The 227157-nt window shown below is 72.7% G+C and carries 196 protein-coding genes (2 of these 196 running past the window's edge); 97 read left to right on the top strand and 99 right to left on the bottom strand.

All coding sequences use genetic code 11. The annotated features are described in order from the left end of the window. From D9C15_RS03510 to D9C15_RS03490, 5 genes are all read left to right on the top strand, one after another. On the top strand, nt 1-104 hold the end of the coding sequence (locus tag D9C15_RS03510; protein WP_127996025.1) for an MBL fold metallo-hydrolase. 679 nt of this gene lie to the left of the window's left edge; only the last 104 of its 783 coding nucleotides appear in the window; its start codon lies beyond the left edge, outside the window; it ends in the stop codon at nt 102-104. Between the two features lie 243 nt (nt 105-347). Beyond that, on the top strand, nt 348-902 hold the full coding sequence (locus tag D9C15_RS03505) for a pilin (protein WP_127996024.1): 555 nt from the start codon (nt 348-350) through the stop codon (nt 900-902). 118 nt (nt 903-1020) lie between these two features. Next, nucleotides 1021-1590, top strand: coding sequence for a pilin (locus D9C15_RS03500; protein ID WP_127996023.1), 570 nt, complete (start codon nt 1021-1023; stop codon nt 1588-1590). Between the two features lie 90 nt (nt 1591-1680). Next, nucleotides 1681-2448 carry a TfpX/TfpZ family type IV pilin accessory protein gene (gene tfpZ, locus D9C15_RS03495; RefSeq protein WP_127996022.1) on the top strand — a complete coding sequence of 256 codons (768 nt, stop codon included), beginning with the start codon at nt 1681-1683 and terminating at the stop codon, nt 2446-2448. Then, nucleotides 2448-4163: a PglL family O-oligosaccharyltransferase gene (locus tag D9C15_RS03490; RefSeq protein WP_127996021.1), complete on the top strand. Its 1716-nt coding sequence runs from the start codon at nt 2448-2450 to the stop codon at nt 4161-4163. Before tfpZ ends, D9C15_RS03490 begins: the two co-directional genes overlap by 1 nt. Here D9C15_RS03490 and moaC read toward each other — a convergent pair. Further along, a complete protein-coding gene (gene moaC, locus D9C15_RS03485) occupies nt 4156-4647 on the bottom strand; it encodes a cyclic pyranopterin monophosphate synthase MoaC (RefSeq protein ID WP_127996020.1) in 492 nt (163 codons plus the stop codon). The genes D9C15_RS03490 and moaC overlap by 8 nt on opposite strands. Nucleotides 4648-4708: 61 nt before the next feature. Between moaC and D9C15_RS03480 the strand changes: the two genes are divergently transcribed. From D9C15_RS03480 to pbpC, 3 genes are all read left to right on the top strand, one after another. Beyond that, nucleotides 4709-6295: a M48 family metalloprotease gene (locus D9C15_RS03480; RefSeq protein ID WP_240668271.1), complete on the top strand. Its 1587-nt coding sequence runs from the start codon at nt 4709-4711 to the stop codon at nt 6293-6295. Nucleotides 6296-6337: 42 nt separating this feature from the next. After that, nucleotides 6338-12160: an alpha-2-macroglobulin family protein gene (locus D9C15_RS03475; protein ID WP_127996018.1), complete on the top strand. Its 5823-nt coding sequence runs from the start codon at nt 6338-6340 to the stop codon at nt 12158-12160. 95 nt (nt 12161-12255) lie between these two features. Continuing rightward, nucleotides 12256-14397: a penicillin-binding protein 1C gene (gene pbpC / locus D9C15_RS03470; RefSeq protein ID WP_127996017.1), complete on the top strand. Its 2142-nt coding sequence runs from the start codon at nt 12256-12258 to the stop codon at nt 14395-14397. Here pbpC and D9C15_RS03465 read toward each other — a convergent pair. Then, nucleotides 14348-14710: a phage holin family protein gene (locus D9C15_RS03465; protein ID WP_127996016.1), complete on the bottom strand. Its 363-nt coding sequence runs from the start codon at nt 14708-14710 to the stop codon at nt 14348-14350. The two genes, pbpC and D9C15_RS03465, sit on opposite strands and share 50 nt — an antisense overlap. Nucleotides 14711-14972: 262 nt before the next feature. Here D9C15_RS03465 and D9C15_RS03460 point away from each other — a divergent pair, with 262 nt between their 5' ends. The 8 genes from D9C15_RS03460 (at nt 14973) to D9C15_RS03425 (ending at nt 22642) form a co-directional block, all read left to right on the top strand. Next, nucleotides 14973-15956: a TerC family protein gene (locus tag D9C15_RS03460; RefSeq protein WP_127996015.1), complete on the top strand. Its 984-nt coding sequence runs from the start codon at nt 14973-14975 to the stop codon at nt 15954-15956. A 113-nt stretch (nt 15957-16069) separates the two neighbouring features. Beyond that, on the top strand, nt 16070-16699 hold the full coding sequence (locus tag D9C15_RS03455) for an energy transducer TonB (protein WP_240668270.1): 630 nt from the start codon (nt 16070-16072) through the stop codon (nt 16697-16699). A gap of 2 nt (nt 16700-16701) precedes the next feature. Beyond that, on the top strand, nt 16702-17451 hold the full coding sequence (locus D9C15_RS03450) for a MotA/TolQ/ExbB proton channel family protein (protein ID WP_375138741.1): 750 nt from the start codon (nt 16702-16704) through the stop codon (nt 17449-17451). Between the two features lie 12 nt (nt 17452-17463). Continuing rightward, nucleotides 17464-17883, top strand: coding sequence for an ExbD/TolR family protein (locus tag D9C15_RS03445; protein ID WP_127996014.1), 420 nt, complete (start codon nt 17464-17466; stop codon nt 17881-17883). A gap of 82 nt (nt 17884-17965) precedes the next feature. Continuing rightward, entirely contained in the window at nt 17966-20281 is a 2316-nt protein-coding gene (locus tag D9C15_RS03440) for a TonB-dependent receptor (RefSeq protein WP_127996013.1), read from the top strand. Nucleotides 20282-20294: 13 nt separating this feature from the next. After that, nucleotides 20295-20975 (top strand): Fe2+-dependent dioxygenase, encoded by a 681-nt coding sequence (locus D9C15_RS03435; RefSeq protein ID WP_127996012.1) that lies wholly within the window; start codon nt 20295-20297, stop codon nt 20973-20975. Further along, complete coding sequence (locus tag D9C15_RS03430) at nt 20972-22048, top strand: alpha-hydroxy acid oxidase (protein ID WP_240668269.1); 1077 nt, start codon at nt 20972-20974, stop codon at nt 22046-22048. The genes D9C15_RS03435 and D9C15_RS03430 overlap by 4 nt, the downstream gene beginning before the upstream one ends. A gap of 183 nt (nt 22049-22231) precedes the next feature. Beyond that, nucleotides 22232-22642, top strand: coding sequence for an SWIB/MDM2 domain-containing protein (locus tag D9C15_RS03425; RefSeq protein ID WP_127996010.1), 411 nt, complete (start codon nt 22232-22234; stop codon nt 22640-22642). Nucleotides 22643-22710: 68 nt separating this feature from the next. On the opposite strand, the gene D9C15_RS03420 is transcribed toward D9C15_RS03425, so the two are convergent. From D9C15_RS03420 to D9C15_RS03400, 5 genes are read right to left on the bottom strand one after another with little or no spacing between them, the layout of a single operon-like run. Continuing rightward, complete coding sequence (locus D9C15_RS03420) at nt 22711-23580, bottom strand: amidohydrolase family protein (protein ID WP_127996009.1); 870 nt, start codon at nt 23578-23580, stop codon at nt 22711-22713. A gap of 5 nt (nt 23581-23585) precedes the next feature. Further along, the gene (locus D9C15_RS03415; protein ID WP_127996008.1) at nt 23586-24191 is read right to left on the bottom strand and encodes a 2-hydroxychromene-2-carboxylate isomerase; all 606 of its coding nucleotides are present in this window, start codon (nt 24189-24191) and stop codon (nt 23586-23588) included. A gap of 60 nt (nt 24192-24251) precedes the next feature. Further along, the gene (gene uvrA / locus D9C15_RS03410; protein WP_240668268.1) at nt 24252-27149 is read right to left on the bottom strand and encodes an excinuclease ABC subunit UvrA; all 2898 of its coding nucleotides are present in this window, start codon (nt 27147-27149) and stop codon (nt 24252-24254) included. Between the two features lie 52 nt (nt 27150-27201). After that, nucleotides 27202-28299, bottom strand: a complete 1098-nt coding sequence (locus D9C15_RS03405; RefSeq protein ID WP_127996006.1) for a hypothetical protein — start codon at nt 28297-28299, stop codon at nt 27202-27204. Continuing rightward, the gene (locus D9C15_RS03400; RefSeq protein ID WP_127996005.1) at nt 28296-28922 is read right to left on the bottom strand and encodes a sigma-70 family RNA polymerase sigma factor; all 627 of its coding nucleotides are present in this window, start codon (nt 28920-28922) and stop codon (nt 28296-28298) included. The genes D9C15_RS03405 and D9C15_RS03400 overlap by 4 nt, the downstream gene beginning before the upstream one ends. 132 nt (nt 28923-29054) lie before the next feature. Between D9C15_RS03400 and D9C15_RS03395 the strand changes: the two genes are divergently transcribed. Continuing rightward, nucleotides 29055-30506 (top strand): vWA domain-containing protein, encoded by a 1452-nt coding sequence (locus D9C15_RS03395; RefSeq protein WP_127996004.1) that lies wholly within the window; start codon nt 29055-29057, stop codon nt 30504-30506. Nucleotides 30507-30529: 23 nt separating this feature from the next. After that, nucleotides 30530-30913, top strand: coding sequence for an Ig-like domain-containing protein (locus D9C15_RS03390; RefSeq protein ID WP_127996003.1), 384 nt, complete (start codon nt 30530-30532; stop codon nt 30911-30913). Here D9C15_RS03390 and recQ read toward each other — a convergent pair whose 3' ends face one another. Genes recQ through D9C15_RS03370 form a run of 4 tightly spaced genes read right to left on the bottom strand, consistent with a single transcriptional unit; the run spans nt 30914 to nt 34537 of the window. Further along, nucleotides 30914-32773 (bottom strand): DNA helicase RecQ, encoded by a 1860-nt coding sequence (gene recQ / locus D9C15_RS03385; protein WP_240668267.1) that lies wholly within the window; start codon nt 32771-32773, stop codon nt 30914-30916. A gap of 47 nt (nt 32774-32820) precedes the next feature. After that, on the bottom strand, nt 32821-33489 hold the full coding sequence (locus D9C15_RS03380) for a DUF799 domain-containing protein (RefSeq protein WP_127996002.1): 669 nt from the start codon (nt 33487-33489) through the stop codon (nt 32821-32823). Nucleotides 33490-33500: 11 nt separating this feature from the next. Further along, nucleotides 33501-33857 (bottom strand): DUF4810 domain-containing protein, encoded by a 357-nt coding sequence (locus D9C15_RS03375; protein ID WP_240668266.1) that lies wholly within the window; start codon nt 33855-33857, stop codon nt 33501-33503. A 2-nt stretch (nt 33858-33859) separates the two neighbouring features. Further along, nucleotides 33860-34537, bottom strand: coding sequence for a CsgG/HfaB family protein (locus tag D9C15_RS03370; RefSeq protein WP_127996000.1), 678 nt, complete (start codon nt 34535-34537; stop codon nt 33860-33862). Between the two features lie 243 nt (nt 34538-34780). Between D9C15_RS03370 and D9C15_RS03365 the strand changes: the two genes are divergently transcribed. Both D9C15_RS03365 and D9C15_RS34440 read left to right on the top strand, forming a co-directional pair. Next, the gene (locus D9C15_RS03365) at nt 34781-35281 is read left to right on the top strand and encodes a single-stranded DNA-binding protein (RefSeq protein ID WP_127995999.1); all 501 of its coding nucleotides are present in this window, start codon (nt 34781-34783) and stop codon (nt 35279-35281) included. Between the two features lie 228 nt (nt 35282-35509). Next, on the top strand, nt 35510-37003 hold the full coding sequence (locus tag D9C15_RS34440) for a methyl-accepting chemotaxis protein (protein WP_375138740.1): 1494 nt from the start codon (nt 35510-35512) through the stop codon (nt 37001-37003). On the opposite strand, the gene D9C15_RS03355 is transcribed toward D9C15_RS34440, so the two are convergent. Continuing rightward, nucleotides 37004-37645, bottom strand: coding sequence for an FMN-binding negative transcriptional regulator (locus tag D9C15_RS03355; RefSeq protein ID WP_127995997.1), 642 nt, complete (start codon nt 37643-37645; stop codon nt 37004-37006). 1 nt (nt 37646) lies between these two features. Beyond that, on the bottom strand, nt 37647-38123 hold the full coding sequence (locus D9C15_RS03350; protein ID WP_127995996.1) for an OsmC family protein: 477 nt from the start codon (nt 38121-38123) through the stop codon (nt 37647-37649). An 83-nt stretch (nt 38124-38206) separates the two neighbouring features. On the opposite strand from D9C15_RS03350, the gene pdxR reads away from it, so the two are divergent. Next, nucleotides 38207-39670: a MocR-like pyridoxine biosynthesis transcription factor PdxR gene (gene pdxR / locus D9C15_RS03345; RefSeq protein WP_127995995.1), complete on the top strand. Its 1464-nt coding sequence runs from the start codon at nt 38207-38209 to the stop codon at nt 39668-39670. Here the strand turns inward: pdxR and D9C15_RS03340 are convergent. From D9C15_RS03340 to D9C15_RS03325, 4 genes are all read right to left on the bottom strand, one after another. Then, nucleotides 39644-40297 (bottom strand): trimeric intracellular cation channel family protein, encoded by a 654-nt coding sequence (locus D9C15_RS03340; RefSeq protein ID WP_127995994.1) that lies wholly within the window; start codon nt 40295-40297, stop codon nt 39644-39646. The two genes, pdxR and D9C15_RS03340, sit on opposite strands and share 27 nt — an antisense overlap. Before the next feature lie 76 nt (nt 40298-40373). Beyond that, nucleotides 40374-40877 carry an OmpA family protein gene (locus D9C15_RS03335; RefSeq protein WP_127995993.1) on the bottom strand — a complete coding sequence of 168 codons (504 nt, stop codon included), beginning with the start codon at nt 40875-40877 and terminating at the stop codon, nt 40374-40376. A gap of 75 nt (nt 40878-40952) precedes the next feature. Beyond that, entirely contained in the window at nt 40953-43409 is a 2457-nt protein-coding gene (locus D9C15_RS03330; RefSeq protein ID WP_127995992.1) for a putative bifunctional diguanylate cyclase/phosphodiesterase, read from the bottom strand. Next, a complete protein-coding gene (locus D9C15_RS03325) occupies nt 43409-44017 on the bottom strand; it encodes a methylamine utilization protein (RefSeq protein ID WP_127995991.1) in 609 nt (202 codons plus the stop codon). The genes D9C15_RS03330 and D9C15_RS03325 overlap by 1 nt, the downstream gene beginning before the upstream one ends. Nucleotides 44018-44187: 170 nt before the next feature. Between D9C15_RS03325 and D9C15_RS03315 the strand changes: the two genes are divergently transcribed. Beyond that, a complete protein-coding gene (locus D9C15_RS03315; protein WP_164886631.1) occupies nt 44188-44793 on the top strand; it encodes a CAP domain-containing protein in 606 nt (201 codons plus the stop codon). 120 nt (nt 44794-44913) lie between these two features. Then, nucleotides 44914-47946, top strand: coding sequence for a beta strand repeat-containing protein (locus tag D9C15_RS03310; RefSeq protein WP_127995988.1), 3033 nt, complete (start codon nt 44914-44916; stop codon nt 47944-47946). On the opposite strand, the gene mnmA is transcribed toward D9C15_RS03310, so the two are convergent. Continuing rightward, on the bottom strand, nt 47933-49081 hold the full coding sequence (mnmA, locus tag D9C15_RS03305) for a tRNA 2-thiouridine(34) synthase MnmA (protein ID WP_127995987.1): 1149 nt from the start codon (nt 49079-49081) through the stop codon (nt 47933-47935). The two genes, D9C15_RS03310 and mnmA, sit on opposite strands and share 14 nt — an antisense overlap. 21 nt (nt 49082-49102) lie before the next feature. Next, nucleotides 49103-50017, bottom strand: coding sequence for a LysR family transcriptional regulator (locus D9C15_RS03300; protein ID WP_127995986.1), 915 nt, complete (start codon nt 50015-50017; stop codon nt 49103-49105). Nucleotides 50018-50091: 74 nt separating this feature from the next. Between D9C15_RS03300 and D9C15_RS03295 the strand changes: the two genes are divergently transcribed. The 6 genes from D9C15_RS03295 to pcaB are packed head-to-tail and all read left to right on the top strand — an operon-like array spanning nt 50092 to nt 57483. Beyond that, on the top strand, nt 50092-52152 hold the full coding sequence (locus D9C15_RS03295; RefSeq protein WP_127995985.1) for a 4-oxalomesaconate tautomerase: 2061 nt from the start codon (nt 50092-50094) through the stop codon (nt 52150-52152). A gap of 37 nt (nt 52153-52189) precedes the next feature. Beyond that, complete coding sequence (locus D9C15_RS03290; RefSeq protein ID WP_127995984.1) at nt 52190-53260, top strand: porin; 1071 nt, start codon at nt 52190-52192, stop codon at nt 53258-53260. A 16-nt stretch (nt 53261-53276) separates the two neighbouring features. After that, entirely contained in the window at nt 53277-54119 is an 843-nt protein-coding gene (locus tag D9C15_RS03285) for an HTD2 family dehydratase (protein WP_127995983.1), read from the top strand. Nucleotides 54120-54132: 13 nt separating this feature from the next. Beyond that, entirely contained in the window at nt 54133-55317 is a 1185-nt protein-coding gene (locus D9C15_RS03280; RefSeq protein ID WP_127995982.1) for a CaiB/BaiF CoA transferase family protein, read from the top strand. A 5-nt stretch (nt 55318-55322) separates the two neighbouring features. Further along, a complete protein-coding gene (locus D9C15_RS03275) occupies nt 55323-56108 on the top strand; it encodes an HpcH/HpaI aldolase/citrate lyase family protein (RefSeq protein WP_127995981.1) in 786 nt (261 codons plus the stop codon). A gap of 16 nt (nt 56109-56124) precedes the next feature. Further along, on the top strand, nt 56125-57483 hold the full coding sequence (pcaB, locus tag D9C15_RS03270; RefSeq protein WP_127995980.1) for a 3-carboxy-cis,cis-muconate cycloisomerase: 1359 nt from the start codon (nt 56125-56127) through the stop codon (nt 57481-57483). On the opposite strand, the gene D9C15_RS03265 is transcribed toward pcaB, so the two are convergent. Then, a complete protein-coding gene (locus D9C15_RS03265) occupies nt 57470-57964 on the bottom strand; it encodes an NUDIX hydrolase (protein ID WP_127995979.1) in 495 nt (164 codons plus the stop codon). The two genes, pcaB and D9C15_RS03265, sit on opposite strands and share 14 nt — an antisense overlap. 77 nt (nt 57965-58041) lie before the next feature. Here D9C15_RS03265 and D9C15_RS03260 point away from each other — a divergent pair, with 77 nt between their 5' ends. The 5 genes from D9C15_RS03260 to D9C15_RS03240 all read left to right on the top strand — a co-directional run bounded on the left by D9C15_RS03260 (nt 58042) and on the right by D9C15_RS03240 (nt 66744). Continuing rightward, the gene (locus D9C15_RS03260) at nt 58042-59622 is read left to right on the top strand and encodes a Re/Si-specific NAD(P)(+) transhydrogenase subunit alpha (protein WP_127995978.1); all 1581 of its coding nucleotides are present in this window, start codon (nt 58042-58044) and stop codon (nt 59620-59622) included. Between the two features lie 16 nt (nt 59623-59638). Next, nucleotides 59639-61051, top strand: a complete 1413-nt coding sequence (gene pntB, locus D9C15_RS03255; RefSeq protein ID WP_127995977.1) for a Re/Si-specific NAD(P)(+) transhydrogenase subunit beta — start codon at nt 59639-59641, stop codon at nt 61049-61051. A 188-nt stretch (nt 61052-61239) separates the two neighbouring features. Then, nucleotides 61240-62442 (top strand): Fic family protein, encoded by a 1203-nt coding sequence (locus tag D9C15_RS03250; RefSeq protein ID WP_127995976.1) that lies wholly within the window; start codon nt 61240-61242, stop codon nt 62440-62442. Nucleotides 62443-62446: 4 nt separating this feature from the next. Then, complete coding sequence (locus D9C15_RS03245) at nt 62447-63985, top strand: site-specific DNA-methyltransferase (protein ID WP_127995975.1); 1539 nt, start codon at nt 62447-62449, stop codon at nt 63983-63985. Nucleotides 63986-63999: 14 nt separating this feature from the next. Next, a complete protein-coding gene (locus D9C15_RS03240; RefSeq protein WP_127995974.1) occupies nt 64000-66744 on the top strand; it encodes a DEAD/DEAH box helicase in 2745 nt (914 codons plus the stop codon). Nucleotides 66745-66750: 6 nt separating this feature from the next. On the opposite strand, the gene D9C15_RS03235 is transcribed toward D9C15_RS03240, so the two are convergent. From D9C15_RS03235 to D9C15_RS34310, 5 genes are all read right to left on the bottom strand, one after another. Continuing rightward, nucleotides 66751-67692 (bottom strand): sugar kinase, encoded by a 942-nt coding sequence (locus tag D9C15_RS03235; RefSeq protein WP_127995973.1) that lies wholly within the window; start codon nt 67690-67692, stop codon nt 66751-66753. After that, nucleotides 67689-69071 (bottom strand): mannitol dehydrogenase family protein, encoded by a 1383-nt coding sequence (locus tag D9C15_RS03230; RefSeq protein ID WP_240668265.1) that lies wholly within the window; start codon nt 69069-69071, stop codon nt 67689-67691. Before D9C15_RS03230 ends, D9C15_RS03235 begins: the two co-directional genes overlap by 4 nt. After that, nucleotides 69059-70270, bottom strand: coding sequence for a D-mannonate dehydratase ManD (gene manD, locus D9C15_RS03225; protein ID WP_127995972.1), 1212 nt, complete (start codon nt 70268-70270; stop codon nt 69059-69061). The genes D9C15_RS03230 and manD overlap by 13 nt, the downstream gene beginning before the upstream one ends. 90 nt (nt 70271-70360) lie before the next feature. Further along, a complete protein-coding gene (locus tag D9C15_RS03220) occupies nt 70361-70828 on the bottom strand; it encodes a CreA family protein (protein ID WP_127995971.1) in 468 nt (155 codons plus the stop codon). Nucleotides 70829-70887: 59 nt separating this feature from the next. Further along, nucleotides 70888-71010, bottom strand: coding sequence for a hypothetical protein (locus tag D9C15_RS34310; RefSeq protein WP_259372591.1), 123 nt, complete (start codon nt 71008-71010; stop codon nt 70888-70890). A 197-nt stretch (nt 71011-71207) separates the two neighbouring features. Between D9C15_RS34310 and D9C15_RS03215 the strand changes: the two genes are divergently transcribed. Beyond that, complete coding sequence (locus D9C15_RS03215; RefSeq protein WP_127995970.1) at nt 71208-71834, top strand: class I SAM-dependent methyltransferase; 627 nt, start codon at nt 71208-71210, stop codon at nt 71832-71834. Here the strand turns inward: D9C15_RS03215 and D9C15_RS03210 are convergent, their stop codons facing one another. From D9C15_RS03210 to D9C15_RS03170, 9 genes are all read right to left on the bottom strand, one after another. Beyond that, nucleotides 71835-73364: a D-arabinonate dehydratase gene (locus D9C15_RS03210; RefSeq protein WP_127995969.1), complete on the bottom strand. Its 1530-nt coding sequence runs from the start codon at nt 73362-73364 to the stop codon at nt 71835-71837. Beyond that, nucleotides 73361-74155, bottom strand: coding sequence for a hypothetical protein (locus D9C15_RS03205; RefSeq protein ID WP_127995968.1), 795 nt, complete (start codon nt 74153-74155; stop codon nt 73361-73363). The genes D9C15_RS03210 and D9C15_RS03205 overlap by 4 nt, the downstream gene beginning before the upstream one ends. Nucleotides 74156-74169: 14 nt before the next feature. After that, on the bottom strand, nt 74170-75036 hold the full coding sequence (locus D9C15_RS03200; protein WP_127995967.1) for a fumarylacetoacetate hydrolase family protein: 867 nt from the start codon (nt 75034-75036) through the stop codon (nt 74170-74172). Nucleotides 75037-75050: 14 nt separating this feature from the next. Further along, nucleotides 75051-75797 (bottom strand): SDR family oxidoreductase, encoded by a 747-nt coding sequence (locus D9C15_RS03195; RefSeq protein ID WP_127995966.1) that lies wholly within the window; start codon nt 75795-75797, stop codon nt 75051-75053. A 117-nt stretch (nt 75798-75914) separates the two neighbouring features. Beyond that, complete coding sequence (locus D9C15_RS03190; protein WP_127995965.1) at nt 75915-77309, bottom strand: TRAP transporter large permease; 1395 nt, start codon at nt 77307-77309, stop codon at nt 75915-75917. Between the two features lie 8 nt (nt 77310-77317). After that, nucleotides 77318-77887 (bottom strand): TRAP transporter small permease, encoded by a 570-nt coding sequence (locus D9C15_RS03185; protein ID WP_127995964.1) that lies wholly within the window; start codon nt 77885-77887, stop codon nt 77318-77320. Between the two features lies 1 nt (nt 77888). Beyond that, the gene (locus D9C15_RS03180) at nt 77889-78857 is read right to left on the bottom strand and encodes a sialic acid TRAP transporter substrate-binding protein SiaP (RefSeq protein WP_127995963.1); all 969 of its coding nucleotides are present in this window, start codon (nt 78855-78857) and stop codon (nt 77889-77891) included. A gap of 37 nt (nt 78858-78894) precedes the next feature. Then, nucleotides 78895-79926, bottom strand: a complete 1032-nt coding sequence (locus tag D9C15_RS03175; RefSeq protein ID WP_127995962.1) for an L-idonate 5-dehydrogenase — start codon at nt 79924-79926, stop codon at nt 78895-78897. Continuing rightward, nucleotides 79923-80660: a FadR/GntR family transcriptional regulator gene (locus D9C15_RS03170; protein ID WP_127995961.1), complete on the bottom strand. Its 738-nt coding sequence runs from the start codon at nt 80658-80660 to the stop codon at nt 79923-79925. Before D9C15_RS03170 ends, D9C15_RS03175 begins: the two co-directional genes overlap by 4 nt. A gap of 178 nt (nt 80661-80838) precedes the next feature. Between D9C15_RS03170 and D9C15_RS03165 the strand changes: the two genes are divergently transcribed. Genes D9C15_RS03165 through D9C15_RS03150 form a run of 4 tightly spaced genes read left to right on the top strand, consistent with a single transcriptional unit; the run spans nt 80839 to nt 84853 of the window. Next, nucleotides 80839-82512, top strand: a complete 1674-nt coding sequence (locus D9C15_RS03165) for a long-chain-fatty-acid--CoA ligase (RefSeq protein ID WP_127995960.1) — start codon at nt 80839-80841, stop codon at nt 82510-82512. 42 nt (nt 82513-82554) lie between these two features. Next, on the top strand, nt 82555-83316 hold the full coding sequence (locus D9C15_RS03160; RefSeq protein WP_127995959.1) for a 5'-methylthioadenosine/adenosylhomocysteine nucleosidase: 762 nt from the start codon (nt 82555-82557) through the stop codon (nt 83314-83316). Nucleotides 83317-83342: 26 nt separating this feature from the next. Next, a complete protein-coding gene (locus tag D9C15_RS03155) occupies nt 83343-84071 on the top strand; it encodes a 16S rRNA (uracil(1498)-N(3))-methyltransferase (RefSeq protein ID WP_127996117.1) in 729 nt (242 codons plus the stop codon). Further along, the gene (locus D9C15_RS03150) at nt 84068-84853 is read left to right on the top strand and encodes a DUF4399 domain-containing protein (RefSeq protein ID WP_127995958.1); all 786 of its coding nucleotides are present in this window, start codon (nt 84068-84070) and stop codon (nt 84851-84853) included. Before D9C15_RS03155 ends, D9C15_RS03150 begins: the two co-directional genes overlap by 4 nt. On the opposite strand, the gene D9C15_RS03145 is transcribed toward D9C15_RS03150, so the two are convergent. The 7 genes from D9C15_RS03145 to argS all read right to left on the bottom strand — a co-directional run bounded on the left by D9C15_RS03145 (nt 84843) and on the right by argS (nt 92092). Beyond that, on the bottom strand, nt 84843-86087 hold the full coding sequence (locus D9C15_RS03145; RefSeq protein ID WP_375138739.1) for a THUMP domain-containing class I SAM-dependent RNA methyltransferase: 1245 nt from the start codon (nt 86085-86087) through the stop codon (nt 84843-84845). The genes D9C15_RS03150 and D9C15_RS03145 overlap by 11 nt on opposite strands. After that, nucleotides 86084-87619, bottom strand: coding sequence for an RNA polymerase factor sigma-54 (locus tag D9C15_RS03140; protein ID WP_127995956.1), 1536 nt, complete (start codon nt 87617-87619; stop codon nt 86084-86086). Before D9C15_RS03140 ends, D9C15_RS03145 begins: the two co-directional genes overlap by 4 nt. A gap of 10 nt (nt 87620-87629) precedes the next feature. Then, nucleotides 87630-88400, bottom strand: coding sequence for an LPS export ABC transporter ATP-binding protein (gene lptB, locus D9C15_RS03135; protein ID WP_240668264.1), 771 nt, complete (start codon nt 88398-88400; stop codon nt 87630-87632). Further along, entirely contained in the window at nt 88397-89053 is a 657-nt protein-coding gene (gene lptA, locus D9C15_RS03130) for a lipopolysaccharide transport periplasmic protein LptA (RefSeq protein ID WP_127995954.1), read from the bottom strand. Before lptA ends, lptB begins: the two co-directional genes overlap by 4 nt. Before the next feature lie 68 nt (nt 89054-89121). Continuing rightward, nucleotides 89122-89751 carry a thiol:disulfide interchange protein DsbA/DsbL gene (locus D9C15_RS03125; RefSeq protein WP_127995953.1) on the bottom strand — a complete coding sequence of 210 codons (630 nt, stop codon included), beginning with the start codon at nt 89749-89751 and terminating at the stop codon, nt 89122-89124. 5 nt (nt 89752-89756) lie between these two features. Beyond that, nucleotides 89757-90383, bottom strand: a complete 627-nt coding sequence (locus D9C15_RS03120) for an SPOR domain-containing protein (protein WP_127995952.1) — start codon at nt 90381-90383, stop codon at nt 89757-89759. Next, nucleotides 90380-92092 (bottom strand): arginine--tRNA ligase, encoded by a 1713-nt coding sequence (gene argS, locus D9C15_RS03115; protein WP_127995951.1) that lies wholly within the window; start codon nt 92090-92092, stop codon nt 90380-90382. Before argS ends, D9C15_RS03120 begins: the two co-directional genes overlap by 4 nt. Before the next feature lie 153 nt (nt 92093-92245). Here argS and D9C15_RS03110 point away from each other — a divergent pair, with 153 nt between their 5' ends. Beyond that, on the top strand, nt 92246-93613 hold the full coding sequence (locus D9C15_RS03110) for a serine/threonine-protein kinase (RefSeq protein ID WP_127995950.1): 1368 nt from the start codon (nt 92246-92248) through the stop codon (nt 93611-93613). Nucleotides 93614-93651: 38 nt separating this feature from the next. After that, nucleotides 93652-93939 carry a hypothetical protein gene (locus D9C15_RS03105; RefSeq protein ID WP_127995949.1) on the top strand — a complete coding sequence of 96 codons (288 nt, stop codon included), beginning with the start codon at nt 93652-93654 and terminating at the stop codon, nt 93937-93939. Nucleotide 93940: 1 nt separating this feature from the next. Here D9C15_RS03105 and D9C15_RS03100 read toward each other — a convergent pair whose 3' ends face one another. The 4 genes from D9C15_RS03100 to D9C15_RS03085 all read right to left on the bottom strand — a co-directional run bounded on the left by D9C15_RS03100 (nt 93941) and on the right by D9C15_RS03085 (nt 96773). After that, nucleotides 93941-94396, bottom strand: coding sequence for a DUF2214 family protein (locus D9C15_RS03100; RefSeq protein WP_127995948.1), 456 nt, complete (start codon nt 94394-94396; stop codon nt 93941-93943). Then, entirely contained in the window at nt 94393-95313 is a 921-nt protein-coding gene (locus D9C15_RS03095) for a LysR family transcriptional regulator (RefSeq protein ID WP_127995947.1), read from the bottom strand. The genes D9C15_RS03100 and D9C15_RS03095 overlap by 4 nt, the downstream gene beginning before the upstream one ends. A 31-nt stretch (nt 95314-95344) precedes the next feature. Next, complete coding sequence (locus tag D9C15_RS03090) at nt 95345-95494, bottom strand: DUF3149 domain-containing protein (protein ID WP_127995946.1); 150 nt, start codon at nt 95492-95494, stop codon at nt 95345-95347. A gap of 67 nt (nt 95495-95561) precedes the next feature. Next, the gene (locus D9C15_RS03085) at nt 95562-96773 is read right to left on the bottom strand and encodes a CaiB/BaiF CoA transferase family protein (protein WP_127995945.1); all 1212 of its coding nucleotides are present in this window, start codon (nt 96771-96773) and stop codon (nt 95562-95564) included. 97 nt (nt 96774-96870) lie between these two features. Between D9C15_RS03085 and D9C15_RS03080 the strand changes: the two genes are divergently transcribed. Next, nucleotides 96871-97557, top strand: coding sequence for a haloacid dehalogenase type II (locus D9C15_RS03080; RefSeq protein ID WP_127995944.1), 687 nt, complete (start codon nt 96871-96873; stop codon nt 97555-97557). 19 nt (nt 97558-97576) lie between these two features. Further along, on the top strand, nt 97577-99805 hold the full coding sequence (locus D9C15_RS03075; protein ID WP_127995943.1) for a malate synthase G: 2229 nt from the start codon (nt 97577-97579) through the stop codon (nt 99803-99805). A 54-nt stretch (nt 99806-99859) separates the two neighbouring features. On the opposite strand, the gene D9C15_RS03070 is transcribed toward D9C15_RS03075, so the two are convergent. Beyond that, nucleotides 99860-100240 (bottom strand): hypothetical protein, encoded by a 381-nt coding sequence (locus D9C15_RS03070; RefSeq protein ID WP_127995942.1) that lies wholly within the window; start codon nt 100238-100240, stop codon nt 99860-99862. A 79-nt stretch (nt 100241-100319) separates the two neighbouring features. Between D9C15_RS03070 and D9C15_RS03065 the strand changes: the two genes are divergently transcribed. Genes D9C15_RS03065 through D9C15_RS03045 form a run of 5 tightly spaced genes read left to right on the top strand, consistent with a single transcriptional unit; the run spans nt 100320 to nt 105745 of the window. Next, entirely contained in the window at nt 100320-100877 is a 558-nt protein-coding gene (locus D9C15_RS03065) for a methylated-DNA--[protein]-cysteine S-methyltransferase (protein WP_127995941.1), read from the top strand. A 13-nt stretch (nt 100878-100890) separates the two neighbouring features. Then, the gene (locus D9C15_RS03060; protein ID WP_127995940.1) at nt 100891-102114 is read left to right on the top strand and encodes an NAD(P)/FAD-dependent oxidoreductase; all 1224 of its coding nucleotides are present in this window, start codon (nt 100891-100893) and stop codon (nt 102112-102114) included. A 4-nt stretch (nt 102115-102118) separates the two neighbouring features. After that, nucleotides 102119-102886, top strand: coding sequence for a class II glutamine amidotransferase (locus tag D9C15_RS03055; RefSeq protein WP_127995939.1), 768 nt, complete (start codon nt 102119-102121; stop codon nt 102884-102886). Continuing rightward, nucleotides 102883-104586, top strand: a complete 1704-nt coding sequence (locus D9C15_RS03050; protein WP_127995938.1) for a M14 family metallopeptidase — start codon at nt 102883-102885, stop codon at nt 104584-104586. The genes D9C15_RS03055 and D9C15_RS03050 overlap by 4 nt, the downstream gene beginning before the upstream one ends. 34 nt (nt 104587-104620) lie before the next feature. Then, nucleotides 104621-105745: a GntR family transcriptional regulator gene (locus D9C15_RS03045; protein WP_127995937.1), complete on the top strand. Its 1125-nt coding sequence runs from the start codon at nt 104621-104623 to the stop codon at nt 105743-105745. Here D9C15_RS03045 and D9C15_RS03040 read toward each other — a convergent pair. Continuing rightward, a complete protein-coding gene (locus D9C15_RS03040) occupies nt 105705-107057 on the bottom strand; it encodes a lyase family protein (protein WP_127995936.1) in 1353 nt (450 codons plus the stop codon). The genes D9C15_RS03045 and D9C15_RS03040 overlap by 41 nt on opposite strands. 128 nt (nt 107058-107185) lie before the next feature. Here D9C15_RS03040 and D9C15_RS03035 point away from each other — a divergent pair, with 128 nt between their 5' ends. The 6 genes from D9C15_RS03035 to D9C15_RS03010 all read left to right on the top strand — a co-directional run bounded on the left by D9C15_RS03035 (nt 107186) and on the right by D9C15_RS03010 (nt 117114). After that, nucleotides 107186-108178, top strand: a complete 993-nt coding sequence (locus tag D9C15_RS03035) for a porin (protein ID WP_127995935.1) — start codon at nt 107186-107188, stop codon at nt 108176-108178. Nucleotides 108179-108191: 13 nt separating this feature from the next. Beyond that, the gene (locus D9C15_RS03030) at nt 108192-109163 is read left to right on the top strand and encodes a Bug family tripartite tricarboxylate transporter substrate binding protein (protein WP_127995934.1); all 972 of its coding nucleotides are present in this window, start codon (nt 108192-108194) and stop codon (nt 109161-109163) included. 205 nt (nt 109164-109368) lie between these two features. Next, nucleotides 109369-111657: a S8 family serine peptidase gene (locus D9C15_RS03025; protein WP_127995933.1), complete on the top strand. Its 2289-nt coding sequence runs from the start codon at nt 109369-109371 to the stop codon at nt 111655-111657. Nucleotides 111658-111706: 49 nt separating this feature from the next. Then, nucleotides 111707-114280: a putative bifunctional diguanylate cyclase/phosphodiesterase gene (locus D9C15_RS03020; protein WP_127995932.1), complete on the top strand. Its 2574-nt coding sequence runs from the start codon at nt 111707-111709 to the stop codon at nt 114278-114280. A 69-nt stretch (nt 114281-114349) separates the two neighbouring features. Continuing rightward, the gene (locus tag D9C15_RS03015) at nt 114350-114835 is read left to right on the top strand and encodes a (2Fe-2S)-binding protein (RefSeq protein ID WP_127995931.1); all 486 of its coding nucleotides are present in this window, start codon (nt 114350-114352) and stop codon (nt 114833-114835) included. Beyond that, a complete protein-coding gene (locus D9C15_RS03010; RefSeq protein WP_127995930.1) occupies nt 114832-117114 on the top strand; it encodes a xanthine dehydrogenase family protein molybdopterin-binding subunit in 2283 nt (760 codons plus the stop codon). The genes D9C15_RS03015 and D9C15_RS03010 overlap by 4 nt, the downstream gene beginning before the upstream one ends. Nucleotides 117115-117135: 21 nt before the next feature. Here the strand turns inward: D9C15_RS03010 and D9C15_RS03005 are convergent, their stop codons facing one another. From D9C15_RS03005 to purB, 4 genes are read right to left on the bottom strand one after another with little or no spacing between them, the layout of a single operon-like run. Next, entirely contained in the window at nt 117136-120348 is a 3213-nt protein-coding gene (locus D9C15_RS03005) for a PAS domain-containing hybrid sensor histidine kinase/response regulator (RefSeq protein WP_127995929.1), read from the bottom strand. Nucleotides 120349-120402: 54 nt separating this feature from the next. Next, nucleotides 120403-123219 carry a PAS domain S-box protein gene (locus D9C15_RS03000; protein ID WP_127995928.1) on the bottom strand — a complete coding sequence of 939 codons (2817 nt, stop codon included), beginning with the start codon at nt 123217-123219 and terminating at the stop codon, nt 120403-120405. Nucleotides 123220-123269: 50 nt separating this feature from the next. Beyond that, the gene (gene pyrF, locus D9C15_RS02995) at nt 123270-124133 is read right to left on the bottom strand and encodes an orotidine-5'-phosphate decarboxylase (protein WP_127995927.1); all 864 of its coding nucleotides are present in this window, start codon (nt 124131-124133) and stop codon (nt 123270-123272) included. Between the two features lie 15 nt (nt 124134-124148). Continuing rightward, a complete protein-coding gene (gene purB, locus D9C15_RS02990; RefSeq protein ID WP_127995926.1) occupies nt 124149-125519 on the bottom strand; it encodes an adenylosuccinate lyase in 1371 nt (456 codons plus the stop codon). 119 nt (nt 125520-125638) lie between these two features. On the opposite strand from purB, the gene bioB reads away from it, so the two are divergent. From bioB to D9C15_RS02970, 4 genes are all read left to right on the top strand, one after another. After that, nucleotides 125639-126604, top strand: coding sequence for a biotin synthase BioB (gene bioB, locus D9C15_RS02985; RefSeq protein ID WP_240668262.1), 966 nt, complete (start codon nt 125639-125641; stop codon nt 126602-126604). Continuing rightward, nucleotides 126601-127932 carry an adenosylmethionine--8-amino-7-oxononanoate transaminase gene (gene bioA, locus D9C15_RS02980; protein WP_127995924.1) on the top strand — a complete coding sequence of 444 codons (1332 nt, stop codon included), beginning with the start codon at nt 126601-126603 and terminating at the stop codon, nt 127930-127932. The genes bioB and bioA overlap by 4 nt, the downstream gene beginning before the upstream one ends. Next, nucleotides 127922-128611 (top strand): dethiobiotin synthase, encoded by a 690-nt coding sequence (gene bioD, locus D9C15_RS02975; protein ID WP_127995923.1) that lies wholly within the window; start codon nt 127922-127924, stop codon nt 128609-128611. The genes bioA and bioD overlap by 11 nt, the downstream gene beginning before the upstream one ends. A 139-nt stretch (nt 128612-128750) precedes the next feature. Next, nucleotides 128751-129962, top strand: a complete 1212-nt coding sequence (locus D9C15_RS02970; RefSeq protein ID WP_127995922.1) for an 8-amino-7-oxononanoate synthase — start codon at nt 128751-128753, stop codon at nt 129960-129962. Nucleotides 129963-129993: 31 nt separating this feature from the next. Here the strand turns inward: D9C15_RS02970 and bchJ are convergent, their stop codons facing one another. The 3 genes from bchJ to D9C15_RS02955 form a co-directional block, all read right to left on the bottom strand. Beyond that, nucleotides 129994-130575, bottom strand: a complete 582-nt coding sequence (gene bchJ, locus D9C15_RS02965) for a bacteriochlorophyll 4-vinyl reductase (RefSeq protein ID WP_127995921.1) — start codon at nt 130573-130575, stop codon at nt 129994-129996. Beyond that, the gene (bchE, locus tag D9C15_RS02960) at nt 130572-132224 is read right to left on the bottom strand and encodes a magnesium-protoporphyrin IX monomethyl ester anaerobic oxidative cyclase (protein WP_127995920.1); all 1653 of its coding nucleotides are present in this window, start codon (nt 132222-132224) and stop codon (nt 130572-130574) included. The genes bchJ and bchE overlap by 4 nt, the downstream gene beginning before the upstream one ends. Nucleotides 132225-132326: 102 nt before the next feature. Continuing rightward, nucleotides 132327-133301 carry an OmpA family protein gene (locus tag D9C15_RS02955; RefSeq protein WP_127995919.1) on the bottom strand — a complete coding sequence of 325 codons (975 nt, stop codon included), beginning with the start codon at nt 133299-133301 and terminating at the stop codon, nt 132327-132329. Between the two features lie 123 nt (nt 133302-133424). On the opposite strand from D9C15_RS02955, the gene D9C15_RS02950 reads away from it, so the two are divergent. The 7 genes from D9C15_RS02950 to D9C15_RS02920 all read left to right on the top strand — a co-directional run bounded on the left by D9C15_RS02950 (nt 133425) and on the right by D9C15_RS02920 (nt 140259). Beyond that, entirely contained in the window at nt 133425-134411 is a 987-nt protein-coding gene (locus D9C15_RS02950; protein ID WP_127995918.1) for a BMP family protein, read from the top strand. A 7-nt stretch (nt 134412-134418) separates the two neighbouring features. After that, nucleotides 134419-135954 carry an ABC transporter ATP-binding protein gene (locus tag D9C15_RS02945; protein WP_127995917.1) on the top strand — a complete coding sequence of 512 codons (1536 nt, stop codon included), beginning with the start codon at nt 134419-134421 and terminating at the stop codon, nt 135952-135954. Then, nucleotides 135935-136993, top strand: a complete 1059-nt coding sequence (locus D9C15_RS02940) for an ABC transporter permease (protein ID WP_127995916.1) — start codon at nt 135935-135937, stop codon at nt 136991-136993. The genes D9C15_RS02945 and D9C15_RS02940 overlap by 20 nt, the downstream gene beginning before the upstream one ends. Beyond that, a complete protein-coding gene (locus D9C15_RS02935; RefSeq protein ID WP_127995915.1) occupies nt 136990-137925 on the top strand; it encodes an ABC transporter permease in 936 nt (311 codons plus the stop codon). The genes D9C15_RS02940 and D9C15_RS02935 overlap by 4 nt, the downstream gene beginning before the upstream one ends. A gap of 109 nt (nt 137926-138034) precedes the next feature. After that, nucleotides 138035-138361 (top strand): YXWGXW repeat-containing protein, encoded by a 327-nt coding sequence (locus D9C15_RS02930; RefSeq protein WP_127995914.1) that lies wholly within the window; start codon nt 138035-138037, stop codon nt 138359-138361. 412 nt (nt 138362-138773) lie between these two features. Beyond that, nucleotides 138774-139538: a DUF3750 domain-containing protein gene (locus D9C15_RS02925; RefSeq protein ID WP_205854707.1), complete on the top strand. Its 765-nt coding sequence runs from the start codon at nt 138774-138776 to the stop codon at nt 139536-139538. A 427-nt stretch (nt 139539-139965) separates the two neighbouring features. Further along, on the top strand, nt 139966-140259 hold the full coding sequence (locus tag D9C15_RS02920) for a thiamine-binding protein (RefSeq protein WP_127995913.1): 294 nt from the start codon (nt 139966-139968) through the stop codon (nt 140257-140259). Between the two features lie 105 nt (nt 140260-140364). On the opposite strand, the gene D9C15_RS02915 is transcribed toward D9C15_RS02920, so the two are convergent. Then, a complete protein-coding gene (locus tag D9C15_RS02915) occupies nt 140365-141510 on the bottom strand; it encodes a helix-turn-helix transcriptional regulator (RefSeq protein ID WP_127995912.1) in 1146 nt (381 codons plus the stop codon). A gap of 143 nt (nt 141511-141653) precedes the next feature. On the opposite strand from D9C15_RS02915, the gene D9C15_RS02910 reads away from it, so the two are divergent. Both D9C15_RS02910 and D9C15_RS02905 read left to right on the top strand, forming a co-directional pair. Further along, nucleotides 141654-144368 (top strand): ATP-binding protein, encoded by a 2715-nt coding sequence (locus D9C15_RS02910; RefSeq protein ID WP_127995911.1) that lies wholly within the window; start codon nt 141654-141656, stop codon nt 144366-144368. Beyond that, complete coding sequence (locus tag D9C15_RS02905; RefSeq protein ID WP_127995910.1) at nt 144358-145623, top strand: EAL domain-containing response regulator; 1266 nt, start codon at nt 144358-144360, stop codon at nt 145621-145623. The genes D9C15_RS02910 and D9C15_RS02905 overlap by 11 nt, the downstream gene beginning before the upstream one ends. Nucleotides 145624-145634: 11 nt before the next feature. Here the strand turns inward: D9C15_RS02905 and D9C15_RS02900 are convergent, their stop codons facing one another. The 7 genes from D9C15_RS02900 to D9C15_RS02870 all read right to left on the bottom strand — a co-directional run bounded on the left by D9C15_RS02900 (nt 145635) and on the right by D9C15_RS02870 (nt 151017). Continuing rightward, nucleotides 145635-145874: an FmdB family zinc ribbon protein gene (locus D9C15_RS02900; protein WP_127995909.1), complete on the bottom strand. Its 240-nt coding sequence runs from the start codon at nt 145872-145874 to the stop codon at nt 145635-145637. 10 nt (nt 145875-145884) lie between these two features. Beyond that, nucleotides 145885-146397: an AmiS/UreI family transporter gene (locus D9C15_RS02895; RefSeq protein ID WP_127995908.1), complete on the bottom strand. Its 513-nt coding sequence runs from the start codon at nt 146395-146397 to the stop codon at nt 145885-145887. A 68-nt stretch (nt 146398-146465) separates the two neighbouring features. Further along, a complete protein-coding gene (gene fmdA / locus D9C15_RS02890) occupies nt 146466-147722 on the bottom strand; it encodes a formamidase (protein WP_127995907.1) in 1257 nt (418 codons plus the stop codon). Between the two features lie 57 nt (nt 147723-147779). Next, complete coding sequence (locus D9C15_RS02885; RefSeq protein ID WP_127995906.1) at nt 147780-148073, bottom strand: FmdB family zinc ribbon protein; 294 nt, start codon at nt 148071-148073, stop codon at nt 147780-147782. A gap of 136 nt (nt 148074-148209) precedes the next feature. Continuing rightward, entirely contained in the window at nt 148210-148863 is a 654-nt protein-coding gene (locus D9C15_RS02880) for a phosphoribosylanthranilate isomerase (protein ID WP_127995905.1), read from the bottom strand. A 21-nt stretch (nt 148864-148884) separates the two neighbouring features. Continuing rightward, on the bottom strand, nt 148885-150195 hold the full coding sequence (deoA, locus tag D9C15_RS02875; RefSeq protein ID WP_127995904.1) for a thymidine phosphorylase: 1311 nt from the start codon (nt 150193-150195) through the stop codon (nt 148885-148887). Next, a complete protein-coding gene (locus D9C15_RS02870) occupies nt 150196-151017 on the bottom strand; it encodes an alpha/beta hydrolase (protein WP_127995903.1) in 822 nt (273 codons plus the stop codon). Nucleotides 151018-151160: 143 nt separating this feature from the next. Between D9C15_RS02870 and D9C15_RS02865 the strand changes: the two genes are divergently transcribed. From D9C15_RS02865 to D9C15_RS02855, 3 genes are all read left to right on the top strand, one after another. Then, complete coding sequence (locus D9C15_RS02865) at nt 151161-151370, top strand: hypothetical protein (RefSeq protein WP_127995902.1); 210 nt, start codon at nt 151161-151163, stop codon at nt 151368-151370. A gap of 122 nt (nt 151371-151492) precedes the next feature. After that, a complete protein-coding gene (locus D9C15_RS02860) occupies nt 151493-153265 on the top strand; it encodes a tetratricopeptide repeat protein (protein WP_164886630.1) in 1773 nt (590 codons plus the stop codon). Beyond that, nucleotides 153253-154887 carry a toll/interleukin-1 receptor domain-containing protein gene (locus tag D9C15_RS02855; protein ID WP_127995900.1) on the top strand — a complete coding sequence of 545 codons (1635 nt, stop codon included), beginning with the start codon at nt 153253-153255 and terminating at the stop codon, nt 154885-154887. Before D9C15_RS02860 ends, D9C15_RS02855 begins: the two co-directional genes overlap by 13 nt. 11 nt (nt 154888-154898) lie before the next feature. Here D9C15_RS02855 and deoC read toward each other — a convergent pair whose 3' ends face one another. Genes deoC through D9C15_RS02820 form a run of 7 tightly spaced genes read right to left on the bottom strand, consistent with a single transcriptional unit; the run spans nt 154899 to nt 161453 of the window. Next, entirely contained in the window at nt 154899-155666 is a 768-nt protein-coding gene (deoC, locus tag D9C15_RS02850) for a deoxyribose-phosphate aldolase (RefSeq protein WP_127995899.1), read from the bottom strand. Beyond that, nucleotides 155663-156478 carry a purine-nucleoside phosphorylase gene (locus D9C15_RS02845; protein ID WP_127995898.1) on the bottom strand — a complete coding sequence of 272 codons (816 nt, stop codon included), beginning with the start codon at nt 156476-156478 and terminating at the stop codon, nt 155663-155665. The genes deoC and D9C15_RS02845 overlap by 4 nt, the downstream gene beginning before the upstream one ends. Then, on the bottom strand, nt 156479-156889 hold the full coding sequence (cdd, locus tag D9C15_RS02840; RefSeq protein WP_127995897.1) for a cytidine deaminase: 411 nt from the start codon (nt 156887-156889) through the stop codon (nt 156479-156481). It abuts the gene before it with no gap. Further along, entirely contained in the window at nt 156889-157857 is a 969-nt protein-coding gene (locus tag D9C15_RS02835; protein ID WP_127995896.1) for an ABC transporter permease, read from the bottom strand. Before D9C15_RS02835 ends, cdd begins: the two co-directional genes overlap by 1 nt. Beyond that, a complete protein-coding gene (locus D9C15_RS02830; protein WP_127995895.1) occupies nt 157850-158956 on the bottom strand; it encodes an ABC transporter permease in 1107 nt (368 codons plus the stop codon). Before D9C15_RS02830 ends, D9C15_RS02835 begins: the two co-directional genes overlap by 8 nt. Beyond that, a complete protein-coding gene (locus D9C15_RS02825; RefSeq protein WP_127995894.1) occupies nt 158953-160482 on the bottom strand; it encodes an ABC transporter ATP-binding protein in 1530 nt (509 codons plus the stop codon). Before D9C15_RS02825 ends, D9C15_RS02830 begins: the two co-directional genes overlap by 4 nt. Beyond that, nucleotides 160482-161453 (bottom strand): BMP family lipoprotein, encoded by a 972-nt coding sequence (locus D9C15_RS02820; protein ID WP_127995893.1) that lies wholly within the window; start codon nt 161451-161453, stop codon nt 160482-160484. The genes D9C15_RS02825 and D9C15_RS02820 overlap by 1 nt, the downstream gene beginning before the upstream one ends. A gap of 66 nt (nt 161454-161519) precedes the next feature. Between D9C15_RS02820 and D9C15_RS02815 the strand changes: the two genes are divergently transcribed. Further along, a complete protein-coding gene (locus D9C15_RS02815; RefSeq protein ID WP_127995892.1) occupies nt 161520-162551 on the top strand; it encodes an adenosine deaminase family protein in 1032 nt (343 codons plus the stop codon). 3 nt (nt 162552-162554) lie between these two features. Here D9C15_RS02815 and D9C15_RS02810 read toward each other — a convergent pair whose 3' ends face one another. Beyond that, nucleotides 162555-163028, bottom strand: a complete 474-nt coding sequence (locus tag D9C15_RS02810; protein ID WP_127995891.1) for an RrF2 family transcriptional regulator — start codon at nt 163026-163028, stop codon at nt 162555-162557. Between the two features lie 62 nt (nt 163029-163090). On the opposite strand from D9C15_RS02810, the gene D9C15_RS02805 reads away from it, so the two are divergent. Beyond that, on the top strand, nt 163091-163519 hold the full coding sequence (locus D9C15_RS02805; protein ID WP_240668261.1) for a group III truncated hemoglobin: 429 nt from the start codon (nt 163091-163093) through the stop codon (nt 163517-163519). 36 nt (nt 163520-163555) lie between these two features. Continuing rightward, nucleotides 163556-163813 carry a hypothetical protein gene (locus D9C15_RS02800; protein WP_127995890.1) on the top strand — a complete coding sequence of 86 codons (258 nt, stop codon included), beginning with the start codon at nt 163556-163558 and terminating at the stop codon, nt 163811-163813. On the opposite strand, the gene D9C15_RS02795 is transcribed toward D9C15_RS02800, so the two are convergent. Continuing rightward, a complete protein-coding gene (locus tag D9C15_RS02795) occupies nt 163786-164736 on the bottom strand; it encodes a BMP family lipoprotein (protein ID WP_127995889.1) in 951 nt (316 codons plus the stop codon). The two genes, D9C15_RS02800 and D9C15_RS02795, sit on opposite strands and share 28 nt — an antisense overlap. An 83-nt stretch (nt 164737-164819) precedes the next feature. After that, nucleotides 164820-167138: a TonB-dependent receptor gene (locus D9C15_RS02790; protein WP_205854706.1), complete on the bottom strand. Its 2319-nt coding sequence runs from the start codon at nt 167136-167138 to the stop codon at nt 164820-164822. A gap of 107 nt (nt 167139-167245) precedes the next feature. Here D9C15_RS02790 and D9C15_RS02785 point away from each other — a divergent pair, with 107 nt between their 5' ends. The 3 genes from D9C15_RS02785 to D9C15_RS02775 are packed head-to-tail and all read left to right on the top strand — an operon-like array spanning nt 167246 to nt 170639. Next, nucleotides 167246-168082: a phytanoyl-CoA dioxygenase family protein gene (locus D9C15_RS02785; RefSeq protein WP_127995888.1), complete on the top strand. Its 837-nt coding sequence runs from the start codon at nt 167246-167248 to the stop codon at nt 168080-168082. A 36-nt stretch (nt 168083-168118) separates the two neighbouring features. Beyond that, the gene (locus D9C15_RS02780; RefSeq protein ID WP_127995887.1) at nt 168119-169372 is read left to right on the top strand and encodes a GTP cyclohydrolase II; all 1254 of its coding nucleotides are present in this window, start codon (nt 168119-168121) and stop codon (nt 169370-169372) included. Next, nucleotides 169365-170639, top strand: coding sequence for a URC4/urg3 family protein (locus D9C15_RS02775; protein ID WP_127995886.1), 1275 nt, complete (start codon nt 169365-169367; stop codon nt 170637-170639). The genes D9C15_RS02780 and D9C15_RS02775 overlap by 8 nt, the downstream gene beginning before the upstream one ends. Before the next feature lie 45 nt (nt 170640-170684). Here D9C15_RS02775 and D9C15_RS02770 read toward each other — a convergent pair whose 3' ends face one another. Genes D9C15_RS02770 through D9C15_RS02755 form a run of 4 tightly spaced genes read right to left on the bottom strand, consistent with a single transcriptional unit; the run spans nt 170685 to nt 174740 of the window. Next, nucleotides 170685-171803, bottom strand: a complete 1119-nt coding sequence (locus tag D9C15_RS02770) for an ABC transporter substrate-binding protein (RefSeq protein WP_164886629.1) — start codon at nt 171801-171803, stop codon at nt 170685-170687. A gap of 8 nt (nt 171804-171811) precedes the next feature. Continuing rightward, complete coding sequence (locus tag D9C15_RS02765; RefSeq protein WP_127995884.1) at nt 171812-172774, bottom strand: Bug family tripartite tricarboxylate transporter substrate binding protein; 963 nt, start codon at nt 172772-172774, stop codon at nt 171812-171814. Between the two features lie 32 nt (nt 172775-172806). Continuing rightward, a complete protein-coding gene (locus D9C15_RS02760; protein WP_127995883.1) occupies nt 172807-173826 on the bottom strand; it encodes a porin in 1020 nt (339 codons plus the stop codon). Then, on the bottom strand, nt 173823-174740 hold the full coding sequence (locus tag D9C15_RS02755) for an N-formylglutamate amidohydrolase (RefSeq protein ID WP_164886628.1): 918 nt from the start codon (nt 174738-174740) through the stop codon (nt 173823-173825). The genes D9C15_RS02760 and D9C15_RS02755 overlap by 4 nt, the downstream gene beginning before the upstream one ends. Nucleotides 174741-174905: 165 nt before the next feature. Between D9C15_RS02755 and D9C15_RS02750 the strand changes: the two genes are divergently transcribed. Beyond that, a complete protein-coding gene (locus D9C15_RS02750) occupies nt 174906-175658 on the top strand; it encodes an IclR family transcriptional regulator (RefSeq protein ID WP_127995881.1) in 753 nt (250 codons plus the stop codon). Nucleotides 175659-175680: 22 nt separating this feature from the next. Here the strand turns inward: D9C15_RS02750 and D9C15_RS02745 are convergent, their stop codons facing one another. Together D9C15_RS02745 and D9C15_RS02740 are read right to left on the bottom strand one after the other, a co-directional pair. Next, nucleotides 175681-176250, bottom strand: coding sequence for a restriction endonuclease (locus D9C15_RS02745; RefSeq protein ID WP_127995880.1), 570 nt, complete (start codon nt 176248-176250; stop codon nt 175681-175683). 26 nt (nt 176251-176276) lie between these two features. Continuing rightward, the gene (locus D9C15_RS02740; protein ID WP_164886627.1) at nt 176277-176645 is read right to left on the bottom strand and encodes a response regulator; all 369 of its coding nucleotides are present in this window, start codon (nt 176643-176645) and stop codon (nt 176277-176279) included. Nucleotides 176646-176761: 116 nt separating this feature from the next. On the opposite strand from D9C15_RS02740, the gene D9C15_RS02735 reads away from it, so the two are divergent. Next, nucleotides 176762-178981 carry an ATP-binding protein gene (locus D9C15_RS02735; protein ID WP_127995878.1) on the top strand — a complete coding sequence of 740 codons (2220 nt, stop codon included), beginning with the start codon at nt 176762-176764 and terminating at the stop codon, nt 178979-178981. Here the strand turns inward: D9C15_RS02735 and D9C15_RS02730 are convergent, their stop codons facing one another. Next, the gene (locus D9C15_RS02730; protein WP_127995877.1) at nt 178982-179464 is read right to left on the bottom strand and encodes a MarR family winged helix-turn-helix transcriptional regulator; all 483 of its coding nucleotides are present in this window, start codon (nt 179462-179464) and stop codon (nt 178982-178984) included. Beyond that, nucleotides 179461-181266: a sigma-54-dependent Fis family transcriptional regulator gene (locus tag D9C15_RS02725; RefSeq protein ID WP_127995876.1), complete on the bottom strand. Its 1806-nt coding sequence runs from the start codon at nt 181264-181266 to the stop codon at nt 179461-179463. Before D9C15_RS02725 ends, D9C15_RS02730 begins: the two co-directional genes overlap by 4 nt. A 240-nt stretch (nt 181267-181506) precedes the next feature. Between D9C15_RS02725 and D9C15_RS02720 the strand changes: the two genes are divergently transcribed. From D9C15_RS02720 to D9C15_RS02685, 8 genes are all read left to right on the top strand, one after another. Then, nucleotides 181507-182973 carry a benzaldehyde dehydrogenase gene (locus D9C15_RS02720; protein WP_127995875.1) on the top strand — a complete coding sequence of 489 codons (1467 nt, stop codon included), beginning with the start codon at nt 181507-181509 and terminating at the stop codon, nt 182971-182973. Between the two features lie 14 nt (nt 182974-182987). After that, nucleotides 182988-183755, top strand: coding sequence for a coniferyl-alcohol dehydrogenase (locus tag D9C15_RS02715; protein WP_127995874.1), 768 nt, complete (start codon nt 182988-182990; stop codon nt 183753-183755). Between the two features lie 29 nt (nt 183756-183784). Beyond that, entirely contained in the window at nt 183785-185521 is a 1737-nt protein-coding gene (locus D9C15_RS02710; RefSeq protein WP_127995873.1) for a DUF1302 domain-containing protein, read from the top strand. A gap of 14 nt (nt 185522-185535) precedes the next feature. Then, nucleotides 185536-186891: a DUF1329 domain-containing protein gene (locus D9C15_RS02705; protein WP_127995872.1), complete on the top strand. Its 1356-nt coding sequence runs from the start codon at nt 185536-185538 to the stop codon at nt 186889-186891. Continuing rightward, nucleotides 186891-187919: a WD40/YVTN/BNR-like repeat-containing protein gene (locus D9C15_RS02700; RefSeq protein ID WP_127995871.1), complete on the top strand. Its 1029-nt coding sequence runs from the start codon at nt 186891-186893 to the stop codon at nt 187917-187919. Before D9C15_RS02705 ends, D9C15_RS02700 begins: the two co-directional genes overlap by 1 nt. A 152-nt stretch (nt 187920-188071) precedes the next feature. Next, nucleotides 188072-190489, top strand: coding sequence for an efflux RND transporter permease subunit (locus tag D9C15_RS02695; protein ID WP_127995870.1), 2418 nt, complete (start codon nt 188072-188074; stop codon nt 190487-190489). Further along, on the top strand, nt 190489-191580 hold the full coding sequence (locus D9C15_RS02690; RefSeq protein ID WP_127995869.1) for an ABC transporter substrate-binding protein: 1092 nt from the start codon (nt 190489-190491) through the stop codon (nt 191578-191580). Before D9C15_RS02695 ends, D9C15_RS02690 begins: the two co-directional genes overlap by 1 nt. Before the next feature lie 20 nt (nt 191581-191600). Next, complete coding sequence (locus D9C15_RS02685) at nt 191601-192533, top strand: alpha/beta hydrolase (RefSeq protein ID WP_127995868.1); 933 nt, start codon at nt 191601-191603, stop codon at nt 192531-192533. Between the two features lies 1 nt (nt 192534). Here D9C15_RS02685 and D9C15_RS02680 read toward each other — a convergent pair whose 3' ends face one another. Continuing rightward, nucleotides 192535-194769, bottom strand: a complete 2235-nt coding sequence (locus D9C15_RS02680; protein WP_164886626.1) for a tetratricopeptide repeat protein — start codon at nt 194767-194769, stop codon at nt 192535-192537. Nucleotides 194770-194980: 211 nt separating this feature from the next. Between D9C15_RS02680 and D9C15_RS02675 the strand changes: the two genes are divergently transcribed. From D9C15_RS02675 to D9C15_RS02660, 4 genes are all read left to right on the top strand, one after another. Next, nucleotides 194981-196471 carry a clostripain-related cysteine peptidase gene (locus tag D9C15_RS02675; protein ID WP_127995866.1) on the top strand — a complete coding sequence of 497 codons (1491 nt, stop codon included), beginning with the start codon at nt 194981-194983 and terminating at the stop codon, nt 196469-196471. Nucleotides 196472-196701: 230 nt separating this feature from the next. Further along, a complete protein-coding gene (locus D9C15_RS02670) occupies nt 196702-198411 on the top strand; it encodes a type I secretion system permease/ATPase (protein ID WP_127995865.1) in 1710 nt (569 codons plus the stop codon). Next, complete coding sequence (locus D9C15_RS02665) at nt 198408-199751, top strand: HlyD family type I secretion periplasmic adaptor subunit (RefSeq protein ID WP_127995864.1); 1344 nt, start codon at nt 198408-198410, stop codon at nt 199749-199751. The genes D9C15_RS02670 and D9C15_RS02665 overlap by 4 nt, the downstream gene beginning before the upstream one ends. A 108-nt stretch (nt 199752-199859) precedes the next feature. After that, complete coding sequence (locus D9C15_RS02660; RefSeq protein ID WP_127995863.1) at nt 199860-201425, top strand: calcium-binding protein; 1566 nt, start codon at nt 199860-199862, stop codon at nt 201423-201425. Here the strand turns inward: D9C15_RS02660 and D9C15_RS02655 are convergent. From D9C15_RS02655 to D9C15_RS02635, 5 genes are read right to left on the bottom strand one after another with little or no spacing between them, the layout of a single operon-like run. Then, the gene (locus D9C15_RS02655; protein WP_127995862.1) at nt 201412-204120 is read right to left on the bottom strand and encodes a serine/threonine-protein kinase; all 2709 of its coding nucleotides are present in this window, start codon (nt 204118-204120) and stop codon (nt 201412-201414) included. The genes D9C15_RS02660 and D9C15_RS02655 overlap by 14 nt on opposite strands. A gap of 20 nt (nt 204121-204140) precedes the next feature. Then, entirely contained in the window at nt 204141-206783 is a 2643-nt protein-coding gene (locus D9C15_RS02650; protein ID WP_127995861.1) for a serine/threonine-protein kinase, read from the bottom strand. Between the two features lie 20 nt (nt 206784-206803). Continuing rightward, on the bottom strand, nt 206804-207346 hold the full coding sequence (locus tag D9C15_RS02645) for an ECF-type sigma factor (RefSeq protein WP_127995860.1): 543 nt from the start codon (nt 207344-207346) through the stop codon (nt 206804-206806). A gap of 53 nt (nt 207347-207399) precedes the next feature. After that, on the bottom strand, nt 207400-208269 hold the full coding sequence (locus D9C15_RS02640; protein ID WP_127995859.1) for a patatin-like phospholipase family protein: 870 nt from the start codon (nt 208267-208269) through the stop codon (nt 207400-207402). Then, nucleotides 208266-208805, bottom strand: coding sequence for a GNAT family N-acetyltransferase (locus D9C15_RS02635; protein ID WP_164886625.1), 540 nt, complete (start codon nt 208803-208805; stop codon nt 208266-208268). The genes D9C15_RS02640 and D9C15_RS02635 overlap by 4 nt, the downstream gene beginning before the upstream one ends. 126 nt (nt 208806-208931) lie before the next feature. Here D9C15_RS02635 and D9C15_RS02630 point away from each other — a divergent pair, with 126 nt between their 5' ends. The 3 genes from D9C15_RS02630 (at nt 208932) to D9C15_RS02620 (ending at nt 212347) form a co-directional block, all read left to right on the top strand. Beyond that, nucleotides 208932-210470, top strand: a complete 1539-nt coding sequence (locus tag D9C15_RS02630) for a hypothetical protein (RefSeq protein ID WP_127995857.1) — start codon at nt 208932-208934, stop codon at nt 210468-210470. Between the two features lie 65 nt (nt 210471-210535). Then, complete coding sequence (upp, locus tag D9C15_RS02625) at nt 210536-211168, top strand: uracil phosphoribosyltransferase (protein WP_127995856.1); 633 nt, start codon at nt 210536-210538, stop codon at nt 211166-211168. A 3-nt stretch (nt 211169-211171) separates the two neighbouring features. Further along, nucleotides 211172-212347: an acyltransferase family protein gene (locus D9C15_RS02620; RefSeq protein WP_127995855.1), complete on the top strand. Its 1176-nt coding sequence runs from the start codon at nt 211172-211174 to the stop codon at nt 212345-212347. Here the strand turns inward: D9C15_RS02620 and atpE are convergent. Beyond that, nucleotides 212337-212573, bottom strand: a complete 237-nt coding sequence (gene atpE / locus D9C15_RS02615; protein ID WP_127995854.1) for a F0F1 ATP synthase subunit C — start codon at nt 212571-212573, stop codon at nt 212337-212339. The two genes, D9C15_RS02620 and atpE, sit on opposite strands and share 11 nt — an antisense overlap. 81 nt (nt 212574-212654) lie before the next feature. Here atpE and D9C15_RS02610 point away from each other — a divergent pair, with 81 nt between their 5' ends. Then, nucleotides 212655-213926: an amidohydrolase family protein gene (locus D9C15_RS02610; RefSeq protein ID WP_127995853.1), complete on the top strand. Its 1272-nt coding sequence runs from the start codon at nt 212655-212657 to the stop codon at nt 213924-213926. Here the strand turns inward: D9C15_RS02610 and D9C15_RS02605 are convergent. Both D9C15_RS02605 and D9C15_RS02600 read right to left on the bottom strand, forming a co-directional pair. Further along, nucleotides 213917-215035, bottom strand: a complete 1119-nt coding sequence (locus D9C15_RS02605; RefSeq protein WP_127995852.1) for a M48 family metallopeptidase — start codon at nt 215033-215035, stop codon at nt 213917-213919. The two genes, D9C15_RS02610 and D9C15_RS02605, sit on opposite strands and share 10 nt — an antisense overlap. Then, nucleotides 215036-216235, bottom strand: a complete 1200-nt coding sequence (locus D9C15_RS02600) for a YjgN family protein (protein WP_127995851.1) — start codon at nt 216233-216235, stop codon at nt 215036-215038. Between the two features lie 136 nt (nt 216236-216371). On the opposite strand from D9C15_RS02600, the gene D9C15_RS02595 reads away from it, so the two are divergent. Next, nucleotides 216372-216989: a glutathione S-transferase C-terminal domain-containing protein gene (locus tag D9C15_RS02595; RefSeq protein WP_127996113.1), complete on the top strand. Its 618-nt coding sequence runs from the start codon at nt 216372-216374 to the stop codon at nt 216987-216989. Nucleotides 216990-216995: 6 nt separating this feature from the next. Here the strand turns inward: D9C15_RS02595 and D9C15_RS02590 are convergent, their stop codons facing one another. From D9C15_RS02590 to D9C15_RS02545, 10 genes are all read right to left on the bottom strand, one after another. After that, entirely contained in the window at nt 216996-217628 is a 633-nt protein-coding gene (locus D9C15_RS02590; protein WP_127995850.1) for a response regulator, read from the bottom strand. Nucleotides 217629-217720: 92 nt separating this feature from the next. Next, complete coding sequence (locus D9C15_RS02585) at nt 217721-219349, bottom strand: FMN-binding glutamate synthase family protein (protein WP_127995849.1); 1629 nt, start codon at nt 219347-219349, stop codon at nt 217721-217723. 17 nt (nt 219350-219366) lie between these two features. Next, nucleotides 219367-219996 carry a PAS domain-containing protein gene (locus D9C15_RS02580; protein ID WP_205854705.1) on the bottom strand — a complete coding sequence of 210 codons (630 nt, stop codon included), beginning with the start codon at nt 219994-219996 and terminating at the stop codon, nt 219367-219369. 49 nt (nt 219997-220045) lie between these two features. Then, complete coding sequence (locus D9C15_RS02575; protein ID WP_127995847.1) at nt 220046-220942, bottom strand: alpha/beta fold hydrolase; 897 nt, start codon at nt 220940-220942, stop codon at nt 220046-220048. Nucleotides 220943-220962: 20 nt separating this feature from the next. Further along, nucleotides 220963-222105 (bottom strand): ABC transporter permease, encoded by a 1143-nt coding sequence (locus D9C15_RS02570; protein WP_205854704.1) that lies wholly within the window; start codon nt 222103-222105, stop codon nt 220963-220965. A gap of 112 nt (nt 222106-222217) precedes the next feature. Continuing rightward, a complete protein-coding gene (locus tag D9C15_RS02565; protein ID WP_127995846.1) occupies nt 222218-223156 on the bottom strand; it encodes an ABC transporter ATP-binding protein in 939 nt (312 codons plus the stop codon). Then, entirely contained in the window at nt 223153-224124 is a 972-nt protein-coding gene (locus D9C15_RS02560) for an HlyD family secretion protein (protein WP_205854703.1), read from the bottom strand. Before D9C15_RS02560 ends, D9C15_RS02565 begins: the two co-directional genes overlap by 4 nt. A 45-nt stretch (nt 224125-224169) precedes the next feature. Continuing rightward, the gene (locus D9C15_RS02555; RefSeq protein ID WP_127995845.1) at nt 224170-225132 is read right to left on the bottom strand and encodes a sodium-dependent bicarbonate transport family permease; all 963 of its coding nucleotides are present in this window, start codon (nt 225130-225132) and stop codon (nt 224170-224172) included. 15 nt (nt 225133-225147) lie between these two features. Next, nucleotides 225148-225573, bottom strand: a complete 426-nt coding sequence (locus tag D9C15_RS02550) for a TerB family tellurite resistance protein (RefSeq protein WP_127995844.1) — start codon at nt 225571-225573, stop codon at nt 225148-225150. A gap of 11 nt (nt 225574-225584) precedes the next feature. Then, complete coding sequence (locus D9C15_RS02545) at nt 225585-225902, bottom strand: HPF/RaiA family ribosome-associated protein (protein ID WP_127995843.1); 318 nt, start codon at nt 225900-225902, stop codon at nt 225585-225587. Between the two features lie 104 nt (nt 225903-226006). Between D9C15_RS02545 and D9C15_RS02540 the strand changes: the two genes are divergently transcribed. Both D9C15_RS02540 and exaC read left to right on the top strand, forming a co-directional pair. Continuing rightward, on the top strand, nt 226007-226903 hold the full coding sequence (locus D9C15_RS02540) for a LysR family transcriptional regulator (protein ID WP_127995842.1): 897 nt from the start codon (nt 226007-226009) through the stop codon (nt 226901-226903). Between the two features lie 242 nt (nt 226904-227145). Continuing rightward, nucleotides 227146-227157: the start of an acetaldehyde dehydrogenase ExaC gene (gene exaC, locus D9C15_RS02535; protein WP_127995841.1), read on the top strand. 1512 nt of this gene lie beyond the right edge of the window; the window shows 12 of its 1524 coding nt (coding positions 1-12); the start codon lies at nt 227146-227148; the stop codon falls past the right edge of the window.

Genomic DNA, 227157 nt, shown 5'->3' with positions numbered 1-227157 from the left:
AGCCCGGTGAGCTGGAGGCGGTGATGCACGAGATCGGCCGCCTGACGAGCCCGCACCGCATCCGCGCGCTGGCGGCGGGCCAGACCATCCCGCTGGGCGGCTGAACAGGCCTCGACGGCCGGGAAATGCGGGCCTGCGGGCCCGCTTTTCGTTGGAGCGGGGCCCGTCGATCCGGGTGACGATATTCGTCAGTCGTGACCGGCCGGGTCGCGGCGATGGCCCGGCCGGTGACTGTTTGTGTCAGCTGCGCGGGTGCATTTCACGGTTCCCTGGCCCGGTATGCGTGGCACGCCCTTCGCATCTGTTCGGCCGTGTCCCACACCCACCACCTCTCAGGAGTGTCTTTCATGAAGCGTCGTGTCCAACAAGGTTTCACCCTCATCGAACTGATGATCGTCGTGGCGATCATCGGCATCCTGGCGGCGGTTGCGCTGCCGGCGTACCAGGACTACACGATCCGTGCGCGGGTCACGGAAGGTCTGGCTGTCGCCAACGACGCCAAGTCCATGATCGGCACCAACTCCGCCACGGCGGCCGACCTTGCCGCGACGGCGACCACCTGGAACGGCCAGGCCAACAACACCGGCGCCACCAGCAAGTACGTTCGTAGCGTCCAGATCGCCGGCGGCACGGGCGAGATCACCGTCACCTTTGACGAGCGCAATGTCGGCAACATCCCTGCGAACGCCACGCTGCGTCTGACGCCGTACGTCCAGAGCGGTGGTGCTGCTCCGGTCCAGCTTGGCGCCTCGTACACCGCCAACCCGCCGGCTACCGGCAGCATCGACTGGGGTTGCGCGTCCACGACCAACGCGGTCGCGACCACCGCCACCCGCCAGATGCCGCAAGTTGGTGGCCTGGGCACGCTGCCGGCCAAGTTCGCGCCGGGCGAGTGCCGCTGATCGGCGAGGCTTCCCGCCCGCAAGCATCAGAAGGCGGCCCCTGGGCCGCCTTTCTCTTTGGCGCGGATGGCCCGCAGAGGCGACCGCCAGGAACCAACTCACCAATCAGGGATGTCGTATGGGAAACGGAGCTACTGGCCGCCGGTCACAGAGCGGATTCACCTTGATCGAGCTGATGATCGTCGTGGCGATCGTCGGCATCCTGGCCGGATTGGCCTTGCCCGTGTATCAGGACTATCTGGCACGCTCGCGAATCGCCGAGGGGCTCGCGCTGGCGGATGACGCCAAGTCCATGGTCGGCGCCAACTCGGCGACCCTGCCCGATCTTGCGGCAACGGCTGCCACGTGGAACGCCCAGGCGGGCGGCGTCGGCGCCAAGAGCAAGTACGTGCAAAACGTGCGCGTCGACCCGAACAACGGCGAGATCACCGTGACGTTCGACGAACGCAATGTGGGCGGCCTGCCCCCGAGCGCCACACTTCGGTTGACGCCATACATCCAGGGCGGCGGCGCGGTGCCCATTCAACTGGGCGCCTCGTACACAGCCAATCCGCGCGTGACCGGAAGCATTGACTGGGGCTGTGCTTCCGACTCGAACAACGTGGGCAGCAGCGCCACCCGCCTGATGCCGCAGGTCGGCGGCCTCGGGACGGTGCCGGCCCGGATCGCGCCCAGCGAGTGCCGCTGACCCGAGCGGCCAAGCCTGCAACAGGGCACCGAACCCGCACGGCTGCGCGCCGCGCGGGTTCGGTGGCCGGTGCCTCTACACTCTCGCGCCATGTTTGATCGGCTCGATGTCCGCCGACGTCTGAAGGCGAGCGGCGCTCACCTGTTGATCTCCGTCGGCGTCGCCGCGCTCGCTGCGGTGCTCGTGCTCCAGGTCTGGTATCCGCGCGAGTACAGCACGCTGGCCGGTGGCCGGGAGTTGTTCTGGCTGCTGGTGTCGGTCGACGTCGTCGTCGGTCCCTTGTTGACCTTCGTGGCCTTCAACCTGCGCAAGCCGCGCGGTGAACTGGTGCGCGACCTGAGCGTGATCGCCGTGCTGCAGCTCGCAGCGCTGGGTTATGGCCTGCACACCGTCTACCTGGCCCGGCCAGTGGCGCTGGTGTTCGAAGTCGACCGCTTCCGCGTGGTGGCCGCGAATGACGTCTACCTCGAGGAGCTGCCGCAGGCACGGCCCGAATTCGGCAGCCTGTCCTTGACCGGCCCCCGGGTGATCGGCGCGCGCACCTCCCAGGGCGGCGAGGAACGCTTGCGCGCGATTGATCTGGCGCTCAAGGGCTACGACATCGGCCAGCGGCCGGCCTATTGGCAACCCTATTCCGAGTCTCGGGACGCTGCCCTGGCGCGCGCGCGGCCGGTCGGGTTGCTTCTGGAACGCTACGCCAAGGACGCCGACCGGCTCAGGACAAAGCTCGCGGAGCTGCACCTCGCGCCGGACAAGGCCCGATTCCTGCCGGTCATGGCGCGTGCCGACGGCTGGGTGGCCTTGCTCGATGCCAGCGGCGAACTGGTCGGCTTCGCGCCGTACGACGGCTTCTTCTGATGTCACGTGAAGCGCTCGCGTCGCTGCCGGATCTCCGCGCCTGGCTCGTCGCGGCGCCGCTGGCCGTCGCGCTGCCGCCGCTGCTGGCGTTCAATCTCCCGCCCTCGTCCACCTTCCTCAATCAGGCCGCCGCGCTGATCGGCTGGTCGGTCTGGCTGCTGCTGCTGGCCGGCATGCTGCCGCGGCCGACGCGGCCGGGTCCGGGCCTCGCGTCGCTGCAGGGCGTCTTCGGGCTGATCGCGCTGGCCGCGCTCGGTTCGATGATCTGGGCCGGCCTGCCCGGCTCGCTCGGCCTGTCCGCGCTCGGCCTGCTGGCGGCGGCCGCGCTGACCGCCTGGATCGCGGCCGCGCTGCGCAGCGCCGGCCATGGCGAGCGCGCCTTCGAGGCCTTCTGCGGCGCGCTCGTGCTGGCCGGCGCGCTCAGTTCGGTGGTCGGTCTGGTGCAGGCCTTCGCGCCCGACCTCGCGGACGGCTTCTGGGTGGCCGCCACCGGTGCCGGCGGGCGCGCGGTCGGCAACCTGCGCCAGCCCAACCACCTGAGCAGCCTGCTGCTGTGGGCGATGATCGCCGTCGTGCCGCTGCTGCGCACGCGCCGCCTGCCCTGGGCACTGGCCGTGCCGCTGTGCGGGCTGATGCTGTTCGGCGTGGTGCTGACCGGCTCGCGCACCGGGCTGCTGGGCACCTTGCTGCTGGCCGCCTGGGGCGCGCTGGACCGCAGCCTGGAGCGTCGCACCCGTCTGCTGCTGGTGCTCACGCCGGTGGCCGGCGCGCTGCTGTGGCTCGGCATGGCCGAATGGGCGCGGCTGCACGACACCGTGTTCGCCGGCGAGGCGCAGCTTCGCCAGTCCGATCCGAGCAGCTCGCGCTTTGGCATCTGGAAGAACACCCTGACCCTGATCGCGATGCACCCGTGGCTGGGCGTGGGCTTCGGCGAGTTCAACTTCGCCTGGACGCTGACGCCGTTCCCGGGCCGCCCGGTGGCCTTCTTCGACCACACGCACAACCTCGAGCTGCAGCTGGCCGTCGAGCTCGGCCTGCCGCTGGCGGCGCTGGTGCTGGCGTTGCTGGCACGTGCGCTGTGGGAGGCCTGGCGTGCGGCGCGCGCGGCGCCGGCATTGCGCGCCGCGCTGGTGCTGGTGCTGATGGCGGCGCTGCACTCGCAGTTCGAGTACCCGCTGTGGTACGCCTATTTCCTGCTGCCGGCCGCCTTCGCGTTCGGCCTGTGCCTGGGCGCGCCGGCGTCCGGCGCAGCGGCCGGGCGCTGGCCGGTCGGCATGGCCGCGGCGCTGCTGCTGCTGCTGGGCAGCCTGGCCTCGGTGGCCGACTACTGGCGCGTCGTCGTGATCTTCCAGCCGCCCGCGGGGGCGCCGTCGCTCGCCCAGCGCATCGAGGAGGGACGGCGCAGCTGGCTGTTCGGCCACCATGGCGACTACGCTGCGGCCACCGTCGCCGAGCATCCCTCGCAGGTGATGCCGGCGTTCGAGCGCGCCACGCACTACCTGCTCGACACCCGGCTGATGATGGCCTGGGCCAACGCGCTCGCCGAGGCGGGGCAGATCGACCGGGCGCGCCACCTCGCGCAGCGGCTGCGCGAGTTCCGCAACGAGCAGGCGGCCGAGTACTTCGCCGTCTGCGACAACGCGCCGATGGCCGACCGCCGGCCCTACCAGTGCGTGCCGCCGGCGGTGCAGCTCGACTACCGCGCCTTCAAGTAGCCGCGGCCACCCAGTCGCCGCTCTTGCCGCCGTGTTTCTCGAGCACGCGGATGCCGTCCATCACCATGCCGCGATCGGCCGCCTTGCACATGTCGTAGACGGTCAGCAGGCCCACCTGCACGGCCGTCAGCGCCTCCATCTCGACACCGGTGCGGCCGAGTGTCTCCACCTGCGCCGTGCAGTGCACGGCGCTGGCCGCCTCGTCGAGCACGAACTCGACCGCGACGCGGGTGATCGGCAGCGGGTGGCACAGCGGCACCAGTTCGCTGGTGCGCTTGGCCGCCTGGATGGCGGCGATGCGCGCCACGCCGATCACGTCGCCCTTCTTCGCGCTGCCCGAGGCGATCAGCGCGAGCGTCGCAGGCTGCATGCGGATCGTGCCGGTGGCGCGTGCGATGCGGTGCGTCTCGGCCTTGGCCGAGACGTCCACCATGTGCGCCTGGCCCTGGGCATCAAAATGGGTCAGCGGGCTGGGGTTGGACATGGAAACACGTGGGAAACGAATCCGGCGCATCATAGCCAGCCGTTCACGCCGCACGCCTGGTTTGACCCCTGCCGCCTCCCGCTTCCGCCGCCGCGTCGTGGCCGCCTGCGCGGCCGCGCTGCTGGCCACCTCGTGGCCCGCGCACGCGCAGGTCAACCTGCCCGCGCTCGGCGACTCGGCCAACGAGGACTTTGCCGTCTCGACCGAGCGCCGCGTGGGCGAGCAGATCATGCGCGAGATCCGGCGCGACCCGGACTACCTCGACGACCCGCTGCTGCTCGAGTACCTGCGCACGCTGTGGTCGCCGCTGGTCGCGCAGGCGCGCGCCAACGGCAGCATCACGCCCGACATCGACCCGCGCTTCGCCTGGGAGGCCTTCCTGGTGCGCGACCGCAGCGTCAACGCCTTCGCGCTGCCCGGCGGCTATGTCGGCGTGCACCTGGGGCTGATCGCCATCACCGCCACGCGCGACGAGCTGGCCTCGGTGCTGGCGCACGAGCTCACGCACGTCACGCAGCGCCACATCGCGCGCAGCATCACCAACAGCAAGCGCCAGTCGCTCATCGGCCTCGCGGCGATGATCATCGGCGTGATCGCCGCGGCCCGCTCGCGCAACACCGACGGCGCCAACGCGGCGATCATGGGCGGCCAGGCGGCGGCGATCCAGGGCCAGCTCAACTTCTCGCGCGACATGGAGCGCGAGGCCGACCGCATCGGCTTCCAGGTGATGACCGGCGCCGGCTTCGCGCCCTGGGGCATGGCCGCGATGTTCGAGAAGCTCGACCATGCCGCGCGCCTGAACGACAACGGCAGCTACCCCTACCTGCGCACCCACCCGCTGACCAGCGAGCGCATCGGCGAGGCGCGCGCCCGCATGGGCACCGAGGCGGCCGGCGCGCTCGACCGCCTGCCCGGCACCGGCAACCTGCTCGAGCATGCGCTGGCGCAGGCACGCGCCCAGGTGCTGATGGACATGCGGGTCGACGCACTGCGCCGCGCCCAGTCGCTCGAGGCGCCGCGTGCCGACGCGAGCCCCGCGCAGCGCCTGGCCGACCACTACGCCAGCGCGCTGGCCTCGCTGCTGCTGAAGGAGCCGGCGCGGGTCGACACGGCGCTCGGCCGCGCCGAGGCGGTGCTGGCCAACAGCCCGCGCCAGGAGCCGCGTGCGCAGCGCCAGCTCGCCTTCCTGCGCGCCCAGCTGCAGCTCGGCCGCGGCGACGCGCGCGCGGCGCTGGCCACGCTCGCGCCCTACACCGGCGACGGATCGCGTGCCGGCGCGCTCGCGCTGGCCGAGGTGGCCCTGGCGCTGCCCGCCGACGACCCGGCCGTCAAGCGCAGCGCCGACGAATTGCAGACACGCGTGGCCGGCCAGCCGGGCGACGCCACCTCGTGGACCCTGCTGTCGCGCCTGTGGGGACGGCTCGACCAGCCGTTGCGCGCGCTGCGTGCCGAGGGCGAAGCGCAGTACGCGCTGGGCGACCTGCCCGGCGCGCTCGACCGCTGGCGCGCCGGCCAGCGCCTGGCGCGCGGCGGCGGCAACCGGCCGGCGGACTTCATCGAGGCGTCGGTGATCGATGCGCGCGTGCGCGACGTGCAGGCGCAGCTGCGCGCGCTCGCGATCGAGCAGGGGCGGCCGCCGCCGCAGTGAGCAAGCCCTAGACTCGCGCGCAGTTCCAGCGCGGAGTGCTCCATGCGGCGTTCGATTCGGATCGGGTGGGTCGCGGCCCTGTGTGCCGCCCCGCTCGTGCACGCGGCCACGATCGTCGCGGCCAGCCCGCAGGGCGAGGTGGCCCAGGTGCGCCAGGTGGCGGTGCGCTTCAGCGAGGCGGTGGTGCCGCTGGGCGACCTGCGCCAGGCCGACCCGATGACCATCGCCTGCCAGGGTGCGGTGTATCCCGGCAGCGGCCGCTGGGCCAACGATCGGCAGTGGCTCTACGACTTCGCCGAGCCGCTGCCGCCGGGCGCGCGCTGCACGGTCCGGCTGCGCAGCGGCTGGAAGCCGCTGACCGGCAGCCTGAGTGGCGCGAGCGAGTTCGTGTTCTCCACCGGCGGGCCGGCGGTGATCGTCACCGACCCCTACGCGGGCGCGACCATCGAGGAGGACCAGCATGTGCTGCTGCGCCTGAACGGCCCGGCCGTGGCCGAGAGCGTGGCCGCCCATGCCTGGTGCGAGGTCGAGGGCATCGGCGAACGGGTGCCGCTGCGCATCGTCGGCGGCGCCGAGCGCGAGGCCGTGCTGAAGTCGCGCCGGCTCGACGCCAAGGCGGCCGAGCGGGCCCTGCTCGTCACCTGCCAGCGCCCGCTGCCGCCCGAGGCGCGGATGCGCCTGGTGTGGGGCAGGGGCATCGCGGCGCAGCTGAATCCGAAGGTGCTGACCAGCGTCGAACAGCGCTTCGGCTACACCGTGCGCGCCCGGTTCACCGCCGAGTTCAGCTGCGAGCGCGAGCGTGCCGAGGCGCCCTGCCTGCCGATCCGTCCGCTGGTCGTGCGCTTCTCGGCCCCGGTGCCGCGGGCGCAGGCGCAGCAGGTGCGCCTGGTGCCCGCGGGCGGGGCGGCGGTCGCGCCGACGTTCGACCGGGACGACAAGGCGGCCGAGGTGTCGGAAGTGCAGTTCCCGGTGCCCCAGGCCGAGAACGCGCGCTTCCGCATCGAGCTGCCGGCCGGCCTGAAGGACGCGAGCGGCCGCGCCCTCGCCAACGCCGCGAGCTTTCCGCTCGCGGTGGCCACCGGTGCCGCGCCGCCGATCGCCAAGTTCGCCGCGGCGCCCTTCGGCGTGATCGAGCGGGCCGACCCGGTGCTGCCCATCACCCTGCGCCACGTGCAGGGCGACCTGCGCCCCGGCGCCCCGCTCGGCCAGGTGCGGGCCCGGCGCCTGACCCGCGACGAGGACATCCTGGCCTGGCTCGGCCGGGTGCGCCGCTACCACGAGACGCAGCTGAGCGCCCGCGAGGCCGGGCTGCCCGAACGCGATTGGTTCGAGACCGTGGAGGAGACCAACGCCAAGGGCAAGCCGGTGCGGCGAAAGGTCGAGCGCTACGTGGCCACGCGCGAGCTGGCCCTGCTCGGCACGGACACGCAGGCCCGCCGCCTCGAGCTGCCGCAGCTCGCCGGCGGCGACCCGCGCCCGTTCGAGGTGGTGGGCATCCCGCTGCCCGAGCCGGGTTACCACGTGGTCGAGGTCGAGTCGCGGCGCCTGGGGGAATCGCTGCTCGACAAGGCCGCGCCGATGTTCGTGCGCACCGGCGTGCTGGTCACCAACCTCGGCGTGCACCTGAAGCAGGGGCGCGAGAACACCGTGGTGTGGGTGACCTCGCTGGACCGCGGCAAGCCGGTGGCCGGTGCCGAGGTGACGATCCGCGATTGCCGCGGCGAGAAGCTGTGGAGCGGCCGCACCGGTGCCGACGGCCTGGCGCGCGCGCCGCAGGGCTTCGAGGTCTCGGTCGAAGGCTGCATCGCCGACGAGGGCCTGTTCGTCAGCGCGCGCCACACCGATGCGCAGGGCGTCACCGACCTGGCCTTCGTGTTCGGCAGCTGGCAGCAGGGCATCGAGCCCTGGCGCTTCAACCTGCCGGTGGCGCAGGGCCCGGAGCCGGACCTGCGCGTGCACAGCGTGCTCGACCGCAGCCTGCTGCGCGCCGGCGAGACGGTCTCGATGAAGCACTTCGTGCGCGTCGAGACGTCGTCCGGCCTGGCCCTGCCCAAGGCCGACAGCCTGCCCGACCGCGTGAAGATCGTCCACGAGGGCAGCGGCCAGGAATTCGTGCAGCCACTGGCCTGGAAGGCCGGCGCACGCAGCGCGGTGTCGAGCTGGAACATCCCGGCCGCCGCCCGGCTCGGCAGCTACCGCATCGTGCTGGAGGACAGCCGCGCCCACGAGGATCGGCCGCGCCGCTGGGAAAGCGGCGACTTCCGCGTCGAGGAGTTCCGCGTGCCGCTGGTCGATGCGCGTCTCGTGCCGCCCAAGGACGCGGCCGTCGCGCCGGCCACCCTCACCCTGGCCGGCCAGCTCAACCACATGAGCGGCGGCGCCATGGCCGGCGCGCCGGTGAAGGTGAGCGCGCTGCAGCGCCCGCGGGACGCGGCGCCGGCCGGCTACGACGAGTTCTCGTTCGCACCGCCGCGTGACCTCGCCCGCATGGAGGCCGATCCGGACGACAACGCCGGCGCCCGCGGCCGCATCGTGGCCGACAAGCTCGCGCTCGCCACCGATGCGCAGGGCGCCGTCGCCATCGTGCTGAAGGACCTGCCGGCCGTGACGCGCCCGAGCGAGCTGGTCACCGAGCTGACCTACAACGATCCGAACGGCGAGGCGCAGACCCTCGGCGCCACCGTGCCGCTGTGGCCGGCGGCGGTGGTGCCGGGCATCCAGGCAGCCTCGTGGGCCAGCGAGCGGGGCGCTGCGCGCTTCACCGCCGTCGCGCTCGATACGGCGGGGAAGCCGCTCGCCGGCCAGCAGCTCGAGGTGCGCGGCCGGCTGGCCCAGATCATCAGCACGCGCAAGCGCCTGGTCGGCGGCTTCTACGCCTACGACAACCGCACCGAGGTGCAGGAGCTCGGCACCCTGTGCAGCGGCAAGACCGACGAGCGCGGCCTGCTGCGCTGCGAGGCGAAGCTCGAGAGCGCCGGCCAGGTGGAGCTGATCGTGCAGGCCAGGGATGCGCAGGGCCGGGCCGCCCAGGCCGCCACGAGCGTCTGGGTCACGCGCCAGGGCGAGCTCTGGTTCGCGCAGGACAACGACGACCGCATCGACCTGCTGCCCGAGAAGAAGCGCTACGAACCCGGCGAGACCGCGAAGCTCCAGCTGCGCATGCCGTTCCGCGAGGCGACCGCGCTGGTGGCCATCGAGCGCGAGGGCGTGATCGAGAGCCGCGTCGTCACCGTGCGCGGCGACGACCCGACGATCGAGCTGAAGATCGACCCGGCCTGGGCGCCGAACGTCTACGTCAGCGTGCTGGCGCTGCGCGGGCGCATCCGCGAGGTGCCGTGGTACTCGTTCTTCCGCTGGGGCTGGCGCGCGCCGCTCGACTGGTGGCGCGCCTGGCGCGACGAGGGGCCTGCCTACCAGGCGCCCACGGCGATGGTCGACCTCTCTAAGCCGGCCTTCAAGCTCGGCGTGGCGCAGCTCAGGGTGGGCCTGGCCGCGCACGAGCTGCAGGTGGCGGTGACGGCCGACCAGCCGCAGTACACGGTGCGCGGCACCGTGAAGGCGCGCGTGAAGGTCACGCAGGGCGGCCGGCCGCTGGCCGGTGCCGAGCTCGCGTTCGCCGCGGTGGACGAAGGCCTGCTCGCCCTGCGCGAGAACACCAGCTGGGACCTGCTCTCCGCCATGCTGCGCCAGCGTGCCTGGGGCGTGGCCACCTCGACCGGGCAGAGCGAGATCATCGGCAGGCGCCACTACGGCCGCAAGGCGGTGGCCGCGGGCGGTGGCGGCGGGCGCGGCGGCGCGCGCGAGCTGTTCGACACCCTGCTGCTGTGGAAGCCGAACGTGCCGCTCGATGCGAACGGCGAGGCCCTGATCGAGGTGCCGCTGAACGACTCGCTGACCAGCTTCCGCCTCGTCGCGGTGGCCGATGCCGGCGTGCAGCAGTTCGGCAGCGGCTTCACGCGTGTGCGCGTGACGCAGGACCTGCAGGTGCTCTCCGGCCTGCCGCCGCTGGTGCGCGAGGGCGACCGCTTCGCCGCGATGCTGACCCTGCGCAATACCACCACGCGAGCCATGACGCTGCGCGCCACACTCGCCGGCACGGTGAACGCGGGCGAGCAGATCAGCCGCACGCCGCTCGCCTTCCCGCCGCAGGAGCTGAGCCTCGCGGCCGGCGCGGCGCAGGAGATCCGCTGGCCGGTGGACGTGCCGGCGGAGGCCTTCAGCATCGCCTGGGAGGCGGCGGCCGAGGAGGTCGGCGGCAGCGCGAAGGACCGGCTCAAGCTGACGCAGCTGGTCACGAGCGCGGTGCCGCTGCGGGTGCTGCAGGCGACGCTGCAGCAGCTCGACGGCAGCACCAGCCTGCCGGTGGCCGTGCCGGCCGATGCGCTGCCGTCCAGCGGGCCGAAGCGCGGCGGCCTGGTGGTCGGGCTTCAGCCCAGGCTGAGCGGCGCGCTGCCCGGCGTGCGGCGCTTCTTCGAGACCTACCCGTTCATCTGCCTGGAACAGAAGACCTCCAAGGCGGTCGGCCTGAGAGATGCGGCGCTGTGGGCCCAGGTGAGCAACGAGCTGCCGACCTACCTCGACGGCGACGGGCTCGCGAACTACTTTCCGCCGCGGGCCGACGACGGCAACCGCGGCAGCGACCGGCTCACCGCCCATGTGCTGGCCGCCACGCACGAGGCCGGCTTCGCGCTGCCCGAGGCCCCGCGCGAAGCGATGCTCGAAGGGCTCGCCGCCTTCGTCGAGGGCCGCATCCAGCGGCGCTTCTGGTCGCCGCGGCCCGATGTCGACGTGCGCAAGCTCGCCGCGCTGGAGGCACTCTCACGCTATGGCCGGGTGCAGCCGAAGATGCTGGGCTCGATCAACCTCACGCCCAACGTGTGGCCCACTGCGGCGCTGATCGACTGGCTGCGCATCCTGCAGCGTGTCGAGGCGATTCCCGAGCGCGGCAAGCGCCTCGCCGAAGCGCAGCAGATCCTGCGCTCGCGCCTGACCTACGGCGGCACGACCCTGCGCTTCTCCACCGAGGACGACGACTTCTGGTGGTGGTTGATGGAATCGGCCGATGCCAACGCCGCCAAGCTGATCCTCGCGGTGATCGACGACCCGGCCTGGAAGGAGGAACTGCCGCGCATGGTGGTGGGCAGCCTGGCGCGCCAGAAGCGCGGCGCCTGGCTCACGACCACCGCCAACCTGTGGGGTGGGCTGGCGCTGGACAAGTTCGCGGCCAGGTTCGAATCCCAGCCGGTGGGCGGGCGCAGCAGCGCGAGCACGGGTGCGGCGCCGCAGACACTCGACTGGGCGCGCAACGCCGGCGGCGGGACGTTCACGGTGCCGTGGCCCGAAGGGGAGGGCAGCCTGAAGGTCACGCACGACGGCACCGGCAAGCCCTGGCTCAGCGTGCAATCGCTCGCCGCGATCCCGTTGAAGGAGCCGCTGCGTGCGGGCTACACGATCACCCGCAGCGTCAGCGCCGTCGAACAGAAGAACCCGTCCGGCTGGTCGCGGGGCGATGTGCTGCGGGTGCGCCTGGAGATCGAGGCCCAGGGCGACATGACCTGGGTGGTGCTCAGCGATCCGGTGCCCGGCGGCGCCACCGTGCTCGGCTCCGGCCTGGCGCGCGATTCGCAGATCGCCACCCGCAACGAGCGCAAGGAAGGTGTCGCCTGGGCAGCGTTCGAGGAGCGCAGCTTCGAGGCCTTCCGCGCGTACTACGAGCATCTGCCGCGCGGACGGCATGTGGTCGAGTACACCGTGCGGCTCAACAACCCGGGCCGCTTCGCGCTGCCGCCCACGCGGGTCGAGGCGATGTATGCGCCGGAGACCTTCGGCGAGCTGCCCAATGCACCGGTGGAGGTGGGGAATTGACCCACCCCCGCAGCGCCTGCGGCGCTCCCCCTCGAGGGGGCGCCGCCAGCGGACCGGCCGAGCCGGCTCCGCGGCGACTGCTTGGCTGGCACGCGTTGTGTGCAACCGTCGTTCTCTGTGCGGCGGCGGTCGATGCCCGGGCCGTACCATCGTTCGCCGAGGTGCGCGCGGCGCACCGGCCGAGCGACCTCACCTTGCTCGACCGGCGCGGCGAGCCGATCCAGACGCTGCGCGTGGATGACACGGTGCGCCGCCTGCCCTGGGTGCCGCTGGAACACATGTCGCCCGCCCTGCGCAACGCCATCGTGCTCAGCGAGGACCGGCGCTTCTGGCAGCACGGCGGCATCGACTGGCGTGCAGTGGCCGCGAGTGCCTGGGCCAACACGTGGAACACCCGCACACGCGGCGCGTCGACCCTGACGATGCAGCTCGCCGGCCTGCTCGAGGCCGGCCTGGCGCGGCCGGCGGGCGGGCGCAGCGTGGCGCAGAAGATCGGCCAGGCCGTCACGGCGCTGCAGCTCGAGCGGGCGTGGCAGAAGAGCGAGATCCTCGAGGCGTATCTCAACAGCGTGCCGCTGCGCGGCGAACTGGTGGGCATCGGCGCGCTCTCGCAGACCCTGTTCGGCAAGCACGCCAGCGGGCTGGACGAGCAGGAGGCCGCCATCACCGCCGTGCTGGTGCGCGCGCCGAATGCGCCGCCCGCGCAGGTGGCACAGCGCGCCTGCGGCCTGCTGACCGCGCAGCGGCTCGGCTGCACCGGCGTCGAGGCGCTGGCCCTCACCGCGCTGGCGCGGCCAGGTGGCATGCCGCTGGGCGAACAGCTCGCGCCGCATGTCGCGCGCAAGGTGATCGACCCGGCCGGCCCGGCCGAGCAGCGCAGCACGCTCGACGCGCGCCTGCAGCGCTTCGCGATCGCCGCGCTGCGCACGCAGCTCGCCGAGCTGCGCGGCCGGCAGGTGGAGGACGGGGCGGTGGTGGTGCTCGACAACGCCAGCGGCGCGGTGCTCGCCTGGGTCGGCGCCAACGGCACCACCTCGGCCGCCGCGCAGGTCGACGGCGTGACCGCGCGGCGCCAGCCGGGCTCGACCATCAAGCCGTTCGTCTACGGACTCGCGTTCGAGAAGCGGCTGATCACGCCGGCCAGCCTGCTGGACGATTCCCCCGCGCAGCTCGGCACCGCGCACGGCCTGTACCTGCCGCAGAACTACGACCGCGACTTCAAGGGCTGGGTCAGTGCCCGCACCGCGCTCGGCGCGAGCCTGAACGTGCCGGCCGTGCGCGTCGGCGCGATGCTCGGGCCGGACGCGGTGTTCGAGCGCCTGGTCGCCTTCGGCCTCGCGCCGGGCGAATCGGCCGGCTTCCACGGCCACGCGCTCGCGCTCGGCAGCGCGGACGTGACGCTGCTCGCGCTCACCAATGCCTATCGCGCGCTGGCCAACGGCGGCGTCTGGAGCGCACCGTCACTCACGGGCGAGCCCATGCCGAAACGCCGCGTGGCGGACGCCGCTGCGGTGCACCTGGTGACCGACGTGCTGGCCGACAACAACGCACGCGCGCTCACGTTCGGCCTGGACAGCCAGCTCGCCACGCGCAGCTTCGCGGCGGTGAAGACCGGCACCAGCAAGGACCTGCGCGACAACTGGTGCGTCGGCTTCACCGAGCGCTACACGGTCGGCGTCTGGGTCGGCAACGCCAGCGGCGCGGCGATGCACGAGGTCAGCGGCGTGTCCGGCGCGGCGCCGCTGTGGCATGCGCTCGTCACGCAGCTGCATGCGGGCCGGCCGTCGAAGCCGCCGGTGGCCCCGGCCGGCGTGCTGCGCCAGGCCGTTCGATTCGAGGGCGCGGCCGAGGCAGCGCGCGAGGAACTGTTCGTCGCCGGCACCGAGCAGGCGGTGTGGCGCGCCGGTGCGGCGATGGGCGCGCCGCGCCGCTTCGGCATCCTGAACCCGCGCGACGGCAGCCGCTTCGCGCTCGACCCGGACATCCCGCCGCGGGCGCAGCAGATCGTCTTCGAGGGCGAGGCCGGCACCTGGGTGCTCGACGGCAGGGTGCTCGGCCGCGGCGAGAAGCTCCCGTGGGCGCCCTGGCCCGGCCGGCACCGGCTCGAGCTGCGCGGCGCGGGCGGTCGGGTGCTGGAGGCCGTGCAGTTCGAGGTGAGAGGGGCGGGCCTCCGCCGCGGGGCGGCCGCTAGCTCGCCGACTTCGACCGGAACATCTGCTCCATCGCCACGTCGATGATCATCCCGCACGCCGTGTAGATCAGCGAGCCGATCAGCGCGGCGGCGAAGCCGGTGACCGAGAAGCCGTCCAGCACCTCGGCGGCGGCCCAGAACATCAACGCGTTGATGATGAACAGGAACAGGCCGAGCGTCAGCAGCGTCACCGGCAGCGTCAGCAGCACCAGCAGCGGCCGCAGCAAGGTGTTGAACAGCCCGATCACGAACGCGGCGATCATCGCGGAGCCGAAGCTCTTCACGACGACGCCGGGGTAGAGATTGGCCACCAGCAGCAGCGCGGCAGCCAGCAGGAGCCAGCGGACGATGATCTTCATGCCGTGAAGATTACCGGATTCCCGCAGAACCCCTGGGGAGAATCGTCCGCTGCGATGATTCGCGCCGCTGAAGGGGGAGTAGCGAACGGTGCAATGCCGTCGCGCCGCCCGTCAATCCGGATGCCGCCACCCGGCGTGCATCCCGGGCCCGCAGTCCCGCGGGGCGCAGACCGCCCCGGGGCTCCCGCAAGACTCTTCGGCACCTGGTCGGCCGCGCCATGGCGCGAGCCTTTCACGTGCATCGAACCGAGGAGTCCTTGGCATGAGTTCCATTGCGCCCATGTGGCTGTGGGGTGTGTTCGTCGCGGCGGTTCTCGTCGCGCTGTTCGTCGACTTCGTCGTGCTGAAGAAGCAGGGCGCGCACGAGGTCACCGTACCCGAAGCGCTGAAGTGGTCGGTGATCTGGGTCGCGCTCAGTTTCGCCTTCAACGCGTTGTTCTGGTGGGCGCTCAAGACCCACGAGGACCCGGCCGTCGCGGCCGAGGCCAACACGCGCGCCTTCGAGTTCCTGACCGGCTACCTGATCGAGAAGAGCCTCGCGGTCGACAACATCTTCGTCTTCCTGATGATCTTCACCTACTTCGCGGTGCCGCCGGCGTACCAGAAGCGGGTGCTGATGATCGGCATCGTCGGCGCGATCGTGCTGCGCACGGTGATGATCCTCGTGGGCGGCCTGCTGATCGCGAAGTTCCACTGGATCCTGTACGTGTTCGGCGCCTTCCTGCTGCTGACCGGCATCAAGATGTGGTGGGCCGCCGGCAAGGAGCAGAGCCTGGACGACAACCCCGCGCTGAAGCTGCTGCGCCGCGTGCTGCCGGTGTCCAAGAACTTCGACGGCGAGAAGTTCTGGACCGTGGAGAACGGCAAGCGCATCGCCACGCCGCTGCTGATGGTCGTCGCACTGGTGGGCATCACCGACGTGATCTTCGCGGTCGACTCGATCCCGGCGATCTTCGCGATCACCAGCGACCCGTTCATCGTGCTCACGTCCAACGTGTTCGCGATCCTCGGCCTGCGCGCGATGTTCTTCCTGCTCGCGGCCATGGCCACCAAGTTCCACCTGCTGAGCTACGGCCTGGCGGTGATCCTGGTGTTCATCGGCACCAAGATGCTGCTGATCGACGTCTACAAGATCCCGGTGCTGGTGTCGCTCGGCGTGGTGGTCGCCATCCTGGCGGTGACGATGGTCTGGAGCGTGCGCACCGCGCCGCGCCTGCCGGAGCGGCGACAGGTGACGCAGAGCTAAATAAGAATGATTCGTGTTAACCTTGGTCCCGGACTGTTGCCCCGGGACCATCGTTGACTCGCACGCCGCCTTCTTCCGTTGACGAACTGCCGCCCGCCCAGACGCGGGCGGTGGTGCTTGCGATCGTCGCGCTGCACGGCCTCGCGGGCTGGGGGCTGCTGCAGGTGGCACCGGTGCGGGCCGCGCTGGCCCAGGCTGCGCCGATGATGGCGAACCTGCTCGCACCGCCTGCGCCGGAACCGCCGCCGCCGCCCGCGCCGGAACCCCCGCGGCCGGCATCGAAGAAGCCGCCGCCGCCCGCGCCGGTGATCGCGGCGGCGCCGTCGCCGACCCCCGCGCCCTTCGTCGTGCCCGAGGCCCCGCCCGAGCCCGTACCGCCCGCGCCGCCCGCGCCGCCCGAGCCGGTGGAGCCGGTCGTGGCCGCGCCGCCCGCGCCGCCGGCCCCACCGCCGCCGCCCAAGGAGATCCCGCCCGCGGCGATCCAGTACCTCGAGCCGCCGTCGCCGAGCTACCCGCGCCTGTCGCGCCGGCTGGCCGAAAGCGGGCTGGTGGTGGTGCGTGTGTTCGTCGATGTCGACGGGCTGCCGCGCACGGTGCAGGTCGCGCAGTCCAGCGGTTTCGTGCGGCTGGACGAAGCCGCGCTCGAGGGCGTGCGACGTGCGCGCTTCAAGCCCTATGCCGAGAACGGCCGGCCCACCGCGGGCTGGGCGCGCATCCCGATCCCCTTCGAACTGGAGAAATAGACGTGAACGCGGACACCTCCCTGGGCTTCACCCACTTCATCGCGCAAAGCGATGCGGTGGGCAAGACGCTGCTCGTGCTGCTGCTGGCGATGTCGGTCCTGTCGTGGATCATCATCGCGCTCAAGGGCCTGACGCTGGCGCTGCGCAAGCGCCGCAGCGACGCGTTCCTGAACCTGTTCTGGAACGCCCGCTCGCTGGACGAGGTGGCCCACGAGATCGCCACGCACGGCGCGCGCGATCCGTTCTCGCACCTGGCCAGCCATGCGATGCACGCGCAGTCGCACCACGCCCGGTACGGTGCGGCCAAGCTGGCCGAGGCCGGCACGGCGAGCGACTTCGTCACCCGCACGATCAAGAAGGTGCTCGACGAGGAGAACACCCGGCTCGAGAACGGCCTGACCGTGCTCGCCACGGTGGGCGCCACCGCGCCCTTCGTCGGCCTGTTCGGCACCGTCTGGGGCGTGTACCACGCGCTGGTGGCGATCGGCATGAGCGGTGCCGGCACGCTCGACAAGGTGGCCGGACCGGTGGGCGAGGCGCTGATCATGACCGGGCTCGGCCTCGCGGTCGCCATCCCCGCGGTGGTGGGCTACAACTGGTTCACCCGTGCCAACCGGGTGATCGTGTCGCGCCTGGACGCCTTCGCCTACGAGCTGCACACCTTCGTCTCGATGGGGCAGCCCCTGTCCGGCTCGGCCGGGCCCGCGGGTGCCAACGTCAAGCCGATGCCGGCGCGCCCGGCCGCGGCCTGAGCGGAGGCGTCCATGGCCTTCGCCAGCTTCGACCAGCGCCACGCCAGCGCGCCCGTCGCGGAGATCAACATGGTCCCGCTGATCGACGTGATGCTGGTGCTGCTCGTCATCTTCATCATCACCGCGCCGCTGCTGACGCATGCCGTCAAGCTCGAGCTGCCCAAGGCCAGCGCGCAGGTCAACCCGACCGTGCCCGAGAAGGTCGAGGTCGCGATCGACGCTGCCGGCAGCCTGTACTGGAACGGCGAGCGCCTGGCCCGCCCGAATCTGGCACAGCGTTTCATGCAGGCCGGGCAGCACCAGCCGCAGCCGGAAGTGCACCTGAAGGCCGACCAGTCGGTGGCCTACCGCGTCGTCGCGCAGACGCTTGCCGACGCCTCGCGCGCCGGGCTCACCAAGGTGGGCTTCGTCAGCGAGCCCGAGAGCCCCTGACACCCCGTTTCTTCTTCAACCGCCATGCACCAGCCAGCCCCTCGCCAGCCCGTGCCCGACAGACACACCGAGGAGCTGACTGATGAAACCCCCACGCTCGATTCGTTCGCTGCCCCCCGAGGGGGCGCAGGCCATCCTTGGGACGGCCCGGCGGAGGCCTGATCCCACCAGACTGCTGCCGCTGGGCGCACTCGCCGCCGGCTTCGGCCTGATCCAGCCGCAGGCGCTGGCCCAGGCCACCCCCGAGACCACGCTCGCACCCGTGCCGGTGCGCGCCAAGACCGAGACCGACAAGGAGTCGGTGCGCGCCACCACCACCACCATCGGCAAGGGCGTGCAGGAACTGCGCGACGTGCCGCAGTCGGTCACCATCGTCACCGAGAAGCTGATCGACGACCGCAACCTCGACACCCTGAAGGACGCGCTGCGCAACACCGCCGGCATCACCTTCCAGGCCGCCGAGGGCGGCGAGGAGGACATCCGCCTGCGCGGCTTCTCGCTCGCGAGCACCGGCGACATCTTCATCGACGGCATGCGCGACCCGGCCTTCTACGAGCGCGACTCGTTCAACTGGGAGCGCCTCGAGCTGTTGCGCGGCTCGGCCTCGATGCTGTTCGGCCGCGGCTCGACCGGCGGGGCCGTCAACCAGGTCACCAAGCAGCCCCGCCTGCTGAACCAGAACGAACTGGCGGTGACGATCGGCAGCCTCGGCTACCTGCGCACCACCGCCGACTTCAACCTGAAGACCGGCGAAGACGCCGCCTTCCGCCTCAACACGATGCTGAACCAGGCCGACAACGCCGGCGCGAAGATCGACAAGTGGGGCATCGCGCCGACCTGGCGATTCGGCATCGGCACGGCCGACGAGGTGTCGCTCGGCCTGTACCACCTCGTCAACGAGAACGGCGTGCACTACGGCCTGCCCTGGCTGGAGCCGGGCCCGGCGAGCGGCGGCAACTGGCTCTGGACCACCGATCCCAAGAACGTCTACGGCATGGCCAGCGACTACGCGCACACCGGCACCTCGCAGGGCACCGCCGCGCACGTGCACCGATTCGGCGAAGGCCGCGAGCTGCGCACCGCGCTGCGCCTGGCGAGCTACTGGCGCGACCAGCGCGCCAGTGCGATCCGCTTCGCGCCGGCCGAGCTGCAGCCCGACGGCCAGGCGGTCAGCGCCGACACCTTCGGGTCGGGCACGGTGCTGACACGCTCCGGCGGCGACCGGGTGCAACTGAAGAACATGTCGATGGACACCGTCTCGCTGCAGAGCGACTACAGCGGCACGCACCGCTGGTTCGGCCGGTCGCACGCGCTGCTGGCCGGCGTGGACGCGGCGCACGAGAAGTTCGAGAACCTCGGCCTGGCCGCCGATTCGCCGGTGCTGATCAAGCCCAGCACCACGGTCGGCACGCCCGACGACGGCGCGACGATCAACGAGGCCTCGCGCCGCCTGGTCAAGACCCGGACCTTCGACGCCAAGGCGCTGGGCGTCTACGTGCAGGACCTGCTCGAGCTGGCGCCGATGTGGAAGCTGCTCGCCGGCCTTCGCTGGGACCGCTTCGAGGGCCGCTACGAGAACATCGCGCAGGTGCCGAACCCGGGCCCGGGGGGCCCGAACGTGTGCGCCACCCAGCCGGGCACGCGGCTCTCGCGTAGCGACTCGCTGTGGAGCAAGCGCTTCGGCGTGCTGTTCCAGCCGAGCGAGCGGCAGAGCTACCACTTCAGCTACGGCACCTCGTTCAACACCTCGGGCGACACCTACCAGTACGACCCCGGCACCTCCGCCACCGAGCCGGAGTCGAGCCGCAACATCGAGCTCGGCGCGCGGCTGGATTCGGCGGGCGGCAGCTTCACCAGCCGCGTCGCGTTGTTCCACTCGACCAAGTACAACGAGCGCAACCGCGACAGCGACTCCGCCAACGCCTGCAACTACGTGCTCTCGGGCGAGCGCCACACCGCCGGCGTGGAGCTGGACCTGACCGGTCGCATCACGCCGCAGTGGGAGGTGTTCGGCTCCTATGCCTTCATCCCGGTGGCCAGCGTCGACGCCTCGTCGGGCGCGCCGGGCACCGAGACGGTCGGCAGGCGCCCGGGCCTCACGCCGCGCCACAGCGGCACGATCTGGACCACCTACCGGCTCACGCCGCAATGGCGCGTCGGCGCCGGCCTGAACGCACGCGGCAAGGACCGGCCGGTCGGCCTCGCCGAGGATTCCAAGGTGGTCGCGCCGAGTTTCGTCACCGCCGACCTGATGGCCGAATACACGCCCGGCGCGGTGGCCTGGAAGCTGAACGTCACCAACGTGGCCGACAAGCACTACGCCGACCAGCTCTACCGCGGCCACTACATCCCCGGCAAGCCGCGCACCGTGCAGCTGACCGGCACGATGAGCTTCTGAGGACACGCGCGCCATGCTGCTCGAGATCGCCGACCTGCTGGACGCCGCCGGCCTGGCGCGCGCCCGCGCGCTGCTGGAGGCGGGCGACTGGGTCGACGGCCGCGAGACTGCCGGGCCGCAGGCGGCGCGGGTCAAGCACAACCAGCAGCTGGCCCCGCGCGGCGAGGCGGCGCGCGCGCTGCAGGCCCTGGTGCTGGAGGCGCTCGGCCGGCACGCCGGCTTCTTCTCGGCCGCGCTGCCCAAGCGCGTGCTGCCGCCGTTCTTCAACCGCTACCGCGGCGACGGCAGCCACTACGGCAACCACGTCGACCAGGCGGTCCGCTTCGCGCCCGACGGCACCCGGGTGCGCTGCGACGTCTCCTGCACCGTGTTCCTCAGCGACCCAGCCGAGTACGACGGCGGCGAGCTGGTGATCGAGACCGATACCGGCGCACGGCGCGTCAAGCTGCCGGCGGGCGCCGCGGTGATCTACCCGTCCGGCAGCGTGCATCGCGTCGAGCCGGTGACCCGCGGCGCGCGGCTGGCGAGCTTCTTCTGGATCGAGAGCATGGTGCGCCGCCCCGAGCAGCGCCGCTTGCTGCACGAGCTGGACCGCACGCTGATCGCGCTGCGCGAGCGCGACCCGGACTCGCCCGAGTCGGTGGCGCTGACCGGCACGTACCACAACCTGCTGCGGATGTGGGCCGACACGTGAGCCACGCGATCGGGCCGGACGACATCGAGGCGCAGGCGCGAGCGCGCCTGCCCGAGCCGGTCTGGTCCTGGTTGTCGGGCGGCGCGGCCGACGAGATCAGCCTGCGCGGCAACCGCGCGGCCTGGGAGGCGCTCGCGTTGTGGCCGAGCGTGCTGCGTCCGCTGCGCGGTGCGCACACCCGCTCGATGCTGCTCGGGCGCGAACTGGCCACGCCGCTGCTGCTCGCCCCGGCCGCCTACCAGCGCCTGCTTCATCCGCTCGGCGAGGCCGGCAGCGCGCTGGCCGCCGCTACCCAGGGCGCCGGCGTGGTGCTCAGCGGCATGACCAGCGTGGCGCTCGAGGAGGTGGCGCGCCACGTGCGGGACGAGCCGGGGCGCGGACCGCTGTGGTTCCAGCTCTACCTGAGCGGCGACCGCGGCTTCGACCGCGCGCTCGTGGACCGCGCGCGCGCCGCCGGCTTCGAGGCGCTCGTGCTGACCGTCGACGCGCCGGTGCAGGGCCCGCGCGAGCGCGAGCGGCGCGCCGGCTTCCGCATCCCCGCGGGCATCGCCGCGGTGCACTACGACGACCGGCCGGTGCCTGCGGTCTCGCCCGGTGCCCTGTGCGGCGGCCTGGTCGAGCACGCGCCGACCTGGGACGACGTGGCCTGGCTGCGCGACGCGGCGGGCCTGCCGCTGCTGCTCAAGGGCGTGCTGCGCGCCGACGACGCGCGCCGCGCTCGCGCGCTCGGCGTCGCCGGGCTGATCGTCTCCAACCACGGCGGGCGCACGCTCGATACGGTCACCCCTACCGCGGTCGCGCTGCCGCGCATCGCCGACGCGCTGGGCGGCACGCTGCCGCTGCTGGTGGACGGCGGCATCCGCCGCGGCACCGACGTGCTGAAGGCGCTGGCGCTCGGCGCGAGCGCGGTGCTGGTGGGCCGCAGCGCGCTGTTCGCCTATGCGGCCGGCGGGCCGCAGGCCCTCGCGCAGGCGCTGCGCCGGCTGCGCGACGAGCTCGAGATCGCGCTCGCGCTGTGCGGCTGCGCGCGCCTCGAGGAGGTCTCGCGCACGCTGCTCGACGCATCGCAGTGACGTTGCGCAGCGACAAAACCGTCGCTCTCCTCTGAAGAATGCGTGTTTTCAGAGTGAAAACCCCTTCTCGCTCCTCTGAGCACGCAGTACCATTCGCACCGCGCGGTGTTATGGAGAAATGAGGTCTCATGTGGATCTCGCCCATCCCGGGCACATCAACAACTCTTGATGGAGAGAATCAACATGGCAACTGCGAAGAAGGCTGCGGCCAAGAAGGCCCCGGCGAAGAAGGCGGCTCCGGCCAAGAAGGCCGCTGCGAAGAAGGCCCCCGCCAAGAAGGCGGCCCCGGCGAAGAAGGCGGCCCCGGCCAAGAAGGCCGCCGCGAAGAAGGCTCCGGCCAAGAAGCGCACCCCGAACGCCGCCTTCATGAAGGCGATGACCCCGAGCGAAGCGCTGGCCGCCATCATCGGCAAGGGCCCGTACCCGCGCACCGAGGTCACGAAGAAGGTGTGGGACTACATCAAGTCCAACAAGCTCCAGGACCAGGCCAAGAAGACGATGATCAACGCCGACGCCAAGCTGAAGGAGATCTTCAAGAAGGCGCAGGTCTCGATGTTCGAGATGACCAAGCTGATCAACAGCCACCTGAAGTGATGCGCCGCGGCCTGGGGCCGCAGCGACGCAAGAGCCGGTGCTTCGCACCGGCTTTTTTAATTCCGGCCTCAATCGACGGTCAGGGGCAGCCCGAACAGCCGCGCCCCGTTCTCCCAGGCGATGCGCCGCGCCACCGGCGCCGGCAGGTCGGCCAGCCAGCGCCGCGCATCGGCCATCAGGCCCTCGTAGCCGGCCCAGCGCGCGTTGATCCAGGTGTCCGAGCCGAGCAGGAAGCGCTCGGGAAAGGCCGTCAGCAGCGCCTTCCATTCCGCGCTCAGCGCGCCGCCGGCGCCGGTCAGGCCCGGGCGGTAGGAGAGTTCGCCCATCAGCGCAGGGTACTTCTGCAGCAGTGCGTGCACCCGCTCGACGCTGGCGCCGCCGATGCCGGTGTGGGCCCAGATCAGCCGGGCGCGTGGGGCGTGCGCCATCAGCAGGTCGATCGCCGTGTCGTCCACGTGCGCCAGCACGGCAAGGTTGCGCTCCTGCGCCAGCTGCATCAGCTTCGCGGCCACCGGGCCGTTGGCGTTGGCGCTGTCGTAGAGGTGGAACTCGCCCAGCCCGCGGTAGGGGCCGGTGGCCGTGCCGGCCGCCAGCTCGGACAGCACCATCGTGTGGATGCTCTCGTCGGCGAACCAGCCGGTGTAGTCGGCGCGGTTGCGGTACAGGCGCACGAAGGGCACCACGGTGATGCCGGCGGCGCGGGTCTGCTCGCGCGCCGCGGCGAGCGTCTTCGTGCCGTCGTTCGGCCGGCTGTTGGCGATCACCGCGCGCACGCCGCTCCTCTGCAGCCGGCCGATCACGTCGGGCAACGTGTGCTCGGCCTGCCACGCCTCGTCGTTGTAGTGCAGGTGGGCGTCGAAGATCGGGCCGGTGTAGGTCTGGGCGCCGGCCGCGCCGGCCAGCGCGAGCAGCAGCGTGGCGACGACGCGGCGGCGCATCGCGCTCAGCCCCGGGCGAGCCGGCGCTGGAGGAAGTCCAGCCGGTCCTGCCCCCAGAACAGCTCGCCGTCGACCACGTAGCTCGGCGCGCCGAACACGCCGGCGTCGATGGCGCGCTGGCTGTCGGCCTCGTAGCGCTCGTGCACGGCCTGCGACATCGATTCGTCGAGACGGCGCGCGTCCAGGCCCTCCTCGGCCAGCATCGCGGCCAGCTCCCGGGCGTCGGCGATGTTGCGTTCGTCGACCCACACGCCGCGCAGGATGCGGCCGGTCAGACGCATTGCGGCATCGCTCCCGTCGGCCAGGTCGACCGCGATGATCAGCTTGGCCGCGTCGTCGGCGGAGACCGGGAAGTACTTCGGCTGCAGCACGATCGGCCGGCCGAGGAACTCGCTGAAGCGCCGCAGCTCGAGCAGGCGGTAGGCCTGGCGCTGCGGCGCGCGCTTGGCCAGGGGCAGCCCGCCGGAGACCGGGAACACCTTGCCGCCGAGATCCACCGGCAGCACGTTGATCGCCGCGCCGGCCGCCTTCGCGATCTCGGCGAAGCGTTCGTGGCCCAGGTAGGTCCACGGCGAATTGGGCGCGAAGTAGTAGTCGACCGTCAGACCCATCGCCGTCTCCTGCGTGTCCTGGTTGGAATGGGGCGCAGTCTAGCGAGCGCGGCCATGACCCTACTGGGCCAGCAGCGGCGCCAGGTAGCGCCCGGTGTGGCTGGCCGGGTTCGCGGCCACCTGCTCGGGCGTGCCCTGCGCCACCACCGTGCCGCCGCCAGCGCCGCCCTCGGGGCCCATGTCGACCAGCCAGTCGGCGGTCTTGATGACGTCCAGGTTGTGCTCGATCACGACGATGGTGTTGCCGGCGTCGCGCAGCTGGTGCAGCACCTTCAGCAGCAGCGCGATGTCGGCGAAGTGCAGCCCGGTGGTCGGCTCGTCGAGGATGTAGAGCGTGCGCCCTGTGTCGCGCTTGCTGAGCTCGAGCGCCAGCTTGACGCGCTGCGCCTCGCCGCCCGAGAGCGTGGTGGCGCTCTGGCCCAGGCGGATGTAGCCCAGGCCCACGTCCAGCAGCGTCTGCAGCTTGCGGGCGAGTGCCGGCACGGCGGAGAAGAACGCAAACGCGTCCTCCACCGTCATGTCCAGCACCTCGGTGATGTTGCGGCCCTTGTAGAGCACCTCCAGCGTCTCGCGGTTGTAGCGCCGGCCGTGGCAGACGTCGCAGGGCACGTAGACGTCGGGCAGGAAGTGCATCTCGACCTTCAGCACGCCGTCGCCCTGGCAGGCCTCGCAGCGCCCGCCGGCCACGTTGAAGCTGAAGCGCCCGGGCCCGTAGCCGCGCTCGCGCGCCGCCGGCACCTCGGCGAACAGCTCGCGGATGGGCGTGAACAGGCCCGTGTAGGTGGCCGGGTTGGAGCGCGGCGTGCGGCCGATCGGGCTCTGGTCGACGTTGATCACCTTGTCGAAGGCTTCCAGGCCCTCGATGGTGTCGTGCGGCGCGGCGTCGAGGTGGCTGTTGTAGAGCTTGCGCGCGACGGCGGCGTACAGCGTGTCGTTGACCAGCGTGCTCTTGCCCGAGCCCGACACGCCGGTGACGCAGCTGAACAGCCCGACCGGGATCTCCACCGACACGTTCTTCAGGTTGTTGCCGCGCGCGCCGACGATCCTCAGCTGCTGCGGGTCGGTGCTGTCGGCCAGGCGCCGGCGCCGCGCCGGCACCGGCACGGCCAGCGTGCGCGCGAGGTAGCGGCCGGTCAGCGAGTCCGGGTGCGCCGCCACCTCGTCGGCCGTGCCCTGTGCGATCACCCGGCCGCCGTGCACGCCGGCGCCCGGGCCGAGGTCGATCACGTGGTCGGCGGCGCGGATCGCGTCCTCGTCGTGCTCGACCACCAGCACGCTGTTGCCCAGGTCGCGCAGGTGCTTGAGCGTGTCGATCAGGCGCGCGTTGTCGCGCTGGTGCAACCCGATGCTGGGTTCGTCGAGCACGTACATCACGCCGGTCAGGCCCGAGCCGATCTGGCTGGCCAGGCGGATGCGCTGCGCCTCGCCGCCCGAGAGCGTGTCGGCCGAGCGCTCCAGGCTGAGGTAGTTCAGGCCGACGTCGTTGAGGAACTTCAGCCGCGCGGCGATCTCGCGCACCACCTTGTCGGCGATCTCGGCCTTGGCGCCTTCGAGCTTCAGCGCGGCGAAGTAGTCGAGGCAGTCGCGCAGCGTGAAGTGCTCGACGCGGTAGATCGGCTCGCGCCGGCCGCTGCCCGCGTCCACCAGGAACACGTGGCGCGCCTCGCGGCGCAGCCGCGAGCCCTCGCAGTCGGGGCAGGGGCGCGCGGCCTGGTAGCGCGCCAGGTCCTCGCGCACCGCGGCCGAGTCGGTCTCGCGAAAGCGCCGCTCGAAGTTCGGGATGATCCCTTCGAAGGGATGCCAGCGCTTGACCACCCGCGCCTTGCCGCGTGTGCCCTCGGCCTGGTAGACGAACTCCACGTCCTCCGTGCCCGAGCCGTACAGCAGCACCTTCTGCGCTGTCTTCGGCAGCTCCTCGAACGGCGCGTCGATGTCGAAGCCGTAGTGCCGCGCCACGCTCTCCAGCAGCGAGAAGGTGTAGCCGTTGCGCCTATCCCAGCCCTTGACCGCGCCGCTGGCCAGGCTCAGCGAGGGGAAGGCGACCACGCGCTCCGGGTCGAACACCGTCACCTGGCCGAGGCCGTCGCAGCTCGGGCAGGCGCCCACCGGCGAGTTGAACGAGAACAGGCGCGGCTCGAGTTCCGAGAGCGAGTAGCTGCACACCGGGCAGGCGAACTTGCTCGAGAACAGATGCTCCCGGCCCGAGTCCATCTCCAGCGCGATGGCGCGGCCCTCGGCGATGCGCAGCGCGGCCTCGAAGCTCTCGGCGAGGCGCTGCTGCAGACCCACCTGCACCTTGACGCGGTCGATCACGACGTCGATGTCGTGTTTCTCGGCCTTCTTCAGCTTCGGCACCTCGGCCGCCTCGTAGGCCGCGCCGTCGACGCGGAAGCGCACGTAGCCCTGCGCCTGCATGTCGGCGAACAGCTCGGCGAACTCGCCCTTGCGGTCGCGCACCACCGGCGCCAGCACCATCAGCCGCGTGCCCTCGGGCAGCGCGAGGGCGGCGTCGACCATCTGGCTCACGCTCTGCGCCTGCAGCGGCAGGCCGTGGTCCGGGCAGAAGGGCGTGCCGGCGCGGGCGTAGAGCAGGCGCAGGTAGTCGTGGATCTCGGTGACCGTGCCGACCGTCGAGCGCGGGTTGTGGCTGGTGGCCTTCTGCTCGATGCTGATGGCCGGCGACAGGCCCTCGATCACGTCGACGTCGGGCTTGTCCATCAGTTGCAGGAACTGCCGCGCGTAGGCCGACAGGCTCTCGACGTAACGCCGCTGGCCTTCGGCATACAGCGTGTCGAACGCCAGGCTGGACTTGCCCGAACCCGACAGCCCGGTGATCACCACCAGGCGGTGGCGCGGGATGTCGAGGTCGATGTTCTTCAGGTTGTGGGTGCGCGCCCCCCGCACGCGGATGACGGGCGATTCCGGGCGCGCCGGGGGAACTGCGGGCGGGGACGACATCGGTGACGCTGGGCGCAAACCGCCCATGATAGCCACGCGGCCCGGCGCGCGATCAGGGGCCCAGGGCGTCGAGCGCGCTGGCGAGCGTCGCGGTCTGCGCGCTGGAGAGCTCGGCGGATTCGGTCTTGCCGAAGCGGTCCAGCCGCAGGCCCTTCGGGCCGATGCGCAGGGTGGCCTTGAGGTTGCCGTCGCGCAGGAAGCGCAGCGTCGTCGTGGCGCCCTCGCCGGCGGCCGGGCCGGGGTTCCAGTGCGGCCGCGCCGTGCGGTCGGCCAGCGCGATCCAGTCCTGCATCGCGTCGTCCATCGGGCGTTCGGCGCCGCCGTCGCGCTGCCAGGTCCAGGCCTGCGCCCGCGGCTTGATCTCGAAGCGCAGGTTGCTGAGAGACGGCGTCTCGATCGTGCCGACCGCGGCGCGGGCACGCAGGCCGCCCACGAGCCCGGACGGCGCGGCGCCGAGGGCCGAGGCCGCCGGCGGCGCGGCGGACAGGGCCGGCTGCGCCGGCGCCGCCGCGTCGGCACGCCGCTCGAGCAGGCTCCGGTTCGTGGCCTCCGCATCCAGGGTCCGCTCGGCCTTCTCGGCCTTCTCTGTCTTCTCGCGCGATGCGCGCTCGGCGGCCAGCTCACGTGCCGGTTCCGGCCTCGCGCCCGGCGGCGGCGCGGCCGGCACCGGCGGTTCGGGCGCGGCCGCCTTGCGCGCCGTCTCCTTCGGCTCGGGTGGGCGCGCTGCGGGTGCGGGCGGCGATTCGGGTGCGCCGCGCGACACGATGGCGGGGGCCGGCGCCGGTGTCGGCGCGGGCACGGTGTCGGCCTCGGCGGCGGCGGTGGCCGTGGGCGCCGATTCGCGCGGCGGCAGCGTCTCCTGCAGCGGCCGGTCCCACCACATCACCCCGACCACGGTGGCCACCAGCAGGCTCGCGAAGCCGGCGGCCACCGGCGGGCGCGCGAGCCAGTCCCAGGCCGCCAGCAGCCGTTCGCCCAGGCTCGGCGGGGCCGGCGGGGTGGGTGCCGGGCGCGGCGCGACCGCGGCGCGGCCCATGCGCAGGATGTGGTCGTCGAGCTTGGCCGGCGGCCAGTCGGCGGCGTCGGGCGCGTGGCGCAGCGCCTCGCGCAGCCACGGGTCGGGCGGGAGCGGGTCGTCGGTGCCGGTCATTTCGGATCCGGGGCCAGGTAGGCGCCCATGCAGCCGCGCAGCTTGCTCATCGCGTAGCGCAGCCGGGTCTTGGCGGTCTCGAAGCCGACCTCGAGCGCACGCGCCACGTCGGGCAGCGACAGGCCGTCGTCATGGTGCAGCAGGAAGGCGCTGCGCTGCGCCAGCGGCAGCTGGTCCAGGCACTGCAGCAGCCGCTCGCCCGCACGGCGCCAGAACGCCAGCTCGTCGCCCTGCAGCGTGCCGCTGGCAGGCGCGGGCCAGTGCTGCCAGGCGGCGGCCTCGGGCTGCCAGGGTTCGCCGTCCTCGCCCTCGAAGGCGTCGAGCGCGACCTCGCGCCCGCTGCGCCGCAGCAGGTCGACCGCGCGGTGGTGCGCCAGCGTGTAGAGCCAGGTGCGGAAGCTCGCGCCCTGCGGCTGCCAGCGGTCGCGTGCCTGCACCACACGCAGCCAGGTGTCCTGGAACAGCTCGTCCACCTGGCCGGCATGCGCGCTGCCCAGCAGGCGCCGCACGAAGCGGTACAGCCCCTGGCGGTGCCGCTCGTAGAGCTGCTCGAACGCCGCGGCCTCGCCGGCGGCGTAGGCCGCCATCAGCTGGTCGTCGTCGGGGGCGGGCGTGGAGTTCATCGGGGCGCAAGTCTGCCTGATCCGCACACTGATACGGATCAGGGTGCCCGCCGGGGTGACACGGCGACCTCACCCCGGTCGCCGGTTCCGCACGTATCAGCGCTTCGTCACCCCTCGACGACGGAGCCCACGATGAGAGTCCCCCGCCTCGCCGCCCCCGCGCTGGCGCTGTCCGCCCTGCTGGCCGCCTGCAGCGCGGGCTGGCCCGAACCCGCGGCCCATGCCGCCGCCAACGACCGCTGGCCGCCGGTCTGGCAGGAACAGCCGCCGGTGGACGACGGCCCGCCGCCCTTCGAGCCGCCGAGCGCGCGCGACTGCCGCCGCGCGCCCGACACGCGCGAGGTGCCGGGCGGCGGCCCGCGCGGTCGCGGTCGGCCCTGGCCGGAGCCGGTGCCGATGGAGAAGTCCGAGGAACGTTCGGGCGCCGCGCTGGGGGCGCTCTCGTCGCGCCGCGAGGCCGCCCCCGCCGCCGCGCCCTCGGCCGATGCGGCGCGCCAGGGCCCGGTCTGGCCCGAGCCGCCGATGCCGCGCCGCCCGCCGCGGCCGCGCGAGACGGTCACCGCCGGCATGGTCGACGACAACGCCGACTTCGGCGAGTACCTCGCCTACCTCGGCCGGCACCCCGGCCTGCCGGTGCACGAGCGCGATGTCTCCGAGCGCCATCTGCTCGAGGTGCTCGATGCCGCGGGCCGGCCGCTGCACGATGCCGAGGTCGCGGTGCAGCGCCCCGGCCGGCGCGAGCCGCTGATCTGGGCCCGCACCGATGCGGCCGGGCGCGTGTGGCTGCACCCGCGCGCGGTCGGTGCCGAGCACGGGCGCCCCCTGGGCGTGGCGGTGCGCCACGGCGGCACCACGGCGCGCGCCACGCTGCGGCGCGACGACCGCGCCGCGCTGCAGCTGCGCCTGGACAGCGTGCCGGCGTCGGCGCGCCCGCGCCTGGACCTCGTCTTCCTGGTCGACGCCACCGGCTCGATGGGCGACGAGATCGCCAAGCTGAAGGCCTCGATGCGTTCCATCGCGCAGCAGATCGGCCAGCTGCCCGGCCAGCCCGACACCTGCTGGGGCCTGGTGGCCTACCGCGACCGCGGCGACGCCTTCCTGACCCGGACCCACGACTTCACCGACGACCTCGGTGCCTTCCAGTCGCTGCTCGGCCGCGTGCAGGCCGGCGGCGGGGGCGACACGCCCGAGGCGCTCAACGAGGCGCTGCACGAGGCCGTGCACGGCCTCGCCTGGCGGCGCGACGCGGTGCGCCTGGTCGTGCTGGTCGGCGACGCACCGCCGCACCTGGACTACGGCGGGCCGCAATACGACGAGGACATGCAGGCCGCGCTCGCCAAGGGCATCAAGCTGTTCGCCGTCGGCGCGAGCGGGCTGGACGAGGCCGGCGAGTACGTGTTCCGCCAGCTCGCGCAGTACACCGGCGGCCGCTTCGTGTTCCTCACCTACCGCGACGCCGACGACCCCGGCAGCGGCCCCGGCACGCAGACGCCGCACGACGTGCGCGGCTACTCGGTGCAGACGCTGGACCGGCTGATCGTGCGCCTGGTCGGCGAGGAGATCACCCGGCTCGCACGGCGCTGAGCGGGGCGGCGTAGCATCGCGCCATGCGTCGCCGCCATGCCCTCGCCAGCCTGCTCGCCACCGCCGTTCTGGCCGGCTGCGGCGGCGGGATCTACCTGGGCTGGGGCGACGACGATTTCGGCCCGCCCTCGGTCAACCTCGCGGCGCCGGTGACCAGCGTGCCGGCCGGCGGCACGGTGCGCGTGGTCGCGGCCGCGGCCGACGAGAACGGCATCGACGAGGTGGCGCTGTACCGCATCGACGGCGATCGTGCCGTGTTCGTCGCCAGCGACCTCAGCGCACCCTACGAATGGGACGTGCTCGTGCCCGACGACGGCCGCACCACGCTGCGCCTGTTCGCGCGCGCCACCGACGGCTGGGGCGAACGCGCCGACAGCCGCGAGCTGGTGCTGACGGTCACGCCCTGATCAGGGCGCGGCCTCGAGCACGCGCAGGATGTCGCGCCCGTAGGCCTCGAGCTTGCGCGCGCCGACGCCGCTGATCCGGCCGAGCGCATCGAGCGAGGCCGGCTGGCTGCGCGCCATCTCGGCCAGCGTGGCGTCGTGGAACACGATGTAGGCCGGCAGGTTGTGCTCGCGCGCCACTTCGGCGCGCCAGGCCTTCAGGGCGGCGTAGCGGCGCTGGCCGTCGGCGTCCAGCGGCACGGGCGCGGCCTTCTCCCTGGTGCCGCCGGCCCTCGCGGCGCGGCCGCGCTTGGGGTGCTCGGCCGGCACCCGCAGCAGCAGCTGCACCTCGCCGCGCAGCACGCTGCGCGCGCTCTCGGTCAGCTCCAGGGTGTTGTACTCGCCCTCGGCGCGCAGGTGGCCGAGCGCGATCAGCTGGCGCAGCACGCTGCGCCACTGCGCCTCGGGGATGTCCGCACCGATGCCGAAGGTCGAGAGCCGCTCGTGGTGGTACTGCGCCACCTTGTCGGTGGACTTCCCGCGCAGCACGTCGATCAGGTGCACGGCGCCGAAGCGCTGGCCGTGGTTCTGGTGGAAACGGTAGACGCAGGACAGCGCCTTGCGCGCCGCCTCGGTCGCGTCCCAGGTGGCGGGCGGATTCAGGCAGTTGTCGCAGTTGCCGCAGGGTGAGCTCGGCTCGCCGAAGTAGGCCAGCAGCCGCACACGCCGGCAGTCGTGCGCCTCGGCCAGCGCGAGCAGCGCGTCGAGCTTGGCGCGCTGGCCGCGCTTGAACTCCTCGCCGGCCGGGCTCTCGTCGATCATGCGGCGCTGGTTCACCACGTCCTGCAGGCCGTAGGCCATCCAGGCGTCGGCCGGCTCGCCGTCGCGGCCGGCGCGGCCGGTCTCCTGGTAGTAGCTCTCGATGTTCTTCGGCAGGTCGAGGTGGGCGACGAAGCGCACGTCGGGCTTGTCGATGCCCATGCCGAAGGCGATGGTGGCGACCATCACCACGCCCTCGTCACGCAGGAAGCGGTCCTGGTGGCGCCGGCGCACGTCGGCGTCGAGGCCCGCGTGGTAGGGCAGTGCAGCGATGCCCTCCTCGTTCAGCCAGGCCGCCGTCTCCTCGACCTTCTTGCGCGAGAGGCAGTAGACGATGCCCGCGTCGCCCTCGTGCTCGTCGCGGATGAAGCGCAGCAGCTGGCGCCGCGCGTCGTCCTTCTCGACGATCGCGTAGCGGATGTTGGGCCGGTCGAAGCTGCTGACGAAGACCTGCGCCGAGCCCAGCTGCAGCCGCTCGATGATGTCGGCGCGCGTCAGGTCGTCGGCGGTGGCGGTCAGCGCGATGCGCGGCACGTCGGCGTAGCGCTCGTGCAGCACGTTCAGCGCGAGGTAGTCCTCGCGGAAGTCATGCCCCCACTGGCTGACGCAGTGCGCCTCGTCGATGGCGAACAGGCTGAGCAGCCCGCGCTCGTGCAGCGAGTCGAGCTGGGCCAGGAAGCGCGGCGTGGTCACGCGCTCCGGCGCGGCATACAGCAGCACCAGGCGGCCCGACATCATCTCGCGCTCGATGCGCTGCGCCTCCTCGAGCGTCAGCGTCGAGTTCAGGAAGGCGGCGTGCACGCCGGCCTCCTCGAGCGCGCCGACCTGGTCGTGCATCAGTGCGATCAGCGGGCTCACGACGACGGCCACGCCGCGCTCGCGCCGGTGGCGCACGATCGCCGGCACCTGGTAGCACAGGCTCTTGCCGCCGCCGGTGGGCATCAGCACCAGCGCGTCGCCGCCGGCCGTGACGTGTTCGACGATCGCCTGCTGCTGGCCGCGGAAGGCCGGGTAGCCGAACACCTCGTGCAGGACGGCGAGCGGGGTCAGGGAGGCGGCAGACACATTCGCGGCGGGATGACAGCCCCGCGATGGTACGGGACGCCGGTCGCTCAGTCCTTCTGGTAGCGCGGCGAGCGCGGCCCGAACAGGATGCCGTTGCGCACCGGTGCACCCAGGAGGCGCTGGTTCGCGATGCCGGCGTAGTTGAAGCTGGCGTCGGTGACGGTGCCGACGATCTGCTCCACGAGCGCCTTGACGAGCAGACCGACCAGCCCGCCCTGGTTGTTGTTGTTCGACTCCTGCGAAGATGCGGTGGCCCTGCCCTCCCACAGCAGCGCGCCGCTGCGCAGATCGACGATGCGCCCCTCGACGGTGACGCGCGTGTCGCTGCCGACGACCAGGTAGCGGGTGCCGTAGTCCTTGACGCGCAGGTAGACCGCGGCGTCCGCACCGAAGATCTCGCGCAGCTTCGCCGTCGAGACCTGCTGGATGTCGTGTGGCGTCGTCATGCCGTTCTGGCGGAAGGTCTCGTCGACCATGCTGACCGGCAGCACGTAGTAGCCAGCTTCGGCCAGCGGGGCCGTGGCCGTGGCGAGCACACCGGCAACGGCCTTGACGTCGGCCGAGTCGTTCAGCGGCGGCAGGACCAGCAGGGACGCCGGGCGCGCCTGCCGGAACGCCGTGTAGTCGTACGGGGCGGGGGCAGCACAGGCCCCGAGCAGTGCAGCCAGGGCGAGAAGGGCGGCCAGGCGGGCCGGCCGCGCGCGGAGCTTGGTCATGTTCGTTTCGTTCAGGAGGGCTTCGCGCCGCCCATGCTCTTGAGCACGAAGTCCATGAAGGACGTCGACTCCGGGAACGCGGCCTTCTCCGCCTCGATCATCTGGCGCGCCTCGTCGTGCCGGCCCAGTCGGATGTGAAGCATGGCCAGATGCGCGCGAAAACCCGGCGGCAGCGCGGCGCCGGTCGCACGCGCCTTCTCGGCCTGGGCCTCGAGCAACATCAGTTGCTCGTTCGGGTTCGACATCTCGCCGTTGAGGAACTGGTAGACCTGACGCTGGTAACCCTCCCAGTGGTACAGCGGCTTGGGCGCCGCGGCGCAGCCGATCAGCACCAGGCCGCCAGCGGCGGCGGCCAGGAGTCGGGCCACCCTCATTTGCGTGGGCCCCACTGGCCGGCGTCGAGCCCGCTGACGAGGTTGTTCACCGCCTCGCGCATCGCCAGGTCGAGCACCTTCCCGTTGAGCGTGGCGTCGTAGCCGGCGGTGCCGCCGAAGCCGGCCACCTCGCGGTTGGAAAGCTCGTACTCGCCCGCGCCACGGGCCGAGAACACGATCTCGGAGGTCAGCGCATTGACGACGTTGAGCGTCACCTTGGCGTAGGCCACCTGCGTCTTGCCGCGGCCCAGAATCCCGAACAGCTGCACGTCGCCGACGTCCTTGCGGCCGAACTCGGAGATGTCCCCGGTGACGACGTAGTCGGCCCCCTTGATGGCCTGGGTGCGGGCCTGGAACTGCGCCTCCTGCTTGGTCTCGGACAGGTTCTCGCGGTCCAGCACCCCGAAGCGCTGCGACTGCTGCAGGTGCGCGATCAGCGTCGTCTTCGCCTGCGAGCCGAGGCGGTCTACGCCATCGGTGAAGACGCCGCGCATGAAGCTCGAACGGTTGTCGAACTTGCCTACGGAGATCGGGATGCGAGCACCGGTGTACGGCGTGGCCGCCGCTTCCACCTTGGCGACGGCCAGGCTGCGCGACGACTCGGTGGCGCAGCCGACGAGGCCGACGGCGGTGATCAGACAGGCCGCTGCGGCGGCGACAGACTTGCATGACATGCGAATCTCCAGGGGTTCCGGTACTGCAGGACTGCCTGAGACTCTAACCGCGAAGGCGAGGGCTCTCGCCCGGGATCTTGCGCATACGCAAGCCCTGCGACATTCGTCACGTGGCCGCTATGCGTGCCGGCGCGGCCCCACCGAGGAGGGAACCGTTCAGGGTCACCCATCGGCGCCGGCAGCGCACCCGGGCGGACGGCGATAATGGCCCCATCCCACCCGAGTCTCACCGCGGAGCGCAGCATGGCCTCACTGAACAAAGTCCACCTGATCGGCAACCTGGGCCGCGATCCGGAGGTGCGCTACACGCCCAACGGCAACGCCGTGTGCAACGTCAGCATCGCCACCACGCGGCAGTGGAAGAACAAGGACAGCGGCGAGCGCCAGGAAGAGACCGAGTGGCACCGCGTGGTGTTCTACGACCGACTGGCCGAGATCGCGGGTGAATACCTGAAGAAGGGCCGCTCGGTCTACGTCGAGGGCCGACTGAAGACCCGCAAGTGGCAGGACAAGGAAGGCAAGGACCAGTACACGACCGAGATCATCGCCACGGAAATGCAGATGCTCGGCGGCCGCGAGGGCATGGGCGCCGGCGGCGGCGGCGAGGCCGACGACTACGGCGACGGCGGCGGCAGCCGCCCGGCGGCCCGCCCGGCCGCCGCCGCCCGCCCGGCGCCGCAGAAGCCGGCGGCCGCGAAGCCCGCGACGGGCTTCGACAACATGGACGACGACATCCCGTTCTAGCGCGCCTGCCGGCGGTCCCTGGCAGTCAGGCCGCCTGGCCTTCGCTGCCACGGCTGCGGCCGGAGTGCATGCGGCGCGGTGCAATACGTCACGGCCGCGGACGGGGGGTCCTCAAGCGGGCGGGGGCGGCGACGAAAGTCACGCTGCCAACGACCCCTCCTGACGACCCCCATGAATGTCCTGAACCAACTCCGCATCGGCCCCCGTCTGGGATGGGCTTTCGGCGGCATGATCGCCTTGCTCCTGGCCGTTGCCGCCCTCGGGCTGCTGTCGCTGCGCGAGATCAACGAGTCGCTCCACCGCGTGACCGACGACTACTACGTCAAGGTCAAGCTGATCGGCGACATCAAGGAAGAGATCAACAAGCAGGCCCGCTTCGCCCGCAATGTCGTCCTCTTCGACGACCGGGCCCAGCGCGAGGCCGAGTTGGCCCAGATCGACGCCAGCCGCAAGCTCGGCAACGACCTGTACGAGAAGCTCACGCCGCTGGTGGTCAGCGCGCGCGGCAAGGAACTGCTCGGCGAAGTGACCGTCCGGCGCGACGCCTACCGCGCCGAGCTGGACCGTTTCCTCGGGTTCGTGCGCGAGGGCCGGTCCCAGGAGGCACGCACCCAGCTCATGGAGCGCGTGCGCGACCAGCAGCTGGGCTACATGAAGGCGATGGAGAGTTTCTCCGACCTGCAGGAGAAGCTGATGGACGCGGCCACTGCCGAGGCCGACGCCGATCTGACCCGCTCGAACTGGCTGATCGGCCTGACGGGCATGCTGGCGGTGCTGCTCGGGATCGGCCTGGCCTGGGCCATCACGCGCTCGATCACGCGCCCGATCGGCCAGGCGGTGGACCTGGCCGAGCGCGTGGCCGCCGGCGATCTCGGCGTGCGGATCGAGGTGCGCGGCCGCGACGAGGCCGGCCAGCTGCTGGCCGCGCTGCAGGCCATGACCGGGAACCTGACGAACATCGTCGGCCAGGTGCGCCAGAGCAGCGAGTCGATCGCCACCGGCTCGGCGCAGATCGCCACCGGCAACGCCGACCTGTCGCAGCGCACCGAGGAGCAGGCCAGCAACCTGCAGCAGACCGCCGCCTCGATGGAGCAGCTCACCTCCACGGTGAAGCAGAACGCCGACACCGCGCGCACCGCCACGCAGCTGGCGCAATCGGCCAACGCAGCCGCCGGCCGCGGCGGCGAGGCGGTGTCGCAGGTGGTGCAGACCATGGGCGAGATCAGCGAGAGCTCGCGCAAGATCGCCGACATCATCGGCACCATCGACGGCATCGCCTTCCAGACCAACATCCTGGCGCTGAACGCCGCGGTGGAAGCGGCGCGCGCCGGCGAGCAGGGGCGCGGCTTCGCGGTGGTCGCCGGCGAGGTGCGCAGCCTGGCGCAGCGCAGCGCCGAGGCGGCGCGCGAGATCAAGGCGCTGATCGGCGCCAGCGTCGAGCGTGTCGAGGCCGGCTCGAAGATGGTCGACGATGCCGGTGCGACGATCCGCGACGTGGTCGGCCAGGTGCAGCGCGTGGCCGACCTGATCGCCGAGATCGGCGCGGCCACCGCCGAGCAGACGCAGGGCATCGAGCAGGTCGGCGGCGCCGTCACCCAGCTCGACCAGGTGACGCAGCAGAACGCGGCGCTGGTGGAGGAATCCGCCGCCGCGGCGGACAGCCTGAAGCAGCAGGCCGAGCGCCTGGTGCAGGCGGTCGGCGTGTTCCGCCTGGCGGCCTGATCAGCGCGGGTCCGCCGCGCGCACCAGCGCTGCCATGGCCTGCGCCGGCGCGTCCTCGCGTGCCACCAGGCCCTGCGCGACGCCTTCGCGGTCGGCCGCGCCGCGGTTCTGGCTCACCTTCCACTTGCCGCTGAGCGCGGTGATCTCGAGTTCCAGGCCGACGATCGCGTCGAGCAGCTTCTCGATGAAGTCGGCCGGCGCGTCGCCCACCTGCCAGGGACGCGGCTGCGTCGCCTCGTGCGTGTCGGTCAGCCGGCCCACCAGGCGGTGCAGCCAGGCCGCGTCGTCGACGGCGCGCAGCCGGCCGCGCGCCTGCACGACGGCGTAGTTCCAGGTCGGCACCACCTTGCCGTGTTCGGCCTTGCTCGGGTACCAGCCCGGGCTCACGTAGGCCTGTGCGCCCTGGAACAGCACCAGCACCTCCTGGCCATCGGCCTCGCGCCAGACGGGGTTGGCGCGCGCCACGTGGCCGCGCAGCGTGCCGTGCGCGCCGTCGCCCGCGCCGGTGTCCAGCAGCCAGGGCAGCGGGTTGGCGTCGAGCCCGTGCGCGCCCTGGGTGACGAGCAGGCCGAGCGGGTGGGTGCGGATCAGCCCGTGCATCACCTCGTCACGGGTCTCCTCGAAGTGCTTCGGCAGGTACATGTCAGGCCTCTGCGGAGAGGATGCGCGGCTCGCAGCGCAGCGTGCTCTTCACCGAGCTGGCGATGAAGCATTCCTCGTGCGCCTGGTGGTGCAGGCGCGCGTGCTCGGCGGCGTCGGGCGCGCGGCCGGCGAAGCGCACCGCCGGGCGCAGCACGACCTCGGTCATCGCCAGCCGGCCCTCGGCATTGCGGGCCATCGTGCCGACCGCCGCGTCGCGGTAGTCGTCCACCACCCAGCCGGCGCGGCAGGCCAGGTCGAGGAACCACAGCATGTGGCAGCTCGACAGCGCGGCGACGAAGGCCTCTTCGGGGTCGACCGCAGCCGGGTCCGAGTAGGGCAGCTTCACCGAATGCGGCGAGGACGAACCCGGCACCACCGCGCCGCCGTCGAAGTGCATCAGGTGGCGGCGGCTGTAGCGCCGGTCGGCGAAGGGCTGCTCGCCGCGCTGCCAGTGGATCGTCGCGAAGTAGTCGGCCATGGGCTGCCTTTCCTGCCGTGGTCTGCCGTGGTTCAATGGCTCCGCAGGATAGTCCGGATGCGGTCCGAACGAGGAGCCAATTCATGTGCCCCGCAAGAGCCAATCGCAGCCCCGCGCCGACGCTGCGCCAGCAGGTCTACCAGCGCCTGCGCAGCGCCATCGAGCAGGGCGTGCTCGCGCCCGGCGCGCGCCTGCCGCCCTCGCGCGACCATGCACGGACGCTGGGCGTGGCGCGCAACACGGTGCTGTGGGCGCTCGAGCGCCTGCGCGCCGAGGGCTACGTGGTGGCACGCGTGGGCGACGGCAGCTACGTGGCGCCGGCGATCGCCGGCCTCGCGGCCCGCCGCGCCGCGGCCGCGCCGGCCGCTGGCGCGCTGCTGTCCTCGCGCGGCCGGCTGATCGCCGACACCGCGCTGCGCTGGCAGCCGCCGAGCGCGCCGCCGCTGCCGTTTCGCATCGGCTACCCGGCCGTCGACCTGTTCCCGTTCACGCTGTGGGACCGGCTGGCGCGCCGTGCCGGAGCGCGTGGTCATGCGGCGCTCGCGCGTTACCTCGACCCGGCAGGCCACCCGCCGCTGCGCGCGGCGATCGCGCAGTGGCTGCTGGTCTCGCGCGGCATCCGCTGCCTGCCGCAGCAGGTGCTGGTGTGCGCCGGCTCGCAGCAGGCCATCGACCTGGTCGCGCGGCTGCTGCTGGACCCCGGCGACGAGGTGCTGGTCGAGGACCCCGGCTACCCCGGCATCCGCGCCTGCCTGCAGGCCCACGCTCTGACGGTGCAGCCGCTGCCGGTGGATGCGCAGGGCCTGGTGATCGACGCCGGCGCGGCGCGCTGGCCCGCGGCGCGGCTGGCGGTGGTCACGCCGACGCACCAGTTCCCGCTCGGCGTGCACATGAGCCTGGCGCGCCGGCTCGCACTGCTGGCCTGGGCGCGCGAGCGCTCGGCCTGGGTCGTGGAGGACGACTACGACGGCGAGTTCCAGTACGGGCCGCACCGCATCCCGGCGCTGTGCAGCCTGCCGGACGCGCAGCGCGTGATCTACGTCGGCACCTTCTCGAAGACGCTGCACCCGGGGCTTCGACTGGGCTTCGTGGTGCTGCCCGAGGCGCTGGTCGAGGCCTTCGCGGCGGGCAAGGCGCTGGCCGACCGGCACAGCCCGGGCGATGCGCAGGAGACGCTGGCGCGCTTCATCGCCGAGGGCCACCTGCTGCGCCACCTGCGCCGCATGCGCGAGGCCTACCAGGAGCGCCAGGCGCTGACGATCGAGGCGCTGGCGCGCGCCAGCGGCGGGGCGCTGCGGCTCGCGCCGAGCGCGCAGGGCATGCACCTGCTGCACGAGATCGCGCCCGGCCGGCCCGACATGCCGCTCGGCGCACGGGCGCGCGAGGCCGGGGTGTTCCTGGCGCCGCTGTCGGCCTACGCGATCGAGTCGCGCCGGCGCGGCTGGGTGTTCGGTTATGCCGGCTACGCGCCGGCCGAGCTGCGTGCGGCCGCGCGGCGGCTCGGCCCGCTGTTCGCGGACTCAGCCGCCGCGCTCGCCGCCGGGTGACCAGGCGGGCAGGCGGAAATCGGTCGCGAGCGCCGCCGCGCGCAGGCCGAAGGTCAGCGCCGCGGCGGCCAGCAGCGCGCTGCCCTCGTCCAGGCCGAGCGCGCGGGCACCCACCAGCGCCCAGCCGCCAGCGAACGCGCACACGGCGTAGGGCCGATGGTCGCGGAAGGCGCTGGGGATCTCGTTGCAGACGATGTCGCGCAGCACGCCCCCGAACGTGGCCGTGACCACGCCCATCAGCACCGCGACGATGGCCGGCAGCTGCTGCTCCAGCGCCAGCTGCGTGCCGCCGGCGCTGAACAGGCCCAGGCCGAGCGCGTCGGGCCACTGCATGGCCCGCTCGGTGGGCGCGAAGTGGCGCGCGCGCAGCAGCGCCATCGCGGCCACGCACAGCCCGAGCAGCGCCCACAGCCACAGCGCATGCTCGACCCAGAAGAACGGCCGCCGGTCCAGCAGCACGTCGCGCAGCGTGCCGCCGCCGAAGGCGGCCAGGCCGGCGACGATGCACACACCCACCGCATCGAGCCGCTTGCGCGCGGCCTCGAGCAGGCCGGAGAGCGCGAAGGCCACGGTGGCGGCGGCCTCCAGGGCCGTCAGCAGCAGCTTGACGAAGGGCGGGTCGGACATGCGGCGCGCTCGTCAGGCTGGCTGGAGCCTCCCTCGCGGACGGGGCGCGGGGGAGCCGGGCATGAAGCCGCAGGCCCTAGTCGACCAGGCGCAGCTCGACACGGCGCGCCTCCTGCGCGTCGGTGCCGCCGGCGGTGCTCTCCGGCTTGCGCAGCGCGAGGCGGGCCGCCTCCGCGCCGGCCGCCTTGAGCGCCTCGCGCACGGCGATGGCGCGCTGCTTGGCGAGTTCGGCGTTCTTGGCCGGGTCGCCGCTGGTGTCGTGGAAGCCGGACAGCACCAGCCGCTTGCCCGGCGCGTCAGCCAGGGCCTTGGCGGCGGCGGACAGGGTCGCCGCCGCATCGCTCGGCAGCGTGGCCTGGCCGAGCTCGAAGTAGAGCTTGCCCAACAGCTCGCCGGTCAGCGGCGCGTCGACCAGCTCGTCGCCCGCCGCGGCGGCGGTGGCCACGGGCTGGGCTGCCGCCTTGCCCGCCTGCAGCTGGCGCAGCGCGAGGCCGCCGATCACGCCGGTCAACACGAAGAACACCACCCCCAGGACCACCCATACCCCGATGCGTGTGCCTTCGTCTTCCTGATCGAGCATCTCATTCCTCCGCCGCGTCGCGTGCGCGAAAAGCGCTCGATTCTATCGGCGGCCCCGCGGCCGGGCCTGCCAGGCTCAGTGCAGGCGCATCGGGCTGCTGACGGCGAACGGCCGGCGCCGCTCGATCCACAGCGTGGACCACTTGCCGAACTCCTCCGCGGGCATCGGCCGGCCCATGTGATAACCCTGCGCCTCGTCGCAGCGCAGCTCGCGCAGCAGGTCCCAGGCCTTGGCGTTCTCCACGCCCTCGGCCACCACCGAGAGGCCCAGGTTGTGCGCCAGGTCGATGGTCGAGCGCACGATGGTGGCGTCGTCGAGGTCGCGCTCCATGTTGGTCACGAAGCTCTTGTCGATCTTCAGCTCGTCCACCGGCAGCCGCTTCAGGTAGGCGAGCGAGGAGTAGCCGGTGCCGAAGTCGTCGATCGAGAGCCTGAAGCCCATCGCGCTGAGCTTGTTCAGCGTGGCCAGCGCGCGCTGCGGGTCGTCCATGATCGCGCTCTCGGTGATCTCGAGGCAGAAGGCCTCGGCCGGCACGCGGTGGCGCAGCAGCAGCGCGTCGAACTTGGCCGGCAGCTCGGGGTCGAGCAGGTCGCGCGTGGACAGGTTGACCGAGAGCTTGAGCAGCGCGCCCTGCGCCTGCAGCGCGAGCCACAGCCGCGCGGCCTCCTCGAACACCCACATGGTGAGCACGCGGATGAAGCCGGTCTGCTCGGCGAAGGGGATGAACTGCAGCGGCGGCACCAGGCCGCGCTGGGGATGCTGCCAGCGCACCAGCGCCTCGGCACCGACCACGTGGCCGGCGTCCAGCGAGAGCTTGGGCTGCAGGAAGAGGCGCAGCTCGCCGTGCTCCACGGCGTGGCGCAGCTCCGACAGCAGCGACAGCGTCTGCGCGCTGCCCGCGTCGATCGCCGCGTCGTACATCAGCGGGCCGGCGGCGCTGCGCTTGGCCGCGACCATCGCCACCTCGGCGCGGTTGAGCAGCGCATCGGCGTCGGCCGCGTGCTCGGGCCAGCAGGCCATGCCGATGCCCGCGCCCAGGTCGACCTTGTGCTCCTGCAGGTCCACCGGCCGGTCGAAGGCACGTGCGATGCGCTGCGCCACCGAGCGCGCCAGCGCCGCGTCGCCCTCGCGCAGCAGCACCGCGAACTCGTCGCCCGACAGGCGCGCCACCAGGTCCTGGCCGCGCAGCACCTGCTGCGTCAGCCGCTCGGCCACGCCCTGCAGCAGCAGGTCGCCGAAGTGGTAGCCGAGCACGTCGTTGACGTGCTTGAAGCGGTCCAGGTCCAGCATCAGCACCGCCACCGAGCCGCCCTCGCGGCGCGCCCGCTCGATCGACGCGAGCACCGCGTCGCGGAACATCGCGCGGTTGGGCAGCCCGGTCAGCGTGTCCCAGTAGGCCAGGCGGCGGATCTGCGTGTCCTTGTCGGCCACGTTGACCCGCATGGTCTCGAAGCTCTGCGCCAGCATGCCGATCTCGTCGGCGCGCTGCAGGCCGGGCACCGGCGTGGCGTAGTCGCCCGCGCCGAGCCGCTCGGCCGCGGCGCCCAGCGTGCGCAGCGGCGTGGTGACGCGGCGCGCGGTGACCAGGCTGCCGGCCGCGAAGATCGCGAAGCCGGCCAGCGTGATGGCCAGCAGGCCGACCTGCAGCTCGCGTGGCGTCTGCGTGGCGGCGTCGATCGACAGCGAGACGAGTGCGAGCACCGCTGCGTCGGCCTCGGTGCCCGCGTCGCTGCCGGGCGCGGCCAGCGGCGTGAGCCAGCGGCCGTGCACGCCGAGCTCCTCGCCGTCGACCTGCACCGCGCGCATGCCGGCCACCGCCTCGCCCTGGGCGCTCCAGCGCTGCGCCGCGAGCTGCTGCGCCTGCGCCGGCGCCAGGGTGCTGAGCACCGGCTGCCAGGGCGCGCCGGTCGCGCTGCGCGTCAGCAGCGTCAGGTGCAGCGCCGAGAGCTGGCGCATGTCGCGGCCGAGCTGATCGTCGACCACGAAGCCCATCAGCACCCAGCCCACCAGCCGAGGCGCTTCCATCGGCACCAGCACCATCAGGTGCGGCTTGCCGTCCAGCAGCGCCAGGCCGGTGGCACGGCCGCCGGCGGCCGCACGCAAGCCGAGCTCGGTAGCCGCGGCGGCGAGTTCGCGGCGCTGCCCGTGCGTGCCGGCGGTGGCGCGCAGCGCGAGGCTGGTGTCCAGCCAGGCCACCTCGGTGGCGCCGATACGGTCGCCGGCGTTCTCCAGCACCGAGGCGATGGTCTCGGTGTCGTTGGTCAGCGCCGCCTCGCGGAAGCCGTAGTCCTTGGCCAGCAGGCGCGCGCCCTCGAACAGGGTCTGCGCGCGCTGGTCGAGCAGCCGGCCGAGCACCCGCTCGCCGACCTCGAGTTGCGCCGGCAGGCTGCTGCGCGCGTGGCCGGCCAGGCCGGCGCTGATGGCCGCGAAGCTGGCGATCTGCACCAGCGCCAGCAGGCCGAGGAACAGCGCGACCATGCGGCCGCGCAGCGAGCCGCTCCAGGCGCGGCGCAGCGGTGACAGCCCGCGCATCATGGCTCGGCGCTGACCGGCAGGCGCGCCGTGTGCTGCGTGTCGCCGGCACCGAGCGTCAGCGCCACCGGCGCGAGCGGCGTGGCCGCCGGCAGGCCCGGGTGCCAGACGCTGAGACGGTAGTCGCCCGCCGGCACGTCGGCGAGGCGCACCAGGCCGTCGGCGCCGCTGCGCGCGGCAAACGGCGTGTCGGCCACCACCACCCAGGCGGCCATGCGGTCGTGGATGTTGCAGCCGAGCACCGCGATGCCCGGCTTGTCGAAGGTGACCGGCGCGGCCGGCACGCCGGCGTAGAGCTTCAGCTCGAAGGTCTTGGCGGCCGAGAACGAGTAGACGTGGTGGCGTACCGTGTCGAAGTTGGGGAAGTTCACCTTCGTGCCGGTCGTGATCAGCGTCACGCGCGGCTGGAAGCGGCGCTTGGCCTGCGAGATCTCCACGTCGGCCAGCGGCTTGACCGGCAGCCGGCCCGACGCCGGCTCGAGCAGCGCCACCGCGTCGGCGAGCGGCTGCCCGGCCGCATCGGCGATCGCCACCACCAGCGTGCCCGCCTGCGCGGCCGGCGCGGCGAGCAGGGCGAGGCAGGGAGCAAGGCGCAACGGAATGAACATGGGCGGGGCGAGGTCGGGCGTGGACGTGCTATCGGCCGGGGCGGGCTCCGACTTGAACCGGGCCGGGCGGCACGGCCACCCGCGTGCGGCTTGTCACGGCCGGTCCGCACGCTGCGCGCCGGCTTACGTCTGTTCACCGCGGCGCGCCGGCGCGGCGCTAGCCTGCGGCCATGTCCTGCCCGAAGCTGTCCTCCCGAACCCTGCTGCTGTGGATGGCCGCCAGCCTGGCGGCCTGCGGCGGCGGTGGTGGTGATGCCCCGGCGCCGGGGGCCGCCCCCGCCCCGGTTCCGTCCCCGGCGCCTGCGCCGGCGCCCACCGGCGCGCCCGCCGCGGCCTCGACCTGCGGCCTGCCCGATTTCCTGCCCGCGGCGATGGCCCGCATCAACCAGTGGCGGGCCTCGGGCGCGACCTGCGGCTCGCGCGGGGTCTTCGCGCCCGCCCCGGCGCTGGCCTGGAACAACCGGCTCACGCAGGCGGCCGAGGCCCATTCGCAGGACATGGTGGCGAACGACTTCTTCTCGCACACCGGCACCGGCGGCAGCACGCTGGGCAGCCGCGTCAGCGCGGCGGGCTACGACTGGCGCAGCCTGGGCGAGAACATCGCCGCCGGTCAGACCGGCATCAACCAGGTGGTGGACGGCTGGATCGCCAGCGAGGGCCATTGCGCCAACCTGCTGAACCCGGCCTTCAGCGAGGTCGGGCTCGCCTGCGTCAGCGGCACCTCGTCCACGACCTACCGCACCTACTGGACCATGGACCTCGGCGCACCGCGCTGAGCCGCCGGGCGCCGGCCTGGCGCCGGCGGGCCATGGCCCGCCGCTGGCTCCTTCGGGCGATGCCGCAGCGCGTCGCGGCGGGAAGACTGCGTGCATTCCACCGACCCACGGAGATTGCACATGGCCTTCATCCCCGGCACCCCCGGTGCCGACACCCTGCGCGGCGCCGACACCGGCGACGGCCTGTTCGGCGACGCCGGCAACGACTGGCTGTACGGCGGCATGAACCGCGACAACCTGGACGGCGGCGACGGCGCCGACCGGCTGTTCGGCGAATTCCAGGACGACTGGCTGTTCGGCGGCAGCGGCGGCGACCAGCTCGACGGCGGCTCGGGCGACGACCTGCTCTCCGGCGGCGCCGGCGTCGACATCGTGCGCGGCGGCACCGGCGACGACATGCTGATGCTCGGCACGGCCGCCGAGCGGGCCGGCGACCGGCTGGACGGCGGCCTCGGCCTCGACCTGCTGGACATCGACCTGGCCGGCGAAACCGGCGCCGTGAACCTGACGGTGACCGACGCGGCCGGCACCAGCACCTTGTTCGGCAACGTCAGCCTGACCGGCATCGAGCGCTGGTCGGTGCGCGGCGGCAGCGCCGCCGACACCCTGACCGGCGGGCGCTGGGGCGACTCGTTCACCGGCAACGCCGGCAACGACACGCTGGTCGGCAACGGCGGGCGCGACGCGCTCGACGGCAGCGACGGCGACGACTCGCTGGACGGCGGCGCGGGCAGCGATTCGCTGTTCGGCGGCACCGGCGCCGACAAGCTGCGCGGCGGGCACGGCGACGACTACCTCTCCGCCGGCGACGGGCGCGACGTGGCCTACGGCCAGAACGGCAACGACACGGTGTTCCTCGGCACCGGCAACGACATCGCCTACGGCGGCGACGGCAACGACATGCTGCAGGGCGACGAAGGCAACGACCTGCTGCGCGGCGACAACGGCAACGACCTGCTGCGCGGCGGCGCCGGCCTGGACACGCTGCAGGGGGGTGCCGGCAACGACACCGTGACGGTGTTCGCCGGCAACGGCGCGGACGTGATCGACGGCGGCACCGGCATCGACCGGGTCGAGCTGAACGGGCTGGCCGGTGCGTTCACGGCCAAGGCGCCCTCGCTGCAGAACATGCTGGCCGACGGCACCACGCTGATCAACGTCGAGGCCTACACCATCACCGGCTCGGACGGCGCCGACAGCTTCACCACCCACGACGGCGACGACGTGCTGTCCTCCTACGGCGGCAACGACCGGCTGGTGGGCAACGGCGGCGCCGACCAGCTCGACGGCGGCACGGGCCGGGACCGGCTCGACGGCGGCACCGGCGACGACCACCTGATCGTCAAGGGCGGCGGCGCCGACACCCTGCTGGGCGGCGCCGGCACCGACAGCGCGGTGATCGACGCCAGCGACGCGCTCGACACGCCGGTGACCTTCTCGATCGTCGGCACCACCGCGACGCTGTCCAACGGAACCACCGCGACCGACGTGGAGATCTTCAGCATCGAGAGCAGCCTGGGCAACGACCGGCTCGACGGCCGCGGTGCGCTGCAGGTGAGCTTCGACGCCGGCGCGGGCAACGACACCCTGTACGGCGGCAACGGCGACGACGTGCTCGACGCCGGCAGCGGCAACGACCTGGTCTATGGCGGCGCCGGGCGCGACCGCATCTCCGCCTGGGGCGGCGCCAACAAGATCAACGCCGGCGACGGCGACGACGAGGTGCAGGTCGAGGTGGAGGGCACGAACAGCCACGCCAACAGCATCGTGCTCGGCGCGGGCAACGACACCGTCTACGTCAACAACGCCACCGGCTCGACCGCCGGTGTGTTCACGGTCGACGGCGGCACCGGCACCGACATGGCCTGGGTGAGCCGCTTCGACGCGCGCCAGGACCTGAGCTTCACGCTGAGCCAGAACGCGACGCTGGTCAACGGCAACGTCACGCTGACCGGCATCGAGCGCGTGCACCTGTGGTCGGGCTACGGCAACGACCAGCTGACCGGCGGGGCGCTGGACGACTGGTTCAACGGCAACAACGGCCACGACACGATCAGCGGCCTGGCCGGCAACGACTCGATCCAGGGCTGGAACGGCGCCGACCGGCTCGACGGCGGGCTCGGCAACGACACGCTGTACGCCACCGGCGGGATCTCCGACGCGGACGCGGACACCCTCATCGGCGGCGCCGGCGACGACGCGCTGCACTTCAACGCCGGCGACCGCGCCGACGGCGGCACCGGCACCGACCGCGCCTTCCTCGACCTGGGCGACGAGACCACCGGCGTCAGCTTCGTGTTCTCCACCGCCACGACGACGGTGAACGCGGGCACCAGCTTCTCCGGCATGGAGTCGCTCGAATTCAACGGCACGGCCGGCCACGACCAGGTGACTGGCGGCGCCCTGTACGACCTGCTCGACGGCAACGCCGGCAACGACGTGCTCAAGGGCGGCGGCGGCGACGACTGGCTCTACGACGGCGACGGCAACGACGTGCTGGACGGCGGCACCGGCAACGACGGCTTCGTGCGCGACGATTTCGACGCCAACGGCACCGACCGCTTCGTCGGCGGATCGGGCATCGACACGGTGTTCTTCAACATCGTCTCGGACCTGTCGGTGCGCGTGGACCTGGCCGACAGCACCAAGAACGCCGGCATGGCGCAGGGCCTGACGCTGGTGGGCATCGAGCAGGTGGTCGGCAGCGACCGCGACGACGACCTGCGCGGCAGCACCGGCAGCGATGGCTTCTGGGGCGGCAAGGGCGACGACCGGCTGGAAGGCCGCGCCGGCGACGACTTCCTGGCCGGCGGCGGCGGCGGCGACTGGCTGATCGGCGGCGCGGGCAAGGACTCGTTCGCCTTCGGCGGCGACGCCACCGGCTCGGGCGACCTGATCGCCGACTTCGTGCGCGGCGAGGACACGCTGGTGATCGACCGCGCCGGCTTCGGCCTGGCGGACGATGCAGCGCTCTCGCTGGTGGTGGGCACCGCGCCGGTGGCCACCGGCACGGCCGGGCAGTTCCTGTTCGAGACCGGCACCGGGCGGCTGTGGTTCGATGCCGACGGCGCCGGCACGGGCTACGAGGCCGAGCTGGTGGCCACGCTGACCGGCGTGAACACGCTCTCTGCGAGCGACTTCACGCTGCAGTGACGGGGGCCGCGGGCGCGCCGGCCTCGACCGGCAGCGCCGCGGCGATCACCCCGCCGCCCAGGCAGACCTCGCCGTCGTAGAGCACGGCGGACTGGCCCGGCGTCACCGCCCACTGCGCTTCGTCGAAGCGCAGCGTGAAGCTGCCATCGCTCTCGTGCGCCAGCGTGCAGGGGGCGTCGGCCTGGCGGTAGCGCGTCTTGGCGGCCAGCTGCCCCGGCGCGGGCGGCGTGCCGGCGATCCAGCTGGTGTCGTCGGCGCGCAGCGCCGGGGCGAGCAGCCAGGGGTGCGCGTGGCCCTGCACGACGTAGAGCGTGTTGCTGGCCAGGTCCTTGCGCGCGACGAACCAGGGCTCGTGCTCGCTGCCTCCCTTGGCCGCGCCGCGCTCCTTCAGCCCGCCGATGCCGATGCCCTTGCGCTGGCCGAGCGTGTAGAAGGAGAGGCCCACGTGTTCGCCGATCGTGCGACCGCGGTCGTCCTTGATCGGGCCGGGCGTGTTGGCCAGGTAGCGGTTCAGGAACTCGCGGAACGGCCGCTCGCCGATGAAGCAGATGCCGGTCGAATCCTTCTTCTTCGCATTCGGCAGGCCGATCTCCGCCGCGATGCGGCGCACCTCGGTCTTGGCCAGTTCGCCGACCGGGAACAGCGTCCTGGCCAGCTGCGCCTGCGTCAGGCGGTGCAGGAAGTAGCTCTGGTCCTTCAGCGGGTCGAGGCCCTTCAGCAGCTCGAAGCGTCCGTCGCGTTCGCGCACGCGCGCGTAGTGGCCGGTCGCGATCTTCTCCGCGCCGAGGCGGATCGCATGGTCGAGGAAGGCCTTGAACTTGATCTCGGCGTTGCACAGCACGTCCGGGTTGGGCGTGCGGCCGGCCTGGTACTCGCGCAGGAACTCGGCGAACACCCGGTCGCGGTAGTCCGCCGCGAAGTTGACATGCTCGAGCTCGATGCCCAGCACGTCGGCCACCGCCGCCGCGTCGAGGAAGTCCTGGCGCGACGAGCAGTATTCGCTGTCGTCGTCGTCCTCCCAGTTCTTCATGAAGATGCCGATCACCTCATGGCCCTGCTGCTTGAGCAGGTGCGCGGTGACGGCGGAGTCGACCCCGCCGGAGAGCCCGACGACGACCCGTTGCCGCTTGTCCATGCGCCGATTATCCGGGCCGGGTCATGACCTTCGCCCGCGCCCCGGCTTGCGCATCTCCGCGAACACGTCGTAGAGCTGCTGCGCGGCCGGCGACAGCGTGCGGCCCTTGCGGCGGATCAGCCCGACGCGCCGCGTGACCACCGGGTCGACCAGCGGGACGCTGACCAGCAGCGGGTGGTCCTTGCCCGGCATCGCGAGCGAGGGCACCGCGGCCACGCCCAGCCCGGCCTCGACCAGGCCGAGCTGCGTCGTCACGTGCTGCGTCTCGTACAGGCCCTCGGGCCGCACCGCGACGCCGGCCAGCGCCTGGTCCAGCAGCAGCCGGTTGCCCGAGGCCTTGGCGACGTTGATGTAGTCGTGTGCCGCCAGGTCGGCCCAGCTGACCTGGCGCCGCTTGGCGAGCGGGTGGTCGCGCCGGCAGGCGGCCACAAAGCGTTCCTCGAGCAGCGGCCGGAACTCGATCTCCGGTTCCTGGCTGCCGATGAAGTTGAGCCCGAAATCGGCCTCGCCGCGTGCCACCGCGCCCAGCACCTCGCTCGCGCCGGCGTCGAACACCCGCACGCGCAGCTTGGGGTAGCGCTCGCGGTAGCGGCCGATCACCTGCGAGAGGTGGTAGTAGACCGTCGACGGCACGCAGGCCACGGTGACCTCGCCCAGCCGGGTGGCGGCGACGCCGCGCACGGCCAGCAGCGTGCCGTCCAGTTCGTCGAGCCATTGCGCCACCTTGCGCCCGAACTCGCGCCCGACCGCCGTCAGTTCGACGCGCCGCGTCGTGCGCTCCAGCAGCCGCACGCCGAGCGCCTGTTCGAGCTTGTCGATGCGCCGGCTGAACGCCGGCTGCGAGAGGTGCACCGACTCGGCGGCACGGCGGAAGTTGCCGATCTCGGCCACCGCGCGGAAGGCGAGCAGGTCGGGCAGGTCGAAGTTCAGGGCCATTGATGCACTCCATCGATCATTCGATCCTAACTCTGCAATTCACATGCATCGATGCGGCGACCATCATTGCGTCCATGTCATCGCTCACCGTCCCCTGCGTCCTGATGCGTGCCGGCACCTCGCGCGGCCCGTTCTTCCTGCGCGACTGGCTGCCCGCCGACGAGGCGCAGCGCGACCAGGCACTGATCGGCGCGATCGGCGCGTCCGACCTGCTGCAGGTCGACGGCGTCGGCGGCGGCAGCACGCTGACCAGCAAGGTGGCCATCGTCTCGCGTTCGGTGCAACCCGACTGCGATGTCGACTACCTGTTCGCCCAGGTCGGCGTCGGCCAGAATTCGGTCGATACGCGGCCGAACTGCGGCAACATGCTCTCGGGCGTGGCGCCGTTCGCGATCGAACAGGGCCTGGTGGCCGCGGCGGACGGCGAGACCACGGTGCGCGTGTTCAACGTGAACACCCGGTCGCGCATCGACGTGACGGTGCAGACACCCGGGCGGCGCGTCGCCTACGAGGGCTCGACCGGCATCGACGGCGTGGCCGGCACGGCGGCGCCGATCCGGCTCGACTTCCTCGACGCCTGGGGCGCGGTGACCGGCTCGGTGTTCCCGACCGGCCAGCGCATCGACCGGATCGACGGCGTCGAAGTCACCTGCATCGACGCGGCCATGCCGCTGATGATCGTGCGCGCCGCCGACCTCGGCGTCGGTGGGCGCGAGGCGCCTGCCGAGCTCGACGCGAACCGGGCGCTGCTCGAGCGGATCGAGGCGCTGCGCCTGGCCGCCGGGCAGCGCATGGGGTTGGGCGACGTGTCCGGCAGCGTGGTGCCCAAGCCGGTGCTCGTCAGCGCCGGCGACGACGAACACAGCATCACCTCGCGCTACTTCACGCCGCGCCGCTGCCATGCCTCGCACGCGGTGACGGGCGCGATCGGCGTGGCCGCCGCGTTCGCGCTGCCCGGCACGGTGGCCAGCGGCGCCGCGCACGAACCCGGCACGCGGCGCATCGCCGTGCTGCACCCGCAAGGCCGCATCGACGTCGAAGTGCAGATCGACGGCCGCGCCGGCGAGGCCCGCATCCAGCGTGCCGCCCTGCTGCGCACGGCGCGCAAGATCATGCAGGGCGAGCTGCACATCCCCGACTACGTCTTTTCCAGACCTCCCGAAGGAGACAAACCCATGAAGCGATTGCTCGCCCCGGCCCTGGCCGCCGCCCTCGCCGCCGCCGCGCCCGCCGCGCTGGCCTTCCCGACCAAGACGATCACCATCGTCGTGCCCACCGCCGCCGGCGGCGGCAACGACGCGATGGCCCGCACCATCGGCCAGAAGCTCTCCACGCTGCTCGGCCAGACGGTGATCGTCGACAACCGCGCCGGCGCCAACGGCGCGATCGCGAGCGAGTACGTCGCCCGCGCCACGCCGGACGGCCACACGCTGATGCTCGGCTACATCGCCACGCACGCGATGAACCCGGCCCTGCAGAAGCTGCGCTACGACCCGGTGGCCGACTTCGAGCCGATCGGCCTGGTCGGCTACTCGCCGACGCTGATGGTCGCCAACGCCACCGTGCCGGTGAAGGACGTCAAGGACCTGGTCGCCCAGCTCAAGGCCAAGCCGGACAAGTACACCTACGCCTCGGCCGGCAACGGCACGGCGCCGCATTTCGCCGCCGAGCTGTTCAAGCTCAACGCCGGCGTGGTGATGCTGGGCGTGCCGTACAAGGGCGCGGCGCCGGCGGTCAGCGACACCATCGGCGGACAGACGCAGTTCATGTTCCCGAGCCTGTTCACCGCCGTGCCGCACGTCAAGAGCGGCAAGCTCAAGGCGATGGCGATCGCCGGGCCGAAGCGCTCGCCGCTGCTGCCGGACGTGCCGACGCTGAAGGAGGCGGGCATCGACGGCGTCGAGGTGCAGCAGTGGTACGGCTTCTTCGCGCCGGCCAAGACCCCCAAGCCCGTCGTCGATCAGCTCAACAAGGCGCTGAACCAGGTGCTGGCCGACCCGGAAATCATCAAGCGCATCGAGGACCACGGCGCCGACGTGGAGTCCAGCACGCCCGAGCAGTTCGGCGCGCTGGTCAAGGCCGAGATCGGCAAGTGGAAGAAGGTCGTGCAGCAGGCGAAGCTGACGGCCGACTGAGGCGCGGCAAGCACCCACCACCCACGGAGACAAGTTCATGCAGAGAATCATCGGAGCCGCACTCGCCGGCCTCGCCGCCGCCGGCACGGCCGCGGCCCAGGGGGTCACGATCGGCGGCGTCGCGGACGCGGCGCTGCGCCATGTCCGCAACGAGGGCCTGGGCGCGGTCAGCTCGCTGGTCAGCGGCTCGAACTCGACCAGCCGGCTCATCGTGCGCGGCAGCGAGGACCTCGGCGCCGGCCTGTCGGCCGCGTTCCACCTCGAACACGGCCTGCTGCTGGACAGCGGCGCGCCGGCCTCGTCGACGCTGTTCTGGGACCGGCGCGCGACCGTGAGCCTGGCCAGCAAGACACTCGGCGAGGTGCGTGCCGGGCGCGACTTCGTGCCCAGCTACGTCAACTGGAGCCGCTACGACCCGTTCAGCTACGTCGGCGTCGCCGGCTCGACGCACCTGATCTCGGCCACGCCGAACGGCCCGATCCGCGCGGCCTTCGGGTCCGCCCCGAACAGCGTGGTGCGCGCGAGCAATGCGGTGCAGTGGCTGGCGCCGTCCGGCTGGGGCGGCCTCGAGGCGGGCGTGATGCTGGCGGCCGGCGAAGGCGGCACGGCGGCGAACGGCCAGCACAAGGTGATCGGCGCGCGCCTGGGGTATACGGCGAGCGCCTTCAGCGTGTCGGCGGCGAGCACCCGCACCCGCAACGACCTGACCGGCACCGACCGCTTCGACGATCACGCCGTGGCCGGCGCCTACGACTTCGGCCCGGTGCGCGTTTCGGCCGCCTGGCGCCGCTTCGCGCTGGCCGAGGCGAGCCAGACGAACCTGATGCTCGGCGCCTGGGTGCCGATGGGCCAGGGCGAGCTGAAGGCCTCGTGGCAGAAGGCCGACTTCGGCGGCCGCGTCGGCAGCACGGCGATCGACGGCAACAGCGCACGCAAGCTCGGCCTCGGCTACGTGCACAACCTGTCCAAGCGCAGCGCGCTGTATGGCACGCTGGCGCAGATCAGCAACCGCGGCGCGTCCGCCACGGCCGTGCCGGGCGGCGCCAGCGGACTCGCCGCCGGGGGCAGCTCGCGCGGCATCGAGTTCGGCGTGCGGCACAACTTCTGACACTCTGGAGCCGGCGATGGAAGACCTCCGTGCCTGGGTCGGCCGCAGCGAGACGCGGCGCGACACCCTGAACCCGACGCCGGCGATGGCGCTGAACGCGACGCTGGACCATCCGGATGCCGATTTCGCGCCGGGTACGCCGCTGCCGCCGCTGTGGCACTGGCTGTACTTCCTGCCGCTGCACCGCCAGAGCGAGATCGGCCCGGACGGCCATGCGAAGCGCGGCGGCTTCCTGCCGCCGGTGCCGCTGCCGCGGCGCATGTGGGCCGGCAGCCAGTTCGAGTTCCGCGCGCCGCTGCGCGTGGGCGATGCGGTCGAGCGCACCTCGACGATCGCCGACGTGACGGTCAAGCAGGGCCGCACCGGGCCGCTGGTGTTCGTCAAGGTGCGCCACGAGGTCCGCTGCAACGGCGCGGCCGAGCCGGCGCTGGTGGAGTTCCACGACATCGTCTACCGCGAGGCGAAGCAGCCCGGCGACGTCGAACCCCCGCCGCAGGCGGCCCCCGCCGGGGCGCCATGGCAGCGTGAACTCGTGCCCGACGACGTGCTGCTGTTCCGCTACTCGGCGCTGACCTTCAACGGCCACCGCATCCACTACGACCGCCAGTACGTCACCGAGGTCGAAGGCTACCCGGGCCTGATCGTGCACGGCCCGCTGATCGCGACCCTGCTGATGGACCTGCTGCGCCGCGAGGCGCCGGGTGCCGACGTGGCCGCCTTCCGCTTCAAGGCCGTGCGGCCGACCTTCGACGGCGCTCCGATGCGCGTGAACGGCCAGCGCGAGGGCCAGGCCGTCAAGCTCTGGGCGCAGGACCACGAAGGCTGGCTGACGATGGACGCAGTCGCCACGCTGCGCTGAAGGAACCGCTGCCATGCAACCGCTCAAGGGCCTCATCGTCGTCACGCTCGAACACGCGATCGCCGCTCCGTTCGCCACCCGCCAGCTCGCCGACCTGGGCGCCCGCGTGATCAAGATCGAACGCCCCGGCGTGGGCGACTTCGCGCGCGGCTACGACCAGCGCGTGCGCGGCCTCGCCTCGCACTTCGTCTGGACCAACCGCAGCAAGGAGAGCCTGACGCTGGACGTCAAGCACCCCGAGGCGGCGAAGATCCTGCAGCGCCTGGTGCTCGAGAAGGCCGACGTCGTGGTGCAGAACCTCGCCCCCGGCGCCGCCGCGCGGCTCGGGCTGGGCTACGACGTGCTGGCGCAGCAGAAGCCGGAGCTGATCGTCTGCGACATCTCGGGTTACGGCGCCGACGGCCCGTACCGCGACAAGAAGGCCTACGACCTGCTGATCCAGAGCGAGGCCGGCTTCGTCTCGGTGACCGGCACCGCCGACGAGCCCTGCAAGGCCGGCCCGTCGATCGCCGACATCGCCGCGGGCATGTACGCCTACACCAACATCCTCGCGGCGCTGATCGAGCGCGGGCAGACCGGCCGCGGCCGGCACCTCGACATCTCGATGCTGGAATCGCTGACCGAGTGGACCAGCTACCCGCTGTACTACGCCTTCGACGGCGCCCCGCCGCCGCCGCGCACCGGCGCGAGCCATGCGACCATCTACCCCTACGGCCCGTTCCCGACCGGGGCCGACAACGGCAGCGTGATGCTCGGGCTGCAGAACGAGCGCGAGTGGGTCAACTTCTGCGAGAAGGTGCTGCTGCAGAGCGCGCTCGCGACCGATCCGCGCTTCACCGGCAATGCCAAACGCGTCGCGGCGCGCGAGGCGCTGCGCGCGATCATCGTCGAGACCTTCCGGCCGCTGAGCGCGCCGCAGGTGGTGGAACGGCTGGAGGCCGCGCAGATCGCCAACGCGCGCGTCAACACGATGCACGAGGTGTGGGAACACCCGCAGCTGAAGGCGCGCGGCCGCTGGCGCGAGGTCGGCTCCCCGGTCGGCGCGCTGCCTGCGCTGCTGCCGCCGGGCAGCTGGGACGATGGCGAGCCGCGGCTCGACCCGGTGCCGGCGCTCGGCCAGCACACTGACGCGATCCTCGCCGAGCTGGGGCTGGACGCCGCGGCGATCACTGCGCTGCGCGCCGCCGAGGCGGTCTGACGACGATGGACGCCCGCAGCTACCTGTTCGTGCCGGGCGACCGGCCCGAGCGCTTTGCCAAGGCGCTGGCCAGCGGCGCCGACGCCGTGGTGCTCGACCTGGAAGACGCGGTCGCGCCCGAGCGCAAGGCCCTGGCTCGCGACGCGGTGCGGGCGCAGCTCGCCGATGGCGACCCGAGGCTCGTGGTGCGGATCAACGACGAGAGCACCGCCTGGTTCGCCGACGACCTGACCGCCGCGCGCGGCGCCGCGGCCGTGCTGCTGGCCAAGGCCGAGCGCGCCGAGACCCTGCAGCGCGTGCGGGAGGCCTGCCCGGGCACGCAGGTGCTCGCGCTGATCGAGACCGCGCGCGGCGTGCTCGCCGCCGAGGCGCTGGCGCAGGCGGCGCAGCGCCTGGTGTTCGGCACCATCGACTTCGCGCTCGACCTGGACCTCTCCGGCGACCCGATCGGCCTGGACTACGCCGCCAGCCGCCTCGCGCTGGCCTCGCGCGCGGCCGGCATCGCCGCGCCGGTGGCCGGCGTGACCGCGGCGCTGGACGACGACGCCGCACTGCGCGCCGACGTGGCCCGCGCCCGAGCGCACGGCTACACCGCCAAGCTGTGCATCCACCCGCGCCAGGTCGCGCGCGTGCACGAGCTGCTCGCCCCCAGCCCCGCCGAGATCGACTGGGCGCGCCGCGTGATCGCCGCCAGCGATGCCTCCGGCGGCGCCGCCGTGCAGGTCGACGGCCGCATGGTCGACAAACCCATCCTTCTGCGTGCGCAGCGCCTGCTCGCGCGCCTTCCCTGACTTCAAGGAGCCCACCATGGCCGCTTCCATCATCGACTCGTCGATCTTCCAGGGCATCTTCAGCAGTGATGCGATGCGCGAGGTCTGGTCCGACGAGAACCGCACCCGCAAGTACCTGGACATCGAGGCCGCGCTGGCGCGAGTGCAGGGCCGGCTCGGCCTGATCCCGGCCGATGCGGCCGACGAGATCGTCAGCCACTGCCGGCTCGACCAGATCGACATGGCCAAGCTGCGCACGCAGACCGAGCGCATCGGCTACCCCATCCTCGGCGTCGTGTCGCAGCTCAATGCGCTGTGCCGCGACAAGCTCGGCGAATACTGCCACTGGGGCGCGACCACGCAGGACATCACCGACACCGCGACGGTGCTGCAGATCCGCGAGGCGCTGGAACTCGTCGACGCCGACCTGGCGGCGATCGGAAAGGCGCTGGCCAAGCTCGCGAAGGAGCACCGCCTGACGCCGATGATCGGCCGCAGCAACCTGCAGCAGGCGATTCCCGTGACCTTCGGCTACAAGATGGCCGGGCTGCTCTCGGCCGTGCAGCGCCACCGCGAGCGCCTCGCGCAGCTGCGCGAGCGCGTGCTGGTGGGCGAGTTCGCCGGCGCGGCCGGCACGCTGGCGTCGCTGGAACGCGGCGCGATGGAGACGCAGGCCGGCTTGTGCGCCGAGCTGGGCCTGGCGCAGCCGGTGATCGCCTGGCACACCATCCGCGACAACATCGCCGAAGTCGGCGCCTTCCTCGGGCTGGTCGGCGGCACGCTCGGCAAGCTCAGCATGGACGTCAAGCTGATGATGCAGACCGAGGTCGGCGAGGTCTACGAGCCCTACCACCACGGCCGCGGGTCCTCGAGCACGATGCCGCAGAAGCGCAACCCGATCTCGAGCTGCTACATCCACGCCGCGATCTCGGTGGTGCGCCAGCATGCGGCGGCGCTGATGGACGCGATGGTGGCCGACCACGAGCGCTCGACCGGCCCCTGGGAGATCGAGTGGATCGTGCTGCCCGAGGCCTTCTGCCTGATGGCCGGCGCGCTGAAGCAGGCGCGCGCGGTGGTCGAAGGCCTGGAGGTGGACGCCGCCGCGATGCGCCGCAACCTCGACATGACGCACGGCCTGGTGATGAGCGAGGCGGTGATGATGGGCCTCGGGCCCTACATCGGCCGCGAATACGCGCACGACCTCGTCTACGACATCTGCCGCGAGGCCCTGAAGCAGCAGCGCCCGCTGCTCGACCTGCTGGCCGAGCATCCGCAGATCAACAAGCACCTGGACCGCGCCGCGCTGGCGCGCTTGTGCGACCCGGCCAACTACCTCGGCCAGTCCGGCACGATGGTCGACCGGGTGCTGGCGCGGCAGGCTCCTAGCCGCCCTTGATCTCCGGCGCGACGAGCGTCGGGTCGGCGTGCACCAGGTCGAGGGGGAAGCGCCGCCCGGCGGCATGGTCCTCGATGCAGCGCAGCACCAGGCCGCTGCGGTGCTGCGCGCGGCTGGCGCGCAGCTCGTCGAGCGTCATCCACAGCGTGCGCACGATGCCCTCGTCCAGGCCGAGCGCGGGGTCGGGGTCGCCCACCGTGCCGGCGTAGGCGAAGCGCAGGTAGGTGACGTCTTCGCCGCTGGCCGGGCGCCGGAAGCGCGACAGGTAGACGCCCACCAGCGCCTCGGGCACGAACACCCGCGCGGTCTCCTCCAGCGCCTCGCGCACCACGCCCTGCTCGGGGCTCTCGCCCGGGTCCAGGTGGCCGGCCGGGTTGTTCAGCCGCAGCCCCTCGGGCGTCTCCTCCTCGACGAGCAGATAGCGCCCTTCGCGTTCGATGATCGCGGCGACGGTGACGCTCGGGCTCCAGCGTGCGTTCATGGGGCCGGATGGTAGTGGCGCCCGCAGCGTGTAAGCTCTTGGCCCGTGAAATAAGTCCGGGTCCGGAGGAGACGTCGATGAAGATTGGGGTACCGCGCGAGACAGCGGCGGGTGAAAAGCGCGTGGCCACCGTGCCCGACGTGGTGGAGAAGCTGGTCAAGCTCGGCTTCTCCGTGGCGGTGCAGAGCGGTGCCGGCGAGGCCGCCAACTTCGCCGACGACACCTACCGCGCCGCCGGCGCCGAAATCGTCGGCAGCGCCGCCGAACTCTGGGCCGGCAGCGACATCGTCTTCAAGGTGCGCCCGCCGACGCTCGACGAGGTCGGCCTGATGCGCGAAGGCGGCACACTGATCGGCTTCGTCTGGCCGGCGCAGAACCCGCAGCTGATGGAAGCGCTGGCGGCCCGCAAGGCCACCGTGCTGGCCATCGACTGCCTGCCGCGCCAGCTCTCGCGCGCGCAGAAGATGGACGCGCTCACCTCGATGGCCGGCGTCAGCGGCTACCGCGCGGTGATCGAGGCGGCCAACGCCTTCGGCCGCTACTTCAACGGCCAGATCACCGCCGCGGGCAAGATCCCGCCGGCCAAGGTGTTCATCGCCGGCGCCGGCGTCGCCGGCCTGGCGGCCATCGGCACCGCCGCCGGCCTGGGCGCCATCGTGCGCGCCAACGACACGCGCGCCGAGGTGGCCGACCAGGTGGTGTCGCTCGGCGGCGAGTTCGTCAAGGTCGACTACGAGGAAGAAGGCTCGGGCGGCGGCGGCTACGCCAAGGTGATGAGTGAGGGCTTCCAGGCCGCGCAGCGTGCGATGTACGCGCAGCAGGCCCGGGAGTGCGACATCATCATCACGACCGCGCTGATCCCCGGCAAGCCGGCGCCGCGGCTGATCACCGCCGAGATGGTGCAGAGCATGCGCCCGGGCAGCGTGATCGTCGACATGGCCGCCGAGCAGGGCGGCAACTGCGAACTCACCGAGCCCGGCCAGGCCGTCGTGAAGCACGGCGTCACGATCATCGGCTACACCGACCTGGCCAGCCGGCTCGCCAAGCAGTCGTCGACCCTGTACTCGACCAACCTGCTGCGCCTGACCGAGGAGCTGTGCAAGGCCAAGGACGGCGTGGCCGTCGTCAACATGGACGACGACGCGATCCGCGGCCTCACCGTCATCAAGGACGGCTCGCTCACCTGGCCCGCGCCGCCGCTCAAGCTGCCCGCCCCGCCGCCCAAGCCCAAGGCCGCGGCGGCCGCGCCGGCGCCCAAGGGCCACGGCCATGGCGCCGGCGAGCCGATGTCCGCCAAGGCGCTGGCCATCGTGTTCGCGGTCGGCGCGCTCGCGCTGCTGGGCGTGGGCCTGTTCGCGCCGGCCTCGTTCCTGTCGCACTTCACGGTGTTCGTGCTGGCCTGCTTCGTCGGCTACATGGTGATCTGGAACGTCACGCCCTCGCTGCACACGCCGCTGATGAGCGTGACCAACGCCATCTCCTCGATCATCGCGATCGGCGCGCTGATCCAGATCGCCCCGCCGCTGGCCGGCGACGCCGGCGGCCGGCCCAACGGCCTGATCCTCGGCATGGCGGTGCTGGCGCTGGTGCTCACCGCGATCAACATGTTCGGCGGCTTCGCGGTGACGCGGCGCATGCTGGCGATGTTCCGCAAGTAAGAAGAACGAGAAGAACATGACCGACAGCCTCGCCACCGTCGCCTACATCGGCGCCACCATCCTCTTCATCCTCAGCCTGGGCGGCCTCTCGAACCCCGAGACGGCGCGCCGCGGCAACGTCTTCGGCATGGTCGGCATGGCCATCGCCGTGCTGGCCACCGTGCTCGGCCCGCGCGTCACCGGCGCGGGCTACGCCTGGATCGTCGGTGCGCTGGTCATCGGCGGCAGCGTCGGCCTGTATGCCGCGAAGAAGGTGCAGATGACGCAGATGCCCGAGCTGGTGGCGCTGATGCACAGCCTCGTCGGCCTCGCGGCCTGCCTGGTGGGCTTCGCCAGCTACGTGGACACCTCGACCGTGTTCCCGACCCCGGCCGAGAAGACCATCCACGAGGTGGAGGTCTACATCGGCATCCTGATCGGCGCCGTCACCTTCTCCGGCTCGGTGATCGCCTTCGGCAAGCTGTCCGGCAAGATCGGCGGCAAGCCGGTGCTGCTGCCGGGCCGGCACCTGCTGAACCTGGTCGGCCTGCTGGTGGTGCTGTGGTTCGGCGGCGTGTTCCTGAACGCGCACGACGTGCAGTCCGGCATGACACCGCTGCTCGTGATGACCGTGATCGCGCTGCTGTTCGGCGTGCACATGGTGATGGCGATCGGTGGCGCCGACATGCCGGTGGTGGTGTCGATGCTCAACAGCTACTCCGGCTGGGCCGCCGCGGCCACCGGCTTCATGCTCAGCAACGACCTGCTGATCGTCACCGGCGCGCTGGTGGGCTCCTCGGGCGCGATCCTGTCCTACATCATGTGCCGCGCGATGAACCGCAACTTCATCAGCGTGATCGCCGGCGGCTTCGGCGGCGGGGCGCCCGCGCCGGCCAAGGGCGGCGATGCGGCGCAGCCGCAGGGCGAGGTGACGCCGATCAGCGCGGCCGAGACGGCCGAGCTGCTGAAGGAGGCCAAGAACGTGGTCATCGTGCCGGGCTACGGCATGGCGGTGGCGCAGGCGCAGCACGTGGTGTGCGAGATCACCAAGATCCTGCGCGGCAAGGGCGTGAACGTGCGCTTCGGCATCCACCCGGTGGCCGGCCGCATGCCGGGCCACATGAACGTGCTGCTGGCCGAGGCCAAGGTGCCCTACGACATCGTGCTGGAGATGGACGAGATCAACGAGGACTTCCCGGAGACCGATGTCTCGATGGTCATCGGCGCCAACGACATCGTGAACCCGGCCGCGCAGGAGGACCCGACCAGCCCGATCGCCGGCATGCCGGTGCTCGAGGTCTGGAAGGCCAAGACCTCGATCGTGATGAAGCGCAGCATGGCCTCGGGCTACGCCGGCGTCGACAACCCGCTGTTCTACAAGGAGAACAACCGGATGCTGTTCGGCGATGCGAAGAAGATGCTCGACGAGGTGCAGGCGGCGTTGCACTGACCCCCCCGAGGCGCCTGCGGCGCTTCCCCCAAGGCGGCGCCGCTGGCGGAGCGGCGGGGCCGGATCTGCGGCGGCCGCTTGGTCGGGCGCGCTTTCAGACAGCCCGCCGCCGGCATCCATAAGTCAATCTGTTACGATTTCCTTTAATAAGCGTCGCGTCGTGCGGCTCTTGTGAAAGGAAGCGCAGGTTGGACCATCCGCACCGCGCGGGCCGCTTTGTTCAGCAGACCTCAGGGTACCGGGCTTTTCTGCCGGCACCGCTGCCGCCCGATCCGCCCATCCGCTACGACGGCGAACTGCAGACCTTGCTGTCGTCCGCCGACCGTGACATCGGGCGGCTCGATGCGCTGGCCGCGCTGCTGCCCAACCCGGATCTGTTCGTGGCCATGTACGTGCGGCACGAGGCCGTGCTTTCCTCGCAGATCGAGGGCACGCAGAGCACGCTCGAGGACGTGCTGGCCTACGAGGCCGACGCGGTGCGGGACGAAACGCCGGGCGACGTGGCCGAGGTGGTGAACTACGTTCGCGCGATGAACTACGGCCTGGCGCGCCTGCCCGAGCTGCCACTGTCGCTGCGGCTGCTGCGGGAGATCCATGCGGAGCTGATGCAGGGCGTGCGCGGCGGGCACAAGTCGCCCGGCGAGTTCCGCACGTCGCAGAACTGGATCGGCGGGGCGGGTGCCACGCTCGCCGATGCCGCGTTCATTCCGCCCCCGCCGCACGAGGTGATGCCCGCACTCGGCCAGCTCGAGACCTTCCTGCACGACGCACGCACCAGCGTGCCGCTGCTGGTGCGCTGCGCGCTGGCGCATGCGCAGTTCGAGACCATCCACCCGTTCCTCGACGGCAACGGCCGCGTCGGTCGCCTGCTCGTCACCCTCATGCTGTGCGAGGACGGTGCACTGTCACGCCCGCTGCTGTATCTCTCGCTCTACCTGAAGGCGCGGCGCGCCGAGTACTACGACCGGCTGACCGCCATCCGTCTGCACGGGCACTGGGAGCCGTGGATCGCCTTCTTCCTGCGCGGTGTCAGCAGCACGGCCCAGGCCGCCTCGCGCACCGCGCGCGCCATCGTTGCAATGCGCGATGGGCATCGCGCGACCGTGGCGCGAAACGCGAAGGCGCTGACCCTGCTGGACCACCTGCTGCAGCAGCCCACCGTGTCCATCAAGCGCGTGGCGCAGACACTCGGGTGCACCGCACCGACGGCGGCAAAACTCGTCGGCGAGTTCGAGGCGCGCGGCTGGCTGCGCGAGCTGACCGGCTACGGCCGCAACCGCCTCTGGCGCTACCAGCCCTACGTGGACCTGTTCCACCACGATGCGTTGGATGTGCTGATCGACGACAGCCCATCGGCGGCCGTGCCCGCCAGCGGACCCTCCGACACCTGACGACATGCCCACCCTCGACTGGCTGAACCGCGATGCCGCCTTCCGCATTGCCGACCGCGTACCGACCCGTGTGCTGCGCCCACATGCGGCGGGGCACCGCTTCGGTACGGCCGGCGCCGGCAACCTGCTGGTGCACGGCGACAACCTGGAGGCGCTGAAGGCGCTGCTGCCGTTCTACCGTGGCCGGGTGAAGTGCATCTTCATCGACCCGCCCTACAACACCAAGAGCGCCTTCGAGCACTACGACGACAACCTCGAGCACAGCCAGTGGCTGAGCATGATGCTGCCGCGGCTGCAGCTGTTGCGGGAGTTCCTGCGCGAGGACGGGAGCCTGTGGGTGACCATCGACGATAACGAGGGGCACTACCTCAAGGTGTTGATGGATGAGGTGTTTGGGCGAACCAACTTTGTCGCCAACGTCGTCTGGCAGAAGAAGTACGCCAAACAGAACGATGCTCAATGGCTGAGTACTAGCCACGACCACGTACTGGCGTACGCAAGGAAGGCAAATGCGTGGCGACCGAACAAGGTCGCGCGAACCGCCGATCAACTGAAGGGGTTCGCGAACATTGACGATGATCCCCGCGGGCCTTGGCAATCCGTGGTGTACACCTGCGCCAAGACTAAGAGCGAACGTCCGAATCTCTACTATCCGATTGAGCATCCCTCAACCAAGAAGTCCGTCCTCCCGCTTGAGTCGCGTGTGTGGGCGTACGATTCAACTAAGCACGAACAGCATGTCCGGGAGAATCGCATTTGGTGGGGCAAGAATCACGAGAAGGACAAGCCGCGACTGAAGGTCTTCCTGTCAGAACTCGCTGACGGTGTTGTTGCGGACACGCTCTGGTTGCGCGATTTGGTTGGCGACAACCAAGACTCCAAGCGGGAAGGGTTGGCGCTATTCGGGGGCGGTGTTTTCGGAACCCCGAAACCTGAGCGGTTCATGGGCCATCTGATTTCGATTGCGACGAGTGAAGGCGACCTCGTCCTCGACAGCTTCCTCGGCAGCGGCACCACCGCCGCCGTCGCGCACAAGATGGGCCGGCGCTGGATCGGCATCGAGATGGGCGAGCATGCCGTCACGCATTGCGTGCCGCGGCTGCAGAAGGTGATCGACGGGGAACGAGGCGGCATCAGCGATGCCGTGAACTGGCAGGGCGGCGGGGGTTTCGAGCTCATGCAACTCGGTGAGCCGCTGTTCGACGCCGTGGGTGACATCCACCCCGAGGTGCGCTTCGCCGATCTGGCGGCCTTCGTCTGGCTGCGCGAGACGGGCGCCGCATGGCAACCCGGTGCGGCGGGCACGCCGCTGCTGGGCCGCGCGGGCGATACGGCCTACTACCTGCTCTTCAACGGCATCCTGGGTGATCGCCGGCCCGAGGCCGGCAACGTGCTCACCTCCGCCGTGCTGGAGGCCCTGCGCCAGACCTGCTGGCACGCCGGGCCGAAGGTGGTGTACGGGGAAGCCTGCCGGCTCGGCGAGGCGCGCCTCGCCGCCGAGGGGCTGGTCTTCAAGCAGCTGCCGCACGCGCTGCCGCGCTGAACGGGAGGCACAACATGCCGGCCTTCGAACTCAAGCGCTACCAGCAGCAGGCGCTGCTGGCGCTCGAATCCTACCTGCGCAGCGCCGCCGTGCACGGCGCATCCGCGGCCTACATGCAGTGCACCGGCTACGGCTACAACCCGGAGCCTTTCGGCGACACCCCTTGCGTCTGCCTGCGCATCCCCACGGGCGGCGGCAAGACGCTGCTCGCCGCCCATGCCGTCGGGCGCCTGCAGCGCGACTGGCCGGGGTCGACGCCCAAGCCGCTGGCGCTGTGGCTGGTGCCCAGCGACACCATCCGCACACAGACGCTGGCTGCGCTCGCCACGCCCGGCCATCCATTCCACGTGGCCCTGGCCCAGGCCTGCGGCGAGGACGTGTGCGTCTGCGACCTGGAGTCGGTGGCCACCCTGTCGCCGCAGGATTTCGAGCAGCGTGCTGTGGTGGTGGTGGCCACGATCCAGAGCTTTCGCGTCGAGGACACCGAGCAGCGCAACGTCTATGCCTTCAGCGAGGCCTTCGAGCCGCACTTCCGCGGCGTGCCGCCGTTCGCCTTGAACGCGCTGCGCGACCTGCCCGATGCGCTCGTGACACCGGCCGACGTGGCCTCGGCCAAGGCGGGGCGCGAGATGCTCGCGCGCTTCGTCGGCCAGCCGCGCTGGAGCCTGGCCAACTGGTTGGCGCTGCGCCGGCCCTACGTGATCGTCGACGAGGCGCACAACACCAAGACCGAGCGCAGCTTCGAGGCGCTCAAGCGCCTCAACCCTGCGCTGATCCTGGAGCTGACGGCCACTCCGGTACCCAGACGCACCAACGTGCTGTTCCACGTCTCGGCCCAGCAGCTGCAGGCCGAGCACATGATCAAGATGCCGATCGCGCTGGTCGAACACACCCGCGGCTGGCAGGCGGCGGTGTTCGATGCGGTGCAGAACCAGCGTCTGCTGGAAGCCGAGGCGCAGCAGGAGGAAGACGTGAACGGCGCCTACATCCGCCCGATCGTGCTGCTGCAGGCGCAGAACAGCAGCGACCCGGTGAACGTGGACGTGCTGCGGGCGCACCTCGTGGACGACCTGCACATCCCGGCCGATCAGGTGAAGGTGGCCACCGGCACGCAGCGCGAGCTGGACGGCCTGAATCTCGCAGAGCGCAGTTGCCCGGTGCGCTACATCATCACCGTCCAGGCACTGCGCGAGGGCTGGGACTGCCCGTTCGCCTACGTGCTGTGTTCGGTGCAGGCCATCCGCTCGGCCACGGCCATCGAGCAGCTGCTCGGCCGTGTGCTGCGCATGCCCTACGCCACGCGGCGCGCCCGGCCGGCGCTGAACAAGGCCTATGCGCACGTGACGGAGGCCGAGACCGGCATGGCCGCCAACGCGCTGGCCGATCGGCTGATCGACGGCATGGGCTTCGACCCGCTGGACATGGCCTCGATGATCGCGCCGCAGGTTCCGCTCGCCCTCACGGGCGGCGAGGGGCGGGACGACGGGCCGCTGTTTGCCGGCGCGCCGGCGCTGCCGCCCCTGCCGGCCATCGCGGTGGACCTGCCTCCCGGCAAGCCGCTGCCGGCCGCGGTGGCCGCGGCCGTGGCGCAGGGCACGGCCAGTCTCAGCACCGACGGCGAGCGCCAGCGCGTGCTGCTGCGCGGCGCCATCGGGGAGGCGTTGGCGGCCGAGTTGGTGGCCGCGCAGCCGCGCAAGCTGCGCGAACAAGTGCAGGAGCACCTGGAGCGCCACAACACGCTGGTGGCCGGTGCGCTGGCGCCGGCTACGCGCGGCGAGACCTTCGCGCCCGTGCCGCGCCTGTGCTGGCGGCCGGCGGGCGAAGCCCAGCTGCCGCTTACGCTGCTGGAGCGCGAGGCGGTGCTGGAGAGCGTGGATCTCAACCTGCTGGCCGAGCCCATCCGGCTCGAAGGCTTCGCAATGGTCGAGCAGGGCACGCTGTGGGAGGTCTACCTCGACGGCCAGCGCACCCGGGTGGGCCGGGGCGACGCGGCACAGTTGGCGCTCGACGCCGTGACGCCGACCATCACGGCCGACGATCTGGCGCGCTGGCTGGCTGCCGAACTGCAGCACCCGGCACGCAACGTCGCGGCCGACATCGTGCCGGCGCACCTGCGTGCGTTCACGTTGGCCTGCGTGAACCACCTCGTGTACGACCAGCGCATCCCGCTGCAGCAACTTGCGCGCCACCAGTACCCGCTGCTGCAGCGTCTCGCGCTGCGCATCGGAGAGCTGCGCGACGGGGCCGCCAAGTCGGCGTTCACACAACTCGTGCTGGACGGCGGTTGGGACGTTCAGGCCGACCCGGTGCACGAATTCCGCTTCGACCCGCAGACCTATCCCGTGGCGGGCAACCAGCGCTACCGTGGAAAGTTCAACTTCCGGAAGCACTTCTATGCCGTGGTCGCGGACCTCGAGGACGGCAGCGAGGAGTGGCGCTGTGCGTTGGCGCTGGAGGAGCATCCGCAAGTGATGCGCTGGGTGCGCAACCTCGATTCCGATCCGGTGCACGGCTTCTGGTTGCCCACGTCCGCAGGCCGCTTCTATCCCGACTTCGTGTGCGAGCTGCACGACGGGCGTGTGTTGGTCGCCGAGTACAAGGGCGAGCACCTGCGGCAGGTGCCGAAAGAAATCGAGAAGGGTCAGGTTGGCGCCGTGTGGGCGCGCCGCAGTGGCGGGCGCGCTGTTTTCGCGATGCTCTACAAGATCGAGCGCGGGATGAACCTCACGCAGCAGATCGACGCTGCACTGGCCGGCTGAGCCGCCTCACAGCCCGGCGGGCAGCGCCTCCCGCCGCGGCAACCCTTCGATGTCGCCCACCACCTGGATCGCCTGCGCGCCGATCCAGTTGGCGCGGGCCAGGGTCGCCGGCCAGGAGAGCCCCTCGAGCCGGCCGCTGATCACGCCCACGGCGAAGGCATCGCCGGCGCCGACAGTGTCGACCACGTGCTCGACGCGGACGCCGCTCACGCGGCCCTCGCCATCGGCGTCGCACCAGTACGAACCTTCCGCCCCCAACTTCACGACCACCGCCGCCGCGCCGCGCTCGCGGTAGAACGCGGCGATCGCCTCGGGGGTGTCCAGCCCGGTGAGCGTGCGGCCTTCGGCAATGCCGGGCAGCACCCAGTCCGCCAGGCCGGCGAGCCGGTTCAGGTGCGTGGCCATGACCTCGCGGCTCGGCCACAGGCGCGGGCGCAGGTTGGGGTCGAACGAGACCGTGCGGCCCGCGGCGCGCATGGTCTTCATCGCGTGCTCGACCAGCTCCGCGCACGAGGGCGAGAGCGCCGGCGTGATGCCCGTGACGTGCAGGTGGCGCGCCGAGAGGAACAGGCGAGCGTCGAAGTCGGCCAGCGACAGCGCGCTGGCCGCCGAGCCGCGCCGGAAGTACTCGACCACCGGGTCGGCCCCGGCCAGCGCGCGCGACTTGAGCATGAAGCCGGTCGGCCGCGTCGGATCCTCGACCACCGCACGGCAGTCCACCGCCTCGGCGGCCAGCGTCGCGCGGATGCGCTGCGCGAAGGAATCGGCCCCGAGGCGGCTGACCCAGGTGACCCGCAGACCGAGCCGCGCCAGGCCGACGGCCACGTTGGTCTCGGCGCCGCCGACGATGGCGGTGAAGCTCGCCGCCTCGGACAGCGGGCCGGGCTGGTCGGCGGCGAACGAGACCATGGTCTCGCCGACGGTGATGACGTCCAGGGTCGGGTTCATGGCTCGAGTGTGGCGCGCACGCCGTGCATGCGCAGGGTGGCGGTGTGGCGGGCCACCGCGTCGATGAAGGCCGGCGCGCGGCCCAGCGCACCGAACACCGGCGCGAAGCCGGTGATCATGGCCACGCGGCTGCGCTCGTCGGGCGCCGCCTCCGCGTGAGCCCGAAGGTCGGCGAGCGCACCGGCCAGCGGGTCGTCGATCGGGTAGGCGCGGCCCTGTTCGTCGACGCCGCGCAGGAAGTGGATCCAGGCCGCGACGCCGAGCGCGAGCCGCTCGACGGACGCGCCGGCCGCGAGCCGGTCGGCGATCGTGCCCAGCAGGCGCTGCGGCAGCTTCTGCGAGCCGTCCATCGCGATCTGGCGCGTGCGGTGGGTGAGCGCGGGGTTGGCGAAGCGCTGCAGCAGCCGGGCGCGGTAGTCGGCCAGGTCCAGGCCGGGCAGGGCGGGCAGCGTGGGCTCGATCTCCTCGCGCATCAGCGCCTCGATCGTGCGGCGCAGCGCGGGCTGCGCGATCGCCTCGTCCACCGTCGCCCAGCCGGCCACCACGGCCAGGTAGGCGACGGTCGAGTGCGTGCCGTTGACCATGCGCAGCTTGAGCTTCTCGAAGGGCTCGGCGCTCGGCACGAAGCGCGCGCCATAGGCCGTCCAGTCGGGCCGGCCGGCGGCGAAGCGGTCTTCCACCGCCCAGTCGAAGAAGGGCTCGGCGGCGACCACGGCCGGGTTCTCGCTGCGCGGCACGATGCGGTCGACCATCGCGTTCGGGAACGTGCACTGCGCGTCGATCCAGCCGGCCAGCGCCGGATCGACCTGCGCCGCGAAGGCGAGCAGCAGGCCCCGCAGCGTGTCGCCGTTGGCCGGCAGGTTGTCGCACGAGAGCAGCGTCACCGGCCCGGCGCCGCGTGCGCGCCGCCGCGCCAGGCCGTAGGCCAGCACGCCGAGCGTCGTGCGCGGCGCGTCGGGGTGGGCGAGGTCGTGGGCCAGGTCCGCATCGTCCCGCCGCAGGGTGCGCGTGGCCGGGTCGTGGTGGTAGCCCTTCTCGGTGACGGTTAGGCTGACGATGCGCGTGGCCGGCGCGGCGATGGCGTCCAGCACCGCACCCGGATCCTCGGGCGCGACCAGCACGCCGCGCAGCGCCTCGATCGCCTCGCGCCGCTCGCGCGGCCGGCCCCGGTCGTCGGCATCGCGCAGCGCGAGCGTGTAGCGGAAGCCGTGCGGGGCGAGCGCGTCGCGCACATCGGGGTGGCGCAGCGAGACGCCGAGCACGCCCCAGTGGCGCTCGCCGCTCGCCGCCATCGCCACCTGGGTGGCCGGCAGCAGGTGGGCCCGCGCGAAGGCGCCCAGGCCGAGGTGCACGATGCCGGGTGCGTCTACCAGTGCCACAAGGTGCCGTCGTGCTGCAGCCGGTTCACCGGCAGGTAGGCGCGCTGGTAGGGGTACTTCGCCGCCAGCGCCTCGTCGATCTCCACGCCGTGGCCGGGCACCTCGCCGGGGTGCAGGAAGCCGTCGTCGAAGCGGTAGGCGTGCGGGAACACCGCGTCGGTCTCCTCGGTGTGGCGCATGTACTCCTGGATGCCGAAGTTCGGCACCCAGCGGTCGAAGTGCAGCGCGGCGCCCATGCAGACGGGCGACAGGTCGGTCGCACCGTGACTGCCGGTGCGTACCTGGTAGAGCGCGGCCAGGTCGGCGATGCGCCTCAGGTGGGTGATGCCGCCGGCGTGCACGACGGTCGTGCGGATGTAGTCGATCAGCTGCTGCTGGATCAGCTCCTTGCAGTCCCACACGGTGTTGAACACCTCGCCCACCGCCAGCGGTGTGGTGGTGTGCTGCCGGATCAGGCGGAAGGCCTCCTGGTTCTCGGCCGGGGTCGCGTCTTCCATCCAGAACAGGCGGAAGGGTTCCAGGTCCTTGCCCAGGCGCGCCGCCTCGATCGGCGTCAGGCGGTGGTGCACGTCGTGCAGCAGGTGCACCTCCGGCCCGACCGCTTGGCGCACCGCGTCGAACAGTTGCGGCGTGTGGCGCAGGTACTTCTCGGTCGACCAGTCGTGTTCGCTCGGCAGCGCGGCGTCCGCCGGCTCGTAGGCCATGGTGCCGCGGCCCACGCCGTAGACCTTCTCCAGGCCCGGCACGCCGCTCTGGGCGCGGATCGCCCGGTAGCCCATCTCCCGGTAGCGCAGCACCTCCTCGACGGTGTGGGTGATGTCGCGCCCGTTGGCGTGGCCGTAGACCAGCACGCCGTTGCGGCTCGCGCCGCCGAGCAGCTGGTACAGCGGCAGGCCGGCGGCCTTGGCCTTGAGGTCCCACAGCGCGGTGTCGACGGCCGCGATCGCGCTCATCGTCACCGGCCCGCGCCGCCAGTAGGCGCCGCGGTAGAGGTACTGCCAGGTGTCCTCGATGGCGTGGGCGTCGCGGCCGATCAGGCAGGGGATGACATGGTCGCTCAGGTAGCTCGCCACGGCCAGTTCGCGGCCGTTCAGCGTCGCGTCGCCCAGGCCGGTGAGGCCCTGGTCGGTCTCGATCTTGAGCGTCACGAAGTTGCGGCCCGGGCAGCAGACGATGACGCGGGCGGCGGTGATCTTCATGGGCGCGGCTGACGAGGGAGAGACTGGTCAGGTGGTCAGGCCAATTCTGGGCGGCCGGGCCTTCCCTGCCCATGCTCGTTTCCCCCGTGATCAGCGCAGCGGGATGACCGTGCCGCGGTCCACCGGCACCGCGGTGACACTGTTCTGCGGCGAGCCCTCGATCAGCCGGTCGGAGTAGGTCAGGTAGACCAGGGTGTTGCGCGGCTGGTCGACCATGCGCACCACGCGCAGGCGCTTGAACACCAGCGAGATGCGCTCGGTGAACATCTCCTCCTGCTGGCGCAGCGGCGCGCGGAAGCTGATCGGCCCGGTCTGGCGGCAGGCGATCGAGGCTTCGGACTTGTCTTCCGCCAGGCCGAGCGCACCCTTGATGCCGCCGGTCCTGGCGCGCGAGACGTAGCAGGTCACGCCGGCCACGCCGGGGTCGTCGTAGGCCTCGACGACGATCTTGTGGTCGGGGCCGATCAGCTTGAAGACGGTGTCGACCTCGCCGATCGGCTCGGCGCGGGAGCAGGCCATCGCGACGAGTGCAGCCAGCACGAGCAGGGATTTCTTCATCTCGGCCTCCGTGGGGACGGAGGCGAGCCTAACCGAGCGCCGGGCGGCGCCTCTCGGGTTCAGACGATGGAGCGCGCCACCGACACCAGCACGATCGCGCCGGCGATGCACAGCACCAGCGCCCAGTTGGGCAGGTGGCCCTTGGGCGTGGGCGTCGGGCGGTGACGAATCTTGTCGTTCATGCAAATTCCGGTCACCTGCTCCGGCCGCAAAACGCGGCGGATTCGGCGTAAACCGGCCCCTCGGGTTCGGATTGACATCTTCCGTGCGAAGTTCGTGCCAGGGCATCACCGGCCCGCGGGGGATAGCATGGCTGCATGAGCGCGCCGGGCCGTTCCCAAGCGCGAATCCCGGAGCGCTTTGCGCGGAGGGTAGTTCAGTGAGCGACACCGCCTTCGACGACGCCCGCGCCAAGTGGAACGCCCGCTTTGCCGGGGAGGACTTCGCCTTCGGCACCGAACCCAACGCCTGGCTGCGCGAGCATGCCGGCGCGCTGCCGCCGGGCGGGCGCGTGCTGTGCGTGGCCGACGGCGAAGGCCGCAACAGCACCTGGCTGGCGCGCCAGGGCTTCGCGGTGGATGCGTTCGACCTGTCCGAGGTCGGCGTCGCCAAGGCGCGGCGCCTGGCGGCGGCGCGCGGCGTGGCGGTGAACCACGCGGTGGCCGACGGCGACGCGTTGGCCTGGCCGCAGGCGGTGTACGACGGCGTGGTGGCGATCTTCGTCCAGTACGCCACCCCGGCCGAGCGCGCCCGCCTGTTCGCCAACATGGCGCGCTGCCTGCGCCCGGGCGGGGTGCTGATGCTGCTGGGCTACACGCCGAAGCAGCTCGTCTACCGCACCGGCGGCCCCGGCATCGACAGCCACCTCTACACCGAGGCGCTGTTGCGCGGTGCCTTCGCCGGGATGGCGATCGAGAGGCTCGACGAGTTCGAGGCCGAACTCGCCGAGGGCACGTCGCACGCCGGGATGTCCGCCCTGATCGGGCTGGTGGCCCGCAAGCGCTGACTACATCACCGCCCCGAGCTGCCAGGGCACGAACTCGTTCTGCCCGTAGCCGTGCAGCTCGCTCTTGGTCTTGCGGCCCGAGGCGGTCTCGAGCATCAGGCGGAAGATGCGCTCGCCGAGCTCGTCGATGCTGGCCGTGCCGTCGACCACCTCGCCGCAGTTGATGTCGATGTCCTCCTCCTGCTTCAGCCACAGCACGGTGTTGGTGCCGAGCTTCAGCGAAGGCGAGGGCGCGCAGCCGTAGGCCGAGCCGCGCCCGGTGGTGAAGCAGATCAGGTTGGCCCCGCCGGCCACCTGCCCGGTGGCGGACACCGGGTCGTAGCCCGGGGTGTCCATGAACACCAGGCCCTTGGCCGTGACGGCCTGCGCGTACTCGTAGACCTCGACCAGGTTGGTGGTGCCGCTCTTGGCGATCGCGCCCAGGCTCTTCTCGAGGATGGTGGTCAGCCCGCCGGCCTTGTTGCCGGCCGAGGGGTTGTTGTCCATCTCGCCGCCGTTGCGGGCGGTGTAGTCCTCCCACCACTTCAGCCGGGCGACCAGCTTGTCGGCCACCGCCTGGCTCACCGCGCGCCGCGTCAGCAGGTGTTCGCCGCCGTAGACCTCGGGCGATTCGCTGAGGATGGCGGTGCCGCCGTGGCGCACCAGCCGGTCCACCGCCGCGCCGAGCGCCGGGTTGGCGCTGATGCCCGAATAACCGTCCGAGCCGCCGCACTGCAGGCCGACCGTGATGTGGCTGGCCGGCACCGGCTCGCGCTGCACGCGGTTGGCCTCCTCCAGCATCCACTCGACCAGCTCGATGCCCTTGGCCACCGTCTTGCGCGTGCCGCCGCTGTCCTGGATCGAGAAGGTCTGCAGCTGCGGGCCGGCGGCCAGGCCCTCCTGCTCGAGCAGCCCGTCGATCTGGTTGGTCTCGCAGCCCAGCCCCACCATCAGCACGCCGGCGAAGTTCGGGTGGCGGGCGTAGCCGCCCAGCGTGCGGCGCAGGATCTGCAGCGGCTCGCCGCCACTGTCGGTGGCGCAGCCGGCGCCGTGGGTCAGCGCCACCACGCCGTCGACGTTCGGGAAGCGCTCCAGCGCCTTCGGGTTGATGTCGCGCCGGAAATGGTCGGCGATCGCCCGCGCCGCGGTGGCCGAGCAGTTCACCGAGGTCAGCACGCCGAGGTAGTTGCGCGTGGCCACGCGACCGTCCGGCCGCACGATGCCCTGGAAGGTGGCGGGCACCGGCACGTAGTCGGTCGGGTGCGTGCCGGTGCCGACCGCGTAGTCGCGCGCGAAGCTGGCGAACTCCAGGTTGTGCGTGTGCACATGCTGGCCAGGCGCGATGTCGACCTTGGCGGTGCCGATGATCTGGTTGTATCGGCGCACCGGCTGCCCGGCGCGGATCGCCCGCACCGCAACCTTGTGGCCCGGCGGGATCAGGCCGCTGACCGTGACGCCCTCGCCCTCCAGCCGCGTGCCGCCGACGAGCTGCTGCTTGGCGATGACGACGTCGTCGGCCGGGTGGATGCGGATGAACGCAGTGCCGCTCATGGCTTGTACGCCTGCACGGTGTCCCAGGCGGCGGCCTGCAGCGCGGCGGCCACGTCGGCGGGGAGCCCGGCGCTGTAGGCCAGGCCCACCGGGCTCTTGCCGTACAGCGCGGCGTAGGCGGTGCAGGCCGAGAGGTAGGTGCCCGCCAGGCTCGGGTGGCGCTTGTCGGGGGCGTATAGCTCGATGTCCGGCCGCGCGGCCATCGCGCGCGCGAAGGCCAGCCCGACCGGGATCACCGCCACGCCGTTGGCCTGGCCGGCGGCCGTGTAGGCAGCGGCGAGCTGCTGCGTCATCTCGGGCTTGTCCTTGTAGGCCCAGGACATGAACAGGATCGGCCGCACGCCCTGCGCCCGCGCGACCTCGGCATTGCGCTTGACGCTGTCGAAGAACGCGTCCTTCAGCTGCGGATGCACCGGGCACTGGCTGCAGTCCATCATGACCACGCTGTCGTACTGCCGGCCCGGCGGGTTGAACCGGATCTCGTTGTCGCCGACGAAGGAGTAGCGCCCCAGGCCGTTGGGCCGCAGCAGCGAGGGCAGGTCGTGCCAGTCCAGGCCCGAGCCGCTGATCGTCACCGAGGTGCTGCGTACCCGCACCTGCCCCGCACCGGCGAGCTGGCCGAAGTGGCCGTGCAGGCTGTTGTTGTAGTAGAAGAAGCTGTTGCCCACCCACAGTATGGCTGCGGGGGGACCGGCCGGCGCCGCCGGCGGGCCGGCCGGCGGCGCGGAGGCGCAGGCGGACAGCAGCAGCGCGCCGGCCAGCAGCAGCGTGCGGCGGATCGGGTACAGCATCGCGCGCCCCTCCTTCAGCCGTCGATGATCGCCGGGTCCCAGGCGTGCACCGTCTGGCGCTGCTCGCCCAGCTTCTCGATGCCCAGGCGCATCGTGTCGCCGGCCTTCAGGTACACCGGGGCCGGCTTGACGCCCATGCCCACGCCGGGCGGCGTGCCGGTGGAGATCAGGTCACCCGGGTAGAGCGTCATGAAGCGGCTGACGTAGCTGACCAGCTGGGCCACGCCGAAGATCATGGTCTTCGTGCTGCCGTTCTGGAAGCGGTGGCCGTTGACCTCGAGGAACATCGAGAGGTTCTGCGGGTCGCCCACCTCGTCGGCCGTCACCAGCCAGGGGCCGACCGGGCCGAAGGTGTCGCAGCCCTTGCCCTTGTCCCAGGTGCCGCCGCGCTCGATCTGGTATTCGCGCTCGGACACGTCGTTGACCACGCAGTAGCCGGCCACGTGCTTCAGCGCCTCGGCCTCGGACACGTAGCGCGCCTTGCTGCCGATCACCACGCCAAGCTCGACCTCCCAGTCGCCCTTGACCGAGCCCTGCGGCAGCACCACCGGGTCGTTCGGGCCGACGCGCGCGCTGATCGGCTTCATGAACAGGATCGGCTCCTTCGGGATCGGCAGGTTCGATTCGGCCGCATGGTCGGCGTAGTTCAGCCCGATGCAGAGGAACTTCTCGCAGCCGCTCCAGGGCGGCGCGATGCGGCCCGGGTTCTCGACCACCGGCAGCTCGGCCGGATCGAGGGCGCGCAGGCGGTCCAGGCCCTTGGGCGTGAGCGTCGCGCCGGTGATGTCGGCCAGCACGCCGGAGAGGTCGCGCACGCGGCCCTCGGCGTCGACGAGGGCGGGTTTCTCGGCGCCTCTCGCGCCGTATCGCATCAGCTTCATGTTGTTCTCTTCCTTCAGTTGCTCCAGCCACCGTCGATCAGCTGCACGGTGCCGGTGGTGAATGATGACTCGTCGCTGGCCAGGTAGACCGCCAGCGCCGCGATCTCCTCGGCGCGGCCGAGGCGGCCCATCGGCTGGCGGCCGACGAACGCAGCCTCGACCTGCTCGATGGTCTGGCCGCTCGCCTTCGCCTGCGCCGCGATGCGCTCGCGCAGGCTGGGCGACTCCACGGTGCCCGGGCAGATCGCGTTGCAGCGGATGCCGCGGGTGACGAAGTCCGCCGCGACCGCCTTGGTCAGTCCGACCACCGCCGCCTTGCTGGTGCCGTACACGAAGCGGTTGGGCACGCCCTTGGTGCTGCCCGCGGCCGAGGCGACGTTGACGATGGATCCGCGCCCGCGTTCCAGCATGCCGGGCAGGAAGGCCTTGATCGTGCGGTACATCGAGCGCACGTTCAGGTCGAAGGCGAGCGCCCAGTCCTCCTCGCTGCACTCGAGCACCGTGCCGGCGTGCACGATGCCGGCGCCGTTGAACAGCACGTCGACCGGGCCGACCTCGGCCGCCAGCGCGGCAATGGCGGCCGCATCCAGCACGTCGAGCCGGTGCGTGGTGACGCCGGCCAGCGTGGCGAGCAGCCGCTCGTCGCGGTCGGTCGCGATCACGCGCGCGCCCTCGCGTGCGAAGGCCTCGGCCGTCGCGCGGCCGATGCCCTGGCCGGCCGCGGTCACCAGGGCAGTCTTGCCCTGCAATCGTCCCGTCATGTCAGCCCCTCGTCCGACGAGTACGCCGGCCGATCCCCCGAGGGGATGCGGGCCGGCTTGGGAGCGGCCCGGCGCCCGGCCCGCTGTTCGCGTCGGTTCATGTTGGTCGTCTCTCCATCACAGCCCCATCGCGCGCGGCAGCCACAGGCCGATCGCCGGGACGTAGGTCAGGATCACCAGGCTGCCCAGCAGCGGCAGCAGCCAGGGCAGGATGGCCATCGTGGTGCGCTCCACGCTCAGCTTGGCCACCCGCGCCAGCACGAACAGCACCATGCCCATCGGCGGGTGCAGCAGGCCGATCATCAGGTTCAGCACCATCACCAGGCCGAAGTGCACCGGGTCGACGCCGAGCTGCCGCGCGATCGGCAGCAGGATCGGCACCAGGATGGTGATGGCCGCGGTCGGCTCCAGGAAGCAGCCGACGAACAGCATCAGCAGGTTGGCCATCAGCAGGAACAGCCAGGGCTCGTTGGTGACCGCCAGCACCCACGCGGCGATCTGCGCGGTGACGCCGGTGGCGGTGAGCATCCAGCCGAAGATCGACGCAGCGGCGACGATGAACATCACCGTCGCGGTGGTCTCCACCGTGTCGAGGCTGACCTTGACGAACATGCGCCAGCTCATGGTGCGGTACCAGAAGAGGCCGAGGAACAGCGCCCACACGCTCGCCGCGATGGCCCCTTCGGTGGGCGTGAACAGCCCGGTGGTCATGCCGCCGATCAGCAGCACCGGCGTCATGATCGGCAGCACGGCCTGGAAGCCGAACCAGCGGTCGGCCGCGAACAGCAGCACCAGCGCCACGGCCACGGTGATCTGCGGCGGCGCGCCCCACTGCACCGCGTGGTACACCGCCAGCGGCCAGAGCACGACGACGGCCGTCTCGAGCATCGCCTTGCCGAAGCGCGCGCCGGAGAACTTGATGTCGCCGCCCCAGCCGTTCTTGTGCGCGAACCAGGCGACCGTGGCCATCATCAGCAGCGCCATCAGCACGCCGGGCAGGATGCCGGCGAGGAACAGCGCGCCCACCGACACGTTGGCCATCATCGCGTAGATCACGAAGGGCAGCGAGGGCGGGATGATCGGCCCGAGCGTGGCCGAGGCCGCCGTCACGCCGACCGCGAACTCGGTCGCGTAGCCGTGGTCCTTCATGGCCTTGATCTCGATGGTGCCCAGGCCCGCCGCATCGGCGATCGCCGTGCCGCTCATGCCGGCGAAGACCACCGAGCCGACCACGTTGACATGGCCGAGCCCGCCCTTGAGCCAGCCCACCAGGGCGAGCGCGAAGTTGTAGATGCGGTTGGTGATGCCGGCGTTGTTCATCAGGTTGCCGGCCAGGATGAAGAACGGCACCGCCAGCAGCGGGAAGCTGTCGATGCCGCCGATCATCCGGTGCACCACCGCGAAGGGCGGCAGGTTGCCGGACACGAGGATGTAGATCAGCGAGGAGCCGGCCATCGCGATGGCCACCGGGATGCCCCCGGCCATCAGCAGCAGGAAGAGGATCTTGAGCATCGTGCGGCCTAGCGGTCGTCCATCGTGGTCTCGGGCCGCTCCAGCACGCTGTAGCCGCGCTGCCAGTGCACCTTCATCACCCAGGCCGAGCGCAGCGCCATCATCGCCAGGCCGAACAGGCACACGCCGTAGACGATGTTCATCGGCAGGTCGACGATGGTCATCTGGTAGCTGCCCATCTTCTGCATCATCTGCGCGGTCAGCACGACCATCGCGCCGAAGAACAGCACGCGCAGCAGGTCCACCCCCAGCGACAGCAGGCGCGCCACGCCGCGCGGCAGCCAGCGGTACAGCAGGTCGACCTGGATGTGGTTGTTCTTCGCCACGCCGATGGCCGCGCCGACGAACACCGTGCCGATCAGCAGGTAACGCGCGATCTCCTCGGTCCACGAGGCCGAGTTGTTCAGCACGTAGCGGGTGAAGAACTGGTAGAAGACCACGCCGCCGAGCGCCCAGAAGATCACGAGCGCGATCCAGCCCTCGAGCGGCGTGCGGGAGAGGTCCACGGCCTCGTCGGTGGCGTGGAACTCCCCGTCGTCCCCCATCACCTTGGGGCCGGTGTCCAGGTCTGCTGCCATGTCACTTGATCGAGACGATGCGGTCGTAGTCCTTCTTGTCGAAGCCCATGGACTCGACCGGCTTGGCCTTCAGCACCGCGTCGACGAAGCTCTGGCGATTGACCTCGTGCACGCCCAGGCCCTTCTTCCTGAACTCGTCGACGAGCTCGGCCTCGCGCTTCTTGATCTGCGCCGACGCGCGCGCCGCGGCCTCCTGCGTGACCTCGGTGAACATCTTCTTCTCGGCGTCCGAGAGCGTGTTCCAGACATGCGGGGCGACCTGCGTGGTCAGGCCGTCGACGATGTGCCCGGTCAGCATGATGTGCTTCTGCACCTCGTAGAACTTCTTGGCCTCGATGGTGGTGAGCGGGTTCTCCTGCGCGTCCACCGTGCCGTTCTGCAGCGCGAGATAGACCTCGGCGAAGGCGATCGGCGTCGGGTTGGCGCCGCAGGCCTCGGGCGTGGCACGGTAGGCGGGCACGTCGGGCACGCGGATCTTCAGGCCCTTCATGCCGGCGCAGTCCTTGAACTCCTTCTGGCTCGTCGTGTGACGCGCGCCGTAGTAGGTGTAGGCGGTGATCTGGATGCCGGTCTTGCCGCGGAAGCCCTCGGCGATCTCCTTGAACACCTCGCTCTTGCTGTAGGCGAGCAGGTGGTCGCCGTCGCGGAAGATGAACGGGTAGTAGGCGATGCCCAGGCGCGGGTAGCTGCGCGCCGCGAACGACGGGCCGCTGATGATCATGTCGACCGTGCCCAGCAGCATGCCCTGGTTGATGTCGGTCTCCTTGCCGAGCGAGGAGGCCGGGAACACCTGGATGTCGAACTTGCCGTTGCTGCGCTTCTTGATCTCTTCGGCCGCCCACACCGACTGCGTGTGGTACGGCTCGCTGGTCTCGTAGACATGCGCCCACTTGAGCTTGGTCTGCGCGAGAGCGGCGGCGCTCGCGCCCAGCGCAGCGGCGGCGATCAGGACCTTCAGGAACTGCTTCATCGCGTGTCTCCTTCGCGGGGTTGTCGGTCGTCCGTGGTCAGTCGGGGATCAGCTGGACCTTCGTGCTGCGGCTGCGGTCGGCCGCGAGTTCGAAGGCCTCCTGCGCGCGCGACAGCGGCAGCGCGGCGCTGAGCAGCGGCCGCACGTCCACGCGCCGCGTGCGCAGCGCCTGCACGGCCCAGTCGAACGCGTGCGCGGCGCGGAACGCGCCGACGAGCTCGAGCTCGCGGACCATGATCTGGTTGGCCGGGAAGGTGATGCCCTGCGGCGGCAGCGTGCCCACCTGCACGATGCGCCCGCCGCGGCGCACCGCGTCCAGGCAGGTCTGCAGCGCGGCGGCGCTGCCGGCGGCCTCGATCGCCACGTCGGCGGCGTCGGCCAGGTCGGCGCTGGCCAGCATGTCGCCACGCAGCGTGCGGTCGGCGCCCATCGCGCGGGCCACCGCCAGCGGGCGGTCGGCCAGGTCCACCACACTCACCTCGGCCGCGCCGGCCAGCCGCGCCGCCGCGGCGCACAGGCAGCCGATGGTGCCGGCGCCGGTGACCAGCACGCGCTTGCCGAGCAGCGGCCCGGCGCGGTGCACCGCGTGCAGGCCGATCGACAGCGGTTCGGCGCAGGCCAGCTCGGCCAGCGCGATGTCTTCGTCCACCGCGGTGAGCTGGGCCTCGCCGAGCACGAAGCGGCTGCGGAACAGGCCCTGCGCATGCGGGAACACGCTCGCGCTGCCGAGGAACAGCATGTGTTCGCACAGGTTCTCGCGGCCCTCGCGGCAGCGCGCGCAGCGGCCGCAGGGGTGCGAGGGGTTCACGGCCACCTTGTCGCCCGGCGCGACCCGGGTCACGCCGGCGCCGGTGCGCAGCACCGTGCCGGCAGCCTCGTGGCCGGGCACCAGCGGTTCGCGCAGCACGAAGGCACCGGCCCGACCCTCGCGCCAGTAGTGCAGGTCCGAGCCGCAGATGCCGCCGGCGCCCAGCGCCACCTCGACCTGGTGCGCGCCGAGCTCGCCCGGCTCGGGCAGGGTCTCGACGCGCAGGTCGCGCGCCGCGTGCAGGCGGACGACAACACTCATGCCGTGCTCCGCGGACGCCGGGGCGCCTTCGGCGGCGCCTCGGCCGGCCAGCTCGCCATGAAGCGTTCGTGCGAGTTGGCCAGGTGCAGCGCCATCGCCTCGCGCGCCGCGTGCGGCGACTGCTGCGCGATCGCCTCCAGCACCGCGCGGTGCTCGGCGATCGCGATAGCCCAGCTGCGCGGGTTCTCGAAGTGGTTGCCGAGCTGCTCGAACAGCGGGTTGCGCCGCTCGTCGAACAGTTCGCCGACGAGGCGCAGCAGCACCGAGTTGTCGCTCGCCTCGGCGATGCGGGTGTGGAACAGCCGGTCGCCGCCGGTGGGCACCTGGCCGTGGCGCGCCTCGTCCTCCATCAGCGCGATCGCCTCGCGCAGGCCGGTCAGCTGCGCACGTTTCATGTGCAGCGCGGCGTAGGCGGCCAGCTCGCCTTCGATCAGCTGGCGCGCGCGGATCGTCTCCAGCGGGCTCTCGGCCTCGTGCAGCGCGGCGCGCGCGCCGGCCGCATCGGGCTCGCGCACGTAGATGCCCGAGCCCATGCGCACCTCGACGCGGCCCTCGACCTCCAGCGCGATCAGCGCCTCGCGCACCGACGGGCGCGAGACGCCGAGCTGCGCCGCCAGGTCGCGCTCGGGCGGCAGGCGCGTGCCGGCTGGGAATTCGCCGCGTTCGATCGCCTCGCGCAGCTGGTCGGCGATCTGGCGGTACAGGCGGCGCGTCTCGATGGCTTGCAGCGGCATGGGCGGGCGGGACGGTGGTCAAGTGGCCTGACCAGTTGATCGAGTATCGCGCCGCGCTCGGTGCGGGCGATGCCGGGAATACCCGGGTCGAAAGTCGGCACCCCTGTCGAAAAACCCTAGCGGGGGGTCTGCGTGGCTCGGTCAGAATCGGCCGCAATCCGACGAGGCCCCGCAGCACATGGACAAGATCTGGCTCAAGCAATACCCCGCAGGCGTGCCGGCGAACATCGACGTGGCGCAGTACCCGTCGCTGGTGGCGCTGATGGAGGACAGCCTGAAGAAGTACGCCAACCTGCCGGCGTGCAAGTTCATGGGCAAGGCGATCACCTACGGCCGCATCGACGAGGCCGCGCGCGCGCTGGCTGCCTACCTGCAGTCGATCGGCCTGGAGCGCGGCGACCGGGTGGCGGTGATGATGCCCAACGTGCCGCAGTACCCGGTGGCGGTGTGCGCCATCCTGCGCGCCGGCTGCGTGGTGGTGAACGTCAACCCGCTGTACACGCCGCGCGAGCTCGAGCACCAGCTCAAGGACTCGGGCGCCAAGGCGATCCTGATCCTGGAGAACTTCGCCAACACGCTGCAGCAGGTGAAGGACGCGGTGCCGACCAAGCAGGTCATCCTCACTGCGCTCGGCGACATGCTGGGCTTTCCGAAGTCGCTGATCGTCAACTACGTGGTGCGCAAGGTGAAGAAGATGGTGCCGGCCTTCGAGCTGAAGGGCGCCGTGCGCTTCGCCGACGCGCTGGCCGAGGGCCAGCGGCGCAGCTTCAAGCCGGCGCAGACGGGCCCGGACGACATCGCCGTGCTGCAGTACACCGGCGGTACCACCGGCGTCAGCAAGGGCGCGGTGCTGCTGCACCGCAACCTGGTGGCCAACCTGCTGCAGGCCGAGGCCTGGTACCAGCCGGCGCTGAAGAAGATCCCGGCCGGTGAGCAGGTCCACACCGTCTGCGCGCTGCCGATCTATCACATCTTCGGCTTCAACACGAACATGATGCTGTCGATGCGCATCGGCGGCTGCATCATCCTGATCGCCAACCCGCGCGACCTGCCGGCCATGTTCAAGGACCTGGCGCGCGAGAAGTTCCACTCCTTCCCGGCGGTCAACACGCTGTTCAACGCGATGGCCAACCATCCCGAGTTCAACTCGGTGGACTGGAGCGGACTGGTCATCTCGGTGGGCGGCGGCATGGCGGTGCAGAGCGCCACCGCCAAGCTCTGGCTGGAGAAGACCGGCTGCCCGATCGTCGAGGGGTACGGCCTCTCCGAGACCTCGCCCTCGGCCACCTGCAACCCGGTGGACAGCACCTCCTACAGCGGCAACATCGGCCTGCCGATGCCCAACACCGAGCTCACGCTGCTCGACGACGACGGCCGCGAGGTGCCCATCGGCACGCCGGGCGAGATCGCGATCAAGGGGCCGCAGGTGATGGCCGGTTACTGGCAGCGCCCCGACGAGACCGCCAAGGTGATGACGGCCGACGGCTTCTTCCGCACCGGCGACATCGGCGTGGTCGACGAGCGCGGCTACTTCAAGATTGTCGACCGCAAGAAGGACATGATCCTGGTCAGCGGCTTCAACGTCTACCCGAACGAGGTCGAGGACGTGGTCACGCAGATGGAGGGCATCCTCGAGTGCGCGGCCATCGGCGTGCCCGACGAGAAGGCCGGCGAGGCGGTCAAGCTGGTGATCGTGAAGAAGAACCCGGCCGTCACCGAGGCCGACGTGCGCGCCTACTGCGAGGCGCACCTGACCGGCTACAAGCGACCCAAGGTGGTGGAGTTCCGCACCGAGCTGCCCAAGACGCCGGTGGGCAAGATCCTGCGCCGCGAGCTGCGCGGCAAGAGCTGACCCGGTTGGTGGCAACATCGGGCCCGTGACCCGGAGCCCCGATTGAGCCGTACCGCGATCGTCAGCGCGATGCACGAGGAACTGCGCGCGCTGCTGCCCCTGCTCGAGCGGCCGCAGCAGGCCGAGTTCGCCGGCCGGCGCTTCCACCTCGGGCAGATGATGGGCCGGCCGGTGGTGCTGGTGCTCTCGGGCATCGGCAAGGTCGCCGCGGCCACCACCGCCGCGCTGCTGCTGCACGAGGTGGAGGTCGAGCGCATCGTCTTCACCGGCGCGGCAGGCGGCCTGGGCGCCGGCGTGCGGGTGGGCGACGTGGTGGTGGCGCGCGAGCTGCTGCAGCACGACATGGACGCCTCGCCGCTGTTCCCGCGCTTCGAGGTGCCGCTGACCGGGCGCGCGCGCTTTCCCAGCGACCCGGCCCTGAGCGACGCCCTGGCCGCCGCCACGCTGCACTGCCTCAACGACGCGCGCACGCGCATCGGCGAAGCGCACCTGGCCGACTTCGGCATCGACAGCCCGCTGCTGCACGAGGGCCTGGTGATCAGCGGCGACCGCTTCGTCGCCACCGCGCCGGAGAGCGAGCGGCTGCGCAAGCTGCTGCCCGACGCGCTGGCCGTCGAGATGGAGGGCGCCGCGCTGGCGCAGGTCTGCGCCGACTTCGGCGCGCCGTTCGCCGTGCTGCGCACCATCTCCGACCGGGCCGACGACAGCGCGCATGTCGACTTCAGCCGCTTCATCGTCGAGGTGGCGAGTGTCTACACGCGCGAGATCGTCGCCAGCTGGCTGGAAGGCGCGTCGTTCGCGTGAAGGCGGTGCTGCAGGCCCCGGGGCGCGTGCCGCGCGTTCACGTCGACGTGCCGCTTGCCGCCGGCGCCGCGCTGCGCCTGCCCGACGGCGCGGCGCGCCACGTGCAGGTGCTGCGCCTGCAGCCGGGGGATGCGCTGACGCTGTTCGACGGCCGCGGCGGCGAATGGTCGGCGCGCGTGGCGGCGATGGGCCGCCAGGCGGTCGACGTGCAGGTCGGCGAGCACGACCCGGTCTCGCGCGAGCTGGCGCGGCCGGTGACGCTGGCGCTGGGCATGCCCGCCAACGACCGCATGGACACGCTGGTCGAGAAGGCCTGCGAGCTCGGCGTCGCGGCGATCCAGCCGCTGCTGTGCGAGCGCTCGGTGCTGCGCCTGGCCGGCGAGCGGGCGCAGAAGAAGGTGCAGCACTGGCAGGCGGTGGCGGTGGCGGCGGCCGAGCAGTCCGGCCGCACGCGGGTGCCGCAGGTGGCGCCGGTGCGCAGCCTGTCCGACTGGCTGGCCGGATTGCGTGAAGACGACGAGTCCTGGCGCCTGCTGCTCAGCCTGCGCGACGCCCAGCCGCTGCCGCGCGAGGCCGGGCGCGAGCCGGTGCTGGCGCTCAGCGGGCCCGAGGGCGGGCTGAGCGCGGACGAGGAGGCGCTGGCGCGCGCGCGCGGCTTCGTGCCGGTGACGCTCGGCCCGCGCGTGCTGCGCGCCGACACCGCGCCGCTGGCGCTGCTGGCGCACCTGGCGATCCATCTCGAGGGAGCACGATGAAGAAGACACCGACCCTGCTGGCGCTCGGCGCCGCCTTGCTGGCAGGCGCTGCGGCCGCCGACGAGCCGCGCCACCCCTGGGTGACGCTGCCGGTGCCGCTGCCGCAGCCGAGCACCTACTTCACCAACCTGAAGGACGGCGACCGCATCGAGACGCCGTTCGTGCTGCGCTTCGGGCTGTCGCGCACCGGGCTGGCGGCCATCACCCAGGCGGTGCCCGACACCGGCCACCACCACCTGCTGGTCAACCGCGACCTGCCGCTGGACTTCCGGCAGCCGCTGCCCTTCAACGACCAGTACCGCCACTTCGGCAAGGGCCAGATGGAGACGGTGCTGGACTTCAAGCCCGGCAGCTACACGCTGCGCCTGCTGCTGGCCGACCACAAGCACATCCCGTACTTCATCTACAGCAAGCCGATGACCATCACGGTCACGGCGAAGAACGAGCGGGTCGACCCGAAGTCGCTGGTCCAGCCCGGCGTGACGCTGCTCGCGCCGCGCGACGGTCAGACGCTGGCTGCGCCGATCCACCTGCAGTTCCACGCCTCGGGCCTGAACGTCAGCCATGTCGACATCCGCGAGCCGAACACCGGGCACTTCCGCGTCGTCGCGCAGGCCAAGGGCGGCGCGAGCGAGCGCATCGCCTTCACCAACGGCGCCACCGAGGCCTGGCTGCGCCCGCCGCCGGGCGACTACGTGTTCCGGCTCGAGCTGGTGGCCAACGCGCCGGGCGGCGCCGTGCTGGCCAGCAGCGCGCCGGTGGCCGTGAAGGTCAGTCGTTAGGTTCGTCGTCGTCCGCGACGGCGGTGCGCGGCACGCGCGCCGAGCCGCGCACGAGGTCGAAACGGAACAGCCGGCACTCGATCGGCCCGTTCCACATCGGCACGCGGCGCGATTCCTTCAGCCGCATCGCGCCGGGCAGCTTCATGTCCGGGCTCAGAACCCAGGCGGTCCAGCCGGCCGGGTGCTGCGTGTAGGCGCGTTTCCAGTGCGACGCGAGGCGGGCGAAGAAGTCCTCCGGCAGCGCCTTGTTGGCGCCGGCCTTGCCGGCCACGTCGATGCGCTCGCCGTAGGGCGGGTTGATCATCAGCGTGCCGGGCAGCCCGGCGGGCAGCTCGGGGGCGGGGCGTTCCAGCGCGTCGCCGCCGTGGAACTCGATCGCCCCGGCCACGCCGGCGCGCTGCGCGTTGCGGCGCGCGAAGTCGACCATGCGGAACGCGACGTCGCTGGCGACGATCGGCACCGCGGCCTCGTGGATGCGCTCGCGCGCCGCCTGCTTGAGCTGCTGCCAGCGCGTCCGCAGCGCCGGGGTGCCGAAGGGCAGCAGGCGCTCGAAGGCGAAGCGGCGCTGCAGCCCGGGGGCGATGCCGCAGGCGATCTGCGCCGCCTCGATGGCGATGGTGCCGGAGCCGCAGCACGGGTCGTGCAGCGCCCCGCCGGCCTCGGGCGTGCCGCGCCAGCCGGCGGCCGCGAGCATCGCGGCGGCCAGCGTCTCCTTCAGCGGCGCGTCGCCCTTGTCCTCGCGCCAGCCGCGCTTGAAGAGCGCTTCGCCGGAACTGTCGACATACAGCGTGGCGTCCTCGGCGCCCAGGTGCAGCAGCAGCGGCAGGTCGGGCGCGCGGGTGTCGACGTCGGGCCGCGCGCCGTGCGCCTCGCGCAGCTGGTCGCACACCGCGTCCTTCACGCGCAGCGCGGCGAAGTTCAGGCTGCGCAGCGGCGAGCGATGCGCGGTGGTGTCCACGCGCAGCGTGTGGCGCGGCGTGATCCAGTGCGACCAGCCGACCGTGCGAGCCAGCGCGTACAGGTCCTGCTCGTCGCGGTAGCGGCCGTGCGCCACCTCGACGAGCACGCGCTGGGCGAGGCGGCATTCGAGGTTCAGGCGCATGACGTCGGCCTCGTCGCCTTCGAGCGCGACGCCGCCACGCTGGCGCTCGACGCGGCGCTCCGGAAGCTGACGCATCACTTCCTCGGCCAGCCATTCCTCGACACCGGCCGCGCAAGGAAGGAACAGTCTCACATCGCCTTCCGCAGGTTGGCCGGCGCGATCTTCAGCGCCTCGCGGTACTTGGCCACCGTGCGGCGCGCGACCTGGATGCCCTGCTCCTCGAGCATCTGCGAGATCTGGCTGTCCGACAGCGGCTTGGCCGCGTCTTCCGCCGCCACCAGCTGCTTGATGAGCGCGCGCACCGCCGTCGACGACGCGTTGCCGCCCGCATCGGTGTTCAGCGAGGAGCCGAAGAAGTACTTCAGCTCGAAGGTGCCGAACGGGGTGGCCATGTACTTCGCGGTGGTCACGCGCGAGATGGTCGATTCGTGCAGGCCGAGCTCGTCGGCGATCTCGCGCAGCACCAGCGGCTTCATCGCGATCTCGCCGTGCGTGAAGAAGGCCTTCTGGCGCTCGACGATGGCCTGCGAGACCCGCTGGATGGTGTCGAAGCGCTGCAGGATGTTCTTCATGAACCAGCGCGCCTCCTGCAGCCGCGCGTTCAGGCCCGCGCCGGCGCCGTTCAGGCTGTTGCTGCCGCGGCCCTGGCGGATCGCGTTGGCGTACAGGTCGTTGATGCGCAGGCGCGGCATCACGTCCGGGTTCAGCACCACCTTCCAGCCGCGCCCGGACTTCTGCACGATCACGTCGGGCACCACGATGTTGGCCTCGGCGCGCGCGAACGGCCGGCCCGGCTTGGGCTCGCAGGCGACGATCAGCGCCTGGGCCTGCTTGAGCAGCTCCTCGTCGGCACCGGTGGCGGCAGTCAGCTTCTTCAGGTCGCGCCGCGCCAGCAGGTCGAGGTGCTGCTTGCAGACGATGATGGCCACCATCTGCGCCTCGCTGCGCGGCAGCGCGCGCAGCTGCAGCGTCAGGCACTCGGGCAGGTTGGCCGCGCCCACGCCGGTGGGCTCCATGCTCTGCAGGAAGCGCAGTCCGCAGCGCAGCTTGTCGACGAGATCCTCCAGCTCCTCCGGGCTCGCCTCGGGGCCGAGCAGCTGCGCGGCGATCTCCTCGATCGGGTCGGCCAGGTAGCCGTCGTCGTCGAGCGACTCGATCAGCACCGACACCGCGGCCGCGTCCTCGGCCGGCAGGCGCATGCCCATCAGCTGCTGGCGCAGGTGGTCCTGCAGCGTGGGCATCGCGGTGTCGCGCTCCTGGCCGTCGAAGTCGTCGCCCTCGCCGGCGCCGGCGCTCTTGGACGGGGCCTCGCCGATGCCGTCGAAGTCGTCGCGCTCGGTGCCGTTCTCCCAGTCGTCGCGCTCGGTGGTGCCGAGCTCGGCGCTGTCCAGCCCCGGCGCGTCGTCGCCCGCGTCGCTGCCGGATTCGGCCGCGCGTTCGCTCTCCTGCTCGCCGGCGCGTTCGGCCGGCGAGGTGCGCTCGGCCAGCGGTTCGAAGGGCGCCGGCGCGTCCTCGTCGGCCTCCAGGAAGGGGTTCTGCTCGAGCATCTGCTCGACTTCCTGGTGCAGCTCGAGCGTCGAGAGCTGCAGCAGCCGGATCGACTGCTGCAGCTGCGGCGTCAGCGCCAGGTGCTGGGAGAGGCGGACCTGCAGGGACGGTTTCATGGCCCGTCGCTCACATTCTGAAGTGCTCGCCGAGATAGACCTTGCGCACGTCCGGGTTCTCGACGATCTCCGACGGCGTGCCTTCGGCGAGCACGGTGCCGTCGCTGATGATGTAGGCGCGGTCGCAGATGCCCAGCGTCTCGCGCACGTTGTGGTCGGTGATCAGCACGCCGATGCCGCGTGCCTTAAGGAAGCGGATGATGCGCTGGATCTCCAGCACCGCGATCGGGTCGACGCCGGCGAAGGGCTCGTCGAGCAGGATGAAGCGCGGCTGGGTGGCCAGCGCGCGCGCGATCTCCACCCGCCGCCGCTCGCCGCCCGACAGCGCCGGCGCCGGCACGTGGCGCAGCTTCTCGATCGACAGGTCGTGCAGCAGCGACTCGAGCAGCTGCTCGATCTGTGCGGCGCGCAGCGGCTTGCCGTCGGCGTCGATCTGCAGCTCGAGCACGGCGCGGATGTTCTCCTCGACGCTGAGCTTGCGGAAGATCGAGGCCTCCTGCGGCAGGTACGACAGGCCCAGCCGCGAGCGCCGGTGGATCGGCAGCCGCTCGACCCGCTGGCCCTCGATGCTGATCTGCCCGGCGTCGGCGCGCACCAGGCCGACGATCATGTAGAAGCTCGTCGTCTTGCCGGCGCCGTTGGGCCCGAGCAGTCCCACCACCTCGCCGCTGTCGACCGCCAGGCGCACGTCCTTGACCACCTTGCGCACGCCGTACGACTTCTGCAGCCCGAGCGCTTCCAGGCGGTGCGGGCGGGTCGCGGCGGCGGGCACGGCGCTCACCGCGGTGTCCCCAACGATGGGCTGGTGCGCAGCGCCGGCACCGCCGCGCTGGCCGCCGAGGCCGCTTCGGCTGCTGCCGCCGTGCCTTCGCGCGGTGCGAGCACGGCGCGCACCCGGCCGCCCGGGTTGGCCGGCGTTGCCGCGGCGCCGCCGGAGACGCTGAACACCTCGGTCACGCCGTCGTAGGTGACCAGGTTGCCGGTGATCTCGTCGGCCGTGCCGCTGCCGCGCGTGCGCCGCACCGCGGCGTTGGTGACGAAGCGGATGGTGTCGGTGCGGCCGTCGTACTCGAGCCGCTCGGCCTCGCCCTCGATGTACTCGTCCACGCCGTCGCGCTTCTGGCGGAAGGTGGCCGGCTTGCCGGCGGTGCCGAAGGCGACCGCCGTGTGGTAGCCGTCGGGCGTCTCGCGCACCTCGATGCGGCTGGCGCGGATGGTCATGGTGCCCTTGGTGACCACGACGTTGCCGTTGAACTCGACGAACTGCTTGAGCAGGTCGATGCGGCCCGGCTGGTCGGCCTCGACGTTCAGCGGCTTGAAACGGTCGGCCTTCTCGGCAAGGCCCGGCAACGGCAGCAGCCCGGCGGCGAGCAGGCCGAGCGCGGCGGCGCGCCGCAAGCGGCGTGTCAGGTTCGGGGCGTTGGGAGTTCGCATGAGGGCACGAAACTTGCAGGCCATTCTAGCGTGGCCCCGGGTCCCGCAGGGGACGACAGCCGTGCCGATCAGCCCTTGCGCGCGAGCGGGATCAGGAAATCCGCCACGGCCAGCAGGCGTTGCGGCGAGCCGGCCAGGCCCGCGGTCGTGAAATAGCGGCCCTGCACCCCGATCGCCGGCACGCCGTCGATCTTGTAGGCGGCCGACAGCTGGCGGGCCCTCTGGGCCTTGGCCTGCACCTCCTTCGAGGCATAGGCGGCGCGGAACTGCTCCGCGTCGACGCCCTGGCGGGCCACGAAGGCGGCCATGTCGGCCGGCGCGTCGAGCCGGGTGCGCCCGACATGGATCGCGTAATACACCTTGCGGTGCAGCGCCGGCAGCTGGCCCAGCGCCTCGAGCGCGTAGTACAGGCGCTGGTGCGCGGTGAAGGGCTCGTCGCGCAGCGCCACCGGCACGTGCCGGAACAGCACGTCGCCCGGCAGCCGGCCGGCCCAGGCCTCCAGCGCCGGCGTGACGGTGTTGCACTGCGGGCTGCCGTACCAGAAGAAGGCCAGCACCTCCACCTTCCCCGGCGGCGCATCGACCGGCGCCCGCTGGCTGAGCCGCACGTAGTGCGTGCCCTCGGCCGGGATGCCCTGCGCCAGCGCCGGCAGCGCGGCACCGGCCAGCAGACCGGCGCTGAAGCGGCGGCGCTGCATCCCGCTCACTTCTGGACCCGCACCAGCGCGGCGTCGACCCCGCCGCCGGCCAGCTTGTCCTTGGCGCCATCGGCGTCGTCCTTGCGGTCGAACGGGCCGATGCGCACGCGGTACATGGTCTTGCCGGACTGCTCGCGCTCGGTGACCTTGGCCTCGTAGCCCATCATCGCCAGGCGGGCGCGCTGCTGCTCGGCGTCTTCCGGGCGGTTGAAGGCGCCGGCCTGCACGAAGTAGAGGAAGGGGTCGGCGGCCGGCGTGGCCGGCAGCCTGCTGCCCGGCACCTGGCCGGCCAGGATGGCCGCCGGGTCGCGGCCCGGCGCGGAGGCGGCCGGCCGCGGTGTGGCCACCGCCGGCGCCGACGCGCCGGCCACGGGCGGGGCGGGCGGCGTTGCCAGCGCCGGCACCGTGCCGCTGGCGGCCTTGCCCGGGCGCGTGGACAGCGGCGCGTTCGGGTCCCAGTTCTTGTTGCGCTCGAGTTCGGCGGCGTCCTGCTCGGGGGTGCGCTGGGGCACCTTGTTGACGAAGGGCACCGGCACCTTGGTGACGTACAGCGCCACTGCCAGCGCCAGCGCCAGCCCGACCAGCAGGCCGACGATCAGGCCCATCACGAAGCCACCACGCTGCGATTTCATGCGGTCTCCAGGGCCGGCTGCTCGCGGTCCATGCGTTGCGGGGCGGCCACGCCGAGCAGGGCCAGCGCGTTGCGCAGCACCTGGCGCGTCGCGGCCAGCAGGGCCAGCCGGGCGCGCGCCAGGGCGGCGTCGTCGACCAGGAAGCGCTCGCTGGCGTAGTAGGCGTGGAAGGCGCCGGCCAGGTCGCGCAGGTAGAAGGCGATGTCGTGCGGCGCGAGCGCCGCGGCCGCGCCGGCCAGCACGTTCGGGAACTCGGCCAGCTTGAGCATCAGCGCCGCCTCGCTCGGGGCGGTGAGCCGCGCCAGGTCGGCCTGCGCCAGCGTCGCCTCGTCGCCGCCCTGCTCGACCCACTGGGCAATCACCGAGCAGATGCGCGCATGCGCGTACTGCACGTAGAAGACCGGGTTCTCGTCGTTGCGCTTGAGCGCGAGGTCGACGTCGAACACGAACTCGGTGTCGGCCTTGCGGCTGAGCATGAAGAAGCGCACCGCGTCGCGGCCGGTCCAGTCGACCAGGTCGCGCAGGGTCACGTAGCTGCCGGCGCGCTTGGAGATCTTCACCTCCTGGCCGCCTTTCATCACCGTGACCATCTTGTGCAGCACGTAATCCGGGTAGCCGGCCGGCACGCCCATGCCCGCGGCCTGGATGCCGGCGCGCACGCGGGCGACGGTGCCGTGGTGGTCGCCGCCCTGGATGTTGATCGCCTTGGCGAAGCCGCGCTCGAACTTGACGAGGTGGTAGGCGACGTCCGGCACGAAGTAGGTGTAGCTGCCGTCGGACTTGCGCATCACGCGGTCCTTGTCGTCGCCGTACTCGGTGCTGCGCAGCCACAGCGCGCCGCCGTCCTCGAAGGTCTTGCCCGAGGCGACCAGGCGCCGCACGGTGTCCTCGACGCGGCCGTCGCCGTACAGGCTGGACTCGAGGAAGTAGCGGTCGAAGCGCACGCCCAGCGCCTTCAGGTCCAGGTCCTGCTCGTGGCGCAGGTAGGCCACGGCGAACTGGCGGATGCCGTCCAGGTCGTCCGGGTCGCCGCTGGCGCTGAACTCGCGGTCGTCGGCATGCACCGTCTTCCGGGCCGCGAAGTCGGCCGCCACGTCGGCGATGTAGTCGCCGTTGTAGGCCGATTCGGGCCAGCCCGGCTCGCCCGGCTTGAGGCCCTTCAGGCGCGCCTGCACCGAGGTGGCCAGCGTGGCGATCTGCACGCCCGCGTCGTTGTAATAGAACTCGCGCGTCACCTGCGCGCCCTGCCATTCGAGCAGGTTGCAGATCGCGTCGCCCAGGCAGGCCTGGCGGGTGTGGCCGGTGTGCAGCGGGCCGGTCGGGTTGGCCGACACGAACTCCACCAGCACGCGCTGGCCGGTGGCCGGGGCGCGGCCGAAGGCGTCGCCGGCGGCCAGCACCTCGGCCACCACCGCCTGGCGCGCGCTGGCGCGCAGCCGCAGGTTGACGAAGCCCGGCCCGGCGATCTCCATCGACTCCACCCAGCGCTGCACCGCCGGCTGCGCCTGCAGCGCCGCGATCAGCGCCTGCGCCAGCTCGCGCGGGTTCTTCTTCAGGCTGCGCGAGAGCTGCAGCGCGGCGGTCACCGCCAGGTCGCCGTGGGCGGCCTGCTTGGGCGTCTCGAACGCCGCGGCCGGCGTGGCCTGCGGGGCGATGTCGGCCAGCGCTGCGCCCAGCGCAGCCAGCAGCTCCTGTCGGGCTTGGATCATGGGCGGGGATTCTACGGGGCGCCCTCCGGTGCCCCGGCGCGGCAGGGCGAGGCACGGCGCGGGCGATTGACCCCGGTTCCGCCCCCATTTCCGCGCCGCACCGCACCCCGAACGTGCCAAGATCGCCGCAGGCGCTTCGCGCGCCGCCTGGCCATGTCGTCGCTCACCCGTTCCTCCTCCCGCCCCGAGTCCGTGGCCGCGCCGACGGAGCCGCCGGCGGCCATCGGCAAGTACCGCGTGCTGCGCCGGCTCGGCGAGGGCGCCACGAGCGAGGTCTTCCTCTGCCACGACGACTTCCTCGACCGCGACGTCGCGATCAAGAAGGTGCGCCCGATGGTGGTGGCCGACGGGCGCGAGAACCGCTACTTCGAGCGCTTCTTCGCCGCCGAGGCCGCGCTGGTGGGCCGGCTCAAGCACCCGAACGTGGTGCAGATCCTCGACGCCGTGCCCGACCCGGTGGAGCCCTACCTGGTGATGGAGTACGTCGCCGGCAGCACGCTGCGGCCCTACTGCCGCGCCGACCAGCTGCTGTCGCTGGAGCTGATCGTCGAGCTCGGCTTCAAGTGCGCGATGGCGCTGGGCTACGTGTACCGCCAGGGGCTGATCCACCGCGACGTCAAGCCGGCCAACCTGCTGGTGACGCTGAACGCCGGCAACATCACCGACGTCAAGATCACCGACTTCGGCAGCGTGCTGAACCTCGCCTCCGACGTGACGCAGGTCTACCGCGTCGGCTCGCTGGCCTACATGTCGCCCGAGCAGCTCGACGGCGCGGCGCTCGACTGCCGCGCCGACATCTACTCGCTCGGCGCCGTGCTGTACCACCTGATCGCCGGCCGCCCGCCGTTCGACGCGCAGGTGCAGTCGGCCATGATGCAGCAGATCTACCACCACCAGCCCGGGCCGCTGCAGCACCTGCGCTCGGGCGTGGCGCCGACGGTGGACGCGGTGATCCAGCGCGCCCTGGCCAAGGACCCCGCCAAGCGCTACCGCGACTGGGACGAGTTCGCCCAGGCGCTGTCGGGCCTGATCACGCACCAGCATGTGCCGCGCGGCCAGCTGCAGGGCGTGCTCGACTCGGAGCGCTTCACGCTGCTGCGCAACCTCGACTTCTTCAACGGCTTCGGCGACGTCGAGCTCTGGGAGGTGGTGCACCGGGCCCGCTGGCAGCGCTTCGAGTTCGGCCACGCGCTCTACCGCAAGGGCGAGGAGGGGCGCACCTTCCACATCATCGCCAAGGGCGAGGTCGAGGTGTTCCGCGACGGGCAGAAGGTGGCCCAGCTCGGCGCCGGCACGAGCGTCGGCGAGATGGCCTACCTCGCGCCCAGCCCCGACCTGCGCCAGCACAGCACCGACGTGATCGTCACCGAGACGGCCACGACGATTTCCTTCACGCCCGAGACCCTGGCGCAGCTCAGCCCGGGCTGCCGGCACCATTTCGACGAGGCCTTCATCCGCGTGCTGGTGCGGCGGCTGCATGCGGCGCACGAGGCGCTGGCGCACCCGCGGCGGATTCTCTGAGCGGCGGCGTCGGGCCCGAACCCGGTACAGTCCGGCCCATGAAGAACCTCCTGCCCGCCCTGGCCCTGCTGCTGGCCACCGTCGCCCCCGTCGCCCACGCTGCCGATGCGGCCTGCGAGGCGCGGGCCACCGAGAAGAAACTCGCCGGTGCGGCGAAGAACAGCTTCATGCAGAAGTGCGAGCGCGACACGGCCACCGCCCAGGCGGCCTGCGAAGGCCAGGCTGCCGAGAAGAAGCTTGCCGGCGCGGCCAGGAACAGCTTCGTCAAGAAGTGCAGTGCCGATGCGGTGGCCGCCGCGGCCTCGGCCGCCTCCGCCGCGAAGTAGTTCAGCGCGTCAGCAGCCCGCGGGCCAGCAGCACCGCGGCCAGCGGGACGATCAGCATCAGGTGCGAGGCGATCATCACGCTGCGCCGCGTGGCACGAACCTCGGCCGCGTCGGGCAGCGCCCCGCCATCGGCCAGCCGGGCGCCCCAGGCGGCATAACGCCGCGCCGGGCCGACGGCCATCACGAGCATCACGAGCGTCAGCGCCAGCTTGAGGTGCAGCAGCGGCTGAGACCAGGTCCATTCCGGTCCCTTGGCGCCCCACTGCGCGCGCGCGGCGCCGCTGAGCAGCACCAGCACCAGCGCCACCAGGTAGATGGTGTTGACCCGCACCAGCCGTTGCACCGCCGCCGCGTTGAGCCACTCGGGCCGGCACAGCGCGGCCTGGCTGGCGACGAACACCACCGCCGTCAGGATGGCGGCGACATGCAGGTAGGCGAGAACGGCATCCAGGATCATGCGGCGGCGGGCAGCGCGCGCCAGTAGGCCGCGTCGCCGTAGGTGTGCTTGAGAAAGTCGATCCACAGCCGCACCCGCAGCGCCAGGTGGCGCGCGTGCGGGAACACGGCGTAGATGCCGTTGGGCGGCGCGGCGAAGTCGTCCAGCACCGTCACCAGCTTGCCCGCGGCGATCTCGTTCTCCACCTCCCAGGTCGAGCGCCAGGCGATGCCCAGCCCGGCCGCACACCAGTCGTGCAGCACCTGGCCGTCGCTGCAGTCGAGCCGGCCGCTCGGGCGCAGGTGGGTCACCGCACCGTCGATCTCGAAGGCCCAGCCGCGTGTCTGGCTGGCGTCGGAGCTGAGCGTCAGGCACTCGTGGCGGAACAGCTCGTTGGGGTGCTTGGGCGTGCCGGCGCGCTTCAGGTAGGCGGGCGTGGCGACGCACAGACGCCGGTTGTCGGCCATGCGCACGCTGATCAGGCTGGAATCGGGCAGGTCGCCGACGCGCACCGCGCAGTCGTAGCCCTCGTTGACGATGTCGACCACGCGGTCGCTCAGGTTCAGCGAGACGTTCACGTCCGGGTGCTGGGCGATGAAGCGCGGCACCAGCGGCGCGACGTGGCGCCGCCCGAAGCCGGCCGGCGCGGTGACGCGCAGGTAGCCGCTCGCCTTGACGCCGCCGGCGCTGACGCTGGCCTCGGCGTTGGCCAGGTCGGCCAGCAGGCGCTGGCAGTCTTCCAGGAAGGCGCTGCCCTCGTGCGTCAGCGTGATCTTGCGCGTGGTGCGCACCAGCAGCTTGACGCCCAGGCGCTCCTCGAGCGCGTCGATGCGCCGTCCGATCACCGCCGGCGCCACGCCTTCGGCATGGGCGGCGGCGGTCAGGCTGCCCCGGCCGGCGACCGATACGAACGATTCGATCTGCTTCAGCCGGTCCATGGCGCGCGATTATGCGCGCCGGAGTCAGCAATCAGCCCTTGGTGGCCTGCTTTTCCGAATCCTCGCGCACGTGCTTGATGAAGTAGCGCAGGTAGTAGCCGCCCATCCCCAGCGTGATGGCGATGACGGCGATGCTCAGCAGGCCCACGTCGGTGGTGAAGAGTTCGGTCAGGGCACGCATCTGGTTCTCCAGGTCGATGACGTGCGTCGATTGGGCGCCGGTCGCGGCGCCGCGTCGTTGCCGTACCTCAAGGGGTACTCGGTTCGGCCAGCACGCCGGCCGCGTGCAGCGCGTCGATCGCCGCGTCGTCGTAGCCGAGTTCGTGCAGCAGCGCGCGGCCGTGCGCGCCCAGCGCCGGCGGGCCGTGGCGCAGCGTCAGGCGCTGGCCGTCCAGCGTCAGCGGCAGCAGCGGCACGCGGGTCTCGACGGGTCGGCCGGCGCTGCTCGCGTCGGCCGGCACCGTCATCGGCGCGAGGCCGCCGGTGCCGGCCAGGTGCGGGTCGTCGAACAGCTGCTCGGGCCGCGTGATCGGGGCGTAGGGCAGGCCGTGCGCCTCGAAGCGCGCCGCGATCTCGGCCGCCGGCAGCGCGGCCAGGTGCTCGCGCAGCCGCGGCAGCAGCCAGTCGCGCGCCCGCACGCGCTGGTTGTTGCTCGCCAGCCGCTCATCGGCGGCCAGCTCCGGGAGGCCGAAGGCGGCGCAGAACGCGGACCATTGCGTGTCGCTGACGACGGCCAGGAAGATCTGCTCGCCGTCGCGCACGCCGAACACGTCGTAGACGCCCCAGGCCGAGATGCGGCTGGGCATCGGCGCGGCCGGCGCGCCGGTCACCGCGAACTGCATCATGTGCTGCGCCACCAGCAGCACGTTGTTCTCGAACAGTGCGCTCTCGACCCGCTGGCCGCACCCGGTCTGTTCGCGCTGGCGCAGCGCCGCGAGCACGCCGATGGCACCGAACAGCCCGCCCATGATGTCGTTGACGCTGCTGCCGGCGCGCAGCGGCCGGCCTTCCGGGCCGGTCATGTAGGCCAGGCCGCCCATCATCTGCACCACCTCGTCGAGCGCGGTGCGCTGTTCGTACGGCCCGGGCAGGAAGCCCTTGTGCGAGACGCCGATCAGGCGCGGGTTCAGCGCCGACAGCGTGGCCCAGCCGAGGCCGAGCCGCTCCATCGCACCGGGCTTGAAGTTCTCGCTGAACACGTCGGCGCAGCCGATCAGCTTCAGCACCACCTCCCGGCCGCGCGGGTCGTGCAGGTCCAGCGCCAGGCTCTTCTTGTTGCGGTTGAAGAGCGCGAAGAAGCCGGCCCCCGAGCCGAGCAGCCGGCGCGTGGCGTCGCCCTCGGGCGGCTCGACCTTGATCACCTCCGCGCCCAGGTCGGCCAGCACCATGCCGCAGGTCGGGCCCATGACCATGTGCGAGAACTCGACCACCCGGAGGCCGTGCAGCGGCAGCGTCGCCATGGCCGGATCGTAGCGGCCGAGATTTTTGCGTAGAAGTCATGAATCCATGACTTTTCGACACCTTAATGTCAGCGATCGTTCGGAATAGAGTTCCGTCATGGAAGCCCTGCCGCGGCCGCGCGCCGTGCTCTTCGACGCCTACGGGACGCTGTTCGACGTCTACAGCGTGGGCCTGCTCGCCGAGCAGCTGTTCCCGGGCCAGGGCGAGCGCCTCGCGCTGCTGTGGCGCGACAAGCAGATCGAGTACACGCGCCTGGTCTCGATGAGCGGCCGCTACCGGCCGTTCTGGGAGCTGACGCGCGCCGGACTGCGCTTCGCGGCCCAGCGCCTGGCCCTGCCGCTGGACGCCGCGGCCGAGGACCGGCTGATGAACCAGTACCGCCACCTCAGCGCCTTCCCGGAGAACCGCGAGGTGCTGCAGGCGCTGCAGCGGCGCGGTGTCCGGGCCGGCATCCTGAGCAACGGCGACCCGGAGATGCTCGCCGTGGCCGTCAAGAGCGCCGGCTTCGCCGAGCTGATCGACCCGGTGCTCTCCGTGCACGAGCTGCGCCGCTACAAGACCGACCCGGCCTGCTACCGGCTCGGCGCGCAGGCGCTCGGCCTGCCCGAGCGCGACATCCTGTTCGTCTCCAGCAACGGCTGGGACGCCATCGGCGCCACCTGGGCCGGCTTCACCACGCTGTGGGTGAACCGCGCGAAGCTGCCGCTCGAACAGCTCGACACCCACCCGACGCGCATCGGCACCAGCCTGCGCGACGTGCTCGATTTCTTCCCCTCTGCCTGATGCCCTGCGAGGACCGACCATGACCGACCGCACCACCTGCCACCGCCTGGACGTGGCCACGCCGCTGTACCGCTTCATCGAGGACCGGGTGCTGCCGGGCACCGGGGTCTCGAGCGAGGCCTTCTGGGCCGGCTTCGACGCGATCGTCGCCGACCTGGCGCCCAAGAACGCCGCGCTGCTGGCCGAGCGCGACCGGCTGCAGTCCGAGATCGACGCCTGGCACCGCACCCACCCCGGCCCGATCACCAAGCCCAAGGCCTACCGCAAGTTCCTCGAGCAGATCGGCTACCTCGTCGACGCGCCGAAGAAGGTCAAGGTGACGACGAAGAACGTCGACGCCGAACTCGCGCTGCAGGCCGGTCCGCAGCTGGTGGTGCCGATCACCAACGCACGCTACGCGCTGAACGCCGCCAATGCGCGCTGGGGCTCGCTGTACGACGCGCTGTACGGCACCGACGTGCTGAGCGAGGACGACGGCTGCGAGAAGGCGGGCGCCTACAACCCGAAGCGCGGCGCCAAGGTGATCGAGTACGCGCGCTACGTGCTGGACCGCTGCGTGCCGCTTCAGCGCGGCTCGCACATCGATTCCACCGCCTACCGCGTGGTCGACAACAACCTGGCCGTCACGCTTCAGTCCGGCCGCACGGTCGGCCTGAAGAACCCGGCCCAGTTCGTCGGCTTCCAGGGCGAGATGGACGCGCCGAGGGCGGTGCTGCTGTCGCACCACGGTCTGCACCTGGACATCCGAATCGACCGCGCCCACCCGATCGGCGCCACCGACCCCGCCGGCGTGGCAGACCTGGTGCTCGAGGCGGCGCTGTCGACCATCCTCGACCTGGAGGACTCGGTCGCGGTGGTCGACGCCGAGGACAAGGTGCTCGCCTACGGCAACTGGCTGGGCATCATCGAAGGCACGCTGACCGAGCAGGTGAACAAGGGCGGGCGCATGATCACGCGCGGCCTGAACCCGGACCGCCGCTACACCGGCCCGCGCGGCGAGGACGTGATGCTGCACGGCCGCTCGCTGCTGTTCGTGCGCAACGTCGGCCACCTGATGACCAACCCGGCGATCCTGTGGACCGGTGCGGACGGCGAGCAGCGCGAGATCCCGGAAGGCATCATGGATGCGATGGTCACGACCACCATCGCGCTGCACGACCTGCAGCGCCACGGCAAGAACGGCATCGTCAACTCGCGCACCGGCTCGGTCTACATCGTCAAGCCGAAGATGCACGGCCCGGCCGAGGTGGCCTTCGCGGCCGAGCTGTTCTCGCGCGTCGAGCAGGTGCTCGGCCTGCCCGACAGCACCGTGAAGCTCGGCATCATGGACGAGGAGCGCCGCACCAGCGTGAACCTGAAGGCCTGCCTGGCCGCGGCCGCCTCGCGCGTGGCCTTCATCAACACCGGCTTCCTCGACCGCACCGGCGACGAGATGCACACCGCGATGCTGGCCGGCCCGATGCTGCGCAAGGGCGACATGAAGGCGAGCGCCTGGATCCAGGCCTACGAGCGCAACAACGTGCTGGTGGGCCTGGCCTGCGGGCTGCGCGGCAAGGCGCAGATCGGCAAGGGCATGTGGGCCATGCCCGACCTGATGGCGGCGATGCTGAAGCAGAAGATCGCCCACCCGCAGGCCGGCGCCAACACCGCCTGGGTGCCGAGCCCGACGGCCGCGACGCTGCACGCGCTGCACTACCACCAGGTCGACGTGTTCAAGGTCCAGAAGGCGCTCGAGAAGATCGACGCCGAGGCCGAGCGCGAGGGCCTGCTGGCCGGCCTGCTCAGCGTGCCGGTGGTCAGGAAGCCGAACTGGAAGGAGGCCGACAAGCAGCAGGAGCTGGACAACAACGCCCAGGGCATCCTCGGCTACGTGGTGCGCTGGGTCGACCAGGGCGTGGGCTGCTCCAAGGTGCCCGACATCCACAACGTCGGCCTGATGGAAGACCGTGCGACCCTGCGCATCAGCAGCCAGCACATCGCCAACTGGCTGCAGCATGGCGTGGTGACGGCCGAGCAGGTGCACGCCACCTTCCGCCGCATGGCCGAGGTGGTGGACCGGCAGAACGCCGGCGACCCGGCCTACCAGCCGATGGCCGGCCACTGGACCACCAGCCGCGCCTACCAGGCCGCGCTGGACCTGGTGTTCAAGGGCAAGGAGCAGCCCAGCGGCTACACCGAGCCGCTGCTGCACCAAGCACGCCTTGCCGTCAAGACGGCCACGGCGCTGCCCCTGGCCACTGCTGCTTGATGACCGCCCCCGGCGGCGGGGTACCGCCGCCACCCCCCGCGGGGGCCGGCCGGTTCAGGTCGGCGTCGGCGTGCCCGCCATGCGGTCGTACTTGAGGAAGTACTTGCGGGCGTAGGCGACGAGCTGCGCCTCGCTCGGGTGGTCGACCGTCTCGTAGGCGACGATCTGCTTCGCGGTCGCGGGGCGGTGCTTGTCGGCGTAGTGGCGGAAGTCGTCCAGCCCGGTGCGCGGGCCGGTGACCAGCACCTCGGCGATGCCCGCCAGGGCGTCGCACACCTCGCCGAAGAACTCGTGTTGCGTGCGTACCGCACTGCCGTGGTAGGCGGTGTGGTGGCTGTGCGCCTTCACCTTCTGCGCCTGCACGTGCTCGGCGTCGAACTGCAGCACCTGGGCTTTCTGGTGATCGATCCAGACCACGGCGTGGAACAGGCTCATCGTTGTCGTCCTTTCTGTGGATGCGCCCCATCCTCGCGCCGCTCGCGCCGCGGCGCCTTGAGAGGCGTCAACGCGTACCATGGCGCGCGTGCCTGACGCAACGCACCTCGCCCTGTTCGACACTGCCCTCGGCGCCTGCGGCATCGCCTGGAACGCGGCCGGCGTGTGCGGGTTGCACCTGCCCGGCGCCGACCGCGCGCGCACGCTGGCCAGCCTGCGCCGGCGCCACCCGCGTGCCGAGGAGGGCGCGCCCAGCGCGCCGATCCGGGCCGCGATCGAGGCGATCGGCGCGCTGCTCGACGGCACGCCGGTCGATCTCGGCGGCATCGTGCTCGACCTGGACGGCATCCCCGAATTCCACCGCCGCGTCTACGCCGTGGCGCGCAGCATCCCGCCGGGCCGCACGCTGAGCTACGGCGAGGTCGCACAGCGCCTGGGCGAGCCGCACGCGGCGCGTGCCGTCGGCCAGGCGCTGGGCGCGAACCGCTTCGCGATCATCGTGCCCTGCCACCGCGTGCTGGCCGCGCGCGGTGCCTCGGGCGGCTTCTCGGCGCCCAGCGGCGTGGACACCAAGCGGCGCCTGCTGGAGATCGAGCGGGCGCGCATCGGCGACCAGCCCGGCCTGTTCGACTCCTAGAATCGTCGCGCCGATGAACCTCGATCCCGCCCAGCTCCCGCCGCGCTGCGACGTGCTCGTGGTGGGCGCCGGCCCGGCCGGTTCCGCAGCGGCCACCGTGCTCGCGCGCGCCGGGCTCGACGTGGTGCTGGTCGACCAGCATGCCTTCCCGCGCGACAAGGTCTGCGGCGACGGCCTGATCCCGGATGCGCACCGGGCCCTGGCCACCCTCGGCGTGCTGCCCGAGGTGATGGCGCGGGCGCGGCGTGCGCGCCACGTGGCCTGCATCGGCCCGCGCGGCGGCCGCGTCGACGTGCCCGGCACGGTGGCGGTGCTGCCGCGCCGCGAGCTGGACTTCATCGTCTGCCGCAACGCCGTGGACGCCGGCGCGCGCATGGTCGCGCCGCTGCGCTTCGTCGCCACGCTGGAGGAGGGCGGCGCGGTGGTCGGCGCGCGCTTGCAGCACGAGTCGACCCTGCATGAGATCGCCTGCCGCTGGCTGGTGCTGGCCAGCGGCGCGGTGCCGCAGGCGCTGCTCGCCGCCGGCATGTGCGAGCGCCAGACACCCAGCGGCGTCGCGCTGCGCGGGCATGTGCGCCACGAGGCGCTGCGCGGCCGGCTCGAGGCGCTCGAGCTGGTCTGGCACCGCGACCTGCGCCCCGGCTACGGCTGGATCTTCCCGGGCCCGGACGGCCTGTTCAACATCGGCGTGGGCATCGTCGACAGCCACGCCGAATCGCGCAACGGCCGGCTGGTCAAGCGCGAGGGCAACCTGCGCGAGCTGTTCGACGCCTTCACGCGCCTGCACGCGCCGGCGCGCGAGCTGGTCGAGGGCGGCGCATGGGTCGCGCCGCTGAAGGGCGCGCCGCTGCGCTGCACGCTCGAGGGCGCGCGCTTCACGCGGCCCGGGCTGCTGGTCGCCGGCGAGGCGGCCGGCAGCACCTACTCGTTCACCGGCGAGGGCATCGGCAAGGCGCTCGAGACCGGCATGGCCGCGGCGCGTGCCATCACCGCCGGCGGCGACGAGGCCGCGGTGCGCGCCGCGTACGAGGCCACGCTGGCCGCGCTGAAGCCGCGCTTCGACCTCTACGCCAAGGCCAACCGCGTCAACCGCCACCCCTGGCTGGCCGACCTGCTGATCTGGCGCGCGCGGCGCAGCGAGCGCGTGCGTGCACGCATGAGCAGCGTGCTGGAGGAGACCGGCAACCCGGGACAGCTGGTCACGGTCAAGGGCCTGCTGCGCCTGTTCACTGAATAGCGCGATGTGTCAATTGCTCGGCCTGAACGCCAACACGCCGACCGACGTGGTGTTCAGCTTCACCGGCTTCGCCTGCCGCGCCGAGGAGCACAAGGACGGCTTCGGCATCGCCTTCTTCGAGGGCCGCGGTGCGCGCCTGTTCGTCGATGCGCAGAGCGCGCGTGCCTCGCCGGTGGCCGAGATGGTGCGGCGCTACCCGATCCGCAGCGAGCTGATCCTGGCGCACATCCGCAAGGCCACGCAGGGGCGTGTGGCGCTGGAGAACACCCACCCGTTCCAGCGCGAACTGTGGGGCCGCTACTGGGTGTTCGCGCACAACGGCGACCTGAAGGGCTTCGCGCCGCGCCTGCACGCCTCGTTCCACCCGGTCGGCGACACCGACAGCGAACGCGCCTTCTGCTGGCTGATGCAGGAGCTGGCCAAGGCGCACGCGGCGGTGCCGAGCGTCGCCGAGCTGTCGCGCACGCTCGCCGAGCTGGTGCCGCCGATCGCCGCGCACGGCAGCTTCAACTTCCTGCTGTCCAACGGCCAGGCCCTGTGGGCGCACTGCTCGACCAAGCTCTGGTACATCGAGCGTGCCCACCCGTTTCGCGCCGCGCGCCTGGCCGACGAGGATCTCTCGATCGACTTCTCCGCCGTCACCACCGAACGCGACCGCGTCGCGGTGGTCGTCACCGAGCCGCTGACCGCCGACGAGACCTGGACCGCGCTCGTGCCCGGCGAGCTGGCGGTGTTCCAGGGCGGCGTGCGCCAACCCCTGTCTCGCCCATGACCGCCACGCCGACCCCTCGCTTCGACACCTTCTACAAGCATGACGAACTGACGCGGCTGCTGTTCGACTACGCCGAGGCCTTCCCGGCGCTCGTGAAGGTCGCGTCGATCGGCCGCAGCCACGAGGGCCGCGACATCTGGGTCGCGACGGTGACGAACCAGGACACCGGTGCCGCGGCCGACAAGCCCGCCTTCTGGGCCGACGGCAACATCCACGCCGCCGAGCTGACCGCCAGCACGGCGGTGCTGTACTACCTGCACCAGCTGGTCACCGGCCACGGCCACGACGCGGCCGTCACCCGGCTGCTGGACACGCGCGCCGTCTACCTCTGCCCGCGCCTGTGCCCGGACGGCGCCGAGCTGGCGCTGGCCGAGCGGCCGCGCCACATCCGCTCGTCCACGCGGCGCTGGCCCTACGACGAACTGCCGGTCGAGGGCCTGACGATCGAGGACGTGGACGGTGACGGCCGCGTGCTGACGATGCGCATTCCCGACCCGCACGGCGCCTACAAGACATGCCCGCAGGACCCGCGCCTGATGATGCCGCGCGAGCCCGGCGAGTTCGGCGGCGAGTACTACCGGCTGCTGCCCGAGGGCACGCTGAAGGACTGGAACGGGCTGACCACGCGCGTCAACCGCGACCCCGAGGGCCTGGACCTGAACCGCAACTTCCCCTCGCACTGGCGCCAGGAGTTCGAGCAGGTCGGCGCCGGCCCCTACCCGACCAGCGAGCCCGAGGTGCGCGCGATGGTCGACTTCGTGATCGCACACCCGAACATCGGCGCGGCGATCAGCTTCCACACCCACAGTGGCGTGATCCTGCGGCCGATGGGCACGCAGAGCGACGACGACATGATCCCGGAGGACCTGTGGTCCTACAAGCGCTTCTCGGCGCTGGGCGAGAAGCTCACCGGCTACCCGGTGGTCAGCATCTGGCACGAGTTCAAGTACCACCCGAAGGAAGTCATCGGCGGCACGCAGGACTGGCTCTACGAGCACCTCGGCGCGCTGTTCTGGGTGGTGGAGATCTGGTCGCCCAACCAGGCCGCGGACATCACCGGCTACAAGTGGATCGACTGGTTCCGCGAGCACCCGGTCGAGGACGAGCTGAAGCTGCTGAAGTGGAGCGACGAGCAGTGCGGCGGTCAGGCGCATGTCGACTGGCGGCCGTTCGACCACCCGCAGCTCGGCCCGGTGGAGATCGGCGGCTGGGACAAGATGAACTACTGGCGCAACCCGCCGCCGGCGCTGCGCGAGCGCGAGGCGGCGCGCTTTCCGGCCTGGATGACGCAGCTCGCGCTCTCGCTGCCGCGGCTCGAGCTGCTGCGCACCGAGGTGCGTGCGCTCGGCCCCGACACCTGGCGCGTGCGCCTGGCGGTGGCCAACAGCGGCTGGCTGCCGGCCTACGTGACGCAGCGCGCGCTGCAGCGCAAGGTGGTGCGCGGCGTGGTGTTCGAGATCCACCTGCCGCAGGACGACCCGGCCATCGGCCTGGTGGCCGGCGCCCAGCGCATCGAGGGCCCGCAGCTCGAGGGCCATGCGCCCAAGGCCTCGCAGATCGCCTTCCTGCCCAGCCGCGAGGTGACGGCCGACCGTGCGCTGGCCGAGTGGATCGTGCGCGCCCCGGCCGGCACGCGCGTGGCGCTGACGGCGCGGGCCGAGCGGGCCGGCACGGTGCGCACCCAGGTGACGCTGGACTGAGACACACCGCGCGCCAGCGCGTGTGTTGTATTGTATGAACGTGACCGCGACCAGCACCGAGCTCGACCAGTACCTGGCCGGCCTGGCCCGTGCCGCCCGGCCGGGCGACCGTCTGCCCACCGTGCGCGAGCTGATGCGCCGCTTCGGCGTCTCGCAGATGATCGTGCAGCGGGCCATCGACGCGCTGAAGACCCGCGGGCTGGTCGAGGCGCAGGTCGGGCGCGGCACCTACTTCCGCGCCGGCGCGGACGCGCCGCCGGCCCCGCCGGCCGCCGCCCGTGCGCCGGCACCGCGCTCGGTGCTGCTGCTGCGCCGCTCGATCGGCATCGTGCGCGGCCGCGTGTTGCTCGAGGGCCTGCAGCGCCGCTACGCCGAGGCCGGGCAGCGTGTGCTGGAGGTGTCCTACACCGACCCGGAGCACGCCCGCACCGTGCTCAAGGGCCTGCCGCACTTCGACGCCGGCGTCGTGCAGTCGAGCTTCAAGACCATCACGATCGAGCTGCTCGCCGCGCTGCGCGAGAAGTGCGACGTGATCGCGGTGGACGGCGCCGCGCTGGTGGGCGCCGATGTCGAGGCGGTCGGGATGGAGTGGGGCGAGCCGCTGGCGCGCGCCGTCGAGCTGCTGCGCCGGCAGGGCCACCGCCGCATCGCCTTCGCGTCGAGCACGCAACCGTTCCTCGCCACCCAGTTGGCGCAGCGGCGCCTCGAGGCGCTGCGCGAGCAGGGCGGGCTGGAACTGCAGGCGATCGGCGTGCCCTGCCTGCCCGACGAGGACTACGCCGGCGCGCTGATCGAGCAGCTGCGCGCGCTGGCCGGGGCCGACGCTCGCCTGCCCTTCAGCGCGCTGGTGGCCTGGGGCATCGAGGACGGCGCTTCGCTGCGCGAGCGGCTCGCGCAGGCCGGCTGGCCGGTGCCCGAGGCGCTCAGCGTGGTGCTGCTCGGGCGCACCGACCTGGTCAACGAACATGCCGGCTTCTTCACCACCGTGGGCTGCCGGGTGGCCGACCAGATCGAGCAGCTGCATGCCGCCATCGCCGCGCGCTGGGCCGACTCGGCGCGGCCCTATGCGGTGCACTTGATCCCGGTGGCGCTGCGCGAAGGCGAGTCGGTGGCGCCGTTCAGCGAGGCGGTGCCACGCGTGCGAGCGTCGCGTCGGTGAGCGCGGCCGACTCGCCCACGTAGGCCTCCGGGGCCAGCGCCGCAGCCAGCTCGGCCGGCACCCCGGCCGGCGCGAATCGCGGCTGCGCCGCCAGGGCCTCGAGCAGCGTGATGCCGCCGGCCTGGGCCTGCTGGGCCGCGTCGTACAGCAGGCGGTGTGCCGCGTGGCGCCCGATCTGCCGCGCCAGCACCATCATGGCGGCTTCCGAGGCGATCAGGCCGCGCGTCAGGCCGAGGTTGCGGCGCATCGCCGCCGCGTCCACCACCAGGCCCTGCGCCAGCCGGGCCAGCGCCTGCGCCACCGAGGCGCCCAGGATCGCCAGCTCGGGCAGCAGGGTGTCGGTCACGTTGGTGGCCGAGGAGTCGCCCTCGTCCATGCGCACCATCGCCTCGAGCGCGGCCGGCACGCGCACGCGCAGCAGGCGCGCCAGGCTGGCCAGCAGCAGCGCGCTGGAGGGGTTGCGCTTCTGCGCCATCGTCGAGCTGCCGACCTTGCCGTGGTGGAAGGACTCGGCCGCCTCGCCGACCTCGGTGCGCTGCAGGAACACCAGGTCCTGCGCGATCTTCTGCGCCGTGCCGGCGAGCAGGCCGAGCGCGCCGAGGTAGTCGGCCGCCCGGTCGTACGAGGCGCGCGAGGGCAGGCCGGCGGCCTGCAGCCCGAGGCGCCGGGCCAGCAGCGCCTCGACCTGCCGGCCCGCCGCGCCGGTGGCCGCGAAGCTGCCGATCGCGCCGCCCATGCAGGCCGGGAAGGAGTCGCCCAGGCGCTGCGCGAGGCGCTGCCGGTCGCGGTCGAGCTCGTCGATCCAGCCGGCCAGCTTGAAGCCGAAGGTCATGGGCAGCGCGTGCTGGCCATGCGTGCGGCCGGCCATCGGCGTGTCGCGGTGCCTGCGGGCGTGGCCGGCCAGCGCCTCCAGCGCGTCGGCCAGCGCCGCGTCGATCAGCCGCTGGGTGCGGTGCATCTGCAGCGCCGCGGCGGTGTCGAAGATGTTCTGCGTGGTCGCGCCCCAGTGCAGCCAGCCGGCGGCCGGCTCGCCGCACAGGGCCTCGAAGCGGTGCAGCACCGGCACCAGCGGGTGCTGCGCGAACGCGATCTCGCCGGCCAGCGCCTCGGTGTCGAACTGCCGCGCGTCGGCGCAGGCGGCGATCGTGCGCGCCGCCTCGGCCGGGATCAGGCCGAGTTCGGCCTGCGCGGCCGCCAGCGCGGCCTCCACGTCCAGCCAGGCCTGCAGGGTGGCCTCGTCGCTCCAGATGCGGCCGGCCTCGGCGCTGAACCAGTGGCGGGTGACGAAGGACTGAAACATGCCGATGTTCATGCGCGGGCTCCGGGGGTTCAGTACAAAGTGTATTGCTATGTGGCTGCAAAGCCAATCTTGAACAATACATACAATACACATACACTGGTCGTGCCACAAGACGGCCCCGGCCGACCAGGAGACGACCCATGAAGATCCCTTGCCGCCCCCTCGCGACCCTGTTCGCGCTCGCCCCCCTTGCCGCGGCGCAGGCCCAGTCCTCGGTGACGATCTACGGCATCGTCGACCAGGGCATCACCCGCGCCAACGGCGGCACCACGCCCGGTGCGCTGCTGAACGGGCGCGCCGCCCCGGAGGTGTGGACCATGAAGGCCGGCAACACCTCGCGCATCGGCTTCCGCGGCCAGGAGGACCTGGGCGACGGCAACTACACGCGCTTCCAGATCGAGCACCGCTTCGCGATGGACACCGGCGCCTCGAGCAATGCCAACGTGTTCTGGCTCGGCCGCTCGGTGGTCGCACTCGGCAGCAAGGCCTGGGGCGAGCTGTATGCCGGGCGCGAGTACTCGGCCGCCTACACCGTGGCGCTGAACGCCGACCCGACCTACTGGAGCTACGTCAGCCAGACCGGCGCGGCCTACACCTATGCGAACTACACGCCGGTGCCCAACACGGTGGAGGCCTCCAACATCCGCTGGAGCAACAGCGTGGGCTACAAGACACCCAGCCTCGGGCCGGTCAGCGCCGAGATCGCCACCGGCCTGGGCGAGGGGGCGCGCAAGCGCAGCTCCTCCGCCAACCTGCAGTTCAGGCAGGGCCCCTGGTGGCTCGCCGGCGGCTACGACGGGCTGGACGGAGACAACCACCTGAAGCTGCTGGCCGCCGGCTACGACTTCGGGGTCGTGCGGCCGACGGCCACCTGGTCGCGCGCCCGCGGCGGGGTGAACGGCGATGCCCGCGCCTTCACCGTGTCGGCACTGGTGCCCTTGTCCTTCGGGCGCACCTACCTGTCCATCGGCAGCCTGCGGCCGGACGACGGGCCGGATGCGCGCATGTTCGGTGCGGGGATTCAGTACGACCTGAGCAAGCGCACCCTGCTGTACACCAATCTCGGCTCGGCCAAGCGCGAGGACCTGACGCGCACGACCGCGTTCGACCTCGGCATCAAGCACACCTTCTGAGGCGGAGGAGACCATGGATCGCAGACTCGTGATGCACGCCGCCCTCGCGGCGGCGGCGGCCGGCGTGGCCGGCACCGTGCGCGCCCAGTCCGACAAGCCGATCTCGCTGGTGGTCGGCTACTCGGCCGGCGGCAGCGCCGACTTCGTCGCCCGCGTCGTGGCCGAGGCGCTCGGCAAGCGGCTCGGCCGGCAGGTGATCGTCGAGAACGTCGCCGGGGCCAGCGGCATGCTGGCGGTGCAGAAGGTGCTCAACGCGCCGGCCGACGGCGGCCAGATCTACTTCGGCGGCACCGACACCGTGGCCGTGCCGCTGATCAACCCGAAGGTCAAGCTGGACTGGGAGAAGGACCTGCAGCCGGTCGGCCGCCTGAGCACCTTCCCGATGGTGTTCGCCGTGCCGGCGGCCTCGCCGCACCGCAGCCTGGCGGCGCTGATCGCCGCGTTGCGCCAGGGCGGCAAGGACGCGTTCAACTACGCGACGCCGGGCATCGGCACGATGCAGCACTTCTACGGCGCGCTGATCAACACACGCGCCAAGGTGTCGATGCTGCACGTGCCCTACCGCGGAGGGGCGCAGATCGCCAACGACCTGGTCGGCGGGCAGATCGACAGCGCGGTGCTGGTGCTCTCGACGGCCCTGCCGTTCCTCAAGGACGGGCGCATCCGCGCCCTGTCGGTGTCCGACGCGGCGCGTGTGCCGCTGCTGCCGGACGTGCCGCGCATCGGCGAGGAGCAGGGCTTCGGCGGTGTGGCCCTGCCGCTGTGGCAGGGCTTGTTCGTGCGCACCGGCACCCCGCCGGCGGTGGTGGCCGGGCTCGAGAAGGCGCTGCTGGAGGCGCTCGCGCGGCCCGAGGTGACGGCCAAGCTGGCCGACGCCGGCTTCACCACGGCGCCGCTGGGCGCGGCCGCGCTGCGCGCCTTCGTGGCGCCGCAGGCGGCGCTCTACCGCGACATCGTCACGGCCGCCGGCATCACGATGGAGTAGGCGAGCTTCCGGATCCGTCCCCCTCGCGACCCCAATTTATCACGGCAACTAATGCCGGGTTCGGCGTTGCACCCGCCGGAACCCGGCTGACAGCATTTGTTCGCTCCCCCTAGGATGCAATCAGATACAGATAGACACAGCTCGTGGCGTCTGTATCCGAACGCAAAACAGAAACGGACGCCCAGCGTCCCAGGGAGTCGTACCGATGCCTCGTCCGATCGCCTTCATCGTGCTGCTCGAGCGGCGCTGGCAGCCGCTGGGCTGGCTGCTCGCCGTGGCCGCCACCGTGCTGGCCTGGCTGCTGCTGGCGGCGCCGGCCGCCGCGCAGCCCGTCTCCGAGCGCGTGCGCGCCAAGCTGGCGCGCGACTTCGACCGCGAGATCGGCAGCGCCCGCGTGCCGCGCGAGCGCTGGGCGCGCGACGTGCGCGGGGTGCGCCACGTGCAGGCGATCGTCGTCACCGACGGCAGCGATGCGAACTTCGCCGACCTGCGTGCGCAGGTGCTGCGCCTGGGCGGCTCGGTGCATGCGCGCTACGACGCGATGAACGCCCTCACCATCCAGCTGCCGGCCGCGCAGCTGAACGCGATCGCGCAGCGCCGCGACGTGCTGGGCGTGTCGCCCAACCGCAAGGTGCGGCGCAGCGCGAGCACGCTGGAGGCGGCCTCCGGCGTGCTGACCACGCGCGCACGCACCTACAGCAGCAGCCTGAACTACAGCGGCCTGGACGGCAGCGGCGTCGGCATCGCGATCGTCGACTCGGGCGTCATGCGTTCGCACCGCGACTTCAACAACGCGCTGGGTCTCTCGCGCGTCAAGCGCAACGTCAACACGCGCAACGCCAGCCTGTCGAGCTGGATGACCGGCGTCGATGCGCTCACCGGCCCGACGCCCGGCAGCAGCGCGCTGGCCGGCTACGAGTCCGCCATCGCGGCCGACTACTCGTCGTCGCAGGATCCCTACGGCCACGGCACCCATGTCGCCTCGGTGGCGGCCGGACGCGGCTTCGGCTTCCTGGCCGCGCCGGACCACACCGGCATCGCCCCGGGCGCCGACGTGTACGACGTGCGCGTGCTCGACGGCAACGGCGAGGGCACGCTGGCCGACGCGCTGGAAGGCATCGCCTGGGTGATCTACCACGCCCGCGAATACAACATCCGCGTGATGAACCTGAGCCTGGCGGCGGCCTCCACCGACAGCTGGCAGACCGATCCGCTGTGCATCGCGGTGCGCAGCGCCACCGCCGCGGGCATCACGGTGGTCGTCGCGGGCGGCAACTTCGGCCTGTCCAGCGGCGGCAAGGAGGTCTACGGCGCGATCTCCTCGCCCGGCAACGACCCCTCGGTCATCACGGTCGGTGCGCTCAACTTCAAGGGCACGAGTGCCCGCTCGGACGACATCGTCAACCACTTCAGCTCGCGCGGGCCGACGCGCGGCGCCTGGACCGACGCCGCCGGCGTGCGGCGCGTCGACAACCTGCTCAAGCCCGACCTGGTGGCGCCCGGCAACCGCGTGATCGCGGCCGCCTCGACCACCGGCTCGCTGTTCGCGAGCTGGAACAAGCTGGCGTCGGACAACTACGGCGCGCTCGTGTCGCCGATCGGCGTGACCCAGTACGCCGGCGAGACGGTGATGCTGATGAGCGGCACCTCGACCGCCGCGCCGGTGGTCGCCGGCACGGTGGCGCTGATGCTGCAGGCCAACCCCGGGCTGACGCCGCCGCTGATCAAGGCCATCCTGCAGTACAGCGCGCAGCCCGTGGCCGGGGCCAACCTGCTGCAGCAGGGCGCGGGCATGCTCAACGTGGACGGCGCGGTGGCCCTGGCCAAGGCGCTGCGCACCGACATCGCCAGCGGCATCGAGGCCGGCACGCTGACCGCCGGCACCTCGCTGCTGCGCAGCGGCATGACGCTGCCGGCCTTCACGTCGACGCTCAACGGCAGCGTCGCCAACTGGTCGCGCATGGTGTACGCCGGCGGCAACCGCATCCTCAGCGGCAGCGCGCTGTTCACCAGGCACCAGCCGCTGTGGGACGCGCGCCTGACCTGGGCCGGCAACAGCGTGCGCCGCCGCGTGCCGGTGTACTGGGGCTGGGTCAACGGCCAGCCGGCCAACGTCTTCGTGCGCACCTTCACCGAGACCGCGCTGAGCAATCAGACGCTGGTGACCTCGGGCGTGGTCGACGGCGGCCCGCTGACCGGCGTCAGCTCGCTGGTCGGCCGCACCGGCGTGTTCCTGCCCACCGCCACGCTGGCCGGCTGGCTCGCCGCCGGCAGCGGCACTGCGCTCAGCCAGGGCCTGGTGCTCAGCGAGGGCCTGGTGCTCAGCGAGGGCCTGGTGCTCAGCGAGGGCCTGGTGCTCAGCGAAGGGCTGGTGCTCAGCGAAGGCCTGGTGCTCAGCGAAGGGCTGGTGCTCAGCGAGGGGCTGGTGCTCAGCGAGACCGGCGTGCCGCTGCTGCAGTACGCGACCCAGGGTGCGCTGGACGGCGAACCCTGATCCGGCACCGCCCACGGCTCCCAACCGCAGTACCCACGGAGTACCGACCATGTCGACCGCGGCGTCCCTCGAGACCTCGACCGTGCGCCCCGGCGCGCTGCAGCGCCTGCATGCGGCGCTGATGCCGGACTACAACCGCAAGGCCACGCTGTACTGGTGGTCGATGGTGCTGATCGGTGCGCTGGTGCTGCTGCACTCGGCGCTGGCCCTGCGCGAGCTCAGCAGCGCGGCGCTGCTGCAGACCCTGGCCGGCACCCTGGTGGCCACGCTGGCCGGCTTCTTCCCGGTGCGCATGCCGCGCGCGAAGAACTCCTTCGTCGCCGGCGAGATCTTCATCTTCCTGGTGCTGCTGATGCACGGTCCGGCCGCGGCCACGCTGGCGGCCGCCGGCGAGGCGCTGGTCGGCTCGTGGCGCACCTCCAGGCGCTGGACCAGCCGCATCGCCAGCCCGGCGATGGCCGCCGTCGCGATGTACGGCGCCGGCTCGCTGCTGCACTGGGGCACCGATGCGCTGCAGGCGCGCGGCCTGCTCGGCGACGGCGTGCTCCTGCTGGCCGCGATGGCCTTCTCGATCGCCTACTTCGTCGCCAACACGCTGCTGGTGACGATGGTGCTCTACCTCAAGCGCAACGAGCGGCCGGTGCTGCGCGAGCTGTTCGGCAGCTTCGGCTGGATTGCCGCCACCTACGCCGGCAGCGCCTCGGTGGCCGGGCTGCTGACGCTGACGGTGGCGCAGTCGGGCCCGGGTGTGCTGATGGCCATCGTGCCCATCGTCGGCCTGATGCTGGCGACGCTGCACTTCTTCTTCAAGCAGCAGGCCGCCGACGAGGCCGTGCGGCGCAGCCGCGTCGAGGCCGCCGAGCGCGAGGCACAGCAGGCCGCGCGCCACGTGCGCGAGCTGCGCGAGAGCGAGCAGCGCTTCCACAGCGCCTTCACGCATGCCTCGATCGGCATGGCGCTGGTCACCCCCGACGGCACGCTGCGCCAGGTCAACCGCGCGCTGCGCGCCCTGCTCGGCCTGGACGAGCAGGAGATGCTCGGCCGCCGGCTCGGCGAGTTCGTCGCCGCCGAGGACGCGCCGGAACTGCTGGCGCAGCTGGCCCGCGTGGCCACGCAGCAGTGCGAGTCCACCGCGCTCGAGCTGCGCTGCCGCCACCGCGCCGGCGACGACGTCTGGGTGGCGCTGAACGCCAGCCTGCTGGGCGACCATGCCGGCGAGAACGCGACGCTGATCGTGCAGCTGCAGGACATCTCGGCCCGCCGCGTGGCCGAGCAGCGCCTGCAGCACATCGCCTTCCACGACAGCCTGACCGGATTGCCCAACCGGGCCCACTTCCACGCCCACCTGGCGCGCGCGGTCGAGCGCCACCGCGCCGACCCGACACACCGCTTCGCGGTCATGTTCCTGGACTTCGACCGCTTCAAGCTGATCAACGACAGCATGGGCCATGGCGCCGGCGACGAGTTCCTGGTGCAGGTGGCGCGCCGCATCCGCATCCACGTGCGGCCGGGCGACGTGGTGGCGCGCCTGGGCGGCGACGAGTTCGCCGTGCTGTGCGAGAACATCGAGCGTGACGCCCATGCCGTGCACCTGGCCGAGCGGCTGCAGCAGGCGCTGCGCCAGCCGGTGCTGATCAACGGCACCGAGATCACCAGCAGCGCCAGCATCGGCATCACCTCCAGCAACATCGGCTACCGCCTGCCCGAGGAGGTGCTGCGCGACGCCGACATCGCGATGTACCAGGCCAAGGCCGCCGGCAAGGCGCGCCATGCGCTGTTCGACGCCGGGCTGCACCAGCAGGTCAGCGACCGCGTGCAACTCGAGCGCGAGCTGCGCCGCGCGCTGGACAGCGGCCGCCTCTCGGTGGTCTACCAGCCGCTGCACGACCTGGGCAACGGCCGCCTGACCGGCTTCGAGGCGCTGGCGCGCTGGCGCCACCCGGTGCACGGCGACATCCCGCCCTCGACCTTCATCCCGATCGCCGAGGAGTCGGCCCTGATCGGCCCGCTGACCGACCTGGTGCTCGACCGCGCCTGCCGCCAGCTGCGCCAATGGCACGCGCGCGGCCCGCAGTACCAGCACCTGCGCATGCAGGTCAACGTGTCGGGCAACGACCTGACCCACACCGGCTTCGCGCAACGCGTGACCCGCGCCATCGTCAATGCGCGCCTGCAGCCCGACCGGCTGACGCTCGAGCTGACCGAGAACGTGCTGATGGACCGGCTCGACCACGAGGGCGGTACGCTCAGCCAGCTCGGCGCGCTGCGCGAGCTCGGCGTGGGCCTGAGCGTGGACGACTTCGGCACCGGCTACTCGTCGCTGTCCTACCTGTCCTCGCTGCCGATCGACAGCCTGAAGATCGATGCCTCGTTCGTGCGCGGCATGCAGGTCGGCTCGAAGGAGGCCGAGGTGGTGCGCGCCATCGTCTCGCTGGGCGGTTCGCTGGGCAAGCGTGTCATCGCCGAGGGCATCGAGACCGAGTCGCAGCTGGCGCAGCTGCGCGAGATGGGCTGCGAGTCCGGCCAGGGCTTCCACCTGTCGCGGCCGATGGACCCGGACCAGATCGAGCTGCTGCTGGACCGTTTCGAGGACTCTTCGACGGCGCTGCCGCTGGCGGCCTGAGCGCGGACACATTGGCGAACAAGCCCCGGCTCGTTTGAGCCGAGAATGCGGGCCCGCTCCGGAGCCCGCATGCACCTTCACGTCAACGGCGCCCTGCACGACCTGCCCGACGATGCCGTCGCGCCCGAGATGCCGCTGCTGTGGGCGCTGCGCGATGCGCTGAACCTGACCGGCACCAAGATCGGCTGCGGCATCGGCGCCTGCGGCGCCTGCACGGTGCATGTCGGCGGCGAGGCCCAGCGTTCCTGCGTGCTGCCGCTGTCCGCCGTGGGCACGCGGCCGGTGCGCACCATCGAGGCGCTGGGGTCGCCGGGGTCGCTGCACCCGCTGCAGGAGGCGTGGCTGGCGCACCAGGTGCCGCAGTGCGGCTGGTGCCAGAGCGGCATGCTGATGGCGGCTGCGGCGCTGCTCGAGCGCAACGCCGCGCCGAGCGACGCCGACATCGACGCCGCCATCACCAACCTGTGCCGCTGCGGCAGCTACCCGCGGGTGCGCCGCGCGATCCATGCCGCCGCCGCGGCCCGCCGCGACAGCGCGCCGGCGAAGAAGCGATGAGGCGGCGCGGCCTGCTGGTCGGCGGCGCGGGGGTCGCCGGGGCGCTGCTGGTCGGCTGGGCCGTGCTGCCGCCGCGCAGCCGCGTCGGCCGGCCCGACACGCTGCCCGGCGCCGACGGCCGCATTGCGCTGAACGGCTGGATCCGCATCGCGCCGGACGGCGCCGTGGCGCTGGCGATGCCGCGCAGCGAGATGGGCCAGGGTGTGCACACCGCGCTGGCGCTGCTGGCGGCCGAGGAACTGGACGTCGCGCCGGCGCGCATCTCGCTGGCCGAACCCGGCGCGGACACGCTGTACGGCAATGTCGCGGTCGCGGTCGACGGCCTGCCGTTCACCCCCGCCGAGACCGAACCGGGGCGGCAGGGGGCGACGGTGCTCGCCGCGCGCTGGATCGTCGCCAAGCTGGCGCGCGAGGCCGGCCTGAGCCTGACCGGCGGCTCCAGCAGCGTGGCCGACGCCTGGGAGCCGCTGCGCTGGGCCGCGGCGACGGCGCGTGCACGCCTGCTCGGCTCGGCTTCGCTGCAGTGGCGCCTGCCGGCCGCGGAGCTGACGGTGGCCGACGGCGTGGTCTCGCATGCGGCCGGCGGCCAGCGCGCGCACTACGGCGAGCTCGCGAAGCTCGCCGCCGCGACCCCGCCGGGCGACGTCGCGCTCAAGCCGCGCGAGGCCTGGCGCCTGATCGGGCGGCCGCAGCCGCGCCTGGACCTGCCGGCCAAGGTGAGTGGCGCGGCGGTCTTCGGCCTGGACGTGCGCCTGCCGGGGCTGCGCTACGCGGTGGTGCGCCACGCGCCGCAGCTCGGCGGCGCGCCCGGCGCGTTCGACCCGGACCCGGTGCTGCGCCTGCCGGGTGTCGAACGCGTCGTGCGTCTGCCCTCGCTGGCCGGCTCGACGCCGGCGCTGGCGGTGGTCGGCCGCAGCACCTGGCATGCGCGGCGCGGCGCCGATGCGCTGGTGGTGGACTGGCGCGCCCCGCCGGCCGTCGTGCTCGACAGCGCCGCCATCGCGCACGAGCTCGAGCGCACCGTGCGCCGCGCCGCGCAGGACGGCTCGGGCCACGTGTTCCATGCGCAGGGCGAGGCCGACACGGCGCTGGCCGCGGCCGCGCGCCGCATCGAGCGCCTGTACCGGGCCCCGTACCTGGCCCATGCGGCGCTCGAGCCGCTGAACTGCACCGCGCGCGTGGCCGGCGGGCGTGTCGAGCTCTGGGTGCCGACCCAGGTGCCGAGCTTCGCGCGCGCGACGGCCGCGCGCATCGCCGAGGTGCCGCAGGACCGGGTCGTCGTGCACGTCACGGCGCTCGGCGGCGGTTTCGGCCGGCGCCTGGAGACCGACGTGGTCGCGCAGGCGGTGCGTGTCGCGCTCGAATGCGGCGGGGCGCCGGTGCAGCTCTCGTGGCCGCGCGAGGAGGACTTCACGCACGACTTCTACCGCCCCGCCGCCGCGGCGCTGCTGCAGGCCGGCCTGGACGGCGAGGGCCGGCTGCAGGTGCTGCGCCTGACCAGCGCCGGCGACGCGCTGGTGCCGCGTTACCTCGAGCGCAACGCGCCGGGCCTGGCGCTGCCCGTCGACCTGCCCGACCGCACGGCCAGCGAAGGCCTGTTCGACCTGCCCTACGGCGTGCCGCACCTGCGCATCGCGCACCGGGCCACCGGGAGCGGCGTGCCGATCGGCTTCTGGCGCTCGGTGGGCCACTCGCACAACGCCTTCTTCGCCGAGTGTTTCGTCGACGAACTGGCCGCCGCGGCCGGGCGCGACCCGCTCGCCTTCCGGCTCGAGCTGCTGCAGGAGCGGCCGCGCCATGCCGCGGTGCTGCGCCTGGCGGCCGACAAGGCGGGCTGGGGCAGTGCGCTGCCGCCCGGCACGGCGCGCGGGCTGGCGCTGCACGAGAGCTTCGGCAGCATCGTCGCCCAGGTGGTGGAGGCGCGGCTCGCGGACGGCCGTCCGTCGGTGCGGCGGGTCGTGGTGGCGGCCGACGTCGGCACCGTGGTCAACCCGGACACGGTGGCGCAGCAGATGGAAGGCTCGGTCCTGTTCGCGCTCTCGGCGGCGCTGTACGGCCGCATCGACATCGTCGACAGCCGGGTGCAGCAGACCAACTTCCCGGCCCACCCGATCGCGACCCTGGCCGAGACGCCGCGCATCGAGGTGCACCTCGTGCCGAGCACGCGGGCGCCGGCCGGCGTGGGCGAGCCGGGCGTGCCGCCGTTCGCCCCGGCGCTGGCCAACGCGCTGTTCGCCCTCACGGGCCGCCGCCTGCGCGAGCTGCCGCTGGTGCCCTGAGCCGGGCGCCGGGCGGCTCCCTCAGGCCGCCGCCCCGCTGCGCCGCAGGTGGCGCGCCAGCGTCTCGCGCAGCCGGGCGGGGTCGATCGGCTTGCTCAGGAAGTCGTTCATGCCGCTGGCCAGCGCATCGTCGCGCTCGCCCACCAGTGCCGCGGCGGTCAGCGCGACCACCGGCAGCGTCTGCGCGTCGAAACGCTCGCGCAGCCGGCGCACCGCCGCATGCCCGCTCATCACCGGCATGTGCACGTCCATCAGCACCAGGTCGAAGGGTGCGCCGGCCGCCGCTGCGGCATCCACGGCCTCGACCGCCTGCGCGCCGTCGCCCGCCTGCGCCACGCGCAGGCCCCATTGCTCGAGCATCGCGACGACGATCAGCATGTTGACCGGGTTGTCCTCGGCCACCAGCACGCGCGCCGGCGGCAGCGGCGCCTGCGCGGCCTCGGCCGGCGGGGTCGGGGCGCTGCCCTCGGCCACCGGCGGCAGCGGCAGCTCGGCCCAGAACACGCTGCCGCGGCCGGGCCGGCTGTCCACGCCGACGTTGCCGCCCATCAGCTGGGCCAGCTCGCGGCAGATCGACAGCCCCAGCCCGGTGCCGCCGTAGCGCCGGGTGATCGACTCGTCGGCCTGCGTGAACGGCGCGAACAGGCGCTGCTGGGTCGCCGGGTCGATGCCCGGCCCGCTGTCGTGCACCGCCAGGCGGATGCGGCCGCCGTCCGCGCCGGCCTCGATGCGCACCCGGCCACGCTCGGTGAACTTGAGCGCGTTGGCGACGAAGTTGGTCAGGATCTGGCGCACCCGCAGCGGGTCGCCGCGCACATGGGCCGGCAGCGCCGGGTCGATGCTCAGCTCGAGCTGCAGGCCCTTGGCCTCGGCCAGCGAGCGGTAGGCATGGTGCACCGAGGCGATCGTCTCGCGCAGCGCGAACGGCAGGTCCTCGAGGCTGACCTGGCCGGCCTCGACCTTGGACAGGTCGAGGATGTCGGAGATGATGCCCGCCAGGCTCTGCGCACTGTCCACCATCTGCGCCAGGTACTGCTGGCGGCGCGCCTCGTTCTGGCCCGGCTGCATCGCCAGCCGCGCCAGCCCGAGCAGGCCGTTCAGCGGGGTGCGGATCTCGTGGCTGGTGTTGGCCAGGAAGGCGCTCTTGGCGCGGCTGGCGGCCTCGGCCGCGTCGCGCGCGGCGGCCAGCGCCTGCTGCGTCTGGCGTCGTTCGGTGATGTCCTCGGCGGTCCACAGCGTGCCGCCGCCGATCGGGTGCGCCGGGTCGACCGAGCGCGCCTGCAGCCGGCACCAGAACAGGCTGCCGTCGCGCCGGCGCAGCTGCACCTCGACGTCGTAGCCCTGGCGCTGGCGCAGCGCGCCGAGCGCCTCGCGCCGCACGGCACGGAACTGCGACTCGTCGGGCCACAGCGTGGACAGTGCCGCGCCGCGCAGCTCCTCCTCGCGAAAGCCGAACATCTCGGCGTGGCGCGCGTTGATGCGCACGATGCGCTGGCCGCGCACGAAGGCGATGGCCAGCGAGACGGTGTTCAGGATCGCCTCGACCTCCAGGCGCGTGCGTTCGCCGACGCTGACGTCGCGCGCGGTCAGCACCATCAGGCGCCGCCCCTCGAAGGCCACGCGCGCGGCCGACACCAGCATCGGCACGCGGCTGCCGTCGCGGCGCCGGAACAGCAGCGGCTCGCCCTCCACGCTGCCGTGCGTGCGCACGCGCTCGACGAAGCGCACGCGGTCGGCGGCGTCGTTCCAGGTGCCGAGCTCGAGCGAGCTGCGGCCCACCGCCTCGGCGCGGCTCCAGCCGAAGATGTCGGTGAAGCGCTGGTTGACGAGCAGGAAGCGGCCGCTGTCCAGGTCGGTCAGCGCCATCACGTCGGGGCTGGTGGCGAACAGGTGCGACAGCATCGCCTCGGAGCGGCGCAGTGCCGCCTCGGTGGCCTTGCGCGCGGTGATGTCGACGTAGATCGTCAGCAGCGCCGGGCCGCCGGCGGTGGCCACGCGCATCGCGGTAGCCTGCACCGCGACGCTCTGCCCGCTGACCGAGCGCATCGTGTAGTCGACCACCGGCAGCGCCTGGCCGACGCCGAGCCGTTCGGACTGCACCATGCGCTCGCGCACCTGCTCGCGCTGCTCGGGGGCGGCGAAATGTTCGAGCAGGTGCACCCCCTTCATCGCCGCGCCGTCGCGGTAGCCGAACAGCTGCGCGGCGGCCTCGTTGGCGTCCAGCACCGTGCCGCGGCGGTGCAGCACCAGCGCGGTGGGCGAACGCTCGAACAGCGCCCGGTAGCGCGACTCGCTGGCCGCCACCGCCTGCTGCGTGCGCACCTGCTCGGTGACGTCGCGGCCCACGCCCCAGTAGCCGATGAACACGCCGTCGGCGTCGAAGCGCGGCTCGCCGGAGAAGCTGATGAAGCGGGCGCGGCCCTTCAGGTCGGTGCGCTGCAGCAGCAGGTTGGCGAACGGCCGGTGCGCTTCCAGGTCGGCACGGTGGGCGTCGGCAAGCTCCGCGTCGCTGCCCAGCAGGCCGGCGTCCCAGGGCGTGCGGCCGATCAGGCGCCGCACGTCCGGGTGATCGGCGCGGCCCTGTGCGTCGCCGACGCGGGTGAAGCGGAACTCCGCGTCCTGCTCCCAGGACCAGTCGGCCGCGATCGCCAGCAGGCCGCGGAAGCGCCGCTCGCGCTCGGCGCTGTCGGTCAGCAGGCGCTGCAGCACGCGGCGCAGCAGCAGCCCGGCGGTGGCGGCACAGGCGATCAGCGTCAGGTGGAAGGGCAGCAGCAGGTGCCAGCCGGCATCACGCTGCACCCAGGCCACCGCGGCGGCGGTGCACACGCCGGCGACTGCCAGCGTGACACCCTGGTGCGCACCGGCGACCACCGCCAGCAGGCAGGCCATCAGCCCGATGAAGCCGAAGGCCGGATGGCGCAGCCCGTCGCCGAGCAGCACGCTGGCCACCCCGATGAGCGCCGTGGCGGCCAGCGCCAGCACGAACAGGCCGCCGCGCACCGGGAAGCGCTCGTCGGCGCTGCGCCGCCAGGCCAGCGTGTTGGCCAGCGCATGCACGGCCAGCGCCGCGGCCAGCAGCAGCTGCGGCAGCGGCGCCAGCGGCAGCGGCAGCAGCGCCACCAGCAGCGCGCAGGCGAAGCCGACCGCTGCCGAGGTGGCGAAGAACAGCCGGCCGATCGCGCGCAGGGCGGTCGGCAACGGCTCGGCCGGCGGGGAACGGGGCACGTCCGTCATGTGCGGCGGATTCCGGGCGCCGCGCCGGCGCAACGCGGGCACGGGCCCGCCATGTTAGCCCGCGAGCACCGAGCGCAGGGTGTCGTGCAGGCGGCGCGCGTCGATCGGTTTGGTCAGGAATCCCGACATTCCGGCCTGCAAGGCCTCCTCGCGTTCGGAGGTCAGGGCGGCGGCGGTCAGCGCGATGATGGGCAGGCCGCGCCCGGCCGGCGTGGCGCGCAGCCGGCGCGTGGCCTCGTGGCCGCTCATCACCGGCATGTGCACGTCCATCAGCACCACATCGAACGGGCGCCCCGCCCGGGCCGCGGCCTCGACCGCGGCGATCGCCGCCTGGCCGTCGCCGGCCTGGGTGACCTCGACGCCCCACTGCTCGAGCAGGGCGACCGCGATCGTCATGTTGACCGCGTTGTCCTCGACCATCAGCACGCGCCGGCCGGCCAGCGGGTGCTCGCGGTCCAGCGCGCCGAAGGCCGACACCTCGTCGGCCGCCTCGCCCGGCGGCAGCGGCAGCTCGGCCCAGAAGCAGCTGCCCCGGCCCGGCTCGCTGGCCACGCCGACCGTGCCGTGCATCAGGCCGGCCAGCTCGCGGCAGATCGACAGGCCCAGGCCGCTGCCGCCGAAGCGCCGGGTGGTGGACTGGTCGGCCTGCATGAAGGGGTGGAACAGGCGCGCCTGCACCTCCGGCGCGATGCCCGGGCCGCTGTCCTCGACCTCGAAGCGCAGCTGATCGCCGGGCAGCGCCACGGCGCGCAGCGCGATCGAGCCGTGCGCGGTGAACTTGAGCGCGTTGTTCAGGTAGTTGGCCAGGATCTGCCGCAACCGCACCGGGTCGCCGCGCACCCAGTCGGGCAGGCCGCGGCCCATCTGCAGCTCGAAGCCGAGGCCACGTGTGTCGGCCAGGCTGCCGTAGACCCGCGCCAGCGAGGCGAGCAGCTCGTGCAGGTCGAAGTCGACCGCCTCGAGCTCGAGCTTGCCGGCCTCGATCTTGGACAGGTCGAGCACGTCGGAGATCAGCGCCGAGAGCGTCTCCGCACTCTCGGCGATCTGCTCCAGGTAGCGGTGGCGGCGCTCGTCGTCCAGGTCGGGGCGGCGCGCCAGGCGGGCCAGCCCGACCAGCCCGTTGAGCGGCGTGCGGATCTCGTGGCTGGTGTTGGCCAGGAAGGCGGTCTTGGCGCGGCTGGCGGCCTCGGCGTCGTCGCGTGCCTTGGCCAGGGCCTGCTCGGTGCGGCGCCGCTCGGTGATGTCCTCGATGATCCAGATCGTGCCGCCGCGCATCGGGTGGGTCGGGTCGACCGCCTTGGCCAGCAGGCGGCACCAGAACCGGGTGCCGTCGCGCCGCGTCAGTTCGCGTACGAACTCGACCGATTCGCCGCGCGAGAGTGCCGGGCCGATCAGCGCGCCGATCTCGGCGTATTCCTCGTCGCTCGCCCAGACGGCGCGCCCCGGCTGGCCGGTCAGCGTGCCGATGGCCCAGCCGAGCATTTTCTCGAGCGCCGGGTTGGCCTGCACGAACACGCGCTCGCGCGTGAACGCGATGCCCAGCGAGGCATTGGCGAGCACCGCCTCGTGGGCCAGACGGGTGCGCTCGCTGGCCGTCACGTCGCGCCCGTTGAGCACGATGTAGCTGCCCTCCTCGAGGCGGAAGCGCACCGCCGAGACCAACAGCGCGACGCGCTGGCCGGCCTTGGAGACGAACTCGATCGGCAGGTCGCGCACCGCGCCGTCGTCGGCGAGCCGGTGCACGAAGTCCTCGCGCTGCGCCGGGTCGCCCCAGACGCCGATGTCCAGCGAGCTGCGGCCGATCACCTCCGCCGCGCGCCAGCCGCTGATGCGCTCGAAGGCATCGTTGACCATCACGTAGCGACCGGTGGCCGCGTCGGTCAGCGTGATCAGGTCGGGGCTGGTCGTCACCAGGTGCGACAGCAGCGCCTCGGAGCGGCGCAGCGCCTCCGCCGCCCCGACCTGCTCGGTCATGTCGCGGGCCACGCCCCAGTAGCCGAGGAATCGGCCGTCGGGGGCGAAGCGCGGCTCGCCGCTGACCAGCTCGTGGCGCTGGTGGCCGTCGGGCAGGGTCCAGCGTGCCGGCAGGTTGCGGAACGGCCGGCGCGCCTCGAGGTCGGCACGGTGTGCGGCCAGCAGCTGCGGCTCGAGCCACAGGCCCGGCGACTCCCAGGGCGTGAGCCCGGGCCGCGACTCGATCACGAAGCGTCCGTCCGGCCTCGACTTCCACACCGCCTGCACGCGGAACTGCTCGTCCATCTCCCAGTACGAATCGGCGGCGATGCCGAGCAGGTTCTGGAAGCGCAGCTCGCGCTCGCGGCTCACGCCGAGGTAGTGCGAGAACAGCCGCGTCACGAGCAGGCCGCCCGCCAGCCCGATGGCGAGCACGAACAGGTGGATGCCGAGCCGGCGCGGCAGCGGCATCGTCGCCAGCGCACTCACCCCCGGGATCCAGCCGGCCGCTTCGGCCAGCGCCAGCCCGACGAACACGCTGGCGCAGGCCAGGGCCAGCCCGATGCCGGCGCGGGTGTCGACGGTCGCCGCGATCAGCAGCGTGAACAGCGTCAGTGCGCCCATCGCCGGCGTGTTCAGGCCCCAGCCGTTGGCCAGGGCCGTGCCGCCGGCCAGTCCGAGGCCCGCGAGGCACAAGGCCACCACGCCAGTGCTGCCGCCCCAGCGCGGCCAGCGCAGCGCCACCAGGCTGTACAGCGACATCCCGATGTACCCGAGCGCCAGGGCCAGGCGCGCCCCGGGCGGCGCGCCGCGCGCCAGCCAGGCCAGCAGGGCGGCGCCCAGGCCGACCGCCGTGAAGGTGGCGAACAGGTAGCGCTGCACGAGCGCGCGCACCGCGTCGCGGGGATCGGGGAGCACGGGGGGGTTCAAGGTCGGCGGGTGGGGCGCGGCCTCGGGCCGTGGCGTCCCTATCGGCTTCCCGCGGCCTGGCTTGAGCCCGAGGCGGCCTGCGCCGCGGCAAGTGCCGCGCGGGTGGCCAGCGCCGCCTCGCGCGCCGCGGCCGCGAACTCGTTGCCGCGGCTCGCGTACAGGATCGCGCGCGAGGAGTTGACGATGATCGGCGCGCTGCTGCGCTCGGCCGAGCCGCGCCAGCCGGCACGCACCGTGGCCGCCGCGTCGCCGCCCTGCGCGCCGACGCCGGGGATCAGCAGCGGCAGCGTGGGTGCCAGCGCGCGCACGCGCTCGATCTCGGCCGGGAAGGTGGCGCCGACCACCAGGCCGAGCTGGCCGGTGCGGTTCCAAGGGCCCGCGGCCAGCCGCGCCACCTGCTCGTACAGCAGGTCGCCGGTGACCAGGCGCTGCGCCTGCAGGTCCGAGCCGCCCGGGTTGGAGGTGCGGCACAGCAGGAACAGGCCCTTGTCCTCGTACGCGAGCCAGGGCTCGAGCGAATCGAAGCCCATGTAGGGCGAGAGCGTCACCGCGTCGGCCTGGTAGCGCTCGAAGGCCTCGCGGGCGTACTGCTCGGCGGTGCTGCCGATGTCGCCGCGCTTGGCGTCCAGGATCACCGGCACGTCCGGTGCGGCCTTGTGGATGTAGGCGACCAGCCGCTCGAGCTGGTCCTCCGCGCGCTGCGCGGCGAAGTAGGCCACCTGCGGCTTGAAGGCGCAGACCAGGTCGCGCGTGGCGTCGACGATGGTGGCGCAGAAGTCGAAGATGCGCGCCGGCTCGTGCTGCCACGCGCCGGGGAACTTGCCCGGCTCGGGGTCGAGCCCGACGCACAGCAGCGAACGGTTGGCGCGCTCGGCGGCGTGCAGCTTGTCGGTGAATCGCATCGCCGCACCCTTCGATCAGCGGAAACGTCGGGCCAGCGCCGCCGCGGCGCCGGTATAGGAAGCCGGCGTCAGCGCGCGCAGCCGGGCCTTCTCGTCCTCGGGCAGCGCGAGGCCGTCGACGAACGCGCGGATCGCCTCGGCCGTGATCGCCTTGCCGCGTGTCAGCGCCTTGAGCTGCTCGTACGGGTTGGGCAGGCCGTGGCGCCGCATCACGGTCTGGATCGGTTCGGCCAGCACCTCCCAGGCCGCGTCGAGATCGGCCTCGAGCGCGGCGCGGTTGACCTCGAGCTTGTCCATGCCGCGCAGCAGCGAGTCATGGCCGAGCACCGCGTAGCCGAGCGCCACGCCCATGTTGCGCAGCACCGTGCTGTCGGTCAGGTCGCGCTGCCAGCGGCTCACCGGCAGCTTCTGCGCCAGGTGCGTCAGCAGCGCGTTGGCCAGGCCGTAGTTGCCCTCGGCGTTCTCGAAGTCGATCGGGTTGACCTTGTGCGGCATGGTCGAGCTGCCGATCTCGCCTTCCTTCGTGCGCTGCTTGAAGTAGCCCAGGCTGACGTAGCCCCACACGTCGCGCGCCCAATCGATCAGGATGGTGTTGCTGCGCGTCACCGCGTCGAACAGCTCGGCCATCCAGTCGTGCGGCTCGATCTGGATCGTGTACGGGTTGAAGGCGAGGCCGAGGTGCTGCTCCACCACCTTGCGGCTGAAGCCCTCCCAGTCGAAGGCCGGGTAGGCGGCGAGGTGGGCGTTGTAGTTGCCCACCGCGCCGTTCATCTTGGCCAGCAGCTTCACCTCGGCGATGCGCGCCCGCGCATGGGCCAGGCGCGCGGCGACGTTGGCGACCTCCTTGCCCACCGTCGTCGGGCTGGCGGTCTGGCCGTGCGTGCGCGAGAGCATCGGCACCTCGGCCAGTTCATGCGCCATCGCGGTGAGCTTGGCGAGCAGCTTGTCCAGCGCCGGCAGCAGCACCTCGGCGCGCGCCGCCTTGAGCATCAGCGCGTGGCTGGTGTTGTTGATGTCCTCGCTGGTGCAGGCGAAGTGCACGAATTCGCTCGCGGCCTTCAGCTCGATGTGGTGGTCGAGCCGCTCCTTGAGCCAGTACTCGACCGCCTTGACATCGTGGTTGGTGGTGCGCTCGATCTCCTTGATGGCCTGCGCGTCGGCCTCGGAGAAGCGCAGCACCAGCCCGCGCAGCAGCCCGCGCGCGGCCTCCGACAGCGGCTTGAACTCGGCGAAGCCGGCGTCCGACAGCGCGATGAACCACTCCACCTCGACCTGCACGCGCCGGTGCATCAGGCCGAACTCCGAGAGCAGCGGGCGCAGTGGCGCGAGCTTGGCGGCATAGCGGCCGTCCAGCGGGCAGAGGGCGGTGAGGGCGGAGAGGGGCATCGGCGGCAGGGCGCGCTGGAGGAGCACTCGATTCTAAGTGGCCGCCCCGCCGGCCCCGGCGCATGCGGCGCGGCGACAATCCGCCGCCGCCCTCCGCGGCGCAGCCCGTGCGAATCGACATGAACTCCGTTTCCGAACCCATGCCCTGGAGCGTGGCCGCCGTGCAGGCGCTCTTCGAGCTGCCCTTCCCCGCGCTGATGCAGCAGGCCATGGACGTGCACCGCGCCCACCACGACGCCGGCGAAGTCGAGCTGGCGACGCTGCTGTCGGTGAAGACCGGCGGCTGCCCCGAGGACTGCGGCTACTGCCCGCAGGCGGCGCGCTACGACACCGGCGTGGCCGCCACCAAGCTGATGGCACCGGCCGAGGTGCGCGCGGCGGCCGAGCGCGCGCGCGCCGCCGGCGCGACGCGCTTCTGCATGGGCGCGGCCTGGCGCGAGCCGAAGGACCGCGACATCGAGCAGGTCGCCGAGCTGGTGCGCACGGTGAAGGACTGCGGGCTCGAGGCCTGCGCCACGCTGGGCATGCTGGCGCCGCAGCAGGCGCGCGCGCTCGCCGAGGCGGGGCTGGACTACTACAACCACAACCTCGATACCGCGCCCGAGTTCTACGGCCAGGTCATCACCACGCGCGACTACCAGGACCGGCTCGACACGCTGGGCCATGTGCGCGAGGCCGGCGTGAAGGTGTGCTGCGGCGGCATCGTCGGCATGGGCGAGAGCCGCGCGCAGCGCGCCGGGCTGATCGCGCAGCTCGCCAACCTCGATCCCTACCCCGAGTCGGTGCCGATCAACCACCTGGTGCGCGTGGCCGGCACGCCGCTGGCCGATGCGCCGACACTGCCGCCGCTCGAGTTCGTGCGCACCATCGCCGCGGCGCGCATCACGATGCCGCGTGCGCGCGTGCGCCTGTCGGCCGGGCGCCGCGAGCTGGGCGATGCGGTGCAGGCGCTGTGTTTCCTGGCCGGCGCGAACTCGATCTTCTACGGCGACAAGCTGCTCGTGACCGGCAACCCCGACGTCGCGGCGGACCGCGCGCTGCTCGCCGAACTGGGGCTGCGCACGCGCGACGGGCAGGCGGCGTGAGCCCGAACGAGGCGTGGCGCCGGCGCAGCCTGGCGGCCGTCTGGCACCCGTGCACGCAGATGAAGCTGCACGAGTCGGCGGACCTTCCGCTGCTGCCGGTGTCCCGCGCCGAGGGGGTCTGGCTGCACGACCACGAAGGCCGGCGTGTGCTCGACGGCATCAGCTCCTGGTGGGTCAACCTGTTCGGCCACAACCACCCGGCGATCCGCGCCGCGCTGATCGACCAGCTGCAGACGCTCGACCACGTGATGCTCGCCGGCTTCACGCATGCGCCGGTGGTCGAACTCTCCGAGCGCCTGGCGGCGCTGACCGGGCTGGGCCACGCCTTCTATGGCGGCGACGGCGCCAGCGCCACCGAGATCGCGCTGAAGATGAGCGCGCATTGCTGGCGCAACGCCGGCCGGCCGGAGAAGAACCGCTTCGTCGGCATCGCCGGCGGTTACCACGGCGAGACGGTGGGCGCGCTCGGGGTGACCGACATCGCGCTGTTCCGCGACGCCTATGCGCCGCTGCTGCGCGTGGCCGCCACCGTGCCCAGCCCCGACGTGCGCCGGGCGCGCGACGGCGAGAGCGCGGCGCAAGTGGCCGAACGCGCCGCGGCCGCGCTCGAGGCCTGGCTCGCCGAGCATGCGCACGAGACCGCCGCGCTGATCGCCGAGCCGCTGGTGCAGTGCGCCGCCGGCATGGCGATGCACGACCCGCTGTACCTCCAGCGGGCACGCGCGCTGTGCGATCGGCACGAGGTGCACCTGGTGCTCGACGAGATCGCGGTCGGCTTCGGGCGCACCGGCACGCTGTTCGCGCACGAGCAGGCCGGCATCCGCCCCGACCTGCTGTGCCTGTCCAAGGGACTGACCGGCGGCACGCTGCCGCTGTCGGTGGTGCTGGCCACCGACACGATCTACGCCGCGTTCCACGACGACGAGGTCGCGCGCGGCTTCCTGCACTCGCACAGCTACACCGGCAACCCGCTCGCCTGCCGCGCGGCGCTGGCCACGCTCGAGCTGTTCGAGCGCAGCGGCGCGCTGGCCGCCAACCGTGCGACGGCCGAGCGCCTGGCGGCGCAGTTCACGCCGCTGTCGCAGCACCCGCGGGTGCGCCATGCGCGCCGGCAGGGCATGATCTTCGCGTGGGACGTGGCCGATGCGCCACCGGACTTCGCCCGCCGCTATGCGCGCGAGGCGCTGCAACGCGGTGCGCTGCTGCGCCCGATCGGGCCCACGGTGTACGCGATGCCGCCCTACGTGATCGACGTGGCCGAGGGGCAGCACCTGGCCGATGCCGCACTCGCTGCGCTGCAGGCAACGCTGGACCACCATGGCCTGTGAGACCTGGTTCGTGACCGGCACCGACACCGGCGTGGGCAAGACGCTGGTCTCGGCGGCGCTGCTGCGCGGCCTGGCGCGGCGCCATGCGCGCGTGGTCGGCATGAAGCCGGTGGCGGCCGGCCTGGTCGAGCGTGACGGCGGCTGGATCAGCGAGGACGTGCTGGCGCTGCGCGCCGCCTCGACCTTGCGCGTGCCGCCCGGGCTCGACAACCCGGTGGCGCTGCGCGAGCCGCTCTCGCCGCACCTGGCGGCGCGCCGTGCCGGCCGCACGATCACGCTCGCGCAGCTGCTCGAGCCGGCGCAGAAACTCGCGGCGCAGGCCGACGCGCTGGTGGTCGAAGGCGCCGGCGGCTGGCGCGCGCCGCTCAACGACACGCACACGCTGGCCGACTTCGCCCGTGCGCTCGGCGCGCCGGTGGTCCTGGTGGTCGGCCTGCGGCTGGGCTGCCTGAACCACGCGCAGCTCAGCGCCGAGGCGATCCGCGCCGATGGGCTGACGCTGGCCGGATGGGTGGCCAACCGCATCGATCCGCAGATGGACGCGGTCGCGGAGAACATCGCCTGGCTGCGCGCACACCTCGGCGCGCCGCTGCTGGGCGAGCTGCCCTGGCTGGCGCCGCTGGAGCGCGAGCGCATCACGATCGATCCGGCCGCAGCGGCGCGGAGGACAGCCCCATGAGACGCGCTGTGTCGACCCGGCCGGAGCGGGCCGAGCGCCGGGCCGCTCCCAAGCCGGCCCGCATCCCCGTGGGCCACGCAGTGGGCCACTGCGTGACCCACGGGGATCGGCCGACGTACCCGTCGGACGAGGGGCGGTCATGACCTGGCTCGACGAGTTCGACGAGCGCCTGGCCGAGCTCGACGCGAACGCGCTGCGCCGCACGCGCCGCCGCGTGGTGCCGGAGTCCGGTGCACGGCTGCGCGTGGACGGCCGCACGATGCTCGCCTTCTGCAGCAACGACTACCTCGGCCTGGCCGGCGATGCGGCGCTGCAGGCCGCGGTGCGCGCGGCCCTGCCCATCTACGGCGTCGGCGCCGGCGCCTCGCCGATGGTCAGCGGCTACAGCGAAGCGAACGCCGCGCTCGAGGAGGAACTGGCCGCCTTCGTGCAGCTGCCGCGTGCGCTGTACTTCTACGCGGGGTATGCCACCAACGCGAGCATCGTGCCGGCGCTGGTCGGCCCGGGCGATGCGATCTTCTCCGACGCGCTGAACCATGCCTGCCTGATCGACGGCGCACGCCTGTCCAAGGCCACGGTGCAGCGTTATGCGCATGCCGACCTGGAGGCGCTGGCCGCCGCGCTGGCCGCCAGCCCGGCGCGGCGCAAGCTGATCCTCAGCGACGCGGTGTTCAGCATGGACGGCGACGTCGCCGACATCGCCGCGCTGCACGCGCTGGCCCAGCGCCACGACGCGCTGCTGCTGCTGGACGATGCCCACGGCTTCGGCCTGCTCGGCCCGCAGGGACGCGGCGCGCTCGCAGCGGCCGGGCTGTGCGGCGCGCAGGCCTCGCCGCGGGTGCTCTACATGGCGACCTTGGGCAAGGCGCTCGGGGTGGCGGGGGCCTTCGTGGCCGGCCCTGCGCGGCTCGTCGAGTGGCTGCTGCAGAAGACCCGCAGCTACACCTACGCCACCGCGGCACCGGCGCTGCTGGCCGAGGCCCTGCGCGCCGCGCTGCGGCTCGTCGCCGGGCCGGCGGGCGACCGGCGCCGTGCGCAGCTGGCGGCCGCGATCGCGCGGCTGCGCGAGGGACTGCAGGGCGATGACGCCCTGCACGCGGCCGGCTGGCGCCTGGGTGAGTCGGCCACGCCGATCCAGCCGCTGATCGTCGGCGACAACACCACGGCGCTGCGCCTGATGGCGGCCCTGCAGGAGGCCGGCCTGTGGGTGCCCGCGATCCGGCCGCCGACTGTGCCGGCCGGCACCGCGCGGCTGCGCATCGCGCTGTCGGCCCTGCACGAGGCGGCCGACATCGACCGGCTGGTGCAGGTGCTGCGCACGGCGGCGGCCGTGATCGGCCGCACGCGCTGACGCGCACGCCGGCGCCGCGCGGCCGGGGCGCTCACCAGCGGATCTCGAAGCGGCAGCACGGCTCGCCGCGCGCCTCGCAGCAGGTCTCGGTGACCGTGCTCCCGGGCTGCACCAGCACGCGGAACAGCCGCTCGAAGGTGGCGGCGTAGTAGCTGCAGGCCGGCGTGTCGCTCGCCAGGCCGCGGCACAGCGGGTTGCGGCGGATCGTCAGCACCACCGGCCGGCCCGGGCGCGCCTCGAACGCGCCGCTGCCGGCAAAGGTCCAGGCATGGCGCGTGATGGCCGCGAGCAGCACACGCGCGGCCAGCGGCGCGGGCAGCAGGCGCAGCAGGGCCTGCACGGGCTTCGGGATGCGGTGGGCCAGCAGGTAGGCCGCCGTGGCCTCGCCGGCCTCGCGGGCCACCTGCGCCGCCTCGTGCGGGCCGAGCGTGCTGTGCAGGGCGGCGTGCAGGCGCCGCGCGTCGTCCTCGTCGACCATGGCCGAGGGCGGCACGGCGAGGTGGTGCGCCAGCCCGGCGCTGCGGAACACCTCCTCGGCCCGACCGCGCCGCTGCAGCGCCTCGGCCACGCGCAGGATCGCGTTCGGGCCGATGCGGCCGGCCACGGCGTTCACACCCGCGCCGCCGCGTCGTCGCCGAGCTGCTCGCTGCCGCCGCCGCAGGCCATCGCGGCCGCGGCGATCTCGAAGTTCTCCTCGCCCTTGCGGCGCCGCATCGCGATCTTCGGCCCGTGCATCGTGACCCAGCCGTCGTCGACCTTCGCCAGTGCCTGCGCCGTGTCGGCCTCGATGCGGCGCTTGCGGTCGAAGCTGAAGTCCACCGTGTTGCGGGTCTGCGGGCCCCAGTAGCCGACGCGGCCGAGGTCGTAGAAGGTGCGCTCGAAGCCGCTCTTCATGAAGGCCTTCAGGCAGCCCAGCAGGTACTTGCGGCGCTGCTTGTCCTTCGTCCAGGGGTACTGGAAGAAGGTCTTGTTCATGAAGAAGCGGCGGTAGTTGTTCATCACCCGGTCGAGCAGCTCGCCGCGGTCCATCGCGTCGGGCTTCATGATCGGCGTCACGAAGTTGTACTTCTCGAAGTCGAACACCTCGACCTTGTCGCCGAGCTCCTGGAACAGGTCGCTGAACGGCCAGGGCGTGTACATCGCCCAGTTGGCCATGTCGGGGTTCCAGTCGCGCGCCATGCGGTAGGTTTCCTCCAGCGTCTCGGCCGTCTCGTTCTCCAGGCCGACGATGAACTGCGCCTCGGTCACGATGCCGGCGTCCTTCAGCAGCTGGATCGCCTTCTTGTTCTGCGCGATCGTGGTCTCCTTGTTGAAGCGGTCGAGCTTGAGCTGCGCGGCGGCTTCCGTGCCGAGCGAGACGTGGATCAGCCCGGCCTTCCTGAACATCGGCAGCAGCTTCTCGTCGCGCAGGATGTCGGTGACGCGGGTGTTGATGCCCCACAGCACGTCGAGCTTCCTCTCGATCAGCAGTTCGCAGAACCGGATGAACTTCTTGCGGTGGATGGTCGGTTCCTCGTCGGCGAGGATGAAGAAGCCGACGTCGTGCTTCTTCACGAGGTTCTCGATCTCGTCGACCACCGCCTTCGGGTCGCGGATGCGGTAGTCGCGCCAGAACTTCCACTGGCTGCAGAAGCTGCAGGTGAACGGGCAGCCGCGCGCGAAGTTCGGGATCGCGACGCGCCGATTCATCGGGATGTAGATGTACCGGTCCCACTCGAGGATGGACCAGTCCGGCGTGATGCGGTCCAGGTCCTGGATCGGCGGCTCGGCGGGCGTGGCGATCACCTGGCCGTCGCCGTCGGCGTAGGCGATGCCCTTGACGCCGCCTCGGTCGGCGGCGAAGCGGCCGTCGTCGACCGCGCGCACGAGGTTCAGGAACACCTGCTCGCCCTCGCCGCGCACCACCGCGTCGATCCACGGTGCCTCCCTCAGCACCTGCGGGTACATGAAGGTGCCGTGGATGCCGCCGAGCACCGTCACGCAGTCCGGCTTCACCTCCTTGGCCACCTGCAGCAGCCGCTCGGCCTTGTAGATGGCCGGGGTGATCGCGGTGCAGCCGACGACGTCGGGCTGCAGCTCGGTGATGCGCGCGCGCACCTGGTCCTCGTCGAGGTGGTGCGTCATCGCGTCGACGAAGCTCACGTCGGTGTAGCCGCCGGCCTTCAGGTACCCGGTCAGGTAGGCCACCCAGGCGGGCGGCCAGTTGCCCGCGATCTCGGCACCGCCGGAGTGGTAGTTGGGGTGCAGCAGCAGGATGCGCATGGCGAGGCTCCGTGTCGACGGGAGCCCCACCGTAGGCCGCGTCCGCTGGCGCGACGTTGACGACTGTCAACGAATGTTGACAGTTCGCGGCTGATCCCCGGGCTACTGCGCCACCAGCTCCACCCGCCGGTTGCGCGCCCGGCCGGCCTCGTCGGCGTTGCCGGCCAGCGGTGCGTAGCTGGCGACGCCGGCCGCGCCGAGGCGCTTCGCGTCCACCTTGTAGCCCTTGACCAGCGCGTCCACCACCGCCTGCGCACGCTGGCGCGAGAGCGCGAGGTTGCCTTCCAGGCTGCCCTGGTTGTCGGTGTGGCCGACGATGTGCACCTTCAGCGCGGGCTGGGCCTGCAGCAGCTTGCCCATCTCGTCGAGCTGGGGCTTGGACTCGGGCTTGATCTCCGCCTTGCCGGTGTCGAAGTACAGGCCGTACAGCGCGATGCGGCCCTGCGCCTGCAGGCCCTTGGCGAGCGCGGCGGCGTCCACCGTGACCATGCCGGTGTCCATCGCCTTGGGCTCGATCACCTGCACCAGGGTGGCGACATGCTTGTCGCGCATCACCTGGATGGCGCTGGGGGCCGACAGCACCACCACGTGCAGGGTGCGGCCGGCGGCGTCCAGGGTGCCGTACCAGTAGCGGACGTCGTCGCGAGCCAGGAACTCGTCGGTCAGCGTCTTGCTGTCCCAGCCTTCCAGGCGCCCGCTCGAGAGCTGTTTCGGGGGCGTGCGCAGCGGGTTGAAGTCGCGCATGCCGCAGGCCGTTCCGGCGCAGGCGTCGATCTTCTTCGCGCCGGCGCGCGCCAGCGCATCCTCGTAGTTGCGCTGCACCTCGGCGAGTCCGCGCCCGGCCGGGCCGAGGTAGAAGAGCCGGCTCACCTTGCCGTCCACCCGCGCCGTCGACGCCTCGCCCGAGGGCAGGGTCGCCTCGTCGAAGCCGCGCAAGTCCTGGCCCACCAGCCAGGAGCCGGCGTAGCGGCTGATCACGGGGTGGTCCTTGGCGCCGGGCGCGTCGGCCGGCATCTGGGCCGAGGCGGTGGTCGTCGCCACCAGCAGCGCGAGTGCGGCCAGCATCCGGATCGTCATGTCCGTTCTCCCTGAGACTGCAACAGCGGCGGCAGTCTAGCCAACCCGGATTGACGCGCACGGAATGCCTCTTGCTTAATGAAACCACCCGTTTCCGCACCTCGTCCACGCAAGGAGAACCGAATGTCCCTGTCCCGCCGCACCCTCGCCCTGGCCGCCGCCGCCGCGCTGGCCGCCGCCTCCGGCAGCGCCTTCGCGCAGGCCAAGCTGAAGGTGGCCGCGATCTACACCGTGCCGGTCGAGCAGCAGTGGGTGAGCCGCATCGACAAGGCGCTGAAGGCGGCCGTCGCGCGCGGCGAGATCGAGTACGTGTTCAGCGAGAACGTGAGCAACGCCGACTACGAGCGCGTGATGCGCGGCTACGCCGAGAAAGGCCACCAGCTCGTCGTCGGCGAATCCTTCGCCGTCGAGGCGGCGGCACGCAAGGTCGCCAAGGACTACCCGAAGGTCGCCTTCCTGATGGGCAGCTCGGGCAAGCCGCAGGCGCCGAACTTCGGCGTGTTCGACAACTACATCCAGGAGCCGGCCTACCTGACCGGCATGATCGCCGGCGGCATGACCAAGTCGAACAAGATCGGCATGGTCGGCGGCTACCCGATCCCGGAGGTGAACCGGCTGATGAATGCCTTCATCGCCGGCGCGAAGGAGGTCAACCCGAAGGCCGAGTTCAGCATCAGCTTCATCAACAGCTGGTTCGATCCGCCCAAGGCCAAGGAGGCCGCCTTCGCGATGATCGACAAGGGTGCGGACGTGATGTACGCCGAGCGCTTCGGCGTCAGCGACGCGGCCAAGGAACGCAAGGTGCTCGCGATCGGCAACGTGATCAACACGCAGGACAAGTACCCCGAGACCGTGGTCGCCTCGGCGCTGTGGAACATGGAGCCGACCATCGACCTGGCGATCAAGGCCGTCAAGGAAGGCAAGTTCAAGGCCGAGGACTACGGCATCTACTCGACGATGAAGCACAAGGGCAGCGAGCTCGCGCCCCTGGGCACCTTCGAGGGCAAGGTGCCGGCGGACCTGGTCGCCAAGGTGAAGGCCAAGGAGCAGGCGATCCGCGACGGCAAGTTCAGCGTCAAGGTGGACGACGGCCAGCCCAAGGCGAAGTGACCGCGCCTTGAGCGAAACGGTACTGCGGCTCCAGGGCATCACCAAGCGCTTCGGCGCGCTGGTCGCCAACGACGCCATCTCGCTGACGCTCGAGCGCGGCGAGGTGCTCGCGCTGCTGGGCGAGAACGGCGCCGGCAAGAGCACGCTGATGGCGATCCTGTTCGGGCACTACGTGGCCGACGCCGGAAGCATCGAGGTGTTCGGGCAACCGCTGCCGCCGGGCCGCCCGAAGGCCGCGCTGGCGGCCGGCGTCGGCATGGTGCACCAGCACTTCGCGCTGGCCGACAACCTCTCGGTGCTCGACAACGTGATGCTCGGCACCGAGCCGCTGTGGCAGCCGTTCTCGCGCCGCGCCGCCGCACGCGCGCGGCTGCTGGAGGCGGCGCAGCGCTTCGGGCTGCAGGTCGACCCGGACGCGCGGGTGGGCGCGCTCTCGGTCGGCGAGCGTCAGCGCGTGGAGATCCTGAAGGCGTTGGTGCGCGGCGCGAAGATCCTGATCCTCGACGAGCCGACCGCCGTGCTCACCCCGCAGGAAAGCGAATCCCTCTTCGCCACCTTGCGCCAGCTGGTGGCCGGGGGCCTCTCGGTGATCTTCATCAGCCACAAGCTCGACGAGGTGCTGGCGGTCTCGCAGCGCGTCGCGGTGCTGCGCGGCGGCAAGCTGATCGCCGAGCTGCCCGCGCAGGGCGCGGACCGGGCGATGCTGGCCGAGGCCATGGTCGGCCGCGCGGTGGCGCCGGCGCGCAAGCGGGCTGCGGCACCTGGCGAGCCGGTGTGCGAGCTGGTGGGCGCCAGCGCGCCGGGGCTGGTGCAGGCCGACCTGCAACTGCGCCGCGGCGAGGTGCTCGCCATCGCCGGCGTGGCCGGCAACGGCCAGCAGGCCCTTGCCGAGCTGCTGTGCGGCGAACGGCCCCTCGCAGCCGGAACCATTCGCATCGACGGCCGCGCGCTGCCCGCGCGGCCGCGTGCCTTCGTGCAGGCGAACGTGGCGCGCATCCCGGAAGACCGCCATGCGGTCGGCGTCGTCGGCGACCTGCCGGTGTGGGAGAACGCGGTGCTCGAGCGCTATGCCTCGCCCGCCTTCGCGCGCCTGGGCCTGGTGCGGCGCGAGCGGGCGCAGGTGCACGCCAGGGCGCTGCTCGAACGCTTCGACGTGCGCGGCACCGAGTCTGCCGGGCTCGCGACGACCACCCGCTCGCTCTCGGGCGGCAACATGCAGAAGCTGATCCTCGGTCGGGCGCTGGCGGGCGACCCGGACAGCACGACCCCGCCCGCGCTGATCGTCGCCAACCAGCCCACCTGGGGCCTGGACGTGGGCGCGGTGGCCTACGTGCACCAGCAGCTGCTCGATGCCTGCGCGGCCGGCAGCGCGGTGCTGCTGATCAGCGAGGACCTGGACGAGATCTTCGCGCTGGCCGACCGCATCGCGGTGATGCACCGCGGCCGGCTCGGCACGCCGCGTGCGACGGCCGACTGGACCCTGGCGCAGATCGGCCTCGCGATGACCGGCGCGGAGGACGCGCATGCGGCTCGAGCGGCGTGAGCGTGCACCGGGCTGGCTGCTGCTCGCGGCCCCAGCGGGGGCGCTGCTGTTCACGCTGGCCGTCACCTCCGTGCTGGTCGCCTGGGCCGGCGCACCGGTCGGCCGGGCCTATGCGCTGCTGCTCGAGGGCGGCTTCGGCTCGCGCTTCGCCTGGACCGAGACGCTGACGCGGGCCACGCCGCTGATCTTCTCCGGCCTGGCCGCGGCGGTGGCCTTCCGCGCGCGGCTGTTCAACATCGGCGGCGAGGGCCAGCTGTACGCCGGCGCGCTCGCCGCCGTCGCCGTGGGTGGGCTGCACGGCGGCACCGGCTTCGACGCGCCGGCCTGGCTGCTGCTGCCGGGGATGATGCTCGCGGCCGCCGCGGTGGGCGCGCTGCTGCTGCTCGGCCCGGCGCTGGCCAAGAGCCGGCTCGGCGTCGACGAGGTGGTCACCACCTTGCTGCTGAACTTCATCGTGCTGCTGGGCGTCTCGGCCCTGCTCGACGGAGCCATGAAGGACCCGACCGCGATGGGCTGGCCGCAGAGTGTGGCGATCCAGGACCCGCTGCAGCTCGACCGGCTGATCGAGCGCAGCCGCGTGCACAGCGGCCTCGTCGGCGCGCTGGTGGCCGCGCTGCTGCTGTGGGGCCTGCTCGGCCGCAGCACGCTCGGCTTCGAGATCCGCGCGGTCGGCGCTAACGCGCGCGCCGCGGCCTTCGCCGGCATGCCGGTGGGTGCGGTGCAGGTGAAGGTGGCGCTGCTGTCGGGCGCGCTCGCCGGCCTGGCGGGCGCGGTGGAGGTGGCCGGCCGCGCCGGCTACGTGACGCTCGACATGGCCACCGGCACCGGCTACTCCGGCATCGTGATCGCGATGCTCGCCGCGCTGCACCCGCTCGGCGTGGTCGCCGCCGCGGTGTTCATCGCCGGGCTGCTGGTGGGGGCGGACTCGATGAGCCGCGCGGTCAACGTGCCGACTTACATCGCGGACGTGATCGTGGCCGTGGCATTGATCGCGGTCCTGGTCGCGACGATGCTGACCCAATACCGCATCCGGCGATGAACGAGACCCTCGAGCTGCTGGCCTCCGCGCCCTTCTGGGTCGCCGTTCTGCGCATCGCCACGCCGCTGGTGCTGGGCACACTCGGCGTGCTGCTGTGCGAGCGCGCCGGCGTGCTGAACCTCGGCATCGAGGGCATCATGGTCGCGGGCGCGTTCGCGGGCTGGCTCGCGGTGTGGCAGGGCGCGCCGCTGTGGATCGGCGTGTTCGTCGCGGCCCTCGTCGGCGCGGCCTTCGGTCTGCTGCATGCGCTGCTGACGGTGGGGCTCGCGCTGTCGCAGCATGTGGCGGGGCTCGGCATCACCCTGCTCGCGACCAGCCTCGCGAGTTATGCCTACCGGGTGAGCTTCCCGAAGGTCGACAGCCCGCCGACCGTCCAGCCCTTCGCGCCCATGAGCGGGCTGCCGATCCCGGTGCTGAACGAACAGACCCCGCTGACCCTGCTGGCGCTGCTGCTGGTGCCGGCGATCGGCTGGCTGCTCTACCGCACGCCGGCCGGCCTGGCGCTGCGCATGGTGGGCGAGAACCCGGCCGCGGCCGAGGGCCAGGGGCTGAGCGTGGCGGGCGTGCGCACCGCGGCCATCGTGGCCGGCTCGGCGCTGATGGGCGTGGCCGGGGCCTTCCTCACGCTGGCGGCCTTCAACGCCTTCTACTTCAACATGGTCAATGGGCGCGGCTGGGTCTGCGTGGCGCTGGTGGTGTTCGCCTCCTGGCGGCCCGGCAAGGCGCTGGCCGGCGCGCTGCTGTTCGCCTTCTTCGATGCGCTGCAGCTGCGCCTGCAGCAGGCCGGCGGCGGCGTGTTCGGGCTCGAGCTGCCGTACCAGGTCTACCTGATGCTGCCGTACGCGATGGCGATCGTCGCGCTGGTCGTGGTGGCGCGCCGCGCCGCCTACCCGCAGGCGCTGATGAAGCCCTACCGCAAGGGCGAGCGCTGACGACACGGCGTCACGGCGCGTGACGCCGTGTCAAGCAATGCAAAGCCGGTGCGCGTGGTCGCCGCGCCGCGCGTTGGAGGGGCATGTGCCACCCGCCAGGAGCCCCCGCATGAACCGCCTCTCGCGCGTCTCGATCGCCGCGTTCGCCCTCGCGGCCGGTGCGGCCCTGACCGGCTGCGTCGTCGCCCCGGTGGGGCCGTACTACGGCGAACCGGTGGTGACCGCGCCCCCGCCGCCGCAGGTCGAAGTGGTGCCGGTGGCCCCGTATCCGGGCTGGCTGTGGATCGGCGGCTACTGGACCTGGCAGGCCAATCGCCATGTCTGGGTCGGCGGTCACTGGACCGCCCCGCGCCCCGGCTGGCGCTACGTGCCGCACCGCTGGGACCCGGGGCCGCGCGGCTGGCGCGAGGCGCCGGGGCGCTGGGAGCGGCGCTAACGGCCGGGCCGCTCCTCCGGGCCGCCGGATGCCGGCGAAGCCGGCCTCGCCGACGTGCACGCCGAGTGGCTGGCGCGCATCCGCCCCAAGGGGCCGGTGTTCGTCACCTGCCACCCGGCCGACACGGTGCTGTTCGGCCGCCTGTTCGGCTCGCAGCGCGACCTCGGCCACGGCGAGGCGCCGCGTGCGGTCTACGCGGCGGGCTGCGACGCCGACGGCCTGACCTGCCACATGGGCCAGCCGGCCGGCGACCCGGTGCTCGAGGGCGGCCGCGCCCGGCGGATGATCGCCGGCGTCGTTCCCACGTGGCCGGCGTCGTGCCCCTCGGGGCACATGGAAGCTGGCACGACGCTACCATCCCCGCCGCGGCGAATCGCGCCGCTGCGCGCCTTGGCCGCCGTTTGCAGCAAACATGCGCCATCCTCTTCGGCCCGTCCTGTACGCCTTGGTTTGCGCCGTCTTGATGACTGCCGGGGTGTCGTGCACGAGCACCCGGTCGGACTGGCGAACCGCCAGCCGCGAGCCGGTGGGCCTGGCGCCGGATCCCGCCGACGTGAAGGAGGCGATGGTGCAGGTGTATGGGGCCCGCACCATCGGGGCCAAGGGCCTGTTCGGTGTGCACACCTGGGTCGCGGTCAAGCCGACCGATGCGCGGCAGTGGACCGTCTACGAAGTGGTGGGGTGGCGGCTGCGCTGGTCGGACAGCGCCGTGGCCGTGCACAGCCGGCCGCCGGATGGGCGCTGGTTCGGCGCGGCGCCGGAGCTGTATGCGCAACGGCGCGGAGCGGGTGTCGACGAACTGATCGAGCGCATCGACCGGGCAGCACGAAGCTACCCCTACGGCGCCGAGTACCGGGCCTGGCCGGGACCGAACTCGAACACGTTCACCTCCTGGATCGCCCGGGCCGTGCCGGAGCTGGAGCTCGATCTTCCCGCCACGGCAATCGGCAAGGACTACCTCGGCAGCTCCATCGTAGGCGCAGCGCCGAGTGGCCGCGGACTGCAGTTGTCCCTGGCCGGTGTGTTCGGCGTGGCGGTCAGCGGCGTCGACGGTGTCGAGCTCAATCTGCTCGGCTTGAACTTCGGCGTGAGCCGCAATGGATTGAAGTTGCCGATCGTCGGACGGGTCGGCAGCGGCTCGAAGGCCGACCCTGCGGAGCCACCGCCGACGCGCTGACGAACGCCGCGGGAGCGCCGGCATGGACGACGGCGGTGCTTGAACCCGTCCCGGCCTTCCCTAGAATCGTGCCCGACACGCCGGTGGCTCCCGGGCCGCCGCTGTCGATCGCTGGGGGTGTTGGCGCCACCGCAAGGAGCGCGCCGACTGAGAGAGTCCCTTCGAACCTGATTGAGGTAATCCTCGCGCAGGGAAGCACGTTCCTGGGTCTGCCGGCGATTCTTTCTCGCGCCGGCAGGGCAGCCCCGAATGCTCGCCGACCTGCCATCTGCATGAGCTGCACATGGCACATCCATCGTTTTCGCGTTCGAGTCGTTTCCGGCTCTCGATCCTGTCGCTGTCGCTCCTGGCCTGCAGCGCGGCCCGGGCGCAACAGGCGCCACCGCAAGCACCAGCCGCGGTGGCCAGTCCGGCACCGGGCCTGCACATGATCGCCGAGATCCAGGTCGTGCCTCGTCCCGCCGGCACGGCGGACGACCGCTACAGGCACGTCGATGCTGCCATCGCCGTCATCCAGGCCTCCGGCCTGCGCTACGAGGTGCACGGCATGGGCACGGTCGTCGAAGGCCCGCCGGAGAAGGTCTGGCCGCTGCTGCAGGCCGTCCACCACGCCACCCTCGAAGCCGGCGCCGAGCGCACGCTGAGCATCATCAAGGTCTCCAGCTCGGCTCAGGCCGGCGGGCCGCGGGTCGACGACCTGGTTCGCAAGTTCCGGAAGTGAGGCGGCCTGTCGCCGTCGGCAGCGCCTGGCCGAGTCGAGTCGGCCGAGTGCTGTCGATGGGCTCGGAGCCACGCCCGCTGACGGCCCGCGCGCGGCGGGTCGGGCTCAGGGCAGCGAGGGGCAGATGCGCGCGTGCAGGTGCACCAGCTCCATCTGTCCGTGCGTGTCGGTCTTCTGGAAGATCTGCTTCAGGTGGCTGCGCACGGTGTTCTCGGAGACGTTCAGCGTCCCGGCGATGGCCGTCAGCGGCTGGCCGGCGAACACCAGCGCGCTGACCCGCGCCTGCGCCGCGGTCAGCTCGTAGCGCTGCGCGAACACGCAGCTGGCCGGGTCGTGCCCGGCCTGTGCGCCGCGCAGCGCGATCAGCGCCAGCCCGCGCCGTGCGCCGGCCTGGCGGCTGTACACCGGCCCGAGCGCGCGCAGCAGTGCCACCACCGGCTGCGCCGCGCCGGGGCTGGCCAGCGACAGCACCATCGGCGGCTGCCCCGGCGCGGCCGCGGCCATGCGCGCCACGACCTCGGCCAGCAGTCGGCGGTCGGTCGCTGCCGCGGCGACCAGGCGCGCGCCGTCGCGCCGCAGGCCGAGCGCGCGGTCGAGCTGCATCTCGGCGGCGCCGTTGCACCACACCAGCTCGGCCGCGGCCGTGACCAGCAGCATCGGGTTGGTGTCGTGCTGCGCCAGCGCGAGCAGGGCCTGCGCCAGGTCGTCGGCCTCCTGCCAGCGCCAGCGGCCCTCGAGCGCCAGCGCCAGGTGGTCGAGCAGCAGCTTCAGGTCGGCGCGCTCCTGCGTGTCGAAGCCGGGCTGGCCGGCGGCGCGGTAGGCGGCCAGGCAGTGCACGCCGCCGGCCTGGCGCGCGACCACACCGCACAGCAGGTGCAGCAGGCCGCGCGGCTCGAGCAGGCCGCGGTAGAAGTCGGTGCGGCGCAGCTCGGGCAGGCCGATCAGCTCCTCGCCCGTCATCACGCGCCCGCCGACGTAGTCGTCGCTCGACAGGTACCAGGGGTTGCGCGCCGCGTAACGCGCCAGCTCGGCGCCGAACTGCGCGTCGGCCGGGGCCTCGTACAGCGTCGCCTCGGTGCCGCTGTCGAACTCGTGGCGCGCCAGCGTGATCACGCGTGCGTCGAGGTGGGCGCGGATGCGCTCGAACACCTCGTGCCACGCGCCGTCGTGCACGCCGGCGGCATGGATCGCGTGCACCAGCGAAGCCAGCGGGCCGGCCGGCAGCTCCTGGCGCGAGACCGTCTTCGGCATGCACCCGCTCCGTTCGAGAGGAGCCGATTCTGGAGCCCTGTGCGGTGCTGTCAACCCGGCGCTGCACCAACGCGGGGCGGGTGTTTCCCGCCATGGTCGCGCCGGGGTCGAATGGCTACGCTCGCAGCGAACGGATCCCGGCCATGCTGCGAGTCAAGCGCGAGTACCAGTCGTGGGTGGCCAACGAGTCGCTCGAGGACTACGCGCTGCGCTACGCCGCCGGCTCGTACCGGCGCTGGCGCCCGGGCGTGGTGGCCAACACCGCGCTGGGCGGCATCTCCTTCCTCGCACTGGAGGCGATCGGCGCGAGCATCACGCTGAACTACGGCTTCCAGAACGCGATGCTGGCGGTGCTGGTGGTGTCGCTGCTGATCTTCGTGATCAGCCTGCCGATCGCCTACTGGTGCGCGGTGGCCAACGTCGACATCGACCTGCTCACGCGCGGCGCCGGCTTCGGCTACATCGGCTCGACCATCACCTCGCTGATCTACGCCAGCTTCACCTTCATCTTCTTCGCCATCGAGACCGCCATCTGGGCCCAGGCGCTGCACCTGGCGATCGGGCTGGACCTGGCGCTGGGCTACCTGCTGTGCTCGCTGGTCATCTTGCCGGTGGTGTTCTTCGGCGTCACCGCCATCAACAAGCTGCAGGCCTGGACGCAGCCGCTGTGGGTGCTGATGCTGGTGCTGCCGCTGGGCTTCGTGCTGGCGCGCGACCCGGGCCTGTGGCAGGCCTGGACGGCGCACGAGGTCGGCGGCGGCTTCAACCCGCTGCTGTTCGGCGCGGCCGCGGGCGTGATGTTCTCGCTCGTGGCGCAGATCGGCGAGCAAGCCGACTACCTGCGCTTCCTGCCCGACCGCACGCCCGCCAACCGGGTGGCCTGGTGGGCCGCGATGCTGTCCGCCGGGCCGGGCTGGATCGTGATCGGCGCGCTCAAGGTCACCGCCGGCAGCCTGCTGGCGGTGCTCGCGCTGCGCCTGGGCAGCAGCGCGGCGCAGGCGGTCGAGCCGGTGCACATGTTCGTGCACGCCTACCGCCACCTGGTCGACGACCCGGCGCTGGCGCTCGGCCTGGCGACCGTGTTCGTCACCATCTCGCAGGTCAAGATCAACGTCACCAACGCCTACAGCGGATCGCTGGCCTGGTCGAACTGCTTCGTGCGGCTGGCGCACTACCACCCGGGGCGCGTGGTCTGGCTGGTGTTCAACGTGGTGATCGCGCTGCTGCTGTCGCTGCTGGGCATCTTCGAGACCCTGGAGGCGGTGCTGTCGGTCTACTCGACCGTCGCGATCGCCTGGGTCGGCGCGCTGTTCGCCGACCTCACCGTGCTCAAGCGCACCGGCATCAGCCCGAACTACATCGAGTTCAAGCGCGCCCACCTGCACGACATCAACCCGGTGGGCTGCGGCGCGACGCTGATCGCCGCCACCGCGGCGGTGCTGGCCTACGCCGGGGCGTGGGGTGAATGGGGGCGCGCGTTCTTCGGCTTCATCGCGCTGGCGGTCTCCTTCGTCGCCGCGATCGCGATCGCCTACGCCACGCGCGGCCGCTGGTACATCGCGCGGCCCGACCTGCACTACCGCCAGCAGGCCCCGGGCACGCTGGTCAACTGCTGCATCTGCGCGCGCGACTACGAGGCGCCGGACATGGTGCACTGCCCGTTCTACGCCGGGCCGGTGTGCTCGCTGTGCTGCGGCCTCGAGCTGCACTGCCACGACCACTGCAAGCGCCCCGCCGGTGCCGCGGCCGCGCCCCTCATCGGGCTGCGCACGCGCCAGTGGCGCCGGCTCGGCCGCTTCCTCGGCCTGCTGGCGGTGGCCGCCACGCTGCTCGGCGCGGCCTTCCTGCTGACCTACCGCTTCATGGACCTGCACACGCCCGGCGGCGACGCCGAGCTGGTGCGCGTGCTGGTGCGCCTGTACGTTGCCTCGCTGGTGGTGGCCTCGATCGGCGTGTGGTGGATGGTGCTCACGCACGAGAGCCAGGAGCAGTCCGAGCGCGAGCTGCTCGAATCGATGGCGCACCTGGAGCAGACGCGCCGCGAGCTGGTCGAGACCGAGAAGCTGGCCGCTCTGGGCGGCCTGGTGGCCGGGGTCGCGCACGAGATCAACACGCCGGTGGGCATCGCGGTCAGCACCGCCTCGTTTCTCGAGGACCGCACTGCCGCCGCCAACGCCGAGGCGGCGGCCGGGCGGCTCGACGCCGGTGCGCTGCAGCGCTATCTCGGCGAGGCCACCGACGCGGCGCGACTGCTGCTGTCCAACGCCACGCGCCTGGCCAGGCTGGTGCAGAACTTCAAGCAGCTCGCGCTGGACCGCGTCAGCGAGCCGCGCCAGCGCTTCGACCTGCGCGAGACGGTCGAGACCGCGCTGCGCGAGCTGCAGCCGCGCCTGCAGGCGCAGCAGGTCGCGCTGCAGCTCGAGCTGCCGCCCGGGCTGAAGATGGACAGCTACCCGGTCGCATTGGCCCAGGTGGTGACGAACCTGGTGGTCAATGCGCTGCAGCATGCCTTCGAGCCGGGCCGGCCCGGCGCCCGCGTCGCGCTGCACGCCCGTCTGGCCGAGGGCGACGAGCTCGAGCTCGAGGTGGCCGACAACGGCCGCGGCATCGCGCCCGAGCTGCAGGCGCGGGTGTTCGAGCCCTTCGTCACGACGCGCCGCATGTTCGGCGGCAGCGGCCTGGGCCTGCACATCGTCAACCAGATCGTCACGCGTCAGCTCGGCGGCGCCGTGACGCTCGAGTCGGCCCCGGGCGCGGGCACGCGCTTTTGCATCCGCGTGCCGCGCGTGGCGCGCCATGCGCCCGACATCGGCCGTATCCTCGTGCGGCTGCCCGAACCGCCCCGCGATGAACGCTGAGCCCGCCGCCGAAACCCTGCCGTCGCGCTGGAAGGTGCTGCTCGTGGACGACGAGCCCGACGTGCACGAGGTCTCGCGCCTGATCCTCGCCGGCCTGGGCTTCGAGGGCCGGCCGGTCGAGCTGCTGTCGGCCGGCTCGGCGGCGCAGGCGCGCGAGCTGCTGGCGCAGCACGGCGACGTGGCGCTGGCGCTGGTCGACGTGGTGATGGAGACCGACGACGCCGGCATCGCGCTGGTGCGCCACATCCGCGAGCAGCTCGACGACCACGACATGCAGATCGTGCTGCGCACCGGCCAGCCCGGCATGGCGCCGGAGCGCGAGATCGTGCCGCACTACGAGGTCAACGGCTACTTCCTCAAGACCGAGATCACCGCGCAGCGCCTGCAGTCCATCGTCATCGCCGGGCTGCGCGGCTTCCGCCATGCGCGCTCGCTGCGGCGCCTGCCGGTGCGCCTGCCGGCGCGCCCGGCCGCCGGCGATGCGGCGCTGGCCGCGGAGCTCGGCGGCAGCGCCGCCCGCGACGCGCTGGTGCTGCTGGTGCAGCCCGAGCTGGAGCTGGCCAGCGGACGCCTGCGCGGTGCCGAGCTGGTGCCGCAGTGGAAGAGCTCGCGCGGGCTGCTGCCGGCCGCGCGCGTGGCCGGGCTGCTCGGCCCCGGCCCGGCGCGGCGCGCGCTGGCGCAGGGGCTGCTGCAGCAGGCCCTGGCCTGGGCACGGCAGTGGCAGGAGCGCCTGGCGGCGCCGCTGCGGGTGTCGCTGCCGCTGGTCGGCGACGACCTGGACGACCCCGCCTGGCGCGCCGCGGTCAACCGGCTCGTCGACGCCGCCGCGCTGCCGGCCGGCTCGATCGACCTGCTGGTCGGCGAGGCCACGCTGCTGGCCGGCACGCCGGGCCTGCCGGCCGCGGCCGACGAATGGCGCGCGCACGGCCTGATGCTGACCCTGCTCGACTTCGGCGCGCAGACGATCTCGCTGCAGCGGCTCAGCCAGCTGGTGCCCGACCGCGTCAAGCTGCACCGGCCGTTCGTGCGCGGCGTGGCGTCCGATCCGTCGCGCGCCGCCGTCGCTCGCTCGCTGATGGCGCTGGCGCAGACCCTGAACGTCGCGGTGGTGGCCGACGGCATCGCCTCGGACGCCGACGCCCAGTTCTTCCGCTGGGAGGGCTGCGAGTTCGGCCAGGGCGACGCGCTCGCGCCGGCCTGCGCGCCGGGTGACCTCGTCACCCTGGTGCGGGCCGGGCCGCCCGGTTCGCACTGACGCGCAGATTCCTAGCGACAGTGGAGGTGGTTGCAGCCGAAGCCGCAGGCCGCGCGCCAGCCGCCGCGTGCATTGCCGGCGGGCCGGCCGAGCCAGCCGGCCCCCTCGCCGCCGCCGAGCATCGGTGCCGCCAGCCGGCGCGGCACCGCGCTGCCGCAGCGCGGGCAGGGCTGCGGCAGCGCCGACTCGCTCATCGGCCGGAAGGCGCGGAACGGCCCGCAATCGGCGCAGGCGTAGTCGTACAGCGGCATGGGCCGCGGCTCAGTTGAGCATGCCGTTGAGCAGCATGTAGCCCGGCACCCAGCCGGTCAGCACGCCCTCGGCCACGGTGACGCCGCCGACGAACTTGGCGATCGGCTTCTTCAGCACCAGCAGCACGAAGAACAGCCCCCACAGCACCGCCCAGGCACCCCAGGACAGCGCGAACCAGACGTCCCAGGTGCTCTGCGCCGTGGAGAAACCCTGCACGGTGACCGGCACCGCCGTCACCGCGACGAACAGGCAGAACCAGCCCAGCCCGCGCCCGTCCGCGCCGTTGCTGCGGTTCAGCGCGACCCACAGATAGGTGAAGGAGAACAGCAGCGTGTAGGCCGCGGCCTTGATCGACGCCGCGTCGGCCGAGGGGCCGAAGGCCAGGTAGAGCGAAGCCGCCAGCGTGATGCCGCCGACGAAGTAGTCGATCACCGCGATCTCGTTGTCGCCGATGCGGCCGAGCAGCCAGAGGCCGTTCAGGCACAGCACCGCGCCGACGAAGAACAGCACCAGTCCAAGCATCTCTTGCCTCCGTTCTTGTTGTCGGGCGCACCCCCGGCCCGCGCCGGCGGTGCGCCGCGGTCAGGCGCTCAGTTCGGCGAGCGCGGCACCTGGAGGCCCTGCTTCACCTGGTGCGGCGCCCCCTTCGCGCTGGGCCGCACGTCGAACCCGAAGATCGAGCGCGGGATGTAGATCGTCGAGCAGGCGTTCGGGATGTCCACCACGCCCGACAGGCGGCCCTCCACCGGCGCCGTGCCCAGGATCATGTAGGCCTGGATGTCGGTGTAGCCGAACTTCATCAGGTAGTCGATCGCGTGGTGGCAGGCGTTGGCGTAGGCGAGCCCCGAGTCGAGGTAGTGCTGCTTGCCGTTCTTGTCGACCGACACGCCCGAGAAGGCGATCCAGTCGCTGTACTGCGGGTCGCGCAGGCCGGGCATGAAGATGGCGTTCTCCTTCACGCCGTACTTGGCCATGCCGCCCTTGATCAGGTCGACATGCAGGTCCATGAAGCCGCCCATCTCGATGGCGCCGCAGAAGGTGATCTCGCCGTCGCCCTGCGAGAAGTGCAGGTCGCCGAACGAGAGCTTGCCGCCCGGCACGAACACCGGGTAGAAGACGCGGCTGCCGGCGGTCAGGTTCTTGATGTCCTGGTTGCCGCCGTTCTCGCGCGGCGGCGCGGTGCGTGCGGCCTCCTTCGAGACGCGGTCGTAGTCGGCGCCCTTGAGCGAGCCGAGGATCGCGCTGTCGGGCAGCGGCGGCAGCGCCAGCGGCGGCACGCGGTACGGGTCGGTCTCGATCAGCGCGGTCTCGCGTTTGGTCCAGCGCGCCAGCAGCTCGGCCGAAGGCGCGGTGCCCATCAGGCCCGGGTGGTGGATGCCGACGTACGAGACCTCGGGGATGTGGCGCGATGTGGCCACGTCGCCGGAGAAGTCCCAGATCACCTTGTAGGCGTCGGGGAAGCGCTCGGTCAGGAAGCCGCCGCCGTTCTTGGTGGCGAACACGCCGGTGTAGCCCCAGCCCTGGCCGGAGAACGGGCCGGAGTCCTCCTGGTCGCAGGAGTCGATCTCGAGGATGTCGACGACCAGCAGGTCACCCGGTTCGGCGCCTTCCACGTAGAACGGGCCCGAGAGCACGTGAACGCCGGCCAGCGGGGCGTTGCGGATGTCGTCGGCCGACTCGTCGTTCTTGATCGCGCCGTCGAACCACTCGCGGCAGTCGGCGCGGAAGGTCTCGCCGGGCTTGATGCGCACGGCCGCCGGGATGTCCGGGTGCCAGCGGTTGTGGCCGACGAGCTTCTGGTCGGTGAACTTCTTGGTGTTGTCGAGGGGGAAGAGGTTCTTGGGCATGCGGTCTCCTTTCGGTGGCGGAGGAAGGCGCCGGGCGCGGCCGGCGCGGGGTGAGGCTCAGGGGCGCGGCAGGCGCGCCAGCTGCGGGGTGAGCGGCGCCGTGCGGATGCGCCGGCGCGCGCCGGCGGCGGGCACCGAGCTGACCACCTCGGGCTCGTGGGCGCTGCGTGCGGCGCGCTCGATCGCGCCGCTCCAGGCGCTGCGCGTGCTGCCGATCACCATCGGGGCCGAGACGATGCGCCGGGCCGGCGCGCCGCAGTCGGGGCAGGCCTGCTCGGCCGGCGCCTGGCCCATCGGCCGGTGCAGCTCGAACACGCCGTGCTGCTCGCAGAGGAATTCGTAGATCGCCACGGGTTGCTCCGTCGGGGGGATGGGGCGCATCGTGTTCCCGCGGCACCGGCACCGAAACCCACCGCGCGATGAAGCCGTCTCACCGGCGCGGGTGAGGGGCGCCTCACCCGATCGGGTGAGGCGGAGGCACGGCGCGTCAGGCGCTGGCGCGCAGGGCGGCGGCGAAGGCCGCGAGCTTCGCGGCGTCGAGCCGGCCCTCGCTGCGCACGCCGCTGCAGATGTCCAGGCCGAAGGGCCGCACCGCGGCCACCGCCTGCGCGACGTTCTCGGCACGCAGCCCGCCGGCCAGGAACAGCGGCACGCCGGCGCGCTCGCGGATGCGGGCCGAGAGCGACCAGTCGTGCACGCGCCCGGTGCCGCCGAGCTGCTTGACCGCGAGCGTGGGGTTGCCCGAGTCGAGCAGCAGCGCGTCGACGAAGGGCGCGGCCGCGCAGGCCTCCTCGACCGAGGCCTCGTCGCGCACGTGGATCACCTGCACCAGCCGGATGCCGGGCAGCGCGGCGCGCAGCCGGCGCAGCTCGGCGTGCGGCACATGGTCGACCAGCTGCAGCGTGCTGGTGCCGCAGCGGCGCTGCTGCGCGGCGATCGCCTCGGCCTCCTGCAGGCAGGTGAGCAGGAAGGTCTCGATGGTCGGCGGCACGCGTGCCGCGATCTCGGCGATCAGCGCCTCGTCGATCACGCCGGGGCCGCTGGGCATGGACGACACCAGGCCGAGCGCTGCGGCGCCGTGCGAGATGGCCAGGCGTGCCTCGTCGACCGAGGAGATGCAGCAGACCTTCAGGGCGGGCATGCTGGGTTCTCTCACACCTTCTCACTCCAGTGTCGCGTGGATCACGGGCGCGGCGGGCGCCGCCATGTCGTCGATGCGCAGTGCGTCGGCGAGGGCGCGGCAGGCCGCCTCGGCCGACGCCACGTCGGCGGCATGCACCTGCAGCAGCGGCTCGCCGGCCCGCACGGGGCTGCCCAGCGGCCGCAGCTGCGACAGCCCGACACGCGGGTCGATCGTGTCGCCCGGCCGCACCCGCCCGCCGCCCAGCGCGACGATGGCCAGGCCGAGCGCGCGGGTGTCCATCGCCGCCAGCACGCCGTCGCGCGGCGCAGGCAAGGGCCGCAGCGCCGGCGCGGCCGGCGGAACCCAGGCGAACACGTCGCGCGGCCCGCCCAGGCCGGCCACCATGCGTGCGAAGCGCTCGGCTGCCGCACCGCTGCGCCAGGCCGCGTCGGCGTTCCGACGCCCGTCCTCGACGCTGGCGGCCAGCCCGGCCAGGTGCAGCAGCTGTGCGGCGAGCGCCAGCGTCACCTCGCGCAGGCGCGGCTCGGCCGGCGCGCCGGCCAGCGCGGCCAGGCATTCCTGCACCTCGAGCGCATTGCCGGCCGTCGTGCCCAGGCACTGGTTCATGTCGGTGACCAGCGCCCGCGTCGGCAGCCCGGCGCCGCGTGCCACCTCGACCAGGCTGCGCGCCAGCGCATGTGCCTCGGGCAGCGTCGGGCAGAAGGCGCCGTTGCCGACCTTCACGTCCATCACCAGCGCGCGCACCCCGGCGGCGAGCTTCTTCGACAGGATGCTGGCGGTGATCAGCGCGACCGATTCGACCGTGGCCGTCACGTCGCGGATCGCGTAGAGCCGCCGGTCGGCCGGCGCCAGGCGCGTGCTCGCGCCGACGATCGCGCAGCCGGCCTCGCGCAGCACGCGCCGCAGCCTGTGCCGCGGCGGCGCGACGGTGTAGCCGGGCAGGGCCTCGAGCTTGTCCAGCGTGCCGCCGGTGTGACCGAGGCCGCGGCCCGAGACCATCGGCAGCACGCCGCCGCAGGCCGCGACGATGGGGGCGAGCAGCAGGCTGACCTTGTCGCCGATGCCGCCGGTGGAATGTTTGTCGACCACCGGCCCGGGCAGGCCGTCGCGCGACCAGTCCAGCACCGTGCCCGAACGGGTCATCGCGCGGGTCAGCGCCACCGTCTCGGCACGGTCCATGCCGTTCAGGCAGATCGCCATCGCCAGCGCGGCGATCTGGCCCTCGCTCCAGGAGCGGTCGGTCAGGCCGCGCACGAAGGCCTCGATCTGCGCATCGCCGAGCGCCTGGCCGAGACGCTTGGCGCGGATGATCTCGGCCGGCAACGGCATTCAGCGTGCCGCCAGCGCCGCGCGCACCGCGGCGAGGTAGGGCTCGAACTGCTGCAGGTCGTTGTGCCCGGCGCCTTCGACCAGCACCACGCGCGCGTTCGGGTGCAGCCGCGCCAGCGCCTGGCTGTGGCTGCTCGGGATCACCGCATCGTCCTCGCCGTGCAGCAGCAGCACCGGGCCGGGGATGCGCGCGATCGCCTCGTCGGTGCGCAGCGGGTAGCGCAGCAGCGCGGCGGGCACCCAGGGGTAGTGCTGCGCGGCCAGCGCCTGCATGCTGAGGTAGGGCGAGACGAGCAGCGTCAGGTCCGGCCCGATGCGCGCGGCCAGCGCGGCCGCCAGCCCGCTGCCCAGCGAGCGGCCGTAGACCACCACGCGCTTGCCGCGGTAGCGCGGCGCCACCGTCTCCCACACCGCCTGCACGTCGGCATGCAGCTGCGCCTCGCTGCGGATGCGCCCGCTGCTCTTGCCGTAGCCGCGGTAGTCGAGCATCACCAGGTCGACGTTGGCGCGCCGGTAGAACTCGGCGTTGACGAACCAGCTGCGCAGGTTGCCGGCGTTGCCGTGCAGGAAGAACACCACGCCGGACGGATCGGGGAGGCGCAGCTCGAGCACCGAGAGCCGCGCGCCCGGCACCTCGACGACGCGCTCGTGCACGTCGGGCGCGCTGGCCAGCGGGGTGTCGGGCGGCAGCGGCTCGGGCAGGAACAGCAGCCGCTCCTGCGCGAACCACAGCAGCGCCAGCACGCCGGCATACACCAGCAGGCACAGCAGCAGGGCCGCGAGCGCGAGGCGCAGCGGCGCGGACGTCGGCAGCAGGGGCATCGCGGCAGTCTACGCGGCGCACGCACGGCCGGATGCGGGCGGTTGACGATCGGTTGACAAGGTGTTCCCGAACGTCGCGGCCGGTTCATCGGGCGTTGAAGGGACAGGGCGATGCTGACGCCCATCCTGGACAGGAGTCCGCCATGTCGATCTGCGCCACCCTGCAAGAACACGAGCTGTGGTTCGGCTCGCTGTTCCACGAGGGCCGCGGCTACTGCTTCCCCTGCGACGCGCAGGGCCGCGTGGACCTCGACGCCCTGCCGCGCGAAGCGCTCGTCAACTACCTGTACGCCCGCTCGGTGATCGGGCGCGAGGTGGCCACGCCGGTGGTGCGCCGGCGCCTGCCGCGCTGACCGCACGCCCCGCACCCGCGCTGCGTGGGATGGCGCCGACCGCGCGGCCGGCTGAGGATGCTCAAGCGGTCGCCGGGGCATCTTGCCCAGGATGCGGCCCTTGGCAGTCCGGAGGGGCCGCGATGCGATGCACTCGAGTCAACCGATGGGGCACGGGCCCGGCGGCCGCGCTGCTGACGCTGGCGCTGACCCTCGCGCTGACCCTCGTCCCCGAGGCCCGGGCCGCCGGCACGTGGGCCGTCGACCGCATCGAGCTGCAGGGCGCGGCGGCCGGGCGGGCCCTGATCGACCTCACCGAGCCCGGCCGCAGTGCGCCGCGCCGCGTCGCCGTGCAGACGGGCGCCCAGCTCGCCGCCGGCAGCACGGTCGGGGTGCCTGCCGGCACCGCGCTGCAGCTGCGCAGCCCGACCGGGCAGCTCGTGAGCGTCGATGCGGCCGGCGGGGCGCTGCACCTGTCCGCGGCGCAGAGCCGGGGCGAGGCCTACGAGGTGCGCGGCGGGCGCTGGCTGTTCCGCGTCCTGGCGCGGCTCGACTTCTTCAACGTCTCGGCGCGCACGGTCTCGGCCCAGACGCGCGGCACGGTGTTCTCGGTCGAGCTCGATGCCGCCGGCGGACAGGCCCGCTTCGAGGTGCAGGAGGGGCTCATCCAGATCCGCCACCCGGTGCTGGCGCGCATCGGCACCGCGCAGGCGCGGCTGCAGGCCCGCGAGACCCTGGCCGCCGGCGAGCCGGCGCGCAGCTACGCGGTGACGCCGCAGGACTTCCTGTTCACCTTCGGCGACTATGGCGACGCGCAGCGCTACTTCGGCGCCCGGCTGGCGGATGCCGAGCGCGCGGGCGACGCCGACGCCACCGTCGACATGCTGATCGCCCTGGGCGACGTGAACAACCTGCTGGGCCGGCCGGAGGAAGCCCGGCCGCCCTACGAGCGTGCGCTCGCGATGGTGCGCGCCGAAGGCGATCTCTACTGGCAGGCCGTGCTCGAAGGCCGGCTCGGCAACGCGCGTTACCGCGCCGGCGACTACGAGCTCGCCGTGCCGCACTACGAACGCAGCCGGCAGCTGCATGCGCAGGTGGGGGCGCCCGAAGGCGAGTACACCGTCGAGGAGCAGGGCACCAACCTGGCCGGCGCGCTGCTGGCGCGCGGCACCTATCGCTGCGCGGCGCGCCGGGCCGAGCAGGTGCTCGCGCAGCTGACGGCGCATTATCCCGGCGCCAACCACCCCAGCGTCGCGGCGCTGCGCGGCGTGCTCGGCAATGCCGCCTACGGGCTGGGCGCCCCGGCGCGCGCGGCCGAGCAGCACCAGCTGGCGCTGGACATCCAGCGCCGCCTGAACGCGCCGCTGCGGCGCGCCGACGGGCTGGCCTACCACGAGGACGTCGCCGCCGCGCTGAACGCACTCGCCTGGGACCACACCGCGCTGCGCCGCTTTGCCGCCGCGCAGCGTGGCCACGAGGACGCGCTGGCCATCGCCCGGGCCCTGTTCCCGGGGCCGCATGGCCTGCAGGCGGACGCGCTGCACGGCCTGGCCAACCTGCAGCAGGCGCGCGGCCGCACCGCCGAGGCGGTGGACACGCACCGCCGCGCGCTCGAGATCCTCGCCGCGGCGCCGCCCGACCCGATTCGCGCCGGCCTCGGCCAGCTCTACCTGGGCGAGGCCCTGCGCGCCGCGCGCCAGCCGCAGCCGGCGGTCGAGGCGCTGCAGCGTGCGCGCGAGGCGCTGCGCACGAAGTTCCCCGACGAGACCCACCCGTACTTCGTCGAGCTGTACCGCGGGCTCGCCGCGGCCTACCGCGCCTGGGGCGGCCGGGCGGACGAGGCGCGCGCGGCGGATGCGCAGGCGCGGGCCGTGGCGGCCCGGGTGCAGGAGCGCGAGGTCGCATGCCTGAGGTGAAGCGGCGCTACTACGCGCTCGTCTTCCTGCTGCTGCTCGCGCTCACGGCGGCGCTCAAGCCCAGCTTCGAGGCGCTGGACTGGCGCCTCTTCGCGGCGCTGGACGGGCGCCGGCCACCCTGGCCGGCCGAGTTCCACCTCGTCGACGTGCCGTGGGACCTGAACCCGGCCGGCATCGAGACCTTCCGGCACGACCTGACGCGGGCCCTGCAGGCGCTCGCCGCGCTCGACACGCCGCCGCGGGCCGTGGTGCTCGACCTGTCGATCAGCGCGTTGCCGCTCGGCCTGACGGCGGACCTGGAGACGGCGCTCGACAAGCTGCGTGAGCGCGGCACGCCGGTGTTTGCCGGCGTCGACCTGCGCCACCCGGTGACCGGCGAGCCCGATGCGGCCTACCTGCAGCGGCACGCGAAGACGCAGGTCTACGATCGCCTCGAGGGCTTCGGCCACACGGAGTACAAGGTGGTCGGCCGCGCCGTCTGGTACGAGCCCTGCATCGTGCTGCGCGGCGGCGACCCGGGCGCGGCGCCGCCCTGCGAGGGGGCGCTGGCCGTCAGCGTCGCCGAATCGCTGGTCAAGCGTCCCCACGAGCGGAAGGCCGGCCAGCGGCCGATCGTCGTCAACCTGCAGGGCGAGCGGGCGCCGGCGGAAAAGCGCTGGGTCGTCGATGAGGCGGCCGGCGGCACGCTGCGGCATCCGGTATCGGCAGCCGGTCCGGCGGCCTCGCAGGCCCTGCGCCACACGGTGGTGGTGGTCGGCAACCTGCAGCACGACCGCATCGGCATGCTCGGCGACCGGCCGGGCACCGAGGTCGTCGCGTTGACGGTGGCCGACCAGATCGTTCCCGTCGCGCCGCTGCGGCTGCTGACGCACTGGAGCGCCCTGCTCGCCTTCACCGCGTTCTTCTCGCTGGCCGGCGTGCTGTGCTTCTCGACACTGCGCCGGCGCGTGCCGGCGCTGCGCCTGAACCTGAGCGCCGCGTGGGCGCTGGCGGTGCTGGCGATGCTCGCGGCGCTGGTGCTGGTGGTCGTCGGGCTGCGCCACGTGGCCGACCTGGTGTACCCGCAGGTCAGCTTCGTCGCGCTGGCGACGTTCTATGCGGTCTCGCTGAGCGCGCACCGGGCGCGCATGCGGCTGCGCGCGCGTGCCATGCAGGAGGACGTCACCGGCGGCACGACAGGCGGCGCCGTCGAGGCCTACGACGTGTTCATCAGCTACTCGCGCACGCCCCAGGAAAACGCCGCCTGGGTGGCCGCGAACCTGGCCGAGCCGCTGGCGCGCCGGCAGGTCGACGGGCGCCCCCTGCGTGTGTTCTTCGACCAGACCTCGATCCGCGTCGGCACCTCGTGGTACTTCAAGCTCGCCGAGGCGATCCAGGGCAGCCGCTGCTTCGTCGCGGTCTACACCGACGAGTACTTCCGCAAGGACTTCTGCCGTTTCGAGATGGGCAAGGCCGCGGTGCGGCTGGTGCGCGACGGGCAGTTCGTCGTCGTGCCGATCGTGCGTGGCGAGGTGAAGGTGCCGGCCGCCTTCGAGCACATCCAGACTCTGCCGGCGGGCGACCCCGCCCGGATGGTCGAGCAGATCGTCGCGCAACTGCCGCGTCCGTCGCCGCAGGACTGAACGCCCGGGTGTCAGTAGCCCTGGGACGGCACCGCCGGGCCGCCGCCCAGCAGCGCCTCGATGTCGCCGAGCAGCGCGCTCGCGCCGAAACGCAGGCGCGCCGGCACCAGCGCCGCCGTGCCGAGATGGTGTTCGGCCAGGTCTATGTAGGGCGCCGCGTCGGCCACGCGGCGGATGCCGCCCGCGGCCTTGAAGCCGACGCGCCCGCGTGCCCCGGGGTCGGACGCGATCAGCGCGAGCAGCGTGCCGGCGGCCTCGAGTGTCGCGCCCACCGGCGTCTTGCCCGTGCTGGTCTTGAGGAAGTCCGCGCCCTCGGCGAGGGCGAGCCGCCCGGCGTGCGCGATCAGCCCGGGGTCGCGCAGTTCGCCGGTCTCGAGGATCACCTTCAGCCGCAGCCCTGCGCTCGCGCGGCGCACCGCGCGCAGCAGCGCGGCGGCCGCGGCGGCGTCGCCGTCGCGCAGCGCGCGCCAGGGCAGCACCAGGTCGACCTCCTGCGCGCCGGCGGCGACGATCCGGGCGGTGTCGCGCAGCGCGCGTTCGATGTCGGTGCCGCCGTCCGGGAAGTTGGCCACCGCGGCAATCGCCACGCCGGCCGGCGCCCGCTCGCGCGCCCGCGCCGCCAGGCGCGGCCAGACGCACAGCGCCGCCGGCGGCCCGCAGGGGCCGGCGGCGCGGGCACACAGCGCGTCGACCGTGGCCTCGGTGTCGTCGTCGTTCAGGCTGGTCAGGTCCAGGCAGGCGAGGGCGAGGCGCGCGGCCTCCTGAGGCGTGCGGTTCATTCCAGCTCCAGCGCGGCGACGATCGCCTCCAGCAGCGGCACCGCCCGTGCCGAGGCGGCCTGCGCGGTGTCCAGCGTGTGGGCGTGGCTGAGCGCCTCGTCCTCCAGGCCGCAGGCCAGGTTGGTGACCAGCGAAAGCGCCAGCACGCGCAGCCCGAGCCAGCGCGCCAGGATGGTCTCCGGCACCGTGCTCATGCCGACCAGCTGCGCACCGAGCGCGCCGATCATGCGGATCTCGGCCGGCGTCTCGAACTGCGGGCCCAGCACCCAGGCGTACACGCCTTCGTGCAGGTCGACGCCGAGCCGCGCGGCGCTGTCCCGCGCCTGGCGGCGCAGCGCCGGGTCGTAGGCGTCGCGCAGGTCGACGAAGCGGTCGCTGCCGCGCTCGCCCACCAGCGGCGAGCGCTGCACGAGGTTCAGGTGGTCGGCCAGCAGCAGGGTGGCGCCCGGGCGCAGCGCGCGGTCCAGGCTGCCGGCGGCGTTGGTCTGCACCAGCACGCGCACACCGGCCGCGGCGAGCGTGCGCAGCGCGCCCTTCATCGCCGCGGCATCACCGTCCTCGTAGGCATGCTTGCGCCCGGCCAGCACGGCGATCTCGTGCGCGCCGAGGCGCCCGAGCGTCAGCGTGCCGGCATGGCCGTCGACCGCGAGGGCCGGGAAGGCCGGCAGCCCGGCATAGGGCAGCACCACGGGGTCGCGCACCCGCTGCGCCAGCGGGCCCCAGCCCGAGCCGAGCAGCAACGCGATGCGCGGCGCGCGTCCGGTGGCGGCGATCGCCGCCACGCTGCGGGCGACGGCCTCGTCCGCATCCATTCAGGGCTCCAGGTGCGCCGGGCCGAAGCTGGCCGGCAGCAGTTCGTCGAGCGTGTGGCGCGCGGTGATGCCGTGTTCGTCGGCACACCACACCGGCACGGTGCCGGCGGCGAACTCGCGCAGCTTCTGGCGGCACCCGCCGCAGGGCGTGACCGGCTCGGCCGCCACGCCCGCCACCACCACCGCCTGCACGCGCCGTGCGCCGCTCAGGACCAGCGCGCCGAGCGCCACCGCCTCGGCGCACAGGCCCTGCGGGTAGGCCGCGTTCTCGACGTTGCAGCCGGCGTGGATGCGGCCGTGTTCGTCCAGCAGCGCGGCACCGACCGCGAAGCGCGAGTAGGGCGCGTAGGCGTGCCTGCGTGCGGCGCGCGCGGCGCCGGCGAGCTGATGCAGCACGGACTCATCGACCATCAACGGTCCTTCACGTACGGAACACCGAGCGCCTTGGGCGTGCGCGAGCGGCCGATGAAGCCGGCCAGCAGCACCACCGTCAGCACATAGGGCAGCGCCTGGATGGCCTGCACCGGCACCGTGCCCACCAGCGGCAGCGGCGCGCCCTGCAGCCGGATGGCCAGCGCGTCGAGGAAGCCGAACAGCAGGCACGCGAGGAACGCGCCCACCGGGTGCCACTTGCCGAAGATCATCGCCGCGATCGCCATGTAGCCGCGCCCCGCCGTCATGTGCGGCACGAACGAGGGATTCTGCGCCAGCACCAGGTAGCTGCCGGCCAGGGCCGCGAGCACGCCGTTGCCGGCCAGCGCGGTGTAGCGCAGGCGCAGCAGCGAGACGCCGGCGGCATCGACCATCGCCGGGTTCTCGCCGGCCGCGCGCAGGCGCAGGCCGAAGCGGGTGCGGTAGAGCAGCCACCAGACCGCCGGCACCGCGGCCAGCGCGGCGTAGACCACCAGGTTGTGGCCGAGCAGGCCGAGCGCGAGCAGGGCGCCGAGGCCGGGCCAGTCGCGCACCGCGGCGGCCAGGCCGGTGAGCTGCGGGCCCAGGCGCACCGCGTCGGGCAGCGGCGGCGTCTGCCCGCCCTGGTGGAACCAGGCGATGCCGAGCACCACGGTCAGCCCGGCGGCGGTCATCGTGATCGCCATGCCCATCACGACCTGGTCGCCGCGGTGGCTGACGCAGGCCCAGCCGTGCAGCATCGACAGCGCGACGCCGACCGCCAGCGCCGCCCCCAGCGCCAGCGCCAGCGAGCCGCTCAGCGCGCCGACGCTGCCGGCGGCGAACGCGGCCAGCAGCATCTTGCCCTCCAGCCCGAGGTCGATCACGCCGGAGCGCTCGCACAGCACGCCGGCCAGCGCACACAGGATCAGCGGCGTCGCGACGCGCAGCGTCGAGCCGATCAGCGTGGCCAGGCCGATCTCATCCATGCACGTGTTTCCACAGCCGCGCCAGCGTCGGCGCCGCCACCTGCGCCAGCGCGCCCGAGAACAGCACGATCAGGCCCTGCAGCGTGAACACCATGTCGCGGCTGAAGCCCTCGACCTCGAAGGCCAGTTCGGCGCCGCCCTGGTACAGCGCGCCGAACAGCAGCGCGGCCAGCGCGATGCCCACCGGGTGGTTGCGCCCGATCAGCGCCACCGCGATGCCGGCGAAGCCGGCGCCGACCACGTAGTCCAGCAGCAGCCGGCCGTGCACCCCGGCCACCTCGTTGACGCCCACCAGCCCGGCCAGCGCACCCGACAGCGCCATCGCGATCATCACCTGGCGCTGCGGCCGGATGCCGGCGTAGCGTGCTGCCTCGGGCGCGTGCCCGACCGCGCGGATCGCGTAGCCGGCCCGGGTGCGCCACAGCAGCAGCCACACGAGCACGAGCACGGCCAGCGCGAGCAGCAGGCTCAGGTTCAGCGGCGAACGCGGCCACTCGAGGCCCAGCCCGGCCAGCAGCTGGTGCATGCCGGGCAGTGCCGCGCCGGGGCCGAAGGCGCGGCTCTCCACCGTCATGTTGCCGGGCTCCTTCAGCACGTCGATCAGCAGCCAGGCGAGCAGCGCCGAGGCGATGAAGTTGAACATGATGGTCGTGATGACCACGTGGCTGCCGCGCCAGGCCTGCAGTGCGGCCGGCACCGCGGCCCAGGCCGCGCCGGCCAGCGCCGCGGCGGCCACCATCGCGGGGATCACGAGCCAGGGCGGGAAGCGGTCGCCCAGCCACAGCGCCACCAGCGCGGTGCCGATGCCGCCGAGCATGGCCTGCCCTTCGCCGCCGATGTTGAACAGCCCGCCGTGGAAGGCCACCGCCACCGCCAGGCCGGTGAAGACGAAGGTGGTGGCGTAGTAGAGCGTGTAGCTCAGGCCGAGCCGCGAGCCGAAGGCACCCTTGACCAGCAGCGTCACCACCTGCCACGGGTCCTGCCCGACGAGCAGCACCACGGCACCGGCCACCAGCAGCGCGAGCGCGAGGTTGAAGGCCGGCAGGACCGCCAGGTCCATCCAGCGCGGCATCTCCAGCGGGGCGGCGCTGCTGTTCATGCCGCGATGGCCGACCCGCCCATCAGGCAGCCCAGCCGTGCCTCGTCCGCCTCGGCGATCGGCAGCTCGCCGGCGATGCGGCCGGCGGCCATCACGAGCACGCGGTCGGCCAGCGCGAGGATCTCGTCGAGCTCGGTGGAGACCAGCAGCACCGCGCCGCCGGCGTCGCGCAGCGCACGCAGCCGGCCGTGGATGAACTCGATCGCGCCGATGTCCACGCCGCGCGTGGGCTGGCCCACCAGCAGCACGCGCGGCGCGGGCAGCGCCTCGCGCGCCAGCACCAGCTTCTGCTGGTTGCCGCCGGAGAAGGTGGCGCTGCGCAGCCCCGGCGCGCGCGGGCGCACGTCGTAGCGTTCCATCATCGCGGCGGTGTCCTCGCCCATGCGGGTGCGGTCCATCAGGCCGTGGCGGCGGTAGCGCGGTGCGTCCTGGTAGCCGAGCACGGCCGATTCCCACATCGGGAAGGGCAGCACCAGGCCGCGCCGGTGCCGGTCTTCCGGTACATGGGCGAGCGCCAGCGCGCGGGCGGTGGCCGGGTCGAGCCAGTGCGCCGGGTCGAAGCGGCGCCCGCCGAGCGTCAGCGTGCCGGCCTGCGGCACCAGCAGGCCGGCCAGCGCGTCGAGCAGCTCGCTCTGGCCGTTGCCCGACACGCCGGCGATGCCGACGATCTCGCGCTCGCGCAGCTCGAGCGAGACGCCGTCCAGGCGCGCCACGCCGAGCGCGTCGCGCCAGGCCAGGCCCTGGGCGCGCAGCAGCACCTCGCCCGGCGCGACGCTGTCGCCCTCGGCGCGGCCGAGCTGCACGCGCCGGCCGACCATCGCCTCGGCGAGCGCGTCCACCGAGGTGTCGGCGATCGTGCAGTCGAGCACCACCTGGCCGCCGCGCATCACCGTGACCGCGTCGCACAGGGCCATGATCTCGCGCAGCTTGTGGGTGATCAGCAGCACGGTGGTGCCGCGTGCGCGCAGCTGGCGCAGCGTGGCGAAGAGCTGGGCGGTCTCCTGCGGCGTCAGCACCGCGGTCGGCTCGTCGAGGATCAGGATGCGCGCGCCGCGCACCAGCGCCTTCAGGATCTCCAGGCGCTGGCGCTCGCCGACCGGCAGGTCCTCGACGAGTTCGTCCAGCCGCACCTGCAGGCCGGTGTCGTGCATCAGCGCCTCCAGCCCGCGGCGCAGCTGCGCCCGCGAGCGCGCGAGCTGCCAGTGCGGTTCGGCGCCGAGCAGGATGTTGTCGAGCGCGCTGAAGCACTCCACCAGCATGAAGTGCTGGTGCACCATGCCGATGCCCAGGCCGATCGCGTCGCGCGAATGGCGGATTGCGACCGCGCGCCCGTCGATCTCGATCCTTCCCGCATCGGCCTGGTAGAAGCCGTACAGGATCGCCATCAGCGTGCTCTTGCCGGCGCCGTTCTCGCCGACGATGCCGTGGATGGTGCCGGCGGCGACGCTCAGGTCGACGTCCCGGTTCGCCTGCACCGCGCCGAAGCGCTTGGCGATGCCGTGCATCGCCACCGCGGGCGCAGTCATCAGAAGGTGCAGGAGTTGCTCGCCATGTAGTCAGCGACCTTGATCTTGCCGGCGATGATGTCGGCCTTGGCCGCGTCGACCTTCTTGCGCATCTCGGCACCGACCAGCGTCTCGTTGTGCTGGTCGAGCGCGTAGTCGACGCCGCCTTCCTTCAGGCCCAGCGCGCTGACCCCCGGCACGCTCTTGTTGGCGGCGTCGTAGACCGCGTTGTCGACCCGCTTGACCATCGAGGTCAGCATGGTGCCCGGGTGCAGGTGGTTCTGGTTGCTGTCCACGCCGATGGCGAGCTTGCCGGCGTCCTTGGCGGCCTGGTAGACACCCACGCCGGTGCCGCCGGCGGCCGCGAACACCACGTCCGCGCCCTTGGCGAACTGGGCCTTGGCGAGTTCGCCGCCGCGCGCCGGGTCGCTCCAGGCCGCGGGCGTGGTGCCGGTCATCGCGCTGAACACCTCGACCTTCGGGTTGGCGAACTTCGCGCCCTGCTCGTAGCCGCACTGGAAGCGGCGGATCAGCGGGATGTCCATGCCGCCGACGAAGCCCACCTTGCCGGTCTTGCTGGCCAGCGCGGCCAGCATGCCGACCAGGAAGCTGCCCTCGTGCTCCTTGAAGACGATGGACTGCACGTTCGGCTTGTTGACCACCGCGTCGACCACCACGAACTGCTGCTTCGGGAACTCCTGCGACACCTTCTCGATGCTGCTGGCCTGCGAGAAGCCGATGCCGATCACCGGATTCGCGCCGCGCCCGGCCATGCGGCGCATGGCCTGCTCGCGCTGCGCCTCGTTGGCGATCTCGAAGTCCAGGTAGGGCTTGCCGGTGTCCTTCTTCCAGCGCTCGGCGCCGCGCCAGGCTGCCTCGTTGAAGGACTTGTCGAACTTGCCGCCCATGTCGTAGACGATCGCCGGCTGCGCGAGCGCGGCGGCGCTCGCCAGGGCGAGCAGGGCGGTGGCGATCAGCCGGGATACCGTCATGGAGTGTCTCCGTCGAAGCCCGCCGCAGGATAGCAAGACTCGCACCGCCTCCACTACGATGCGCCGATGACCGACGCGCTGGCCGACCGCATGCGCCGCCTGCCCAAGGTGCTGCTGCACGAGCACCTGGATGGCGGGCTGCGCGTGGCCACGCTGCTGGAGCTGCTGCACGCACGCGGCCTGGACGCGCCGGCGGGCGACCCCGACGCGCTGGAGAGCTGGTTCGCCGACCGGGCCCATGCCGGCAGCCTGGTCGAGTACCTGCGCGGCTTCGCGCTGACGGTGGCGGCCATGGCCTCGCTGCCGGCGCTCGAGCGGGTGGCTTTCGAGGCGGCCGAGGACGCGCGTGCCGACGGCGTGGTGCTCGGCGAGTTCCGCATCGCGCCGCTGCTGTTCGAGCCCTTCGGCCTGGCGCCGGAGGCGGTGGTCGAGGCGCTGCTCGCCGGCCTGGCGCGCAGTGCGCTGCCGGCCGGGCTCATCCTGTGCGCGATGCGGCACGAGCCGGCCACGCGCAGCGAGCGTGTGGCGCGGCTCGCGGCGGCTTACCTCGGGCGCGGCGTGCTGGCCTTCGACCTGGCCGGCGCCGAGGCCGGCCACCCACCCGGCGACCATGCCGGCGCGATCGCCCTGGCGCGCGAGGCCGGCCTGGGCCTGACCCTGCATGCCGGCGAAGCCGATGTCGGCGAACGTGTGCTCGAGGCGGCCCGGCTCGGCGCCGCCCGCATCGGCCATGGCGTGCGGGTGGCCGACCTGCTGCGCGGCGCGCGCGGCGACGCGGTGCTCGCGGAACTGCGCGAGCGCGGCGTGCACCTGGAGGTGTGCCCGACGAGCAACGTGCATACCGGCGCAGCCGCGTCGATCGCCGAGCATCCGATCGTGCCGCTGTGGCGCGCCGGCGTGAGCCTGTCCTTCCACACCGACAACCGGTTGATGTCGCAGGTGACGCACAGCGGCGAGGCGCTGGTGCTGCTGCGCGAGGCGGCGCTGACCGAGGCCGACCTGCTGCGCATGGGCACGCTCGCGGCCGAGGCCTCGTTCCTCGGTGCGCCGGCGAAGGCCGCGGCGCGCGCGGCCTTCGCGGCCTGGGCTGCCGCCTGAGCCCTAAGGTCCCGGCGCGGCGCGCGGCGGCCGGGCCGACAGCGCGATGATCGCGCGCGCCCGGGCGCGCGGCACCAGGTCGGCCAGCGTGTGCCGGTCCAGCGAGTCGACGAAGGCCTGGCGGGCCTCGATCAGCGCCGTCGCCAGGTGGCAGCCGGCGGTCAGCGGGCAGGTCGAGCCGCTGCCGAAACACTCCACCAGCGCCATGTCGTCCTCGATCAGGCGCACCACCTCGCCCAGGCGCGTCTCGTGCGGGGCGCGCGCCAGGCGCAGGCCGCCGTGGCGGCCGCGCTGGGTGTGCAGCAGCCCTTCCTGCGCCAGCCGGTTCACCACCTTCATCAGGTGGTTCTCCGAGATGCCGTAGGCCTCGGCGATCTCGCGGATCGAGCTGAGCGCCTCGGGGCCTTCGCGCGTGAAGCGGCTGGCGGCGAACATCAGCACGCGGATCGCGTAGTCGGTGTGCTGGGTCAGGCGCATCGGCTCCCCCAAAAAGATGCATCGGCTTGACACCTATTGTAGGGCGCCTATAAGATGCATACATGATGCATGTTTACGAGGCCGCGCCGGTCACCCGCGACGACCTGGCCCGGCTGGTCGACCGCTTCTACGCCGAGGTGTTCGCCGACCCCGGGCTCGGCCCGCTGTTCGCACCGCTGTCCGGCACGCGCTGGCCGGCGCACCGGGAGCGCATGACCGAGTTCTGGTCCACCGTGCTGCTGCACACGCGCAGCTTCCGCGGCAACGTCATGCGCAAGCACCAGGCGCTGCTGCCCGCGCTGCAGCCGGCGCATTTCGCGCGCTGGCTGACGCTGTGGCGCCGGCACACCGCGGCCGAGCTGCCCGGCGCCGCGGCCGACGAGCTGTTCGCCACGGCCTGCGGCATCGCCCGCAACCTGCACCTGGGCTGCTACGGCACCCTGCCGGCGCTGGTGCTGGACGGGCCGGACGTGCGCCTCGCCACCGCCTGACCACCCCCATACCCATCCCACAGGAACTTCCGTGCCATGAGCACCCAGCGCTACTACTCCCTCGGCAACCGCACCATGGCCCTGTCGGGCCTGACGATGCTGGTCGGTGTCGGGGCCGCCTATCCCTTCGCCGCGCACTTCGGTCTCGGGCTGCAGATCGTCGCCCACCTGGCGATCACGATCGCCGCCGGCTTCTTCAAGCTCGGCTACGTGCTGCGCCTGGCCGCGCAGCACGAGCAGGCCCGGCGAGCGCCGTCCGCCCCGCCTCAGCGGCAGGTGTTGGCCACGGTGTAGTCGATCACCTTCAGCCGGCCGTCGACGATGTCCGCCCTGGCCGCGTCGACCCGCGCCTTCATCGCCGGCGTCACGAGCTTGGCGTTGTGTTCGTCCAGCGCATAGTCGAGCGCAGCTTCCTTCAGGCCGAGCGCGGTGACGCCGGGTTTCACGCCGTCGAAGGCCGCCTGCACCGCGAGGTCGACGCGCTTGACCATCGAGGTCAGCACGAAGCCGGGATGCAGGTGGTTCTGGTTGCTGTCCACGCCGATCGAGAGCTTCCCGGCGTCGCGTGCGGCCTGCATGATGCCGAGGCCCGTGGTGCCGGCGGCGGCGAACACCACGTCCGCGCCCTGCGCGATCTGCGCCTTGGTCAGCTCGGCGCCGCGCAGCGGGTCGGTCCAGGCGGTGGCGGTGTTGCCGGTCATGGCCGAGAGCAGCTCGATCTTCGGGTTCACGTGGCGCGCGCCCTGCTCGTAGCCGCACAGGAACTTGCGCACCAGCGGGATGTCCTGCCCGCCGACGAAGCCGATCTTGCCGGTCCGGCTGGCCAGTGCCGCCAGCATGCCGACCAGGAAGCTGCCCTCGTGCTCGCGGTAGACGAAGCTCTGCACGTTGGGCAGCTCGACCACCGCGTCGACGATCGCAAACTGCGTCTTCGGAAACTCGCGCGCCACCTTGGCGATGCTGGAGGCCTGCGGGAAGCCGATGCCCACCACCGGGTTTGCGCCGCGCTCGGCGAAGCGCCGCGCGGCCAGCTCGCGCTGCGCCGCGTTGGCGATCTCGAACTCGAGGAACTCGCGCCCGGTGCGCTTCCTCCAGGCCGTGGCGCCCTCCCAGGCGGCCTGGTTGAACGAGCGGTCGGCCTTGCCGCCGAGCTCCAGGATCAGCGCCGGCTGCGCGACAGCACCCGTGGCCAGCACCAGGAGGCCGGCGAAGAGCATCGAGCGGCCGCCGCGGAACCGGCTTCGCTGGGCCGCTGGCGGCGCCCCCTGGGGGGAGGCGGCCGCAGGCCGCTTCGGGGGGATCAAAAGCTCGCCCTGAACTGGGCTCCCCAGGTGCGCGGCTCGTTGATGAAGCCGGTCAGGTTGTTGAAGTCGATGCCACCCACCACGCGGATCTGGTTGGTGATGTTGCGGCCGAACAGCGCCACCTCGTACTTGCCGTTGCCCCACACGTAGCCCAGGCGCAAGCCACCCTCGGTGAGTGGCTTGCCGGTGAACTCGACCGACTCGTAGAGGAAGAAGTTGATCTTGCTGCGGTAGGTCCAGTCGGTCAGCACGTACAGCTCGCCGTCGCCGATCGGCTGCGTGTACTTCAGCATGAAGCTGAGGGTGGTCCTGGGCGCCTGCGGCAGCGGGTTGCCGTCGATCAGTGCGGTGCCGGCGGTGGGCTGCGGGTCGGTCACCGTGCAGTTGCGTACCGGCGCGGCGATGCCGTCGCCGCACACCGCCACGGCCAGGCCCGGGTCCTTGATCTTGGTGTCGTTGTAGCCCACCCCCAGGCCCACCATCAGCCGGTCGGTCAGCAGCGCCTGGGCGTCCAGCTCGAAGCCCTGGCCCACCGCCTTGTCGACGTTGAGCAGGATGTTGGCATTGGACGAGCCGCCCACCGCGGTGACCTGCAGGTCCTTCACGGTGTAGTGGAAGACGCCGAAATTGACGCGCGCGCGCCCGTCCAGCAGGTCGGTCTTCACGCCGGCCTCGAAGGAGGTGTTCGTCTCCGGGCCGGCCACCGACTTACCGTTGAACGCCCCCGCCCCCTGCACGCTGCTGCCGCGGAAGCCCGTGGCCACGCGCGCGTACAGGTTGGTCCCGGGCGTGACGGTGTAGGTGCCGGAGAGGTCCCAGTTGAACTTGCTGTCCTTGGGCGCGGCGGACAGGTCGCCGTCGGGCTCCTGCGCCGCGAGCTGCGCGAGCGTGCACTTGCCCAGCAGCGTGCAGGGCACGAAGCCGGTGTTCTCGTAGGCCTCGACGCTGAACTTCTTGGTGTCGCGCGTGTAGCGCCCGCCGGCGCGCAGCTTCAGCTCGGGCGTGAGGGCGTAGTTCAGCGCGCCGAACAGCGCCACCGCGTCGTTCTTCTGGCGCACCCGCTGGTAGCCGTCCTGCGCGCTGCCGTTCGGCGAGTCGTAGCTGAAGCTCTCGATCTTGTAGTCCTCGTGGAACAGGTACAGGCCGGCCTGCCAGCCCAGCGGCCCCGAGTCGGTGGACTCGAGCCGGAACTCCTGCGTCACCTGGCGGTGTGCCGGCATGCCGTCGGCCGTCTCGGACGAGAACGGGATGACCCCCGGCCCCGAGGGCGGTGCGAAGGTGTTGCCGAAGCCGCCGTCGATGTCGCCGCGGCTGTAGGTGCGCACCTGCTCGTAGCCGGTGATCGAATGCAGCGCCACGCTGCCCAGCCCCCAGCGCAGGCGCAGGCTGGCACCGTAGTTCTGCAGCTCCGACTCGTTCTTGCCGTCGTACGAGACCTTGGACTCGTCGAAGCCGGGCACCAGGTCGTTGGTGCCCTTGACGATGATGTTGGCGCGGAACAGGCGTGCCGAGCCGGCGTAGTCGCGCGCGTGCAGGTTGAAGAGGGCGCTGAAGTCCTGGTGCGGCTGCCACAGGTACTGCGCGCGCAGCGCGGAATCGCGGTAGCCCTCCAGGTCCTGCGTCGGCCCGTCGTCGAAGGTGTTCTCGACCCAGTCGTCGCGGGTCTGGTTCAGCACCGACACGCGCAGCGCCGTGCTCGGGCCGGTCGGGAAGTTGACCGCGCCCTCGGCGTTGACGGTCTTGAAGGTGCCCACGGACAGGCTGCCGTAACCCTCCACCTTCTTCAGCGAGGGCCGCACCGATTCGAACTTGACGACGCCGGCCGGCGTGTTGCGCCCGAACAGCGTGCCCTGCGGGCCGCGCAGCACCTCGATGCGGTCCAGGTCGAAGGCCGGGAAGCCCTTCAGGATCGGGTTCTCCTGCACCACCTCGTCGTAGACCAGCGAGACCGGCTGCGAGGCGTTGAGCCGGAAGTCGGTGTTGCCGTAGCCGCGGATGTAGAAGCGCGGGAAGGCACGCCCGAACGAGGACTCGATGTTCAGGCTCGGCACCCGCGCCGAGAGCATGCGCACGTCCTGCCCGCCGGTGTTGAGCACGTCGATCATCTCGGGGCTGAGCGTCGTCACCGAGCTCGGCACGTCCTGCAGGTTCTCGGTGCGGCGTTCGGCCGTCACCGTCACGGTGGGCAGCCTGCCGGCGTCGGCGGGGGCCTGGGCAGCTGCACCGACATGCAGCGCGACCAGTGCGCAAGCCGCCGCAACGCGGTGCATGCGGAACGCGGGAAGGGCGGGCGGCAGCGGAGCGCGGTTCGGCATGGACAGTCCCTCGTGGTCCGTTGGGTTGGGCTGGCGGCCCGGGGTGCAAGCGTCATGCCACGTGACGACGCCGACTTGCGCTACCGTTGACGCCAGGACGCACCGCCATGCTGAACCCGAACCAGGTCTTGCGCTACCGCGATCAGGGTTTCCTCGTGCTGCCCGGCTTCCGTGACGAGGCCGCCGTGGCGGGGCTGCGCGAACGGGCGCGACAGATCGCCGCCGGCTTCGTCGACCGCGGGCCGCCCAGCGTGTTCACCACGCGCGACCAGGCCCGCACAGCGGACGCTGCTTTCCGCGCCTCGGCCGAGACGATCCACTGCTTCTACGAAGAAGAAGCCTTCGACGCCGCCGGCCGCCTGCGGCGCCCGGCCGACCAGGCGATCAACAAGATCGGCCACGCGCTGCACGACCTGGACCCGGTGTTCGACCGCTTCTCGCGCGGGCCCGACATGGCGGCGTTGGCCGCCGCGCTCGGGCTGCGGGTGCCGCAGGCCTGGCAGTCGATGCTGATCTGGAAGCCGCCGGGCATCGGCGGCGAGGTCGGCTGGCACCAGGACGCCACCTTCCTGATCACCGAGCCCGACAGCGTGGTCGGCTTCTGGTTCGCGCTCGAGGACGCCGACCGCGACAACGGCTGCCTGTGGGTGCAGCCCGGCGGCCAGCGCGGCCCGCTGCGCCAGCGCTTCGAGCGCGCGGGCGACACGCTGCAGATGCGCACGCTGGACGACACGCCCTGGCCGAGCCTGGAGCAAGCGGTGCCGGTGGAGGTGGAGGCCGGCGCGCTGGTCGTGTTTCACGGCCGGCTGCCGCACTACAGCGGGCCGAACCGTTCGGCGCGCTCGCGCATGGCCTACACGCTGCATGCCACCGACGGCAGCGCCGCCTGGTCGCCGCGCAACTGGCTGCAGCGGCCGAGCCTGCCGGTGCGCGGGCTGGGATAGCTTCGCGCGGCGGTCTTCCGGCGCTATCCTGTATCGATGAGTTCCGAACCCGGCGCGCGCCACATCCGCCTGACCTCCCACCCCGGCCAGGGCGCCACCGGCGCGCCGGCCATCCACTGGGGCGCGGCCGATGCGCTGGAGCGCGGGCCCATCGTCGGCACCACCGGCAACCGCAGCCAGCGCAACGTGGTGGGCACGCACAGCGGCAGCTACGGCGTCTACCGCGCGCTGGCGGTGGCGGCCGGCAACCTGGTCAAGGGCCACCGCGCCGACCTGACCAACACCGCGCCGACCGACCCGATCGGCCCCTACGAGCAGTGGGGCGACCCGGAGAAGATCGTCTCGATCGACCCCTGGGGCGCCTCGGTGCAGCAGGTGTTCGCCGACTACCTCGAGCAGGGCTACGACATCCGCCCGACTATCGCCGTCACCAAGGCGCACATCCACCTGCCCGAGATCCGCCAGGCGCTCGCCTTCCAGCGCCTGCAGGTGGACGGCAAGGTGCTGCTGGAGGACAGCTCCGCCACGGTGACCAAGATCGCGATCGAGCCGGTCTGGTGGCTGCCGGGGGTGGCCAAGCGCTTCGCGGTCAGCGAGGCCGAGCTGCGCCGCGCGCTCTTCGAGGAGACCGGCGGCATGTACCCCGAGCTCGTCACGCGCAGCGACATCGAGGTGTTCCTGCCGCCCATCGGCGGGCAGACGCTCTACATCTTCGGCAATCCGCGCGACCTGGCCGACCCGAACGTCACGCTGACCGCGCGTGTGCACGACGAGTGCAACGGCTCGGACGTGTTCGGCTCCGACATCTGCACCTGCCGGCCCTACCTGACGCATGCCATCGAGGAGTGCATCCGCGGCGCCCAGGCCGGCGGCGTGGGCCTGATCGCCTACAGCCGCAAGGAGGGCCGCGCGCTCGGCGAGGTCACCAAGTTCCTGGTCTACAACGCGCGCAAGCGCCAGGAGGGCGGCGACCGGGCCGACAAGTACTTCCTGCGCACCGAGTGCGTGGCCGGCGTGCAGGACATGCGTTTCCAGGAGCTGATGCCCGACGTGCTGCACTGGCTCGGCATCCGCACCATCCACCGGCTGGTGTCGATGAGCAACGACAAGTACGACGCGATCACCGGCAGCGGCATCACGGTGGGCGAGCGCGTCAAGATCCCCGACGAGCTGGTGCCGGCCGATGCCAAGGTCGAGATCGAGGCGAAGATCGCCGCGGGTTATTTCACCGACGGCGCGGTGCCCGACGAAGCCCAGCTCGCCAGCGTGAAGGGGCGCGGCCTTGAATGAGCAGCACCTGGTCGACGCCGCGGTCCGCACCTTGCGCGACCCGGCGACGATCCGTGCGCGCTGCGCCTCGATCACGGCCTGGGTCGATGCGGGCGCGTCGCCGCACTTCACGCTCGAGCGCGCCAGGCTCGACGCCGTCGCGCAGCGCATCGCGGCGCTGACCCGCAGCCGCTTCCCCGACCTGAAGATCCCGGTCCACAGCCGCTGGCGCCACTTCGAGGCCGGTGGCGTGGACCGCAAGGCCGAGCTGGACCGCCGGCTCAACGGCCGCAGCCACATCGCCGCGGCGCGTACCCGGATCGACCTGGCCCTGCTCAGCGTGCTGCTCGATGCCGGCGCCGGCGCCAGCTGGGCGTACCACGAGGCGGAGAGCGGCCAGCGCTTCGTGCGCAGCGAGGGCCTCGCGGTGGCGAGCTTCCGGGCCTTCCTGGCCGGGCGCTTCTCGTCCGACCCGGGCGACCCGATCCGCGTCGACGCGGCGGCGCTGCTGAAGATCGATGCGAAGGGGCTGGTCGAGGTGTTCCAGGCGGGGCCGGACAACCCGCTGGTCGGCCTCGAAGGCCGCGTGGCGCTGCTGCACCGGCTCGGCGAGGCGCTGCGTGCGCGGCCGGAGGTCTTCACCTCGACCGGCCAGCCCGGCCACCTGTTCGATGCGCTGACGCATCACGCCCATGCGCCGCGCCTGAACCACCACCGGCCGCTGCCGACGGCGATGCACCACGAGGTCGGCGCCGGGCGCATCCTCGGCGCGCTGCTGGAGTCCTTCAGCGGCATCTGGCCGAGCGGGCAGGTCTTCCACGGGGTTCCGGTGGGCGACGTCTGGCCGCACCCGGCCGCCGGCGGCACGGGCACGAGCGCCGGTTGGGTGCCGTTCCACAAGCTCAGCCAGTGGCTCGCCTACTCGCTGGTCGAGCCCTTCGAGTGGGCCGGCGTGAAGGTGCACGGGCTCGACGAGCTGACCGGCCTGCCGGAGTACCGCAATGGCGGCCTGCTGCTCGATGCCGGCGTGATCGTGCCGCGCGATGCGGCCTTCGCGGCGGCGCCGCGCACGCCGGCCGACCCCTGGGTGATCGAATGGCGCGCGCTGACCGTCACGCTGCTCGACGAGCTGCTGCCGCGGGTGCGCAGCCTGCTCGGCGTGCCCGACCTGCCGCTGCCCTGCCTGCTCGAGGGCGGCAGCTGGGCGGCCGGACGGCAGATCGCGGCCGAGCGCCGCCCCGGTGGCGCACCGCCGGTGAGCATCGAAAGCGACGGCACGGTGTTCTGATCCGGCGCGCGGCTGCACCGGCGCGTGCCGGCCCGGGTGCGGCGGTCAACGGCGCAGCCGCCCATGGCCGTCCAGGACGGCGATGTCGATGAAGCTGCCGCCGCGCAACGGCCCGGCGTAGCCGACGGCCACGCCGCCGAGGTCGAGCTCGGCGATCGACTCGAGGGCCATGCGCAGCCGTTCGCCGCTCGGGTTCGGGCCGGCGCGCCGCAGGCCCTCGGCCACCGTGCGCGCGGCGATGCAGCCCTCGGCCAGCGCAGGCGTCGCACGCGGCGCGGCCGGTCCGGATCGCTCCAGCAGGGCCTGCAGCTCGCGCGAGAAGCGCACGGTGGGATCGGCCGGATCGGGCACCGTCTGCACGACGGCCAGGCCGCGGGCGTCGGCCGGCCCGATGTGCCGCAGCACCTGCGCGGCATCGACCGTCGACAGCGCCACCACATGGCCCCCGCCGCCCGCGCGCCGGTAGGCGCGATGGAACTCGGCGGCCGACTCGCTGGTGCCGGCCACCAGCACGGCGTTGACGCCGGCCCGCACGAACGCCGCGATCGCCGGGGCCGGATCGGCCGCCCGCGGCGCATGCGGCTGCAGCACCACCCCGCCCCAGCGCAGCGCCGCCGCACGCTGGCTGACCAGCGTGCGCAACTCCGCGCCGAAGGCGCTGCGCTCGTGGTACAGCCCGATGCGCGTGGCGCCGAGCGTGCGCAGGTGCTCGAGCACGCGCGAGACCTCGGCGGCGTAGCCCGCCCGGGTATGGAACAGCCAGCGTGCGCCCGGTCCGTCGCGCAGTGTCGCCGCCCCCGAGCGGATGCCCACGGCCGGCACCGCCGCGGCGGCGAGCAGCCCGGACGCGAGCAGCGCCTCGGTCGGCCCGGTGCCCATCATGCCGACCAGCGCGACGGGCTTCGCCTGCGCCAGCAGCGCGCGGGTGCGCGGCACCACATCGTCGGGCCCGCGATGCAGGCTGACCAGGCGCAGGCTCGCGCCGTGGCTGCCGCCGCGGCGGTTGATGTCGGCCAGGCACAGCTCGATGCCCTGGCGGAGCTGGTTGCCGATCGACGCCGGATCGTCCAGCGGCACCACCTGCCCGAGCACCAGCTCGGCGGCCCACAGGGGCGCCGCGAGCAGGGCCGGCACGCCGCCGAGCAGCACGGCGCGCAGGCACACGCGGCGAGTCACTCCTCGACCTGGAGCTTGCGTTCGCGCACCAGCGCGGCCCAGCGCTGCGAGTCCTGCGCCATGAACCGCGCCAGCTCCGCCGACGAGGCCGGGGCCGGCTCGTTGCCCTGGTCGGACAGCTGGCGCGCGACCTCCGGGTCGGCCAGCGCGCGCTGCAGGTCGCGGCTGATGCGCTGCACGATCTCCGGCGGCGTCGCGGCCGGTGCGAACAGCGCGTACCAGATCGTGTACTCGAAGCCGGGCACGCCGGCCTCGGCGATGGTCGGCAGCTCAGGCAGCGAGCGCGCGCGGTCCTTGCTCGCCACCGCCAGCGGCACGAGCCGGTTCGAGCGGATGTGCGTGAGCACGCTCGGGATCGCGTTGATGCCCAGCTGCACCTGCCCGCCCACCAGCTCGACCACCGACGGCGCGCCGCCCTTGTACGGCACGTGGACCATCTCGGTGCCCGTCATCGCCTGGAACAGCTCCATCGCGAGCTGGTTCGGGCTGCCGATGCCGCTGGAGCTGAAGTTCAGGTCGCCGGGCTTGCGCTTGGCCAGGGCGACCAGGTCGCGCACCGAGGCCACGCCGATCGACGGGTGCACGACGAGCACCGGCGGATTGGTGACCAGCCGGCCGACGGGCACGAAATCGCGTTGCGGGTGGTAGGGCAGCTTCGTGCGCATCAGCGGGCCGGTGACCATCTGCGAGCCGGCGGCCAGCAGCAGGTGGTGGCCGTCCGCCGGGGCCGCCGCGCCGGCCTTGATGGCCTGCACGCCGGCGCTGTTCTCCACCAGCACCTGGTGTGTCCAGTACTCGGTGAGCTTCTTGGCGACCACGCGCATCGCGGCATCGGCGGCACCGCCGGCCGGGAAGGGCACGAGCACCTTGACGGGCCGCTGCGGGAACTCGGCGGCCTGCGCGGGGCCCAGGGGACTGCCGAGCGCCAGGGCGAACAGGGTGGCGAGGATGGGCTTCATCACGAGGTTCTCCGGGAAGTATCGGTGCGGATTCAGAACACGTGCTTGATGCCGGCGCCGACGGCGCGCACACGCACGTCGGAGCGGGACGAGTCGACGCCGTCCGTGTCGGCGAAGGCCTGCAGCTCGGTGCGCTTGGACAGGGCGACCATCCACGCCGCCTGGGCGCGGCGGCGCGCGCCGGTGGGCGAGGCCTGCACGTCGCGACGCATCAGGTTCAGCACCAGCGTGTGGGCGCCGAGGCGCCACTCGGCGCCCAGCAGCGCGAAGCGCACCCGGCGGCGCGTGGTGGCCGTCGCCTCGTAGCGCTCCTGCCCGAGCAGCACGTAGGGCTCGATCGCCGCGACGGACAGGCGGGCGCCGGCCTGCCACTTGGCGTCGAACTCGTTGGGCTTCAGCCCGCCGGCGCGGTCGTCCTTGGCCACGGCCAGGCCGGCGATCCAGGTGTCGGAGCGGTGCAGCAGCCCGAGGTCCAGCGAGCGTGCATCGTCCTCCGCCTCGTCGGGCGTGCCGGCGCCGCGCAGATAGGCGCGGGCCATCAGCTCGGCACCGCCGAACGACGGGCTGCGGTAGCCGATCGCGTTGGACGTGCGGTTGCGCGCGTTCAGCATCGAGGTGCCGATGGCGGTGGCGCCGGCGTCGTTGGCGGCGAAGCTGGCGATCGCCGTGACCTGGGAGTACAGCGGCGAGCCGGTCGGGTTGCCCGAATCGAGCCGGCCGAGTGCGAGGCTGCCCCAGGGGCCGGCCAGCGCCACGTAGCTGTGGCGGTAGAGCGGATCGGTCTGTTCGCCGGTGTCGGCGGCGTAGCCCATCTCGAGCCCGAACTGCGCGCGCAGCCCGCCGCCCAGGTCCTCGCTGCCGCGGAAGGACAGGCGCGAGGCGTTGTCGCGCAGCTCGTACAGCGGCCCGGCGCTGCCCTTCTGCACGCGATTCGCGGTCTGCCGGATCTGGCCGCCGACCTGCACCTGCTGGGCCGCGGCCGGCCAGGCCGCGTACAGCGTGGACAGCAGGGTCAGCGCGGCCGCGGTCGGCCGGCCATGGGGAATCTTCATGGGTTCTCTCTCCTCGGGTTGGATGGGGGAAGGCAACGCGGCAGCAGCACACCGAGCTCGCCGTCCAGCGCCGCGGCCAGCTGGCGGGCGAAGCGGCCGAGATCGCGGACGAGCTGGCTGTAGCCGGCGTGGCGCACGACCCGCGCCTCGTCCATGTAGAGCGAGCGGCGGATCTCGATCTGCAGGCTGTGGCGGGCGGCCACCGGGCAGCCGTGCCGGCGCACCAGCTCGCCGCCCCGGTAGGGCGTGTTGATGCCGACGCTGTAGCCGGCCGCGCGCAAGGCATCGACCACCCAGCGGCGCAGCCGCGGATCGGCGGCGGCGCCGTCCAGGTCGCTGACGACGAGGTCCGGGCGCGCTGCGCCGCAGTCCTCGTTCATCGCGTTGCCGACCGACTTCATCGAGTGGCAGTCGATGTGCACGCACAGGCCGAAGGCGCGCTGTGCCGCCGCCACCAGCCCGGCCAGGCAGGCGTGGTAGGGGTCGTACCAGCGCTGCAGGCGCGCGCGCACGTCGGCGGCTGCCAGCGGCTGCGTGTACATCGGCACGCCCGGCAGCACGTCGCGCCGGATCAGGCCCATGCCGCGCCGCGAGGTCGCCGCCGGGGCCAGCGGCTCCGGCCAGGGCTGCGCGAGCATGGCCGGGTCGATGTCGTCGCGTGCCCGGTTGGCGTCGATGTAGGCCCGATGGAAGCGAGCCGAAAGCAGGGGCGCGGCGCCCGCCAGCGCCTCGGCCCAGATCTCGTCGACCCAGGCGTCCCAGCTGGTGTCGAGCTGGGACGGGGTGGCCGTGGTCGGCGTCCCACCGGCCGGCCAGGCGCGCCAGCTGTGCGGCGAATCGAACACCAGGGGCGATGCGCCGGGCGCGGGGCCGGCGAGGGCAAAGGCTTCGGCGTGGGGCAGGGTCGGCGGCATCGGGTGCGATGTATCGAACAATGAAACAGCGTAACGGATAACGAAACACTGTAGGGCAACTGGCGCTACCATGCAAGCGCTGCGCGACGCCGGCAGCCGGCGGTGCTCGCGCACAATCGCGGCCGCTGCGCAGCCCTTGCGCGGCCCGATGCCAGGACCTCGCCGATGGAATACACGGTCGCCGCAGTGCACGAAGCCTTGAGCGTGCTGATGCATGTCGCCCACGCGCCGGGCCTGGGTGTCACCGAGATCGCGCGCCGCTCGGGCAACACCAAGGCACGCGCCTTCAGGCTGCTCAGCACGCTCGAGCAGGCCGGCTTCGTGCAGCGCGGCGGTTCGGAGACGGACTACGTGCTCGGACCGATGGCGCTCGTGCTCGGGCTCGCCGCCCAGGAGCAGGTGAGCCTGGCGCGGCTGGGCCGCCGGCACCTGGAGGAACTCGGGCGCCGCTTCGACGAGAACGTGCAGATCCGCGTGCGCGACGGACTCGCCTCGGTGACCATTGCGAAGTGGGACTCCTCGCAGGGCGTGCGCGTGCACAGCGACGTCGGCGCCCGCCGCGCGCTGTACGCCGGTGCATCGGGCAAGCTGCTGCTGGCCTTTGCACCTGCCGCGCTGCAGGCGCAGGTGCTCGGCGGAGAGCTGGAGCGCTACACGGCGGCGACGCCCACGCAGCGGGCGCGCCTCGAGCGCGAACTCGAGCGCGTGCGCAGCCAGGGCCATGCCGTCTCGCGCGGCGAGGTGCTGGGCGGCGTCGTCGCCGCGGCGGTGCCGGTGCTGGACGCACACGCCCAGGTGGTCGCCGCGCTGGGCATGTCCATGCCGGAGAGCCGGGCACCGCAGGACCTCTCGGGCATCATCGCCGCGCTGACGGACAGCGCCCAGCGGCTCTCGCGCGAGCTCGGCTGGCCGGGTTGAAGAACCGGCGGCTCAGCGCCGGTCAACGCGCGGGCGGCAGCAACCCGCGCAAGGCCTGCGCCAGTTCGGCCGCCTGCCAGACGGCGATGCGCTGTGCGCGGGCATAGGCCGCGGCCTGCTCGCTGAACTCGCCCAGTCCGATGTAGAGCGCGTCCGCCGCCCCGGCCGCCTCGCGCGCGGACTGCAGCTCGCGCAGCGTGTCCAGCCCGGCGCGGGCCGATTTCCAGCGCCGCGCGCAGACGAGCATCTGCCGGCCCTTGCGTTCGAGCACGAAGTCGGCCGCGCCGTCGCGGCGCGTCACCTCGTGGCCGTCGCGCCGGAAGGCCTGCTCCAGCAGCTCGGCGAAGGCCGGCCAGGCGAGGGCGCGCAGCACCTGCCCGGTCTGCTCCACGCGCGCCGCGCTCGGCGCGTGGCGCTGGCGCCAGCCGGCCAGCACGGCGATCACCACGAAGGGCATGCCCATCAGCGCGCCGGCCAGCTTCCAGTCCGGCGGCAGCAGCGCCCAGGCGAGCAGGGCGATCAGCGCCGCGATGGCGGCACTGGCCCACCAGCGCGAACGCAGCAGGATCGCAAACAGCGAGTTCTCGGCCATGCGCAGCTTCATGGCCGCGCAGACTACTACGGGTCGACCAGCAGGGCGCGCAGGCCGGCCAGCGTGAAGGGCTTGGGGAGCACGCCGGCCGTCGGCAGCGACAGCGCCCGGGCTTCGGCGAGGGCCTCGTCGAGCTCGCTGCGGCCGGCGCCGCTGCAGATGATCACCCGGGCCCGGCAGCCGGCGCCGGCCACCGCACGCAGCACCTCGAGGCCGCTGGTGTCGGGCAGCGTCAGGTCGATCGCCAGGTGGCTCGGCGCCCAGGGCGCGAGCGCGGCGAGGAACTCCGCCGCTTCGGTGCACAGCCGCGACTCGCAGCCGGAGGCGCGTGCCGCCAGCAGCAGGATCTGGCCGACGGTGGGGTCGTCGTCCAGGATCAGCAGTCTGCGCTGCATCGTGCCTCCCGTGGTGTTGCCGGCTCGGACCGCACGTATCATCGCCGCGGCCGGCCGGGCCAGCATAACAAAGGCCGCGCCGTCCGACGAACCCTCGGGAGGGCCTCCGCCACGCCATGAGCATCCGCGCCCGGCTGCTGTTGATCGCCGCACTCGCGACGCTGGTCCCGGCGCTGCTGCTGCTGGCCCGCTTCGTTCAGGACCGCAGCGCGGCCGTGGCGGCAGACACGCAGCGCCTGGCCATGATCGCGCAGCGCACCGCCGAGGACCTGGACAACCGCATCCGCGGCACCGCCCAGCTGCACTACGGCCTGGCGCGCGCCGGCGACCTCGCCACCGAGGACCGCGCCGCGTGCTCGGCCTTCCTGTCGCAGGTGCGCGCGGCCTATCCGCAGTACACCGGCATCCTGACCATCCGCCCCGACGGCCGGCTGTTCTGCGACTCGCTGCAGACCGGCCGCGAGCTCGACCTGACCAACCGGGACTACTTCCGCCGCGCGCTGGTCACGCGCGAGCAGGTGGTGCTCGAGCCGACCTTCGGCCGCCTCACCGGCCTGGCGGTGATGCAGGTGGCCTACCCGGTGCGCGATGCGCAGGGCGCGCTGCGCTTCGTGCTGCTGGCCTCGCTGGACCTGCAGAAGGTGGCCAGCCTGGACGGCCTGTCGGTGCCCGGCGCGCGGCTCCTGATCGTCGACGCCAAGGGCGTGGTGCTGGCCGCGGCGCCGGCCGCGGTGCCGGGCATGAAGCCGGGCGAGGCGATCGCCGGCTCGCCGCTGTTCGACTTCGCCACCGCGCCCGGTGCGGCGCAGACCGCGCCCATCACGCTGGCCGACGGGCAGGACTTCCATTGGGCGCGCGCCGCGGGCCCGGTGCTGCAGCAGGCGCAGCTGCACGTGCTGGCCGGCGCGCCGAACACCAGCCTGGTCGCGGCGGCGGACCGCCGCTACGCGCAGGACGTCGCGCTGCTGGCCGGCATGGCGCTGGCGCTGTTCGCCTCGCTCGGGCTGCTGGCCGAGCTGGCGCTGCGGCGGCCGATCGCGCGCATGCAGGGCCTGGCGCAGCAGCTGAGCGCCGGCGAGCTCGGGGCGCGCATCGCGCCGCCGCTGCCCCGCGGCGAGCTCGGTGCGCTGATGGCGGCGCTGAACCAGGCCGCGCAGTCGCTGCAGGCGCAGCGCGAGGACATCTCCCAGCTCAACCAGCGCCTGCTGCAGTCGCAGCGCATGGAGGCGATCGGCCAGCTCACCGGCGGCGTGGCGCACGACTTCAACAACCTGCTGACGGTCGTGCTCGGCAACGCCGAGCTGCTGGCCGAGCAGAGCGCCGGCGACCCGCTGCGCGAGCCGCTGGCGCGCATGATCGTCGAGGCCGGCCAGCGCGGCGCGGCGCTGACGCAGCAGCTGCTCGCCTTCGCGCGCAAGCAGCCGCTCGCGCCCAGCGCGGTCGACGTCAACCAGCTCGTCGCCGGCATGGACGCGCTGCTGCGCCGCACGCTGGGCGAGCACATCGAGATCGAGCTGGTGCGCGGCGCCGGGCTGTGGACCGCGATGGTCGACCCGGCGCAGCTCGAGAGCGCGCTGCTGAACCTGTGCCTGAACGCACGCGACGCGATGCGCGGCGGCGGCCGGCTGACGCTGGAGACGGCCAATGCCGCGTTCGACGCCGACTACGCGCGCCAGCACCCGGACCTGGCCGCCGGCCAGTACGTGATGCTGGCCGTCTCCGACACCGGCAGCGGCATCCCGCCCGAGCTGCTGTCGCGTGTGTTCGAGCCCTTCTTCACCACCAAGGCCAAGGGCAAGGGCACCGGCCTCGGCCTGGCGATGGTGTACGGCTTCCTGAAGCAGTCCTCCGGCCACGTGACGATCTATTCCGAACCCGGCCACGGCACCACGGTCAAGCTGTACCTGCCGCGTGCGCATGGCGGCGCGCCGGCGGCCGACATGCCGGCCGGCGAGCCCTTGCAGCGCGGCGCGGCCGAGACGGTGCTGGTAGTCGAGGACGACGCGGCGGTGCGCCAGCTCGCCTGCCGCGAGCTGCGGGCGCTCGGCTACCAGGTGCTCGACGCCGACTCGGGCGCGGCGGCGCTGGTCGTCCTGCGGTCGGAACAGCCCATCGAGCTGCTGTTCACCGACGTCGTGATGCCCGGCGGCATGTCGGGCCGCGAGCTGGCCGACGCGGCGCGCACCTTGCGCCCGGGCCTGCGCGTGCTCTACACCTCGGGCTACACCGAGAACGCGATCGTGCACCACGGCCGGCTCGACCCGGGCGTGCAGCTGCTGCCCAAGCCCTACCGGCGTGCCGAGCTCGCGCGTGCGGTGCGCCAGGCGCTCGAGTGATCAGCGGCGCCGGCAGCGCGCCACCTTGTGCAGCAGCTCGACCAGCATGGCGCGCTCGGCCGGGCTGAGCGCCGCCAGCGTGGCCTGCTCGCCCTCGAGCAGATGCTCGACCGACTGGCGCGCCAGCATGGTGCCGGCGGGCGTGGTGCGGATGTGCTGGGCGCGCCGGTCGGTGGTGCTGCGCTCGCGCTCGATCAGGCCGCGCCGCTCGAGCTTGTCGATCCACATCGTGATGTTCGGCGGCGTCACGGCCAGCGCGTCGGCCAGCTGGCGCGCCGACACGCCGGGGTTCTCGTGCACCAGCGTCAGGATGGTGAATTCGACCGGGCGCAGCTCGGAGGGCTGGCCGACCCGCTCGCTGAACACGCGCGTGGTCGTGATGGCCGCCTGCGCGAGCTGGTAGCCGAGGATGCCGTGCAGGCCGGCCTCCGTCAGCCGGCCGTAGGGGGTCTGGTCGCGCGCGGCAGGGGTCTTGGCGTTCATGGCCCGATTCTCCTGCCGCGCCGGCGCGGTGGCGTGTCGCCGCGCTCGAGCCGGTAGGCCAGCTGCGCGCGGCTCAGCCCGAGCCGGCGCGCGGCCGCCGAGAGGTTGCCGCCGGCCGCGGCCACCGCCTCGCGCAGCAGGCGCTGTTCGATCTCCGGCAGCGGCGTGCCGCTGCCCACGTGCTGCTGCAGCAGCTCCAGCAGCGGGGCGGGGGCCTGCTCGCCGGGTCGCAGCGTGCCCTGCGCGCCGATCGCCAGCAGGCTCTCGTGCGAGAGCTGCTCGCGGCGGAACATGTGCACCACGTCGATCGCCGCGCCGTCCTCGGCCGAGATCACGCCGCGCTCGATCAGGTTCTGCAGCTCGCGGATGTTGCCCGGGAAGGCGTAGTGCAGCATCGCGCGCACCGCGCGGGTGGTGAAGCCGGTCGGGCTGCGCCCGTGGCGGCGCGACTCGAGCTGCAGGAAGTGGTTCATCAGCAGCGGCACGTCGTCGCGCCGCTCGCGCAGCGGCGGCAGGTGGATCGGGAACACGTTGAGCCGGTAGAACAGGTCCTCGCGGAAGCGCCCGGCACGCACCTCGGCCTGCAGGTCGACGTTGGTCGCCGCGACGACCCGCACGTCCACCTTGATCGTGCGCGTGCCGCCCACGCGCTCGATCTCGCCCTCCTGCAGCGCGCGCAGCAGCTTGCCCTGGCTGACCAGGCTGAGCGTGCCGATCTCGTCGAGGAACAGCGTGCCGCCGTCGGCGCGCTCGAAGCGGCCGGCGCGCGACTGGCTCGCGCCGGTGAACGCGCCGCGCTCCACGCCGAACAGCTCCGACTCGATCAGCGTCTCGGGGATGGCGGCGCAGTTCACGGCCACGAAGGGCTTGTCCGCGCGCATGCCGATGCGGTGCAGACGCCGCGCGAAGGCCTCCTTGCCGACGCCCGACTCGCCGGTGAACAGCACGGTGGCCGCGGTGCGCGCAACGCGGTCGAGCTGGTGGCAGGCCGAGTTGAAGGCCGACGAGGCGCCGACGATCTCGTGCCGGTCCTGTCCCTCGCCCTTGCGCGCGCGCCGCGCCGGCGCCGCCACGGCCGCGGCGGCCGGCGCAGCCGCCGGCAGGCTGCGGAAGTCGCGCGCCTGCAGGTAGCGCAGGTCCTCGGCGATGTCGCCCCAGGCGGCGGCGTGGCGGCCGATCACGCGGCACACGTTCGCGCCCATCGAGCGGCACTCGACCTCGCGGAAGATCACCATCTGGCCGAACAGCGTGGTCACGTAGCCGGTCGCGTAACCCACCTGCCCCCAGCAGGCGGCTTCCGTGCCCAGGCCGTAGGCGGCGATGTGCTCGTCGTCCTCGCTGGAGTGTTCCCACAGGAACTCGCCGTCGTAGATGCCGCGGTCGAGGTCGAACTCGAAGCGCAGCGGCACCACCTTCACCACGCCCTCGAGCGCGTGCAGCTTGGTGCCGGCCATGAACACGTTGCCGATGTCGCTGTCGGGCCAGCGTTCGCGCACCAGCTGCGCGTCGCGCGCGCCGGAGACGTAGCCGGCGCGCGTCAGCAGCCCGCGGGCGCGCTCCAGGCCGAGCGTGTCGATCAGCTCGCGGCGCAGGTGGCCCATCGCCGAGCTGTGCCACAGCAGCATGCGCTGGTCGTTCAGCCAGATCCGGCCGTCGCCGGGCGAGAAGAACAGCGATTCGGTCAGGTCCGCCAGCGTCGGGCGCTCCTGCTCCTTGAAGTGCGCGCTGTCGGCGCGGCGCAGCATCGTGCCGGTCTGGCGGGCCACTTCGGCGAGTGAGATGCGTTCGGTGGGGCGTGTCATCAATTGATGAGTATTGACAGAAGTCAGCCCGATTCTTTGCTTATTTGGTGAAGCACGGGGGTTCGGGGTAACCCTGAGACGCGGCGCAGCATCGGGCCTCCGGGAAAGCCCGGAGAAACCGCCCGCGCCACCTCGGCGCGGCGTGTGCCGCCGCAGCGCGGCAGGGCGCGCCGGCGCGGCCGCGTGGCACATGCGTTGCGCTGGAGGGGCCGTGCGGAACCGATTCCGCCCGGAGCCCCGATGAGCACGACCCCCCCCTTCCTCGACCACGCGCTGTGGCGCGAACACCTCTACAGCGGCGGCTGGCGCGCCGCCTCCGCGACGCTCGACGTGCGCGAGCCCGCCACCGGCACGACGCTGACGCGCACCGGCGCGGCCAGCCCGGCGGACGTGGCCACCGCGGCCGCGGCCGCGCGGGCGGCGCAGCCGTCCTGGGCCGCGACCGCGCCGCGCGAGCGCGCCGAACTGTTCCACCGCGTCGCCGCGCTGCTGCAGCAGCACTTCGACGAACTCGCGCTCTACGTCACCCGCGAGACCGGCGCGATCCTGCCCAAGGGCCAGCACGAGATCCGCGAGGCGATCGCGTTCTGCCGCGTCGCCGCGGCCATGCCGCTGCAGGCGCAGGGCCAGCTGCTGCCCGCGGCGCCCGGCAAGCTCAGCCTCGCGCGGCGCGTGCCGCTGGGCACGGTGGGCGTGATCTCGCCGTTCAACTTCCCGCTCATCCTGACGCTGCGCGTGGTCGCGCCGGCGCTCGCGGTGGGCAACGCGGTGATCGTCAAGCCGGATCCGCGCACGCCCGTCTCCGGCGGCCTGCTGATCGCCAATCTGTTCGAGGAAGCCGGCCTGCCGGCCGGCGTGCTGCACGTGCTGCCCGGCGGCGTGGAGGTCGGCGAGGCGCTGGTCGACGAGCCGGCGGTGCCGATGATCTCCTTCACCGGCTCGGCCGCCGCCGGGCGGCGCATCGGCGAGCGCGCCGGGCGGCTGCTGAAGAAGGTCTCGCTCGAGCTCGGCGGCAGCAACGCGCTGATCGTGCTCGAGGATGCGGACGTCGCGCTCGCGGCCAGCAACATCGCCTGGGGCGCCTGGCTGCACCAGGGCCAGATCTGCATGGCGAGCAACCGCGTGCTGGTGCACGAGAGCCTGCTGCCGGCGATCGCGGAGGCGCTGGTCGCCAAGGCCACCCACCTGCCGGTGGGCGACGGTGCGACGGGTCAGGTCGCGCTCGGGCCGATCATCGACGAGCGCCAGCGCGACCGCGTGCACGCCGCGGTGACCGAGAGCGTGAAGGCCGGCGCGCAGCTGCTGGCCGGCGGCACCTACGAGGGCCTGTTCTACAAGGCCACCGTGCTGTCCGGCGTGCAGCCCGGCATGAAGGTGTTCGAGGACGAGACCTTCGGCCCGGTGGTCAACCTCGTCAGCTTCAAGACCGACGACGAGGCGGTGGCGCTGGCCAACGCCGGCGCCGGCGGCCTCGCGGCGGGTGTGCTCTCGGCCTCGGTCGGCCGCGCGCTGGCGGTGGCGCAGCGCCTGAAGGCCGGCATGGTGCACGTCAACGACCAGACCGTGAACGACGACGCCGTCAACCCCTTCGGCGGCCCTGGCATCGCGGGCAACGGCCATGCGCATGGCGGGCCGGGCGACTGGGAGTGCTTCACCGCCTGGCAGTGGCTGACGGTCAAGGACGCGCCCACGCCCTTCCCCTTCTGAACCCTCGAGGACCCATGAAACTGCAAGGCAAGACCATCGTCGTCACCGGCATCGGCTCGGGCATCGGCGCCGAGACGGCACGCTGCCTGCGCGCCGCCGGCGCGCGCGTGATCGGCATCGACCGGCAGGAACCGGTCATCTCGCTGGACGGCTTCGTCAAGGCGGACCTCTCCGAGCAGGTCGCCATCGACGCGGCGGTCAAGCAGCTGCCCACCCACATCGATGCCCTGGCCAACATCGCCGGCGTGCCCGGCACCGCGCCGGTGGATGCGGTGGCGCGGGTCAACTACCTCGGCCTGCGCCACCTGACGCTGAAGCTGCTCGACCGCATGGGCGAGGGCGGCGCGGTCGTCAACGTCGCCTCGATCCTCGGCGCGGAGTGGCCGCAGCGCCTGGCGCTGCACCGCGCGCTGGCCGAGACCGGCGGCTTCGAGGCCGGGCTGGCCTGGATCGCCAAGCACCCCGTGCCGCAGGCCACCTGCTACCAGTACTTCAAGGAAGCGCTGATCGTCTGGACGCTGACGCAGTCGCAGAAGATCTTCCTCGGCCGCGGCGTGCGCATGAACTGCGTCGCGCCCGGCCCGGTGTTCACGCCCATCCTCGGCGACTTCGTCTCGATGCTCGGCGAGGAACGGGTGCAGCGCGACGCCCACCGCATGAAGCGCCCCGCACTGGCCGACGAGGTGGCGCCGGTGATCGCCTTCCTGTGCGCCGACGAGTCGCGCTGGATCAGCGGCGCGAACGTCCCGGTCGACGGCGGACTCGCCTCGACCTACGTCTGAACGACCCCCACGACCACCAGGAGACACCCATGACCCACCACCGCCATGCGCTGGCCGTGGCCGCCGCGCTCGCGCTGCCGGCCGCGCATGCCTTCGACATTCCGCTGCCCGACCCGGAGATGAAGCTGCGCCTGGACCTGACGCCCAAGTACAGCGCGGGCTACCGCCTGAAGGACCCGTCGGCCGCGCTGACGCGGCTGGACGTGGCCGTCGACCCCGGCACCGCGAACGAGGACGACGGCGACCACAACTTCAACAAGGGCCTGATCTCGAGCCGCTTCGACCTGTTCGCCGAGGCGGACCTGAGCACGCGGAACTTCGGCGCGCGCCTGAGCGGCAACACCTGGCGCGACAGCGTCTACCTGCACGGCAACGACTACGCCGGCACGCCGCTGTATGCCGGCGGGGTGCCGCTCGGCCCGGTGGTCTCCACCGCCAACAACCTGCCGGGCCAGGCGCCCAACGAGTTCCTCGCCGCCACGCGCAAGCAGCACGGCCAGGGCAGCGAACTGCTCGACGCCTTCGTCTACGCCAAGGGCGAGATCGCCGGCATGCGCGGCACCGTGCGGCTGGGCAAGCACACGCTGCAGTGGGGCGAGAGCCTGTTCTTCGGCCAGAACGGCATCGCCAACGCGCAGGGGCCGGTGGACATCGCGAAGATCGTCTCGGTGCCGGGCTGGCAGTTCAAGGAGGTGCTGCTGCCGGTCGAGCAGATCTCCGGCTCGCTGCAGCTGGCCGAGGGCATCTCGCTCGGTGCTTACTACCAGTTGAAGTGGCGCCCGAGCAAGATCCCGGGCGTCGGCAGCTACTTCTCGAACCAGGACTACGTCGGCACCGGCGTCGTCAACTTCGGGCAGGACACGAACGGCAACCCGATCCTGCTCGCCTACGACCAGCGTGCCAACAACAAGCCGAAGGATTCCGGCCAGGGCGGCGTGCAGCTTCGCCTGCGCCCGGGCGACGGCGACTACGAGTTCGGCCTGTACGCCGCGCAGTACCACGACAAGACGCCCTCGGCGCCGGTGTTCGACTTCGTCAACGGCAACGTGCACATCGCCTACGCGGAGAACATCCGCACCTTCGGCGCGAGCGTCACCTCGTCGATCGGCCAGCTGAACTGGGCGCTGGAAGGCTCGGTGCGCACGAATGCGCCGCTGAACGGCGACCCCGCCGTGCTCGGCCTCGGACCCATCCTCGCCTGCAGCAACAAGTCCTCGGACCCCTGCTACCCGGTCGGCCGCACCGCGCACCTGAACCTCTCGGGCATCTACGTGCTGCAGCCGGGCCCGCTGTGGGGCGGCGGCGCGATCGTCGGCGAGCTGGCCTACAACCGGGTGCTGAAGGTCACGAAGGACATCTTCGCCATCGGCCCGGGCGGCACGAACGTCGGCCTGGGCGGGGTGGACCCGAACACCACCAAGGGGGCCTGGGCCTTCCGCATGATCGTCGAGCCGCAGTACTTCCAGGTGCTGACGGGGCTGGACCTGTCGGTGCCGGTCGCGCTGGGCTGGAACTTCGGCGGCCGCTCGCAGGCCATCGCCAACTTCGCCGGCGGCGCCAGCGATGCGGGCGACCTGAGCATCGGCATCAAGGGCAAGTACCAGAACGACTGGAACGTCGCGCTCAGCGTGACCGAGTACTTCGGCAAGGCGAAGACCTTCACCGAGACGCTCGTGCCCGGCGCCGGCAGCCCGCGCCAGCTCACCTTCGGCCAGACGCTCAAGGACCGCTCCTACGTGTCCTTCAGCCTGTCGCGCACCTTCTGAATCAGGAGTCCGCCATGAACCGCAAGCAAATCGTCGCGGCGACCCTCGCCGCCATGCTGGCCACGCCCGCGGCGTGGGCTGCCGTCAGCGCCGAGGAGGCCGCCAAGCTCAAGACCACCCTGACGCCGATGGGCGCCGAGCGCGCCGGCAACAAGGACGGCACCATCCCCGCGTGGGAGGGTGGCGTCACCAAGGCCGATCCGTCCTGGAAACCGGGCGAGCCGCGCCCGGATCCCTTCGCCGCCGACAAGCCGCTGTTCTCGATCGATGCCAAGAACATGGCGCAGCACGAAGGCAAGCTCTCCGACGGCGTGAAGGCGCTGATGAAGAAGCAGCCCGGCTTCCGCATCGACGTCTACCCGAGCCGGCGCAGCGCCGCGGCGCCGCAGTACGTCTACGACAACACCTTCAGGAACGCGACGCGCGCCAAGCTGGTCGACGACGGCCACGGCACCGAGGGCGCCTACGGCGGCGTGCCCTTCCCGATCCCGAAAGACGCCTACGAGGTGTTCCAGAACCACCGCCTGGCCTGGACCGGCCAGTCGGTCCAGGCGCAGATCCGCGTCTGGGTCGTCACCGCTGACGGCCGGCGTGCGATGGCCTCGGGCGGCGTGCAGAGCCTGAACAAGCTGTACTACGACCCGGCCGGCAGCCTGGAGAAGTTCGAGGGCTTCTACAGCCTGGGCAAGTTCGCCGTCACCGAACCCGGCTCCAAGGCCGGCGAGGCGATCCTGGCGCACGACTCGATCAACGCGAGCAAGCCGCGCGGGCTGTGGCAGTACCTGGTCGGCCAGCGCCGCGTGCGCAAGGCGCCGTCGGTGGGCTACGACACGCCGGACTCGGTCACCAGCGGCATCGGCCTGTTCGACGAGGCCTTCAACCTGTTCGGCCCGATCGACAAGCACCAGCTCAAGCTCGTCGGCAAGCGCGAGCTCTACATCCCCTACAACAACAACCGCGCCGCCGCGGCCAAGGTGGCCGACCTGGTGACGCCGGGCACGCTGAACCCGGGCCTGGTGCGCTGGGAGCTGCACCGCGTGTGGGAGGTGGAGGCCACGCTGGCCGAGGGCAAGCGCCATGTCGTCGCCAAGCGCAAGTACTACATCGACGAGGACAGCTGGCAGATCATCCTGTTCGACGGCTGGGACGCCAAGGGCGAGCTCTGGCGCACCAACTTCACGTTGACGCTGCTGGCGCCCGACCTGCCGGCGGTGGTGGGCAACATGCTGTGGGGCGGCTACGACCTGCAGACCGGCGCCTACTACCTGAACATGGCCGGCAACGAGCTGCCCATGCAGTACAAGCCGGTGCCGCCGCTGCCGAAGAGCTTCTTCAGCCCGGAAGAGCTGGCCAACGAAGGGGCACGCTGATGCGCGTGGTGCAGGCGATGCTCGCTGCGGCATTGACGCTGCCGGCAGTTGCCGCCGAGCCGCCAGCGGTGCTGCGCGAGGCCGCGGTGGCGAGCCCCAAGGCGCTCGGTGCCGCGACGCTCGCGGTGGCCCGCGCCGGCACGCGCCTGGTCGCGGCCGGCGAACGCGGCACCGTGCTGCTCTCCGACGATGCCGGCACGAGCTGGCGCCAGGCGACGGTGCCGGTGCAGGTGAGCCTGACCGCGCTGCGCTTCGTCGACGCGCGCACCGGCTGGGCCGCCGGCCACCTCGGCACGATCCTGAAGACCGAGGACGGCGGCGAGACCTGGACGCTGCAGTTCGACGGCCTGCGCGCCGCCGCCGCCTGGGCCGAGGCGCTCGCCGCTGGCGACGAACGTGCGCAGCGCCTGGGCCAGCGCCTGGCCGAGGAAGGGCCGGACAAGCCTTTCTTCGACATCGAGTTCGTCGACACGCAGCGCGGCGTCGCGGTCGGCGCCTACGGCCTGGCCTTCGCCACGGCCGACGGCGGCCGCACCTGGAACACGCTGGCAACGGCGCTGCCGAATCCGAAGAGCCTGCACCTCTACGCGGTGCGTGCGCAGCAGGGCAGGCTCTTCATCGCCGGCGAGCAGGGCCTGCTGCTGCGCTCGGACGATGGCGGCGCCAGCTTCGCCGCGCTGGACTCGCCCTACAAGGGCAGCTTCTTCGGCCTGCTCGCCGCGCGCTCGGGCACTCTGCTCGCCTACGGCCTGCGCGGCAACGCCTTCCGCAGCGCCGACCTCGGCGCGAGCTGGCAGAAGATCGAGACCGGCACCCCGGTGTCGATCAGCGCCGCGGCCGAACTCGACGGCGGCGCGCTCGCGCTGCTGACCCAGGCCGGCGAACTGCTCGCCAGCCGCGACGACGGCCGCAGCTTCACGCGCGGCGGCCCCGGTGCCGCCGTGCCCGCGGCCGGCCTCGCCGCCACTGCCGACGGCCAGCTCGCCGTCGCCAGCCTGCGCGGCATGCGCCGCATCACGCTGCCCTAGACATGAATCCCCCCCGGAGCGCCTTCGGCGCACCCCCCCAGGGGGGCGCCGCCAGCAGACCGGCAAAGCCGGATCCGCGGCGGCCGCTCGGCCCGGCCGGGACGCCGAGCCGAGCGTGGTGCGTCGTCACCACCGACAACTGAGAACTTCTCATGCACGCCGATACCTCGCTCGACGCCCAGCCCGTCGTCGCCCGCCTCGAAGACTTCGACACCCGCTCGGGCTCGCTGCTCGAGCGCGCGTTCTTCAACCACCGCGTCTGGGTGCTGCTGCTGTGCGGGCTGATCACCGCGCTGCTCGCCTGGCAGGCGCTGACGCTGCGCCTGAACGCGAGCTTCGAGAAGACGATCCCCGCGCAGCACCCCTACATCGCCAACTACCTGTCCAACAAGGCCAACCTCTCCGGCCAGGGCAATGCGCTGCGCATCGCCGTCGCGACCACCGACGAGTCGATCTTCGACAAGGACTACCTCGACACGCTGCGCAAGCTCAACGACGAGATCTACCTGCTGCCCGGCGTGGACCGCCCGTTCATGAAGTCGCTGTGGACCAGCAACACACGCTGGATCGCGGTGAACGAGGAGGGCCTGGAAGGCGACACGGTGATGGGCGACAGCTACGACGGCTCGGCCGCCGCGCTCGCCGCGGTGCGCGCCAACGTCGAGCGCTCGGGCGAGATCGGCCAGCTCGTCGCCGCGGACTTCAAGTCCAGCGTGATCTTCGTGCCGCTGCTGGACAAGAACCCGCAGACCGGCGCCGCGCTCGACTACGGCGAGCTCGGGCGCCAGCTCGAGGCGCTGCGCGCCAAGTACCAGAGCGACCAGGTCCGCATCCACGTCACTGGCTTCGCCAAGGTGATGGGCGACCTGATCGAGGGCATGCGCCAGGTGCTAGGCTTCTTCGGGGTCGCGCTGGCGATCTGTGCCGCGGTGCTGTGGGGCTACACCCGCTGCCCGCGCTCGACCGCGCTGGTGGTGGCGTGTTCGCTGGTCGCGGTGGTGTGGCAGTTCGGCCTGCTCGCGCTGCTGGGCTACCAGCTCGACCCGTACTCGGTGCTGGTGCCCTTCCTCGTGTTCGCGATCGGCATGAGCCACGGCGCGCAGAAGATGAACGGCATCATGCAGGACATCGGCCGCGGCACGCACCGCGTGGTGGCCGCGCGCTACACCTTCCGGCGCCTGTTCGTCGCCGGGCTGACCGCGCTGCTGTGCGATGCGGTGGGCTTCGCGGTGCTGGCGCTGATCCGCATCGAGGTGATCCAGGACCTGGCCGCGGTGGCGAGCATCGGCGTGGCGGTGCTGATCTTCACGAACCTGGTGCTGCTGCCGGTGCTGCTGTCCTACGTCGGCGTCAGCCCGCACGCGGCGCAGCGCAGCCTGCGGCTGGAGGCCGCGGAAGTCGCCGGACACGCGGGAGCCCAGCGCGCCGGGCTGTGGCGCGCGCTCGACCACTTCACGCGCCGCGGCCCGGCGCTCGCGGCGCTCGGCATCGGCGCGCTGCTGGCGGTGGCCGGCTACGCGGTGAGCCTGAAGCTGCAGATCGGCGACCTGGACCGCGGCGCGCCCGAGCTGCGCGCCGACTCGCGCTACAACCGCGACAACGACTTCCTGGCGCGCAACTACGCCGCCAGCGCGGACATCCTGGTCGTGATGGTGGCCACGCCCGAGGACCAGTGCACGCGCTACGACACGCTGGCGCGGGTCGACCGCCTGGCCTGGCGGCTCGAGCAGCTGCCCGGCGTGGAGGCGACGCACTCGATGGCGGCACTCTCCAAGCTCGCGATGGTGGGCTACAACGAGGGCCAGCTGAAGTGGTTCGAGCTGATCCCCAACGCCGCGGCGCTGGGCGGCGTGCAGGCACGCGCGCCGCGCGAGCTGTTCAACCAGGGCTGCTCGTTCCTCTCGCTGTACGTCTACCTGCAGGACCACAAGGCGGCGACGCTGACGCGCGTGGTCGACGAGGTGGAGTCGTTCATCGCGGTCAACAAGGTGGACGACGAGCGCTTCATGCTCGCCGCCGGCAGCGCCGGCATCGCCGCGGCGACCAACATCGTCGTGCAGCAGGCGATGCGCGAGATGCTGCTGTGGGTCTACGGCGCGGTGATCGTGCTGTGCTTCGTCACCTTCCGCTCCTGGCGCGCGGTGGTCTGCGCGGTGCTGCCGCTGGTGCTCACCTCGATCCTGTGCGAGGCGCTGATGGTGGGCCTGGGCCTGGGCGTGAAGGTGGCGACGCTGCCGGTCATCGCGCTCGGCGTGGGCATCGGCGTCGACTACGCGCTCTACGTGCTGTCGGTGATGCTGGTGCGGCTGAAGGCCGGCGACGACCTCTCCGCGGCCTACCACCACGCGCTGCAGTTCACCGGCCGCGTGGTGCTGCTGACCGGCCTGACGCTGGCGCTGGCGGTCGGCACCTGGGCCTTCTCGCCCATCAAGTTCCAGGCCGACATGGGCATCCTGCTCGCCTTCATGTTCGTCTGGAACATGGTCGGCGCGCTGGTGCTGCTGCCGGCGCTGGCCTACCTGCTGCTGCGCCCGGCGGCGCGCCGGCAGGCGGTGCTGCAGGCGGCGTGATGCGTGCGGCGCTGCTGCTGGCGCTGGCCTGCGTGGCCGCCGGGGCGCAGGCCGCCGAGGCGCCGCCGTTGCTGATCGGCCAATCGCTGCCGCTGAGCGGCCCGGCCTTCCCGATCGCCAACCGGGTGCAGGCCGGCGCGCGGGCGCTGATCGAACGGGTCAACGCGGCCGGCGGCATCCACGGCCGGCGCCTCGAGCTGCTGACGCTCGACGACGGCGGGGATGTGCAGCGCCTGGGCGCCAACCTGCGCAGCCTGGTGCGCGAGCGCGGCGTGCTCGCGGTCGTCAACTGCCTCGGCGAGAGGGCCTGCGCCGCTGCCGCGTCGGCGACGCAGGCGCTCGGCGTGCCGCTGCTCGGTCCGTTCTCCGGTGCGGCCGCGCCGCGCCATGTCTTCAGCCTGCGTCCGGACGACCGCAGCGCGGCGCAGGCGCTGGTGAGCCAGCTCAGGGCCATCGGCGTCACCCGGCTGGCCTGGCTGGCCGACGGCGACGAGCCGGCCCGCGAGGCGGCGCTGGCGCAGGCGCTCGGCGAGGGTGGCCTGCAGGCGTCGCGCATCGAGATCGCGCCGCGGGCCGAGGCGCTCGCCGCCGCCTGGCCGGCCGTCGAGAAGGCGCAGCCGCAGGCGCTGCTGCTGAGCCTCGGCCCGGCGACGCTGGACCTGATCGGCCGCTCCGACCTGGCGGGCCGCCGCGAACTGCCCGCCACCGTCGCGACCCTGTCCTCGGCCACCCTCACGCAGGCGACGCGGCTGTTCCGCGGCAAGGTGATCGGCTTCACCAGCGTCGTGCCGATCCCCGAGATCTCGCAGCTGCCGCTGGTGCGCGAGTTCGAGCGCGATGCCGACCTGTACGTGGGTGCCGAGGCCTTCAGCTTCGAGGGCCTGGCCTCTTACCTGCACCTGCGCGTGCTCGCCGAGGCGCTGCGGCGTGCCGGTGCCCGGCCCGACGCGGCGCGCCTGGCCGACGCCATCGAAGGCCTCGGCACGCTCGACCTGGGCGGCTGGCGCGTGCGCTTCGCGCCCGACAGCCGCCAGGGCTCGGACCGCATCGAGATCGGCCTGCGCGCCCGCGACGGCAAGCTCAGGCGCTGACTTTCATCCCCGGAGAACCCATGCTCGACCACCAGCTCCAGGCCATCGTCGACCAGGCCCGCACCAGCGGCGCGCCCGACCTGGCCGACCTGCCGCTGCACGCGGCGCGTGCCGTGTACCGCCAGATCCTCGCCGCTGCCGACGGCCCGGTCGCCGACGTCGAGGTGCACGACATCCACGAACGCAGCGCGGACACGAACCTCACGCTGCGCGCCTACCTGCCGCGCGCGGCCGGGCCGCATCCGGTGGTCGTGTACCTGCATGGCGGCGGCTACGTGCTGGGCGACATCGACGGCTACGACAGCGTCTGCCGCCGCCTGTGCGCGGACGGCGGCTTCGTGGTCGCGAGCCTCGCCTACCGCCAGCCGCCCGAACATGCCTGGCCGGCGCCGTTCGAGGATGCGCTGGCCGGTGTGCGGTGGGTGGCGCGCCATGCCGGGCGCATCGGCGCCGATGCCACGCGGCTCGCGCTGGCGGGCGACAGCGCCGGGGCGGTGCTCGCCACCAGCGTCGCCCGGCGCCTGCGCGACGCCGGCGGCCCGGCGCTGCGCGGCCAGGCGCTGCTGTACCCGCCCGCGGCCGGCAACCACCCGGGCGACTATCCGTCGCGCGAGCGCCATGCCGACGGCCCGACGCTGACCCGGCGCACGATGGACTTCTTCAGCCGCCACGCCTTCGGGCCCGCGGGGGTGGCGCCGGACGAGGACGGTGCGCCGCTGCGCGCGGCCGACCTGCGCGGCCTGCCGCCCACGCTGCTGCAGCTCGCCGCGCATGACCCGCTGCGCGACGAAGGCCTGGCCTACGCGCAGGCGCTGCAACGCGCCGGCAACGCGGTGACGCTGGTCGAGTACCACGGCCTGGCGCACGGCTACCTCAGCATGGGCGGCGCGGTGGCCGCGGCACGCCTGGCGCAGCGCCAGCTGGCGGACTGGCTGGGGATGGTGCTCGACTGAATCAACCGGCGTCGGCCAGCCGGTAGCTCGTGCCCGGCCCGCGGCCGGACTGGCGCAGCAGCCCGCGGGTCACCAGCAGCCCGAGCTGCTTGGAGGCCGTGGTGGCGCCCACGGCGGCGAGCCGCGCGTACTGGCTGCGGCCGAGCATGCCCTCGCGCAGCAGGTGGGCGAGCACGGCGGCCCGCGCCGCATCGTCGAGCAGGTCGGCGGCGCTGCGGCGCCAGGCCTGCGCGAGGCGCTCCTCGCGGCTTTGCGAGCGCTGGAAGATCTCGCCCAGCCGCTCGAACGAGGCTCGGAAGCGCTGCTCCAGGCCGTGCCGCTGCACCACCGCCGCGGCCGCCTCGCGTTCCTTCACGCAGGCCGCGAGGTAGGCCGCGGCAATGCTCAGGTGCGCGCTCGCCTGCTCGTGCGGCGCCAGCGGCAGCGCCAGCGCCGCACGCTGCCGCTGCACCGCCAGCAGCTCGGGGAAGTGGGCCGCGAACTCCCCCGGCAGCAGGCGGTCGTAGCGGTCGCTCCCGCTCGGCCCGAGGATGTCGCGCTTCAGGCGGCGCGTCGCCTCGGCCGGCGCCGCATCGCCCTCGGGCGGCCAGGTGGCCAGCGCCGCGGCGGTGTGGGCGTCGCCCTGCAGCTCGTCGTCGGGCCGGCCGAGCGCCTGGAAGCGGCGGTAGAAGGCCTCGGCCAGGTTGTAGTGGGCCCGCCCGACCACCACCACCAGAGCGGCGTCGAGCGCGATGCGCAGTGCCTGCTCGTAGTGGGCGATGGCCGGGTCCCAGCGGTTCTGCCAGTAGTACGCGGCGCCGAGGTTCAGGTGCGTGGAGGCCACGATCTCGGGCTCGACCGGCTCGCTGCGCGCCATCTCGAGCACATGCTGCGAACACTCGATGGCGCGCCCGAAGTCCTTCGCCTCGCCGTGGATCAGGGCGAGGTTGCAGTAGGCCTTCACCACGCCGAGCCGGTCGCCCAGGCGCTGGTAGCAGTGCAGCGCGCGGTACTTGTGCAGCAGCGCCTCCTGGAGCTGCCCGCTGCGGCGCCAGAACTCGCCCCAGGTCTGCGCCAGCATGGCCTGCGTCTCGAGCGCGCGCGGGCCGCGGTCCTGCAGGGCCTGCGCGCGTTGCAGCAGCGGCTCGGCGCGCCCGTCGTTGCGCAGCAGGTGCCACCAGGCCAGGCGCACCAGGGTGTTGGCGCATTCGTCCAGCAGCGCCGGATCGCTCACCCCCTCGGGCACGCCGGCCTGGCGCAGGAACTCGGCGCTGTCCTGGAAGCAGGCGTAGGCGCGTTCCGGGTTGCGCGCCTCGTGGAAGCGGCCCAGTGCGCCGTAGGCCCGACCCAGCAGCAGCGGCTCGCCGGCCAGGTGGGCCAGGCGCAGCGCCAGTTCGGCGGCCCGGCGCTCGCCGGCCACGTCGCCGCGTGCGCGCTGCAGCGCGGCCTCGGCCAGCGCGAGCTGCGCCCGTTCGGGCGGCGCCAGCGGCAGGGTGCCGGCCTGCAGCAGCAGGACCTCGAGATCGGCGTCCTCGTGCAGGCCGGCGGCCAGCCGCTGCAGGCCCGCCGCGAATGCCGCGCCGTCGCCGGCGTGCAGCAGGTGCCACAGGGTGGCCAGCCCGTCCGGGCCGGCGAGCGTGTGTTCGGCCTGCCGCCGGTGCCAGTCGGCACGCGCCTGCGGCGTCGCCAGGCCGACCAGGCCGTACACCTCGTGCTGCAGCGCACGCAGGCGCGCCAGCCGGGCGCCCCCATCGAGCGGCCGGTGCAGAGCCTCGTCGAGCAGGCGGCGGCCGCGCTCGATGCTGCGGTACACGGTGCTCGGGGCCACGTCCCACAGCCCGCACAGCTGCTCGGCCGGTGTCTCGCGCGGCCCGGCGCGGTAACGCGCCGGCAGCTTCGCCACGCGCAGCACACCGTGATGGCAGGCCAGCGCGAGCAGCGGTCGCCAGTCCGCCGCCGGCGCGAGCCAGGCCGCCTCGGGCAGCGCATCCAGCCCGGGCTGCCGGTCCGGCCGCAGGCCCGCCAGCAGCGCACGCAACAGCAGCTGCCAGGGTGCGGCGGCGGCGGGATCGTGCGGCAGCGCATCGCCGGCCACCGCCCACAGCGGCCGCAGCAGCCGGCGTGCATACCCCCGGGCCAGGCGCGGATGGGCCTGCAGCAACGCGGCCACCGTGCCGGCGCGCTGGGCCGCGAGCAAGGCGTCGGTGAGCGGCGCGAGCAGCGCCCCCGGGGTGGCCGCCGTCGGGGCCGGCTTCAAGCTAGGGGCGCGGGAAACACTCGCTCTTCGCATCATTCGCCGATCGACCGCCACGGGGCACGAGGCTCGCGGCGCTCGCGCGTGGATTTGCAAGGACGCCGCATCTTAGTGTGCGGCCGCGGGCCGGGACCGCGTTTCCCGAGTGCCGGCCGGGCGGGCGGCACCGGGGTCGGCCTGCGTTGCCCCCGCCCTCCTTCGTGGAGCGATTCCCATGGCCCTGGCCCAATTGACATCCACCCGATCGACGGCGGTGCCCACCGACGGCGTCACGCTGCTGGTCTATGCCCCGTACGGTACCGACCTCGAGCTGACCGGCTACCCCGGCGACGCCCGCACCACGGTCTCGCAGCACCCGCTGGTCGCCAACCTGGCGCGGGTGGCGGCCTGCGGCGTGCACGTGTTCGCGCTGGTCGACCTGGTCGACGAGGGCACCTGCCTGGTCGAGTTCCGCGCCAACCGGCGCACCCCGAGCTTCACCACGCGCTGGAAGCAGCAGATGGAGGCGATGCAGCCGCTGCGCGGACTGATCCGCTACGCGTGCGAGAAGCGCCCCGGCACGCGGCTCGTGCTGGGGCTCGAGGGCCACGGCGCCGGCTACCTGCCGGAGATCGACCTGAACGTGCTGACCGCCGAGCAGGTGACCAACCATGGCGAGTACGAGTGGCACATGGGCCAGGAGTCGAGCGCGCCGGTGCTGCCGATGGGGTCGCCCGTGCTGCCGATGGGCTCGCCGGTGCTGCCGATGGGCTCGCCGGTGCTGCCGACCAGCCGCGTGCCGCTGTCCACCTGGGCGCTCGGGCAGGCGATCCGCGACGGCCTGAAGGACGAGACCGATCGCCTCGGCGTGCTGCTGTTCAACAACTGCTTCAACATGTCGGTGGAAGTGCTGCACACGGTGGCGCCGCTGGCCGAGTTCGCCGGCGGATTCGCGAACTACAACTTCTTCACCGCGGGCGAGGCTTATGCGCTGGCCTTCGAGGCGCTGAAGGCCGCCGGCGGACGGGCCGACACGCAGCAGCTCGCCACCTGGCTGGTGCAGGCCAACGGGGTCGTGCTGCGCGCCAAGTCGCACCATCCGACGGTGGGCTCGGTGATCAAGCTCAGCCGCCTGCCGCTGATCGTGCGCCGGCTCGACGCGCTCGCCAAGGCGCTGATCCGGGCGCTCACCTCCGGCGACAAGCAGCACCACGTCGACGTGGCCCTGAAGATCCGCGAGGCCATCCGCGGCGCGCAGCAGTACGACACGCACCTGCCGGTGCGGCTGGAGGCGCCCGACGAACTCACCGACCTCGGCAGCTTCGCGACCGTGCTGAGCAACTTCCCCGAGAACGCGGCCGAGGTGCAGCCTGCCGCGCAGGCGCTCGCGCGCGCGCTCAAGGGCATCAAGGTCTACGGCGACAGCGGCAACCCCTGGATGGCGCCCGAGGTGCACTGGGACTTCTCGCGCGCCGAGCTGTCGATGAACGTGTTCCTGCCCGACCCCGGCCTGCATGGCCTGTGGGACTGGCGCGCGCCGTTCTACCTGCAGCCCGATGCCGACACGCGCGTGCCGGCGGTGCAGCCGCACGTGATCGACTTCCTGAAGAAGACCGCGTGGGTGGACTTCATCATCGAGTACCACCGCCACCAGCCGTTCAAGGGCCTGCGCCCGGCGCGCATCCCCGGGTGCCCGCGCTTCGACCGGGCCCAGCCGCCGGTCTGAGCTGACGACCACCCCCTGCGCGCTGCGCGCGCCCCCGCGCGGGGGCAGCACCGGCGGACCGGCGAAGCCGGATCCGCGGTGTTCGCTCGGTCGCAGCCGCAATCGCCCGCGCATCGTTCGCCCGCCTCCCCCCAAGGGCCGAACCCGGCCGCATCGCGCCGCAAGCCCGGCGCCGCTGCAATGACTCCACCGACCGGCACCCGCCGGCCGGGCCACCCGACGGAGTCCCCATGCACTGGCTGCTGGCCCCCACCACCCGACCCTTCATCGCGACGGCCGCACTCGCCTCGCTGCTGCTCAACCTGGCGCTGCTGGCGCCGGCGCTGTACATGCTGCAGGTGTACGACCGCGTGTTCGCGAGCCGCAGCCTCGAGACGCTGGCGCTGCTGACCCTGCTCGCCGGCGGCGCGCTGCTGCTGGCCGGCGCGATGGACCGGGCCCGCGCGCTGGCGCTGGAGGCCGCCGGCCGCGCGCTCGATGCCGCGCTGGCGCCGGCGGCACTGCGCGCGCTGCTGGTGGATGCGGCCACGGCGCGCGGCCGGCTCGACCGCCAGGCGCTGCAGGACGTGGCGCGGCTGCGCGGCTTCCTCGGCGGGCCGGCGGTGCAGGCGCTGTTCGACGCGCCCTGGCTGCCGCTGTACCTGGGGGTGATCACCGCGCTGCACCCGGCGCTGGGCGCGCTGGCGCTGGCTGCGGCCGGGCTGCTGTTCGGGCTCGGCCTCGTCAGCGAGCGGCTGCTGCGTGCGCCTGCCGAGGCCGCCACCACGGCGGCCCGTGCCGCGGCCGGCCAGGTGGACGCACTGACGCGCCACGCCGAGCCGCTGCTCGGCATGGGCATGCTCGGTGCCGGGCTGGCGCGCTGGGCGGCCGGCCACCAGCGCGCGCTGGAGGCGCAGTCGCAGGCCGGCCGCTCGCACGCGGGGCTGGCGGCGCTCGGCCGCGGGCTGCGCCAGGGCGTGCAGGTGGCGATGCTCGGCCTCGGCGCCTGGCTGGTGGTGGCCGAACATGCCTCGCCCGGCATCATGCTCGCCGCCACCGTGCTGGTGGGCCGTGCGCTGCAGCCGGTCGACCACCTGATCGCCGGCTGGAAGGCGCTGCTGGACGTGCGCGCCGCGTGGCGCCGCCTGGGCGCCGCGCCGGCCGAGCCCGAGGCCGCCACTGCGGTGCGCCTGCCGCGTCCGCGTGGCGAACTGCGCCTCGAGCGCGTCAGCCTGCGCGGCGCGGCCGACGCGGCGACCATCGTCAAGTCGGTCAGCCTGCTGCTGCCGGCCGGCGAGTGCCTGGGCATCGTCGGGCCCAGCGGGGCCGGCAAGACCTCGCTGCTGCGCCTGATGCTCGGCCTGCGCGCGCCGCAGCTCGGCTGCGTGCGGCTGGACGGCACCGACCTGGCCGCCTGGCCGGCCGAGCAGCGCGCCGCCGCGGTCGGCTACCTGCCGCAGGACGGTGCGCTGTTCGACGGCAGCGTGGCGCAGAACATCGCCCGGCTCGGGCCGGTCGATTCCGACCAGGTGCTGCGCGCCGCGCGGCGCGCCGGCGTGCACGAGCTGATCGCCCGCCTGCCGCAGGCCTACGAGACCGAGATCGGCGTCGACGGCCTGCGCCTGTCCGGCGGCCAGCGCCAGCGCATCGCCCTGGCGCGTGCGCTGTACGGCGACCCGGCGCTGGTGGTGCTCGACGAACCCGACGCCGGGCTGGACGCCGAGGGCGAGCAGGCGCTCGATGCGGCGCTGCAGGCCCTCAAGGCCGACGGCGTGACGGTGGTGCTGGTGTCGCACCGCACCCGCCTGATGCGCCATGCCGACCGCCTGGCCGTGCTGCGCGACGGCGCGCTCGAGATCTGCGGCCCGCGCGAGGAGGTGCAGGCGCGCCTGAGCGGCCGCACCGTGCTGCCGCTGCGCGCGGCCGAACCCGCCCACGCCGCCCAAGGGAGCCGCGCATGAACACGCTGTCGATGACCCCCGGCGCGGCCACGCTGGCCGCCGGCCTGGCGCAGGCCCCGGCCGATGCGGCGGACCGCGGCCTGCAGCGCCGCCTGCGTCGCGCGGTGCTGCTGCCGGCGCTGGTGGCCGCCGCGCTGCTGGCCGCCTGGAGCGCCGGCGCACCGCTGGCCGGCGCGGTGATCGCCGCCGGGCAGGTGCAGGCCGAGTTCGGCCGCAAGCAGGTGCAGCACCAGGAAGGCGGGCTGCTGCGGGCGCTGTACGTGCGCCCGGGCCAGCCGGTGCGGCGCGGCGACGCGCTGCTGGTGGTCGGCGACCTGCGCAGCGACGCCGCGCTCGAACTGCTCAGGCGCCAGCAGCAGGCCGAACGCCTGCGCGCCGCGCGGGCCACGGCCGAGCTGGCCCTGGCCGGCACGGTGGACTGGCCGGCCGACGCGCGGGCTGCGGCCTACGACGCCTCGCAGCGCGAGCAGCAACTGTTCGAGACGCGCCGGCGCGCGCTCGACGACCGTGTCGCCGCGCTGCAGGCCCAGCAGGTCGCGCTGCGCGCGCAGCAGGCCGCGCTGGAGGAGCAGGCTGCGGCCGCGCAGTCCGCTGCCGCGCTGGCCGGCACCGAGCTGGAGACCCATCGCCCGCTGGTCGAGGCCGGCTTCATCCAGAAGACGCGCCTGATGGGCCTCGAGCGCAGCCTGGCCGACGCCCGGGGCCGCAGCGCCGCCGCGCGCGGTCAGGCCGCGCAGGTGCGCGGCGACCTGGCCGCGCTGGCCAACGCCGTGGCGCAGGCGCGCGCCGACTACCGCCGCCAGGCGGCCGACGAGCTGAAGGAGGCCGGCGCGCGCCTGGCCGAGCTCGAGGAGCGCCTGCGCCCCGGCGTCGACCAGGTCGAGCGCCAGACCGTGCGTGCGCCGGTGGATGGCGTCGTGATGGGCCTGCGCGTCAGCGCGCCGGGCACCGCCGTCGGCCCGCGCGAGACGCTGCTGGAGATTGCGCCGAGCGACGAGACCCTGGTGGTCGAGACGCGCATCGAGCCGCAGGACGTGGCGCACGTGCAGGTCGGCGGCGACGCGTTGGTGCGGCTCGCGGCCTACGAGCAGCGCCGCGTGCCGCTGCTGCCGGCCCGCGTGCGCGCCGTCTCGCCCGATGCCATGGCCGATGCCGACGGCCGGTCGCACTACCGCGCGCAGGTCGAGGTGCCGGCCGCGGAACTGGCGCGCCACCCCGAGCTGCGCCTGCGCGCCGGCATGCCGGCCGAGGTGTTCGTCACCACCGCGCCGCGCAGCCCGCTCGAGTACCTGCTCGAGCCGCTGGGGCTGTTCGCGCGCCGCGCGATGCGCGAGCCCTGAGTTTCCCGTCGAGGAGCGGCCGGCCGGGCACGCGGCCGCTTCCCTCTCCTGCGATCGAGCGTGCCCGAACCTTCCTTCACACCCTGTCAACTCATTGGAGAAAGCATCATGGCCAACATCATCGGCACCGGCAGCAGCAACTTCCTGCTCGGAGACCGCGATCCCCTGCTCCCGAACGACGTGCTGAACTCCGGCTGGCTGGCCGGTGACGACACGATGGCCGGCGTCAACGGCGACGACACCTACAACGTCAATTCGATCGGCGACGTCGTGTTCGAGGACGACGCCCCGTCCTCGGGCGTCGACACCGTGGTGTCGCAGATCTTCAGCTACACGCTGACCGACAACGTCGAGAAGCTCGTGCTGCAGGAGCAGGACCGCTCCGGCATCCTGAACGCCAACGGCACGGTCACCCTCGCGTTCAGCCTGGGCGCGCCGACGGCCGTGGTCGGCACCGGCAACGCGCTGGACAACACGATCACCGGCAACTCGAACGACAACTACCTGTACGGCCTGGACGGCGCCGACACGCTGCTCGGCAACGACGGTGCCGACTGGCTGTTCGGCGGCGAGGGCAACGACTCGATGGAGGGCGGCGACGACGACGACAGCCTCTGGGGCGATGATGGCAACGACACCATGCTCGGCGGCGACGGCGAAGACACCTTCTTCGGCAACGAGGGCAACGATTCGATGACCGGCGGTGCCGGTGACGACACCTACTGGGTCGACGACGTGGGCGACGTGGTCGTCGAGGCCTCGGCCATCGTCTCGGTGCAGCCGCCGGGCATCGACACCGTCTATGCCAGCATCAGCGAGACGCTGGACAGCAACGTCGAGAACCTCACGCTGACCGGCATCGGCAACCTGAACGGCACCGGCAACGGCTCGGCCAACCTGATCAAGGGCAACGTGGGCGCCAACGTGCTCGACGGCAAGGCCGGCGCCGACACGATGGAGGGCAGCACCGGCAACGACACCTACTACGTCGACAACGCCGGCGACGTGGTCACCGAGAACGCCGCCTCCGGCACCGACCTGGTGTATTCGACCGTCACCCACACGCTCAGGGTCAACGTCGAGAAGCTCACGCTGAACGGCACGGCGGCGATCAACGGCACCGGCAACACGCTGAACAACACCATCAACGGCAACAGCGCGGACAACCTGCTGAAGGGCATGAACGGCAACGACACGCTGATCGGCAAGGGTGGCGACGACACCGTCCAGGGGGGCAACGGCGCGGACAGGCTCTACGGCAGCCTGGGCAACGACACCCTGCGCGCGGTGGACGACGTGCCGGGCGTCGACGATGGCGTCGAGGACCGCTTCTACTTCAGCACCGACCCGGCCGCGGTGGACAACTGGGACAAGATCGAGGTCGCCACCTTCAACACTGCCGACGGTGTGGACGACGAGTTGTACCTCGACGATGCGTTCTTCGTGGGCCTCAGCGTGACCGGCGGCACGCTCGACCAGTACGCCGAAGGCGTCGATGTGGACGGCAACAACGAGAACGACGGGATCGGCGTCTACCTCGACACCTCCTCCGGCGACCTGTTCTACAACCCGACCGACAACGTCGCCGGCGACAGCATCCTGTTCGCCTCGATCAGCAACTTCATCACCGGAGGGTCGGCCTCGCTCTCGGCCTCGGACTTCACCCTGTACTGAGCGCCTCGCGCAGCGCCCGCGCCTCGCGGGTGGCTGCGGCATCGACGCCGGCGCTGTCCTCGAGCTGGGCGAGGGCGGCCGCAACGCTGTCGCGCGCGCCGGCGGCGTCCTGCGTCGCACGGCGCGCCAGCGCCTGCGCGAGCAGGGCCTGGCCGAGCGCCTCGGTGTGCGCGAATCCGCGCGCCGCGGCGCGCGCTGCGGCGACCGCCGCATCGGCGTGGCGGCGTGCAGTGTCGCCGTCGCCCAGCGCCAGGTCGGCGCGCGCCAGCAGCGTCAGCGCGAGCGCCTGGTCGCGGCCGGTGGGGGTGAGCCCGGCCAGCGGATCGGCCAGCCGGCGCGCGCGCGCCGCGTCACCCTGCGCCAGCGCAGCCCGTGCGGCGATCAGCGGCAGGCCGGCCAGCACCGGGTGCCCCGGCGCGACCGCCTGGCGCAGGGCCCGCTCGGCCTCGGCCAGCGCGGCCTCGCAGCGCGCCGGCGCGAGGGCGCTGCAGTCGGCCGAGGCGAGCCCGAGCTGCGCGAAGGCCGCGCCGCGGGTGTCGCCCTTGGCCTGGTGCTGCGCCAGCGCCTCGCGCAGCAGCGGCACGGCCTCGTCGGCGCGGCCGAGCTCGACCAGGTTGCGCCCGGCGTTGGTCAGCAGCGCGGCGTCGCGCCCGCGGCTGCGCGGCCGCTCGGCCGCCAGCGCGCGGGCGTAGACCTGCGCGGCGCGGCCCGGCTGGCCGGCGCGCGCCAGGTGCACGCCGAGGTTGTTGGCCAGCGTCGCCGCCGCGGTGGTGTTGCCGCGGCCGATGCGCTCGAACTCGGCGATCGCGCGTTCGTAGGCCGCGATCGCTTCCTGCGGCCGACCCAGCAGGGCCTGCGCATCGCCCACCGAGGTGTGCAGGAAGATCGTGACGGTGCGCAGCCCGGGCCGCGGCTGCGGGCCGATCAGTGCCAGCGCGGCCTCGGCGTCGGCCAGCGCGGCGGCGGCGTCGCCGCTCTGGGCATGCAGGATGGTGCGCTGCTGCCAGCAGGTCAGGCGCGCCGGGTCGTAGCCGATCGACGCTGCGGGCAGCGCGGCGACGGTGCGCTCGAACAGCGCGCGTGCCGCGTCGATGCGGCTGGTGGCCGCCAGCAGCCCGGCCAGCGTGCAGTCGACCTGAGCGCGCACCTCCGCGTCGGTGCTGGCGGCGCGGGCCTGCTCGAGCAGCCGCTCGGCACTGCGGAAGTCGTCCATCTCGCCGTGCAGGTCGGCCAGCATCAGCAGCAGGCGGGCGCGCAGCCGCGGATCGTCGGCGAACTGGCGCTCGACCTGTGCCTGCGCACGCTGCAGCAGCTCGCGCGTGGTGAAGGGCCTCTCCGCACCCTCGCTGAGCAGGAAGCGCATCAGCTCGTCGGCCGATTCCGCATAGGCCAGCTCCTGCAGCGCACGGTCGCGCTGCGCCTGGGCCTCCTGTGCCTGCACCTGGGCGCGGCGCGCCTGGCTCAGCGTGCCGGCCACGCCGGCCGCGATGGCCAGCGCGACGAACAGCCCGGCGAGCGCGACGACGCGGTGCCGGCGCAGCCACTTGGCGCCGCGATAGGCGAGCGAGTCGGGCCGTGCCTGCACCGGCTCGCCGGCCAGGTGGCGCTGCAGGTCGGCGGCGAAGGCCTCGATGCTGAGGTAGCGCTCGGCGGGCGCCTTCTTCAGCGCCTTGGCCAGGATGGTGTCGAGGTCGCCGCGCAGCGCACGCGCTGTCGCGCGGTCGGCGGCGCGGCTGCTGGCCGGCGGCACCTCGGCCTCGAGCACCGCCCGTTCGAGCGCGGCCGCCGGCACGTGCGCGATGCGGTACGGCCGCTGCCCGGTGAGCAGCTCGTACAGCACCACGCCGAGCGAGTAGACGTCGGCGGCCACGCCCACCGGGCGGCCGGCCACCTGCTCCGGCGCGGCGTAGTCGGGCGTGACCGGGCGGCCGAGCAGGCGCGTCAGGTCGGCGCCGCCGGCCGGCGCGGCGGCGTCGTCCGGGGCAAGCAGCTTGGCCACGCCGAAGTCGAGCAGGCGCACCTCGCCGGCCGGGGTGACGAGGATGTTGCTCGGTTTGAGGTCGCGATGCACCACCAGCCGGGCGTGCGCATGGGCCACCGCGTCGGCCACCTGTAGCACCAGGCGCAGGCGGGCGCGCAGGTCGATCCGGTGGGTCGCGCAGTGGCGGTCGATCGGCTCGCCGTCGACCAGCTCCATCGCCAGCCAGGGCCGCCCGGCCGGCGTGATGCCGGCGTCGTAGAGCCGCGCGATGTGCGGGTGCTCGAGCCCGGCCAGGATGTCGCGCTCGGCCACCATGCGCCGCGCCAGCCCCGGCGCCCACAGCCTGGCCGGCAGCTTGAGCGCCTCCTGGCGCTGCAGGCTGCCGTCGATGCGCTCGGCCACCCACACCGTGGACATGCCGCCGGCGCCGAGCGGGCGCAGCAGCCGGTACGGGCCGATCACGTCGCCGGGGCGGTCCTCGTCCGCCTCGGCGGCGTCCAGCGCGGGCAGGTCCAGGCGCAGCGGCCGCTGCAGGAAGGTGTCGGTCTCGACCCCGGCGCGCGACAGCAGTGCGCCCAGCAGCGGCCGCAGGTCGGCCTGCTCGGCCGGCAGGCGCTCGAGCCAGGCAACACGCTCGGCCGGCGCCAGCGCGAGCGCCTCGTCGAGCAGGCGGTTGACGCGCTTCAGGCGTTCGGCGTCGGGGGTGGCGGTCATGGCGGTGCTGCGACGCGGCGTCAGGGCCGCGCGGCCGCGAGCGCGGCCCCGGGGGCCAGGGTGGCCTGCAGATGGGCCTCGGCCTGCGCCTGCGCCGCCGCCGCCGCATCGACGCGGCCCTCGTCGCGCTCGAGTGCGGCGAGCGCGCGCCAGGCCAGCCCGGTGTGCAGCGAATGCGGCCGCCGGCCCTGCAGCCGCTGCGCCTGCGCGAGGCACTGGTCGAGCCAGTGGCGCGCGCCGTCCCGGTCGCCCGCGGCGCGCGCCGCATCGCCGCGCAGGCACAGCGCGGCGATGCGGTTCAGGTCGACCAGCCCGCGTTCGTCCAGCAGACCGAGCAGGCGCTGCGCGGTGTCGCGCGCCGCGGCTGGCTCGCCCTGGTCGAGCTGCAGGCGGCCGAGGGCGAGCAGGCGGCGCAGGTCGGCCGGGTTGCCCGGCGGCACCTGCTCGCCCATCGCCTGGCCGGCCTGCTGCAGCAGGCCGCGCGCGCCGTCCCGGTCGCCCTGCTGGCGGCGCAGGCTGGCCAGGCCGACCAGCGCGCTCACCACCACCGCCTGGTTGCCCGCCTGGCGCGCCGAGGCCAGCGCCTCCTCGTAGCGGCGCGCGGCGGCGTCGAGCTCGCCGGCCAGCTTGTGGCCGAGCGCGAGGTTGTCGGCGATCACCGGCGGCAGCGGCTGCTGCGGCCCGTCGAGCCGCCGGTAGGCCGCGGCCACCTCCTCGAGCAGCACGACGCCGCGGCGCGGCAGCCCGGCGCCGAAGTTCAGCCGCGCCAGGCGGATGCGCGCGTTGTGCGCGCCGGTGCCGTCGGCACGGCCGACCGCGGCGAGCTGCTCCAGCGCCGCCTGCAACTGCGGCTCGGCCTCGTCGTAGCGCCCGTGCAGGATCAGCGCGTGGCCCAGGTCGCTGCGCACCTCGGCCTGCAGCCACACCGGCGCGCGCCGCACCCGGGCCAGGTTGTCGTAGGCGCCCTGGGCGTAGCGCAGCGCGCCGGCCGCGTCGGAGGACTGGCGCGCCAGGAAGCCGCGCGCCGCGAAGCAGCTGGCGCGGGTCTCCGGGCCGATCGCCGCCGCGACCAGCCAGCGGTCGAGTAGCGGAGCCGCCTCGCCGGGGCGGCCCGATTCGCTCAGCGTGCGGCCGAGCACGCACTCGATGTTGGCCTGCAGGTCGGCATCGCCCGCCACCGCGGCCCGCTGCGCGGCACGCCGCAGCAGCGGCTCGAGCGTGGCCATGTCGCCGAAGTGGCCGTGGTACTCGGCCAGCATCATCAGCGCCAGTGCCTCCTTGGCCGGCGCGCCGCGGAACAGCTCGCCGGCCACGCGCTCGCCGCCGGCCAGCAGCCGGCGCAGCGCGGCGGTCTGCGCCTCGTCGGCATGCTCGGTCAGCAGGGTGTTGAAGAACTCGAGCGCGGCCTGGCTCTGCTGCAGCTCGACGTCGGCGCGGTCGCGCTCGCGCTCGATGGCCCGCGCCTGCCACAGCGAGACGCCGAGCGCCACGGCCAGCAGCGTCGTGAAGGCCACGGTCGCGACCACGCCCCAGCGGTGCCGGCGCGCGAACTTGGCGGCGCGGTAGGCCAGGCCGTCGGGCCGCGCGCGCACCGGTTCGCCGCGCAGGTGGCGCTCCAGGTCGGCGGCCAGCGCCTCGACGCTCGGGTAGCGTTCTGCCGGGTCCTTGCGCAGCGCCTTCAGCACGATGGTGTCGAGGTCGCCGCGCAGCGCACGGGCGCGGCGCCGGTCGGCCGCCACGCGGGTGCTCGGCGGCGCGAGCTCGGCCTCGGCCCGGGCCGGCCCGGGCGGCGGACGCTGCCCGGCCAGCAGCTCGTAGAGCACGACGCCGAGCGCGTACACGTCGGCCGCCACGCCGACCGGCCGGCCGGCGAGCTGCTCCGGCGCCGCGTACTCGGGCGTCACCGCGCGGCCGAGCAGCCGGGTCAGGCCCGGGGCGCTGTCGTGCTCGAGCAGCTTGGCGACACCGAAGTCGAGCAGCCGCACCTCGCCCTGCGCGTCGACCAGGATGTTGCTCGGCTTCAGGTCGCGGTGCACCACCAGCCGGGCATGCGCATGCGCCACCGCGTCGGCCACCTGCAGCACGAGGCGCACGCGCGCCGCGACGTCGAGCCGCCGTGCGTCGCAGTAGGCGTCGATCGCCTGGCCGTCGACCCGCTCCATCGCCAGCCAGGGCCGGCCCGCGGGCGTGACGCCGGCGTCGTAGAGCCGGGCGATGCGCGGGTGCTCGAGCGTGGCGAGGATGTCGCGCTCGCGCGCCATGCGCCGCGCTAGCCCGGGCGCCCAGCCGGCGCGCGGCAGCTTGAGCGCCTCCTGGCGCTGCAGGCTGCCGTCGGTGCGCTCGGCCAGCCAGACGCTGGCCATGCCGCCGGCGCCGAGCTCGCGCAGCAGGCGGTAGGGGCCGATCAGGTCGCCGGCGCGGTCGGCCGGCTCGTCGGGGTCGTCGAGCTCGTCGATCCCGAGGCGCAGCGGCTGGGCCAGGAAGTCGTCGGTCTCGATCGCGGCGCGCGCCAGCAGGGCGCGCAGCATCGGCAGCAGGTCGGCATGCCGGGCCGGCAGCGCCGCCAGCCAGGCCTCACGCTCGCCCTCGGGCAGCGCGAGCGCCTGCTCGAGCAGCGTGTTGACACGCTTCAGGCGCTCGGCATCGGGCGGCGACGCGGCCATGCGTGCGCCTCAGGCCAGGCTCAGCGCCCGAGCATCTGCGCCAGCAGCAGCCGGGCGCGCTCCCAGTCGCGCCGCACGGTGCGGTCGGTCACGCCCAGCGCGCTGCCGATCTCGACATCGGTCAGCCCGGCGAAATAGCGCATCTCGACCACCCGCACCAGGCGCGGGTCGACCTGCGCCAGCGTCTCCAGCGCGTCGTGCACCGCGAGGATCTCCTCGTCGGAGGAGCCGAGCGACTCGGCCGCGCGGGTGTCCAGCGTCACGTGCTCGACGTCGCCGCCGCGCCGCTCGGCGCTGCGCCGGCGCACGAAGTCGATCACGATCGAGCGCATCGTGGTGGCGGCGTAGGCGAGGAAATGCTCGCGGTCCTTCAGTGCCAGCTCGCCGTTGCGCTGCATGCGCAGGAAGGCCTCGTGCACCAGGGCCGAGGTGTCCAGCAGCGTGTGGCGGCCGCCCGAGGCCAGGCGCGAGCGCGCCAGGCGGCGCAGCTCCGCGTACAGCGCCGGGAAGAGCGCCTGCACCGATTCCGGCGTCGGCGGCGAGGTGGGGTCGGCGGGAGACATTCCATCGAGAATAGCGCGCCGCGCCCCGCGATGCACCCATGGCCGGGCCCCTCTCAGTGGCGTGTCCGGATCGGCGGCGGTTCTGCGTGGGGCGAGCGCTCCAGCAGCGCCTGGATCTGCGGCAGCGCGCGACGCGTGGCCTGCAGGCCGGCCTCGTAGCACTCGGGCAGCGCCGCGGTCTCCCACAGCCCGACATGGCGCGCCAGCGGCAGCTCGAGTGCCACGATGGGTTGCCCGGCGGCGCGCGCCGCCTCCAGCCGGGCCTGCTGCAGGTTGTTGGTCAGCGCCGTGCTGACCTGCGCCAGCAGGCGCGAAGCGCGGTCCACACGGCGCGGCATGCTGCCGCGGAAGCCGAGCGTGACGACCAGCTGCGCGTCGGCCGCCGCGCCGATCGGCAGCGGATCGGAGATCACGCCGTCGACCAGGCGCCGCCCTCCCAGCTCGACGCTCGGGAACAGGAAGGGCACCGCCATGCTGGCGCGCAGCGCGTCCACCAGCGGGCCCTCGGCGAGCACGGTGGAGGCGCCGCTCGCGGCCTCGGTGACGGCCACGCGCAGCGCCAGCGGCAGCTGCTCGATGCGGCGCTCGCCGAAGGCCTGCGCCAGGCGCCGGGCGATCAGCCGGTCGTCGCGCAGCGCGAAGTCGCGCGGGAAGCCGAGCAGCCGCGGCGCCACCAGCTGCGCATAGGCGCGCCAGCGGCGCTGGCCGGTCAGCTCGGGCGACCAGAGCGTGCGCGCACGTGCCAGCGCCTCCTCGGCGGGCATCTGCGCCGCGATGGTGGCGCCGAACAGCGCGCCCGAGCTGCAGCCCACCACCACGTCCGGCCGCAGGCCCGCGCGTGTCAGCACGTCGGCGATGGCCACCGCGGCCACGCTGCGCACCCCGCCGCTGCCGAGCACCAGCGCAATGCGTGGACGGGTCATGCCGCCGCAGCGGTGACGGCCGCCTGCAACCGGCGCTCGACCACGATCAGGCGCCGGTCGCTGCGGTGCGGCGTGCCGAGGAAGCCGCAGCGCCGCACCAGGCCGAGCATCGGCAGGTTGTCGGCCAGCACCGAGCCGTACAGCCAGTGCAGCCCTCGCTCGGCGGCCGCGTCGGCCAGGCCCAGCAGCGCGCGCTGGCCGATGCCGCGGCGGCGCCAGCCGCCGGCCACCATCAGCGCGAACTCGGCGTCCTGCCCGGTCATGTCGACCGCGCAGCGCACGTCGGCCACCAGCAGCTCCTCGCCGCGCCGGCGTGCGGTGACCACCAGCGCGATCTCGCGTGCCGGGTCGACGCTGGTCAGGCGCGACAGCCAGGCGGTGGAGACGCCGTTGACGGCGCCGTGGAAGCGCCGCCGCCGGTCCGGCGTGGGCAGTTCGTCGATCAGTCGGCCCAGCGCGTCGGCGTCGCCCGGGCGCAAGGCGCGCAAGGTGAGCGGGGTGCCATCGGCCAGGGACCAGCATTCGGGGTAGGGCATCGCAATCATCCTCCTGTGCCCCCTGTTCCACGCAGTCCGGGGAGCCGGGCGGACAGGCGGGGCCATGTCCGCCGGCGCGGCCGCGTTGCGTGGAACCACGCGAGACAGGCTCGCGGAGGACATGCCATGGCACTGATCGCGTCGCTCGGGCTGCGGCCCACCCAACGCATGCTGGCGCTGGCCGATGCCGCCGACGGGCCCGAGGTGGCCGCGCTGCTGCCCGACCTCGCCGCGCCGGCCCAGGCCGCTCCGGGCGTCAAGGGCGGCGCCGAGGTCGAGCTGGTGACCCGCGAGTTCCCGGCCCGGCGCACCAGGTACGGCGAGCTCAAGGTCTCGGCGACGCTCAAGCTGCAGGCGCTGGGCGGCTCGGGCCAGGGCGACGGCGGCTTCACCGGCATGGTGACCTCGAAGGACAAGTCCGGCGGCCGCGCGCCCGGCATCAAGAAGACCTTCGGCTACGCCGACATTGCCGACCGCGAGCTGTTCGCCGGCTTCGAGCTGAAGGACTTCTCGGTCGCCTTCGAGAACGAGATCTCGGGGCTGGACATCACGGTCGCGGGCCTGGTCAAGTTCACGCTCGTCACCAACGCCTTCCAGGCCAAGGCGCAGACCAAGCTGACGCTGCTGAACATCAAGGGCGCGAAGGAGATCGCCGGGCCGGCGCTCGAGATCAAGGTCGCGCCGGTCGAGTTCCAGCGCAGCATCGGCGGCGTGCAGACCAAGGTGCTGGCCGAGTACAAGGCCAGCTTCACGGTCGACGCGAAGAAGGTCGGCGCCGAGGTCGGCAAGCAGGTGATCGAGAAGGTGGCCAAGGAGGCGCTCGAGAAGGAGGCCAAGAAGGCCGGCGTGCGGGTGCTCGGCCGCCAGGCCGCCGAGAAGGTGCTGCAGCGGCTCGGCCCGCTGGCGGCCGCCTTCGGCGTCGGGCTGGAGATCGGCGAGCTGCTGAACAAGTACAGCGCCGCGCCGCAGGCGGCCAAGTTCGTGATCGACGAGATCCTCGGCGACCTGGCCGAGCGTTATCACGAGAAGGACACGCTCGGCAAGATGTGGCTGATCTCGAAGAACAGCCCGCGCATCCTGGCCGCGCTGGTGGCCGGCGGGGTGATCGGCACGATCGCCGGCATCGGCGACCTGGTGCTGTTCAAGCTCTTCGGGCTCGACAAGTTGAGGGACTACGCGCAGGCGCTGAAGGCCTTCGGCGCCGGCCTCACCGAGCTGGCGACGGTGGCGCGGGTTCCGGCCGACGCCTTTGCCGGCGCCCTGGCCTACACGGGCATGGTGCTGGGCATCAAGTACAACCCGAAACACGCGATCCTCGCGCACGGTGCGCTCGAGCCGCTGTTCGCCGGCGTGTTCCGCCGCATCCGGCCGATGTACGCCGCCGGCAAGGCCATGCAGGTGAGCAGCCTGCGCCTGCAGGACGCCGCGCCCGACCCGGCCGCGCTGCTGAAGTTCGCGACCTACGCCCACGGCTTCCGCATGAATTGGCAGGGCCGCATCGACCTGGCCAGCCCGCAGAGCGTGGCCGGTTCGCTGCGCGGCCTGGCGCTGCCGGAGTTCGTGGCCTTCCTCGAAGCGAACCGGCTGGTGCGCTACGACGTCAGCTTCCCGGCCAGCATGGATCCCGACGAGATCGACGAGAAGCTGCTGGACGAACTGGCCTGAGCTCCGGGGGCACGGCGTGGCGGTCCTGGCGCGGGATATGCTCCTTCCGCGCCGAGGAGAACACCATGCCCGCCGAAGTCCACCACGTCACCCACCCGCTGGTACAGCACAAGCTGACCTTGATGCGCCAGAAGGACCGCAGCACCAACAGCTTCCGCCGCCTGCTGGGCGAGATCTCGATGCTGATGGCCTACGAGGTTACGCGCGACATGCCGACCCAGCTGATCGAGATCGAGACGCCGCTCGAGAAGACCATGGCGCCGGTGATCGACGGCAAGAAGACGGTGTTCGTGTCGATCATGCGCGCCGGTGCCGGCTTCCTCGACGGCATGCTCAACGTGGTGCCGGGCGCGCGCATCGGCCACATCGGGCTGTACCGCGACCCGAAGACGCTGGTGGCGGTCGAGTACTACTTCAAGATGCCCTCGGAGATGCACGAGCGCGACGCCATCGTGCTCGACCCGATGCTGGCCACCGGCAACTCGGCCGTCGCCGCGGTGGACCGGCTGAAGGAGACGAAGCCGAAATCGATCCGCTTCGTCTGCCTGCTCGCCGCGCCCGAGGGCCTGGCGAACTTCCACGCCAACCACCCGGACGTGCCGGTCTACACCGCGGCGATCGACCGCCAGCTCGACGAGCACGGCTACATCGTGCCCGGCCTCGGCGACGCCGGGGACCGCATCTTCGGCACCAAGTAGCCCGTGGCGGCTGCCGCTGCGCCGCTGGCCGCGCTGACCAGCCTGCGCTTCGTCGCCGCCTTCGCGGTGCTGCTGCTGCACTATCGCGACGCCTTCGGCCCGCTGCCGCCCTGGCTGCTGCGCGGCGTGATCGGCGGGCAGTACGGCGTGACCTTCTTCTTCGTGCTCAGCGGCTTCATCCTGACCTGGCGCTACCACGACTGGTTCGCCGCGGGCGTGGACGAGCGCCACTACCTCTGGTTCCAGCGCTTCCGCTTCGCGCGCCTGTTCCCGGTGTACCTGCTCGGCCTGCTGCTGGACACGCCGGCGCACCTGGTCGAGCGTGCCGCCGCCGGTGCGCTGGCCCGCGATGGCGCGCTGTACTGGGCCGCCTGGCTGATCAACGCGCTCGCCCTGCAGGCCTGGGTGCCGCGGGTGCCGTTCGCGATGTTCTGGAACACGCCGGCCTGGAGCGTCTCGGCCGAGTGCTTCTTCTACGCCGTCTTTCCGTTCGTGACGCTGGGGCTGGCGCGCCGGGTCCGCGGGGGTGGCGGCCTCGCGGCCCTGTTCGTCGCGGTCTGGCTCGGCGGCATCGCGCTGTATGCGGCGGCGATCTACCTGCTCACCTGGGTCTGGCCGCTGCAGGGCGAGCCGCTGTACATCGTGCTGGTCTACCACCCGCTGCTGCGCAGCAGCGAGTTCCTGGCCGGCTGCGTGCTCGGCCAGTTCTTCGTGCGCTCCCAACGCGCCGGCGGCGGCTGGCTGGCGGCCAGCGCGGCGCGGCGCCACGCGGTCATCGTGCTGTGCCTGGCGCTGATCGCGCTGCGCGTCTGGCTGCCCGACTACACCGGCCCGAACCGCTGGGCCTGGCTGCTGGATGTGGCGGCCAAGTACGGCGTCTTCGTGCTGCCCTTCGCGGGGCTGATCCTGGCGCTGGCCGCCGGCCGCACCGTGCTGCACGGGGTGCTCGAGCGGCCGGCGCTGGTGCTGCTGGGCGAAGCGAGCTACGCGCTCTACATCATCCACTGGTCGGTGGTCACGCTGATCCAGCAGCGCGTGTTCGGCGCCGCGTCCACGCCGGCGCTGCACGCCGCGCTGCTGCTGGCCACCGTGGCCGCGTCGGTGCTCGTCTACCGCGGCTTCGAGCTGCCCTGGCGCGCGCGCCTGCGCGGGGCCCAGCCGCCCGGCCTCAGCCCTTGAACGGATTGGCCGTCGCGAACCACAGCCCGATGCCGGTGGCGATGATGAACGCGCCGTCCAGCACGCCGACGAGCAGGAACACCTTGGCCTGCAGCGGCTCCATCAGCTCGGGCTGGCGCGCGCTCGCCTCCACGTAGCGGCTGGCCAGCAGGCCCACGCCCAGGCAGGACCCGATCGCCCCCAGGCCGATCATGTGGCCGACGGCCAGCGGCAGGTACTCGTTCACGCGGCACTCCTTGCTTGCGACACTGGCCCTATCCTGTGCGGCGCGGCGCCGTGCGTCGATTACCCCGGAGGTCATGGATCCATGCTGATCACCAACGCCACGCTGCCCGACGGCCGCAGCGGCATCGACGTGCTGGTGCAGGGCGGCCGCATCGTCGCGCTCGGCCCGAAGCTGGCCGCGCCGCAGGGCATCGAGACCGTCGACGCCGCCGGCCAGCTGCTCAGCCCGCCGTTCGTCGACGCGCATTTCCACATGGACGCGACGCTCTCCTACGGCCTGCCGCGCGTCAACGCGAGCGGCACGCTGCTCGAGGGCATCGCGCTGTGGGGCGAGCTGAAGCCGCAGCTGACGCAGGAGGCGCTGGTCGAGCGCGCGCTGCAGTACTGCGACTGGGCGGTGGCGCGCGGGCTGCTCGCGATCCGCAGCCACGTGGACGTGTGCGACGACCGGCTGCTCGCCGTCGAGGCGCTGCTGCACGTGCGCGAGCGGGTCAAGGACTACCTCGACCTGCAGCTCGTCGCCTTCCCCCAGGACGGCGTGCTGCGCAGCCCGAACGCGCTGGCCAACCTGAAGCGCGCGCTCGACCTGGGCGTCGACGTGGTCGGCGGCATCCCGCACTTCGAGCGCACCATGGCCGACGGCGCCGAGAGCGTGCGCCTGCTGTGCGAGCTGGCCGCCGAGCGCGGCCTGCGCGTGGACATGCACTGCGACGAGAGCGACGACCCGCTCTCGCGCCACGTGGAGACGCTCGCCTTCCAGACCCAGCGGCTCGGGCTGCACGGCCGCGTGACCGGCTCGCACCTGACCTCGATGCACTCGATGGACAACTACTACGTGTCCAAGCTGATCCCGCTGATGGCCGAGGCGCGGCTGAACGCGGTGGCCAACCCGCTGATCAACATCACGCTGCAGGGCCGGCACGACAGCTACCCGAAGCGACGCGGCATGACCCGCGTGCCCGAGCTGATGGCCGCGGGCATCGACGTCGCGTTCGGGCACGACTGCGTGATGGACCCGTGGTACTCGCTCGGCAGCGGCGACATGCTCGAGGTGGCCGCGATGGGCCTGCACGTGGCGCAGATGACGTCGCAGGCGCAGATGCGGGCCTGCTTCGACGCGGTGACGGCGAACCCGGCACGCATCCTGGGACTGGCGGGCTACGGCCTCGAACCGGGCGCGAACGCCGACTTCGTGCTGCTGCAGGCGGGCGACCCCGTCGAGGCGATCCGCCTGCGCGCCACCCGGCTGCTGGTGGTGCGGCGCGGCAAGGTGATCGCGCGGGCACCGGCGGCGGCGGCCACGCTCGATCTGCCGGGTCGGCCGGCCCGCGTGGACTGGCGGCTTCAGCGCTGAGCGGCCGCGCGGAAGAACGCGATGCGCTCGGCATCCGCCGGGTGCGAGGCGATCGCGATGCCCAGCAGCGCCGCCTCGGACGAGCGCTCGCGCTGCGCCATCTTCTCGAAGAAGCGCACCAGCGCCAGCGGCGAGATGCCCGCCGCGCGCAGCACCTGCACCGCCTCGGCGTCGGCCTCGCGCTCGGCATCGCGCGAGTAGCCGGCCTGGCCGAGCAGCACCGGCGCGGCGGCCAGCAGCGAGTTGAAATCGCCCACCACCAGGCTGGCCAGCAGACCCACGGCGCCGGCCTGCAGCAGCAGCCGCATGCCGTGGCGCCGCCGCAGGTGGCCGAGCTCGTGGGCGAGCACGCCGGTGAGCAGGTCCAGGTCGTCGCCGGCGAGCTCGGCCAGCGCGTCGGTCAGCACGATGGTGCCGTCGGGCAGCGCGAGTGCATTGGGGCCGATCTTGCTGCGCCGGAACTCGAGCCGGTGCTCCGGCACGCTGCCCGGCGGCTGCGCCGCCACCGCCTGCGCCAGGGCGGCCCGGATGCGCAGCTGCCGCTGCGCGGGCAGCTGCGTGGGCTGCAGGATCTCCTCGTCGAGCTGTGCCAGCACGCCGGCGCCGATCTGGCGGTCGAGCGACTGCGGCACGACCTGCAGCGCCGCCTGCGCCGCCGCCGGCACGCCCCAGACGTACAGCGCGGCCAGCAGCGCCAGCGTGGCCAGCGCGCTGGCCAGCACCCAGTGCCAGCTCTGCTGGGCCCGCACGACGAGCGAGTCGCCGCGCCCGCAGCGCCGTGCGAAGGCGTCCCACGCGGCGGCGTCGGCGCCATGCAGCGAGCCGCCGTCGGGCAGCTCGGCCACGCGCACGCCGTGCCGCGTGCGCTCGGGCCAGCGCAGCGTGTGCGGGGCGTAGCGGCGCTCGTCCTCGCCCGCGTGCAGCACGAGCTGCGCACCGTCGAAGCGCAGCCGCGCCGGCATGCCGCGGGCACTGCGGCCGTCGAAGTACTCGACGACGATGTCGTCCGCCTCGGCCGCATCGAGCGGCCGCCGCGGATCCGGCTCCGCCGGTTCGCCGGCGGCGCCCCCCCGGGTGGGTGCGCCGAAGGCGCTCCGGGGGGGATCCATCTACATCCCGATGTCGAGGCCGAACAGGTCGCCGGCGGCGTCACCGGCCGCGTCGCCGGCGTTGGCCTGCTCGGTGTCGACCAGCGTCTGCGGGTCGATCTGCGTGACCAGCTCCACCGCCTCGAGCCGCATGCGCTGCATGGCCACGGCGGCGAACGGCCAGTACAGGCCGAGCGTTAGGATCATCAGCAGCCAGTTCTTCAGCGTGAGCCGCAGCAGCGGCCAGAAGCGCAGGCGGCTGTCGAATCCGATCGAGTGGCTCGCGGTGCGCGTCCACAGCAGGTTCTGCATCTTGGCCGTGAAGTAGGGCCGCGGCACCAGCTGCACCGCGAGCAGCGCGGTGAGGAAGCCCAGCACGCCGATCACCGCCGCGATCGCCTTGCCCGAGGCGGCGCCGTCACGCGGCACGAGGAAGGCCACCCCCACGGCCAGCAGCGCCACCAGCAGCACCAGCGCGGTGCCGCCGGCCGCGCCAATGCCCAGGGTCTCGGCGAACACGCCGTAGAACGAACCCGGTCCGGTGCGCAGCTCGCTGCGCTGGTGGCCGAATCCGTAGTGGTCGTGCTGGTACTTCTTCAGCTTCCACCACAGCCAGGGCACGAGGCAGAACATCGCGCCCATCACGCCGAGCGACAGCAGGCCGACCCAGACCGGCGGCTCGCCCTCGTCGGGCACCAGCACCAGCGAGCCGACCAGCAGCGCGCCGGGCAGGAACCACGGCAGCAGCGCCGCGTAGGCGCCGCGGGTCGAGCCGTGGAAGCGAAAGCGCAGCCCGCGCCAGCTGGTGTTGGCGAGGCGGAACTGCAGCGTCGCCTTGAGCAGCGCCGGCCACACCGCGGCGACGATCACGAAGGCGATCAGCCCGGCGGTCGGCGAGAAATGGCCCGCCACCGAGTACAGCACCAGCAGCAGCGCCACCAGCAGGTAGCCGCGCAGCATGCGCTTCGGGTCGGCATGGAAGCCGAGCGGGTGGCCGCCGACCAGCGTGTTGCCGTAGAAGTAGCGCAGCTTGCGCGCCTTGGCCCACGGGTGGTAGAGGCCCAGCGTCAGCAGCGTCAGCAGCAGGTTGACGATCCAGAGGCGGAAGTACTCGCTGCCCGAGCCGGTGAAGCGGATCGGCAGGCGCTGCGGCGCCGGCTCCGCCACGCTGTCGCGCCAGGGCTGGGTGCTCGGCCCCGGATCGGTTGCGGACTGGTCCATCGAGTGCGTGATGTCCGCCGGCACGCGCGCGCTCCCTCGTCGTTCACATGCCACTCTAGCATCGAGGCCGCACGGTCGCCTTGGCTAGAATGAATTTCGCCAGGGACACCTCCACACCGCAACCACCATCGGCATGATGAAACTCATCGGCGCGCTGACCAGCCCCTACGTGCGCAAGGTACGCATCGTGATGGCCGAGAAGAAGCTCGACTACCAGTTCGAGCTCGAGGACGTGTGGAACGAGAGCGGCATCCTGAAATCGAATCCGCTCGGCAAGGTGCCGTGCCTGGTGCTCGAGGGCGGCGAGGCGGTGTTCGATTCGCGCGTGATCGTCGAGTACGTCGACACGCGCTCGCCGGTCAGCCGGCTGATCCCCGATTCCGGCCGCGGCCGCACCGAGGTGCGCACCTGGGAGGCGCTGGCCGACGGGCTGATCGACGCGGCCATCCTCGCGCGGCTCGAAGCCACCTGGGCCGGGCGCGGCGCGGAGCAGCGCTGCCAGGCCTGGATCGACCGCCAGATGAGCCGCGTGCACGGCGCGCTGGCGGCCATGAGCACCGGCCTGGGCGACAAGCCCTTCTGTGCCGGCATCCACCTCTCGCTGGCCGACATCGCGGTCGGCTGTGCACTCGGCTACCTGGACTTCCGCTTCCCGCACATTCCCTGGCGCGACACCTACCCGAACCTGGCCAAGCTGGCCGAGAAGCTGAACGGGCGGCAGAGCTTCCAGGACACGCGGCCGCCCGCGGCCTGACGGACCTCAGGCCAGCTTCAGCGACAAGGCCGCGGTACGGCGGTCGAACTGCAGCTTGCGGTACAGGCCGCGCACGCGCTGTGACACTTCGCTCTGGGTGATGCGCAGGTCGCGCGCGATCTCGTGCGGCAGGAAGCCGTCGGCGATCCACTGCAGCATCAGCCGCTCCGGCGCCGTGGGCCGCAGCGGGTCCTCCTGGTCGGCGCCCTCGCGCTGGGCGTCGAAATGCGCCTTGACCTGGCGCGCGATGGTCGGGGCCATCTCGGCGCCGCCGGCCAGCGTCTGCTCGATCGCCGCCACCAGCGCCTGCGGCGACTGACCCTGCACGAAGTAGCCGTCCGCGCCGTTGCACAGCGCCTCGAGCAACTGCGAATCGTCCAGCGTCATCGTGACCACCAGCGTCCGAGGCCGGCCGTAGCGCGTGCTCACTGCCATCTCGTCGAGCAGGCTGCTGATCCAGCCGTCGGGCAGCTGCAGGTCGGACAGCAGCAGGTCGGGTTTGACGCTGCCGAGCTGGCTGCGCGCCTGCGCCAGCGTGGCGGCCCAGCCGACCGCCTGCCAGCCGGAGCGGGCGTCGATCAGGCTGCGCATCCGCCCGGCCACCAGCGGGTCGTTGACGAGGAGGTAGATGCGCGGCATGGGAAGGATCGAACCCGACGAATTGATGACATAGGGATTGTCGACGTCGGTCGCCGGTGTCGCACCCCCGTGACCTCAGGGGGGAGACACCCTCAGCCCGGGGCGCGCGCGAAGCTGTCCGGACGGGCCATCGGCCAGTACAGGCGGAATACCTGATGGGGCATCTCGCCGCCCAGCAGCGCGCCCGGCTCGACGAAGGGCAGCAGGTTGGACAGCAGCTTGACGCCGTGGTCCGAGGTGCGGCGCACGATGTGGCCGGCGCTGATCTCGCCAGGGTGCTGCAGCCCGGCCGCCTGCACCAGCTCCTGCAGCGCGTGCAGCGTCTGCTGGTGGTAGTTGAAGATGCGCTGGCTCTTCACCGGCACCACCAGCGCCTGCTGGCGCAGCGGGTCCTGCGTCGCAACGCCGGTCGGGCAGTGGCCGGTGTGGCAGGTCTGCGACTGGATGCAGCCGAGCGCGAACATGAAGCCGCGCGCCGAGTTGCACCAGTCCGCGCCGATGGCCAGCATGCGCGCGATGTCGAAGGCACTGATCACCTTGCCGGCGCAGCCGAGGCGGATGCGCGCGCGCAGGTTCAGGCCGACCAGCGTGTTGTGCACCAGCAGCAGCCCCTCCTGCAGCGGCGCGCCGACGTGGTTGGTGAACTCCAGCGGCGCCGCGCCGGTGCCGCCCTCGGCGCCGTCGACGACGATGAAGTCGGGCACGATGCCGGTCTCGAGCATCGCCTTGCAGATCGCGAACCATTCCCAGGGGTGGCCGATCGCGAGCTTGAAGCCGGTCGGCTTGCCGCCGGAGAGCGTGCGCAGCCGCTCGATGAACTGCAGCATTCCGAGCGGCGTCGAGAACGCGCCGTGGCTGGCCGGCGAGACGCAGTCCACGCCCACCGGCACGCCGCGTGCCTCGGCGATTTCGGGCGTCACCTTGGGCCCGGGCAGCACGCCGCCGTGGCCCGGCTTGGCACCCTGGCTGAGCTTGAGCTCGACCATCTTCACCTGCTCGAGCGCCGCGTTCTCGACGAAACGCGCCTCGTCGAAGCGGCCCTGCGCGTCGCGGCAGCCGAAGTAGCCCGAGCCGATCTCCCAGATCAGGTCGCCGCCGTGCACGCGGTGGTGGCGGCTGATCGAGCCCTCGCCGGTGTCGTGCGCGAAGCCGCCGCGCCGTGCGCCTTCGTTCAGCGCCAGGATGGCATTGGCCGACAGTGCGCCGAAGCTCATCGCCGAGATGTTGAACACGCTCGCGGAATAGGGTTTCGAGCGGCCGGCGCCGATCTCGACGCGGAAGTCGTGTGTCGCGAGCACTGTGGGCTGCAGCGAATGGTTGATCCACTCATAGCCGACCGCGCCCACATCCATCTGCGTGCCGAAGGGCCGCTTGTCGGACTCGCCCTTGGCGCGCGCGTAGACCAGCGAGCGCTGCGCGCGCGAGAACGGCGCCGCCTCGGTGTCGCCCTCGATGAAGTACTGCCGCATCTCGGGGCGGATGTACTCGAGCAGGAAGCGCAGGTGCCCGATTACCGGGTAGTTGCGCAGCACCGAGTGGCGTGTCTGCTGCGTGTCGCGCAGGCCCAGCAGCGTGAGGAAGAGGAACAGCAGCGCGACGAAGCCGCCGACGTCGAAGGCCACCCAGGAGAAGGTGGCCAGCAGCAGCACCACCGCGCAGGCCAGCCAGGCCGTGTAGCGCACCGGGAAGTGGCGGTCGACGCGTTGCAGCCAGGCGAACATGGCCGCGATGGTAGCGACTAGCGCAGGCGCCGCGTGTCCGGGTTGCCGTCGCGCACGGCCATGTCCAGCAGGTCGTCGACGCGCTCGAGCAGGTTGCGCCCGGCCTCCTCGATGGCGGCCAGGTGCCGGCGCTGCTCGTCGGCGCTCGTCTCGCCGGCGCGCTGCGCCAGCAGGTACGACAGCCCGAGGATCGCGTGCAGCGGCGTGCGCAGGTCGTGGCTCAGGCGCGAACGCCGCGTCCGCTCGGCCAGGCCGCTGCCGGGATGCGACGGCCGCCCGCTCAGCTCGACCATCGTGCCGACCACCCGCATCGCCTGGCCCTGCGCATCGCGTTCGACCACCCGCCCGCGCGACAGCACACGACGCCAGCCGGCGCCGCCACCGCGCAGGCGGAACTGCATCTCGTAGTCGGGCGTGTCGCCGTCCACGTGCGAGCGCAGCGCGCCGAGCATCGGCGCCAGGTCGTCCGGGTGGACGCGCTGGCGCCAGAACGCAGTGCTGTCCGGCGCATCCACCGGTGTCAGCCCGAGCCGGGCCTTCCAGGCCGGCGAGTAGTGCACCTGCTCGGCACGCGGGTCGAGGTCCCAGACGCCGAAGCTGGCGCCTTCCAGCGCCAGGCGCCAGCGCTCCTGTTCGGGGGTGGGCATGGACATGGCCGGGCACTATATCGACGCCCCGGCGGCGCCGGCGGCCGAGTCAGCGGAAGAAGTCGCGCAATTCGGCCGCCGTTTCGTCCGGCAGTTCCTCGGGGATGAAGTGGCCGGCCGGCACGGCCCGCCCGCTCACCGTGCCGGCGCACTGCGCCTGCCACAGCGCCAGCGGCTCGAACAGCCGCGCGATCACGCCGCGCTCGCCCCACAGCAGCAGCGTGTCGCATTCGATCTTCTGCCCGGCGGCGCGCGAGGCGCGGTCGTGTTCGAGGTCGATGCCGGCGCTGGCGCGGTAGTCCTCGCAGGCGGCGTGGATGGCCTCGGGCCGGCAGAAGCAGCGCTCGTACTCGGCCAGCGCCTCGGGCTCGAGGTGGCCCAGGCCCTGCGCACCCCAGCCGCCCAGGTGCCAGTGCAGGTAGAACCTCGCGTTGCCGCCGATCATGGTCTCGGGCAGCGGGCTGGGCTGGATCAGGTGGAACCAGTGGTAGTAGGCGCGCGCGAAGGCCATGTCGGTGCGCCCGTACATGTCCAGCGTCGGCGCGATGTCGATCAGCGCGAGCCTGGCCACCGCCTGCGGCGCATCCAGCGCGAGCCGGTGCGCGACACGCGCGCCGCGGTCGTGCCCGGCGACGAAGAAGCGCTCGTGGCCGAGCGATCGCATCAGCGCGAGCAGGTCGGCCGCCATCACGCGCTTGCTGTAGTTGGCGTGGTCGGCTTCGCCGCGTGGCTTGGCCGAGTCGCCGTAGCCGCGCAGGTCCGGCAGCACCAGGCGGTGGTGTTGCGCGAGCTGCCGCGCGACACGGTGCCACAGCACGTGCGTCTGCGGGAAGCCGTGCACCAGCAGCAGCGGCGGCGCGCCCTCGGGGCCGCCGGTGCGCGCGCAGATCGTCGTGCCGTTGACGGCGTGCGCGGCCGCCTCGAAGCCCTCGAACCATGGCGTCATGGCCTGCTCCTCTCACACCTTCAATCGAGGGTGCGACGATAGCGCTTCAGCGCCACCGCGCCGGCCACCACCATGAAGGCCAGCATCGGCCACAGCTCGGCCAGCAGCATCGCGGCGTCGTTGCCCTTGAGCAGGATGCCGCGCACGATGCGCAGGAAGTGCGTCAGCGGCAGCAGCTCGCCCAGGTGCTGGGCCCAGTGCGGCATGCCGCGGAACGGGAACATGAAGCCCGACAGCAGCATCGAGGGCAGGAAGAAGAAGAAGGTCATCTGCATCGCCTGCAGCTGGTTGCGCGCCAGGGTGCTGAACGTGAAGCCGACCGCCAGGTTGGCGAGCATGAACACGCCGATCATCGCCAGCAGCAGCACCAGGCTGCCTTCCATCGGCACCTCGAACAGCAGCCACGCCGCCACCAGGATCACGCCGAGCTGCACGTAGCCGATCAGCACATAGGGCAGGATCTTGCCCACCATCACCTCGGCCGGGCGCACCGGCGTGGCGAGCAGGTTCTCCATCGTGCCGCGCTCGCGCTCGCGCGTCATCGCCAGCGAGGTGAGCATCACCATCGTCATCGTCAGGATGGTGCCGATCAGCCCGGGCACGATGTTGTAGCGCGACAGGCCCTCCGGGTTGTAGCGCCGGTGGATGCGCAGCTCGAACGGCGGCGTACCCGAGTTGCGCAGGCGCAGCGCCCCGGCCAGCTCGGGCGCGAGCGCCTGGCCGGCCAGCACGTTGAGCGCCGCGATCGCGTTGCCCGAGGCCGAGGGGTCGGTCGCGTCCACCGCGACCAGCAGCGCCGGTTGCTCGCCGCGCACCAGCCGGCGCTCGAACTCGGGCGGGATCACCACCACGAACTGCACCTCGCCGCGCGCCAGCAGCGCCTCGCCCTCGGCCTCCGACACGCCGCTGGCGACCACCTGGAAGTAGCCGGAGTTCTGCAGCGCCGCGAGCAGGCTGCGCGAGAGCGGCCCGGTCTCGGCGGCGGCCACCGCGGTGGGCAGGCCCTTGGGGTCGGTGTTGATCGCGTAGCCGAACAGCACCAGCTGGATGATGGGGATGCCGACCGCCATCGCGAAGGTCAGCCGGTCGCGCAGCATCTGCTGGAACTCCTTGATGAACACCGCCAGCGTGCGGTGCCACGAGAGACCGGCCAGTCCGTTCATGCCGTGGGCCCCTCGCCCGACGGGTACGTCGGGCGATCCCCCGCGGGGATGGCGGACCGGCTTGGGAGCGGCCCGGCGCCCGGCCCGCCACGCGCGCTGGCCACGGGGAGTCTCATGACGCGTGTCCTTGGGCGAAGTTGTCCTGCGCACGCCCGAGCAGGGCGATGAACACGTCCTCCAGGCTGGCCTGCGCCGGCACGATGCGCAGGCCCGGCGCGTCGCGCCAGGGCGCGAGCGCGGCGTCCAGCGCCGCTGCGTCGGGCCCGGCCACGTGCACGGTGTTGCCGAACGCGGCCACGCTCGTCACGCCCGGCGCGGACTTCAGCGGCGCCACCAGCGCCTGCGCGCCCTCGCCTTCGATGGCGCGCACGCTCAGCCCGGCCTGCGCGACGATCTCGCGCCCGGTGCCGCGCGCCAGCACCTTGCCGTAGGCGATGTAGACCAGGTCGTGGCAGCGCTCGGCCTCGTCCATGTAGTGGGTCGACACCAGCACCGTGATGCCCTGCGCGGCGAGCTGGTGGATCTGGTCCCAGAAGTCGCGCCGCGCCGCCGGGTCCACACCCGCGGTGGGTTCGTCCAGCAGCAGCAGGCGCGGCTGGTGGATCAGGCAGGCGGCCAGCGCGAGGCGCTGCTTCCAGCCGCCCGAGAGGGTGCCGGCGAGCTGCGTCTGGCGCGCCGCGAGGCCCAGCTGCGCGAGCGCCGCATCGACCGCCGCGCGGCGCTGCGGCAGCTCGAACAGCCGCGCGACGAAGTCCAGGTTCTCGCGGATCGACAGGTCGTCGTAGAGGCCGAACTTCTGCGTCATGTAGCCGGCCTGGCGGCGGATCGCCGGGCCGTCGCGCACGATGTCCAGCCCGAGGCAGGTGCCGCGCCCGGCGTCGGGCGTCAGCAGCCCGCACAGCATGCGGATGGTGGTGGTCTTGCCGCTGCCGTTGGGCCCGAGGAAGCCGCAGATGCGGCCCTGCGTGACCTGAAGGGCGACGTCGTCGACCACCGCGCGGCCGCCGTAGCGCTTCGTGAGCCCCTCGACCTCGATCGCGTGGTGATTCACGGCGCGGCGCGCGTCACGTCCAGCGGCTGCCCGGGCCGCAGCCGCGCCGCGTCCTTCGGCTCGGGCCAGGCCTCGACCATGAACACCAGCCGGGCCCGCTGCGCGTTCGAGTAGATCACCGGCGGCGTGTACTCGGCCCGCGTGGCGATGCGGCGGATGCGCGCCGGGATCGGTGCCCCGCAGCCGTCGCACGACAGCTGCACGGTCTGGCCTGCGGCGAGCGTCGCGATCTCGGCCTCGGGCACGAAGAAGCGCGCCTTGATCGCGCCGGGCGGCAGCAGCGCCAGCACCGGCTGCCCGGCCGGCACGTACTCGCCGGCGCGGAAGTAGGTGTCGGCCACCTGCGCGTCCAGCGGCGCGTGCTGCTGCTTCTGCGCAGTGCGCCAGTCGCTGCCGCGCAGGGCCTGGCTCGCGGCCTCGGCCTGTGCCAGGGCGGCGCGCTGCTCGTCCCGGCGCGCCGGCAGGCGGGCCACCGCCAGGGCGGCCTCGAGCTCGGCGACACGCGCACGCGACTGGTCGAGTGCGGCCTGCGCGTCGTCGATGCGCGCGGCCGAGACGAATCCCTGTGCCACCAGGCCCTGCTGGCGCGCCAGCTCGCGCGCCGCCAGCGCCGCCTGGGTGCGTGCCTGCGCCAGCTGGGCCTGCGTCACCGCGATCTCCTCGCGGCGCCGCCCGGTCTCGGTGTTGGCGGCCTGCGCCCGGGCACTCTCGACGCGCAGGCGCGCTTCCTCGCGCGCGGCCCGCTCGGCCTCGTCGTCGAGCGCGAACAGCAGTGCGCCGCGCGCGACGCGCTCGCCGGCCTGCACCGCGAGCGTGTCGAGCCGGCCGGCCAGCGGCGCGGCCACGTAGACGTAGTCCCCCTCCGCGTAGCCCGACCAGCCGCCGCGCGCGGCCGGCTGGCAGGCGCCGAGCAGCAGGAGCAGCAGGAGCAGCAGCAGGGATGCGGACGGACGCGCGGGCCAGGGCACGGGCCGAGTATCGTGTGCGCCCGCGCCGCGGCGCAAGCCGGCGGATCAAGCGCCGAGAACGCGCTGCGCGACGCTGGTGTAGAGCGGGATGCCGACCAGGATGTTGAACGGGAAGGTCAGCCCGAGCGAGAGCCCGACGTAGAGCGCCGGATTGGCTTCGGGGATGGCATGCCGGATCACGGCCGGCACGGCGATGTACGAGGCGCTGGCCGCCAGCACCATCAGCAGCGCCGCGTCGCCGGCCGGCAGCCCGGCGGCGGCGGCCAGCGCCAGCGCGAGCGCGGCGTGCACCAGCGGCGCCGCCAGCCCGTAGGCCAGCAGCCAGGGCGAGGTGCGGCGCAGGGCGCCGAGCTGGCGCGCCGCGAGCAGGCCCATGTCGAGCAGGAAGAACGACAGCATGCCCTTGAACAGGTCGCCGGTGAAGGGCTGCATCGCGCGGTGGCCGGCCTCGCCGCTGAGCAGGCCGACGGCCATCGCGCCGAGCAGCAGCAGCTGCGCGCCGTCGGTGAAGGACTCGTGCAGCAGCTTGCCCAGGCCGACCGGCGCCGTGTCGGGCTGCGCGGCGCGGCGCACCCGGTGCGCCAGCAGCACCGCCATCACGATGGCCGGCGACTCCATCAGCGCCATCGCCGCGGCGAGGTGGCCGCCGAAGTCGATGCCGCGCTGCTCCAGCATCTGCGTGGCGGTGATGAAGGTCACCGCGCTGACCGAGCCGTAGGTCGCGGCCACGGCCGCCGCGTCGAAGCCCGACAGGCGCCGGCGCAGCAGCAGGTAGCCGAGCGCCGGCACGGCGATCGCGAGCGTCAGCGCGATCGCCAGGCCGAGCGCCACCTGCGGCGTCAGCCCGGTGCGCGCGAGCGCGAACCCGCCCTTCAGGCCGAGCGCCATCAGCAGGTAGAGCGACAGGAAGCGCGCGACCGGCGGCGGGATCTCCAGGTTCGAGCGCAGCGTGCCGGCCAGCAGGCCGAACACGAAGAACAGGATCGCGGGGTCGAGCAGCGTCTGCAAGCGACCCCGCGACGTTCAGGCCGCGAGCGCGAGCGCGGGCCGGGACAGCGCGGCGCGCTCCAGGCCCCATTGCGCGACCGCGGCGCCGATCACCAGCGACTCGCCCTCGCCGACCTCCGCGTCGGCCTCGACCACGGCGATGCACAGCTCGAGCACACGCTGTCGCAGCGCCGGGTCGTCGACGTCGGCCAGCAGCGCGGCGAGCGTGCGCTCGTCGACCCGGCAGGCCTCGGACCAGTCGAGCTGCGCGGCGGCCAGCAGGTCCTCGCAGAAGGCGTGCAGCACGCCGTGCAGCGCTTCGCGCGGCAGGCCGAGCTGCTCGTGCGCACGCGTGGCGTCGAGCAGCTCCAGCTCGTGCGGGCTGAGGTGGCCGTCGGCCAGCAGCGCGAGCGCGACGATGCGGGCCGCGGCCTGCGGGCTGTTGCGGGGGTAGGGTCGCATGGCGGTCTCCTTCAGGACGAGGCCAGGGTGGGCGTGCGGCGGCGCAGCGCACGCACCAGCACGCGCGCGGCGCGCGCCAGCGCGCTGTTCAGCGCGACGCGCCAGTCGCGCGCCAGCGAGGTCACCACCACGGTGCCGGCGCCTTCGGTGCGCAGCTCGACGCGGCAGCGCTTGTCGACGCCGCCGCGCGGGCCGTTGATGTCGGTGAGCTCGACGCGGGCGCGCGGCACCATCCACGCCAGGCGCCGCATCACGAAGCGTGCGCGGGTGGTGGCGAGGCGGCGCAGGCGCACGCCCTCCGGGTCGCGCGATTCGAAGAGCACTTGCATGTCGGACCTCCGTCGGGGGAAGCGGATCGAGACCGGAAGATAGGGGCGTGGGGGGTTCGGTCAAAGCAGAGAATCATGGAACGACACTTCGGATAATCCTGAACATGAGCCTGCACTTCAGCTACCGGCACCTGTACTACTTCTGGGTCGTCGCGAAAGAGGGCGGCATGGCGCGTGCCGCGGCGCGACTGGGCATGGCGGTGCAGACCGTCAGCGCGCAGGTGCGCGAACTCGAGCGTGCGCTCGGCCATGCGCTGCTGGCGCCGGCCGGCCGCGGACTGGCGCTCACCGAGGCGGGCCGCGCCGCGTTGCGCCAGGCCGAGCAGATCTTCCTGCTCGGCGAGCAGCTGCCGGCGCTGGTGCGCGATGCGGCCGACACGCCCTCGGTGCGGCTGGCCGCCGGCATCTCCGACGGCCTGCCCAAGCTCGTGGTGCACCGCCTGATGGGGCCGGTGCTGGACGAGCCGCGCCTGCACCTGGCCTGCCGCCAGGCCGACCTCGACGTGCTGCTGGGCGACCTTGCGCTGCACCGGCTCGACGTGGTGCTGGCCGACCGCGCGCCGCCGCCCAACCCGAACCTGCGCCTGTATGCGCACCGGCTCGGTGGCTCGCCCGTCGCCTGGTACGCGCCGCCGGCGCTGCTGGCCGCCGCGCGGCGCGGCTTTCCCGCCTCGCTGGCACGCGTGCCGGTGCTGCTGCCCACGCCGCAGGCCGCGGTGCGTCCGCGCCTGGACCACTGGTTCGAGCGCGCGGGCCTGCGCCCGCGCGTGGTCGGCGAAGTGGGCGACAGCGCGCTGCTCAAGACCTTCGGCGCCGGCGGACTGGGCGTGTTCCCGGCCGCCGAGCTGGTCGAGGACGATCTCGTGCAGCGCTACGGCGTGCGCCGCGTGGGCCGCTGCGAAGGGGTCGAGGAACACTACCTCGCCATCGGCAGCGAGAAGAAGGTCGGCCACCCGCTGGTGCAGCGCCTGATCGCCGCGCGCCAGGCGGTGCGGCACTGAACGCCTATGCACGGCCGTTCATGAGGAGCAACCCGATGAGGCCGGGCGGCATGGCCGGAAGGGAACACCGGTTGTGCCAGAAGGGCACAGCGGCGGCACGGCACAACGCTTGACCGCAGGCAAGCGTGCGCGGTGCGGCCGAGCGCTCCACCGAGGAGGAACGGCGTTCGTGCGCCGCGTGGCATGGCGATTGCGGTTCGGGGTCCGCCGCGAATGTCCGCGCCACACCTCAGGAGACCCGCATGACCGTCTAC

The organism is Piscinibacter defluvii (genome assembly GCF_004011805.1).
In the GTDB taxonomy this organism is placed as follows: Bacteria; Pseudomonadota; Gammaproteobacteria; order Burkholderiales; family Burkholderiaceae_C; genus Piscinibacter; species Piscinibacter defluvii.
Note: the sequence above shows the minus strand (reverse complement) of the source record. Positions and strands in the feature narration are given on the sequence as shown.

Bases quoted from the DNA above. Each gene is read 5' to 3' on its own strand.
- D9C15_RS03395 (WP_127996004.1), top strand. From the start codon at position 29,055: ATGAGAGTCCCCCGCCTCGCCGCCCCCGCGCTGGCGCTGTCCGCCCTG.
- D9C15_RS02745 (WP_127995880.1), bottom strand. From the start codon at position 176,250: ATGGCCGAGAACTCGCTGTTTGCGATCCTGCTGCGTTCGCGCTGGTGG.
- D9C15_RS02915 (WP_127995912.1), bottom strand. From the start codon at position 141,510: ATGCCGAAGACGGTCTCGCGCCAGGAGCTGCCGGCCGGCCCGCTGGCT.
- D9C15_RS03100 (WP_127995948.1), bottom strand. From the start codon at position 94,396: ATGATCCTGGATGCCGTTCTCGCCTACCTGCATGTCGCCGCCATCCTG.
- D9C15_RS02805 (WP_240668261.1), top strand. From the start codon at position 163,091: ATGATGCATGTTTACGAGGCCGCGCCGGTCACCCGCGACGACCTGGCC.
- D9C15_RS03035 (WP_127995935.1), top strand. From the start codon at position 107,186: ATGAAGATCCCTTGCCGCCCCCTCGCGACCCTGTTCGCGCTCGCCCCC.
- D9C15_RS03240 (WP_127995974.1), top strand. From the start codon at position 64,000: ATGCCGGCCTTCGAACTCAAGCGCTACCAGCAGCAGGCGCTGCTGGCG.
- D9C15_RS02900 (WP_127995909.1), bottom strand. From the start codon at position 145,874: ATGCCGCTGTACGACTACGCCTGCGCCGATTGCGGGCCGTTCCGCGCC.
- moaC (WP_127996020.1), bottom strand. From the start codon at position 4,647: ATGTCCAACCCCAGCCCGCTGACCCATTTTGATGCCCAGGGCCAGGCG.
- D9C15_RS03340 (WP_127995994.1), bottom strand. From the start codon at position 40,297: ATGTCCGACCCGCCCTTCGTCAAGCTGCTGCTGACGGCCCTGGAGGCC.
- D9C15_RS03490 (WP_127996021.1), top strand. From the start codon at position 2,448: ATGTCACGTGAAGCGCTCGCGTCGCTGCCGGATCTCCGCGCCTGGCTC.
- D9C15_RS02785 (WP_127995888.1), top strand. From the start codon at position 167,246: ATGCTGAACCCGAACCAGGTCTTGCGCTACCGCGATCAGGGTTTCCTC.
- D9C15_RS02575 (WP_127995847.1), bottom strand. From the start codon at position 220,942: ATGACGCCATGGTTCGAGGGCTTCGAGGCGGCCGCGCACGCCGTCAAC.
- D9C15_RS02755 (WP_164886628.1), bottom strand. From the start codon at position 174,740: ATGCCGCCGACCCTGCCCCACGCCGAAGCCTTTGCCCTCGCCGGCCCC.
- D9C15_RS02585 (WP_127995849.1), bottom strand. From the start codon at position 219,349: ATGTTCGCCTGGCTGCAACGCGTCGACCGCCACTTCCCGGTGCGCTAC.
- D9C15_RS03425 (WP_127996010.1), top strand. From the start codon at position 22,232: ATGGCAACTGCGAAGAAGGCTGCGGCCAAGAAGGCCCCGGCGAAGAAG.
- D9C15_RS02590 (WP_127995850.1), bottom strand. From the start codon at position 217,628: ATGCCGCGCATCTACCTCCTCGTCAACGACCCGCTGGTGGCCGGGCGG.
- D9C15_RS03040 (WP_127995936.1), bottom strand. From the start codon at position 107,057: ATGAACATCGGCATGTTTCAGTCCTTCGTCACCCGCCACTGGTTCAGC.
- mnmA (WP_127995987.1), bottom strand. From the start codon at position 49,081: ATGGACAAGCGGCAACGGGTCGTCGTCGGGCTCTCCGGCGGGGTCGAC.
- D9C15_RS03350 (WP_127995996.1), bottom strand. From the start codon at position 38,123: ATGGCCGACTACTTCGCGACGATCCACTGGCAGCGCGGCGAGCAGCCC.
- D9C15_RS03435 (WP_127996012.1), top strand. From the start codon at position 20,295: ATGCTGCTCGAGATCGCCGACCTGCTGGACGCCGCCGGCCTGGCGCGC.
- D9C15_RS03045 (WP_127995937.1), top strand. From the start codon at position 104,621: ATGAACGTGACCGCGACCAGCACCGAGCTCGACCAGTACCTGGCCGGC.
- manD (WP_127995972.1), bottom strand. From the start codon at position 70,270: ATGAAGATCACCGCCGCCCGCGTCATCGTCTGCTGCCCGGGCCGCAAC.
- D9C15_RS02730 (WP_127995877.1), bottom strand. From the start codon at position 179,464: ATGAACGCCAAGACCCCTGCCGCGCGCGACCAGACCCCCTACGGCCGG.
- D9C15_RS03125 (WP_127995953.1), bottom strand. From the start codon at position 89,751: ATGCAGCGCCGCCGCTTCAGCGCCGGTCTGCTGGCCGGTGCCGCGCTG.
- D9C15_RS03245 (WP_127995975.1), top strand. From the start codon at position 62,447: ATGCCCACCCTCGACTGGCTGAACCGCGATGCCGCCTTCCGCATTGCC.
- D9C15_RS02700 (WP_127995871.1), top strand. From the start codon at position 186,891: ATGCGCGTGGTGCAGGCGATGCTCGCTGCGGCATTGACGCTGCCGGCA.
- D9C15_RS02845 (WP_127995898.1), bottom strand. From the start codon at position 156,478: ATGGATGCGGACGAGGCCGTCGCCCGCAGCGTGGCGGCGATCGCCGCC.
- D9C15_RS02815 (WP_127995892.1), top strand. From the start codon at position 161,520: ATGACCGACGCGCTGGCCGACCGCATGCGCCGCCTGCCCAAGGTGCTG.
- D9C15_RS02790 (WP_205854706.1), bottom strand. From the start codon at position 167,138: ATGCCGAACCGCGCTCCGCTGCCGCCCGCCCTTCCCGCGTTCCGCATG.
- D9C15_RS02830 (WP_127995895.1), bottom strand. From the start codon at position 158,956: ATGAACAGCAGCGCCGCCCCGCTGGAGATGCCGCGCTGGATGGACCTG.
- D9C15_RS03310 (WP_127995988.1), top strand. From the start codon at position 44,914: ATGGCCTTCATCCCCGGCACCCCCGGTGCCGACACCCTGCGCGGCGCC.
- D9C15_RS02580 (WP_205854705.1), bottom strand. From the start codon at position 219,996: ATGCCCACCCCCGAACAGGAGCGCTGGCGCCTGGCGCTGGAAGGCGCC.
- D9C15_RS02925 (WP_205854707.1), top strand. From the start codon at position 138,774: ATGCGCCATCCTCTTCGGCCCGTCCTGTACGCCTTGGTTTGCGCCGTC.
- D9C15_RS02570 (WP_205854704.1), bottom strand. From the start codon at position 222,105: ATGAACGGACTGGCCGGTCTCTCGTGGCACCGCACGCTGGCGGTGTTC.
- D9C15_RS03355 (WP_127995997.1), bottom strand. From the start codon at position 37,645: ATGTACCTGCCGAAGCACTTCGAGGAGACCCGTGACGAGGTGATGCAC.
- D9C15_RS02720 (WP_127995875.1), top strand. From the start codon at position 181,507: ATGAGCACGACCCCCCCCTTCCTCGACCACGCGCTGTGGCGCGAACAC.
- D9C15_RS02760 (WP_127995883.1), bottom strand. From the start codon at position 173,826: ATGAAGATTCCCCATGGCCGGCCGACCGCGGCCGCGCTGACCCTGCTG.
- D9C15_RS02825 (WP_127995894.1), bottom strand. From the start codon at position 160,482: ATGACTGCGCCCGCGGTGGCGATGCACGGCATCGCCAAGCGCTTCGGC.
- D9C15_RS02970 (WP_127995922.1), top strand. From the start codon at position 128,751: ATGACCTGGCTCGACGAGTTCGACGAGCGCCTGGCCGAGCTCGACGCG.
- fmdA (WP_127995907.1), bottom strand. From the start codon at position 147,722: ATGCCCAAGAACCTCTTCCCCCTCGACAACACCAAGAAGTTCACCGAC.
- D9C15_RS02605 (WP_127995852.1), bottom strand. From the start codon at position 215,035: ATGGATCCCCCCCGGAGCGCCTTCGGCGCACCCACCCGGGGGGGCGCC.
- D9C15_RS03150 (WP_127995958.1), top strand. From the start codon at position 84,068: ATGAAGAAGACACCGACCCTGCTGGCGCTCGGCGCCGCCTTGCTGGCA.
- D9C15_RS03020 (WP_127995932.1), top strand. From the start codon at position 111,707: ATGTCGACCGCGGCGTCCCTCGAGACCTCGACCGTGCGCCCCGGCGCG.
- D9C15_RS02640 (WP_127995859.1), bottom strand. From the start codon at position 208,269: ATGACCCGTCCACGCATTGCGCTGGTGCTCGGCAGCGGCGGGGTGCGC.
- D9C15_RS03460 (WP_127996015.1), top strand. From the start codon at position 14,973: ATGAGTTCCATTGCGCCCATGTGGCTGTGGGGTGTGTTCGTCGCGGCG.
- D9C15_RS02780 (WP_127995887.1), top strand. From the start codon at position 168,119: ATGAGTTCCGAACCCGGCGCGCGCCACATCCGCCTGACCTCCCACCCC.
- D9C15_RS03060 (WP_127995940.1), top strand. From the start codon at position 100,891: ATGAACCTCGATCCCGCCCAGCTCCCGCCGCGCTGCGACGTGCTCGTG.
- argS (WP_127995951.1), bottom strand. From the start codon at position 92,092: ATGATCCAAGCCCGACAGGAGCTGCTGGCTGCGCTGGGCGCAGCGCTG.
- D9C15_RS03015 (WP_127995931.1), top strand. From the start codon at position 114,350: ATGCACCTTCACGTCAACGGCGCCCTGCACGACCTGCCCGACGATGCC.
- D9C15_RS03405 (WP_127996006.1), bottom strand. From the start codon at position 28,299: ATGACCGGCACCGACGACCCGCTCCCGCCCGACCCGTGGCTGCGCGAG.
- D9C15_RS02540 (WP_127995842.1), top strand. From the start codon at position 226,007: ATGAGCCTGCACTTCAGCTACCGGCACCTGTACTACTTCTGGGTCGTC.
- D9C15_RS02665 (WP_127995864.1), top strand. From the start codon at position 198,408: ATGAACACGCTGTCGATGACCCCCGGCGCGGCCACGCTGGCCGCCGGC.
- D9C15_RS03415 (WP_127996008.1), bottom strand. From the start codon at position 24,191: ATGGGTCTGACGGTCGACTACTACTTCGCGCCCAATTCGCCGTGGACC.
- D9C15_RS03030 (WP_127995934.1), top strand. From the start codon at position 108,192: ATGGATCGCAGACTCGTGATGCACGCCGCCCTCGCGGCGGCGGCGGCC.
- D9C15_RS03210 (WP_127995969.1), bottom strand. From the start codon at position 73,364: ATGAGCGGCACTGCGTTCATCCGCATCCACCCGGCCGACGACGTCGTC.
- D9C15_RS02610 (WP_127995853.1), top strand. From the start codon at position 212,655: ATGCTGATCACCAACGCCACGCTGCCCGACGGCCGCAGCGGCATCGAC.
- D9C15_RS03190 (WP_127995965.1), bottom strand. From the start codon at position 77,309: ATGCTCAAGATCCTCTTCCTGCTGCTGATGGCCGGGGGCATCCCGGTG.
- D9C15_RS03165 (WP_127995960.1), top strand. From the start codon at position 80,839: ATGGACAAGATCTGGCTCAAGCAATACCCCGCAGGCGTGCCGGCGAAC.
- D9C15_RS02895 (WP_127995908.1), bottom strand. From the start codon at position 146,397: ATGCTTGGACTGGTGCTGTTCTTCGTCGGCGCGGTGCTGTGCCTGAAC.
- D9C15_RS02655 (WP_127995862.1), bottom strand. From the start codon at position 204,120: ATGACCGCCACCCCCGACGCCGAACGCCTGAAGCGCGTCAACCGCCTG.
- D9C15_RS02930 (WP_127995914.1), top strand. From the start codon at position 138,035: ATGAACCGCCTCTCGCGCGTCTCGATCGCCGCGTTCGCCCTCGCGGCC.
- D9C15_RS03335 (WP_127995993.1), bottom strand. From the start codon at position 40,877: ATGCTCGATCAGGAAGACGAAGGCACACGCATCGGGGTATGGGTGGTC.
- D9C15_RS02650 (WP_127995861.1), bottom strand. From the start codon at position 206,783: ATGGCCGCGTCGCCGCCCGATGCCGAGCGCCTGAAGCGTGTCAACACG.
- D9C15_RS02735 (WP_127995878.1), top strand. From the start codon at position 176,762: ATGAGCATCCGCGCCCGGCTGCTGTTGATCGCCGCACTCGCGACGCTG.
- D9C15_RS03065 (WP_127995941.1), top strand. From the start codon at position 100,320: ATGGCGCGCGTGCCTGACGCAACGCACCTCGCCCTGTTCGACACTGCC.
- bioB (WP_240668262.1), top strand. From the start codon at position 125,639: ATGAACTCCGTTTCCGAACCCATGCCCTGGAGCGTGGCCGCCGTGCAG.
- D9C15_RS02725 (WP_127995876.1), bottom strand. From the start codon at position 181,266: ATGACACGCCCCACCGAACGCATCTCACTCGCCGAAGTGGCCCGCCAG.
- D9C15_RS02675 (WP_127995866.1), top strand. From the start codon at position 194,981: ATGGCCCTGGCCCAATTGACATCCACCCGATCGACGGCGGTGCCCACC.
- D9C15_RS03330 (WP_127995992.1), bottom strand. From the start codon at position 43,409: ATGCGCGGGCTGTCACCGCTGCGCCGCGCCTGGAGCGGCTCGCTGCGC.
- D9C15_RS02810 (WP_127995891.1), bottom strand. From the start codon at position 163,028: ATGCGCCTGACCCAGCACACCGACTACGCGATCCGCGTGCTGATGTTC.
- D9C15_RS03315 (WP_164886631.1), top strand. From the start codon at position 44,188: ATGTCCTGCCCGAAGCTGTCCTCCCGAACCCTGCTGCTGTGGATGGCC.
- D9C15_RS03075 (WP_127995943.1), top strand. From the start codon at position 97,577: ATGACCGACCGCACCACCTGCCACCGCCTGGACGTGGCCACGCCGCTG.
- D9C15_RS03110 (WP_127995950.1), top strand. From the start codon at position 92,246: ATGTCGTCGCTCACCCGTTCCTCCTCCCGCCCCGAGTCCGTGGCCGCG.
- D9C15_RS02800 (WP_127995890.1), top strand. From the start codon at position 163,556: ATGAGCACCCAGCGCTACTACTCCCTCGGCAACCGCACCATGGCCCTG.
- pdxR (WP_127995995.1), top strand. From the start codon at position 38,207: ATGTGCCCCGCAAGAGCCAATCGCAGCCCCGCGCCGACGCTGCGCCAG.
- D9C15_RS02715 (WP_127995874.1), top strand. From the start codon at position 182,988: ATGAAACTGCAAGGCAAGACCATCGTCGTCACCGGCATCGGCTCGGGC.
- D9C15_RS34440 (WP_375138740.1), top strand. From the start codon at position 35,510: ATGATCGCCTTGCTCCTGGCCGTTGCCGCCCTCGGGCTGCTGTCGCTG.
- D9C15_RS03420 (WP_127996009.1), bottom strand. From the start codon at position 23,580: ATGCGCCGCCGCGTCGTCGCCACGCTGCTGCTCGCGCTGGCCGGCGCG.
- D9C15_RS02750 (WP_127995881.1), top strand. From the start codon at position 174,906: ATGGAATACACGGTCGCCGCAGTGCACGAAGCCTTGAGCGTGCTGATG.
- D9C15_RS03025 (WP_127995933.1), top strand. From the start codon at position 109,369: ATGCCTCGTCCGATCGCCTTCATCGTGCTGCTCGAGCGGCGCTGGCAG.
- D9C15_RS02905 (WP_127995910.1), top strand. From the start codon at position 144,358: ATGAACGCTGAGCCCGCCGCCGAAACCCTGCCGTCGCGCTGGAAGGTG.
- D9C15_RS03235 (WP_127995973.1), bottom strand. From the start codon at position 67,692: ATGAACCCGACCCTGGACGTCATCACCGTCGGCGAGACCATGGTCTCG.
- D9C15_RS03080 (WP_127995944.1), top strand. From the start codon at position 96,871: ATGGAAGCCCTGCCGCGGCCGCGCGCCGTGCTCTTCGACGCCTACGGG.
- D9C15_RS03070 (WP_127995942.1), bottom strand. From the start codon at position 100,240: ATGAGCCTGTTCCACGCCGTGGTCTGGATCGATCACCAGAAAGCCCAG.
- D9C15_RS03120 (WP_127995952.1), bottom strand. From the start codon at position 90,383: ATGAAATCGCAGCGTGGTGGCTTCGTGATGGGCCTGATCGTCGGCCTG.
- D9C15_RS03500 (WP_127996023.1), top strand. From the start codon at position 1,021: ATGGGAAACGGAGCTACTGGCCGCCGGTCACAGAGCGGATTCACCTTG.
- D9C15_RS03050 (WP_127995938.1), top strand. From the start codon at position 102,883: ATGACCGCCACGCCGACCCCTCGCTTCGACACCTTCTACAAGCATGAC.
- D9C15_RS03475 (WP_127996018.1), top strand. From the start codon at position 6,338: ATGCGGCGTTCGATTCGGATCGGGTGGGTCGCGGCCCTGTGTGCCGCC.
- D9C15_RS03055 (WP_127995939.1), top strand. From the start codon at position 102,119: ATGTGTCAATTGCTCGGCCTGAACGCCAACACGCCGACCGACGTGGTG.
- D9C15_RS03325 (WP_127995991.1), bottom strand. From the start codon at position 44,017: ATGTTCATTCCGTTGCGCCTTGCTCCCTGCCTCGCCCTGCTCGCCGCG.
- D9C15_RS03085 (WP_127995945.1), bottom strand. From the start codon at position 96,773: ATGGCGACGCTGCCGCTGCACGGCCTCCGGGTGGTCGAGTTCTCGCAC.
- D9C15_RS03365 (WP_127995999.1), top strand. From the start codon at position 34,781: ATGGCCTCACTGAACAAAGTCCACCTGATCGGCAACCTGGGCCGCGAT.
- D9C15_RS02690 (WP_127995869.1), top strand. From the start codon at position 190,489: ATGCGTGCGGCGCTGCTGCTGGCGCTGGCCTGCGTGGCCGCCGGGGCG.
- uvrA (WP_240668268.1), bottom strand. From the start codon at position 27,149: ATGTCGTCCCCGCCCGCAGTTCCCCCGGCGCGCCCGGAATCGCCCGTC.
- D9C15_RS03105 (WP_127995949.1), top strand. From the start codon at position 93,652: ATGAAGAACCTCCTGCCCGCCCTGGCCCTGCTGCTGGCCACCGTCGCC.
- D9C15_RS02595 (WP_127996113.1), top strand. From the start codon at position 216,372: ATGAAACTCATCGGCGCGCTGACCAGCCCCTACGTGCGCAAGGTACGC.
- D9C15_RS02635 (WP_164886625.1), bottom strand. From the start codon at position 208,805: ATGCCCTACCCCGAATGCTGGTCCCTGGCCGATGGCACCCCGCTCACC.
- D9C15_RS03010 (WP_127995930.1), top strand. From the start codon at position 114,832: ATGAGGCGGCGCGGCCTGCTGGTCGGCGGCGCGGGGGTCGCCGGGGCG.
- D9C15_RS03195 (WP_127995966.1), bottom strand. From the start codon at position 75,797: ATGACGGGACGATTGCAGGGCAAGACTGCCCTGGTGACCGCGGCCGGC.
- D9C15_RS02935 (WP_127995915.1), top strand. From the start codon at position 136,990: ATGAACGAGACCCTCGAGCTGCTGGCCTCCGCGCCCTTCTGGGTCGCC.
- cdd (WP_127995897.1), bottom strand. From the start codon at position 156,889: ATGGTCGATGAGTCCGTGCTGCATCAGCTCGCCGGCGCCGCGCGCGCC.
- D9C15_RS02950 (WP_127995918.1), top strand. From the start codon at position 133,425: ATGTCCCTGTCCCGCCGCACCCTCGCCCTGGCCGCCGCCGCCGCGCTG.
- D9C15_RS02855 (WP_127995900.1), top strand. From the start codon at position 153,253: ATGCCTGAGGTGAAGCGGCGCTACTACGCGCTCGTCTTCCTGCTGCTG.
- D9C15_RS03180 (WP_127995963.1), bottom strand. From the start codon at position 78,857: ATGAAGCAGTTCCTGAAGGTCCTGATCGCCGCCGCTGCGCTGGGCGCG.
- D9C15_RS03390 (WP_127996003.1), top strand. From the start codon at position 30,530: ATGCGTCGCCGCCATGCCCTCGCCAGCCTGCTCGCCACCGCCGTTCTG.
- deoA (WP_127995904.1), bottom strand. From the start codon at position 150,195: ATGCCGTTGCCGGCCGAGATCATCCGCGCCAAGCGTCTCGGCCAGGCG.
- deoC (WP_127995899.1), bottom strand. From the start codon at position 155,666: ATGAACCGCACGCCTCAGGAGGCCGCGCGCCTCGCCCTCGCCTGCCTG.
- D9C15_RS02695 (WP_127995870.1), top strand. From the start codon at position 188,072: ATGCACGCCGATACCTCGCTCGACGCCCAGCCCGTCGTCGCCCGCCTC.
- D9C15_RS02710 (WP_127995873.1), top strand. From the start codon at position 183,785: ATGACCCACCACCGCCATGCGCTGGCCGTGGCCGCCGCGCTCGCGCTG.
- lptA (WP_127995954.1), bottom strand. From the start codon at position 89,053: ATGCGAACTCCCAACGCCCCGAACCTGACACGCCGCTTGCGGCGCGCC.
- D9C15_RS02880 (WP_127995905.1), bottom strand. From the start codon at position 148,863: ATGCCCGCCCTGAAGGTCTGCTGCATCTCCTCGGTCGACGAGGCACGC.
- tfpZ (WP_127996022.1), top strand. From the start codon at position 1,681: ATGTTTGATCGGCTCGATGTCCGCCGACGTCTGAAGGCGAGCGGCGCT.
- bchE (WP_127995920.1), bottom strand. From the start codon at position 132,224: ATGCGCATCCTGCTGCTGCACCCCAACTACCACTCCGGCGGTGCCGAG.
- D9C15_RS03300 (WP_127995986.1), bottom strand. From the start codon at position 50,017: ATGGCCCTGAACTTCGACCTGCCCGACCTGCTCGCCTTCCGCGCGGTG.
- D9C15_RS03220 (WP_127995971.1), bottom strand. From the start codon at position 70,828: ATGAAGAAATCCCTGCTCGTGCTGGCTGCACTCGTCGCGATGGCCTGC.
- bioD (WP_127995923.1), top strand. From the start codon at position 127,922: ATGGCCTGTGAGACCTGGTTCGTGACCGGCACCGACACCGGCGTGGGC.
- D9C15_RS03295 (WP_127995985.1), top strand. From the start codon at position 50,092: ATGTCATCGCTCACCGTCCCCTGCGTCCTGATGCGTGCCGGCACCTCG.
- pcaB (WP_127995980.1), top strand. From the start codon at position 56,125: ATGGCCGCTTCCATCATCGACTCGTCGATCTTCCAGGGCATCTTCAGC.
- D9C15_RS03265 (WP_127995979.1), bottom strand. From the start codon at position 57,964: ATGAACGCACGCTGGAGCCCGAGCGTCACCGTCGCCGCGATCATCGAA.
- purB (WP_127995926.1), bottom strand. From the start codon at position 125,519: ATGCCCCTCTCCGCCCTCACCGCCCTCTGCCCGCTGGACGGCCGCTAT.
- D9C15_RS02860 (WP_164886630.1), top strand. From the start codon at position 151,493: ATGCGATGCACTCGAGTCAACCGATGGGGCACGGGCCCGGCGGCCGCG.
- D9C15_RS03440 (WP_127996013.1), top strand. From the start codon at position 17,966: ATGAAACCCCCACGCTCGATTCGTTCGCTGCCCCCCGAGGGGGCGCAG.
- D9C15_RS02820 (WP_127995893.1), bottom strand. From the start codon at position 161,453: ATGACGGTATCCCGGCTGATCGCCACCGCCCTGCTCGCCCTGGCGAGC.
- D9C15_RS03465 (WP_127996016.1), bottom strand. From the start codon at position 14,710: ATGAAGATCATCGTCCGCTGGCTCCTGCTGGCTGCCGCGCTGCTGCTG.
- D9C15_RS02550 (WP_127995844.1), bottom strand. From the start codon at position 225,573: ATGCGACCCTACCCCCGCAACAGCCCGCAGGCCGCGGCCCGCATCGTC.
- D9C15_RS02545 (WP_127995843.1), bottom strand. From the start codon at position 225,902: ATGCAAGTGCTCTTCGAATCGCGCGACCCGGAGGGCGTGCGCCTGCGC.
- D9C15_RS03005 (WP_127995929.1), bottom strand. From the start codon at position 120,348: ATGACGGACGTGCCCCGTTCCCCGCCGGCCGAGCCGTTGCCGACCGCC.
- D9C15_RS03275 (WP_127995981.1), top strand. From the start codon at position 55,323: ATGGACGCCCGCAGCTACCTGTTCGTGCCGGGCGACCGGCCCGAGCGC.
- D9C15_RS03505 (WP_127996024.1), top strand. From the start codon at position 348: ATGAAGCGTCGTGTCCAACAAGGTTTCACCCTCATCGAACTGATGATC.
- D9C15_RS03290 (WP_127995984.1), top strand. From the start codon at position 52,190: ATGCAGAGAATCATCGGAGCCGCACTCGCCGGCCTCGCCGCCGCCGGC.
- D9C15_RS03090 (WP_127995946.1), bottom strand. From the start codon at position 95,494: ATGCGTGCCCTGACCGAACTCTTCACCACCGACGTGGGCCTGCTGAGC.
- D9C15_RS03095 (WP_127995947.1), bottom strand. From the start codon at position 95,313: ATGGACCGGCTGAAGCAGATCGAATCGTTCGTATCGGTCGCCGGCCGG.
- D9C15_RS02940 (WP_127995916.1), top strand. From the start codon at position 135,935: ATGCGGCTCGAGCGGCGTGAGCGTGCACCGGGCTGGCTGCTGCTCGCG.
- D9C15_RS02835 (WP_127995896.1), bottom strand. From the start codon at position 157,857: ATGGATGAGATCGGCCTGGCCACGCTGATCGGCTCGACGCTGCGCGTC.
- D9C15_RS02600 (WP_127995851.1), bottom strand. From the start codon at position 216,235: ATGGACCAGTCCGCAACCGATCCGGGGCCGAGCACCCAGCCCTGGCGC.
- pntB (WP_127995977.1), top strand. From the start codon at position 59,639: ATGACCGACAGCCTCGCCACCGTCGCCTACATCGGCGCCACCATCCTC.
- D9C15_RS03260 (WP_127995978.1), top strand. From the start codon at position 58,042: ATGAAGATTGGGGTACCGCGCGAGACAGCGGCGGGTGAAAAGCGCGTG.
- D9C15_RS02910 (WP_127995911.1), top strand. From the start codon at position 141,654: ATGCTGCGAGTCAAGCGCGAGTACCAGTCGTGGGTGGCCAACGAGTCG.
- D9C15_RS03285 (WP_127995983.1), top strand. From the start codon at position 53,277: ATGGAAGACCTCCGTGCCTGGGTCGGCCGCAGCGAGACGCGGCGCGAC.
- D9C15_RS03140 (WP_127995956.1), bottom strand. From the start codon at position 87,619: ATGAAACCGTCCCTGCAGGTCCGCCTCTCCCAGCACCTGGCGCTGACG.
- upp (WP_127995856.1), top strand. From the start codon at position 210,536: ATGCCCGCCGAAGTCCACCACGTCACCCACCCGCTGGTACAGCACAAG.
- D9C15_RS03175 (WP_127995962.1), bottom strand. From the start codon at position 79,926: ATGAGTGTTGTCGTCCGCCTGCACGCGGCGCGCGACCTGCGCGTCGAG.
- D9C15_RS02920 (WP_127995913.1), top strand. From the start codon at position 139,966: ATGATCGCCGAGATCCAGGTCGTGCCTCGTCCCGCCGGCACGGCGGAC.
- D9C15_RS03200 (WP_127995967.1), bottom strand. From the start codon at position 75,036: ATGAAGCTGATGCGATACGGCGCGAGAGGCGCCGAGAAACCCGCCCTC.
- D9C15_RS02705 (WP_127995872.1), top strand. From the start codon at position 185,536: ATGAACCGCAAGCAAATCGTCGCGGCGACCCTCGCCGCCATGCTGGCC.
- pyrF (WP_127995927.1), bottom strand. From the start codon at position 124,133: ATGCGATTCACCGACAAGCTGCACGCCGCCGAGCGCGCCAACCGTTCG.
- D9C15_RS02660 (WP_127995863.1), top strand. From the start codon at position 199,860: ATGGCCAACATCATCGGCACCGGCAGCAGCAACTTCCTGCTCGGAGAC.
- D9C15_RS03205 (WP_127995968.1), bottom strand. From the start codon at position 74,155: ATGCTGTACCCGATCCGCCGCACGCTGCTGCTGGCCGGCGCGCTGCTG.
- D9C15_RS02685 (WP_127995868.1), top strand. From the start codon at position 191,601: ATGCTCGACCACCAGCTCCAGGCCATCGTCGACCAGGCCCGCACCAGC.
- D9C15_RS02765 (WP_127995884.1), bottom strand. From the start codon at position 172,774: ATGAAGCCCATCCTCGCCACCCTGTTCGCCCTGGCGCTCGGCAGTCCC.
- D9C15_RS02795 (WP_127995889.1), bottom strand. From the start codon at position 164,736: ATGCTCTTCGCCGGCCTCCTGGTGCTGGCCACGGGTGCTGTCGCGCAG.
- D9C15_RS03380 (WP_127996002.1), bottom strand. From the start codon at position 33,489: ATGACCAAGCTCCGCGCGCGGCCGGCCCGCCTGGCCGCCCTTCTCGCC.
- D9C15_RS02870 (WP_127995903.1), bottom strand. From the start codon at position 151,017: ATGCCCCTGCTGCCGACGTCCGCGCCGCTGCGCCTCGCGCTCGCGGCC.
- D9C15_RS03445 (WP_127996014.1), top strand. From the start codon at position 17,464: ATGGCCTTCGCCAGCTTCGACCAGCGCCACGCCAGCGCGCCCGTCGCG.
- D9C15_RS03185 (WP_127995964.1), bottom strand. From the start codon at position 77,887: ATGGCAGCAGACCTGGACACCGGCCCCAAGGTGATGGGGGACGACGGG.
- D9C15_RS02645 (WP_127995860.1), bottom strand. From the start codon at position 207,346: ATGTCTCCCGCCGACCCCACCTCGCCGCCGACGCCGGAATCGGTGCAG.
- D9C15_RS02630 (WP_127995857.1), top strand. From the start codon at position 208,932: ATGGCACTGATCGCGTCGCTCGGGCTGCGGCCCACCCAACGCATGCTG.
- D9C15_RS03170 (WP_127995961.1), bottom strand. From the start codon at position 80,660: ATGCCGCTGCAAGCCATCGAGACGCGCCGCCTGTACCGCCAGATCGCC.
- D9C15_RS02955 (WP_127995919.1), bottom strand. From the start codon at position 133,301: ATGACGATCCGGATGCTGGCCGCACTCGCGCTGCTGGTGGCGACGACC.
- D9C15_RS03400 (WP_127996005.1), bottom strand. From the start codon at position 28,922: ATGAACTCCACGCCCGCCCCCGACGACGACCAGCTGATGGCGGCCTAC.
- D9C15_RS03370 (WP_127996000.1), bottom strand. From the start codon at position 34,537: ATGTCATGCAAGTCTGTCGCCGCCGCAGCGGCCTGTCTGATCACCGCC.
- D9C15_RS02670 (WP_127995865.1), top strand. From the start codon at position 196,702: ATGCACTGGCTGCTGGCCCCCACCACCCGACCCTTCATCGCGACGGCC.
- D9C15_RS02740 (WP_164886627.1), bottom strand. From the start codon at position 176,645: ATGCAGCGCAGACTGCTGATCCTGGACGACGACCCCACCGTCGGCCAG.
- D9C15_RS03280 (WP_127995982.1), top strand. From the start codon at position 54,133: ATGCAACCGCTCAAGGGCCTCATCGTCGTCACGCTCGAACACGCGATC.
- D9C15_RS34310 (WP_259372591.1), bottom strand. From the start codon at position 71,010: ATGAACGACAAGATTCGTCACCGCCCGACGCCCACGCCCAAGGGCCAC.
- D9C15_RS02865 (WP_127995902.1), top strand. From the start codon at position 151,161: ATGTCGATCTGCGCCACCCTGCAAGAACACGAGCTGTGGTTCGGCTCG.